Genomic DNA, 230686 nt, shown 5'->3' with positions numbered 1-230686 from the left:
GGTGAGCGAGCAATTCACTGGACTCGCCTTCCACCGCTGGGAGTTCCAGCCCGGGGAGCAACCCTCCGGCTGGCGGGTCGCCGCCCAGATGGTCGAAGGGTTCGCCCAGCTGAACAGCAATGCGAAGACACTGTTCGCTCGGCCGGACAGGGGGCTCAGTACGTAGTCGCTCCCCGCCGTTACATCATCAGGCGGAACAAGCATGCCGCCGACCGCACCACCACCATGATCGCCGGGACAGGACCAGGGCCCCGCCCAGGAGAACGGCAGGCGCCTGGGAAACTTCTCCCGTGATCCATTCCAGCGCCACCGCTCCCAAGAAGAAACGCCTGCGCCGCTTGAGTCCTCTCGGCAAGGCCCTCATCGCATCGGGTCTCGGCTTCCTCGCGGGCGCGATCGCCGTCGCCGCATACTACGTGTACTTCTGGGACACGCTGTCCCACTAGTGCCCGTAGCAGGCAACGTTTGCCCCTGTAACCGCCTCGGATGTCAGCTTGTGCTGAGTGGTGCAGTTTGCTCGGCGTCGAGCTGGTGGTCCGCCCAGATGTAGCTTTCGGGAAGCAGGTCGGTGATGGAGACGGTTCGGAGAGTCTCGCTTGCGCCGACGATGACCTTGAGGGCTGGGAAGTAGTCGAGGAGAACCTGGCGGCAGCGGCCGCATGGGGGTACCACACCACGGTCGCGGTCGCCCACGGCGACGATGGTGTCCAGGTCGTAGGCACCTTGTGCGGCCGCAGCGCCGATGACGACCAGCTCCGCGCAAGGGCCTCCGGTGAAGTGGTAGGCGTTCACCGCGGTGACGATCCGGCCGTCACGGGCGCGGGCCGCAGCCGCCATGGTGTGGTTGTCGCCCCGGCAGCGAGTGGCCGCGACATGCGCCGCGGCCTGGATCAGTTCATGGTCGACGCGGTTAGTCTGTGTGGTCATCTTCTCTGCCTTCATGCAATGTCAGGCGACATTGGCCCTGGTGATGATGGTGCGCAGACGAGCATCGGCGGTGTGCTTGTTTCGCCAGATGATGTAGCGGCGGATCATGCCTTGCTCTTTGTGGCTGGGATGGTCGGTGCCGTCGAGGGTGAAGTAGCGCAGGGCGGTGAACTGGGCTTCGATGCGGTTCAGCCACGATGAGTTGGTTGGGGTGTAGGTGAACTGCGAAACGGTGGCTGCTTACGGCCCGTGGACGGCCCAGACACGACGCAATGGCTCTTCCTAGCGAGAAACTCGCTGGTGAGAGGGCGGAACGCCCTAAGCGGCGGGTGAGTTCTCCAGGTGCAGGCACAACTGCACCAGTGCCGCAGACGTACGTACGGCCCCTCGCCATGGGAGGCGTGAGGCCGTAAGTACCGGAACCACCGCTTGAGTAACCCCAACGGCGAGCAACCAGGTGCGCGAGAGCGGCGCCGGTTTAGGCGCAAATGGCTGCGTTAGCCGCCGACGAAGATCACCAGCAGTAGCCAGGCCACAGGGGCGGTCGGCAGCAGCGAGTCCAGCCGGTCCATGATCCCGCCGTGGCCCGGCAGCAGGTTGCCCATGTCCTTGATCCCGAGGTCCCGCTTGATCATGGACTCCCCGAGGTCGCCCAGGGTCGCGCTAGCGGCCACGGCGAGGCCGAGCAGCAGCCCGTGCCACCAGCTGCCGCCGTCGATCAGGAGCTCCATGCACAGCGCCCCGGCGGCCATCGCGAAGGCCACCGCACCGAGCAGTCCCTCCCGGGTCTTGCCCGGGCTGATCCGCGGCGCCAGCTTGTGCTTGCCGAAGCGCCAGCCCACCGCGTACGCCCCGGTGTCACTGACGACCGTGAGCACCAGGAACGTGAGGACCCGCCAGGCGCCGTCCTCGGCAGCCAGCATCAGCGCCACGAACGTGGCCAGGAACGGCACGTAGAAGGCTGCGAAGACCCCGGCAGTGACGTCCCGGAGATAGTCCTGCGGCGGCTCGGCCATCCGCCAGACCAGCGTCGCGAGCGCGGTGAGGGCCATGGCGACCCACGCGCCCTCGGCGCCCCGCGCGTACCCGGTGACGACCATGGCGACGCCGCCGACCGCGAGCGGCACCAGGGGGATCCTGATGTGCTTCTTCTCCGAGAGCCGCGAGGACAGCTCCCAGAGGCCCACGACCACGGCGGCAGCGATCACCGCGACGAAGACGGCCTTCACGATGAAGAGTGAAGCGATGATCACCGCGCCCAGCGCTAGGCCGACTCCTATCGCGGCCCGGAGGTCGCGCCCAGCGCGCTTCCGCTGACGCTTCTGCGCCGAGGGGCCACTGCGCCGAGCAGCCGCCCGGTCACGGTCGTCCTGGTCTCCGCCGGAATCGGGCACGATGGGCATGGGCCGAGTCTGCGCCGCCTCGGACGGACCATGCGCGGGACCCGCCGAGGCAGGCCCCTGGTCGGGCGCTCCCCAGAAGCCGGTGGCCGACGGGGTTCGCCCCCTGCCCTCAGGGGGGACCCCACCGGCCGCGGACGTGGGGCGGCCCCCCCAGGATGCGTCGTTCATCAGACCTCGAGCAGCTCGGCTTCCTTGTGCTTGAGCAGCTCGTCCACCTGCGTGACGTACTTCGCGGTGGTTTCGTCGAGCTCCCTCTCGGCGCGGCGGCCCTCGTCCTCGCCGACCTCACCGTCCTTGATGAGCTTGTCGATGCTCTCCTTGGCCTTGCGGCGGACGCTGCGGATCGAGATCTTCGCGTCCTCGCCCTTGCCCTTGGCGACCTTGATGTACTCGCGACGGCGCTCCTCGGTGAGCTCGGGGAACACCACCCGGATGAGGTTGCCGTCATTGGTCGGGTTGACTCCCAGGTCGGAGTCGCGGATCGCCTGCTCGATGTTGCGCAGCGCACTCTTGTCGAAGGGGGTCACCACCGCCATGCGCGGCTCGGGCACCGAGAACGACGCCAGCTGGTTGATCGGCGTCAGCGCACCGTAGTAGTCCGCCACGATCTTGTTGAACATCGCCGGGTGAGCCCGCCCCGTGCGGATCGCGGCGAAGTCCTCCTTGGCGACCACGACGGCCTTCTCCATCTTCTCCTCGGCCTCGAGGAGGATCTCTTCGATCACCACTTGCTCCTGGTCTCGTGAGTGAGCACAGCCTCGCCCCTGCGCGCGTCTTTCCTGCACGGTGTCCGACCGGCAGGTCGTTGTCCATCCCCGTGCCGGGCTGTTCGTGCGGCCCGGAGTTGCCGGGTCGCCCCGGCGGTTCGCGGACCGTCCGTCAGGTCCGCGTCCCCTGATCGCTGACGAGCGTGCCGATCTTCTCACCCTTTACCGCACGCGCGATATTGCCCTCGGCCAGCAGCTCGAAGACCAGGATCGGGAGTTTGTTGTCCATGCACAGCGTGATGGCGGTGGCGTCGGCGACCTTCAGACCCCGGGCGATCACCTCGCCGTACTCCAGCGCGTCGAACTTCACCGCGTCGGGGTTCCGCTTGGGGTCGGAGTCGTAGACCCCGTCCACCCCGTTCTTACCCATGAGCAGCGCCTCGGCGTCGATCTCGAGGGCGCGCTGGGCGGCGGTGGTGTCGGTGGAGAAGTACGGCATGCCCATGCCCGCGCCGAAGATGACCACACGCCCCTTCTCCAGGTGCCGTACCGCCCGCAGCGGGATGTACGGCTCGGCGACCTGCCCCATGGTGATGGCGGTCTGGACGCGGGACTGAATGCCCTCCTTCTCCAGGAAGTCCTGGAGCGCGAGGCAGTTCATGACCGTACCGAGCATGCCCATGTAGTCCGAGCGGGCCCGGTCCATGCCCCGCTGCTGAAGTTCTGCTCCGCGGAAGAAGTTGCCGCCGCCGACGACGACGGCGATCTCCGCCCCGTCCCGGACGACCGCGGCGATCTCACGGGCCATCTTCTGCACGACGTCGGGGTCGACGCCGAGTGCCCCGCCGCCCGCGAATGCCTCACCGGACAGCTTCAGCAGGAAGCGTCCGCGTTTGCTGCCGTGGTAGCTGTTGTCGGCCTTGTCGGCGCCCTGATTCATGGAGGTCTCCTCGTCACATCTGCGGTCGCCCGGCTTGTTAAGCGGCCGACTGCACCCGACCCTAGCGGGTCGGGCGTATTCCGTCGCTGAACGCCGGCGGTGCGGGCTCAGGCGCCGACGCGGATGCGCGCGAAGTGCTTCACCGTCACGCCCGCCTCGTCCAGCACCTTCTGGACGGTCTTCTTGTTGTCCTTGGCGAACGGCTGGTCGACCAGCACGTTCTCCTTGAAGAAGCCGTTGACCCGACCCTCGACGATTTTCGGCAGGGCAGCCTCGGGCTTGCCCTCCTCGCGAGCGGTGGCCTCGGCGACGCGGCGCTCGCTCTCGACCGTGTCGGCCGGGATGTCCTCGCGGGTGAGGAACTTCGGCGAGAACGCGGCGACGTGCTGCGCGATGTCCTTGGCGACCTCGGCATTCTCCTGGTCAAGCTCGACCAGGACGCCGACCTGCGGGGGCAGGTCCGGGCTGGTGCGATGCAGGTACGAGGCGACGAAGCCGCCGGAGAACTGCGCGAAGCGGTCGAGGACGATCTTCTCGCCGAGGGTCGCATTGGCCTCGTCCACGAAAGCCTGGACGGTCTTGCCGGTCTCGATCTCGGAGGCGAGCAGGCTCTGCAGGTCGGCCGGGGAGGTCTTGGCGACGTGGGCGGCGATGGCGTCGGCGACGGCGACGAACTTGTCGCCCTTGGCGACGAAGTCGGTCTCGCACTTCAGCTCGACGAGCACGCCGGACTTCTTGTCGTCGGCGATCAGGGCGACGACGGCGCCGTTCTCGGCGCTGCGGCCCTCGCGCTTGGCGACGCCCTTCTGGCCCTTGACTCGGAGGATCTCGACGGCCTTGTCGACATTGCCCTCGGCCTCGTCCAGCGCCTTCTTGCAGTCCATCATGCCGGCGCCGGTGAGCTCACGGAGCTTCTTGACGTCAGCGGCGGTGAAGTTCGCCATGGTCTGTCAGTCTCTTCTCGGAAAGTCGATTGGATCTACGGGTGGACGGCGGGGGCAGTCCGGCCCCCGCCGTCATCAGCCGTGACGGAGGTCGTCAGGCCTGCTCGGCGTCCGCGGCCGGGGCCTCGGCGGCCGGGGCCGGCGCCTCCGCGGCCGGGGCTTCCGCGGCCGGGGCTTCCGCGGCCGGCTCGGCGGGCTTCTCCGGGGCAGCCGGCTCCTCTGTCTTCTTGTCGCCCTCGAGCAGGTCGCGCTCCCACTCGGCGAGCGGCTCGCCGGCGGCCTTCTCACCCTTGCCCTCGGCGGCGCCGGAGCGGGCGATGAGGCCCTCGGCGACGGCGTCGGCGATCACGCGGGTGAGCAGGGTGACGGAGCGGATCGCGTCGTCGTTGCCCGGGATCTTGTAGTCGACCTCGTCGGGGTCGCAGTTGGTGTCGAGGATCGCGACCACCGGGATGTTGAGCTTGCGCGCCTCACCGACGGCGATGTGCTCCTTCTTGGTGTCCACGATCCAGACGGCGCTGGGCACCTTCTGCATCTCGCGGATACCGCCGAGGGTCTTCTCCAGCTTGGTCTTCTCGCGGGAGAGGACCAGGAGCTCCTTCTTGGTGAGGCCGGAGGCGGCCACGTCCTCGAAGTCGATCGCCTCGAGCTCCTTCAGGCGCTGCAGACGCTTGTAGACGGTCGAGAAGTTGGTCAGCATGCCGCCCAGCCAGCGCTGGTTGACGTACGGCATCCCGACCCGGGTCGCCTGCTCGGCGATGGCCTCCTGGGCCTGCTTCTTGGTGCCGACGAACATGATGGAGCCGCCGTGCGCGACGGTCTCCTTGACGAACTCGTAGGCGCGGTCGATGTAGGACAGCGACTGGAGCAGGTCGATGATGTAGATGCCATTGCGCTCGGTGAAGATGAAGCGCTTCATCTTCGGGTTCCAGCGGCGGGTCTGGTGCCCGAAGTGGACGCCGCTCTCCAGCAGCTCCCGCATCGTGACGACGGCCATGGCCGTACTCCTTGAGGTACTCGGTTCCACGTCGGCCGGGCGGCCGCCGTGCCTGACACCCCAGCGCGTCTGCCACGGGCGGGCGCCTGGTGAGAGGACCTGTCCGAGGACCGAGGGACGCGGCCGCCGTACTGCCCTGAGGGGCGTGCTGCACCGGCGGCGGGGCGTGCGAAGTCGACCCGGTGACCCGGGTCGCCACCAGAATTGTACGGGACCGCCGAACCGCGGAGCGACATGTGGCGGCCTCCCGCCGGGCGTACCGGGAACCTGCAGGCGCCGCGGAAACAAGCCGGTCGCCGCTCGCCCGCACGGGTGGCCGAGTTGTCCACAACCGGCGAGTACTCCACCGATGATGTCCATGATCCCTGCGGATCGGCACAGCGCGGGAACGTCGGCTCATGCGTGTGCTTCTTCTACCGCTTCCTCCAGCGGCCTGCCTGGCGATCGTGCTGCTCATCGGCGGACCGGCCCATGGTTCGACGCCACCTGGTTCGGAGTCACCGCGCGTGTCCGCGGCGGAGCGACAGGCGAGTATTCCGACGCCAGGCCTTGGCCAGGGGCTGCTGTCCGTGGGTGCCTCGCCGGCCGCGGCGAGCCCCGATTCCGGTGCGGCTGCGGACCCTGGGGGCGGGGCGGGTGCGGACACTGGGGACGGGGCGGGTGGCGCCCGGCCCGGGTCAGAGCGGGGTGACCCATCGAGCCGGGGACGCTCATGGCCTGTGGGCGGGGTGGCGGGTGCGGCACGGCCCGTGGTCATGCGGGGGTGGGAACCCCCACCCGCGCCGTACGCAGCGGGGCACCGCGGCATCGATCTCGCCGCGCGACCGGGTGCGAGGGTACGGTCCGCCGCCGCGGGCCGGGTGTCCTTCGCGGAGAGCGTGGCCGGCCGCCCGGTCATGGCGATCGAGCTGGACGGCACGGGCTCTCCCCCGCTCCGGATCACTTACGAACCGGTGCGGCCGAGCGTCCGGAAAGGGGATCGCGTCGCGGCGGGCCAGCCCGTCGGGACGCTGGCGGCCGGCCCGTTCCACTGCCCGGACGGCTGTCTCCACTGGGGGCTACGGCGTGGTGACCGCTATCTTGATCCACTGTCCTTGCTGCCCGGGTGGATGCTGGGCGGCGGTCCGTCACGCCTGCTGCCGGTCTTCGGGGTGCCCGAGCCCGCGTCGCGGCCGACGGCTGCGGCGTACCCATCGGCCCCGGTGCGGCCGACGAGGACGGGCCCGGCAGGGGCGATCGCCGCTGATCCCGCGGCCGACGCCGCATGGGCGGCCGCGATAGCGGTGGCAGCGTGGTGGGCGCACGGTCGGCTGCGCGCCCGGCATCCGCACGGTGCCTGTGGACGGCCTAGCCGGGGCGAGGGGGCTCAGCCCCGTACGCCTCGGAGCGCCATCGCCACCGCTGCCTCGGTGATCAGTTCCGGATCCTCGGCCGCACCGAGCTCGATACGACGGACAGCGGCGTCCACCACTCCCTGCAGCAGCATCGCGGCCAGCCGCGGCTGTTCATGGCCGAGCGCGCCGAGGGCCTCGACGATCATGGCGATGAGGCCGCCATGAGCGGCGCGGATCTTCTCGCGTGCCCCGGCGTCCAGCTCGGCGCCCGAGATCGCGACGACCGCCCGGTGCCGCCGGTCGCCGACCAGTGACAGCTGCTGCCTCACATACGCCTCGACCTTCTCCTCCGGCGTGTCGGCCCGCTCCATGGCGGCCTCGACCTCCGCCGCCCAGACGGGGAAGTCGACGGCGCACAGCTCCTCGACGACGGCCGCCCGGGAGCGGAAGTACTCATATACGGAGGACCTCGCGAGCCCGGTGCGCTCGGCAAGCGCGGGGAAGGTCAGCGCCTCGGTGCCGCCTTCGGAAAGGAGGGAGCGGGCGGCGTCCAGCAGGGCGCCGCGCTGCATGGTCCGGTGTTCGGCCACGGAGGCCGCTCGAATCCTGGGCACGCCACCACTCTACGGACGCCGGGCGGTGCTCGGTATCCGAAGCGGTGCTCGGTGTCCGAACCGGGGGGAGGGACGATTCAGCGACCGACGTCGGCCAGCTTCGCCCGCAGCTGGAGCACGGACTTCGTGTGGATCTGGCTGACCCGACTCTCGGTGACCCCCAGGACCTGACCGATCTCCGCGAGGGTGAGCCCTTCGTAGTAGTAGAGGGTGACGACGGTCTTCTCCCGCTCGGGCAGGGTGTTGATGGCCCGCGCGAGCAGCCGCCGGAGCTCGCGGTCCTCGGCCACCTCCACGGGGTTGTCGGCGGCGGTGTCCTCCAGGGTGTCCATCAGGCTGAGCCGGTCGCCGCCTTCGCCGCCCACATGCAGCAGTTCCTCCAAGGCGACCACGTTGGCCAGCGACAACTGGCTGAACACATGGTGGAGTTCGTCGAGCCCGATGCCCATCTCGGCCGCCACTTCAGCCTCGGACGGAGTGCGGCGCAGGGCCGCTTCCAGGGTGGCGTAGGCACGCTCGACCGCCCGCGCCTTCTGCCTGACCGAGCGGGGAATCCAGTCGAGCGCACGGAGCTCATCGATCATCGCCCCACGGATCCGGGTGATCGCGTAGGTCTCGAATTTGATCGAGCGGTCGGGGTCGAACTTCTCAATAGCGTCGATCAGCCCGAAGACCCCGGAGGAGACGAAGTCCGCCTGCTCGACGTTGGGCGGCAGGCCCACACTGACCCGGCCGGCCACATATTTGACCAACGGCGAGTAGTGCAGGATGAGCTGTTCCCTCAGCCGGCCGTCGGACGTGGCCTTGTAGGACCGCCACAGTTCGTCGAGCGACGAGGGGGCGGCCGGGCGCACGCTGCCGCAGGCGGCGGGTGGCACTGCCGCGCGGTCAGACCCGGAGGTGTGCTGGGGCATTCGTCGCCTTGAGCCGTTCTGCCGTCACCAGGGTGAGGACGTCGTCTGTCGTGGTCGCAACGCTTGTGAGCGTAGCGTGACTGGAGCGTCGCAGTGCGCGAAGACTGCAGGTTCGCGCTTGGCAGATACGTTCCGCGGGGCGCACCCCAGGGTTACGGACAGGCGGCCGCGTGTCGGCCGGGAGCAGAACACAAAGTCGGCTGTTGCGGTCATCGGCCCAACCCTGTCACCCGGTCGCGACAGGTCAAGGACCGCCTCGCCGCGGGCTTCCGGAGGCCCGCTGACGCCGGACCAACTGCCACCGTTCGCCGTGCCGTTCGACGAACCCCAGTGACTGCAGTTCGTACAGTCTTGCCAATGCGTCGTCATATCCCGCGCCTGCGCCGCGGGCGATGCGTCGCACATCGGCGGAGGCGCGCGCCGGCATGGCTTCCAGTACTCGCGCCGCGCACGGATCCAGCAAGTCCCGGGGGACGACGGGTCCACAGCGCTCCGGGGCCAGTTCACCGATCCTTCCGACCAGTTCAATCACCTCTGCGGCGTCGGTGACGAGCACGGCCTCTTCGCGCAGCAGCTCATGGACGCCGGCCGAAAGTCCGGACGTCACCGGGCCCGGCACGCCCATGATGGCCCTGCCCAGCCGTTGCGCATGCCGCGCCGTCACCAGAGAGCCGCTGCGGTACTGCGCCTCCACCACCACCGTCCCCCGGGTCAGAGCGGCGATGACGCGGTTGCGCAGTACGAACCGGCTGCGCGTCGGATGGGCTCCGGGCGGCAACTCCGCAATCACCACGCCCCGTTCCGCGATCTGTGCGATCAAGTCGGCGTGTCCGCGTGGATAGGGCACGTCCACGCCGCAGGCGAGGACAGCGACGGTCGCGCCGTCGGCGGCAAGGGCCCCCCGATGGGCGGCGCCGTCCACACCGTAGGCAGCACCGGAGATCAGCACCCAGCCCCGTTCGGCTAGCCCGGCGCCCAGCGAAGCGGCGACATGGGCGCCATAGTCCGTGCAGGCCCGCGCGCCGACGACCGCCACCGACCGCAGCGCCCACATCCGCAGAGACGGCCGTCCCCGCACCCACAGCCCGATCGGGCGAGCATCGCCCAGATCGTCGAGCTGCTGGGGCCACTCCCCGTCCCCAGGACATACGAACCGCCCGCCCACGGCCTCCATGGCGGCCAGGTCCGCCGCGGGGTCGAGCCGCGCGGCCCGGAGGCGGTATCCGGCCATCCGTTCCGCGCTCGCCCTCGATGGTGGCTCCCCCGGCCCGGAGAGGAGCCGCACGAGGTCGACCGGCCCGACGTCCCGAAGCCACCCGCCGACCAGCTCGTCCCCCGGCTCCACGATCCTGCTCAGTGCCACCCGCGCCAGCCGTTGCTGCTCGTCCACGGCCCCAAGCGCGGTCCGGCATTCGACCGCGCCGCCGCTCATCGCGGGCCGCCCGCCGGAACCGCCCCGCGGCTGACACCGGTGCGCAGCTGCAGCGCGAGCGCCACATCCCATGCCTCCGGCCGGTCACGGCCGGCCAGCTCGGCGACGGTCCACGCGACACGCAGCACTCGGTCCAGGCCGCGGGCCGTGAGCAGGCCTCGCTCCATGTCGCGCTCGGCCTCCCAGAGGGCTCCCGGCGCCGGCCGCCAGCGCGTGCGCAGTTCATGCCCCGGCACCTCGCTGTTGATCCGCCACGGCGTGTCCGCCAGCCGGGCGGCGGCCCGCTCACGCGCCGTCCGCACGCGGTCGGCCACCACCGCACTGGATTCACCACCCGTGCCGACCAGCTCCGCCCGCCCGACGGCCTCAACCTGGACCCGCAGATCCACCCGGTCCATCAAGGGCCCCGACAGCCGTGACTGGTAACGGCGGATCACGGACGGCGGGCACTCGCACCCGGCCCCCTGGACGGAGTGCCGGCCGCATGGGCACGGGTTCGCGGCCATCACCAGCAGAAAGCGGGCGGGCAGCCGCACCACTCCGGCGCTCCGTGCGACGACCACATAGCCCGACTCCAGTGGCTGCCGCAGAGCGTCGAGGATCCGTCCGCTGAACTCTGGGGCCTCGTCCAGGAAGAGCACCCCGCGGTGCGCCAGCGAGACGGCACCGGGCCTGGGCAGCCCTTTCCCGCCCCCGACCAGGGACGGCATGGTCGCGGAGTGGTGCGGGGCACAGTACGGCACCGTTTCCACCAGGGGCCTGCCCGGAGGGAGGAGTACGGCCACCGAGTGCACCGCTGTGACTTCCAGGGCCTCTTCGCGGGTCAGCGGCGGCAGAATGCCGGGCAGCCGTTCCGCCAGCATCGTCTTTCCGGCGCCTGGCGGCCCCTTCAGGAACAGGTGGTGGCCCCCGGCCGCCGCGACTTCCAACGCCGTTCGGGCGGCCTGCTGTCCGGCGACATCCGCGAGGTCGGGCAGCGGTCCACGGTCGCCGGCGCCCGGCATCAGGCCGGTGCCCGTTTCCGCACCCGGCACGGTCAGCCCGGCCAGCATCGGGTCCGGTCTGCCGTCCTCGACACACTGGTCCTCCTCCGGCACGGTCTCGTCCGCGAGGATGGCGATCAGCTGCCGGAGGCTGCGAATACCGAGCACCGAGACGCCGGGGACGAGTGACGCCTCTGGGGCCGTCCGTTCCGGAACGACGACCTGCTTGTAGCCGGCGTCCGCCGCGGCGAGGACGGCGGGCAGCACGCCTCGCACCGGCCGCACGCGCCCGTCGAGACCGAGCTCGCCGATCATCATCAGATCGGCGATCTGCCGCGGATCGATGCGCTCCGCGGCTCCCAGGACGGCGCATGCCACCGCAAGGTCGAAGCCGCTTCCTCCCTTGGGCACCGACGCCGGGCTGAGCCCGACCGTGAGCTTCTTCTGCGGCCATTCGGCGCCGGAGTTGACCACCGCGGCGCGGACCCGGTCCCGGCTCTCGACCAGGCTCTTGTCCGGCAGACCGACCAGGGTGAAGGCGGCGACTCCGGGTTCGAGGTCCGCCTGGACCTCGACGACCACGCCCTCGACGCCGACCAGCGCGACCGAACACGTACGGGCGAATCCCACTACGCCACCCCCCGCACGTGCTCCACGACCGGGGCACCCCGACGGGGCAGCAGGACTCCGACCAGATCGATCCGCACGCCTCCGGTGGGCGGCGTGCCGTGCTGCTCGAGCCATCGGTCCGCCAGCCAGCAGGCGGCCAGCCGTCGCAGCCGCTCGGCCTTGCGTCCGGTGACGGCCGCCATCGGATGTTCGTACGCGCCGACTCTGCGTGCTTTGACCTCGCATACGACCAGCGCGTCGCCGTCCGCGGCGACGATGTCGATCTCACCCGTCCGACAGCGCCAGTTGCGCTCCAGGACCGTCATCCCCGCTTCGGCCAGCCTCCTGGCCGCCAGGTCCTCCCCATAGCGGCCGAGCGCTCCTCGCGCGTTCATCAGCACCACCTCCGTCACCGACTGTGACGGAGGTGGCGGCAATCAGGGGATCATGGCCCGGAACGGTGGACTACTCGCCGGTTGTGAAAAACTCGGCCACCCGTTCTGGTTACTCATTGAATCCGGATTCGCCCGAGGGCAGATCGAGATCGCTCTTGTTGAGCTCCTCGATGTTCACGTCCTTGAACGTCAGGACACGCACCTGCTTGACGAAGCGCGCCGGGCGGTACATGTCCCACACCCATGCGTCGGCCATCGACACCTCGAAGAACACCTCGCCCTGTACCGAGTGCACCTGCATCTCGTAGTCGTTGGTGAGATAGAAGCGCCGCTCGGTCTCGATCACGTATTTGAACAGCCCGACGACATCGCGGTACTCCCGGTAGAGCTTCAGCTCCATCTCGGTCTCGTACTTTTCGAGGTCCTCGGCGCTCATGGCGTCTTCCCCTTCAGCCGTGCGTCCCCCCATTGTGCGTCAGACCGAGCCCTAGACGATTTCAGAGGCCAGGATCACGGGCGTCTCCGGGGGACCCTCGTCGAGCAGCGTGCGCAGCAGTTCGGCGAGCCTGATCGGATACACCGTCTCATGCGCCACGGACAGTTCCTCGCACGTCCACCACCGCAGCCCCGTGACGCTGCGCCGCTCCAGCTCCGTATGGCCGCCCGTGTCGGTCCGGGTCTGGGTCGTACGGCCGAGGAAGTACCACTCGTCCTGGTCCCAGCGCCGCCCGTCGAACGGGAACGAGCAGCTGCGTCGCCACAGCACGGGCCCCAATCGCACGTCCGTTATCCCGGTCTCCTCCGCGAGCTCCCGTCGAGCCGCCTGTTCCCGGGTCTCCCCCTCCTCGACCCCGCCGCCGGGCGTGAACCACCACGTGGACTCGGGGTCGGCCGGCTCGAAGCCGTGCAGCAGCAGGATGCGGTCCTCGGGATCCAGCAGGACGACGCGTGCCACCCGGCGCTCCGGGCTCCCCGGCCGTCGCTCGCCCACAGGCCCGGGGCCTCGCCCAAGCCCCGGCCCCAGCAGCCCCGGTCCCCGTCCCGGCTCGTCAGCCCCGCCGGACACCGGTCCGCGCCTTCTCTCGCGCCGCCCGGCGCGCCAGCGGCCCATGAGCCGCCCCGCCGAGGATCAGCACCGCCCCCAGAACGATCGCCAAGAAGAGCAGCCGCAGCGGACCGGGCTCCGAGATCCCGCCGGGCAGCGCATCGAACGGCGTCGCCCGCTCCAGCATTCCGAACCCGTCCGGCGGCCACGCCGTGGCCTCCACACGGGCGCTGACGGCCCCCCGCGCGACAGCCCCCTCGTGGCCGTCCGTGAGGTGCACCCGCGAGTCCTGCGAGGTGCTTCGGTTGTCACCCAGCAGGAAGAGGCTGCCCTTGGGTACGGAGGCGTCGAAGCCGCTCGGCGAGGCGGGCCGGCCGCCCTGCAGATACGGTTCTTCGATGGGCTCGCCGTTCACCTGCAGCCGTCCCTGCCGGTCACAGCAGGAGACCTGGTCGCCGCCGACCGCGACAACCCGCTTCACCATCGGCAGGTCGCCCCACGAGGCGTCCGTGAAGACCACCACGTCCCCGCGGCGCACCTCGCCGCCGTCTATCCGCTGCGCCAACACCCGGTCTCCGGCGTCCACGGTCGGCGCCATCGAATCGGTCGGCACGGTGTAGGGCTGGTAGAGCACCGCTCCCCAGACGAAGCCGCCCAGGAAGAGCACACAGCCGACGGCCACGGCCAGCCCGGACAGCACATGCCCGAGACCACCGCGACCGCCGCTCCCGCGTCCTGCTGCGCTCATCCCAGCCCTCCGTGTCGAAGTCCGGGACCGAACCCTACCCGGCGGTACCGGACCGAGTCAGCCGCCGCCGTCGCCACAGCACCACCGGAACCGCTCCCGCGAAGCCCAGGGCCGTGGGCGCCACGGCACCCGCCGCCAGCCCCGGCTGTTCGAAGGTGCTCGGCACCGGTAGCCCCGCCCAGCGGTTGATCGGCCAGGCCACCACGATCGCCGGGCCGACGACGTCGTTCACGGACACCGTGCCCTTCCCGGGCAGATCCTGGTGGTAGCGCGAGTCCAACGAATTCTGACGGTGGTCGCCCATCACCCAGATCCGCCCCTCGGGCACCTTGACCGGCCCGAACGGCTTGTCCCCGCACGGCGTGTCCCCGGGGTAGAGATAGGGCTCGTCCAGCGCCTTGCCGTTGACCTTGACCGGCTGGGCGCCGCCCTTGCACGAGACCGTGTCCCCGCCGACCGCGATGACCCTCTTGATCAGGTCCTTCTCCTCGGCCGACGGCATGAGACCGATGAAGCTGAGCACCGTCTGGATCCCCTCGGCCACCGGCCCGGCATCGGACTGCGGCACCGACTCCAGCCAGCCGCCCGGATCGTGGAAGACCACGGTCTCGCCGCGCTCCGGCTGCGCACCGAACCACGGGGTGAGCTTGTCCACCAGCACCCGGTCGCCCCGCTGCAGCGTGTCCTGCATCGAGTCCGAGGGGATCGAGAATGCCTGGACCAGAAACGTCTTGATGAGGAGGGCCAACAGCAGGGCGATGCCGATGAGGATCGGCAGCTCCCGCCAGAAGGAGCGCTGCTTCTTCCGCTTCACGCGGCCGCCCTCCTTCCCTGCCCCGTATGGCTCAGCAAGCTCCTCCTCCGGTCGAGCCTCGTCTCGCTCGCCGGGTTCTTCGTGACCGGATCGTGTGCCGACCGCCAAGTCCCCCACATCCACTCCTCACTGAACTCCGCCTGCCCCACGCTCGGCGCAGGCCCACCACTCCCATAACGAGCGGGAGTTCCGCAGGGGTCGGGAGCTGAATCATCGCTTGGTCTTCTCGGGACTGCCGGGGCGGCACGGCGCCGTACGACGTCCCGTACGACACCCTAGGCGGCGAAGCCCCCGCCGCTGTCGTCGCGCCACGCGCGTCGGGCACCGACGCGTAGGTTTCCCGTTCCTCGAGACCGCGCCAATGTGAGAACGGATACGCGATCACCACGGCCCTGCCGACCACCAGATCCTCGCCGACCGTCCCCGACCCGGGCTCCTCCAGGTGGAAACGGGAGTCCGCCGAGTTGTTCCGGTGGTCGCCCATCACGAAGATCCGGCCAGGCGGCACAGCGACTTCGAACTTCATCTCGGAGGGCGAGTTGCCGGGGAAGAGATACGGCTCGTTCAGCGGCATGCCGTTGACCGTGACCCGTCCGTCCCGGTCGCAGCACTTCACCGTGTCGCCGCCGACCGCGACAACCCTCTTGATCAGATCCTGCTCGTCGTCCGAAGGCAGCAGACCGATGAAGGTCAGCACCTCCTTGGCCTGTTTGATGCCTATGGGGTCCTCGGTGAGGGGCGTCTGCTCCTTCTCCAGCCAGCCGCCCGGGTCCTTGAAGACCACCACGTCCCCGCGCTGCGGCTTGGAACCGAACCACGGGGTCAGCTTGTCCACCAGCACCCGGTCGTCGATCCGTATCGTCTGCTCCATCGAGCCCGAAGGGATCACGAAGGCCTGGACGAGGAACGTCTTGAGCACCAGGGCTATGAGCAACGCCACGCCGACGAGGATCGGCACCTCGCGCACGGCTTTGGCGCGGCGACGGCGCTTGATCCGCCGCGCCGCCTTGCGCCGCTCGGCGCGCCCGGGCGTCACCCTGCCGGTCGTCGGGCGTGTGCCGGTGGGTAGCCGGGTGTCCATGCGGTGCTGTCCGTACCGCGGCCGTCCGCGCTTACCCATGCCCCTGCCCGTTGCGTACGTGCCGGCTGCCGCCGGTTCCGTGGTCCAGCGCGGCCCAGCGGTGGTACGGCCAGCCGATCCAGTCCGCTCTGCCGATGACCCGGTCGACCGGGACCATCCCCCCGCCCGGCTCGCCGAGGTGGTCACGCGAGTCGCGGGAGGCACTGCGGTGATCGCCCATCATCCACAGCTTGCCGTCCGGCACCACCACGCGGAAGGGCACCCGGGACGCGGCGTCGCCCGCGTACAGGTACGCCTCGTCGAGGGCCGCACCGTTCACAGTGATCCTCCCCCGCTTGTCACAGCAGGTGACCCGGTCGCCGCCGACGCCGACCACGCGTTTGACGTAGTCCGTTTCGGCCGGCTCGGCCAGTCCCACCGCGGCAGCGCCCTCCCGCAGCAGTCCGGTCACCGGATTCCCCTCAGGTCCCCCGCGGACGAACGACCCGGTGCCGTCGAAGACCACCACATCGCCACGCCGCGGCTCATCCCCGAAACGGTACGCCAGCTTGTTCACCAGCACCCGGTCTCCGACCTCCAGCGTCGGCTCCATCGAGCTGCTCGGGATCAGAAATGGCTGCACGACAAAGGAGCTGAGCAGCATCAGGAAGGCCGTACAGACCGCCGCCGACCAGGCCGCGCGCCGCCACAGAGCGCGCCGGAGGAGCCAGGACAACCGTTCCTTCCCCGGAATACGCAGGGAGCGCGACCTCTGTTCACACCCCTCCTGCGGGGCGGAAGAGCGGTCGCGCTCCGAAAGCTGTGCGTCGGTGTCCATTGAGACCGGAGCCTATCCGGCCACGCCCGGAGATCCGACAGGAGCTCAGCTCTCGCGCTTCTCCTTGATCTTCGCGGCCTTGCCGCGCAGCTGACGCAGGTAGTAGAGCTTGGCGCGGCGCACGTCACCGCGGGTGACGAGCTCGATCTTCTCGAAGATCGGGCTGTGCACCGGGAAGGTGCGCTCGACACCGACGCTGAAGCTCACCTTGCGGACGGTGAAGGTCTCGCGCACGCCGGCGCCCTGGCGGCGGATGACGACGCCCTTGAACTGCTGGATACGAGAGCGGTTGCCCTCGATGACGCGAACGTGGACGTTCACGGTGTCGCCGGGGCGGAAGGCGGGGACATCGGTGCGCAGCGACGCGGCGTCGACGTTGTCGAGAAGGTGAGACATGACCGTCTGCTTTCCTCGCTGATGCCACAGGTCATCAACGGAATATCGGGATGAGATTCGAGTGCTGCACGGCCCGCGGGCGTCGTTCCCCCTGTGGCAGGGGACGCGCGCCGGACGTACACAACAGCGATTTATTCTTCCACGTCCGGGGTCGGGCGCCCAAATCGGCCCGTCGCCTCGCTCACGTCCCAGCCCAACTCGGCCAGGATCTTACGGTCGTGCTGATCGAATTCCTCCGGGTCGGCCTGTTCGATCAGCTCGGGCCGGTTGCGGGTCGTACGCCGGAACGCCTCGTCGCGGCGCCAGCGCGCGATCCTCCCGTGGTGACCGCTCAGCAGCACCTCCGGGATGCCGCGGCCGCGCCACTGAGGGGGCTTGGTGTAGACGGGCCCCTCCAGCAGGTGCGCCATCTCGCCCGGCGCAAACGAGTCGTCCTGATGGGATGCCGCATTGCCCAGCACCCCTGGGAGCAGCCGCGCGATGGCCTCCGCCATCACCAACACGGCCGCCTCGCCACCGGCGAGCACGTAGTCGCCGATGGAGAGCTCGTGGACCTCGTGCACCTCGGGCCGCTCGCGGTATTCGTCGATGACGCGGCGGTCGATGCCCTCATAGCGGGCGGGGGTGAAGACGAGCCACGGGCGGGTGGACAGCTCGACCGCGAGCGCCTGAGTGAACGGGCGCCCGCTGGGCGTCGGCACGATCAGTGTGGGCTGCTCCGGGGCGGCCTCGCCGTCCGCCGTCGCCGCGGATCCCGGGGCGATGATCGCGTCCAGCGCCTCGCCCCACGGCTCCGGCTTCATGACCATGCCGGGTCCGCCGCCGTACGGGGTGTCGTCCACCGTGTGGTGACGGTCGTGCGTCCACCGGCGCAGATCGTGTACCCGTATGTCCAACTGCCCACGCGCGCGTGCCTTGCCCACGAGCGAGACGCTCAGCGGCTCCAGGTACTCGGGGAAGATCGTGACGACATCGAACCGCATCAGGGCTCTTCCCGACCGCTCGCGGTCTCGGCGCGTGAGGAGTCGAGCAGCCCGGGCGGCGGATCGATCACCGCGCGCTGCTCCTCCAGGTCGATCTCGGGGACGATCTCGGCGACGAACGGCACCAGGACCTCGCCGCCGTCGGGGCACTCGACGACCAGCAGGTCCTGGTACGGCAGGTGGGTGATCTCGGCGATCCGGCCGACCTCGGTGCCGTCGACGGTCACGACGTCGAGATCGATCAGCTGGTGGTCGTAGAACTCCTCGGGGTCCTCCGGAGTCTCTTCCGGGTCGACCTCCGCGATGAGCAGCACGTTCCGCAGCGCCTCGGCGGCCGTACGGTCGCGCACGCCGTCGAAGCGCAGCAGCAGCCGGCCGCTGTGCACCCGGCCGGTCTCGATGGTCAGCGGGCCCACGGAGGCCGGGTCGGTGGCCAGGACGGCGCCCGGCGCGAGCCGCAGTTCCGGCTCGTCCGTCCGCACCTCTACCGTGACCTCGCCCTTGATCCCGTGGGCGCGGCCGATCCGCCCGACTACCAGCTGCACGCTTCGCGCTCCCATTCACTGCGCAAGGGCCGGGGGCACCAGCCCCCGGCCCTTGGTACCGCAACCATCAATTGAGTAACCCCGACGGACGAGCAACCACCTCCGCGAGAGGGGGCACTCCCCCAGCTACCGCTGGGGGTACCCCCACCCAGCGTTAGCTGGGGGAGGCGGCGGTTCAGCCGCAAAAGGCGCCGCGCGCCTTAGACCTGGTCCACGTCGACGAGGTCGACCCGGATGCCACGGCCGCCGATGGCGCCCACGACGGTGCGCAGGGCGCGCGCGGTGCGGCCGTTGCGCCCGATCACCTTGCCGAGGTCGTCGGGGTGCACCCGGACCTCCAGGACGCGCCCGCGACGCAGGTTGCGCGAGGCGACCTGTACGTCGTCGGGGTGGTCGACGATGCCCTTGACCAGGTGCTCGAGGGCCTCCTCGAGCATCCTCAGGCCTCGGTCGACTCGGTGGACTCAGCAGCCGCCGAACCAGCAGCCGCCTCCTCCGCCTTCTTCTCGGACTTCTTCGCCTTCGGGGTGATCGCCTCACCCTTCGGCTCGTCACCGGCCTCCTTGGCGGCGGCCTCGAAGAGGGCGCGCTTGTCGGCCTTCGGCTCGGGGACCTTCATCGGCTCGGGGGCCGGCAGGCCCTTGAACTTCTGCCAGTCACCGGTGACCTTGAGGATGGCCCGGACCGGCTCGGTCGGCTGCGCGCCGACACCCAGCCAGTACTGGACGCGCTCGCTGTCGACCTCGATGCGCGAGGGGTTCTGCACCGGGTGGTACAGACCGATCTCCTCGATGGCCCGGCCGTCACGGCGGGTACGGGAGTCGGCGACGATGATGCGGTAGTGCGGCGACCGGATCTTGCCCAGACGCTTCAGCTTGATCTTGACTGCCACGGGAGTGGTGTCTCCTGCTCTACGACGTGTTTGAGCGCGACGGCTTCCACGTGGGGTGGTGGGCTCCGAGCGCTCGATGGACGCGTCAGCCGAGGGAGAGAGGGGTCCGGACCGGCTGCCGAGTACTCAGCGGTCCATTCTGCCACACCGCGACGGCACGGTTGCTCACCGCCTCCGGCAGCATCGATCGGCCCCCCAGCACCCCCGCACTCGGCACTCGTACATGGCCAGCCGTGCGCCTCGGCACGGCCCCCGCACACAGGGAGGCAGGGCTGCGCCGAGGTGCCCGGCGGTAGCGGGCGGCAGGGTCAGGCGACCGCAGCCGCCTCGGGAATCCGGAAGGGCTTACCGCACCCGCCGCAGACGATCGGCGCCTGTGCCAGCACGGAGGGGACGACGCGTACATTGCGCCCGCAGTCGCATACGGCCTTGACCCGCACACCGCCGCCGGAGGAACCGTGCCGTGCAGCCGGTCCCCGGAAGCTGCGCGTGGTGTCCGCCATCGTGGCCACCGAGTGCGCCTTCACGGCGCGCTGCAGCCGCTCGATGGTGGGTCGATAGCGCCGCTTCGCCTCGGGGCTGAGGACGACCAGGGAGAAGCCGCTGCTGGGATGCGGCTCGTCGGAGTGGTCGAGACCCAGCTCCTCGGCGATCGCGAGGAATCTGCGGTTGTGATAGCGGCCGGCCCGCGAGGTGTCGCGGATGCCGCGTGCCGCGGCGATGCCATGGACAGCTTCGTGGAGCAGCCGTTCGAAGGAGAGCTCGGTGCCGCAGGCGGACGAGGACTCTCCGATCAGTGATTCGGGCGCGGCGAGATCCGGCAGCTCGGGGTGGTGCCGTTGAATGTCGGCCCACGCCTGCGCCAGTTCCGCGGCGAGGACAGGTGGTGTCGTGCTCACGTCGTGACAACGATTCTGGGGGCCATAGTGTTCCGATTCCGGGGCCATCCTCAATAATTTGCACGTACCAGTCAGTTCTCGCTCCTACGTCCTAACGAGGGCGGGTGCGCAGATCTACGGAGGAGACGCGCACCTCCCGCCAAGTTGGTACGTACCAACGCGTACGCCCCCGATGCGAGGGATTCCCCGCACGCCGGGACGGATGCTGCCCTGTCCCGGCCCGTCAGTAGGCGCGGGCCACGACTGCGAGCGTACCCGGCGCGTCGTCGGCGTCCGGTACCGACCCGTCCTCACCGACCAGACAGCGCACGGTCACAGCCTGCTCCGCGAGCTTCCCCTCCCCCTCGGTGCCCAGCACGGACCACGGGATACGCGCCCAGCCGCCGTCCAGCGCGGCCTCGGCCGCCGCCTCGAGGGTCGTCACGTCACGGGTGCGGGACTCGCGACGCTCGCGGGACTGGCGCAGCAGCAGCGCCTGGTCGTCCTCGAGAGCCTTCGGCAGCAGCGTCTCGAGCGCATCGAGCTGCACGGGCTCCTTGCCTCCCGGGATGCGCCGGGCCACCATCGCCGTACCGTTCTCCAGGTCACGGGGCCCGATCTCGATCCGGACCGGGACGCCCTTCAGTTCCCAGTCGACGACGCGGCGGCCGAAGGGGGTGTCGGTGCGGTCGTCGACGTGGACCCGGATGCCCGCTGCCGCCAGCCGGTCGCCGATCTCGCGGACCTTGGAGATCACCGCGTCATCGCCCTTGATCGCGAGCACGACGGCCTGGATGGGGGCGAGCCGCGGCGGTACGCGCAGACCGTTGTCGTCGCCGTGCATCATCACCAGGGCGCCGACCATCCGGGTCGTGGAGCCCCAGGAGGTCTGCCAGACGTACTCCTGCTTGCCCTCCTTGGAGAGGTACTGGGTGTGGAAGGCCTTGGCGAAGTTCTGGCCCAGCTCGTGGCTGGTGCCCAGCTGCAGGGCCTTGCCGTCGCCCATCATGCCCTCGAGGGTGAGGGTGTTGATCGCGCCCGCGAACCGCTCCTTGGCGGTCTTGCGGCCCAGGACGACGTCCATGGCGAGGACGTTCTCCATGAACTCCGCGTAGACGTTCTCGTGGATGTGGGCCGCGTAGTCCCGGGCGTCCTCATAGGTGGCGTGGGCGGTGTGGCCCTCCTGCCAGAGGAACTCGGACGTCCGCAGGAAGAGGCGCGGCCGCAGCTCCCAGCGGACGACATTCGCCCACTGGTTGATCAGCAGCGGCAGGTCACGGTAGCTCTGCACCCACTTCGAGAAGTACTCGTTGATGATCGTCTCGGACGTGGGGCGGACGACGACCGGCTCCTCGAGCTCCTTGCCCCCCGCGTGCGTGACCACCGCGAGTTCGGGGGCGAAGCCCTCGACGTGCTCGGCCTCCCTGGTCAGGTACGACTGCGGGATGAAGAGCGGGAAGTACGCGTTGGCGGCGCCCGCGGCCTTGATCCGGGCGTCCATCTCCTGCTGCATCCGCTCCCAGAGCCCGTAGCCGTACGGTCGGATGACCATGGTGCCGCGCACCGGGCCGTTGTCCGCCAGCTCGGCCTTGTTGATCAGGTCCTGGTACCAGCGCGGGAAGTCGTCCGCCTGAGGGGTGAGTACGGGAGCCTTTGCCATGGCGGAGATGGTACGGGGGTGTCACGCTGATTGGTGAATCGGCCGGTGCGCGCGCTGGTGTGCGGTCCCGACGGGGGCGCACGGAGGGGGCACGCAAGCATTGCCGCACAACCCCTGGACGGGGTGACGGATGCGGAGTTCTCTGGCAACGGGGGACGCGGTGCGACGAATTTCTCGGGGGCGGGTCCAGCAGTAGACGGCAACGGCTCGGCGGATAGGGGCGCTTTCGATGACACCCACGCTCGTACGGCAGCACCACCGACTTCACCCCGCTTCCCCATCCCGACAGAGCGCGGGCGCGCGCGCCCGCGACTGGGCGGAGATCCAGGAGCGCATGCTGGTGCCGCTCTACGAGGCCGTCTACGCACGGCTGGAGGTGGGCACCCGTACGCGCCTGCTCGGGCTGGGCTGCGGCTCCGGCCTCGCCCTGCTCATGGCGGCCGCCCGGGGCGCGTTCGTCACCGGTACGGACGCCGATCCCGAGCGTCTCGCGCTGGCGCGCGAGCGTCTGCTGCCCGGCGACGACGACGGCTCGCGGCGCGACCGTGCGCGCCTGCTGGGCAGCGGCCCTGGGGAGGTCGCGGGCCGCGCCGGACAGGCGTTCAATCTCGTGACGGCGTTCGACCCGCACTCCTACGCCGCGGGCGACGTCGCCTCGGTGCTGGCGGAAGCGGCCGCCGTGGCGGAGCGGGGCAGCCCGGTCGTTCTGGCCGGGTGGGGGCCTGCCGAGCGGTGCGCCACGTCATCGGTGCTGCGCGTGGCGTCCCGGCTGGCCGAGCCGTCGTCCGGCGCCTCCCAGGTCCTGGACGGGGCCGGGGCGGCCGGCGGGTACTGGCGGCTGTGCGGAAGGGACGACCTGGAGGAGCTGGCGTACGAGGCTGGGCTGCGCCCCGACGGGTCGGGGCGGGTGGCCTGCCCCTTCGGCTACGCCGACGTGGACAGCGCGGTGCGGGGCCTGATGTCCACGGGCCTGTTCGACGCCGCCGTCGCGGCCACCGACGAGAAGCAGGTGGACAAGGAGCTGACCGAGGCGCTCCACCCGCATCTGCGCCGCGACGGCACGGTCTGGATGCCGAACGTCTTCAGGTACCTGATCGCGCGGGTGTAGCCGCGCGAACCCGCGCGACGGGCTACTTCGGGCCCAGCATGTCCTTGAACTCCGGGGGCAGCTCGAAGCCCTTCTCGTCCGGGGCCGGGCCGGGGAACCCGAGGGCGCCGCCCTGAGCCGCGGCTTTGCGCTGCGCAGCGGCCTGCTCCTCGGCCTTGCGCTTCATCGGGTTGCCGCTGCGCTGCTTGCCCTTGGCCTGCTTCTGCTTCTTCTTCGGCCGACCGGGGCCGCCACCCATGCCCGGCATACCGGGCATCCCCGGCATACCGCCGCCCTGTGCCATCCGCGACATCATCTTGCGCGCCTCGAAGAAGCGCTCCACGAGGTTCTTCACCGCACTGACGTCCACGCCGGAGCCCCGGGCGATACGGGCGCGCCGCGAGCCGTTGAGGATCGTCGGGTCCTGGCGCTCACCCGGGGTCATCGACTTGATGATCGCCGCGGTGCGGTCCACGTCCCGTTCGTCGAGGTTGTTGATCTGGTCCTTGATCTGGCCCATACCCGGCAGCATTCCGAGCAGCTTGGAGATGGAGCCCATCTTGCGGACCTGTTCCATCTGCGCCAGGAAGTCGTCGAGGGTGAACTCCTTGGGGCCCTTCGCCAGTTTGGCCGCCATCTTCTCGGCCTCGGCCTGGCTGAAGGTCTGCTCGGCCTTCTCGATCAGGCTCAGCATGTCGCCCATGCCGAGAATGCGGGACGCCATGCGGTCCGGGTGGAACGCGTCGAAGTCGTCCAGCTTCTCGCCGTTGGAGGCGAACATGATCTGGCGGCCGGTGACATGCGCGATGGACAGCGCGGCACCACCGCGGGCATCGCCGTCGAGCTTGGAGAGCACCACGCCGTCGAAGCCCACGCCGTCGCGGAACGCCTCGGCGGTGTTCACCGCGTCCTGGCCGATCATCGCGTCGACGATGAAGAGGATCTCGTCCGGGCTGATCGCGTCGCGGATGTCCGCGGCCTGCTGCATCATCTCGGCGTCGATACCGAGGCGGCCGGCGGTGTCGACGATCACCACGTCGTGCTGCTTGGTCCGGGCGAACTCGATCGAGTCCTTGGCGACCTGCACCGGGTCGCCGGAGCCGTTGCCCGCCTCCGGCGCGAAGACGGCGACACCCGCCCGCTCGGCGACCACGGCGAGCTGGTTCACGGCGTTGGGGCGCTGGAGGTCCGCGGCGACGAGCACCGGCTCGTGCCCCTGAGCCTTGAGCCAGCGGCCCAGCTTGCCGGCGAGGGTGGTCTTACCGGCGCCCTGCAGACCGGCGAGCATGATCACGGTCGGCGGGTTCTTGGCGAACCGCAGGTGGCGGGTCTCGCCGCCGAGGATGCCGATCAGCTCCTCGTTGACGATCTTGATGACCTGCTGCGCGGGGTTCAGCGCCTGCGAGACCTCGGCGCCGAGCGCCCTCGTCTTGACCTGCTTGATGAAGGCCCGTACGACCGGCAGTGCGACATCCGCCTCGAGCAGGGCGATACGGATCTCCCGCGCCGTGGCGTCGATATCCGCCTCGGACAGGCGGCCCTTGCCCCGGAGGCTCTTGAAGGTGCTCGCCAGGCGGTCGGAAAGGGTATCGAACACGGCGTCGTCGATCCTCAAGGTCGGGGGCGGAGACAATTGCCCTCCAGGGTATCCGCCCCGGCAAGTAATCCGTCCCTGCCCGCCGGAGCAACGGGCGGGGGCGGATCTCCCCGCGTGCGCGGGGGCTCACGTGACCGCACTCGGCGCGAAGGCCGTGGATGCCGGATCATCCACGCGCCTGCGGGGGCGACATGTTCAACGTTGACCGCGGGGACAAGGGTTTCTCCCCTCCGGTCCTGCTAGCGCAGCGCGTCCTCGACGGCCCGGGCGACCTCCGCCGCCTGTGTGCCCGGCAGCGCCGCACCCTGGGCGTCTGTGACGTAGAAGGCATCCACGGCGTTCGCGCCGAGCGTGCTGACATGGGCGCTGCGCACCCGGACTCGGGCGCCGTCCAGGGCCCGGCCAATGCGGTGCAGCAGCCCGGGTGCGTCCTGGGCACGTACCTCGATGACCGTGGCGTGCCGGGAGGCCGCCGCGGCGACGGTCACCCGGGGCGGCGGGGGCTGTACGCCACGTCGGCGCGGGTAGGCCGCTTCGCGCTCCGCCAGCCGGGCCGGGATGTCGAGCGTGCCGTTCAGCGCACGGACCAGGTCGCTCCGCAACCGGGCCGCCTGCGGCAGCGAGCCGTACTCGGCGGCCACGCGCCAGCTCAGGAGCAGCACGCCCGTGCCGCCCGGATCCGAGCCGCCCGATGCCGTTGCTCCACGATCGGCCGGCGCGGCCCGATCGGCCACGGCCTGCGCCCCGACTAGTGGCGTCGGCAGCTCGACGGCTCGCAGATCCGCCGCCCGTACGGTCAGTCGGTGCATCGCCAGCACCCCGGCCACCGCAGGGAGCACTCCCGGTTGGTCGGGGATCGCGATGAGCAGCTCCACGCCGACCGGCTCCGAGCCGGCGGCCGCTGCTCCGTCGCCCGCACCGCCGACCAGCCCGCCGGCTCCTTCCTCGCCGGGCAGGGCGGGCTCGGTCTGGGCGCGGAGGGCGAGCACGGGCCCGCCGGTGCGCACTGCCTCGACCGCGAGTCGTTCCTGTTCGGCAGTGGGGGCAGGCGCGGCGGCGTCCTCCACCGGTTCGCCCGTGAGCACCGCGGCGACCCGTTTCACCAGGTCGGCCACCAGGGAGCCGCGCCACGCGCTCCAGGCGGCCGGACCGGTGGCCAGCGCGTCGGCCTCGGTCAGGGCGTGCAGCAACTCGAGGGTCGAGGTGCTGCCGACGGCCTCGGCCACCGAGCGGACCGTCGCCGGGTCGTCCAGGTCGCGCCGGGTCGCCGTCTCGGCGAGCAGCAGGTGGTGCCGTACGAGCGCGGCGATGACCGACACATCCGTACGGTCGAAGCCGATCCGGGACGCGACGTCGCGCGCGATGACCTCGCCCGCGACCGAGTGGTCGCCCGGCCAGCCCTTGCCGATGTCGTGCAGCAGTGCCGCGATCAGCAGCAGGTCGGGGCGGCTGACCCGGCGGCTCCGCGCACTGGCGCGCACCGCCGTCTCGACGAGGTGCCGGTCGACGGTCCAGCGGTGGACGGGGTTGCGCTGCGGGCGGCAGCGGACCCGCTCCCAGTCCGGCAGCAGCCGCGTGATCAGTCCCTCGGCCTCCAGGGCCTCCCACACGGGAACGGTGGGGGCACCGGCGCCCAGCAGGGTCACGAGCAGTTCCCTGGCCTCGGCGGGCCACGGTACGGGCAGGGGGCGCGCGGCCGCAGCCATGCGCCGTACCGCGTGCAGCGAGAGCGGCAGTCCGGCCTGCGCCGCCGCGGCGGCCGCCCGCAGGGGGAGCACGAAGTCGCGTTCGGGGCGCGCGGTACGGGCCAGCACCACCTCGCCGTCCTGCTCCACGACGCCCTCGGCGAGGGGGATGCGCTCGGGGCCCTCCCCCGCAGAGCGGCCCCCTCGTCCTGCCAGCAGCCCTCGCAGGCGGGGCCGCTTCGAGCGGGCCCGCAGCACCCGTCCGACCTCGCGCCAGGTCACGTCTTCGGCGTACGAGACGGTGCGCGCGGCCTCGTACACCTCGCGCAGCAGCGCGTCCGCGTCCAACAGGCCGAGCTGCTCAGCCACTTGGTCCTGTTCCTGAAGCGCCAGCCGGTCCGTGGCGCGACCGGTGGCCAGGTGCAGTGCGTCGCGAGCGTCCAGGAGGCGCCGCCGGGCCTGCTCCAGGCCTTCTCGCGGCGCGTCGGCCAGCCAGGAGGCGGCGACGGCCCGCAGCGCGGTCACATCGCGCAGCCCGCCCCGGGCCTCCTTGAGGTCCGGCTCCAGCAGGAACTGCAACTCGCCCTGCCGGTCAGCTCGTTCCTGGCACAGCTCGTGCAGCTCCGGCAGCCGTTTCGGCGCCTGATTGCGCCAGTCGGCCAGCACCGTCGTCCGCAGCCCCGCCGTCAGCCCGGCGTCGCCCGCGATGTGCCGGGCGTCGAGCAGCCCCAGCTGCACCTTGAGATCCTCGCCCGCCGTCTTCCGTGCCTCGGCCGGGGTGCGGACGGAGTGGTCTAGGGCGAGCCCGAGGTCCCACACCGGGTACCAGACCCGGTCGGCGAGCGAGGACACCGCGACGGCGTCCGCCGCCCCGTCGTGCAGCAGCAGTAGATCGAGATCGCTGCGCGGGGAAAGCTCGCCCCGGCCGTACCCGCCGACGGCCACCAGGGAGACACCGCGCACCCCGGCGGCCGAGGCCGCGCCCGTGATCAGCGCGGACAGCCACTCGTCGGTGAGTCTGGCCAGTCCGGCACGGCGCGGCGGCCCGGACTGCGCCCCCTCCTGGAGGAGTCGCAGCCGGGCCGCCGCGTAGCCGCTGGGTCCCGAGTCGGACGCTTCCTGCTCGTCTTTCTGCTCGTCGAGGCTTTCCGCTGTCACTCGGGCTCCCTGCTTGTCGTCGTCGGTCAGAGCGCGTCGGGGCCGCGCTCACCGGTCCGGACGCGGACCGCCGACTCGACCGGAATGCTCCACACCTTGCCGTCGCCGATCTTGCCGGTCCGGGCCGCCTTCACGATCACATCGATCAGCTGCTCGGCTTCGGCGTCCTCGACCAGCACCTCGATACGGATCTTCGGCACCAGGTCCACGGTGTACTCCGCGCCACGGTAGACCTCGGTGTGACCACGCTGCCGCCCGTAGCCGCTCGCCTCGGTGACCGTCAGACCCTGGACACCGAAGGCCTGCAGAGCCTCCTTGATCTCGTCGAGCCGGTGCGGCTTCACGACCGCCGTGATGAGCTTCATGCGTCCACCTTCTTGTTCTCCGCCGCGTCAGCGGCGGGCGCGTCCTGGTTCGGGCCGGGCACGGCCGTCCGCGAGGCCGCACCACCGCCGGCCCCGCTGAAGTCGTACGCGGTCTCGGCGTGCTCGACCTGGTCGACACCGGCGATCTCGTCGTCCTCGGAGACCCGCATGCCGATCGTCTTGTCGACGAGGAAGGCGAGGACCGCGGAGGCGATCAGAGAGTACGCGAGGACCGCGCCGACACCGGCGAGCTGCTTCCACAACTGGTCGAACGTGTGGTCGCCGTAAAGGACGCCCGCCGCATCGGACTGGCCGCCACCGGTGGCGAAGAAGCCGATGAGGATGGAGCCGACGACACCGCCGACCAGGTGGACGCCGACGACGTCGAGGGAGTCGTCGTAGCCGAACTTGTACTTGAGGCCGACGGCCATGGCGCAGAGCAGACCGGCGATGGCGCCGACGGCGATCGCGCCGAGCGGGCTGACCGAGCCGCCGGACGGGGTGATGGCGACCAGGCCGGCGACCGCACCGGAGGCGGCGCCGAGCGTGGTGAACGCGCCGTGGCGGATCTTCTCGTAGGCGAGCCAGGCGAGCATGGCGGCAGCGGTGGCGATCTGCGTGTTGATGAACATCAGCGCGCCGACGCCGTCGTCGTTGCCGAGCCACGAACCGGCGTTGAAGCCGAACCAGCCGAACCACAGGAGCCCGGCGCCCAGCATCACCAGCGGCAGGCTGTGCGGCCGCATCGGGTCCTTCTTGAACCCGATCCGCTTGCCGATGACCAGGATCACACCGAGGGCCGCCGCACCGGCGTTGATGTGGACCGCCGTACCACCGGCGAAGTCGATCACGCCGAGCTCGAAGGCCCAGCCGCCGGCGCCCCACACCCAGTGCGCGACCGGGAAGTACACGACCGTCACCCAGAGCGCGATGAACAGCGCCCAGGCGGTGAACTTCACTCGGTCGGCAAGAGCGCCGCTGATCAGCGCGGGCGTGATGATGGCGAACATCAGCTGGAAAACGGCGAACACATAGACCGGGATGGTGTAGCCGTCCCAGAGCTGGGTGAGGCCTAGCCCACTCAGCCCGACGTAGTCGCCGGACCAGCCGATGATGCCGCCGGAGTCGGTACCGAAGGCGAGGCTGAAGCCGTACAGCACCCACAGAATGGTGACGATTCCCAGGCTGATGAAGCTCATCATCAGCATGTTGAGGGTGCTCTTGACTCGAACCATGCCTCCGTAGAAGAAGGCCAGGCCCGGCGTCATGAGCATCACCAAGGCGGAGCAGATGAGCATGAACCCGGTATTGGCGGCAGACAGCTCAGGAGCTTCTGCGGCAAGCGTCGTGATGCCTGGGGGCATCGGCGTCTCCTCGTCGTCGTGCGGCCCGTGCGGGCGGAGCCTGTGCGGTAGGGGGGTGGGCAGGTTTTCGCCACGAGATTCGCGCAGGCCGGTTTCAGTCGATGCCGCACGGTGTTTCGCGGCCGTGACGAACGACGCACGTGTGTTACGTGCAGATGAACTGGCGGTGGGCCGCGCGGGGCCCGGATACGCTGCCGCGGCCTCCCCTGGCCGCCACGACCGGAGCCGATGCGCCGACCTCGACGGCGGCCGTACTCATACGGCCTGGACGGTCTCCAGGGGGTCGGGAAGGTGGAGGGCCAGCTGCTCGGTGATGTGGCCGACCTCCGCCACATCACCGAAGGATCGGGCCGCGTTGTCGACGGTCTTGCGCAGGCGGGTGTTCACCCGCTCCGAACGCACCCGCCGGGCGATGTCCAGAGCCTTTTCCGCCAAGGCGGCGGACTGCTCCGGCTCCCGCTTGAGCAGGTGGACCGTGGCCATGCCGATGAGATTCAACGCATACGACCGCTGGTGCACCTCGTCCTGACCGAAGAGCTCGACCGCCTTCTGCATCGCGGGCTCGGCCAGCGAGGCGTACGTCGGGCTGCGCCCGGCCACGTAGGCCAGGTCGCGGTAGGAGTGGGCGTTCTCGGCATTGAGCTCGGCCTCGGAGAAGAAGCCGATCCAGTCCGGGTCGCTGTCCGAGCGGGAGATGTCGGCGAAGGCGTCCTCGGCCATCCTGACGGCCCGGTGGCATTTGTTGGGCTGGCCCATGTTGGCGTAGGCGCGAGCCTCCATCGCATACAGCATCGACTGGGTCCGGGGCGTCGAGCAGTCCCGGCTGCCGTACTGCGCGAGGTGGAGCAGCTCCAGGGCGTCGTCCGGCCGCCCGAGGTGAATCATCTGGCGGCTCATGTCGGACAGGACGTACGAGCCCAGCGGCTTGTCGCCGGCCTCCTTCGCCGCGTGCAGGGCCAGGACGAAGTATTTCTGGGCCGTGGGCTGGAGCCCGATGTCGTAGCTCATCCAGCCGGCCAGTTCGGCGAGCTCGGCGGCGACCGAGAACAGACGCTGGGACACCGCTGCCGGCTGCGGCTCCTGCAGCAGGTCGGTGACCTCGTGCAGCTGGCCCACCACGGCCTTGCGGCGCAGTCCGCCGCCGCACTGGGCGTCCCACTGCCGGAACATCACCGTGGTGGCCTCCAGCAGCTCCAGCTCGGGGCCGGAGAGCCGGGCACCGCGCCGCGCACCGGACTGGACGGACGGCTTCGCGGCCATCGGCCCGCCCGCCATCTGCGTGGGCACCAGCCAGCGCTGCATCGGCTCGATGAGGGCCGGGCCGGCCGCGAGGGCGAGAGAAGTGCCCAGGAAGCCCCGCCGCGCCAGCATCAGATCGCTCCGCGAGAACTCGCTGATCAGGGCGACGGTCTGGGGACCGGCCCACGGAAGGTCGATGCCGGACACCGAGGGGGACTGGTGCGCGGTGCGCAGCCCGAGATCCTCGATCGCCACGACACAGCCGAAGCGCTCGGAGAACAGCTCCGAGAGGATCCGCGGAATCGGCTCCCGGGGCTGCTCGCCGTCCAGCCAGCGGCGCACCCGCGAGGTGTCCGTGCTGATGTGGTGCGCGCCCATCTGGCGGGCTCGGCGGTTGACTTGGCGCGCCAGCTCGCCCTTCGACCAGCCGCTGCGGACGAACCACGACCGCAGCTGCTCGTTGGGGTGCTTGTCAGCGCTGGTGACGCCGCCGCTGCTGCCGCCCACTGGAACGCCCCCATCCCGACCTTGATGCCGTGTGTGCGAACCGCCTCCAGAATGCCGCCCTCCGCGGCCTCCTGTCCCATGAAGTGCCGTGCGGATCGGGCGAACAGACGGGGTGTCATGCCTCAGGCATACCCAACTGCGGTAGCACTCACGGGGGTTCGTGCACTGAAAGTAATCCTACGATCACTGCCCATGCGAGTCGGTTCCCGGAAACGCCACCATTCGCCACCCCTTCGAATGAACTCCATCACAGCTCTTCGCGATTCACTTGACATGGGAGGACGAGCGCGGGGCGAAGTGATGTGCACAGGGGCGCGCACGCCGATGTGCACCACCCGCCGCGACTCAGCACACCGCCCGGACCGCCGGGCAACAGCGGACGGTTACGTCAAGACTCCAAGACGTAACCATCAGCGACTGCAACCCGTTGGAGGGAGCATGGGCTTCACGATCGGCGGCCTGCGCGACTTGCGGTCCGGCCCGCGACGGCGCGGCCGTGCGTCCGAGTGCACGGCGGTGGCGGAGTACGCCGGCTTGTGGGGGTGGGACGTGGCCCCCGGCGCCCGGGCGAAGCGCGGAGCGGGCGACGGCGCGGGCCAGTGCTCGTGCGGCGCCGCGGACTGCCCCGCCCCCGGCGCCCATCCACTGAGTTTCGCCCCCGAAGTGAAGGCCGGTGCCACGCTCGACGAGGTCACCGCGGCCTGGGCGGAGGTGCCGGGCGCGGCGGTCCTCCTTCCGACAGGCCGGTCGTTCGACGTCATCGAGGTCGCCGAGACCGCGGGGCGGCACGCACTTGTGCGCCTCGAACGCATGGGCCTGCCGCTCGGGCCGGTCGCGGCGACGCCGCACGGGCGCGCGCAGTTCCTCGTCGCCCCCGGCGCCGCCGACGAGCTGCCCGCCCTGTTGTACCGGATGGGCTGGGACGACGCCCGGCTGGATCTCCAGGGGATCGGCGCGGGGGAGCACATCACAGCCCCGCCCTCCGACCTTGCGGGCCTGGGCCCCGTGCGCTGGCTCCGCCCGCCGGCACTGGACACCGCGTGCAGCCCTCCGGAGGCCCGGCTCCTGGTGGGTACGCTTGCGTACGTCTGCCACCGAGCGGCACCTTTTTGCGGCTAAGCCGCCGCCGCTCTCGCGGACTTGGTGGCTCGCCGTAGGGGTGACTCAATTGAGGGTTGCTCTGCGAACCACGCGCGACTGAGCCTGCCGGTTGCTGAGCGGTCGGCAACCGTGGTTGCCGACCACGGCGCCGCGGTCGGCCTCAGTCGCCGATCAGGGCGTCGACGAACGCCTCCGGCTCGAACGGAGCCAGGTCGTCCGCCCCCTCGCCCAGGCCGACCAGTTTCACCGGCACGCCCAGCTCGCGCTGCACCGCCACGACGATGCCGCCCTTCGCGGTGCCGTCCAGCTTGGTCAGCACGATCCCGGAGATGTCCACGACCTCGGCGAAGACCCGCGCCTGCACCAGACCGTTCTGGCCGGTGGTGGCATCCAGGACCAGGAGCACCTCGTCGAGCGGCCCGTGCTTCTCGACGACCCGCTTCACCTTGCCCAGCTCGTCCATCAGGCCGGTCTTGGTGTGCAGGCGGCCGGCGGTGTCGATGAGAACGACATCCGCCCCCTCGGCGATGCCCTCCTTCACCGCGTCGTAGGCGACGGAAGCCGGATCGCCGCCTTCGGGGCCACGAACCGTGCGCGCCCCGACGCGCTCGCCCCAGGTCTGAAGCTGATCGGTGGCAGCGGCGCGGAAGGTGTCGGCCGCGCCGAGCACCACGCTGCGCCCGTCGGCGATGAGCACCCGCGCAAGCTTGCCGGTCGTGGTGGTCTTGCCGGTGCCGTTGACGCCGACGACCATCACGACGCCGGGGACGTCCAAACCGCCGTCGGTTCGCAGCGACCGGTCCACATCCGTGCCGATGAGCTGCAGCAGCTCCTCGCGCAGCAGGCCGCGCAGCTCTTCGGTCGTACGGGTGCCGAGCACCCTCACCCGCTCGCGCAGCCGCTCGACCAGCTCCTGGGTCGGCGCCACACCGACATCGGCGGTCAGCAGCGTGTCCTCGACCTCCTCCCAGGTCTCCTCGTCGAGGTGCTCCCGGGAGAGCAGGGTGAGCAGCCCCTTGCCCAGCGAGGTCTGGGAGCGGGAGAGCCGGGCTCGCAGACGTACGAGCCGGCCCGCCGTCGGCTCCGGGACCTCGACCGGCGGAACCGGCTCGGTGACGACCGGTGCTTCCGCTTCGGGGACCACCGTGGCCTGGGCCTCGGGCAGGCCGACTTCTTCGATGATGCGGCGCGGCTCTTCGCGCGGCGTCTCGGCTTCCTCGCCGACGTGCGGCTCGGCGGGCGGGGCGGTGATGGTCGGTGTACTCGACGGCTCGGAAGGCGGCAGCTGCTTCTTTCTGCGGCTGCTGACCAGGAGACCGGTGACCGCACCGACCGCGACCAGGGCGATGACTACAGCAAGGATGACGATTTCCATAACGCCCCCAGTATCAGTCACCCCGGGGGCTTCCCCACGACTCCGCCCCGGATTCCGCATGCCCCCCACGCGTCCAGCGGCGCTCCCGGCAGGACGACGGCACCGGATGCCGTCCGTGTCGTGATCATGCACATCGCCTGCGCCGGCGCCGCAGGGGTCGACATATCTCTTCAGCGCCTTCACCGCCGCGGCCGGACCCCTATTCACCTGACGCTGCGTCAGCTAACGTCCAAGACTCGTCCACGGCGACGTCACGCCCGGCGAAGGGGGATTGCAGCCATGCCCGTCACCGTCGTCCGCTTCAACCTCGTCGACCCCGCCCCCACGCCCGAGTCCCTCTCCCACCGCTACCGCTCGGCCCTGGAGATGGCGGCCTACGCCGACGACCTCGGCATCACCACCGTCCAGACCGAGGAGCACCACGGAGCGGAGAACGGCTGGCTGCCCTCACCCCTGGCGTTCGCGGGCGCGGTTTTCGGCGCAACGCGCCGCCTCTCCGTGACCGTCTCCGCCCTGATCGCGCCGCTCTACGACCCGCTGCGGCTGGCCGAGGAGCTGGCCGTACTGGACCTCACCAGCGGTGGACGGCTGGTGACCGTCGCGGGCATCGGCTACCGGCCGGAGGAGTACGCGGCGCACGGCCGCGACTGGCATCGGCGCGGCCGGCTCCAGGACGAAACGCTGGAGACACTGCTCAAGGCCTGGACCGGCGAGCCGTTCGACTTCCACGGCCGCAGGGTCCGCGTGACCCCGCGCCCGTACACCCGGCCGCACCCGCTGCTGCTGGTCGGCGGCTCCTCGCGGGCGGCCGCCCGCCGCGCCGCGCGGCTGGGCCTGCCCTTCTTCCCCAGCGCCCACCTGCCGGAGCTCGAGGCGCACTACCACGCCTGCCGCGAGGAGTACGGGACCGAGGGCTGGTGCATGATGCCGCCGGCACAGACGCCGCTGCTGCATGTCGCGGAGGACCCGGACCGGGCCTGGGCGCTCTACGGGAAGCACCTGCTGCACGAGGCGCGCACGTACGCCTCGTGGCAGTCCGGTGCCGCCATGCGCTCCGCTGTGCGCTCCCGGGCGCGCGACGTCGAGGAGCTGCGCCGTGAGGGCGTCTACCGGATCCTCGACCCGGACGCGTGTGTGGACTTCGCGGCGTCGGCGGGCGGGGCGGGGAGCCTGGTACTGCATCCGCTGTGCGGCGGGCTGCCGGTGGACGAAGGGTGGCGCAGCCTGCACCTGTTCGGTGAGAAGGTGCTGCCCCGGCTCGAGACCTGAGGGGCCTGAACCGGGGCAGTTCCTGCCGTGAGGAGAGGGGCTCAGCGGGGGGAAGTCAGCCCATCTCCTCCAACGCCTTGCCCTTGGTCTCCGGCACCCAGGCGAGGATGAACGGGACCGAGAGCGCGGCGAAGACGGTGTAGATCACATAGGCGCCCGAGAGGTTCCAGTCGGAGAGACTCGGGAAGGTCACGGTGATCAGCCAGTTGGCCACCCACTGGGCGGAGGCCGCCACACCCAGCGCCGCGGCGCGGATCTTGTTGGGGAACATCTCGCCGAGCAGGACCCAGACGACCACGCCCCAGGACAGGGCGAAGAAGAGCACGAAGGAGTGCGCCGCACCGAGGGCCACGGTGCCCTGGAGGTCGGGCAGGGAGATGTTCGCACCGGTGCCGGTCTTGTACGAAAAGGCCCAGGCGGCCAGGCCGAGGGAGACCGCCATGCCCACGGAACCGATGAGGGCGAGCGGCTTGCGGCCGATCCGGTCGACGAAGACCATCGCGATCACGGTGCCCGCGATGTTGATGATCGACGTGGTGAAGGAGTAGAAGAACGAGCTGCTCGGGTCGATGCCGACGGACTGCCACAGCGACGACGAGTAGTAGAAGATCACGTTGATGCCGACGAGCTGCTGGAAGACCGACAGGCCGATGCCCGTCCAGACGATCGGCAGCAGGCCGAACCGGCCGCCAAGCAGGTCCCGGAAGGTCGACCTGTGCTCGCTGCGCATCGCGGTCTCGATCTCGCTGACCCGGAGGTCGAGGTCGACCTCCCTGCCCTCGACGTCGTGGAGCACCCGCCTTGCCTGGTCGGTACGGCCGACCGAGATCAGGTAGCGGGGGGACTCGGGGATCGCGAAGGAAAGCAGCCCGTAGAGGACCGCGGGGACCACCATCACGCCGAGCATCCACTGCCAGGCCTCGAGTCCAGCGATCACCCCGCGCTGGTCGCCGTCGGCCAGCTTCAGCACGCCCCAGTTGACGAGCTGGGACACGGCGATGCCGATGACGATGGCGGCCTGCTGGAAGGACGCGAGCCGGCCGCGGTACGTCGGCGGGGCCACCTCGGCGATGTAGGCCGGGCCGATGACCGAGGCCATGCCGATGGCGACACCGCCGAGGACCCGCCACGCGGCGAGGTCCCAGAGCGCGAAGGGCACGGCGGAGCCGACGGCGCTCACGGTGAAGAGCACCGCGGCGATCTGCATGACGCGGATGCGGCCGATGCGGTCGGCGACCCGGCCGGCGGTGGCGGCGCCGACGGCACAGCCGATGAGGGCGGCGGCGATCACCTGGGCGAGGGCTTCCGGGCCGACGCCAAACCTGCCGCGGACGGCCTCGACGGCACCGTTGATCACGGAACTGTCGTAGCCGAAGAGGAAGCCGCCCATGGCTGCGGCGGCGGTGATGAACACAACGTGGCCGAGGTGCTCGGGACGGGCCTTACGGCCCTCCGTGACCGGTGGCTGCGCGGTGGTGGTCAACGTGTACTCCTTGGCCCGGCCTGGTCGGCGGGCATGGGGGCAGACTCTTCGCGTGGCGCATGGCGTAAGAAATCGCCCCACCACTTGAAGGTAAAGGCAACGCTGCAGACCCTATTCATTCAAGCTTCTAAGTCAACAGGGCGGAAGCAGCGAGTTGGTGGCACTCCCCCAAAGAGGCTGGTTCAAAACTTGGAGTTGATCAACGAAGCCGCTGGCTGATGACCTTGGAGACGCCGTCGCCCTGCATGGACACGCCGTACAGCGAGTCCGCGACCTCCATCGTCCGCTTCTGGTGGGTGATCACGATCAGCTGGGAGCTCTCCTGCAGCTCCTCCATGATCCGGATCAGCCGCTGCAGATTGGTGTCGTCCAGTGCCGCCTCGACCTCGTCCATGACGTAGAACGGGCTCGGCCGCGCCTTGAAGATCGACACCAGCATCGCCACCGCCGTCAGGGATCGCTCACCACCCGACAGCAGCGACAGTCGCTTCACCTTCTTGCCCGGCGGACGGGCCTCGACGTCAACGCCCGTGGTGAGCATGTTGTCGGGATCGGTGAGCACCAGACGTCCCTCGCCACCGGGGAAGAGCCGGGCGAAGACCCCCTCGAACTCGCGGGCCGTGTCCCGGTACGCCTCGGTGAAGACCTGCTCGACCCGTTCGTCGACCTCCTTGACCACCTGCAGCAAGTCGGCACGGGTCTTCTTCAGGTCCTCCAGCTGCTCGGTGAGGAACTTGTGGCGCTCCTCCAGCGCGGCGAACTCTTCGAGTGCCAGCGGGTTGACCTTGCCGAGCTGCTGGTAGGCGCGCTCGGCGGCCTTGAGCCGCTTCTCCTGCTGGGCGCGGACGTACGGCACGGGCTGGTTGCGCGGGTGCTCGGGGTCCTCCGGCAACTCCTCGCCCTCGGCGGGCGGGGAGGGCGGTACGAGCTGATCCGGCCCGTACTCGGCGACCAGGCCGGCCGGTTCGACACCCAGCTCTTCCAGGGCCTTCGTCTCCAACTGCTCGATCCGCAGCCGCTTCTCGGCCCCCAGCACCTCACCCCGGTGCACCGAGTCGGTCAGCTTGTCCAGCTCGGCCTTGAGGTCCCGCCCCTGGTTGCGCTCGGCCACCAGCTCCTGCTCGCGCTCGGCCTTCGCCCGCTCGGCCGCGGCACGCTCCTCCTCGGCCCGTACGAGGGACACCTCGACGTGGGCCAGCAGCTGGCGGGCACCGTCCGCGACGGCCGACGCTACGACGGCCTCGTGGCGCAGTCGGGCGCGGCGCTGTTCCGCGCGCGCCCGTGCCTCGCGCTCGGCGCGCGCCGCACGGTCGAGCCCGTCCGCCCGCCCCGCGAGCCCCTTGACCCGCTCCTCATGCGTACGGACCTGGAGCCGTGCCTCCATCTCCGTCTGCCGGGCATTGGCGCCGTCGGCGGCGAGCCGGTCCCGTACGGAGGTGTCCGGCTCCTCCTCCCCCGGAGCCTCCTCGGCGGTCCGCAGTCGCTCCGCCAGCTCCTCGACGTCCTCGTTCGCCCGTACGAGCGCTTCCTCGGCTTTTGCGGCGGCCGCGGTCATCCGCTCGGCCTCTCCCGCGGCGGCGCGTGCCTGTCCGGCGAGCCTGCCCAGGGACTGGGCGACCGAGGACTTCTCCCGGTCCGCCGCCCGTCGCCGCTCCCCCAGCTCCTCGACGAGCGCCGCGCACGCGGTGCGCCGCTCCCCCGCCCGGTGCTGCGCCTCGGCCAGTTCCTCGCACCGTACGGCCAGTTCCTCGAGCTCGGCAGCGGCCTCGTCGACCGACGCCTGCACCTCCAGCAGGCTCGGCACCCCGGCGGAGCCGCCATGCGCGAAGTGCACGCCGAGCAGGTCGCCCTCGGCGGTGACGGCGACGAGCTCCGGCCGCGCAGCGACCAGATCCTCGGCGTCCTCCAGCGTCCCGACCACCACGATGTCGCGCAGCAGCCGCCGTACGGCGGGCATGAGCTCGGCGGGCCCGGAGACGAGATCAGCGGCGTACGGGAAGCCCTCGCCGGCCTGCCGCGCGACGGCCCGCTGCCCGGGAACGGCACCTGCGCCGACCGCGGACTCGCCACCGTGGCGGGCCGCATTATCGGCACCCCCAGAGGGCCCACCGCGGCCGTCCGCCCCCGGCTGGGCGCCGTGCGTGTCCAGGCCGGCGGGCGCGCGGTGGGTGTCCGTCCACTGCGAAGGCACAGCTGGGGCGACCGGCCCCGCGCCGCCGCCACGGGAGTCGTCGGGTCCCGCACCGAGGGCACCGACCTCGCCGCCGCCGCTCGCCGCCTGCGAGCCGCCGTCCAGAGCACGCTGGGCGAGTGCCTCGTCATTCGGCGTCGCCGGGGCGGCGGTTGCGTCCTGCCCACGGCCGGGGTCCACGGCACCCGTCGGCGCGGCGCCACCCTCCGTACGGTCCACGACCGAGTGGGCGACCACGCCGGTGGGGCCATCGGCATCCGCGCGCCACTGCCCACTTGGCGTGCCTTCCGGTACGGGTGCCTCCGGGATCGAAGCCGCCTCGGCAACGGCTGTGGCGCCGCCCGGGCGAGCGTCCGAGTCGGCTCCCGCCGTACGCCTGGGGAAGGACGCGAGCTCCTCGGCACCGGCGGCACTCGGATCCGCCGACGGGCCGGGCGCGTTCTCGCCTGCGCCCGTTGCCGGACCGGGCACGCCGACCTTTGCAGCATCGAAGGCGTCCGCCGCTCCGCCGAGCAGTATGGCCGCGCGGCCCGCATCCTGCTTACGCAGGAGGCGGAGGGCGTCGGCCGCCGTGGACGGGTCGGTGACGGCGATCGCGTCGGCCGCGGCACCCAGGGCCGCGGCCAGCGGAACCTCGTAGCCCGCTGTCACGGTGAGCAGTTCGGCGGCGGGCCCCAGCAGGCCGGTGAGCCGGTCCGCGGCGCCGAGGAGAGCCCCCGTACCGTCCTTCCTGCGCAGCCCCATGGCCAGCGCGTCATGGCGGGCGGAGGTGGCCGCCCGCTTGCGCTCGGCCGCGGTCGCGTCCTCCCGCGCGGCGGCCAGCGCGGCCTCGGCCTCGGCCAGCTCGCGCTTCGCCTGCTCGTGCCGGTCGGCCAGTTCCACGTCGCCCGCGTCGAGCCCGTCGACCTCGGCCTTGAGCTGCTCGTACTCCTCCTGCGCCGCGACTGCGCGCTCCTGCGCCTCGTCCCGCGCGGTGGCCAGCCGGTCGATCTCGGCCTGGGCAGAGGCCGCCCGGCTGCGAGCCGCGTTGACCTGGCCGTGCAGCCGTGCCAGGCCTTCGCGCCGATCGGCGATCGCGCGGGCGGCGTCCTTCAGCCGACGCTCCTCCAGCGCCAACTCGCGCTCCAGCTCCGCCCGGTGCATCACCGTGTCGTCCAGAGCCCGGCTCGCGGCCTCCAGAGCGGCCTCCAGCTCCGCCTCCTGTTCGCGGATCCGGGCCGCCTCGCGCTCCATGTCCTCCGGGTCGCGGCCCCGCCGCTCCTCCGTGGGCGCGGCGGTGGCGCTCTTCACCCGTGCGTCCGCCAGGCTGATCGTGCCGCGCACCCGCTCGGCCAGCTGGGACAGCTCGTACCAGGTCTGCTGTGCCCGCTGAAGCCGCGGGGTGAGAGCCCGTACCTCCTCCTCGAGCGCGGCCTCCCGCTGCAGCGCCGCCCGCAGTTCGGCCTCGGCTGCCTCCTTGCGCGCCTTCAGCGCCGCCTCGTCCGCGACTTCGCTGCGCAGCGCCTCGCGCAGGGTCACCAGGTCGTCGGCGAGCAGCCGGAGCCGGGCGTCGCGCAGATCGGCCTGGATGACGGCGGCCCGGCGGGCCACCGCGGCCTGCCGCCCGAGCGGCTTGAGCTGACGCCTCAGTTCGTCGGTGAGGTCCTGGACGCGGGCGAGGTTGGCCTGCATCGCGTCGAGCTTCCGCAGCGCCTTCTCCTTGCGCTTACGGTGTTTGAGGACGCCGGCCGCCTCCTCGATGAACGCCCGGCGTCCCATCGGGTCGGCGTGGAGTACGGAGTCGAGCTGGCCCTGCCCGACGATCACATGCATCTCGCGGCCGATGCCGGAGTCGGACAGCAGTTCCTGAATGTCCAGGAGCCGACAGGTGTCGCCGTTGATCTGGTACTCGCTGCCGCCGTTGCGGAACATGATCCGGGTAATCGTTACTTCGGCGTACTCGATCGGCAGCGCACCGTCGGAGTTGTCGATGGTGAGCGACACCTCGGCACGGCCCAGGGGTGGGCGGCCGGTGGTGCCGGCGAAGATGACGTCCTCCATCTTGCCGCCGCGCAGCGACTTCGCGCCCTGCTCGCCCATGACCCAGGACAGCGCGTCCACCACGTTCGACTTGCCCGAGCCGTTGGGACCCACGACGCAGGTGATGCCCGGCTCGAAACGCAGCGTCGTGGCCGAAGCGAAGGACTTGAACCCGCGCAGGGTCAGGCTCTTGAGGTGCACGCCGTCGGACTCTACCTTTGCGCTCGGGTTTCACCGGCGAGTTTCACCGGGGGAAACGCAGGGCACATCAGTCGGTAAGCGAGGCGCCCTGCGGAGGGCCGGGCGGAAAAGAAGAAGGGACGCCAAGGCGTCCCTTGCAGATTCTCAAGCGGCTGACGTGCAGCCCGACCGGCCTGCAGGCTGCGGTCAGGTGAGCGCAGGCTCCGCCTGGGGTACGTCGATGCTGTCGAGCAGCGAGTCACCGTGGTGCGCGGCAGCGGACAGCGCGTCGTTCTCGGCCTGCATCCGTACGAGCTCGGATTCGAGGTCCTGGACACGCTGCTGGAGCCGTCGCATCTCGGCGATGAGCCGCGGGTCGGAGCCGCCGACGTAACCGAGAAGCGCCTTTGCCATGATGGATGGTCCTCCACACTGAGTGACCGACCGAAGCGGTGTGGGTCGTGAGGGAAAAACGCACCCGCGTGTCTGCAAATCACCATTGTTCTCAGTGTCAAACAGGTCAGGTGCGTGGGGATTCCAGCGTCTCACCAAATGGTTAGACGGTCAACACGATCACACCCCGTATCCCCGGGCGGCCTGGGGCTCGCGACGGCCGGGGGCTCGGCGCAGCTCTCTTCAGGGTGCCCGCGGGGCGCGGAGATCATCCTTACGGTCGCAGCCTTCCATGAGCGCGCGTTCTTGGCAACCACCAGGTCATCCCAGCCGCGCGCACATGCCGCGAGCACCTTGGGGGCGCCGGTCGCCCCGTTCCGCGGGCTTGCGCGGCGCCGGATCAGCGGATCGCGAAGCCCTCGTAGCCGCCTCGCGGTGTGTCCCAGATCTCGGTCACGCCGTCCACCCGACCGGGCGTGTCGCCGTCGCGCAGCCACTCCAGCAGCCTTTCGCACCGCTCCCGAGGCCCCTCGGCCACCACCTGGACCCGACCGTCGGCCAGGTTCGAAGCGAATCCGGTCAGGCCGCCGATCTCGAGGGCGCTGGCCCGGGTGAACCAGCGGAAGCCGACACCCTGGACGCTGCCGCGCACCCAGGCCGTAATGCGGACCACTTCGGTCATGCGTGCACGTTAATCGACCACTTGCTCACAGAGCACTTCACCCCCATCCGTGATGCCGTACAGTCACCGAACAACGAGCTTCACCCAGACGAGTGAGGACCCACGCCGAGCATGCCGAGCATGTGGAGGAGACAGCGATGGGCCGCCACCGACGCACTGCAACCGCGCCGCTGCCGAGGAGGGCGGGCGGCCGGCACCGGGGGGCACGACGGAGCCGTACTCCCGTACGGACGAGTCTTCTGAGCGCGTCCGCCGCGATGGCCGTGGGGGCCGTCGCCATGGCCTCCGGACTGGTCCCCAGGAGCGGCGGCGATCTCCTGTTCGACAGAGACGACGCCCCGGGACGAGGACTTCAGGGACTGCCGGAGCTGACACCGCAGGGATCCCCCTCGACGGTGCCGACGGATCGGGCCTCCACACCCCCGTCCCGGGACTCGGACCGACCGGACTCCCCCACGGCGCTGCCCTCCGGATCCCGGAGCCCGACCCGGCCGGCCCCGATCCCCTCGCAGCGGCCCACCACGCCCGAGGAGAGCGGGACGGGCACGCCGCAGGACACCGGGCATCCGTCCCGTACGCCGGCGCCCGAGCCGTCGAGACCGGAGAAACCCGCGCCCGATCCGACGGTGCCCGGCGCCAAGACGGTCGCCGAGTCCGAGGTGCTCGTCCTGGTCAACCAGGAACGGCTCGAGGCGGGGTGCCGGCCGGTGAGAGCCGACCGGAAACTCGCGGGTCTGGCCGAGCAGTTCAGCGAGGACATGGCCAGGCGCGGGTTCTTCGACCACACCGACCCCGACGGCGCCAATCCATGGGACAGGGCCGAGGCGCTGGACATCGACGGGCTGGGCGGCGAGAACATCGCGCGCGGCCAGCAGGATGCCGAGGCGGTGATGGAGGCCTGGATGGACAGTCCCGGCCACCGCGCGAACATCCTCAACTGCGAGTACCGGACCATCGGGATCGGCGCGCACCTCGGCGACGGCGGCCCCTGGTGGACCCAGGACTTCGGCTTCTGACGTCCCGACAGCTCACGGACGGCGGCGGCGCGGCACGGTGGCCCGCCACAGGCGTACGCACGACAGCAGCGCCGCCGCGAGCAGCAGCAGGTTCCGGACTCCGACGACGGCGACGCCCTGCCAGGAGCTGTGCAGCACGGCGGGGAAGAACAGCGGATAGTCGACGGTGGTCACCGCGGCCGCGAGCAGCAGCAGCACCGCGACGGGCCGCTGTGTGGTGCGTCCGACGGTCAGGCACACCGCGGCGAGTCCGATCAGCCAGATCAGGTACTGCGGGCTGATCACCCGGCTGGTGGCGGTGAACAGCAGCACCGCGGCGAGTGCGGCGTCGTACGGCGTCGCCAGGGTCCAGGAGCGGGCGCGCAGGCGCCACAGCAGCAGCCAGGTGAAGGCCACGGCGGTGAGCAGGAGCGTTCCCTGGGCCACGAAGGACACGTACGGCCCGACGAACTCGAATGAGCCGTACTGGTGTTTCACCACCCCGGGCCAGCCGAACAGCCGCGCCACGTGCAGCGCCGTCCCGGCCAGCGATTCGATCTCGACCCCGCGCCGCTGCTGCGCGAAGAGGAAGTCGAACGCGCCACGGAAGGCGACGCCCAGCAGCAGGAGCAGGGCCCCGGCGGACGCGGCGAGCGTCGTCCAGGACGTACGGGTGCAGCGCCCGGGCGGGGTGCCCAGCACCGTCAGCACCGGCCACACCTTGATCACCGCGGCGAGGCCGGCCAGCGCTCCGCCGAGCCGCGGGCGGGCCGAGAGCCCGAGCAGCCCCACGACGGCGATGCCGGTGACGAACACGTCGTAGCGGGCATACGGCAGGCTGAGCAGCATCGGCAGCCCGAGCGCCCACAGCCAGGCGCCCGCCAGGCTGCGTCCCCGGCGCCGGTGCGCGGCACGCGCCAGCGCCAGCACCACGACCGCGTCCGAGACCAGCATCAGCAGCACGAACCCCTGCAGATAGCTGACGACGGGAACCAGGCCGGGGGCGACCATCACCAGCGCCGCGCCGGGCGGATACTGCCAGCTGACGTCGCCGACCGGGAACGTACCGCTCCGCAGCTGCTCGTCCCAGCGCTGGTAGAGCACATGGACCTCGCCCGCGATGTCGCCGTGGCCCTGGCGGAGCAGCGCCAGCATCAGCAGCCGGGAGGCGGCCCAGTACACGGCCAGCGCGAGCCAGTCCCGCGGCCAGGTGCGCGGCCGATGCCAGCGGACCCGGCCGGCTGGTGCGGCGGGGGCCGAAGCGGGGCTCTCGGTCCGCGCCGCCGGCGGGGCGGCGCTGCGCACCGATTTCGGCTGTTCCAGGCCAACCACCGTGGGCGCGTCCGTCACCATCGCCTCCGCGTCTGAGGGCCCCTGGACCGAGAACAGGGACAAACCTCAACGAATATATGCAATTCGTCCGGCCGACTGGCTCACCCGCGCCGGGGCAGGGCTCTCCGGGCGGGGGGACGCTGGCATCGGGGGCAGTAGTAACTCGACCGGTTCATCCAGGGCCGGCGCCGGATCGGGGTACCGCACCGACGGCACGGCTCCTCCTCGCGGCCGTACGCGTCCAGGGAGCGGTCGAAGTATCCCGACTCGCCGTTCACGTTGACGTAGAGGCTGTCGAAGCTGGTGCCGCCGACGGCGAGGGCGGCGTTCATCACATCCCGTACATGACCGAGGAGTTCCGCACTCCGCGGGCGGGTCACGGTCGCCGTCGGACGGTCGTAGTGGAGCTTGGCGCGCCACAGCGCCTCGTCGGCATAGATGTTGCCGACGCCGCTGATGAGCGACTGGTCGAGCAGCGCCCGCTTGACGGTCGTACGGCGTCGGCGCAGGGCGGCGTGGAAGGCGGCCTCGTCGAACGCCGGGTCCAGCGGGTCGCGGGCGATGTGCGCGATGGCGTCGGGCAGACCGTCCGGATCGCCGGGGAGCTGGGGGTGGAGGGAGAGGCCACCGAAGGTCCGCTGGTCGACGAAGCGCAACTCGGTGCCGTTCGCGGTGCCTGCGGTCGGTGTGCCCGCTGCGGTCGCCGCTGCGGCGAAGCGGAAGCGGATCCGCAGATGGGGCTCGTCGGGGGCGTCTGCGGGCTGGAGGAGCAGCTGTCCGCTCATGCCGAGATGGGCGAGCACGGATGTACCCGTCCCCACGACCGGCAGCCAGAGGTACTTGCCCCGGCGGTGGGCAGGGCCGAAGGTGCCACCCACCATGCGGTCGGCGAAGTCGGCGGCGCCGGCGAGATGGCGGCGGACCGCTCGGGCGTGCCGTATCTCGACGGAGGCGACGGTGCGGCCGGACACCCATCGCTGGAGCCCGCGACGGACCACTTCGACCTCGGGCAGCTCTGGCACGGGCTCTCTCCGGTGGGGTTGCCCCTGCCGAAGGCAAGGGGGTTTGCGATGTTCCGGCGCCGACGGCAGGAACGGGTACCCGCCCGCGCGGCCCCGGGCCGCCGGCGCGGGATCCGCGGTGCCGGGGCGGCGCACCCGCCGGAGCGGGTGCACTCGCGCTCCCGGGAGGCCGGGCCCGGCCCGCCGACCCGGGACGCTAGCTCGAACTCCCCCAGCTACCGCTGGGTGGGGGTACCCCCGGCGTTAGCTGGGGGAGTGCCCCCATGCGCCTCGTCGGCGGAACTCCGCACCGGTGCCGGGTCGGCGTCAGCGCCGTCGGCGGGGCCCGTCACCTCGTCGGTCTTCGCGGTCGCCGCGTCCGCGGCGGCGCGGATGGCGAGCCAGGCGGCCTCGGCCGCCTGCTGCTCCGCTTCCTTCTTGCTGCGGCCGGTGCCGGTGCCGTACGTGACACCACCGACTCGGGCGGCAGCCGTGAAGGTCTTCTCGTGGTCGGGCCCGGTCTCGGTGACCAGGTACTCGGGCACACCCAGCCCCTCGGTGGCGGTCAGCTCCTGGAGGCTGGTTTTCCAGTCCAGGCCCGCGCCGAGGTTCGAGGACCTCTCGATCAGCGGGTCGAAGAGCCGGTGCACCAGCTCCGCGGCCGCCTCCAGCCCGCGGTCGAGGTAGACCGCGCCGATCACCGCTTCGAGGGTGTCGGCGAGGATCGACGCCTTGTCCCGGCCGCCGGTGCCCTCTTCGCCCCGGCCCAGCCGGATGAAGGAGCCCAGTTCGAGGCCGCGGCCGACGTCCGCCAGCGCGCGCGAGTTGACCACCGCCGCCCGCAGCTTGGCCAGCTGGCCCTCGGGCAGGTCGGGGTGGATGCGGTACAGCGTGTCGGTGACCACCAGGCCGAGCACCGAGTCCCCGAGGAACTCGAGCCGCTCGTTGGTGGGCAGACCGCCGTTCTCGTACGCGTAGGAGCGGTGCGTCAGCGCACGCACCAGAAGGGCGGACTCGAGCTTGTACCCGAGCCGCCCTTCCAGAAGCGTGTGGGACGAGGCCGCGTCCGCCGGTGACGCCTTCTTCGGCGATTTGGCGTCCGACATGAAGCCTGTCACCCGCCGATCAGACCTCGAGGACCTGGCGGCGGTTGTAGGTGCCGCAGCTCGGGCACGCGATGTGCTGCTGCTTCGGCTCGTGGCAGCGCTCGCACGCCACCAGGGTGGGGACCGCAGCCTTCCACTGCGACCGGCGGTGGCGCGTGTTGCTGCGCGACATCTTCCGCTTCGGAACGGCCACGGCTACTTCTCCTGCTTCTCGTCGACGCCCACTTCGGCGCCGCTCATGTCGTCCTTCTCGCCGCCCTGGAGTGAATCGGCGAGTCCCTGCAGTGCCGCCCAACGGGTGTCGACGGCGTCGTGGTGGTGGTCCGGGTCGTCCGCGAGCCGTGCCCCGCACTCGGGGCACAGTCCGGGGCAGTCCTCCCGGCACACCGGCTGCAGCGGCAGTGCGAGCACCACCGCGTCGCGCAGCACGGGCTCGAGGTCGAACAGGCCGTCCTCGAGGAAGAACAAGTCCTCTTCCCCGGCGTCCTCAGCGCCTCCGCCGGATTCCGCCTCGCGGCTCCGGTCGTCGGCGTCGGGGTAGGAGAACATCTCCTGGAAGTCCGTTTCGAGCTCTCGCTCCAGCGGGTCCAGACACCTTACGCACTCCCCTGTCAGCGGCGCCTGGGCGGTGCCCGTGACGAGCACCCCCTCCACGACCGACTCCAGGCGGAGATCGAGCTCCACCGTCGCGCCGCCGGGCACCCCGATGACCTCGATGCCGAAGTCGCCGGGCGCCGCGACCGAGCGGGACTGCCGCTGGAGCGCACCGGGACGCCGACCCAGCTCATGCGTGTCGAACACGAGCGGGTTGCGGTGGTCGAGGCGGGCGTTCAGGGCTTCCTGCTTTCTACGCTGCGGTACCGGCCGCCCTGCTCCGTGACGCGGAAGCGAGCAGCCTGGATCGCGGGCGTCTACGAAATCAGCCGTAGGCGCACGCGCGACCGAAGAAACAGGATACTGGACGGGCCGCCGGAGGCCCAATTCCCCCCTGGCTCCTCCGCCACATCCCCGCACTCCACGGGCTGGGGGTTACCCCCACCCTGGGGACCCCCGGCGCTAGCTGGGGGAGGTAGCTGGGGAGAACGCCCTGGCGGCGGCTGCCCGGCAGGAGCCCACCGACGGGCGATCAGCGACCCTGCTCGTACTGCCGCAGCTGGTCGAGGTCGAGCATGCTGGTGTCGAAGAGGCTGGTCTCGTCGAGCGCGGCGGCGGGCTGTTGCTGCTGCGGCGCGTAGCCGGCGTTCGGGTCGTAGTGCTGCTGGTAGCCGTACGGGTCCTGCTGCTGATAGCCGTACACGTCCTGCTGCTGGTAGCCGCCCCCGGATTCCGCCATGGGCGATCCCACCGGGTAGCCGTAGGCGTCCTGCTGATAGGACGCGGCCGGGGCGTAGTAGTCCTGCTGGGGCTGCGGAACCGCTGCCTCCTGCTGCGGCTGGAGCTGTGGCTGCTCCTCGGCGCCGGCCAGACCGGCCAGGTACTCGGCGTCGCTGGTCTGCGGGGCGTGGGCCAGCCCGTCCTGAGCGGCCATATGCGCCCCGAGCTCGTCCGTGTCCCGCCGGCCGTGCAGCTTCTGCCGCCCGCGGCCGACCGCATCGAGGGTCTTGGAGAGCACCGCCTCGAAGGCGCCGAGCTTGGCGTCCACGTATACGTCGGCGCGCTCGCGGAGCGTGTGGGGGTCCGCGCTGGGCTCGGGGGCGTCCTCGTCCTCGTATCCGTGCTCGTCCAGCCCCGGGCCGCGGCCGAGCAGCTTCTCGCGGCCGCGGTCGACGGAGCCGAGGGTCTTGGTGAGGACGACCTCGAAGTTGGCCAGCTTGCTGTCGACGTAGTCGTCCGCCTCGGCACGGATCTCCTCGGCCTCGCGGCGGGCCTCGGTGAGGATGCGGTCGGCCTCCTCCTGGGACTGCCGGGCGACCTCCGTGTCGGAGATCAGCGAGCCGCGCTGTGCGTGCGCGGACTGGATGATCCGCTCCGCCTCCTGGCGGGCCTCCTCGACCATCCGGTCACGGCCGCCGATCAGCAGTTGCGCCTCGGCGAGGGAGCCGGGGAGGGCCGCGCGGACTTCTTCGAGCATGGCGAGCAGCTCGGCGCGGTTGACCACGCACGAGGCCGACATGGGCATGGACCGGGCGCTACCGACGGTCTCGACGATCTCGTCGAGCTTCTTCTGCACGTCCACCTTGGGTGCTCGCAGTCTCTATCTGTGCCGGACGGTTCGGGACGGAAACGACTGTACGTCCCCGGGCGACCCGCTCGACACCTACTGGCGAAACGTCAGACCGAGAAGAGTCACCTGCGCTCGGCGAAGCGCTTGGTGAGGGCTTCCAGGACCACCGGAGGCACCAGGTGGGAGACGTCGCCGCCCCAGGCAGCGACCTCCTTCACCAGGCTGGAGGAGAGGAAGCTGTACGTCGGGTTGGTGGGCACGAAGAGGGTCTCGACACCGGAGAGCCCATTGTTCATCTGGGCCATCTGGAGCTCGTAGTCGAAGTCGCTGACGGCGCGGAGACCCTTGACGATGGCGGGGATGTCCCGCTGCTTGCAGAAGTCCACGAGGAGGCCGTGGAAGGCCTCGACCTCGACGTTGCCGTACTCGGCCGTGACCTGGCGGAGGAGATCCATCCGCTCGTCGACGGTGAACAGGCCCTGCTTGGACTTGTTGATCATCACGGCCACGTGCACGACGTCGTAGAGCTTGGACGCACGGGCGATGATGTCGAGGTGTCCGTTGGTGACGGGGTCGAAGGACCCCGGACAGACTGCGCGGCGCAAGAGTCGTTCCTCGCTCTCCGGTCCGATCATGACACGCTGGCGGATTTCTCGGTGGGGCGCGTCGAGGCGGCGCGACCGTACCAAAGCGTGCCTTCGCCGTAGCGACGCGCTCGCAGACCGTCGAATCCGGCAGGCCACCGGAATTCACCGCCTCTGGTGCTGCGCTCCACGGTGGCGAGGGCGTCGTCGGCGAGCCAGTCCTGACGCCGGAGTGTGAGCAGGATCTCGCGGAGATCGTCATCCGTGACCACATACGGCGGGTCGAGGAAGACCACGTCGTAGCGGGCCTCGGGAGCCGGCCCGGCGAGGATCTGCTCGGCCCGCCCGGTGCGGACTTCGGCTCCTGGAAGGCCGATGGCGCGGACGTTCTCCCGGATGACCCGGGCGGCACGGGCGTCGGCCTCGACGAGCAGCACATGACCGGCCCCGCGGGAGAGCGCCTCGAGCCCGATGGCGCCCGATCCGCCATACAGGTCGAGCACACGCATGCCCCGCAGGCCGCCGAGCAGCGACTCCCAGGTGGAGAACAACCCCTCGCGCGCCCGGTCGGAGGTGGGACGGGTGCCGGTGCCCGGCGGTACGGCCAGGCGGCGTCCGCCGGCGGCTCCGGCGATCACGCGGGTCATGGGCTCCGGTCCTTCGTTGTGGGCGGGGCAGCGGCCCCGCACGGCCGCCGCCCCTCCACGATATGGCGTCCCGCCTCCGGGCGGACCCCTCGACCAGGACAGCTGCGGGGATCCGGCGGAGCCGCGGGCCCGTCACGATCGCCGACCCCGGCCTCCGACCGGTGCCTGGCCTTGGGCCGACTCCGCGATCGACCCACCACCGCGGGCGGGGCATAGCGCGAAAGCGCGAGCGCGCGCACGGCGCGGTTGAGGGCAATACGGAGCGGCAGTGGTCGAGGCCCGACGCGAACCGCCTCAGCCCTTGTCGAGGTACTGCTCGCGCTCGGCGTCCAGCAGGGCGTCCAGCGCCGTCCGGAGCTCGGGGTGGCCGGTCAGCTCGGGGTCGGCCGAAACGATCCGGACGGCCGCCTCGCGGGCGGCGACGATCACGTCCTCGTCCTCGATGACGGCGAGCATCCGCAGCGAGGAGCGGACGCCGGACTGCGCCTGGCCCAGCACATCGCCCTCGCGCCGCTGCTGCAGGTCGACGCGGGACAGCTCGAAGCCGTCGAGGGTCGCGGCGACCGCATCCAGCCGCGAACGAGCGGGGGTCGGCCCCGGCATGTCCGTCACGAGCAGGCACAGGCCGGGAGCGCTGCCGCGGCCGACCCGGCCGCGGAGCTGGTGCAGCTGCGAGACACCGAACCGGTCGGCGTCCATGATCACCATTGCGGTGGCGTTCGGGACGTTCACCCCGACCTCGATGACCGTGGTCGCGACCAGGACGTCCAGGTCGCCCGCGGCGAACCGGCGCATCACCTCGTCCTTGGCGTCGGGCTGCATCCTGCCGTGCAGAATCTCCACCCGCAGACCGCTCAACGGGCCCTTCGTCAGCTGCTCGGCGACGTCCAGGACGGCGAGCGGCGGCCGCCGCTCGACCTCGTCCTCCGGAGACACGGCGGTCTCCGGGGACTTCCCGGCCCGTTCCGCCGCGACGTCCTCCTCGTCGCCGATCCGGGGGCAGACGACGTACGCCTGGTGTCCCGCCTCGACCTCCTCGCGCACCCGCTCCCAGGCCCGGGCGAGGAAGTGCGGCTTGTCCTGCGCCGGTACGACATGGCTGGCGATCGGCGACCGGCCGGCCGGCAGCTGGTCGAGGACGGAGGTCTCCAGGTCGCCGAAGACGGTCATGGCGACGGTGCGCGGAATCGGGGTCGCCGTCATCACCAGCAGGTGCGGCGGCCGTTCGGCCTTGGCCCGCAGCGCGTCGCGCTGCTCGACCCCGAAGCGGTGCTGCTCGTCCACGACGACCAGGCCGAGGTCGTGGAACTGGACCTTGTCCTCGATCAGCGCGTGGGTGCCGATGACGATGCCCGCCTCGCCGGTGACCAGGTCGAGCAGCGCCTGGCGGCGGGCGGCGGCCCCCATGGAGCCGGTGAGCAGCACGACCTTGGTGGCCTGCTCCGCGCCGCCGAGCATTCCGCCCTCCGCCAGGTCGCCCATCATCTCGACGATCGAGCGGTGGTGCTGCTGGGCGAGGACTTCGGTGGGCGCGAGCATCGCGGCCTGGCCTCCTGCGTCGACGACGCCGAGCATCGCGCGCAGCGCCACCATGGTCTTCCCCGAGCCGACTTCGCCCTGGAGGAGGCGGTGCATGGGGTGCTCGGTGGCGAGGTCGTCGAAGATCTGCTGCGAGACCTTCCGCTGGCCCTCGGTGAGGGTGAAGGGCAGCTTGGCGTCGAAGGCGTCCAGCAGCCCTCCGGGCCTCGGGACGCGGGGCGCGGCGGGCAGCTGCGCGTCCGCGTATCGCCGCCGGGCCAGCGCGACTTGCAGGACGAACGCCTCGTCCCACTTGAGGCGGTCGCGGGCACGGGCGATGTCGGCCTTGGTGCGCGGCCGGTGCACCTTGCGGAACGCCTCGGGCAGGGTCTCCAGCCCCCGCTGCTCCCGCAGTTCCTCGGGCAGCGGATCGGTGAGGTGCTGCCAGCCGTCCGCCTCGAAGGTGTCCAGGACGGCGCCCACCGACTTGGCGATCCGCCACGACGGCAGCTGCTTGCAAGCGGGGTAGAGAGGCAGCAGCTGATGGGCGAAGCTGTCCACGGCCTCGGCCGCATCGGCGCCGCTCACGCGGTCCAGCAGTTCGTAGTCGGGGTGCGCGAGCTGGCGAGTGCGGTTGAAGACCGTGACCTTGCCGGCGAACATGCCGCGCCGGCCGGGCAGCAGCTCCCGCTCGTGGTGGTGCGCCGCGCGGCCGAAGAAGACCAGGGTGAGGGACCCGCTGCCGTCGGTGACGACGACTTCCAGCCGCACGCCCTTGCCTCGGTGGAAGGTCTTCTTCGCGGCCTTGGCGACCTGGGCGACGACCGTGACGTGCTCGTCCAGCGGAAGGTCGGAGAGCCGGGTCAGCTCGCCCCGCTCCGCGTACCGCCGCGGGTAGTGGTGCAGCAGGTCCCCCACGGTGCGCAGGCCGAGCTGGTCGGCCATCACCTTCGCGGTGTTGCCGCCGACCGTCTTCTTCAGGGATTCATCCAGGGCGGGCACGCAGTCCATTGCACACCATCGGTGTGACATCGGCGGGCCCTACGGCGTGCCCTCGCGCCTCACTCCACCCCGATGAGCAGCGGTACGGACAGCTGGCCGCCCCGGTAGACCACGGTGTCGACGGCGAGGTGGTTGTCCCGTACGTGAGCCTGAAGCCGGTCGCCGAGGTGGTCGGGGATTCCGGCGCCGAGCACCAGCGTGACCAGCTCCCCGCCGGCGGCGAGCATCCGGTCCAGTACGGTCGCAGCGGTTCCGCCGAGGTCGGCGCCGATCACGGCGACGTCGCCGTCGATGAGCCCGAGGACGTCCCCGGCCTCACAGACCCCGGCCGAGGTCCAGGACTGCTGCTCGGCGACGGCGAGTTCCGCGCACCGGGTCGCGCCGGCGGCGGACGTCATGGCCACCACGTCCTCGTCGAATCGGCGGCCGGGCTCGTGGACCGCGAGCGCGGCCAGGCCCTGGACGCTGGAGCGCGTGGGGATCAGCGCGACTCGTACGCCTTCGGCGCGCACCTGCTCGACGGCCGCGGCGGCGGTGTGCCGGAGGGCCGCGTCGCCCGGCAGCAGGACGACCTCGCGCGCGTGCGCCCGGCGGATGGCCTGCACCAGCTCGCCGCTCGCGGGTGGCTCTCCGGGGCGTGCGGTGACCACGCTCGCCCCGGCCTCCCGGCAGAGCGCGGCGAGCCCTTCCCCGGGGACCACCGCGACAACGGCGCGGGCGGTGCGCTCGCGCTCCGCACCGGAGTCGGCGAGCGTCTCGTCCTGCGCGAAGCCGGTGCCGGCCCCGGACGCCGTGGCGAAGTGAGTGATCCGGATGCGGTGGGGCCGCCCGGCGTGGATGCCCGCCTCCACGGCGGCGCCCGGGTCGTCCACGTGCACATGGACGTTCCACAGGCCGTCGCCACCGACGACGACGAGCGAGTCACCGAGCGCGTCGAGCCGCCCCCGCAGCTCGGCGACGGCCTCGTCGTCAGCGTCCAGCAGGTAGATCACCTCGTAGGCGGGTCCCGGTCGTACGACGTCGTCGGCCCGCCCGGGGGCGCCGTCGGTGCCGACGTCGGCGGGCATGCACGAGCTCCCCGCAGACGGGACCGCGGTGCTCAGGAGGGCCCCCGGGTGCGCGGCCTCCGCGCGGGGTGACCAGTCGCGGCGAGCAGTCCCCGCACCCCGCGATGCACGGGCCGCCGCGACGGCGTCGTCCCTGCCCGGGATCGCGGCCGGCTGGGTACGGCCGGGTCGGCTGGGGGCCGGGATGCCGGCCGGGCCCGGTGCCTGAGCCGGTCCGGCGCCGTCCCCGGTTCCGGCCGGCGTGCGACGTTCTGCGGTGCTCTGCTCTTCCGCGGCAGCGCCGGGGCGGATCGGCCGCAGGGCGTCGGACAGGTACGCGTCGGCGGGGAGGCGCGTCGTACCGGAGATGACCGGGTCCATGGGCCGCTCGCCGGACACCGCTGCGCACAGCGATCCGAGGACGGTGACCAGGCCACAGCCGCCCGCGTCCACGACACCGGCGCGGCGGAGCACGTCGAGCTGTCCCGGGGTCGCGTCCAGTGCAACGCGCGCCCCCTCGTAAGCGGCACGCGCCACCTCGGCGACGCCGCCTGCGGCGCGCTCGCCCGCGTCGGCAGCGGCGGCGGCGACGGTGAGGACCGTGCCTTCAGTGGGGTGGGCGACGGCCTGATAGGCCGACTCCGCGGCGCGGCGCAACGCCTGGCGCAGCCTCTCCGCGTCTGCCGCAGGTCCCGGGCGGTCCACCGCCAGGACGTCCGCCATGCCGCGCAACAGCTGTGCCAAGATCGTGCCGGAGTTGCCGCGTGCCCCGATCAGGGCGCCGTGGGCCATCGCCCGTACCGCATCGGGCAGCGCCGGACCGCTCGCGTCGGCCACGGCCGCGTGGGCCGCGAAGACGGCGTCCACGGCCTGGGCCGCCGACTCCACGGTCAGATACAGATTGGTCCCGGTGTCACCGTCCGCCACCGGGTAGACGTTGATCGCGTCGATGCCCTCCCGGGCCTGCCCCAGCGCCTCGAGAGCGAGCCCGCACCACGTGCGTACCGTGGTCGCGTCGAGGGTGTGCGGCACCTGCGTCCTCCTCGGACCGGGGTCGGTGGGTAGGGAACCCAGGGTGGCGGGTGGGGGAGATCCGCACCGCAGGGTAGTCGCGGCCCCGAGACCGCCAGGCCTCGGGGCTCTGGCGGCCATGGTAGTTTCGTTGTACGCGAGCGGCCGTTGTATGCTGCTCCGGTTGCCCGATGAGAATCGGGCCATTCCCCCTGGCACTGCCGGTCAATCCCTGACCACGGCGACGCCGGGAATTACCGTAAGTGTCTGTCTCCTCGCGCAAGCGAGGGTGACCCGTCTTTGGAGTGACCCGTGGCTGCCAACTGCGACGTCTGCGGCAAGGGGCCGGGCTTCGGCAACAACATCTCGCACTCGCACCGCCGCACCCGCCGTCGTTGGAACCCCAACATCCAGACGGTGCGCGCTGTGGTCGGGCGGACGCCGAAGCGGCTCAACGTCTGCACCTCGTGCATCAAGGCCGGCAAGGTCTCGCGCTGACGTTCGCGTCGTAGCGCGGCCCTCCCGGTTGTACGAAGCCGGTTCACCTCACGGGTGAGCCGGCTTTTCTACGTTTCGGCTCAGGTTTCGTCGTCGGGTGCGGCCCGATGGTTGCGTTGTGCCCACAACGCGACGCTCAGCGCCAGCGCCAGGCGTGGTCGACGGGACCGATGCCCTCGCCCAGCGGGAAGCCCGCCGCGATCGCGGCCGTGACGTACTCCTTCGCTGTGGCCGCCGCTTCCGGCACCGGGCGGCCCTTCGCGAGTTCTGCCGCGATCGCGCTCGCCAACGTGCAACCGGTGCCGTGGGTATGCCGGTTGTCGTGCCGTACCGCCCGCAGCCAGTGCTCCTCGCGGCCGTCGGTCAGCAGATCCACGGCTTCTCCCGCCAGGTGGCCGCCCTTGATCAAGGCCCAGCGGGGCCCGTACTGCAGCACCGCATCCGCGGCCCGGCGCATGTCGTCCTCGCCGGACACCCGTACGCCCGTCAGCTGCGCCACCTCGTCCAGGTTCGGGGTGGCGACCGTCGCCACCGGCAACAACCGGGTACGGACCGAGTCGAGCGCCGAGGACGCGAGCAGCGGGTCCCCGTGCTTGGAGACCCCGACCGGGTCCACCACCACCGGCGCCCCGACGTCCGCGAGTAGTTCCGCGACGGTTTCCACCAACTCCGCGGAAGCGAGCATGCCGGTCTTCACCGCGCCCACGCCGATGTCGTCGACGACACTGCGGAACTGAGCCCGTACGGCCTCGGCCGGGACCTCCCACGCGCCCTGCACGCCCAACGAGTTCTGCGCCGTGACGGCGGTGACCACGCTCATCCCGTGGACCCCGAGGGCGAGCATCGCCTTGAGGTCGGCCTGGATGCCCGCACCGCCACCGGAGTCCGATCCGGCGACAGTGAGCGCCCGAGGCGGCACGTGCGGCGGTTGCCGGGTTATCTGCATACGGGCGAATCTACTGGGCGTCCTCGATGTCCCCGAAGTGATCCCAGCCGCCCTTGTCCCACGGCGCCCCGTCCACCGTCACCTGCGGCAGCGCCGACGCCCGCGGCCGGAGGCCGCTCACCGAGCAGTGCAGCACCTCACCGATCACCCGCCACCGCGCGGGCAGCTTCACATCGGGCGGGAAGGTCGCCACGATCGCGTGGTCCTCTCCCCCGCCCAGCACCCAGGTCAGCGGGTCCACCCCGACCGCCTGCCCGATGTCGGACATCTGCGTGGGGATGTCAATCGCCGCCGAGCGCACGTCGATCCGGACCTTGCTGGCCTCCGCGATGTGTCCGAGGTCGGCGACGAGCCCGTCGCTGACATCGGTCATCGCCGTCGCGCCCAGCCCGGCGGCCGCCGGTCCGGCGTGGTAGGGCGGCTCCGGCCGCCGGTGCGCCTCCACGAAGGCGCGCGGCGAGCGGAAGCCCCGGGAGAGCACCGCGTGCCCGGCCGCCGACCAGCCCAGCCAGCCCGTCACGGCGACGACGTCGCCGGGCCTGGCCCCCGCCCGGGTGACCGGCTCATGGTTGCGCAGGTCGCCGAGGGCGGTGATGGCGACGGTGATGGTGTCGCCCCGTACGACATCGCCGCCCACCACGGCCGCCCCCGCAACCTGGCACTCGTCGCGGATGCCGTCCATCAGCTCGGTCGGCCAGGTCACGGGAAGGTCGGCGGGTACGACCAGACCGAGCAGCAGCGCGGTCGGCACCGCGCCCATGGCCGCGATGTCGGCGAGGTTCTGCGCGGCCGCCTTGCGGCCCACGTCGTAGGCCGTCGACCAGTCGCGGCGGAAGTGCCGGCCTTCAAGCAGCAGGTCCGTACTGGCCACGACCCGCCGGTCCGGCGCCGCGACCACCGCGGCGTCGTCCCCCGGTCCGATCCGTACGGCGGGGGTGGTGGTGAGCCGGGAGGTCAGCTCCCTGATGAGCCCGAACTCCCCCAACTCGCCCACGGTGCCCTTCATCGCTGTGCCCCTTCTGCCCCGGTGCGCTTGCGCTCGCGCGCCGACAGTGGTGTCGGTACGGTCAACGTGTCGATCCTGCCCGCCCCCGGAGCGCGCCGTCGGCCGCGCGGGTCTCCCCGTGCCGCTCGGCGACGCGGTACCGTGGCGTCCCTTCTCCCCCCATGATCCTCGTGGCCGCCCTGGAGGTTCCGTGGTACAGGCGTACATCCTGATCCAGACGGAAGTCGGCAAGGCGTCGACCGTCGCCGACACCATCGCCAAGATCCCGGGGGTGATCCAGGCCGAGGACGTGACCGGTCCCTACGACGTGATCGTGCGCGCCCAGGCCGAGACGGTCGATGAGCTCGGTCGCATGGTGGTCGCGAAGGTCCAGCAAGTGGACGGCATCACCCGCACCCTGACCTGCCCGGTGGTTCATCTGTAGCCCCCGCTTATGCTCGGCCGGTGAGTCTTTCCTCTCCTCGGCGCATCCGGCTCCCGGCCGCCGCGCTGACCATCGCGGCCGTCGGCGCCGTCACCGGTTGTTCCTTGACGGACGGCTCCGGCGTGCGCCCGGTTCCCACCCCCTCCGCGGAGGCCGCCACGGTGTGCCGTGCGTTGCAGGACCGGCTGCCCGCGACCGTGGACGGGCTCGACCGGAGTGCCGATGGGCCGGACTCCGATTTCGCCGCCAACTGGGGCGACCCGGCCGTGCAGCTGCGGTGCGGGGTTCCACGCCCCGAACTGCTGACGCCTGGAAGCGAACATTACAACCCCACGGCCGACGGGGTGGAGGTCAACGGTGTCACCTGGCTGCTGGAGAAGCAGGAGGACGGGTACCGCTTCACCACCACGGGACGCAAGGCGTTCGTCGAGGTGACGGTCCCCGGGGAGTACGCCCCCGAGGTCAATGCTCTGACCGACCTCGCGAGCGCCGTGAAGAAGACCGTGCCCACAACCCTCTGAGGGCTCAGCGCAGCCCGACGGGGCGGCGCAACGCGGCCTGGATCAGCCGGTCCACCAGCTCCGGGTAGCCCACTCCGCTCTCCTGCCACATCCGCGGGTACATGGAGATCGGGGTGAACCCCGGCATGGTGTTGATCTCGTTGATCACGAACTCCCCGCTCTCCAGCAGGAAGAAGTCCGCGCGGACCAGGCCCTCGCAGGAGGCGGCGTCGAAGGCCCGTACGGCCAGCTCCTGGACGCGGGCGGTCTGCTCGGCGGTGAGCGGCGCGGGCACGATGCCGGTCGCGGAATCGATGTACTTCGCCTCGAAGTCGTAGAAGTCGTGAGCGGTGACGGGAGGAATCTCGGCGGGGGTGCTGGCCCGCGGCCCGTCCTCGAACTCCAGGACGCCGCACTCGATCTCCCGTCCGCGCAGCAGCGACTCCACCAGGATCTTGGGGTCGTGGCGCCGGGCCTCCGCCACCGCCTCCTCCAGGTCCGCCAGCCCGTCGACCTTGGTGATGCCCATGGAGGAGCCGGCGCGCGCGGGCTTGATGAAGACCGGCCAGCCGTGGTCGGCCGCGAAGTCCACGATCTTCTTGCGCGCAGCGGACGGATTCTGCTCCCACTCACGGGGCCGGATCACCTCGTACGGACCGACGGGCAGCCCGAAGGAGATGAACACTCGCTTCATGTACTCCTTGTCCATCCCGACGGCGGACGCGAGCACCCCCGCGCCGACGTACGGCACCCCCGACAGCTCCAGCAGCCCCTGGATCGTGCCGTCCTCGCCGTACGGCCCGTGCAGCACCGGGAAGACGACGTCGACCTCGCCCAGCGCCTTCGGCACCGCACCGGGCTCGGTGTAGACGACCTCGCGGCTGGCCGCGTCGACCGGCAGCAGCACGGTGCCCTCGCCCGACTCCGTCAGCTGCTCGACGCTCGGCAGCCGCCGGTCGGCGATGGCCATCCGCTCGGGGTCGTCGGCGGTCAGCGCCCAGCGGCCGTCGGTGGTGATGCCGATGGGCAGCACCTCGTACTTGGTCCGGTCGATGGCGCGCAGCACGGCGCCCGCGGTGACCACGGAGATGGCGTGCTCGGAGCTGCGCCCGCCGAAGACGACGGCGACGCGCGGCTTGCGCTGAGGGCTCTGGGGGGAGGACTGGCTGCTCATATCGCGACGACCCTACCGAACAGTTCCGGCCACGTCAGCGCCGCTCGGCCTTGGCGCTGCGGGACATCATCTCCTTGAGGGCGACGAGCGGCGGCTTCCCCTCGTGGACGATGCCGACGACCGTCTCGGTGATGGGCATGTCGACCCCGTGACGGCGAGCCAGATCGAGCACGGACTGGCAGGACTTGACGCCCTCCGCGGTCTGCTTGGTGACCGCGATGGTCTCCTCCAGCGTCATGCCCCGGCCGAGGTTGGTGCCGAAAGTGTGGTTGCGGGAGAGCGGCGAGGAGCACGTGGCGACCAGGTCGCCCATGCCCGCCAGACCGGCGAAGGTGTGGGCGTCCGCACCCATCGCCAGGCCGAGCCGGCTGGTCTCGGCCAGCCCCCGGGTGATGAGCGACGCCTTGGCGTTGTCGCCGAGCCCCATGCCGTCGGCGATGCCCACCGCCAGCGCGATGACGTTCTTGACCGCGCCGCCCAGTTCACAGCCGACCACGTCGGTGTTGGTGTACGGGCGGAAGTACGGGGTGTGGCAGGCGGCCTGGAGCCGTTGCGCCACCTCTTCGTCGACGCACGCGACCACCGCGGCGGCGGGCTGCCGGGCGGCGATCTCCTTCGCGAGATTGGGCCCGGTCAGCACGGCGACCCGGCTCCTGACGTCCCCTCCGGCGTCAGCAGCTCCCGGCGCCTTGCCGACCACCTCCTCGATGACCTCGCTCATCCGCTTCGCGGTGCCGAGTTCGACGCCCTTCATCAGGCTGACCAGCACGGTGTCGGAGGGCAGCAGCGGCGCCCACCGCGCGAGGTTGCCGCGCAACGTCTGCGAGGGCACGGCGAGCACCGTGAACTCCGCTCCGCGGGCGGCCTCCGCGGGGTCGGTGGTGGCGCCGATCGATGCGGGCAGTTCGATGCCGGGCAAGTAGTCCGGGTTCGTACGGCCCGTGTTGATGGCCGCCACGAGCTCCGCACGGCGGCCCCAGAGGGTCACCTCGCAGCCGGCGTCGGCGAGCACCATCGCGAATGCAGTGCCCCAGGATCCGGTGCCGAAGACCGCGCAGCGCGTCACTTGCTCTCCTCCTGCTCCCGCTCCCTGGCGTTCCCCGCGGTCGCCGCCCGTTTCTGCGCCTTCCTGCGCTGCTCCGCGCGGGCCGTTCGGTGGTCGTACGGCTCGTCCGGTGCGGGTTCGCCCCGGATCTCGGAGAGGAGTTCGGTGACCGCCGCCATGATCTGGTCGGTTGCGGCACGCAGCACCTCGGCCGTCGGCTCCACCCCGTAGTACGCGGACAGGTCCACCGGCGGACCGGCCTTCACATGCAGCGTCTTACGCGGGAACAGCCGCGGCCACTCCTCGGCGTACGGCGGCATTGCCTGGTTCGCGCCCCACTGAGCGACGGGGATGACCGGCGCCTTGGTGAGCAGTGCGACGCGCGCCGCACCGGTCTTGCCCTGCATCGGCCAGTGGTCGGGGTCGCGGGTGAGGGTGCCCTCGGGGTAGAACGCGACGCACTCCCCGCGCTCGATGGCGTCGACGGCGGCGCGGAAGGCGCCTATGGCGTCCGTGGACTCGCGGTAGACGGGGATCTGGCCGGTGCCGCGGAGCATCATGCCGACGAACGGCGCCTTGAAGAGGCCGGCCTTCGCCAGGAATCGCGGGACACGGCCGCTGTTGTACTGGAAGTGCGCATACGAGAGCGGGTCGAGATACGAGTTGTGGTTGACCGCGGTGATGAAACCGCCGTCCTCCGGGATGTGCTCCATTCCCTGCCAGTCCCGCTTGAACAGCACCACCAACGGCGGTTTTGCGATCACCGCGGCCAGGCGGTACCAGAAGCCGATTCTGCGGCGGGACACTCGGACACCCTCCTCATGGGACCTGCTGAGCTGCGGACGGACAGCCGCACAAGTGTGGCCCCAGGCTCCCGCTCTGTCGAGAACACGGTAACCCCGCAGGTCCCGGGTGGCTGCGGCGGCGGTCGCGTGGGGGTACCCCCAGCGGTAGCTGGGGGGAAGGTGAGAATGAGGCCGATGCGAAGAGTCGGAAGCGTCCGAGAGGCTGCCGAGGGCCACGGCGGATGGTCGCTGGTGGTCCCGCTCAAACCGCTGTCCGCGGCGAAGAGCAGGCTCACACCCGCCGCCGGGGACGGTCTGAGACCGGGACTGGCGTTGGCCTTCGCCCAGGACACGGTGGTCGCCGCGCTGGCCTGTGCCCGTGTGAGGGAGGTCGTGGTCGTCACCGACGATCAACTGGCGGCGGCGGAAGTGGCCGCCCTGGGGGCGTGGGCGGTGCCGGACGCCCCCGGTGCCGGGCTGAACGCCGCGCTGGCCCACGGTGCGCGGATCGTCCGCGGAAGCCGCCCGGACGCCCCGGTGGCTGCCCTGAGCGCCGACCTTCCGGCCCTGCGGACGGCGGATCTGGAACGCGCACTCGCGGCCGCGGACGCTTTTCCCCGGGCATTTCTGACCGATGCGGCGGGAATCGGAACCACATTTCTGGCGGCGGCGCGAGGCGTGGACCTCGCCCCGGCTTTCGGAGGGCTGTCCCGGGACCGGCACCTGGCTTCCGGGGCACGGGAGATCCTGCTGAACGACCTCGATTCGATGCGCCGCGATGTGGACACCGGCACTGATCTGCGCGCGGCTCTGGCGCTGGGCGTGGGCGCCCACACGGCCCGGCTCTGGGCCACGGCAGAGGTCCGGCCGCGTCCGGCACCCGAGGCGGAGGGGCCGGCCCAGTACTCGGAGACCTGAGCCGGAGACATCGGCGGTTCCGGACGGCGACTATGGTGAGGCCCATGCAGGCGACCGCGTACACGTACGACCCCGAAACCCGGTCCGGCAGCGTGCTGCTCGACGACGGCACACCGCTGTCCTTCGGCGCGGAGGCGTTCGACGCGGGCGGGCTGCGGTTGCTGAGGCCCGGACAGCGCGTGCGGATCGAGCTGGCGGGTGAGGGCGAGAGCCGCAGAATCTCCCTGGTCACGCTGCAGACCCTCTGAGGGCCGGCGCTCCAGGAGACCGCGCCGAGGCCGGGCACAGCCCCCAGGCGGCGAAAAACACCGCGGGCCGGGCTCCCCGAGGGGAGTCCGGCCCGGCGCGTGAGGATCTACCTCTTGGCTGCCGACTTCTTGGCGGTGGTCTTGCGCGCTGTGGCCCTGCGCGCCGGGGCCTTCTTGGCCGTGACCTTCTTGGCCGGAGCCTTCTTCGCAGTGACCTTCTTGGCCGTGACCTTCTTGGCCGGGGCCTTCTTCGCAGTGACCTTCTTCGCTGGAGCCTTCCTGGCCGGAGCCTTCTTGGCTGCCGCCTTCTTGCCCACGGCCTTCTTGGCCGCCGCCTTCTTCGCCGGGGCCGCCTTCTTGGCCACGGCCTTCTTGCCCGCCGCCTTCTTCGCCGCCACCTGGAGGCTGCCCTTGGGGGCCTTCTTCACCGCCACCTCACCGCCCCGCGGCAGCTTCTTCGAGCCGCTGACCAGGTCCTTGAAGCCCTGACCCGCGCGGAAGCGGGGCACCGAGGTCTTCTTGACCCGCACCCGCTCGCCGGTCTGCGGGTTACGGGCGTACCGGGCCGGGCGGTCCACCTTCTCGAACGAACCGAAACCGGTGACCGAAACACGGTCTCCGGCGACAACTGCACGCACGATCGCGTCCAGTACCGCGTCGACAGCCTCGGCGGCGTTCTGCCGCCCACCGAGCTTGTCGGCAATCGCTTCCACCAGCTGCGCCTTGTTCACGTCTTCCCCTTCGGAGACATTGCCGGAACGAAAGTGTTCAAGCTTTTTCGCACGTTAGGCAGATATATACCGCAAATCAAACACGAAACGGGCTAATCACCCTTGTGCCGCAACGAACTCGACCGTCACACCAGCTCCGTCGACCTCACTCGTCTTCGGGGAACCGACCCTCGTCGAGGTCCTTCATGAACTGGTCCAGACGCCTTGCCGCACCGGCGAGATCACGCTTCGCCGCAGCAGTGATGACCAGCAGGTTCCGGGACAGCGCCATCCGTACGCCCTCCGGGACTTGCAGCGAGCGCACCCTTGTGTGCGCTTCCTTGAGCCGGCCCGCGACGGCCTCGTAGAGCTCGAGTTGGCTGTCGCGGTCCATGCACCGATTGTGCCATCTGAGGCGAGTTGTCGCTTAGTGGGATGTCAACGGCGTCCCCGGACGCCACTGCGCCCCCTGCCGTGCGGCAGAGGGCGCAGTGCGGGAAGCGCGCTGATCAGCGGCGATCAGACCCCCAGAGTCCGGGGCTTGAAGGCCGGGCGAGTCGCCTCGTACGCGGCGATGTCGGCCTCGTTCTTCAGAGTGAGGCTGATGTCGTCCAGTCCCTCCAGCAATCGCCAGCGGGCGTTCTCGTCGAGCTCGAACTCGGCGGTCAGCTGGGATCCGTCCGGGGCCTGGGCCCGGACCTGCCGCGCCACGAGGTCGACGGTGATCTCCGCGGTCGGATCGGCCTCGCTCAGCTCCCACAGCTGCTCCACCGTCTGCTGCGGCAGCACGACCGTGAGCAGGCCGTTCTTGAGCGAATTGCCGCGGAAGATGTCGGCGAAACGGGAGGAGATCACGGCCTTGAAACCGTAGTTCTGCAGGGCCCAGACGGCGTGCTCGCGGGAGGAGCCGGTGCCGAAGTCGGAACCGGCCACCAGCACCGTCGCGCCCTGCCGCTCAGGGCGGTTCAGCACGAACTCCGGGTCCTTGCGCCAGGCCTCGAAGAGCCCGTCCTCAAAGCCGTCGCGGGTGACCTTCTTGAGCCAGTGCGCCGGGATGATCTGGTCGGTGTCGACGTTGCTGCGGCGCAGCGGGACGGCCCGGCCGGTGTGCGTGGTGAAAGCGTCCATGGTTCTCAGGCCTCCACGAGGGTCGGGGCGTCGGCGAGGTCGGCGGGCGAGGCGAGGTGGCCGAGGACCGCGGTGGCGGCGGCAACCTGCGGCGACACCAGGTGGGTACGGCCGCCCTTGCCCTGCCGTCCCTCGAAGTTGCGGTTGGAGGTGGATGCGGAGCGCTCGCCGGGCTTCAGCTGGTCGGGGTTCATGCCCAGGCACATCGAGCAGCCCGCGTGGCGCCACTCGGCACCGGCCGCGGTGAACACCTTGTCCAGCCCTTCCTCGACGGCCTGCAGCGCGACCCGTACGGAGCCGGGGACCACCAACATCCGGACGCTCTCGGCGACCTGGCGGCCGTCCAGGATCGCGGCCGCGGAGCGCAGGTCCTCGATCCGCCCATTGGTGCAGGAGCCTACGAACACGGTGTCCACGGAGATCTCGCGGAGCGGCTGCCCCGGCGCCAACCCCATGTATTCCAGGGCCTTTTCGGCGGCGAAGCGCTCCGAAGCATCTACGTACGAGGCCGGGTCGGGCACCGTGGCCGACAGCGGCGCGCCCTGGCCGGGGTTGGTGCCCCAGGTGACGAACGGGGCCAGCTCGGCGGCGTCGATGACCACCTCGTGGTCGAAGACGGCGTCCTCGTCGGTGCGCAGGGTCCGCCAGTACTCGACCGCGGCGTCCCAGTCGGCGCCCTCGGGAGCGTGGGCGCGGTCCTTGAGGTAGGCGAAGGTGGTCTCGTCCGGGGCGATCATGCCGGCCCGGGCGCCCGCCTCGATGGACATGTTGCAGATGGTCATCCGGGCTTCCATCGAGAGCTGCTCGATGGCCGAGCCGCGGTACTCGATCACATACCCCTGACCGCCGCCGGTGCCGATGCGGGCGATGATCGCCAGGATCAGGTCCTTGGCGGTGACGCCCTCGGGCAGCTCGCCGTCGACGGTGATCGCCATGGTCTTGAAGGGGGCCATCGGCAGCGTCTGCGTGGCCAGCACATGCTCGACCTGGCTGGTGCCGATGCCGAAGGCCAGCGCACCGAAGGCGCCGTGGGTGGAGGTGTGACTGTCACCGCAGACCACCGTCATGCCCGGCTGGGTCAGTCCCAGCTGCGGGCCCACGACGTGGACGACGCCCTGCTCGACGTCGCCCAGCGGGTGCAGCCGTACACCGAACTCGGTGCAGTTCTTGCGCAGCGTCTCCAGCTGGGTGCGCGAGACCGGGTCGGCGATCGGCTTGTCGATGTCGAGAGTGGGGGTGTTGTGGTCCTCGGTGGCGATGGTGAGGTCGGTGCGACGCACCGGGCGGCTGTTCTTGCGGAGCCCGTCGAAGGCCTGCGGGCTGGTCACCTCGTGCAGCAGGTGCAGATCGATGAAGAGAAGGTCGGGCTCGCCTTCGGCGCGCCGGACGACGTGGTCGTCCCAGACCTTCTCCGCCAGTGTCCGTCCCATCGCTTTCCCTCCGGCCGGCCGGTTGCCGGCCCTGCTCGATTCCTCTGCCCCGGCCCGAGCCCCGTACCGGTCGGTGCCCGTCGGGCCGTGGTCGTCGGCCCGTCATCCCAGAGTGACGGGTTCCGCAGAAAATTGAACTTGCGTTTCATAGAGTGAGACGCGAGTATCGTTGCATGGACAACTCTAGCGGCGTCGGCGTTCTCGACAAGGCAGCGCTGGTCCTCAGCGCCCTCGAATCAGGTCCGGCCACCTTGGCCGGCCTCGTCGCCGCGACCGGTCTCGCCCGCCCCACGGCGCACCGGCTCGCGGTGGCTCTGGAGCACCACCGCATGGTGGCGCGGGACATGCAGGGCCGGTTCATCCTCGGTCCCCGGCTGGCCGAGCTGGCCGCGGCGGCCGGCGAGGACCGGTTGCTGGCCACGGCCGGGCCGGTGCTCACCCACCTACGCGATGTGACCGGCGAGAGCGCCCAGCTCTACCGGCGCCAGGGCGATATGCGGATCTGCGTGGCCGCGGCGGAGCGGCTGTCCGGACTGCGGGACACGGTGCCCGTGGGCTCCACGTTGCCCATGAAGGCCGGCTCTGCGGCCCAGATCCTGATGGCCTGGGAGGAGCCGGAGCGGCTGCACCGCGGTCTCCAGGGCGCCCGCTTCACGGCGACCGCGCTGTCGGGCGTACGGCGTCGGGGCTGGGCTCAGTCGATCGGTGAACGGGAGCCGGGCGTGGCCTCGGTCTCCGCGCCGGTGCGCGGGCCGTCCAACCGCGTGGTCGCCGCGGTCTCGGTCTCCGGACCGATCGAGCGGCTGACCCGTCACCCGGGCCGGATGCACGCCCAGGCGGTCGTCGACGCGGCCGGGCGGCTGACCGAGGCGCTGCGGCGCAGCACCTGAGCCCGGGCCGCAGCCCAACGCGAAAGCCCCTCCGCGAGGAGGGGCTTTCCGATGCGTACCCCCGACCGGATTCGAACCGGCGCTACCGCCTTGAGAGGGCGGCGTGCTAGGCCGCTACACAACGGGGGCCCTGGCGATCCTTGTCTCGTCGCCGCCTCCGGGGGCGACCCGGATGGTGGCGGAAGGAAGGATCAGTACCCCCGACCGGATTCGAACCGGCGCTACTGCCTTGAGAGGGCAGCGTGCTAGGCCGCTACACAACGGGGGCTTGGCACTTCTGATCAAGAGATTCACAACCCGCGATCTCTTGCTGGGGTACCAGGACTCGAACCTAGACTAACTGAACCAGAATCAGTCGTGCTGCCAATTACACCATACCCCACCAAAACGCAACCCCCTGCGGGGTTTTGTTCGGTTGACGCTCTCCGACTCCGGCCTCTCGGCCCGCTCGGGCGGCGCAGGAAGAACATTACCCGATGCCGGACGGCGCTCCAAAACGGGTATCCCCGCGCGGCGGCCCTGTTCTGCCCTGCGACCTCCGCAGGGGGCACCCCCAGCGGTAGCACCGCGCCTGAGGGGCGGCAGCAGCGCAAGCTGCCACCCCGCAGGCTCATACGCGACGCGTTACGCCGTCAGCTTCGCCAGCGCGGCATCGACGCGGGCCAGGGTGCGCTCCCGCCCCAGCACCTCCAGCGACTCGAAGAGCGGCAGGCCGACCGTACGGCCGGTGACCGCGACGCGGACCGGAGCCTGGGCCTTGCCGAGCTTCAGACCGTGCTCCTCGCCCGCGGCGAGGACGGCCTCCTTCAAGGCCTCGGCGTTCCACTGGGCGGCGGCCAGCTTCTCGCGGGCGGTCTTCAGGATGGCGTCGGCGCCCGGCTTCATGGCCTTCTGCCAGGACGCCTCGTCCTCGACGGGCTCGTCCAGGAAGAGGAAGTCGACGTTGGCCGTGATGTCGGAGAGGACGGTGAGGCGGGTCTGGGCCAGGGCCGCCAGGGCCTCGAACGCGGCGGCGTCGAACGCCTCCGGGGCCCACGGCGCCTGCGGGCCCTTCAGCCAGGGACCGCAGGCCTCGATGAAGTCCTTCACGTCCATCCGGCGGATGTGATCGGCGTTGATCGCCTCTGCCTTCTTCAGGTCGAAGCGCGCCGGGTTGGCGTTGACGTCGGAGATGTCGAAGGCGGCGACCATCTCGTCCATCGTGAAGACGTCACGGTCGGCGGCGAGCGACCAGCCCAGCAATGAGAGGTAGTTGAGCAGCCCCTCGGGCAGGAAGCCGCGCTCGCGGTAGAGGTTCAGCGAGGACTGCGGGTCACGCTTGGAGAGCTTCTTGTTGCCCTCGCCCATGACATAGGGCAGGTGGCCGAACTGCGGGGTGGTGCCCTTGCCGACGCCGATCTCGGCCAGCGCCCCGTACAGCGCGATCTGGCGCGGGGTGGAGGACAACAGGTCCTCGCCGCGCAGCACGTGCGTGATCTCCATCAGCGCGTCGTCGACCGGGTTGACCAGCGTGTAGAGCGGGGCGCCGTTGGCCCGGACGAGCCCAAAGTCGGAGACGTTCTCCGGGGTGAAGGTCAGCTCGCCGCGCACCAGGTCGGTGAAGGTGATCGGCCGGTCCGGCATCCGGAACCGGATGATCGGAGTGCGGTCCTCGCGCTCGTACGCCTCGACCTGCCCGGCGGTCAGGTCACGGCACATGCCGTCGTAGCCGGAGGGCCGGCCGGCGGCGCGGGCGGCCTCGCGGCGCTCTTCCAGCTCCTCGGCAGTGCAGTAGCAGGGGTACGCGAAGCCGCGCTCCCGGAGCTTGCGGGCGACGTCGGCGTAGATGTCCATGCGCTGCGACTGGCGGTACGGCGCGTGCGGGCCGCCCACCTCGGGGCCCTCGTCCCAGTCGAAGCCGAGCCAGTGGAAGGACTCCAGGAGCTGGTTGTAGGACTCCTCGGAGTCACGGGCCGCGTCGGTGTCCTCGATGCGGAAGACCAGCGTGCCGCCGGTGTGCCGGGCGTACGCCCAGTTGAACAGGGCGCTGCGGATCAGGCCGACATGGGGGTTGCCGGTCGGGGAGGGACAGAAACGTACGCGTACGGGTGCGCTAGCCACGCTTGATCACCTTGTTGGTGAGAGTGCCGATGCCTTCGATGGTGACGGCGACCTCGTCGCCGACGTTGAGCGGGCCTACCCCCGCCGGGGAGCCGGTGAGGAGAATGTCGCCGGGAAGCAGCGTCATCGCCTCGCTGACGTGCACGATCAGGTCCTCGATCGACCGGATCATGTCGCTCGTACGGCCCAGCTGGCGCTGCTCACCGTTGACCGTGCACATGATCCCCAGGTCACCGGGGTCGAGGTCGGTCTCCACCCAGGGGCCGAGCGGGCAGGAGGTGTCGAACCCCTTGGCCCGGGCCCACTGGATCTCCCGCTGCTGGACGTCACGGGCGGTGACGTCGTTGGCGCAGGTGTAGCCGAGGACGACATCCCGCACCCGCTCGCGCGGGACCTCGCGGCACATCCGGCCGATGACCACGGCCAGCTCGGCCTCGTGGTGGAGCTCGTTGGAGAACGAGGGGTACGCGATGGGGTCGCCGGGGCCGATCACGGCGGTGGACGGCTTGAAGAAGGCGACCGGGAGGTCAGGGACCTCGTTGCCCAGCTCGGCGGCGTGTTCGGCGTAGTTGCGGCCGATCGCGACGACCTTGCTGGGCAGGACGGGCGGCAGCAGGCGGACCTTGCTCAGCGGGACTTTCTGTCCGGAGCGCTCGAACTCGGCGAAAGGGTGGCCCTTGATGATGTCGAGGACGGGCCCTTCCTGGGCGGAAGGGTCACCCTCCACCACGCCGAAGGCGACGTTGCCGTCGAGGGAGAACCTGGCGATGCGCACGGGAAGCCTTCACTGATCACGGCCGGGAGACTGATACTTCAGGCTATCGCGGCCCCGTGCGCCGCCAGGGTCGACCCGTCCGGCTACTCCGGCGCGTCGACCAGGGTCGTGCGGCGCGGGTTCGCGGTCTGCACAGGCAGTTCGATCACGGGCAGTTCGACGGAGTGCTCCGGGATCTCGGTTCCCACGATTCCCACGGTTCCCAGCTCCTCGGCGTCCGTGAGGTGCGCCAGCGTGGTGCGTCGCGGGTTCGCTATGTTGCGGAACATCATCGTCGTCTTCACCGGTGTGTGCCTCGCGTCATCGCTTGTCGTTCGGGCTTTCTGTGTCAAGCGACAGGCTAGGCGCGCATTTCCCAGGAGATCACTGAAAGATGCGCCGCGTGGTCTGTGAGCTTGCTCACCGAGACTTCGGAAAACATCGCAATTCGGTCACCAAATCCAGGGGGTTAAAACGGACATTTCTTGACGTAAGCGACCCTTACCGACCCGATCCCCGCTACTGGGACACCAAGCCCGGCAGCGCTCCTGGCAGGGAAAAGTCCGTTATCCCCGACTTCGGTTCTACGTACCGTCGCGCATTATTCACACAGCGTCATGGATATGACGGTCTCCCCCGCTGCCCTTGTTGGAGATCCTGCACTGTGCTGGAATTCCACGGACCGCCGGGGCCAATGTTCCCCACAATGACTCGACACCGTCCCGCCGTTCACGCGGAGGGGCGCCTGGTCCAGAGGTTGCGACGCTAGTGCAGGGACGTTTCAACAGGGATGGCAGCGCTGCGGCGGCTCATGAGCCACGCGGCGGGACCGACCGCGCCTCCTCGCCCGAGCGCGCCCAAAGTGCCGGCACCACGCCGGACAACCAAGGCTCGGCCAGCCTTGCGCACAGCGCGCAAGGCGACGGCCAGGCCGGTATACGGCCACAGGCAAAGCCGACGCCCGGGCCGGGCTCACGCCTGGCCTTGCGCAACTGGCGGATCAGCACCCGCCTCGTCTCACTGCTGGCGCTGCCCGTCGTCGCCGCGACGACCCTGGGCGGATTGCGCATCGACACGTCGATGGACAACCTCCAGCAGCTCGACAACATGAAGCTGCTGACCGAGATGACCAAGCAGGCCACCGAGCTGGCATCGGCGCTCCAGGAGGAGCGCGACCACTCGGCGGGCCCGCTGGCCAACGGTGACGAGAAGAACGACGACGTCGTCTACACCCGGGACAAGACCGACCGGGCGAAGCAGGCGTTCCGCGAGGCCACCCAGGAGATCGAGGCCTCGAACGAAGAGGACCTGGTCGGCGTCAACTCCTCGCTGGTCAACATCCTCAAGCAGCTCGAGAAGATCAAGTCGATCCGCAACGCCGCGTACAACGACGACGAGTACATCGCGCAGACCGTCAGCGGCTACAACGAGCTCATCTCCTCCCTGCTGTCGCTCTCCCAGGACATGGCGCAGGCCACCAGCAACAGCGAGATGATCCGCAGCACCCGCGCCCTGGCGTCGTTCTCCTCGGCCAAGGAGTTCGCGTCCATGCAGCGCGCGGTCATCGCCGCCGGTCTCGCCCACGAGCCCAAGCCGAAGCTCTCCGCCAACGACCGGCTCTTCGGCCAGTCGGCGCAGGAGAGCGAGGAGTCCTCCCTGGCGCAGTTCATCCAGGTCTACGACGGCAGTTCCAGCTCCCAGGAGCTGCTGCAGGCCCTGGACGACGGCGGCAACGCGATCATCACCGAGGCGGACACCTACGCCGCCCGGGTCCTGAAGACCGACGGCCAGATCTCCAGCGAGAACCGCTCGTACAAGGACTGGTACGACCAGGACACCACCAAGATCGACGAGATGTCGCGGATCGAGCAGACGCTGCTCTCCGAGATGGAGGAGAAGGCACGCGAGCTGCGCGCCGGTGCCCAGCGCGAAGCCATCATCAACGGTGCCGTCATCCTGCTCGTCCTCGGCGTCTCGCTCGTCGGCGCGTTCGTCGTGGCCCGCTCCATGGTCCGCTCGCTGCGGCGGCTGCAGGACACCGCGCAGGACGTCTCGCAGAAGCGGCTGCCCGAGCTGGTCAAGCAGCTCTCCGAGTCCGACCCGCAGGATGTCGACACCTCCGTCGAGTCCGTCGGTGTGCACAGCCGGGACGAGATCGGCCGGGTGGCCGCGGCGTTCGACGACGTGCACCGCGAGGCGGTCCGGCTGGCCGCCGAGCAGGCGCTGCTGCGGGGCAACGTCAACGCGATGTTCACCAACCTCTCGCGCCGCAGCCAGGGCCTCATCCAGCGCCAGCTCTCGCTGATCTCCGAGCTGGAGAGCCGCGAGGCCGACCCGGACCAGCTGTCCTCGCTGTTCAAGCTGGACCACCTGGCGACCCGTATGCGCCGGAACGGTGAGAACCTCCTGGTCCTCGCGGGCGAGGAGCCCGGTCGCCGCTGGACCCGCCCGGTCCCGCTGGTGGACGTGCTCCGCGCCGCGGCCTCCGAGGTGGAGCAGTACGAGCGCATCGAGCTCAGCTCGGTTCCGACCACCGAGGTCGCGGGCCGCGTGGTCAACGACCTCGTGCACCTGCTCGCCGAGCTGCTGGAGAACGCGACATCGTTCTCCTCACCGCAGACGAAGGTCAAGGTCACCGGTCACGCACTGCCCGACGGGCGGGTGCTGGTCGAGATCCACGACACCGGTATCGGTCTCTCGCCGGAGGACCTGGCGGCGATCAACGAGCGGCTGGCCAGCCCGCCCACCGTGGACGTCTCGGTGTCCCGGCGCATGGGTCTGTTCGTGGTCGGCCGGCTGTCGCTGCGCCACGGCATCCGCATCCAGCTGCGCCCCTCGGACTCCGGCGGCACGACCGCGCTCGTCATGCTGCCGGTCGATGTGGCGCAGGGAGCCTCGAAGTCCGGCAAGCCCGGGGGCTCACCCTCCGACGGCGCCCCGGCCGGCCGGCTCGCGGGCATGACGCCGCGCGGACAGGTGCCGGGCGGCGGCTCGCGCCCCGCGCTGCCGGGGGCCGACGAGCCCAGGCAGCAGGGCCGTACGAGCAGCGGGCTGCCGACGCGTACGGGCAGCGGTGCCGGTGCGGGCGCTCCCGCAGGCGGATCCTTCGGCGGCCCGGCAGGGGCGGGCGCAGGCTTCGCCCAGGGCGGCCGGACCGGGAACTTCGACAACGCACCGCGCCAGGACGCCGGCGGCTTCGGCTCCCAGGGCCGCAGCGGCCCCGGTACGTCCGCGGGCCCGGCGGGCCGGGACAGCGGCGGCCGGGGCGGTGGCGGCTGGAACGGTCGCGACGGCGAAGGGGCCGGCGACGGCGCGCGTCCCGCGCTGCCCGCGACCGGTGGCCCTCGGTCCGCCCAGGGCGGTCGCCCGCAGCTGCCGCCGCGCGGACCTGCCGGCGAGCTGCCCGGTGGCTCCGGCCGACCGGGCGACCCGGCCGACACACAGCGCCCCGGCACCAGCTGGGGTGCCCGCCAGGGCGCCGACGACTGGCCCACCACGGCTCCCCGGGACACCGCGGACACCCCGCGTGGCCACGAGGACGTCGACGCCGGCGCGCGGCGCCCCCGTGCGGACCGGGGCGGCCCGCAGTCCGACGGGCAGTCGCCGCACGACACCGGCCAGTACGCCCTGGCGCCGTCCGAGCTGGACGCCCTGCCGGGGACCTCCGGCCCCGGCGACGGGCGCACCCCGCTCTTCGACACCCTGGAGTCCGACTGGTTCCGTGGCGGGCCCAACCGCGAGCAGGCGCCGGCCGAGCGGCCGGCTCCTCCGACCCCGCCCGCGCCGCCCCGGCCCACCGGACGGCCCTCGTCCGGTGCACCACCGCAGCCCAGTGTGCCGCCGCAGCCCACGCACCGGCCCTCGCCCCCCGTGCCGCCGATGCCGCGGCGGGAACCGGCCCACAGCGACGGTGGCGCCCACGCCACCGCCGAGTGGCGGACTTCCCCCAACGACGAGCTGGGCCGGCAGGCCGAGCGGGTCCGGCAGCCGGCAGCCGGTGGCGTCACCACCTCCGGGCTGCCGCGCCGAGTGCCTCGTGCCAACCTTGTCGCGGGCACCGCCGCGCAGTCGCAGGCGACCCGCACCGGTCCCCAGGTCTCGCGCGCGCCCGATGATGTGCGCGGGCGGCTGACCAATCTCCGCCGGGGCATCCAGCAGGGCCGTCAGGCCGGCTCGCCCCCGGACGATGGTCGCGGCAGTAACAATCAAGGCTTCGGCCCCACTTACCAGCAGGAGCGTTAGTTGAGCCCGATGAGCCAGGCGGCGCAGAACCTGAACTGGTTGATCACCAGTTTTGTGGACAACACCCCCGGGGTGTCGCACACCGTGGTGGTCTCCGCCGACGGACTCCTTCTGGCGATGTCCGAAGGGTTCCCGCGCGACCGCGCCGACCAGCTTGCGGCCGTGGCCTCCGGCCTGACCTCGCTGACGGCCGGCGCCTCCCGCATCTTCGAAGGCGGATCGGTCAATCAGACCGTGGTGGAGATGGAACGCGGCTTCCTCTTCATCATGTCCATCTCGGACGGTTCGTCACTCGCCGTACTCGCTCACCCGGAGTGCGACATCGGCCTCGTGGGCTACGAGATGGCCCTCCTGGTCGACCGCGCGGGCACCGTCCTCACCCCGGACCTCCGCGCAGAACTGCAAGGAAGCCTTCTCAACTGAACGGAACAACGCGAACCTCGTACGTGAAACAACCGACCCCGTCCGGCCGATAGCACCTTCCCCCCACCGGCCCCCCAGACGGCAAGCCGACCACTGCTGTCCCGCCCGGAGGACTCCAATGACCCCGCCCCATTCGCACGGCCCGTACGGCGCCTCTCAGGACGCGTCGTTCGGCGATGAAGGCGACCAGCCGCTCGTACGGCCGTATGCGATGACGGGTGGCCGGACCCGGCCCCGCTACCAGCTCGCCATCGAGGCACTGGTCAGCACCACGGCCGAGCTGGCCCAGCTTGCCGCGCTGCTCCCCGAGCACCAGCGCATCTGCCACCTGTGCCGGGAGGTCAAATCGGTGGCGGAGGTCTCCGCGCTGCTCGCCATGCCGCTGGGGGTGGCCCGGATCCTCGTCGCCGACCTGGCGGAGGCCGGGATGGTGGCGATCCATCAGCCGGGTGGCAGCGGCGAAGCCGGCGGTACGCCGGACGTGACACTGCTCGAAAGGGTGCTTAGTGGACTTCGGAAGCTCTAGCGGTGCAGCGGCCCGCTCCACCACTTCCGCGAAGATCGTGGTGGCGGGCGGCTTCGGCGTGGGCAAGACCACGTTCGTCGGTGCGGTATCGGAGATCAATCCGTTGCGCACCGAAGCCGTGATGACCTCCGCCTCGGCGGGAATCGACGACCTCAGCCACGTCCAGGACAAGACCACCACCACGGTGGCCATGGACTTCGGCCGGATCACCCTGGACCAGGACCTGATCCTGTACCTCTTCGGTACCCCCGGACAGGACCGCTTCTGGTTCATGTGGGACGACCTGGTCCGCGGCGCCATCGGCGCCGTCGTCCTGGTCGACACCCGGCGACTGGCCGACTGCTTCCCCGCGGTCGACTACTTCGAGAACAGCGGACTGCCCTTCGTCATCGCCCTCAACGGCTTCGACGGACACCAGCCCTACACCCCCGAAGAAGTCCGCGAGGCCCTCCAGATCGGCCCCGACGCCCCCATCATCACCACCGACGCCCGCCACCGCAGCGAGGCCAAGAGCGCACTCATCACCCTCGTCGAACACGCCCTCATGGCCCGCCTGAAATAGGGGCCATCGTAGGGAAGTTGATCGATCGGCGGGCTGTGTCCTTTGACACGGCCCGCCACTGTGTTCATAACGTTTCGACAGAGAATTGTTCAGCTCTCAACACTCGACGCGTTCGCCCGGCTTCGCTGCGCGTATGAGTGACCAGCATTTTGCCAGAGTTCGCCTTTTATGCCCTGTCTACCTGGCGCTGGACAGCGATCGGGCAGTCTTTATCAGGTGTTTGGAATACACACCCTGACGTGCTGCAATTCCCTGAACTGCCGAGTAGTACGGCCCTGGAAAGTCATCGGCACACCTTGGGTGCCGACGCCGAGAGGTTGTTGGTCGAGTGAGGCGAAGCAAGACCGGCCCTGCGTCGCATGAGACGCGGGGCAACTTCACCCCCCCGCCGCGCACTGCGGCGTCACCCGACGACGTGGCCGATCTCGCGCCGCCCGCGAGTGGCAGTCGGCTCTCCCCCCGGAACTGGCGGGTGCCGACCCGGCTGAACGCGATCCTGCTCATCCCGGTGATTGTCGGCCTCGTGATGGGCGGTTTCCAGGTCAAGAGCTCGATCGACACCTGGCGGGAAGCAGAGGACGCCGAGCGCACCGCCCGCCTCGTCCGCGCCGCGGAGACGTACGGCCATGCCCTGCTCGACGAGCGGGACCGTACCGTCGTGCCCCTGCTGAAGGGGAAGCGTGACGACCCGGCCGTAAACGAGGCTCGGTCGGCGACGGACGCCGCGAAGGAGGAGTTCGAAGCGGCCGTCCAGGACATGCCCGCCCGGCCCGGTCTGCAGCGCCGCCTGAAGTCCTTCCGAGAGGGCGAAACCCGCCTCACAGCGCTCCGCGACGCCGCCTACACTCCGAAGCTTCCCGGGGTGCAGACCGAGGAGGCCTACGTCAAGGTCCAGCACTCGCTGCTGGAGTTCGCCAACGAGCTCGGCCTCGGCACCGGCAACATCACCAGCTACGGCCGTACCGTCTATGCGATCTCGCTCGCCAAGGGCGCCGAGTCGCTGCAGCGCTCCATCGGTATGCACCTCCTGGTGAAGCCCGGCCCCTCGGCGAAGGACCGCAGCGCCCAGGTCACCGCGTTCACCTCGTACGCCTACCTGGAGAACATCGCCCTCGCCGAGTACGTCTCCGGTGGCACGGAGGCGGACCAGCAGGCCCTCCGCGAGGCGATGCAGGCGGCCCAGGAGCAGGGCAAGAAGAAGGTCGCCGAGGCCAAGAAGAAGGCCGATGCCGTCGGTGCGCCGTTCGTGCCGCCCCCGCCGATGCAGGAGATGGTCACCCAGCTCGGCCGGTTCACCGGCGCCGCCGACCTCCGGCCGAAGGGCATCACCCCCGAGTCCTGGTTCGCGACGGCGACCGGCAAGTTCGAGGCCTACCGCACCATCGAGCAGGGACTCGTCGACAACGCGGTGAACGAGGCCTCGGAGATCTCCGACGACGCCAAGCGGGACGCGATCGTCAACGGTGGCATCGTGCTCATCGCACTGCTCGCCGCCTTCGTCATCGCCGGCCTGATGGCCCGCTCGATGAGCCGCAGCATGCAGCGCCTGCGCACCGCGGCGTTCGACGTCGCCGAGCAACGGCTGCCGATGCTGGTCGACCAGCTGTCCCGTACCGACCCGGGCCGCGTGGACACCAGTGTCCGGCCGATCCCGATCACGAGCCAGGACGAGATCGGCGAGGTCGCCCGGGCCTTCGACCAGGTGCACCGCGAAGCGGTCCGGCTCGCCGCCGAACAGGCACTGTTGCGGGGCAACGTCAACGCGATCTTCACCAACCTCTCGCGCCGTAACCAGGGCCTGGTCGAGGGCCAGCTCACCCTCATCAGCGAGCTGGAGAACAACGAGGCCGACCCGGACCAGCTGGAGAACCTCTTCCGGCTCGACCACCTGGCGACGCGTATGCGCCGCAACGGTGAGAACCTCCTGGTCCTCGCGGGCGAGGAGCCGGGCCGCCGCTGGAACCAGCCGGTGCCGCTGGTGGACGTGCTCCGCGCCGCCACCTCGGAGGTGGAGGCCTACGAGCGCATCGAGATATCCGGCGTCCCGGAGACCGAGATCCACGGCACCGCCGTGAGCGACCTCGTGCACCTGCTCGCCGAGCTGCTGGAGAACGCCACCTCCTTCTCCTCGCCGCAGACCAAGGTGCGGGTCACCGCGACCCGGCTGCCCGACGGCCGTGTCATGATCGAGATCCACGACAAGGGCATCGGCCTCACCGCCGAGGACTTCGCGGACATCAACCACAAGCTGGCCAACCCGCCGACCGTGGACGCGGCGATCTCCCAGCGCATGGGCCTGTTCGTGGTCGGCCGCCTCGCGGACCGGCACGGCATCCGAGTACAGCTGCGCCCCTCCGGCGAGCAGGCCGGTACGACGTCGCTGGTCATGCTCCCGGACTCGATCACGCACGGCGGTGGCGGCGACGAGCTGCCCGAGGACGACTTCACCGTCTCCCGGATCATGCCCGAGCAGCACCAGCCGTACGGCGGCCCGCAGGGCCCGCAGGGCCCCATGCGGACCGCGGCCGAGCTGGGCTTCGACGACAGCCGTTACGAGATTCCGGACGACGCCCGCGAGCTGGACCCGGTGGGCCGTTCACTGTTGCGCGATGAGCGGCGTGCGCAGCTGGAGGCCCAGGCGGGCATCGAGCGCTCGGCGTTCCGCGAAGAAACGGATCAGCAGTCCGGGTACGAGGAGCCGCAGCGGGGCTACGAATCCGCCGAGTTCCCGCAGGCCGCCTATCCGGAATCGGGCTATCAGGAGCAGCGTTACCCGGAGTCCGGCTACCCGGAGCCCGGCTACCGCGAGCCCTCGGTCAACGGACAGCAGCCGTACCCGCAGTACGACGCGCAACCGCAGCAGAATCAGTGGACCGAGCCCACCGCGTACGAGACCCGGTACGAGCCGGACGGCGGCCCGGAATCGGGATCTCAGGGCGCTCCCGCGGAAGCCCCGGAGCGCGTAGGCTTCGACCGTCCGGGCCCTCCCCCCGGCTCCGCTGGGGGGACCCCCACCTCGGGCAGCTTCCGCTCCACAACCGGCGCCGGCCTGCCGCGCCGTGAGAAGGCGTGGCAGCAGCCCGTGGAGGAACCGCCCGGCCGTCAGGCTGGGGGAGAGCCGGAGCGGACTCAGCAGGTCCCCCGGGTCCAGGAGAATGGCGGCACCGACTGGCGCACGGCGAACGACGAGCGCTGGAAGCGCGCCGAACAGCTCCGGGACCCGAAGGCCGGCGGAGTCACTCCGTCCGGACTCCCCCGGCGGGTGCCCAAGGCCAACCTGGTCGAAGGCACCGCAGAGCAGACCCCGCAGGGCGGCCCCCAGGTCTCCCGCGCACCCGAGGACATTCGCGGCAGGCTGAGCAACCTGCGGCACGGTGTCCAGCGGGGACGCAACGCAGGGACGGACACCAGCCGCCAGGGCTTCGGTCCCGGCGGCAGCACCTACGATCAGGAGCGTTAGTGTGAGCCCGATGAGCCAGGCGGCGCAGAACCTGAACTGGTTGATCACCAACTTCGTGGACAACACCCCTGGGGTGTCGCACACCGTGGTGGTCTCCGCCGACGGACTCCTTCTGGCGATGTCCGAAGGGTTCCCGCGCGACCGCGCCGACCAGCTTGCGGCCGTGGCCTCCGGCCTGACCTCGCTGACGGCCGGCGCCTCCCGCATCTTCGAAGGCGGACCGGTCAATCAGACCGTGGTGGAGATGGAACGCGGCTTCCTCTTCATCATGTCCGTCTCGGACGGTTCCTCACTCGCCGTGCTCGCTCACCCTGAGTGCGACATCGGCCTCGTGGGCTACGAGATGGCCCTCCTGGTCGACCGCGCGGGCACCGTCCTCACCCCGGATCTCCGCGCAGAACTCCAAGGAAGCCTTCTCAACTAGCAAACAGGCAGTGCTTTTCGCGCCACCGCACCATAAGGTGCGGTGGCGCGGCCCCTCAGCAGGAAGCGCAGAACGGCAGTTGGAGGAGGAAGAACAGTGGCGACACCCCCGGGCGGTTACCCCTACGGCGGTGGACATCAGTCTCAGCCGCCGGGTGAGCAGGACAACCGCTTCAACTTCCCCTCCACACCAAGCCGTCAGACGCCCCCTCAGCACCAGCAGCCGTACGACCTGCCGCAGCCGCGCATCCAGCCGGTCCAGCCGCATCGGCGCCAGAATCCGCAGCCTTCGCCCGCGGGCGGCAGCTCGAACCCTCTGGTGCGGCCGTACGCGATGACGGGTGGCCGGACCCGGCCGCGCTACCAGCTCGCCATCGAGGCACTGGTGCACACGACGGCAGCACCGGCCCAGCTGCAGGGGCAGCTGCCGGAGCACCAGCGCATCTGCCACCTCTGCCGGGAGATCAAGTCGGTCGCCGAGATCTCCGCACTGCTCTCCATCCCCCTGGGCGTGGCCCGCATCCTCGTCGCCGACTTGGCGGAGGCCGGGCTTGTCGCCATCCATCAGCCCGGCGGTGACGAGTCCGCCGGTGGTCAGCCAGACGTGACACTGCTCGAAAGGGTGCTCAGTGGACTTCGGAAGCTCTAGCGGTGCAGCTCGCTCCACCACCTCCGCGAAGATCGTGGTGGCGGGCGGCTTCGGCGTGGGCAAGACCACGTTCGTCGGCGCGGTCTCGGAGATCAACCCGCTGCGCACCGAAGCCGTAATGACCTCCGCCTCGGCGGGAATCGACGACCTGACGCACGCGCCGGACAAGACCACGACGACCGTGGCCATGGACTTCGGCCGGATCACCCTGGACCAGGACCTGATCCTGTACCTCTTCGGTACCCCCGGACAGGACCGCTTCTGGTTCATGTGGGACGACCTGGTCCGCGGCGCCATCGGCGCCGTCGTCCTGGTCGACACCCGGCGACTGGCCGACTGCTTCCCCGCGGTCGACTACTTCGAGAACAGCGGACTGCCCTTCGTCATCGCCCTCAACGGCTTCGACGGATACCAGCCCTACACCCCCGAAGAAGTCCGCGAGGCCCTCCAGATCGGCCCCGACGCCCCCATCATCACCACCGACGCCCGCCACCGCAGCGAGGCCAAGAGCGCACTCATCACCCTCGTCGAACACGCCCTCATGGCCCGCCTGCGGTAAGTGCAGAAACGTATGTGAAGGCCCCGCACTCGTCAGGAGTGCGGGGCCTTCGCCACGTGGCCCTGAGCGGCGTCAGGGCCCTGAACTCAGCGCTGCCAGCTGTGCGGGGCACGGAAGCCGGGCTGGCGCTCCAGGCGGCGCCAGCGGGGCGTGGAGCGGTGCGGGCGGACGGTGGTGCGGCGGTGGGTGGTGCCGGCCGTGCGGGCCAGGAGCACCGCGGTGAGGGCCGCCAACTCCTCGGGGTCGGCGTGACCCTTCTCAACGCGGAGGAAGTTCTCGGAACGCATGGAAGTCTCCAGTGCTGCGGCTACTGCGGCGGGTTGCCGTGTTTGCGGGAGGGCAGGTCGGCGTGCTTGGTACGCAGCATCGCCAGCGAGCGGATCAGGACCTGGCGGGTGTCGGCGGGGTCGATGACGTCGTCCACCAGGCCCCGTTCGGCCGCGTAGTACGGGTGCATGAGCTCGGCCTTGTACTCCTTGACCATGCGCTTGCGCATGGCCTCGGGGTCGTCGGCATCGGCGATCTGCTTGCGGAAGATGACGTTCGCCGCGCCTTCTGCGCCCATCACGGCGATCTCGTTGGTGGGCCAGGCATAGGTCAGATCGGCGCCGATGGACTGGGAGTCCATGACGATGTACGCGCCGCCGTAGGCCTTGCGCAGCACCACCGAGATCCGCGGCACGGTCGCGTTGCAGTAGGCGTACAGCAGCTTGGCGCCATGCCGGATGATGCCGCCGTGCTCCTGGTCGACGCCCGGGAGGAAGCCGGGGACGTCGAGCAGGGTGACGATCGGGATGTTGAACGCATCGCACATCTGCACAAACCGGGCCGACTTCTCGCTCGCCTCGATGTCCAGCACCCCGGCGAGGGTCTGCGGCTGGTTGGCGACGATGCCGACCACCTGGCCGTCCAGCCGGGCGAGGGCACAGATGATGTTGGTCGCCCAGCGCTCGTGGATCTCCAGGTACTCGCCGTCGTCGACGAGCTCCTCGATGACCTTGCGCATGTCGTACGGCCGGTTGCCGTCCGCCGGCACCAGGTCCAGCAGGGCCTCGCAGCGCCGGTCCACCGGATCCTCCGAAGCGACCGCCGGGGGGTTCTCCCGGTTGTTCTGCGGCAGCAGCGACAGCAGATAGCGCACCTCGGCCAGGCACGTCTCCTCGTCGTCGTACGCGAAGTGGCACACGCCGGAGGTCTCGGCGTGCACATCCGCACCGCCCAGCCCGTTCTGGGTGATCTCCTCACCGGTCACCGCCCGGACCACGTCCGGGCCGGTGATGAACATCTGCGAGGTCTCCCGGACCATGAACACGAAGTCCGTCAGGGCCGGGGAGTAGGCCGCTCCGCCCGCGCACGGGCCGAGCATCACGGAGATCTGCGGAATCACCCCGGAGGCCCGGGTGTTGCGCTGGAAGATCCCGCCGTAACCGGCGAGCGCCGAGACGCCCTCCTGGATACGGGCCCCCGCGCCGTCGTTCAGCGACACCAGCGGGGCACCCGCGGTGATGGCCATGTCCATGATCTTGTGGATCTTCGTGGCGTGGGCCTCGCCCAGCGCACCGCCGAAGATCCGGAAGTCATGCGCGTAGACGAAGACCGTGCGGCCCTCCACCGTCCCCCAGCCGGTGACCACACCATCGGTGTACGGCTTCTTCGCCTCCAGGCCGAAGCCGGTGGCGCGGTGCCGGCGCAGCGGCTCCACCTCATGGAAGGACCCCTCGTCGAGGAGGAGGTCGATGCGCTCGCGGACGGTCAGCTTGCCCTTGGCCTTCTGAGCCTCGGTCGCCCGGTCGCTGGGTCCGCGCCTGGCCTGTTCACGGATCGCGTGCAGCTCGGCCACTCGCCCACGGGCATCACTCGCCTCGCGGGGCGACTCGTCGAGAAGGGTCATGTATAAACCTTACGAACCGGACCCCCGAAAACCGTCCGTTGACTTCTCACAGTCTCCGACGCGTTTTCCTGGACGCCTTGGACAGAACCACCACCTACACGGCGGACTGGCTACGACAGCGCCCCCTCCGCGCTGTGGAATCTCCACAACCGGTGCCCTGTCGTCTCCTCCCGTTCACACGGTGGAGACCGTACAGCCATGCGGGTACCCCGCGGCCCCCGGGGTGATCCGCAGCCGCAGGGACCGGCCGGTGGAGAGCACCTCGACGGCGGGGTCGCAGGCGATCACCCGGCGGACGGGTCGGTCCCAGGCGACCTCCAGCGTCCGCCCCGATCGCGTGGGTTCGCTCACCTTGATTGTCGCGGTGCGGCCGCCCTCGGCCTCCGGCCCGGGGCGGCGCAGCCGCAGCAGCACGCTCGCGGGTCCGGAGGCGGTGAGTGCGCCGACCGTACCGCCCTCCCAGAAGTTCACCGCCGTGAGGCCGATGGACGGAACCCCGACCCCCTGCTGCCGGGCCGTGTTGGCGAGGACGGTGAGCCAGTGCCGGTCCGCGGCGCGGGCGGCGAGGGCAGACGGGCTTGCACCGGGCATCAGCAGGTAGGCGTACGAGGCGTCGGTCGGGTCGGTTCCGTGGTCGTGCCAGAGGGAGAGCCAGCGGCGGGTGATGGGTTCCGGAGAGCCGCCGGTGTTGATGTCGCGCCAAGAACCGGTACGGGCTTCCCGCAGCGCCGTGAGCCGGGCGCCGCCTGGGAAGACGTACCCGCCGTGCCCGGCCAAGTGGGCCCAGCGGGCGTGGCGGAAGGTCTGCGACCAGCCGAGGTCTCCCGGCTGCACGGCACCGTCGACGGTCAGTTCGGCCGTTCCCCGCTCCCCCAGATTGCGGTTGTCGACGATCGTCTCGACACCCGCCCCGTCCCGTGCGGTGATACCCGCCCCCAGGCAGACGACGGCATCGGCCGCGCAGAACCACGACTTCTTCGCGTCGAGGGTGCTGGCCAGGCCCTTCAGATGCTGGCCGACGGCGGCGAACTCGCCGTCCGTCGTGCCGCCGACCCACTTCACGTCGGGCTTGGGTTCACCCCAGCCGCCGCCCTCGTTGTCGGCGAGGCGCTTGGCCGAGACCGTCGTGCCCGGCAGCCGGTACCAGTCGACGGTCGGCCAGAAGGAGTCGGTGTACTGACCGCCGTTGCCCTTGGGGGCGGCCACCGCGGAACTTCGTCCCGTGCCGCCGCCCCACCAGTAGAGCATTCCGGCACCCGTGTGCCAGCCGCGCGGATTCTCACCGTTGCCGTTCTCGTAGTACGCGATCCGGTCGGAGGCCATGGAGATGTTCGCGACCCAGCCCGGGCGGCGGTGCACCGCGCGGTCCATCGCGGTGAAGAGCTTGTGGCCGACAGGCTCGGGCGTCGCGCGCCCCGGCGCCTGCGCGACCGCCGCGAGCCGCGCCAGGTCCGCCACGTCGAACTGGCGGTCGCGGAGCACCGGACTGGTGGTGTCGCGGGTGATCCAGCCCTTCACCATCCCGTTCCAGCGCTCCCGTTCCGCCGGGGACGCGGCGCCGCCGAGCAGCGCGACGGCGGCGACCAGGAGGTGCCCGTGGTAGTGGTCGCTGCGCACAATGCGGCGCTCATCGCCACGCAGCAGCCCGCGGCTGATGGCCCGCCCGCTGACGCTGTCCATCATCAGGCCATCGAGCAGCAGCGGCGCGTACGCGTTCTCGACGCTGTCGAGGACGATCTGCCGACGGGGGTCGGTGACCTCCCAGCTCGAACCAACGAGCAGGGTGAAGAGCCGGCCGAGCCCGTCGAGCAGCACATGGCCGTACGTGCCGGAGTAGGCGACCCAGATGTGCTGGATGAACGACCCGTCCGCGTAGAGCCCGTCGCCCTTGGTCACGTACGGGAAGACGGGCGAGAGGGCGTCGCGCGCCAGGGCGATCTTCGCCGCCGCTCTGCCGAGGACGCCGCGCAGGGCCACGACCCGGCAGAGGTCGACACGGTTGGCTCCGGTGCTCGTCCCCGCGTAGTCGCCCAGCATGGAGTCCGGCACGAAGTGATCGACGGCGGCGAGATACGCGGCACGCCGGTCCGCGGTGAGCTGCTCGTGCAGGATCGCGACCGTGTCGAGCAGCAGCCGGGGGCTGCCGATCTGCCATTCCCACCAGTTGCCGTAGCGGGTGGTCGACGGGTTGTAGACCCGCGCTTCGAGGTGGTCCAGGCCCCGGATGACGTCGGCGGACAGCGAGGTGTCCCCGGTCAGGCCGGTACCCGGCTGGGCGTACGCGTGCGCCATGACCGCGAGCCTGCCGTAGCTCCGGGTGATCCCGGCGGGCGGGTCGAACGGGCTGTCCGGCCAGAGGGAGGCGTCCGCGGGACTCATGGCGGCCCGGAAGCGCCGGGCGAGGTCGCCGGTCTCCTTCAGCCGGGAGGCGTACGGCTCTGCCGCCGGGTCGTACCCAGCGCCGAGCTGGAGGGTGAGCCATCGCCTCCGCAGGTCGTCGAACTCGTCGTACCGGTCGGCGCTTGGGACGGCACCGCCGGACGAGCCGGCTGCGCGGGCGGGCTGTACCGGACCGGCGGCGGCGAGACCGACAGCGCTTGCACCAGTGGCGGCGAGGAAGCCGCGGCGGGACCAGACGGGCGAAGGCGGCACGGTTCGACCTCCCGACGTGGGGCTGTCCGTAAGTCACGGCGCCGAGGTGCTCGCGGCATCCGCCCGCCGGTCTAGCACGGGGTGCGGAGACCAGCAATGACCATGACAGCACGAGGCGGGAAAGCGCTGTCGCATCGACGCGGACGGCATCCCCCGCGTACCCCAAGGGCCGAGCCGGCCGTCCTGCTCCCCTGGCCCCCCGGGACGCGCGGGCGCAGGCTGGAAGGAGCGGAAGCTTCCGGGGGTCCGCGGACGACCTCCCGAGGAGGAAACCATGACGGCAGCGACCAGGAACGACGCTCCCGTCGCCTTCGAAGGCGGCGGCGTGGAGGTGCGGCTGAAGGAGATCGGCGGAGGCATGTCAGCCGCGTTCATCCGCTTCCCCAAGGGCACCGACATGCGGCCCGTCCTCAAGGGCCAGCCCGATGACCTGTGCCAGTGCCCCCACTGGAGTTACGTGTTCAAGGGGCGACTGGTGATGCACACCCCGCACGGCGACGAGTCCTACGAGGAGGGGCAGGCCTTCTACTTGGCCCCCGGCCACGCCCCTGAGGCGGTGACGGACTGCGAAGTCCTCGACATCTCACCGGCGAAGGAGTTCAACGAGGTCATCGAGCACGTCAAGGCCCAGATGGGCTGAGGACCGGCCCCACCGACCGGTCCCCCGCCCGCCTCACTCCGGCGGCTCCACGCCCGCGCGCAGGAGCCCGTAGGTGTACGCGTCCTCCAGTGCCTGCCAGGACGCGGCGATGACGTTCTCCGCGACACCGACGGTCGACCACTCTCCGGCGCCGTCCGTCGTCGACACCAGCACGCGGGTCGTGGACTCCGTACCGTGCAGGCCCTCCAGGATGCGGACCTTGTAGTCGACCAGCTCCAGCTGCGCCAGCTGCGGATAGATCCGCTCCAGACCCACCCGCAGCGCCCGGTCGAGGGCGTTGACCGGGCCGTTGCCCTCGGCGGTGGCGACGATCCGCTCGCCCTTTGCCCACAGTTTCACCGTGGCCTCGTTGGCGTGCGAGCCGTCCGGGCGGTTCTCCACGATGGCTCGCCAGGACTCGATGCGGAAGTAGCGCCGGGCCCGGCCCTCGACTTCCTCGCGCAGCAGGAGTTCGAAGGAGGCGTCAGCGGCCTCATAGGTGTAGCCCTCGAGTTCCCGCTCCTTGACTCGCTCGACGACGCGGCCGACCAGACCGCGGTCGCCCCCGAGGTCGATCCCCAGCTCCTTGCCCTTGAGCTCGATGGAGGCGCGGCCGGCCATGTCGGAGACCAGCATCCGCATGGTGTTGCCGACCAGCTCCGGGTCGATGTGCTGGTAGAGATCCGGGTCCACCTTGATCGCGGAGGCGTGCAGCCCGGCCTTGTGCGCGAAGGCGGAGACCCCGACGTACGGCTGGTGGGTGGAGGGGGTGAGGTTGACCACCTCGGCGATGGCGTGCGAGATACGGGTCATCTCGGCCAGCGCGCCGGGGGGCAGGACCTGGCGTCCGTACTTCAGCTGGAGCGCGGCGACGACGGGGAAGAGATTGGCGTTGCCCACCCGTTCGCCGTAGCCGTTGGCGGTGCACTGGACGTGCGTGGCGCCCGCGTCCACGGCAGCGAGGGTGTTGGCCACCGCGCAGCCGGTGTCGTCCTGGGCGTGGATGCCCAGCCGTGCCCCGGTGTCGGCGAGGACGGTGGAGACCACCGCCTGGACCTGCGCGGGCAGCATGCCGCCATTGGTGTCGCAGAGCACCACGACGTCCGCCCCGGCTTCCGAGGCGGTGCGGACGACCTGCTTGGCGTACGCGGCGTTGGCCCGGTAGCCGTCGAAGAAGTGCTCGCAGTCGACGAAGACCCGGCGACCCTGCGACCGGAGGTAGGAGACGGTGTCCGCCACCATTGCCAGGTTCTCCTCCAGCGTGGTCCGCAGCGCCAGCTCCACATGCCGGTCGTGCGACTTGGCGACCAGCGTGATCACCTGGGCGCCGGAGTCGACCAGCGCCTTCACCTGCGGGTCGTCGGCGGCCGCGATCCCGGCCCGGCGGGTCGACCCGAAGGCGACCAGCTGCGCGTGCTTGAAGTCGATCTCCGCCTGCGCCCGGGCGAAGAACTCGGTGTCCCGTGGGTTCGCACCGGGCCAGCCACCCTCGATGAAGCCCACGCCGAAGTCGTCCAGATGCCGGGCGATGGTCAGCTTGTCGGCGACCGTGAGGTTGATGCCCTCACGCTGCGCGCCGTCGCGCAGCGTGGTGTCGAAGACGTGGAAGTGGTCCCCGGGGGACGTGGGACCGGTTGCGTCCGTCATGCTGATCTGACTCCTGATTCAGGATATCCGTCTATCTGGGGTCGCCCGTGCCGAAGGCCAGGGCAGACCGGCTCCGTCTCCCCCAACGCTCGTGCGCTCCGCATCCGGCATGGGTGGCCGGGAAACGAAAAGACCCCTCGCGGGTGCGAGAGGTCTGCGCGCGGGTCTGGGACACGGTGTCCGCTCCGTATCGGGTCCTACGGGGCGGTCACTGCGGACCGGCGCGCCCTGCCAATAATCATGGCGAAGGAGAGCACGGAGGCAGTGTGCCACGGAGTGCGCTCCGCGCGGGTGCAGGTCTCACGATGTGGGCGTGGCGCCGAGCCCGGGACGCGCCCGACACCCCCGAGCGGCGCCGAGCCCGCCACCAGCAAGCCGTGGCGGGGCCATCCTGCTCGTATCGCCCCCGGCGGGCCGCCCCCATCCCAGGGTGGGCGGGACGGACGCTGCGCCGACGGCCCGCGGCGGAGCTACGGGAGCAGCGCCTCGTCCAGGAAGTCCCGTACGTGGGCGAGCACCTGGTCCCGGTCCGTGCCGGGCAGGCCCACCACCAGATGCGTGCCGAAGCCGTCCAGCAGGGCCCGGATACGCGTGGCGAAGCGGTCCGGGTCGACCGCGCGCAGCTCCCCGCGCGAGGCGCCTTCGGCGAGCAGCGCCACCAGGTCGCGGTGCCAGGCCAGCTCCAGCTCCAGCTGGCGGGCACGGGCGTCGTCGTCGGCGGACTGCGAGCGGTTCCACACCTCGAGCCACAGCGTCCAGCGCGGATCCCGCCGGCCGTCCGGCAGATAGAGGTCCACAAAGGCGTCGAGCCGCTCGCGGGCGGGGACCCGCCGGGCCAGGGCCGCCCGGCGCCGGGACCCCAGATGCTCCTCGCTCCACTGCAGGGTCTGCAGCAGCAGCTCGTCCTTGCTGCCGAAGTAGTAGAGGATGTGGCCACTGCTCATCCCCACCTGGCGGCCGAGCCCGGCCATGGTGAGCTCGGCCAGCCCGCGCTCGGCGATGGTCTCCATGGCGGCGGCGAGGACCTGCTCCCGCGGCTGCTCGCGCCGTCGCCGAGGAGTGCGGGCAGGACCGGACACCGGATCGTCTTCCTCCTGGGTCGCCCGCGTGATCAGACCGCGGGCTGTTGCTGGGTGATGCAGTGGATACCGCCACCGGCTGCGAATATCGTACGGGCGTCGACCAGGGTCACCGTCCGCTCGGGGAACAGCCGACGGAATATCCCGGCGTTGTGCTCGTCCATCGGGTCGCCGAATCCGCAGAGCACGACGCCGCCGTTGCAGAGGTAGTGGTTGACGTAGGAGTAGTCCGCCAGCTCACCGTCCTCGTCGTGGGTGACGGTGGGCGCGGGCAGTTCCACGACCTCGATCGCCCGGCCGCGCGCGTCCGTGGCGGAGCCGAGGATCTTGATCACTTCCCGTGAGACGTCGTAATCGGGATGGGCCGGATCGGGCTGGGAGTGCACGACCACGACGCCGGGCCGCGCGAAGGCGGCGACGATGTCGACGTGGCCTCGGGTACCGAACTGCCCGTAGTCCGCGGTCAGCCCGCGCGGCAGCCATATCGCCTTTCGCGTGCCGAGGTGGGCGTGGATCTCGGCCTCGGCCTGCTCTCGTGTCATGCCGGGGTTGCGGCCCGGGTCGAGCTGCACGGTCTCGGTAAGCAGCACCGTGCCCTCACCGTCGACATGAATACCGCCGCCCTCGTTGACCAGTGACGTGGCGTACCGCTGAGCGCGGGCCAGTTTCGTCACGTGCGCGCCGGCCAGGGCGTCGTTCTCCCACCGGGCCCAGTCCTGGGCGCCCCAGCCGTTGAACACCCAGTCGACCGCCGCGAGTCGGCCGCCCCCGGTGAGGAAGGTCGGGCCGATATCCCGCATCCAGGCGTCGTCGAGCGCGCGCTCGACGACCTCGACCCCCGGGCCGAGGATCTTTCGGGCAGCCCTGGCCTGGCCGGTGCCCGCGACGACCGTGACGGGTTCGAAGCGGCGGACGGCCAGCGCGACCGCGGCCCAGGCCCGGCGGGCCTTCGTCAGCGTCGCGTCGCCTTCCGCACCGAAGGTGACGTTAGGCCCGGGCCAGGCCATCCACGTACGGTCGTGGGGCGCCCACTCCGGGGGCATGCGGAAGCCGTCGGCGGCTGGGGTGTTCGGCATCGTCGAGGTCCTCAGGGGTGGTGGGTCACAGGAAGTACAGGCGGCTGAGCGAGACCTGCTCGGCGGGGTCCGAACGCATCGGTGCGCCGTCGAGGGTCACCAATCCGGTGCGCGCATCCACCTGCACGTCTCCGATACGGGAGTTGTGCAGGAGGTCGGCGGGCCCGATGGAGCGGGTCCCGCGCACGGCGACGCGCCGGCGCCGGGTGGGAAGGGAGTCGAAGGCCCTTCCGGGAGAGCCGGCCGTGGCGGCGGCTCCGCTGACGAAGGCCACGGACAGATCGGCGGCGGTCGCACCGTGGGCCCCGAACAGCGGCCCGATCACCAGCGGTTCACAGGTGTCCGTGGCGGCGTTCGGATCGCCGGTGACCCCGTACGCGGGGAAGCCGGACTTCAGCACCATCTGCGGCTTCGCGCCGAAGTACTGCGGCCGCCAGAGCACGATGTCCGCCATCTTGCCGACCTCGATCGACCCGATCTCGTGCGCGAGGCCGTGTGCGATGGCGGGGTTGATGGTGAGCTTGGCGACGTACCGGCGGACGCGCTCGTTGTCGTCGTGCGGACCGTCCCCTTCCAGCGGCCCGAGCTCCGCCTTCATCTTCCCGGCCATCGCGAACGTACGCCGCACGGTCTCCCCGGCGCGGCCCATGCCCTGGGCGTCGGACGAGGTGATGCCGATCGCACCCAGGTCGTGGAGGACGTCCTCGGCGCCCATGGTCCCGGCCCGGATGCGGTCGCGGGCCATGGCGGCGTCGCCGGGCAGGTCGGTCTTGAGGTCGTGGACGGAGACGATCATGCCGTAGTGCTCGGCGACCGCGTCCCGTCCGAACGGCAGCGTCGGATTCGTGGACGAGCCGATGACATGGGGCACCCCCGCCATTTTGAGGACGTTGGGGACGTGCCCGCCGCCGCAGCCCTCGATGTGGAAGGCGTGAATGGTCCGGCCGTCCAGTACTGAGAGCGTGTCCTCGACCGACAGGCATTCGTTGAGGCCGTCGCTGTGCAGGGCGACCTGGACGTCGTGCTCCTCGGCGACCCGAAGCGCCGTGTCGAGCGCGCGGGTGTGCGCGCCCATGTCCTCGTGCACCTTGAAGCCGCTGGCCCCGCCCTCGGCGAGCGCCTCCACGAGCGGCGCGGGGTCGGAGGACGAACCGCGGGCGAGGAAGCCGATGTTGACCGGCCAGGCGTCGAAGGAGTTGAAGGCGTGGCGCAGCGCCCAGGGCGAGTTGACCCCGACGCCCCACACCGGGCCGAACTCCTGGCCGATGACGGTGGTCACGCCGGAGGCGAGCGAGGCCTCCATGATGCGTGGCGACAGCAGATGGACATGGGTGTCCACGGCACCGGCGGTGGCGATCAGCCCCTCGCCGGAGACGATCGAGGTGCCGGTGCCGACGACGACGTCCACGCCGTCGAGGGTGTCGGGGTTACCCGCCCGGCCGATCGCATGGATCCGGCCTTCCCGGATGCCGATGGAGACCTTGCGGATGCCCTGGACGGCGTCGATGACCAGCACATTGCTGATCACGACGTCGCAGGTCTCGCGCACCGGGGCGGCTTTGAGCAGAAGCCCGTCGCGGGCCGTCTTACCGAAGCCGGCCAGGAACTCGTCGCCCAGTGCCTGCGCATCGGACTCGACGCGCACCACCAGCCCGGTGTCGCCCAGGACCACCCGGTCCCCGGCGCGCGGTCCGTGCACGGCGGCGTAGTCGCGGGGATCGATGCCGGTCACCGGTTCTCCTCTGCGTCGTCCTCGGGCGCATCGCGCACCACGCCGTGTGGGGATGCCCCCTGGTAGCCGCACGCCGCCGCGCGGCGCAGCGCCTCCTCCTTCGCCCCCGGCGCATCCAGCGGCCCGTCGACCAGACCCGCGAAGCCGATCGCGATCCGCTCGCCGCCGATCGGTACGAGGCCGACCTCCGCCTCCGCGCCGGGGGCGAAGCGGACCGACGAGCCGGCCGGTACCGCCGGCCGCATGCCGTATGCCGCGGAGCGGTCGAAATCCAGCCGCGGATTGGCCTCGAAGAAGTGGAAGTGCGAGGTCACGCTGATGGGGACGGCCGCGGTGTTGCGAACGCTCAGCGTGACAGCAGGTACGAGTTCGGGTCCTGCCGGGCCCGGCAGGACCGCGCCGGGCGCAGCGTCACCGAGCGTTCCTTCCGCCGCCTCCGGCGCGATCCCCCACCGGATGGGATCCGATACCACGGCGAGCCGGGAGCCGTCGTCGAAGACCGCCTCCACATGCACCTCCGTCACCACATCGGCCACGCCGGGGAGCACGTCGTCGGGGCCCAGCACGCCGCGGGCCGCGTCGATCGCCTCCGCGAGCCGCCGCCCGTCCCGAGCGGCCTCGCAGACCGTGTCCGCGATCAGCGCGGTCGCCTCCGGGACGTTGAGCCGCAGGCCGCGCGCCCGGCGCGCCCGCGCCAGCTCCGCCGCGCCGAACAGCAGCAGCCGGTCACGCTCCGTCGGGGTGAGCCGCACTCGCCGCACCTCCCTGCCGAGAATCCATCCGTTGTTTAGAGCACTGTTCTAACCATGACCTGGACAGGTTTCTCTAGTCAAGTGCCTCCATTCGCACCCCGACCGGCACCCCATAACTGAGTAGCACTCTAGAAGCGCGGAGCCCGGTACGGTGGTCGGTCACCGACCCGGGAACGGCGAAGGCCGCGCCCGACGTGTCGTCGGGCGCGGCCTTCGGGGTGCTCGGGCCGTATGGGGCGCGGCTGCGGGGTGGGGGCACTCCCCCAGCTAACGCCGGGGGTACCCCACCCAGCGATAGTCCCCCTGGGCCTAACGGCCCGGGAGGTGCCCCCTGGGAGAAGTCAGCCGCCCACGGGGTGCCTCCAGCCGTGCGCGTCCGGCGCCACGCCGGTCTGGATGTCGAGCAGCGCCTTGCGCAGCTTCATCGTGACCTCTCCAGGCTGCCCGTCGCCGACGGTCCAGTTCGCGCGGGTCGACTTCACCGAGCCGACGGGGGTGATGACCGCCGCCGTGCCGCACGCGAAGACCTCGGTCAGCGAACCGTCCGCGCTGGCGCTCTTCCAGTCGTCCACGGAGATCCGGCCCTCGGAGACCTCATAGCCCAGGTCGGCGGCGATCTCGAGGAGGGAGGCCCGAGTGATGCCGGGCAGCAGCGACCCGGTCAGCTCCGGAGTGACGATGCGCCGCTTGCCGTCCTGCTCCCCGTACACGAAGTACAGGTTCATCCCGCCCATCTCCTCGATCCAGCGGCGCTCGATCGCGTCCAGCCAGACGACCTGATCGCAGCCGTGCTCAGTGGCCTGTGCCTGGGCGACCAGGGAGGCCGCGTAGTTGCCGCCCGCCTTCGCGGCGCCCGTGCCGCCGGGTGCGGCGCGCACGTACTCCTCCGACAGCCAGACCGACACCGGCTTCACACCACCGGAGAAGTACGCGCCGGCGGGCGAGGCGATGACCATGAAGAGGTACTCGCCCGCGGGCTTGACGCCGAGTCCGACCTCGGTGGCGAACATGAACGGCCGTAGGTAGAGCGACTGCTCGCCCTGGCTCGGCACCCACTTCCGGTCCTGCCTGACCAGTGCGTCACATGCCCCGATGAAGGTCTCGGTCGGCAGCTCGGGCATGGCGAGACGACGGGCGGACGCCTGGAAGCGCAGGGCGTTCTGCTCCGGCCGGAAGGTGGCGACGGAGCCGTCGGGCTGGCGGTACGCCTTCAGCCCCTCGAAGATCGTCTGCGCGTAGTGCAGCGTCATATTGGCCGGGTCGATCGAGAGCGGGGCGTACGGCACGAGCTGGGCGTCGTGCCAGCCGCGGCCCTCCGTCCACTTGATCGTCACCATGTTGTCGGTGAAGTGGCGGCCGAAACCGGGGTTGGCCAGGATCGCCTCCCGCTCCGCGTCCGACAGCGGGTGCGATGAGGGCTTGAGCTCGATCGAGGGCGTCGTCATGTCTGCGTGTCCTTCACCATGAGGTCGTGGCGGACCGCACGCTTCGCCTCCGGCGTTACTAGGACGTCCGAGCTTCCCCCCGAGGTGCGGCCACGTGTCCGATTATCACGAATCGTGTCGCCCAGAGGAAACCGTGCGTCCGCGCGGGTTCGGCAGCGCGGCCCAGGGGTCGATGGTCGCACCCGGCACCGCTGTTGCCCAGCGGGGCGGGTGACTCAGCCGCGAGTTGTGTCACTGACAGTCCCCCAGCTACCGCTGGGAGGTGACCCCAGGGGCGGCTGGGCGATGTGAGGTGTCACGTGGACGGCCCCCGCCCCGAAGGGCGAGAGCCGGCGAGCGACGGGGCTCCCGGCTGTCAGCCGGATACTCGGCTCGCGAGCGCGTCACCGATCTCGTCGGTGGTCCGCGTACCGGAGCGCTCGGCGAGGTCGGCGGCAACGGCGGTTTCGATCCGGGCCGCCTCCTCCGCGTAGCCGAGGTGCTGCAGCAGCAGGGCGACGGAGAGGATCGTCGCGGTCGGGTCGGCCTTGCCCTGGCCCGCGATGTCGGGCGCGGAGCCGTGGACCGGCTCGAACATCGACGGGAAAGTCCCGGTGGGGTTGATGTTGCCGGAGGCGGCGAGGCCGATGCCGCCGGTGACGGCTGCGGCGAGGTCGGTGAGGATGTCACCGAAGAGGTTGTCGGTGACGATCACATCGAACCGCTCGGGCTGGGTGACGAAGAAGATCGTCGCGGCGTCGACATGCAGATAGTCGGTGGTGACCTCCGGGTACTCCGCACCGACCTGGTCGAAGATCCGCTTCCACAGATGACCGGCGTGCACCAGCACGTTGTTCTTGTGCACCAGCGTCAGCTTCTTGCGCGGGCGCGCCTTTGCCCGCTCGTACGCGTCCCGGACCACCCGCTCCACGCCGTACGCGGTGTTGAGGCTCACCTCGGTGGCGACCTCGGCGGGGGTACCGGTGCGCAGGGAACCGCCGTTGCCGACATACGGGCCTTCGGTGCCCTCGCGAACGACGACGAAGTCGATGTCGGGACGCCCGGCCAGCGGAGTGGCCGTGTTGGGGAACAGCTTCGACGGGCGCAGATTGATGAAGTGGTCGAAGGCGAACCGGAGTTTGAGCAGCAGCCCGCGCTCGAGGACGCCGGACGGCACGGACGGGTCACCGATCGCACCGAGCAGGATCGCGTCGTGCCGCTTCAGCGACTCCAGTTCCGCGTCGGGGAGGGTCTCGCCGGTGGCGTGCCAGCGCTTGGCCCCGAGGTCGTAGGTCCGGGTCTCCAGCTTCACATCCTGCGGCAGGACGGCGGAGAGGACTTTGAGACCCTGGGCCACGACTTCCTGACCGATGCCGTCACCGGGGATCACTGCGAGATCGATGCTGCGAGCCATGACGGCACCCTACTCCGCGTCCCATGACTCGACACATGACGTCCGCCATCCGGACAAGCGGTCCGCGCGCGATGCGGCACGTCGACTTCCGTTCATCCCACGTATGGCGGGGAGTTGTAAGTTACTGGCAAGTTATTGCGTCATGACCGCATCACCCCGGGGGACGACCCCCACCACCCCCCAAACCCCACGATTCGGCATACCGGAGCGGCTCGCACGCCGGATGAGCATGCCGGAGCAGCACGAGTACCTGCGCAAGAAGGTGTCGCGCCGCAGCGCGCTCATCGGCTCCATCGCGACCGCGGGCGCGGCAGGAGGCGTCGGTGTGCTCGCCGGATCGGCGAGCACGGCCGAGGCGGGTACCCACACCCTGGTCACCGCTGGCGCGACCGCCACGGTGGACGGCTCCCTGGTGGCTCCCTTCGGCCGCCATCTGGCCTTCGGCGCCGACCCGAAGACGCAGATGCGGATCTCCTGGCAGGTGCCGTTCGCGGTCAAACGACCGTATGTACGCGTGGGTCTGCGGCCCTGGGAGCTGAGCCGGAAGATCGAGGCGGAGGTGCGGCCCCTGCACACTCCGTCGCTGTCCAGGAAGCTTCCGGCCGTGGACCAGTACTACCTGCATGCGGCGCTGGACGGGCTGCGGCCAGGGACCACGTACTACTACGGCGTCGGCCACGAAGGATTCGACCCGGCCGACGCGAGCCGGCTGTCGACCATCGGATCCTTCCGCACCGCCCCGGCGAAGGCGGAGAAGTTCGTCTTCACGGCCTTCGGCGACCAGGGCGTGAGTTACCACGCCCTGGCCAACGACCAGTTGATCCTCGGTCAGAATCCGTCCTTCCATCTGCACGCCGGCGACCTCTGCTACGCGGACTCCTCGGGCCACGGCAAGGAGTCGGACACCTACGACGCCCGCGTGTGGGACCAGTTCCTGGCGCAGACCGAGTCGGTGGCGGCGAGCGTGCCGTGGATGGTGACCACGGGCAATCACGACATGGAGGCCTGGTACTCCCCCAACGGCTACGGCGGGCAGTCCGCCCGCTGGTCGCTCCCGGAGAACGGTCCCGACCCGTCGCTGGCCCCGGGCGTCTACTCCTTCGTCTACGGAAACGTCGGTGTCATCGCGCTGGACGCCAATGACGTCAGCTATGAGATCCCGGCCAACACGGGCTACACGGACGGCAAGCAGGCCGCCTGGCTCGACAAGCGCCTGGGGCAGCTCCGCTCACAGCAGGGCATAGACTTCATCGTCGTCTTCTTCCACCACTGCGCGTACTCCACCAGTACGCATGCCTCGGACGGCGGAGTCCGGGACGCCTGGGTGGGCCTCTTCGAGAAGCACCAGGTCGACCTGGTGATCAACGGCCACAATCACGTCTACGAGCGGACCGACGCCATCAAGGGCGGCGAGGTCGGCAGGCCGCTGCCGATCGGCGCGACCACCGATTCGACCCGGGACGGCATCGTCTACGTGACGGCGGGCGGCGCGGGCAAGGACCTCTACGGATTCGGTCTCGGCGTGCAGGACAGCTATGAGGGCCACGTCCACGACCACGACCACATCGTGACCTTCCACTGGACGAAGCTGCGGCTCCCGGACCCGGACACGGTCGAGTGGTCACGGGTCCGCTACACCGGCTTCTCATTCCTCGCGGTGGAGGCCGAGCCGGGCTCGCGCCCGAAGCTGAAGGTGACGGCGCTCGCGGAGAGCGGTGAGCGCATCGACGCCTTCGAGGTCGTACGGGGGCGGTCCGCCGGCTGACACCGGTTCCCCCGGCCTGGCCCCTGGGGGCACCCCAGCGTTGGCTGGGGGAGGAACTCAGTGCCCGGTGGCGCCGCCGTTGTCCCGGCGGTCCAGCGCCCGCTGGAGAGCGGCGGCGGCGTTCTTCCGGGCCGCGCTGTCGGCGAGGCCACGGGGGCGGGCGGCGGAGTGGCGGACCCTGCGGGCGGACTGATTCATGGCTGCACGTCTCCAATACTCGAGCGGAGTGCGGAACCCCGAGGGAGAACATCCGAAGGAGAACCGTCGGATCGCCGGAAGGGGCGGGGGACTGGCGGCGCAACAGGGATCACCTGTGGAAGAGCACCGGCCCTCATCCGCCGTCGCTGGATCGAGCGAGACGTTCGGCTTCTACAAAGTTAGGACAGAGCGGCCGCGCTGTCTCCACAATTACTCGGACTTCCTACTATCTGAGACGGCGGTGCCTGCCGCCGGCCCGCACGGGCGGGCGTGGCGGCATGGCAAACCGCCCCCGTCCCAGGCCTGCGGGAGACCGGGCGGGGGCGGAAGCGAGGTCGGAGCTGGTCGTCAGCCCATGTGCGGGTAGCGGTAGTCCGTCGGGGGGACCAGGGTCTCCTTGATGGACCGGGTGGAGGTCCAGCGCATCAGGTTCTGCTTGGCGCCGGCCTTGTCGTTCGTGCCGGAGGCACGACCGCCACCGAAGGGCTGCTGGCCGACAACGGCGCCGGTCGGCTTGTCGTTGATGTAGAAGTTGCCCGCGGCGAAGCGCAGCACCTCACAGGTGTGCACGGCGGCGGCACGATCCTGTGCGATGACGGCGCCGGTCAGGCCGTACGGCGCCGCGGACTCCATCTGCTGCAGCATCTCCTCGTACTTCTCGTCGTCGTAGACGTGGACGCCGAGGATCGGGCCGAAGTACTCCTGCTTGAAGATCTCGTTCTCCGGGTCGGAGGAGACCAGGACCGTCGGCCGCACGAACCAGCCCTCGCTGTCGTCGTACGTGCCGCCCGCCACGACCTCGACCGTCGGGTCCGTCTTGGCCCGGTCGATCGCGGCCTTGTTCTTGGCGAAGGCGCGCTCGTCGATCACCGCGCCCATGAAGTTCGACAGGTCGGTGACGTCGCCCACGGTGAGGGAGTCGACCTCGGCCGCGAACTCCTCCTTCAGGCCGCCTTCCCAGAGGGAACGCGGGACGTACGCGCGCGAGGCGGCCGAACACTTCTGGCCCTGGTACTCGAAGGCACCGCGGGTCATTGCGGTCTTCAGAGCGGCGGGGTCGGCCGATGGGTGGGCGACGATGAAGTCCTTGCCGCCGGTCTCGCCGACCAGGCGCGGGTAGGTCTTGTACTTACCGATGTTGTTGCCGACCGTCTTCCACAGGTACTGGAAGGTCCTGGTCGAACCGGTGAAGTGGATGCCTGCGAGGTCGGGGTGCTCGAGCGCGACCTCGGAGACCGCCTTGCCGTCACCGGTCAGCAGGTTGATGACGCCGTTCGGCAGCCCGGCCTCCTTCAGCAGTTCCATGAGGAGCACGGCGGCCAGGGTCTGCGTCGGGGACGGCTTCCAGATCACGACATTGCCCATCAGGGCGGGCGCGGTGGGGAGGTTGCCCGCGATGGCGGAGAAGTTGAACGGCGTGATCGCGTAGACGAAGCCCTCCAGCGGGCGGTGGTCGGTGCGGTTCCAGACACCCATGGAGTTCGCGACCGGCTGCTCGGCCAGGATCTGCCGGGCGTAGTGCACATTGAAGCGCCAGAAGTCGATCAGCTCACAGGGAGTGTCGATCTCGGCCTGCTGGGCGGTCTTGCCCTGGCCCAGCATCGTCGCGGCGGCAAGGGTCTCGCGCCACGGGCCGGATAGCAGTTCGGCGGCCCTGAGGATGATCGCGGCACGGTCGTCGAAGGGCAGGGCCCGCCACGCCGGGGCGGCGGCCAGGGCGGCGTCGATCGCGTCCTGGGCGTCCTGATGGGTGGCGTTGGCGTACGTGCCCAGCTTGGCCGCGTGGTGGTGCGGCTGTACGACGTCGAAGCGCTCGCCGCCGCCCATCCGCTTCTCGCCGCCGATGGTCATCGGCAGCTCACGCTGGTTGCCCGCGAGCTCCTTGAGCTTCCTCTCGAGCCGGGCTCGCTCGGGGCTGCCGGGTGCGTAGGTGTGCACCGGCTCGTTCACCGGCACGGGGACCTGGGTCACAGCGTCCATGGTGGCCGTTATCTCCTTCGATTGATCGATGGATCGGATGATCAAGGCTCTGCGAAGCGGAGTGAGGGCACTCCCCCAGGGGGAGGTCAGCCGCGGGTGGCGAGGGACCTCAGGAAGAACCCGAGGTTCGCGGGGCGCTCCGCGAGGCGCCGCATGAAGTACCCATACCAGTCTGTGCCATAAGGGATGTAGACCCGCATACGGTGCGCCTCCGCCACAAGTCGCTGCTGTTCGGCCTCGCGGATGCCGTACAGCATCTGGAACTCGTACTCGTCGAGCTTGCGGCCGGCACGGCGGGCCAGCTCCTGCGCGATGGCCACCATGCGCGGGTCATGGGAGCCGATCATCGGGTAGCCCCGACCCGCCATGAGGATCTTCAGGCAGCGGACGAACGCCTTGTCGACCTCACACTTGTCCTGGTAGGCGACGGAGCCGGGCTCCTTGTAGGCGCCCTTCACCAGTCGCACCCGCGAGCCTTCCCCGGCCAGCGCACGGCAGTCGTCCTCGGTGCGGAGGAGGTAGGACTGCACGACCGCGCCGGTCTGCGGGAATCGCTTCCGCAGCTCGGCGAGGATCGCGAGCGTGGAGTCGACCGTGGTGTGGTCCTCCATGTCGAGGGTCACCGTCGTCCCCGCCTCGGCGGCGGCCTCGACCACAGGGGCGACGTTGGCCAGGGCCAGGTCGTGTCCGCCGGGCAGCGCCTGGCCGAAGGCGGACAGCTTGACGGACATCTCGGCACGGACCCCGAGACCCTCGTGCCGCAGTGCCTCGGCGACCGCGAGATATGCGTCGCGGGTGCGCAACGCCTCGGCCGGGTCGGTGACGTCCTCGCCCAGGCGGTCCAGGGAGACCTCGAGACCGGACGAGGTCAGCGACCGTACGACCGTCAGGGCCTGGTCCAGGCGCTCACCGGCGATGAAGCGGTCCACCACCGGGCGGGTGACCGGCGCGGCCGAGACGATGCGGCGGATGCTGTCGCTGCGCGCGGCGGCGAGAAGCACGGGACTCAGCACGGGGCACCTCCACGAAGAGGACGGCGGAGCCGTTGCCGGAAACGTCGCAACGGCCGGGAGAACCACCGTGAAACCTAAGGATCGCTCCGATCGTGGGCTATCGACAGCTGTCACGCATCCGTGGTCCGGATCTCAGACAAATGTATGAGAATGGTCAGCGGGCCGCTCTCGCGCGGCCAGGAGTGGCAGGACAGGAAGGGACGGGACGAACGAATGCGGGGCGACTATCAACAGTTCGTCGACGAGATCTCAGCGGTGCTCGACGCCCCCGCGACCCTGGAGGACCGGGACTTCGGGCTGATTGCCTTCGGCGCGCACGGCGGCGCGGGCGACGACGGGGACGACGGCGCGCTGACCATGGACCCGGTGCGCACCCGCTCGATCCTGCACCGCCGCTCGACGGCGGCCGTACGGGCCTGGTTCGAGGCCTTCGGCATCGCCCGGGCCACCGGTCCCGTGCGTATCCCCCCGGACCCGGCCGCCGGCGTGCTGATGGGGCGCATCTGTCTGCCCGCGCGGCACGGGGGCATCGTGCGCGGCTACGTCTGGCTGCTCGACGACGGGCACCTGTCCCGGCTGGAGACCGGCGGGCCGGCCGGGCCACCGCACCCACTGCTGGCGCAGGCCATGGAGACCGCCACGCGCATCGGGGCACTGCTGGCGGCCGAGGCCCAGGCCGGGGCGGAGGCGGGGGAACTGCTGCACGACGTACTGACTGGACCGCCCGGCGGGCGGGACGCGGCCGTGGCAGGCCTGCGGGCCGCGCTCGGTGGTCCGACGGACGGACCGGTGGCCGTGGTAGCCGTCGCACCGTGGAGCACCGGTACGGACGTCGACGGAGGCGTCGCCGAAGGGGGTGGCACCGACCTCGCCGGCCAGTCGGGCGTGGCGGCGATGTGCGTGGCACCGGTGACCGGGACGGACGGGCTGGCCGCGCTGGTCCGGCTGCGCGCGACCACTGCGGTCGAACCGGCCCGCACCGCCGCGGAGCGCCTGCTGCGCTCGCCCCGCGCGGGCTCAGGCGCGCCGCACGCTGCCCCAGCGGCACCGAGGACGCCGGGGACGGCTGCCTGCGCAGCGGCGGGAATCAGCGCCCCGCGCCGGGGCCTGGACGACCTGCCCGCTGCCTGGGCCGAGGCGGTGGCAGCGGCCCGCACGGCCCGGGCCGAGAGCCGGCTGGGGCCGGTCGCCGAGTGGGCCGCCATCGGCCCGTACCGGACGCTCACCGGCCTCCCCGGGACGGCACGACCCGACCCCGCCGTCGCTCCGCTCCTCGATCCCGCCCACGAGCAGCTGGCCCGCACCGCCGAGGAGTTCCTCGACTGTGCGGGCCAGGCGGGCCGTGCTGCGTCCGCCCTGGGGGTCCACCGGCAGACGCTCTACTACCGGCTGTCGCGGGTGGAGCAGCTCACCGGCCTCAACCTGGGCGAGGGCGAGGACCGGTTGCTGCTCCACATGGCGCTCAAGACGGCCCGGCTGTGACGCCGGTCACTCCTCGCTCTTGCTGATCTCCCAGAAGCGGGGCACCGTCGAGGCGTCCAGACTCCACTCGATGCCGAAGACGTTCTCGCGTGCCACGGCGTACTGCTTGCCCTGCCAGAGCGGCAGGACCGGCAGCTCCTTGGCCACGATGGTCTGAATCTCGGCGAACGGCTTGTTGGTGGACGGCCGGTCGGCCTCGGACACCGTCTCCGGGATGAGGTCGTCGATGATGCGCTTCGACTGGTAGTTGTTACCGAGGATGCTCTCCTTGCTGAAGAACGGCGAGACGAAGATGTCCGGGTCCGGATAGTCGGGCAGCCAGCCGCGGACGTAGAAGCCGTACTTCCCGTCGTCGACGCCCTTCTGGTACTCCTCCAGGTCGACGCTCTTCACCTTGGCGTTGAAGAGCCCGCTCGCGTTCAGCTGCTGGGCGATCTCCTCGAAGGCGGGGACCGTGCCGGGGCCGAACCGGATGGGGGTGGCCCACAAGGTGATGTCGACCTTCTCCGTGATGCCCGCCTCCTGCAGCGCGGCGGCCGCCTTGTCCTGCTGCGGCACATCGCCGTAGATGTCGAAGAAGGGCGTCCTGTGGCCGCTGATCCCGGCCGGGATCACCGAGTAGAGCGGTTTGGCGGTGCGCTGGTACACATCGCGCACCAGTGCGCTCCGGTCCACCAGGTACGCGATGGCCTTGCGCACGCCGAGCTTCCCGGCCACCGGGTGATCCATGTTGAAGATCATGTGCATCACTTCGGCGCTGGCGCCGTCGACGACCTTCGTTCCGCCCCGGGCCTTGGTCGAGATCGCGTTCTCCAGGTCATGGATGTCCTTGGCCGCGAGTCCGCGGTACGCGAGGTCCACGGTGCCGTCCTGCACGGACTTCTTCAGCGCGTCCTGGTCGCCGTGGAAGAACTTCAGCGTCATCCCGGAGTTCTGCAGCTCGGCGGGGCCCTTGTAGTTGGAGTTGACGGAGAGGACCGCCTCCTGCTCGCTGAAGGAGTCGAGCTTGTACACACCGGAGCCGACGATCTCGTTGTCGGTGCGCAGCTTGTCCGCCGGGTACTCCCGGTGGTCCACGATGGCCCCCGCACTGGAGGCGATCTTCATCGGGAACGTGGCGTCGGACGTGTTGAGACGGAAGACGACGGTCTTGTCGTCCGGGGCCTCGACCTCGGCGATCGACGCGAGCAGATACGCCGGGCCCTTCTCGTCCTTGATCCGGAGCGTGCGCTCGAAGGAGTGCACAACGTCCTTGGAGGTGAGGCTGTTGCCGTTGCTGAACTTCAGCCCGTCCTTCAGCTCGCAGCGGTAGACGGTGCTGCGGTTGTCCTGGAAGGCACAGGTCTCAGCGGCTTCGGGCTCGGGCTGCGTGGCGCCGCGCGGGAAGCTGATCAACGTCTGGAAGACGTTGTTGAAGACCATCCAGGAGCCGACGTTGTAGCCCGAGGCCGGGTCCATGGCCCCCGCCTCATCCGTCGTCCCCATCACGACCGGCTGTCCCTCACTGCCGGTGTCCCCATCCCCCGTACCGCAGCCCGCGAGCAGCCCGGCGGTGATTCCCACTCCGAGCACCGCGGCCAGCCACTGGTGACGTTTTCTCAACCGCACTTTCCTCACACGTTTCTCTATCGGGTCGACCAGGTGCTTGAAGGGAGTCTGCCTGACAGGGGCCGGTCCGGACCCTTGTGTGCAGCACCCAAAGAGGAGTTGTGCCCCGTACGCCGCTGGTGACGCCGTCCCGGGGTGGCAGCCGGAAGCCGGGGAGCCAGACCCATACCGTAGACGCCTAAACGGCCTCATGAGGAGCCGGGGGGAAACGCCCGTATTTCCACGCCTTTGCACCGTATTGATGGCGTGTGTGCACGATTTCCATCGATGGCCCACCGAGCGGCGGAACGCACGGAGCCCGGCCCCCGCAGGAGCGGGAGCCGGGGCCGGTGTGCACGGAGAGCAATAGGCGCCGTCAGCTCTGGAGGTTGACCGTACGGGCCGAGGTCGCGCCGATCTCATCGGCGATCTCGGAGAGCACCGCAGCCGGTACGACGTCGTCCACGGTGAGCACCACCAGCGCCTCACCGCCCTGCGAGGCCCGCGAGACCTGCATGCCCGCGATGTTGAGCCCCGCCTCGCCGAGGATGCGGCCCACGGTGCCGACGACGCCCGGCCGGTCGGCGTAGCGGAGGAAGACCAGGTGGTCGGCCATCGCCAGATCCACATCGTGGTCACCCACAGCGACGATCTTCTGGACGTGCTTCGGCCCGGCCAGGGTGCCGGAGACGGCGACCTCCTCGCCGTTTCCGAGGGTGCCCCGCACGGTCACCACATTGCGGTGTTCGGGCGACTCCGAGCTCGTGGTCAGCCGGACCTCGACGCCGCGCTCCTGCGCGAACAGCGGGGCGTTCACATAGCTCACGGTCTCGTCGACGACGTCCTCGAAGACGCCCTTCAGCGCCGACAGTTCCAGCACCTTGACATCGTGCTGGGTGATCTCGCCGTACACCTCCACATCGAGGCGGACCGCCACCTCACCGGCGAGCGCGGTGAAGATCCGGCCGAGCTTCTCGGCGAGCGGCAGACCGGGCTTGACGTCCTCGGCGATGACGCCGCCCTGGACGTTGACCGCGTCCGGGACCAGCTCGCCCGCGAGCGCCAGCCGTACGGACTTTGCGACCGCGATGCCCGCCTTCTCCTGCGCCTCGCCGGTCGAGGCGCCCAGGTGCGGGGTGGCCACGACATTGTCGAACTCGAAGAGCGGGGAGTCCGTGCAGGGCTCCTTGGCGAAGACGTCCAGGCCCGCGCCCGCGACCCGGCCCTCCTTCAGCGCGCTGGCCAGCGCAGCCTCGTCGACGATGCCGCCCCGGGCGGCATTGACGATCCGGACCTCAGGCTTGACCCGGTGGAGTGCCTCGTCGCCGATCAGCCCCGTCGTCTCGGGAGTCTTGGGGAGGTGGACCGTGATGAAGTCCGAGACCTCGAGCAGCTCGTCCAGCGAGAGCAGCTTGACGCCCATCTGCGCGGCGCGCGCCGGCTGCACGTAGGGGTCGTACGCGACGATCTTCATCCCGAACGCGGACATCCGCTGGGCGACCAGCACGCCGATCCGGCCCAGGCCGACGACGCCGAGAGTCTTCTCGGCGAGCTCGACGCCGGTGTACTTGCTGCGCTTCCACTCGCCGTTCTTCAGAGCGGTGTTCGCCTGGGGGATGTTGCGGGCCGTCGCGACGATCAGGCCGCAGGCGAGCTCGGCGGCGGTGACGATATTGGAGGTCGGCGCGTTGACGACCATCACGCCGGCCTTGGTGGCGGCGGACACGTCGACGTTGTCCAGACCGACGCCGGCGCGGGCGACGACCTTGAGGTTCTTCGCGGCAGCAACGGCCTCGGCATCGACCTTGGTGGCGCTGCGCACCAGGATCGCGTCGACGTCGGTGATGGCGGGAAGGAGCTCGGCACGGTCGGCGCCGTTGCAGTGCCGGATCTCGAAGTCGGGGCCGAGAGCGTCGACGGTGGCGGGCGACAGCTCCTCGGCGATCAGTACAACGGGTTTGCTGGACGAAGCAGTGCTCACGGTGGTCCTCAGTCCTCCAAAGTCCATGGGGGCCCCTCCCGTGCCGGAAGGGCTACGGGGAGGGACGGCCGTCCCGACGGCCGCAGGCGGTGAAGGGGGCAGCCGCGTGGAAGACGCACGACGCTGTGAGCCTGACGCGCTTGTGCATGCAGTGTATCGGCGGATGGGAGCGCACATTGCGCCTCTGCGGAACTGTCACCCGGTGGTAGGTGACCGCTCTGGACAAGAACGGGCGACGGCGACGGGGCCGCGGCCGGAGAACCACGGCCCCGTCGGGCGTCCCGCCTACTCTTCGTTGTTCACCCAGCTCATGAGCTTGCGCAGCTCCTTGCCGGTGGTCTCAAGCTTGTGGTCCGAGTCGGCCTTCTTGTACTCGTTGTACCGCGGCAGACCCGCGTGGTACTCGTCCATCCACCGCTGGGCGAAGCTGCCGTCCCGGATCTCCGCGAGGACCTTCTTCATCTCGGCCTTGGTCTGGTCCGTGATGATGCGCGGGCCGGTGATGTAGTCGCCCCACTCGGCGGTCTCGGAGACCGACCAGCGCATCTTCTCCAGGCCGCCCTCGTACATGAGGTCCACGATCAGCTTGAGCTCGTGGAGGCACTCGAAGTACGCGATCTCCGGCTGGTAGCCGGCCTCGACCAGGGTCTCGAAGCCCGCCTTGACCAGCGCGGACGCGCCGCCGCAGAGCACCGCCTGCTCGCCGAACAGGTCGGTCTCGGTCTCCTCGGTGAAGGTGGTCTTGATGACGCCGGCGCGGGTGCCGCCGATGCCCTTGGCGTACGAGAGCGCCAGCTGGAAGGCGCTGCCGGTGGCGTCCTGCTCGACGGCCGCGATGCACGGCACGCCGCGGCCCTCCTCGTACTGGCGGCGGACCAGGTGGCCCGGGCCCTTCGGGGCGACCATGCAGACGTCCACGCCGGCCGGGGGCTTGATGAAGCCGAAGCGGATGTTGAAGCCATGGCCGAAGAACAGCGCGTCGCCGTCCTTGAGGTTGTCCTTGATGGACTCCTCGTAGACCTTGGACTGGATCGGGTCCGGGACCAGGACCATGATCACATCGGCCTCGGCGGCGGCCTCGGCGGGGGTGGTCACCCGCAGGCCCTGCTCCTCGGCCTTCGTACGGGACGTGGATCCCTCGGGCAGACCGACGCGCACGTCGACACCCGAGTCGCGCAGCGACAGCGCATGGGCGTGGCCCTGGCTGCCGTAGCCGAGAACCGCGACCTTGCGGCCCTGGATGATGGACAGGTCGGCGTCGTCGTCGTAGAACAGCTCGGCCACTTCGGGATTCTCCTTGTTTCTGCCGTTGCGGGGGGATCTGCCGTTGCAGGGCCTCCCACCGTATGACGGTCGGGCGGGGTGAGGTTCGGAAGTCTCGTTATCTGGGCCGTGGTGCAGAGCTCTCGCGTGTCACGCGGACCGGTCGAGTGCGCGCAGCGACCGGTCGGTGATGGAGCGGGCACCCCGCCCTATGGCGATGGTGCCGGACTGCACCAGCTCCTTGATGCCATACGGCTCGAGCATCTTGAGCATCGCCTCGAGCTTGTCGCTTCTGCCGGTGGCCTCGATGGTGACGGCTTCCGGGGAGACGTCCACCGTCTTGGCGCGGAACAGCTGGACGATCTCGACGACCTGGGAGCGCGTCTCGTTGTCGGCCCGCACTTTCACCAGAACGAGTTCCCGGTGAATGGCCGCGCTCGGCTCCAGCTCGACGATCTTCAGCACGTTGACGAGCTTGTTGAGCTGCTTGGTGACCTGCTCGAGCGGGAGCGACTCGACATTCACCACGATGGTGATGCGGGAGATGTCGGGGTGCTCCGTGGTCCCGACGGCGAGGGAGTCGATGTTGAAGCCGCGACGCGAGAACAGGGCGGTGATCCGGGCGAGGACACCGGGCTTGTTCTCCACCAGGACGGAGAGCGTGTGCTTGGACATGGGCTGGGATCTCTCTGCTTCGAGGGGCTGGCGGTCCTGGGCTCAGTCGTCTTCGTTGTCGCCGAAGTCGGGGCGGACGCCGCGAGCGGCCATGACCTCGTCGTTGGAGGTGCCGGCGGCGACCATCGGCCAGACCATCGCATCCTCGTGGACGATGAAATCGACCACGACCGGCCGGTCGTTGATGGCGTTGGCCTCGGCGATGACCTTGTCCAAGTCGGCAGGGTCCTCGCAGCGCAGCGCGACACAGCCCATGGCCTCGGACAGTTTGACGAAGTCCGGGACCCGGGTGCCGCGGCTGGGTCCCGCGGCGGGGCCACTGGCGGACCCGGCCCCGCTCGCCTCCGGGCCGGAGTGCAGGACGGTGTTGGAGTAGCGCTGGTTGTAGAAGAGGGTCTGCCACTGGCGGACCATGCCCAGCGCGCCGTTGTTGATGATCGCGACCTTGATCGGGATGTTGTTCAGCGCACAGGTGACCAGCTCCTGGTTGGTCATCTGGAAGCAGCCGTCGCCGTCGATCGCCCAGACCGTACGGTCCGGCTGCCCGGCCTTTGCGCCCAGCGCGGCCGGGACCGCGTAGCCCATGGTCCCCGCGCCGCCGGAGTTGAGCCAGGTACCCGGCTGCTCGTAGTGGATGTAGTGGGCGGCCCACATCTGGTGCTGCCCGACGCCCGCGGTGTAGATGGTGTCCGGCGGGGCGAGGTCACCGATGCGCTGGATGACCTGCTGCGGGGAGAGGCTGCCGTCCTCGGGCAGGTCGTAGCCGAGCGGGTAGGTCTCGCGCCAGCGGTTGAGGTTCTGCCACCACTCGGTGTAGTCGCCGGTGCGGCCGGCTTCGTGCTCGGCCTGGACGGCGACCACCAGATCCGCGATGACCTCCCGGGCGTCGCCCACGATCGGGACGTCGGCGGCGCGGTTCTTGCCGATCTCCGCGGGGTCGATGTCCGCGTGGACGATCTTGGCGTAGGGGGCGAAGGAGTCCAGCTTGCCGGTGACGCGGTCGTCGAAGCGGGCGCCGAGCGCGACGATCAGGTCGGCCTTCTGAAGAGCGGTGACCGCGGTGACCGAGCCGTGCATGCCGGGCATGCCGACGTGCAGCGGGTGGCTGTCGGGGAAGGCGCCCAGCGCCATCAGGGTGGTGGTGACGGGCGCGCCGGTCAGCTCGGCCAGAACCTTCAGCTCGGCGGTGGCACCGGCCTTCAGCACGCCGCCGCCGACGTACAGCACCGGGCGCTTGGCCTCGGTGATCAGCCGGGCGGCCTCGCGGATCTGCTTGGCGTGCGGCTTGGTCACCGGGCGGTAGCCGGGCAGGTCGGTCTGCGGCGGCCAGAGGAAGGTGGTCCGCGCCTGAAGGGCGTCCTTGGCGATGTCCACCAGCACCGGGCCGGGGCGGCCGCTAGCGGCGATGTGGAAGGCCTCGGCGATGGTCCTGGGGATGTCGGCCGCATCGGTGACCAGGAAGTTGTGCTTGGTGATCGGCATGGTGATGCCGCAGATGTCCGCCTCCTGGAAGGCATCCGTGCCGATGGCCTTGGAGGCCACCTGACCGGTGATCGCGACCAGGGGGACGGAGTCCATGTGGGCGTCGGCGATCGGGGTGACGAGGTTGGTGGCGCCGGGGCCGGAGGTGGCCATGCAGACGCCGACCTTGCCGGTGGCCTGGGCGTAGCCGGTGGCGGCGTGGCCCGCTCCCTGCTCATGACGGACCAGGATGTGACGAACCTTCGAGGAGTCCATCAGCGGGTCGTAGGCAGGCAGGATGGCGCCGCCCGGGATGCCGAATACGGTGTCGGCGCCGACTTCCTCGAGAGAGCGGATGAGGGACTGCGCGCCCGTGACGTGCTCGGTGATGGTGGGCTGCTGCCCGGCGCTGCGGGCCCGCGGCTGAGGGTGGTGGGCCCCGGTGGCCTGCTCGGTCATCGACATTCTCTTCTCGAAGATGAGGGTTCTTGAGTGGTTCTGCGACGTATCAGTGCAACAAAAAACCCCTCGTGCCCTGAGGCAAGCGAGGGGAGCGCGCCGGTGCGGTCCGCGGGGCTTTCATAATGGCCCTGCTTCAGCCGACGCGCTTTCCAAGTACGAGAATTCGGGTGCGCATGGCTTGACCCTCTCCCCACCAGTGGTCAGGTGTCAAGTGGGTGGGACGGGCGTCTCATTATTTGAGCGCAATGGGGGACGCGCGATCGGGTCGGGGGCGGCGGTCCCGCCCCCGACCAGCCGGGTGGCTGACGGCCGCACTCCCTGGAGGGGCAGCGCCCCGCTGGTGCACACGGTTTCTCGCACTTCCTCCCGGACGGTGTCCCGCACCGCCCCTGACTCCCGGACGGCTTGGCGCTCGTTCGCGGGCTCCGGCACCGGATAGGCGCCGACGCCGAGGGCGTGGCGGAGCCGGTGCTCGTCGACCGGCCCGGAGAACGCCATCCCCTGGCCGTGGGTGCAGCCCAGGGCCCGCAGCGCCAGCACATGCTCGGGCAGATCGACGCCGTCCGCCACGGACTGCAGACCGAGGTCGGCGGCGATCTGCAGCAGACCGGCTGTGATCGTGTACAGCCGCGACGACTCGACGATGCCCTCGACCAGGTCGCGGTCGAGTTTGACCACGTCGACCGGGAGCCGGTGCAGGGCGCCGAACGCGCCGCACCCGCTGCCGAAGCCGTCGAGTGCGATCCGTACGCCGAGTCGCCGGAGAGCCACCAGCCGCCGCTTCAGGTCCTCCAGGGGAATCCGGGGGTCGCTGTCGCAGAGCTCCAGGATCAGCGAGCGGGACGGCAGGCCGTGCCGGGCGAGCAGCGTGTCGACGCCGGCCTCGCCCATCCCGTGGTCCAGGAGACGCCGGGGCGGGATGCGCACGGTCACCGGGACGGTATGACCCACCCGGTGCCGCTCGGCCGCCTGCTCGACCGCCCCCTCCAACAGTCGGCGGGCCGCGGCCTCGACAGCGGAGCGGCCGCCCTCCTCGTGCCTCGCACGGTCCGCGCGCCCATGCCCACCGCACCCCGTGGCGGCACGCCCGTGGCCGGTCGACGACGTCGCGCCGTCGGGCACCCGGCCCGGAGTGCCGTGCCCCTGCTCGGGGATGCGCAGAATGTCGGCGGGAGTGAACAGCCCGCCCTGTGCGGTGCGCCAGCGGGGCTGCGCCGAGACGGCGACGATCCGGCCGCTGTCGAGAGCCACGACCGGCTGATGGAGCAGGGCGAACTCGCCGTCGTGCAGCGCGCTCCGGAGCCGGGTGGCCAGTTCGGTGCGGTGGACGGTCTCCGCCTGCATCTGGGGCACGTACAGCTCCACCCGGCCCTTACCCGCGGCTTTGGCCCGGTACATCGCGAGGTCCGCGTTGCGCATCAGGTCGGTGGGGCCGGTCCCGGAATCGGCGAACGCCACACCGATGCTCGCGGCCACCCGTACATCCGTTCCGGAGACGTCGTACGGCCGGGAGAGGCACAGGCGCAGCCGGTCAGCGACCTCCACGATGCGGCGCTCCCGGGCGGCGGCGTCCTTGGTCCCGTCGCCGAGGATCAGGGCGGCGAACTCGTCTCCGCCGAGCCGGGCCGCGGTGTCCCCGGCCCGGATGGACTCCTGGAGGCGGCGGGCCGCCTGGATCAGCAGCTCGTCGCCGGCCTGGTGGCCCAGGCGGTCGTTCACGGCCTTGAAGCCGTCCAGATCGATGAAGAGGACGGCGGTGCCGAGGTCGGTGGTGCGGCGGCCGCTGAGGGCCTGGCGGACGCGTTCGGTGAAGACGGCGCGGTTGGGCAGGTCGGTGAGCGGGTCGTGTTCGGCGTTGTGCCGCAGCTGCGCCTGAAGGCGGACCCGCTCGGTCACATCGCGACTGTTGAGGATGAGGCCACCGTGGTGGCGGTTGACCGTGGATTCGACGTTGAGCCACTTGTCGCCGCCCGGACGCCCACCACCCGCCCGGAACCGGTACTCGATGCGGGTAGTCGGCTCCTCGTCGGGGTGCGCGGCAAGGAACCGGCGTACCTCGTGCACGACCACGCCGAGGTCCTCGGGGTGGATGAGCGAGGGGAGTTCCGACCCGACGAGCTCGTCGGGGTCGATGCCGTAGACACCGGTGGCGGCAGGGCTGACGTAGCGCAGCACCCCGCTCGGGGCGGCGATCATGATCACATCGCTGGAGCCCTGCACCAGAGACCGGAAGTGGTTCTCCTTCTGTGCGAGCTCATGGGTGAGGGTGACGTTGTCGAGCAGCATGATGCCCTGCCGTACGACGAGGGCGAGGACGACCGTGCACGCTGTGAAGATCACCACCCGGTCGGGCACCCCGCCGTCGATCACGTTGTAGAGAATCCCCAACGTGCAGACGGCGGCGGCCAGATACGGCGTGAGGGCGGCGAGGGAGCCCGCGACGGGGCCGCCGTCGTGACGCGGGCGGTCGCCGCCGTGATGCGGGGGGCCGGACCGCCGGCTCACCTGCTCCCACGCATCGGCGTCGGACCGGCCGACCCAGGGAGCGTAGGCGAAGAGCATGGACCCGGCGAACCAACCGGCGTCGAGAAGCTGGCCGGAAGCGTAGTCCTCGCGAAACAGGGGCGAGGTGAAGAGTGCGTCGCACAACACGGTGACGGCGAGGGCCGCGATGACCGTGTTGATCGCCGGGCGGTTGGCCGACGAACGCCGGAAGTGCAGCGCCAGCACCATGCTGATGAGCACGATGTCGAGCAGCGGATAGGCGAGGGACACCGCGGCCTGCGCGACACTGTCGCCCCAGCGGGCGGTGTGAGCGAGTGCGAGGCTCCAGGCGATGGTGAGCAGCGATCCGCCGATGAGCCAGGCGTCGAGACCGAGGCAGATCCAGCCCGCTCGGTTGACCGGGCGCTTGGCGAGGACGAGCAGGCCGACGATGGCGGGCGGGGCGAAGAGCAGGAAGCAGAAGTCGGCGACCGAGGGGCTGGGCACCGGCTGGCGGAGCACGACCTCGTACCAGCCCCAGACCGCGTTGCCGAGGCCCGCCATGGCCGTGGACGCGGCGAAGAGCAGCCAGGCGGGCTCGGTGCTGGGGTGCGAACGCGCGTAGCAGAAGCAGGAGACGGCGGCCAGCAGGGCGGCTGCGGCGAGACCGAAGTCCCCCATGACGAGAGCGAGCCAATGCGAGCCCCAGCCGAGCGCGGCGCCGGTGGCGTATCCCGCGCACAGGAGGATGAGCGCGAGGCGGGGAAGCAATCCCACCTCGCGGTCGGGGGCCGGTTGCCGGGACGAGATCACCGCCCCCTGGGCGCTCACAGCACCGCCCTGGGGGGCGCGGTCCTGCGCTGAGGTCTGCGCGTCCGTGCGTATCGGAGCAGCCGTCCGCAGCCGCTCCGCATCGGGAAGTTGGTCCATCGGCCGAGCATCGCCCGTCGCCCCCCTCGAGTTCCGGTCCTCGCTGCTGCCGCCGCTGCGCGGCACAGCCCCCGTCGGACCATACACCAGGACGGTCACTCAGGGACATAGGCCCTCTACGCTGCGTAACCCCTAGGGGGATGAGGCAACTTACTGCAACCGCACGAATCCGGAGCGTTCCGAAAGTCGGCGGCCGGTCATGTCCAACGGGCCTTCAGCCCGTCGTCGCCACCACGTTCTCGAGGGACTCCTGTGCGGCGAATCGGTTCAGCTGTGCGCTCAACAACCGCTTCGCGCGCGGCAGGAAGGCTGAAGTCGGCCCGCCGACATGGGGGGTGATGAGCGTGCCGGGCGCGCGCCAGAGGGGGTGACCGGCGGGCAGCGGTTCGGGGTCGGTGACGTCCAGGGCGGCGTGCAGCCGACCGCTCTCCACCTCTGCCAGCAGGGCCTTCGTGTCCACGACGGCGCCCCGGGCGACATTGACCAGCAGTGCGCCGTCCTTCATGTGGGAGAGGAAGTCGGCTCCCACGAGGCCGCGGGTGGCGTCGGTGAGCGGCGTGGAGAGGATCACGACGTCGGCGTCCGGGAGGAGCGCGGGGAGGTCGGCGACCGGGTGCACGGGCCCGCGCTCAGTGGCGCGACCGGAGCGCGCGACGCGCGCCACCCGCGCGCACTCAAAGGGCGCGAGCCGGTCCTCGATGGCGCTTCCGATGGCGCCGTAACCCACGATCAGTACGGACTTGTCGGCGAGCGCGGGACGGAACTCCGGACGCCACTCCCCGGCGTCCTGGCGGCGGACGAAGCCGGGGATGCCACGGAGGGAGGCGAGCGTGAGCGTGAGAGCCAACTCGGCGGTGCTCGCCTCGTGCACACCCCGGGCGTTGCACAGTCGCACGCCGGGCGGCAGGGCTCCCAGGGCGGGGAGTACATGGTCGATCCCGGCGGTCAGGGTCTGCACCACACGCACGGCGGTCATCCGCGGCAGAGGGCGGACGGCGATCTCCTGACCCTTCATGTAGGGAACGCCGTAGAACACGCAGCGGGCGGGATCCCCGGGGAAGTCGGGGGCGCCGTCCCAGAAGAGGTACGTGAAGCCCTCCGGGAGGCCCTCGATCTCGTCGGCCGGTACGGGCAGCCACACGTCAGCAGTCATGCTCGAGAGGCTAGGCGAATACGTGCCGGATGCAGAGGTTAGTTTGGAGGCCGACCAGGGAGAGGTGCAGGACGAGGTGGAGCGCAGGACTATCGGCGCCGGGGCGCTCTCGGTGGGCGCGGTCGGCCTCGGATGCATGCCGATGAGCTGGGCGTACACCGCGTCCCAGCAGAGCGGCGAGCGCTCCCTGCGAGCCGTGCACGCCGCCCTCGACCGGGGGACGACGCTGCTCGACACCGCAGACATGTACGGCCCGTTCACCAATGAGCTGCTGGTGGGCAGGGTCCTCAGGGAGCGGCGCCCGGACGCGTTCGTCGCCACCAAGTGCGGACTTCTGGTGGGCGAGCAGCACATCGTCGCCAACGGGCGGCCGGGCTATGTGAAGCGGGCGTGCGACGCCTCGCTGCGGCGCCTGCAGACCGATGTGATCGACCTCTACCAATTGCACCGGGCGGACCCGGAGGTGCCGGTCGAGGAGACCTGGGGCGCGATGGCCGAGCTCGTCACCGCGGGCAAGGTGCGGGCGCTCGGCATGTGCGCGTTTCAGAAGGGCGCGCAGCGCGCCCGCAGAAGGCCGGGGACGGTGGCGTCCGCCGTTCCATCGGCGGGGGCGGGGCCGGGGCGGGACCGGGCACAGCGACACGTGGGCCCGGGGCTGCACGATGCGACGATCCGGCAGTTGGAGCAGGTGCAGCAGGTCTTCCCGGTGAGCAGCGTGGAGGCCGAGCTCTCGGTGTGGTCCCAGGAGGCCCTGGAGTCGCTGGTGCCGTGGTGCGAGTCGCGCGGGATCGGCTTCCTGGCCGCGATGCCCCTCGGAAACGGCTTTCTGACCGGCACGCTGACGCCGGGTCAGGGTTTCGAGCCGGATGACGTACGGGCGCGCCACCCTCGCTTCACGGCCGAAATGATGGCGGCGAACCAGCCGATCGTGGCCGGGCTGCGGCGGGTCGGGGCGCGGCACGGGGCGACAGCCGCCCAGGTGGCCCTGGCGTGGGTGCTGAGGCAGGGGAGGCATGTCATCCCGGTGCCGGGGGCGAAGAGAGAGCAGTGGGCGGTGGAGAACGCGGGTTCCGCCGAGCTCGTCCTCAGCCGGGACGACCTGGCGGAGATAGCGGACCTGCCGCCGGCGCAGGATTCCTGGGACTGACCGGGGCACGGGGAGCGGCCGTACCCCGGCCCCCGGGCGGGGCCTGACGCGACGTACCCCGGCGGGCCGAACGACGTCACCCGGACACCACCGGCGCGGCGATCGGTCCGCTTCAGATCGGGAACCTCGCGATGCCGTCCGGTGTATGAAGCAGTGTGGTGCCCTTCTTGCGAACGAGAGGATCGGTCATCGTGCGACTCCCTGCTGTAAGTGCCGCGACGGTTGTGACTGCTGTGACCTCCGTCCTGACCGCCGCTGCACTCGTGTTCACCGCGGGCTGCTCGACGGACGACGGGGACACCGGGCCGCCTGATCGCTCGCCCGGCGCCTCGTCGACCACGGGGACCGGGTCGGCGTCTCCACCGGAGGGAGCGCCGTCACCCCCGCCCGCGAAGGGCTCGGTGAGGGTGGTGCGCACGGTCGCGGAGGGACTGGAGTCGCCGTGGGGTCTCGCTGCGCTCCCCGACGGTGATCTGCTCGTCTCCTCCCGCGACACCGGGAAGATCTTCCGGATCGCTGCGGACAGCGGGAAGAAGACCGAGCTGGGATCGGTACCGGGCGTGTCCTCCGGCGGCGAGGGCGGGCTGCTGGGTATCGCCGTACCGCCCACGTTCGGCTCGGACCACCTGGTGTACGCCTACTTCACCACGGAGTCCGACAACCGCATCGCCCGGCTCATCTACGACGAGAAGAAGCCCGCAGGGTCGCAGTTGGGCGCGCCCGACACCATCTTCAAGGGCATCCCCAAGGGCGTGGTCCACAACGGCGGCCGCATCGCCTTCGGCCCCGACCGGATGCTCTATGCGGGGACGGGCGAGAGCGGGGACCGGGGACTCGCCCAGGACAAGGAGTCCCTGGGCGGCAAGATCCTGCGGATGACACCGGACGGGGAGCCCGTGCACGGCAATCCCGACGCCGATTCGGTGGTCTATTCGTACGGGCACCGCAATGTCCAGGGCCTGGCCTGGGATGCCGAAAAGCGGCTCTGGGCCTCGGAGTTCGGGCAGAACGAGTGGGACGAGCTCAACCTCATCGAACCGGGAAAGAACTACGGATGGCCGGAGGTCGAGGGCAAGGGGGGCGGATCGGGATTCGTCGATCCGGTCGAGCAGTGGACCACCGAAGAAGCGTCGCCGAGCGGTATCGCCTATGTGAAGGGCTCGATCTGGATGGCGGGCCTTCGCGGTGAACGGCTGTGGCGGATTCCGCTGGACCGGACGAAGCCGGTGGCGGAGCCGCAGTCCTTCCTCGAAGGCCGGTACGGCCGACTGCGCACGGTAGTCCCCGACGGCGCGGACGGGGTGTGGCTGGTCACCAGCGAGACCGACACCCGCGGTACGCCGCAGAGCGGGGACGACCGCATCCTGCAGGTGAAGGTCAGCTGACGGACGGACGGCGGAGAGGCAGACGGCGGAGGGGCGGACGGCCGAGCGGGCGGCCCGCACCGTCAGCCGGTCGGCTCCGGCTCGACGAACAACCGCATCCGGTGTGCCAGCGCTGCTGCCTCGCCCCGGCTGGAAACCCCCAGCTTGGCAAGGATGTTGGAGACGTGGACGCTGGCCGTCTTGGGTGAGATGAACAGCTCCTCCGCTATCTGGCGATTACTGCGTCCGGCCGCGACGAGGCGCAGCACGTCCCGTTCGCGCCGGGTGAGCCCCAGCGTCGGTGCCTGGTCGGCCTGAGGGTCCCAGGGGGAGCCGCCGGAGGTCGCCGCCTGCCTGCCGAAGGTCTGTACATCATCGGCCGTCAGGGGCAGGCGGGCACGCCGGGCGAGGAGTTCGATCTCCTCGCGCAGCGGGCGGGCGCCCAGCCGGACCGTGTCGGCGTGCGCCTGCTCCAGCAACGCCGTAGCCCGCTCGCGAACCGTGCCGTCGGCCCTGGCCTCGCCCCCACCCAGCAGCGCCTCGGCCCAGCGATAGTGGATCTCTGCCTGGACGTACGGGTAGGTGTACGGTTCGAAGGCGGCGGCGGCCTCGGCCCACCGCCGCGGCTCGTACTCTCCCCGGGCGCGGACGAGTTCCGCGTCGAACCGGTGTGACCAGGCGGTCAGCAACGGTGACGGAGTGGCCAGTCGGCGGGCGGCCTCCCTGAGCCGGGTCAGCAGCTGCCGGTGCGTGTCGTCGTCGAGGCCGGGCAGCCCACGGGCGTCCGCTGCCACCACCGCCCCGCTGACGATCAGATGCCAGACGTAGGTCTCCTGGCCGAGCAGCGGCAGCAGTTTCAGCGCGCTCTCCAGAGTGGAGATCGCCTCGTCGAACCGGCCGTGTGCCGCGGCGAACTGCACCTCGGCCCGGGCCAAGGGGAGTTCGTACTGCGGTTCCATGTCGTTCTTGCCCAGATGGTGGCGGGTGGCAGCGATGAGCTCGAGCACCTTCTGGTCCTCGCCGCGCCCCAGGGCGAGGGCGAGCCGGGCCAGGTCCATGGCGGCCAGTGCCGAGGAACTGCGCGCGTGGTCGCGCCATTCGTCCTGGACGGCCGCCGCCCGGTCCCACTCCCCCAGCGTCAGCAGCGCCTCGGAGAGATTCGCGGCGACGAAAGCCCCGTTGTTGTACAACCGGTGCCGGCGAAGGGCTTCGATGCCCGCCTCGGCGGCTTCCACGGCCTCCCCGGTCCGGCCGGCCTTGTGCAGCGCGTCCACGAGGTTGCCATGGACCCTGCCCAGTGCGCGGGGCGCCCAGATGTGCTCGACGAGCTCACGGACCTCGTACAGTTCGGCGATGCCCTGGTCGGCGGCGCCCGCCTGACCCAGCAGACACGCGCGGGTCACCCGGGCGTCGAGCTCCACCTCTTGCGCTCCCACCAGTCGGGCCAGCTCCACGGCCCGCTCCGCCAGCGGCACGGTGCCCTCGTCGGATACGTGCAGACTGTGCCAGGCCGCCGCGTGCGCCAGCACGTCCGCGTGCACCGCGGACGGCGGCAGCCCGCTGACCAGTTCCTGCGCCTTGGATATCTCCGCCCAGCCGTCCCCGCGCCCCATCGCCGTCATCAACCGGGACCGTTGGGTCCAGAACCATGCGGCACGGGTTGGGTCCTTGGCCTCGTCGAGCAGCTTCAGCGCCTTCTTGACCAGTGCGTACGACCGCTCCCGCGCGTCGTCCCACCGGGCCGCGACCGCCGCCTCGGCCAGCAGGTCGAGGAAGTGCAGATGCCGCTCCTGGCTGTCGGGATAGCAGCCGCACGGAGGGTACGACTCGGTGTTGCCCGCACCAGGCAGCTCGGCCCGCTGCTCCGCAGGCACCTCGTCCCAGAGCTCCATCGCCCGCTCCAGAAGCCTCAGCTGCTCGGCGTACGCGTGGCGCCGCCGTGCCTCGCGCGCCGCCTCCAGCACGGCGGGCAGCGCCTTCCCGGGGTCATGCGCGTCGTACCAGTAACTCGCGAGCCGGGTCGCCCGCTGTTCAGCCCGGACGAGGGAGGGATCGGCCTCCAGCACCTCGGCATAGCGCCGACTGAGCTGCGAACGCTCGCCCGGCAGCAGGTCGTCGACGACCGCCTCGCGCAGGAGCGCGTGCCGGAACCGGTAGCCGTCGCCGTCGTCCGTGGGCACGAGCACGTTCGCCCCGACGGCCGCCCGCAGCCCCTCGAGGAGCTCCTCGTCGTCGAGCTCCGAGACGGCGGCGAGCAGCGCGTACTCGACGGTGGTGTTGCGGGCCGCCATCCGCACCACGCGCTGGGCCACCTCCGGGAGCGCCTCGACCCGCACCAGGAGCAGGTCGCGCAGCGAGTCGCTGAGCCCGCAGGAGTCGTAGTCGCTGGTGGCCAGCTCCTCGACGAAGAAGGGATTCCCCTCGGAGCGTTCGAAGATCTCGTCCGCCAGGTCGCGGTCGGGTTCGACGCCCTGGATGCCGGCGAGCTGGCGGCGCACCTCCTCCCGGCTGAGCCGGGGCAGTTCAATCCGCCGTACCGTGCGCAGCCGGTCCAGCTCCGCAAGAAACGGGCGCAGCGGGTGCCTGCGGTGGATGTCGTCGGTGCGGTAGGTGGCGATCACCACCAGACGGGAGCGCTGAAGGGAGCGGAAGAGGTAACCGAGCAGCTCACGCGTGGAGCGGTCGGCCCAGTGCAGGTCCTCGATCGCGACCACCAGCGTACGGTCGGCGGCAAGTCGCTCCAGCAGCTGGGCGGTGAGCTCGAACAGCCGTGCCCGGCCTTCCTGGTCGTGAGTCTCGCGGTCGACGGATCCGATGTCGGGCAGGAGCCGGGCCAGTTCGTCCTCGCGGCCGGCCGCCGCCTCCTCCAGCTCGGCGCCGAGTTGCCGGTGCAGGGCGCGCAGCGCCGTGGCCACGGGGGCGAACGGCAGGCCGTCCGCGCCGAGTTCCAGGCAACCGCCGACGGCGGTGACCGCTCCGGCGCGCTGCGCCGCCGCAAGGAACTCCTCCAGCAGGCGCGTCTTGCCGCCCCCCGCCTCGCCTCCGATGAGGAGCGCCTGCGGCTCTCCCCCGGAGGTCTCGGCCCGGCTGCCGGTGCCGCCCGGACCGTCGGGCGCTGGCGCACCCCCGGCTGAGGCGCGGGCGAGGGCGTCGGTGAGGGCGGTCAACTCGTCGGTACGGCCTACGAAGACGGGACTGATGGATCTGCTCTCCACGCGGCCGAGCATCGCACATGGGTCGGACACCACGGCACTGGCTTTTTCCACGAGAGTGGGCGGGTTCAGGCGCGGGCGGCCCGTACGGACCGGCGCCGTCGGCCTCTGCTCGCGCTCACCCGCCCTTCGGGCTCGGGCTCGGCAGAGGTGCGGCCCTCGCGGCGTCGGCCACGGGCGGCCTGGCGGGCGAGGCGGTACTCGTCGGCCTCGCGGATGAGTTCCCCGCGGCGAATCTGGTGCAGCTCGTACTCGAACATCTCGGCTCCCGATGACGAAGGTTTCAGTGGGGGCGCCGCCCCCAAGGGGTACCCCCCACCCAGCGGTTGCTGGGCAGTTCTACCTTCGTCTCCCAGGTGGTGCCGCCGCATCGGGCGACTTCCCGATCTCTGTAAGGGCGAATGCCTTAGTTCGCGAGGCCCATGGACTTACGGCCGTACAGCGGGGCGGTCCGCCACCGTCCTGAGTGCCTAAGACCTGCCTGCCTGAGCGCTGAGTACCTCAGGTTCCATCACTGAGTACCTCAGGTGCCATGCCGGGCCGCTCGTCCGGAGGAGCCAAAACAACCCCCGCCGGACCTCAGGCCCTGGGCAAGGTCTCGCTCGTGCGGCCGACCGCCTCGCCCGCCCGCGGCGAGGGAAGCACCACGGACTCCGGCTCGACGGACTCGGGCGCATCGATCTCGTCCTCCGGCGCTTCGATGCTGAAGCGCGGCAGGGCGTTGTCCAGCCAGCGCGGCAGCCACCAGTTGGCGCCGCCGAGCAGGTGCATCAGCGCCGGGACCAGGAGGGTCCGGAGCACGAACGCGTCCAGGGCCACGGCCGCGGCCAGCCCGATGCCGAACATCGCGATGATCCGGTCGCCGCTGAGCACGAAGGCCCCGAAGACCGCGATCATGATGACGGCGGCGGAGTTGATCACCCGGCTGGTCTCGGCGAGGCCGACCCGGACCGCACGCCGGTTGTCGCGAGTCTGCCGCCACTCCTCGTACATCCGGCTGACCAGGAAGACCTGGTAGTCCATCGAGAGCCCGAAGAGCACCGACACCATGATCACGGGCAGGAAGGGCTCGATCGGGCCCGCGCTGCCGAGCCCCAGCAGTTCGCTCCCCCAGCCCCACTGGAAGATCGCGACGACGATGCCGAACGACGCGGCGACGGCGGCGATGTTCATCGCCGCGGCCTTGAGCGGGATGCCGATGCTGCGGAAGGCGAGCAGCAGCAGGGCACAGCCGAGGGCGACCACGACGCCGATGAAGAGCGGCAGCTTCCCGACGATCACCGATCCGAAGTCGTCGTAGGCGGCGGTGAGCCCGCCCACGTGGGTGTCGAGGGAAGTGCCGTGTTCCGCGCGGGGCAGCACGTCGCTCCGGAGCCGGTCGACCAGCTCCGAGGTCTGCTCGGACTGCGGCGCGGTCTCCGGTACGACGGTGATGACGCCGGTGCGGCCGGTCACGTCGAGGCTCCCGGGCGAGACCTGGGCGACGCCCTCCGTGGCGCGCAGCGTCTCGGGCAGCCGATCGAAGGCCAGCCGGTCGGCGGCCCCGTCGATCTCGGAGACCAGGGTCAGCGGCCCATTGAAGCCGGGCCCGAACCCTCCTCCCCCGGAGCCTCCCGAGTCTCCGGCGTCCCCGGACTGAGCAGCGTCCCCAGCGAGCAGGTCGTAGGCCTGACGGGTGGTGGTGGAGGCGGCGTTGTTGCCCTGGTCGGAGGTACCGAGGTGGAGCGAGGTCGTGGGCACGGCGAGGACCAGCATGACGACGGCCGCAACGGCCCCGAGGATCTTGGGATGCCGCTCGACGAACGCCGACCAGCGGGCGGCGAAGCCGGTGGGCAGCTCGGGCTGCGGGCCGTGCTCGACCAGGTGGCGGCGCTCGCGGCGGCTCAGAGCCTTCAGACCGATGAGGCCGAGCAGTGCCGGGAGCAGGGTGACCGAGGCGGCCACGGTGAGCACGACGGTGAGCGCGGCGGCGAGGGCCACTCCGTTGAGGAACTGCAGCCGTAGGACGAGCATCCCGAGCAGGGCTATGCACACCGTCACTCCGGCGAAGACGACGGCACGTCCCGAGGTGGCGACGGCCCGCTGGACGGCCTCGGCCACGGGCAGCCCCTGCCGCAGGCCGCGCCGGTGCCGGGTGACGATGAACAGGGCGTAGTCGATGCCGACGCCGAGCCCGATCAGCACCCCGAGCATGGGCGCGAAGTCGGCGACGGTCATGACGTGCCCGAGCAGACCGATGCCCAGATAGGCGGTGCCCACGCTGACCAGCGCCGTCGCGATCGGCAGCAGCATCGCGAGGAGCGAGCCGAAGGCCAGGAAGAGGACCACGGCGGCGGCGAGGATCCCGACGACCTCGCTGATGTGGGCCTGCGACTTCTCCGTGAGGGCGATGCCCGCACCGCCCAGCTCGACCTGGAGGCCGCCGGGGACGTCGGGACCGTCGGCCTCGGCTGCCTGCGCGGTGTCGACGACCCGCTGAACCTGGCCACGGTCGAGGTCCTCGGCCGGCTTCTCGAAGGTGACCGTGGCGTACGCGGTGTGGCCGTCCCGGCTGATCTGTGCGGCGCCATCGGCACCGTACGGGCTGGTGACGGCGGCCACACCGGGCAGCTCCTCGATCTCGTCGAGCGTCTCCGTCATCCGCTGCTCGAGGCCGGCGGCTCGGACCGTGCCGGTGTCGGTGTGCCACACGATCCGGTCGCTGTCGCCGCTCCGGCCGGGGAACGCTTCCTCGAGGAGCTGGCTCGCGCGTCCGGCTTCGGTGCCGGGCACGTCGTAGTCGTTTGTGTACGACGAGCCCGCGACGGCCGCTGCGACACCGACTCCCACGAAGGCTGCGAGCCAGAGCAGGACGACGGTGAGGCGACGGCGGAGACACCACCGGGCAAGCACGGACAATTCACAGCTCCCTGGGCATGACGTGGCACCTTCGGGGCGAAAATCATCTAAAGGGCCCCAAGACGTACCGGCCCACTGTGACAGCCCAGGGAGATCAATGGCGGTTTTCGTGGGTTTACTCACAGTTGTGCAGGGGACAGCGGCCCGGTGCAGCCACGGAAAGCCCCTTGGTGGAGCGGTGCCGGGCGGCAGCGTCAGCCGCTGATGCTCTCCCGCCCGTTCTCGATGTGGCCCATGAGCCGCCGCTGGAAGCTGTCGTCCTCTGCGACGGCGACGGTCAGGTCGTACCAACCGTGGGAGTCGGCCGCGGAGTGGACGAGCGTACGGCTGCGCCCCGGCTTGACCCTCATCTCCCGGGTCCAGGTGCCGAGGTCCGCCTCATCGACGTAACCCGTGGGACGGACGGTGAAGGTGATGGGCGTGGAACCGCGGTTGACGAGGGTGAGATGCACATCGCGGTCTCGGGCGTCGATGCGGGAGGTCACCTCGGCTCCCGCCGCGGAGCCACCACCGGCGACCGCTCCCGCGAACTCACGGCGGAAACCGTTCGGCCCGGTGACCGTGATCCGGTACCGATCTCCCGCCACCGGGACGTCCCAGGTCGCCGCCCCCTTGACGTCCTGGTGCTGCGGCACCGGGAACTCCTTGGCGTACGGGTAGAGGGCGAAGTGCGCGCTGGACTGACCCGTATTGGTCAGCGTCACCCTCAAGGTGCGGCACTCGAGCCTGGCGTGCGCATCCGGCTGGTACGGCAGTGGGCGCGCTTTCCGGCTCCCCTGCTCCTGCGCGGGCATCTGCTGCAGGCGCGGCGGCACGGGCCGCCAGCGGCCGGTGAAGGGCGGGATCGGGCCCGGACGGTCGAGTTCCGGGAGCGGGCGGCCGCCCCGGAAGTCGAAGGCCGAGGTCAGGTCGCCGGTGATGGTGCGACGCCAGGGGGTGATGTTCGGCTCCTGGACGCCGGTCCATCGTTCGAGGAAACGGATCAGCGAGGTGTGGTCGAAGACCTCGGAGCAGACATAGCCGCCGACCGACCACGGGGAGATCACCAGCATCGGGACGCGGATGCCGAGGCCGGTGGGGCGTCCCTGCCAGGTCTCGTCCTTGTTCCCCGGCGGCGGAACGGGCGGCGGGACGTGGTCGAAGAAACCGTCGTTCTCGTCGTAGTTGAGCAGGACGGCGGTGTGCCGCCAGACGTCCGGGTGCGAGGCGAGCGCGTCCAGCACCTGGTAGACGATGGTGGCGCTGGCGATCGGCGAGGACGCACCGGGGTGCTCGGAGTCGACGGCCGACGGCACCAGGTACGACACCTCGGGCAGCCTGCCGGCGGCCACGTCCTCGCGAAAGTTCGCGGCCAGGCTGCCGGATTGGGCACGGCGCAGCCCGCGCTCGAAGAGGCTGCGCTCGGCCGGGCTCAGGGCGGCCACGCCCTCCTCGAGGAGGCCGAGCAGCCGCTTGCGCTCACTCTCGGACGTCCCGGCGTCGCGCACCTTGGCGTAGAAGGCCTCCATGTACGTGAAGTCGCCGGCCTTCGCGAGGGCCTTGCGGGCGATCGCCTTGAAGGACGCGTAGAACTCCAGGTTGTTGTCCGTGAAGTTCTCCCACTCCTGGTAGGTCTTCCAGGAGCGCCCGGCCTTCTCCAGCCGCTCGGCGTAGGTGGACCAGGTGTAACCGGGGTGACGGCCCTCGTCGTACGCGTCGTTGCCCACCGCGCGGTTGCCATTGGCCTCGTAACCGGTCCAGCCGCTGACCAGATGGTTGCGGTTGGGGCTGGTGGAGGTGTGGATAGCGGAGTGGTAGGCGTCGCAGATGGTGAAAGTGTCGGCGAGTTCGTAGTGCAGCGGCAGGTCGCGGCGGTCGTAGTACGCCATGGTCGCCGCGGTCTTGGCGGCGACCCAGTTGTCCATCCAGCCGTCGCGCCACGCCTGGGCGCCGCCGTTCCAACTGTGGTCGAGGTCGCCGATGTACTGCAGATCCTTCTTCTGCACCTCCGCGGCTTCGCGGACGGGGAAGGGGAGGACGGTCTGCTGAGGGCCCGGCTGCTCGAAGACCGGCCTGCCGGACGGCAGTTCGATGGCGTTGGGGTCACTGAAGCCGCGAACGCCCCGGAGAGTGCCGAAGTAGTGGTCGAACGAGCGGTTCTCCTGCATCAGGATCACCACGTGCTTGATCGCGGTCAGACCGCCGGAAGGGGGCTCCGCCGCGAGCGCCGACCGCAACGAGGGCGGCAGCAGAGATCCCGCCGCCGCGCCGGCGGTACCCGCTCCGAGGGCGAGCAGCCGTCGCCGTGAGATGTCTGTAGCCAAGAGATCCTCCCGGTCGTCCATGTGACCGCCGGGAGGCTAGCGACGCGACGTGGACGCGGGTAGTCCTGTGGACGGCTTGGCGGAAAACGGTGGGTTGTACCGGCATGCAGCCGGTACAACCCCTCGCCCGCACTACCCCGCGGAAAGGCCGAGAGAGGCCCTCCCCATGGGGAGGGCCCTCTTTCGGCGGCGTCAGCCCCCTCGACGCCGAGCGTCGAGGCCACGCTTGATCATTCCTTCGCGCCGAGCCGCTCAAGAATGAGTTCCCGCACGCGCGCCGCGTCGGCCTGGCCGCGAGTGGCCTTCATGACCGCGCCGACGAGCGCGCCCGCCGCCTGCACCTTGCCACCACGGATCTTGTCCGCGATGGCCGCGTTGCCCGCGATCGCCTCGTCGACCGCCGCGCCGAGCGCCGCGTCGTCCGAGACGACCTTCAGGCCGCGCTTCTCGACGACCGTGTCCGGGTCGCCCTCGCCCGCGAGCACACCCTCGATGACCTGACGCGCCAGCTTGTCGTTGAGCGAGCCCTTGGCGACCAGGGCACAGACCCGGGCGACCTGCTCCGGGGTGATCGGCAGGGCGGTCAGCTCGACGGCCTCCTCGTTGGAGCGCCGGGCGAGTTCGCCCATCCACCACTTGCGGGCCTGGTCGGCCGGGGCGCCCGCCTCGATGGTGGCGACGATCGGGTCGATCGCTCCCGCGTTCAGGACCGACTGCATCTCGTGCCGGGAGATCCCCCACTCCTCGCGCAGCCTGTGGCGGCGGACCCGCGGCAGCTCCGGCAGGGACCCCCGAAGCCGATCCACCCACTCGCGCGTCGGCGCGACCGGCACGAGATCCGGCTCCGGGAAGTAGCGGTAGTCCTCCGCCTCCTCCTTGATGCGGCCGGAGGTAGTGGAGCCGTCCTCCTCGTGGAAGTGCCGGGTCTCCTGGACGATCTTCCCGCCCTCGTTCAGCACGGCGGCGTGCCGCATGATCTCGAAGCGCGTCGCCCGCTCCACACTGCGCAGCGAGTTGACGTTCTTCGTCTCGGAGCGGGTGCCGAACGTCTCGGAGCCGATCGGGCGGAGCGAGAGGTTCACATCGCACCGCATCTGACCCATCTCCATCCGGGCCTCGGACACGCCGAGGGCCTTGATGAGCTCGCGCAGCTCGGCGACGTACGCCTTGGCGACCTCGGGGGCCTTGGCGCCTGCGCCGACGATGGGCTTGGTGACGATCTCGATGAGCGGAATGCCCGCGCGGTTGTAGTCCAGCAGCGAGTGCGTGGCGCCGTGGATACGGCCCGTCGCACCGCCCACGTGCGTGGACTTGCCGGTGTCCTCCTCCATGTGGGCGCGCTCGATCTCGACCCGGAAGAGCTCGCCGTCGACCTCGACGTCCAGATAGCCGTTGTAGGCGATCGGCTCGTCGTACTGGGAGGTCTGGAAGTTCTTCGGCATGTCCGGGTAGAAGTAGTTCTTCCGGGCGAAGCGGCACCACTCGGCGATCTCGCAGTTGAGCGCGAGGCCGATCCGGATGGCGGACTCGACACCGGTCGCGTTCATGACCGGGAGCGAGCCGGGCAGGCCGAGACAGGTGGGGCAGGTCTGCGTGTTGGGCTCGGCGCCGAGGGCCGTGGAGCACCCGCAGAACATCTTGGTCTTGGTGCCGAGTTCGACGTGGACCTCGAGGCCCATCACGGGCTCGTAGGCCGCCAGCGCGTCCTCGTACGACACCAGTTCAGTGACGGTCACGGAAACTTACCTCTCAGCCCTTCAGTCCGCGAGGACGTCGTCGTCGCCGATCCGGCGCAGCTCGCGGATGAGCAGCGCCACGCCGGTGACGACCGCGGCCGCGGAGATCACCGCGTCGGTCAGCATCAGCTTGTCGTTCTCGAGCCGCGCCTTCTTGGCCTGCTTGAGGATGCTGACGGCGCCGAACAGCGAGGTGCCGATGGACAGATACGTGCCGGGCTTGGACTTCTTGAAGCCCTTGGCCTTCTGCAGCTTGCTCACTGCGCCTCCTTGTTCTCCCCCAGAGCCTGCGCCTGGGTGGGGGCACCCCCAGCGTTAGCTGGGAGCGTGCCCCCATCTCCGCCCGCGCGGCGCAGAGGTGCGGCTTTCACGGTCAAGTGCGGCCGAGTGGCCGCGCGCGCGTCGCTCACAGCGACGGTGCCTCCTCGAGCAGCGGGTGTCCCCAGCGGGCGGTGTACGCGGCCTCGACCGCGGCGCCCACCTGGTAGAGCCGGTCGTCGGCCATGGCGGGGGCGATGATCTGCAACCCCACCGGGAGCCCGTCCTCCGGGGCGAGGCCGCAGGGCAGCGACAAGGCGGCGTTGCCGGCCAGGTTGGACGGGATGGTGCACAGGTCGGCGAGGTACATCGCCATCGGATCGTCGACCCGCTCGCCGATCGGGAAGGCGGTGGTCGGGGTGGTCGGTGAGACCAGCACGTCGACCTGTCCGAAGGCGCGCTCGAAGTCGCGCTTGATGAGCGTCCGCACCTTCTGGGCCGAGCCGTAGTACGCGTCGTAGTAGCCGGAGCTGAGCGCGTACGTGCCGAGCATGATGCGGCGCTTGACCTCCGGGCCGAAGCCTTCGGCCCGGGTGAGCGCGGTGACCTCCTCGGCGGACCGGGTGCCGTCGTCGGCGACCCGCAGGCCGTAGCGCATGGCGTCGAACCTGGCGAGGTTCGAGGAGCACTCCGAGGGCGCGATGAGGTAGTACGCGGCGAGCGCCTTGTCGAAGGACGGACAGGAGATCTCGGTGACCTCGGCGCCCAGTTCGCGCAACAGCTCAACGGCTTCGTTGAAGCGCTGCATCACGCCGGCCTGGTAGCCCTCGCCGCCGAACTCCTTGACGACGCCGATCCGCATGCCCTTGACATCGCCGTTCCGGGCGGCGGCGACGACCGGCGGGACGGGCGCCTCGATGGATGTGGAGTCGAGCGGGTCGTGCCCGGCGATCACCTCGTGGAGCAGGGCCGCGTCAAGGACCGTACGGGCACAGGGGCCCCCCTGGTCCAGCGAGGAGGAGAAGGCGACCAGACCGTAGCGGGAGACTCCGCCGTACGTCGGCTTGACGCCGACGGTGCCGGTCACGGCCGCGGGCTGGCGGATGGAGCCACCGGTGTCCGTGCCGATGGCGAGCGGAGCCTGGAAGGAGGCGAGTGCGGCGGAGGAGCCGCCGCCGGAGCCGCCGGGGATACGGGTCAGGTCCCATGGGTTGCCGGTCGGGCCGTACGCGCTGTTCTCCGTCGAGGACCCCATGGCGAACTCGTCCATGTTGGTCTTGCCGAGAATGACGACGTCCGCGTCCTTGAGGCGCTTGGTGAGCGTCGCGTCGTACGGGGGGATCCAGCCCTTGAGGATCTTCGAACCGCAGGTCGTCGGGATGCCCGCGGTGATGAAGACGTCCTTCAGCGCTAGCGGGACGCCGGCGAGCGGGCCGAGCTTCTCGCCGCGGGCCCGCTTCTCGTCGACCGCGCGCGCCTGGGCGAGCGCTCCCTCGCGGTCGACGTGCAGGAAGGCGTGGACCTTCTCGTCGACGGCCTCGATACGGGCCAGGTGGGCCTCGGTGACGGCAACCGCGGTGAGCTCGCCGGAGGCGATCTTCGCCGCGGTCTCGGCGGCGGTGAGCCTGGTCGGATCGCTCACGGTCACTCCTCCCCCAGGATCTGCGGCACCTTGAAACGCTGCTCCTCCTGCGCCGGGGCGCCCGAGAGCACCTGCTCGGGGGTCAGCGACGGACGGACCTCATCCGAGCGCATGACATTGGTCAGCGGCAGCGGATGGGAGGTCGGCGGTACGTCCTCGTCGGCGACATCGGAGACGCGGGCCACCGCGCCGATGATGTCGTCGAGCTGTACGGCGAAGTGGTCGAGCTCTTCGTCCGTCAGCTCCAGACGCGCCAGCCGAGCGAGGTGGGCGACCTCCTCGCGCGTGATGCCAGGCATGCAGCGATCCTCAAGGGTGAGTGTGTAGGTTTTGGGCCCAATCCTATGGCTCCGGCCACGGTGCCCGCGAAACCCTTATGACTCCCGCTGTGGGCCGACCACCCCTCCCCTCCGGCCGCGGGCAACTACCCGTCCGTTCCCCACCGGGGCCGGGGCCCCAGGGCCGGGCGTTCCGGAACGTACACCAACAGGCCCGGCGACCTACAAATACTTCCCTGGCCGTCGCCATGGGCCCCGCACGTTCGGCCGTCGCGCCTGACCCGCGGCGGTGCCGGTCCTGGGCCCCGCCCACGGAACGGCCCCGCAGGGAGGTGGCGGGACAGTGGCCTGGGCTGAGGCAAGGGAGCGCGCGTGGCCGGGCACTCGGCAGACCACGCCCGGTTCCGGGCGGCGGGCAGGGCGGTCAGTTGACCGGCTGACTCGAAGGGCGGTCCGCTTTCTCGACCGCGGCGTGCTCGGGCTCCGGCTCCTCCGCTCCGGAGACCGCCAGGTCCGCGCCGGAGGCGGCCCGGCTCCAGCCCTGTTCACCACGCAGCCGCAGCCACGCCGTCGTCTCGTCCGGTGGCATCGCGGCCGCGACCAGCCAGCCCTGCACGGCGTCGCAGCCGAGGTCGCGCAGCCGCTCCCACGTCTCGTCGTCCTCGACCCCCTCGGCGACGACGACCAGCCCGAGTGAGTGGGCGAGGTCGACCGTACAGCGGACGATCTCCGCGTCTTCCGTGTCGACCGCGAGCCGGGCGACGAACGACCGGTCGATCTTGAGCTCGCTCACGGGCAGGCGGCGCAGGTGGACGAGGGACGAGTAGCCGGTGCCGAAGTCGTCGAGCGACATCTTCACCCCGTGACCGGTGAGCCCGGCCAAGGTGTCGGCGGCGCGCTGCGGGTCCTCCAGCAGCACGTGTTCCGTTATCTCCAGTTGCAGCGCCCCTGGAGGGACGCCGTGGCGGGCGAGCCGTGCCGCGACGGCTCCCGCGAAGCCCGGTGTGTGCACGTCGCGGGGCGAGACGTTGACGGCGACCGGGACCTCGAGGCCGGCGGCCCGCCATTTGGCGACCTGCCCGAGCGCCGTCTCCAGGACGTACTCGGTGAGGTGGGGCATCAGGCCGGAGGACTCGGCGATGGTGATGAACTCGTCCGGGCTGACCCGGCCGCGCTCGGGGTGCACCCAGCGGACGAGCGCCTCGAGCCCGGCGACGCGGCCGTCGAATCCCACCTTGGGCTGGTAGTGCAGCTCGACGTCGCCCGCGTCGAGGGCGCGTCGCAGGTCGCCGAGGAGGCCCAGCCGGTCGGGCGTGTTGCCGTCGCGCTTCGCCTCGTAGACCTCGACGCCGCTGCGGTCCCGCTTGGCCTGGTACATCGCCACATCGGCGCGGCGCAGCAGCCCTTCGGCGTCCAGCGCGTGGTCGGGGAAGACCGCGACACCGGCGCTGGCCTCCAGGACGAGGGTGAGCCCGTCGAGGTCGAGCGGTGAGCCGAGGGCCGCGACGAGCCCTCGTGCGACGCGCTGCGCGCTGGTCGGGGAGTCGGCGATCGGCAGCAGTACGGCGAACTCGTCGCCGCCGAGACGGGCGGACTCCGCCCCGCGCGGCAGTGCGACCCGCAGCCGCTCGGCGATCTGCAGCAGCAGCCGGTCACCGGCCAGGTGTCCGAGGGTGTCATTGACCGAACGGAATCGGTCGAGGTCGATCAGCACCAGCGCCGAGCGGGCACCCATCCGCTCGGCCTCGTCGAGCGCGGTCCAGGTCCGCTCCAGCAGCCACTGCCGGTTCGGCAGACCGGTCAGCGGATCGCGGAGCTGCTCCTCGGCCCGGGCCCGGGCGATCCAGAGGGTGGAGTCAAGGGCGATTAAGGGCACGGCGAACAGCGGCAGCAGTAACGGCATGTGTGCGGCCACGACACAGATGAGCGGTGCGATGGCGAACAGCGCGCCCCCGACGAGCGCCTGGCGGGCCAGGGCCGTTCGGGCGACCGTGGGCAACCCGCCGCCGCGCGGTGCCATCGAGTACCAGAGCAGGACGCGGGTCACCGCAAGATAGGCCAACGCGGCCAGCAGCACCTCGGGCAGGACGAAGAAGTCCCAGGTACGGGGCAGCCAGGGCCGCTCCACGGTCGGCACCGTGCCGAAGGCGGCGAGGACCAGCCCGGCCGCGCCGATCCCGATGACGTCGACGGCGCCGTGTAGCGCGCCCTGTCGCCAGCGGTGCCGCCGGGCAGCGCTGACCAGTAACACCACGGTCAGGCTGACGAGTACGGCGGGCACCCAGCCGTACAGCAGCAACACGGCCAGGGTGAGGGCGGCCCCGGAGCCCATACCGCCCCACCAGCGGTCACGGCCGAGGGCGACCAGATGGCCGACGATGATTCCGGTGAGGACGGCCAGGGAGCCGCCGACGGTGGCGTTGGGGAAGATCGCGTGGCCCTCGCGGAGCACTCGGACGACCCCCGTGACCAGGGTGAGCCCGGCCACCGCGATCACCGCGACCGGCAGCCCGGGCACGGCGGACCGGCGCAGCGTGGGCGCGCCCCCGGCGGTAAGCCCTCCCCCAGCTACCTCCCCCAGACTCCGTCTGGGAGGTGCTCCCAGGGGTACCCCCGGCCCTTCGGCATGGGGAACCCCAGGGGGAGGCCGATCGGCGCTCTCGGTCGGTTTCATTCCCGTCCCTCTCACAGCCGGCGGTGCCCACGCCACGAAGTGGCGGCCCTTCCGATGCCACCACGTCAGATCCCACCACGCAGCCGCGCACGGCAGGCGCACTCTTCAACAGTAAGCTGCGCAAAGCTGGAACGGGCAGCGATCTGCAGCGGTTGCCCGAATGCGACCAGCTGTCCGCAACCATCTGGTATGCACTGAACGGGTGTTGCCCTACGGCTGATCGGGTGACACCTCGGCCGCCTCACGGGCAGCATCCGGACCTCGGTTCAACAGCAGCCCGAAGCCGTCCTCGTCGAGCACCGGCACCTTCAACTGGACTGCCTTGTCGTACTTCGACCCAGGGTTGTCACCTACGACGACGAAGTCGGTCTTCTTCGAAACGGAACCTGTCACCTTCGCACCGAGACTCTGCAACGCCTCTTTCGCGCCATCTCTGGTGTACGACTGCAGCGTCCCGGTCACCACGACGGTGACGCCCTCGAGCGGCCGGGGCCCTCGCTCCTCGCCGCCCTCCTCCTCCAGCCGTACGCCGGCGGCCCGCCACTTCTCGACGATCTCACGGTGCCAGCCCTCGGCGAACCACTGCTTCACGGAGGCGGCCGTGGTCTGGGCGACCCCGTCCACCGCCGCGAGCTCCTCCTCGCCGGCCTCGGCGATCCGGTCCAGCGACCCGAACTCGCGGGCCAGTGCCTCCGCCGCCACCGGCCCGACGTGACGGATCGACAGGCCGGTGATGATCCGCGCGAGCGGACGCTGCTTGGCCGCCTCGATGAAGTCGAGCATCGCCAGCGTGTTCTTCTTCGGCTCGCCGTTCTGGTTGGCGAAGACGGTGACGATCTTTTCCTCGCCCGTCTTGGGATCCCGCTTGGGCAGCCCGCTGTCCTGATCGAGGACGTACGCCTTGATCGGCAGCAGTTGCTCCACCGTCAGGTCGAACAGGTCGCCCTCGTCCCTGACCGGCGGGTCGGACGGCTCCAGAGGCTGCGTCAGGGCCGAGGCACCCACATATCCCAAGTGCTCGATGTCCAGACACTTGCGGCTCGCCAGATAGAAGACCCGCTCACGCAACTGGGCCGGGCACGAGCGCGCGTTGGGGCAGCGCAGATCGACGTCGCCCTCCTTCATGGGGCGCAACGCGCTGCCGCAGTCAGGGCACTCCGCAGGCATGACGAACTCCCGCTCACTGCCGTCCCGCAGGTCCACCACCGGGCCGAGAATCTCCGGGATCACATCGCCCGCCTTGCGGAGCACGACGGTGTCGCCGATCAGCACCCCCTTGGCCTTGACCACGTCTTGGTTGTGCAGGGTCGCGAACTCGACCTCGGAGCCTGCGACCGTGACCGGCTCCACCACCGCGTACGGCGTCACCCGTCCCGTACGGCCGACGCCGACCCGGATGTCCACCAACGTGGTGTTGACCTCCTCCGGCGGGTACTTCCAGGCGATCGCCCAACGCGGGGCCCGTGAGGTGGACCCCAGCCGCCCCTGGAGCGAGATCTCGTCGAGCTTGACCACCACTCCGTCGATCTCGTGCTCCACGGAGTGCCGTGCTTCGCCCGAGTACGCGGCGATGAACTCCGTTACGCCGTCGAGCGAGTCCACCACCTTGGTGTGCCGCGCCGTCGGCAGTCCCCACTCGCGCAACAGGTCGTACGCCTGCGACAGCCGCGTGATGTCGAAACCCTTACGGGCCCCGATGCCGTGCACCACCATGTGCAGCGGGCGGCTCGCGGTGACCTTGGGGTCCTTCTGGCGCAGCGAACCGGCGGCCGCGTTGCGCGGGTTGGCGAACGGGGGCTTGTCCGCCGCCACCAGACGGGCATTCAGCTCCTGGAACTGCTCCATCGGGAAGAACACCTCGCCGCGGATCTCCACGAGCGGCGGGATCCGGTCTCCACGGAGCCGGTCGGGGATCTCTCCGATCGTCCGGATGTTGGGCGTGATGTCCTCGCCCGTCCGACCGTCGCCGCGGGTGGCGGCGCGAGTCAGCCGCCCCTGCTCGTACGTGAGGTTGACGGCGAGTCCGTCGACCTTCAGCTCGCACAGGAAGTGATAGTCGGTGTCTCCGAGCTCGCGGGCGATCCGGTCCACCCAGCCGGTCAGTTCCTCATCCGTGAAGGCGTTGTCCAGGCTGAGCATCCGCTCGCGGTGCTGAACGGCGGTGAATTCGGTCTCGTACTGCCCCGCGACCTTCTGGGTGGGGGAATCCGGCGTCCGCAGTTCCGGATACTCCCCCTCCAGCGCCTCCAACGACCGCAGCAGCTGATCGAACTCCGCGTCGCTGATGACCGGGGCGTCCTTCACGTAGTACCGGAAACGGTGCTCCTCGACCTGCTCAGCGAGCCGTGCATGCTGCTCCCGCACCTCGGCGGGCACTGTCGCCTGCTCTTCGCCAGCCACCGTTGCATCCTCCCGTTACTCAGGGTCGTCCGCGAGCGATCTCGCCGCCCGGACGCAGTGGGCGAGGGCCGCGCGGGCATACGCGGGCGAGGCACCCGCGAGACCGCACGCCGGTGTGATCACCACGGACTCGGTGAGAGCCCCCGGCGACAGCCCCAGCCTGCGCCACAGCGTCCTGATGCCACCGACGCTACCGGCAGGGTCCGACAATCGGGCGTCCGCGCCGGGCACGACTCCGGCGAAGAGTGCCGTGCCCCCCTCGACCGCCTCACCGATCTGCTCGTCCTCACGCTCCGTGAGAAGGCCGGCATCGAACGAGACACCCGTCGCCCCGGCGCGCCGCAGCAGCCCGAAGGGCACGTCGGGCGCACACGAGTGGACGACGACCGGGCTCTCCCCCGCCGCGCCCAGCACGTCCCGCAAGGCGCCTTCGACCACGGCGCGGTCGACGGCCCGGTGCGTCCGGTAGCCGCTCGCCGTCTTCAGGTGCCCGCGCAGGACCGCGGTCAGCGACGGCTCGTCGAGCTGCAGCACGACCTCGGCGCCCGGCACGCGACGGCGCACCTCGGCGAGGTGCCCTCGCAGGCCCTCCGCCAGCGAGCCCACCAGGTCCCGGCAGGCTCCGGCGTCGCTCAGCGCCGCCTCACCGTTCTTCAACTCCAGCCCGGCCGCAAGCGTCCACGGCCCGACCACCTGCACCTTCAACGGGCCCTCGAATCCTTGCGTGAACTCTTCGAGCGCGTCGAGGTCCTCGCGCAGCCACGCCCAGGCCCGCCGGGTGTCGCGGCCGGGGCGGTCGCCGAACCGCCAGCCGCTCGGCTCCACGCGCGCGTACATCTCGACCAGCAGGCCGGCCGTCCGGCCGATCATGTCCGCGCCGGGGCCGCGCGCGGGCAGTTCGGGCAGATACGGGAATGCCTCCAGGGATCCGACGACGGTCTTCACGGCCTCCCGCGCGTCCGTCCCCGGCATCGACCCGACACCGGTGGCCGCAGCCACACCCCACGACCTCACGCCGCTCACCTGCCGCTCACCGTCCGGGCCGGACGGAGACGTCCGTGATCTCGGCGTCACGCGGCAGGTCCAGGGCCGCCAGGATCGTCGTCGCGACCGACTCGGGATCGATCCAGCGGGACGCGTCGTACTCCTTGCCCTCCTGCTGGTGGACCTTCACCTGCATGGGCGTGGCGGTGCGGCCGGGGTAGACCGAGGTGACGCGGACGCCGTTGTCGTGCTCCTCGAGGCGCAGAGCGTCGGCCAGCGCCTTGAGGCCGTGCTTGCTCGCGGCGTACGCGGCCCACTGGGCACCCGCATGCAGGCCCGCGCCGGAGTTCACGAAGATCACCTGACCGCGGGCGGCCCGGAGCCCCGGCAGCATCAGCCGGGTCAGCTCGGCCGGCGCGACCAGGTTGGCGGCGAGCTGCAGATTCCACGCCTTGGGGGTCAGCTCGCCGACCTCGCCGAGTTCCACCACACCCGCGATGTGCAGCAGCGAGTCGAGCCGGTCCGGGAGCTCCTGGTGGCTCAGCGCCCAGGACAGCTTGTCGGGGGCCGCCAGGTCTCCGACGATCGTTCGGGCCACGGGGAAGCGGTTCTCCAGCTCCCTGGCCCGGCCCGCATCGCGCGCCAGCAGCCACAGCTCGTCGCCCCGCTCGGCCAGCCGTGCCGAGACGGCCGCGCCGATGCCGGAACCCGCTCCGGTGATCAAGTGAGCAGTCATGCCCCCAGCTTGCCGCACGGTACGGGCCGACTCCGCATCGGACCTACGGAGTCGCCGCCGGTGCGCGCCGCTCGGTCGCCGCGATGGTCGCCGACCCGACGACCCGGGTGGCGTCGTACAGGACGATCGCCTGGCCGGGGGCGACGCCGCGGACGGCCTCGCCGAAGGTCACCTGGAGCTCACCGTCGACGAGCTCGGCCGTCACCTCGGTCTCACCGCCGTGCGCGCGGAGCTGCGCGGAGTACGTCCCGGGGCCCGCCGGGGCCGCGCCGCACCAGCGGGGCTTGATCGCGGTCAGCCGGGTCACGTCCAGGGCCTCGGAGGGGCCGACGGTCACGGTGTTGTGCACCGGAGAGATGTCCAGGACATAGCGCGGCTTGCCGTCGGGGGCGGGGACCCCGAGCCGCAGCCCCTTGCGCTGACCGATGGTGTAGCCGTACGCGCCGGTGTGGGTGCCCAGCTTGCTGCCGTCCTGGTCGACGATGTCGCCCTCCGCCGCGCCGAGGCGCCGCGCCAGGAAGCCCTGGGTGTCGCCGTCGGCGATGAAGCAGATGTCGTGACTGTCCGGCTTCTTCGCGACGGCCAGGCCCCGGGCCTCCGCCTCCGCGCGGATCTCGTCCTTGGTGGTGACCGTGTCCCCGAGCGGGAACATCGCGTGGGCGAGCTGGCGCTCGTCGAGCACCCCGAGGACGTACGACTGATCCTTGGCCATGTCGGAGGCCCGGTGCAGCTCGCGGGAGCCGTCCTCCCGGACGACCACCTTGGCGTAGTGACCGGTGCAGATGGCGTCGAAGCCGAGGGCGAGGGCCTTGTCGAGCAGCGCCGCGAACTTGATCTTCTCATTGCAGCGCAGGCAGGGATTGGGCGTACGGCCCGCCGCGTACTCGCTGACGAAGTCCTCGACGACGTCCTCGCGGAACCGCTCGGCGAGGTCCCAGACGTAGAAGGGGATGCCGATGACGTCGGCGGCCCGGCGCGCGTCGCGCGAGTCCTCCAGGGTGCAGCAGCCCCGCGCCCCGGTCCGGAAGGACTGCGGGTTGGCGGAGAGCGCGAGATGCACGCCGGTGACGTCGTGCCCGGCCTCGGCGGCGCGGGCGGCAGCCACGGCGGAGTCGACGCCGCCGGACATCGCGGCGAGCACGCGCAGGCGGCGGCCGTCGCGGGGATGAGGTCCCCCGCGCCGAAGGGCGGGGGAGGGAGCACCGGGGCTCTGCTTGTCGGGAGGATTGGCAGCCATAGCGCCTCCCAGGGTACGGGGCCGCGCCAGAAGGACTGGGGGCGCCTCCCTGGGGGCCACCCCCAGCGGTAGCTGGGAGAGGATTGGCTCCCGGCCGGAACCGGCAGACCTGTCGCACACGTTGTCCACGCGACGGCACGAGATGGCCTTGCACGGCACGGCGAGCGCGGAGCGCGCGGGCTGGGAGGGGCAGGGATGGAGGGGCAGGGATGGAGCAGCACTCCCCTACGGGAAGGCGCCGCGGCATCGGCCGGCGCGCCCTGCTGATCGGCGGCGCAGCGGCAGGTCTCGGCACAGCGGGGGTCCTTGGATCGGACGAGCTGTCCCGCCTCTGGTGGCGGCTTCCGGGCAATGACAAGCCCCGCAAGGAGGGCGAGCTCGACCACGAGGGCGCCGAGTGGATACCGGCCTCGGCCGTGAACTGGCGGCGCGCCGACCGGCCCGCCGACTATGTGATCGACCGTGTGGTCATCCATGTCGTCCAGGGCAGCTACCCGGTGGCGCTGAAGGTCTTCCGGGATCCGGAGCACGGCGCCGCCGCGCATTACGTGGTGCGCAAGGACGGCCACGTCGCCCAGATGATCCGCGAGCTGGACGTCGCGTTCCACGCGGGGAACCGGGGCATCAACGAGCGCTCCATCGGCATCGAGCACGAGGGCTTCGTGGACCGCCCGGGCTCGTTCACCGACGCGATGTACCGCGCCTCCGCCCGGCTCACCGCCGGGATCTGCGCGCGGTACGGCTTCCCCGCAGACCGCGAGCACGTCGTCGGGCATGTGGAGGTGCCCGGGACCGACCACACCGACCCGGGACCGCACTGGGACTGGGACCGCTATCTCGAGCTCGTACGGAAGGCCCTCGTACGGCGGGCCTAGGTCCTGTCCGGTCGATCAGGCCGGATCAGGGATCGGCGTCTGGTGCAGGGGGCACCTCCGAGCGATAGCTGCGGGAGCATCGCAAGGCGGAGGAGGGAGTCCATGCGGTGGGGGCACCTCCCAGCGATAGCTGGGGGCCATCGGCGACCGACGACAACGCGGCGAGGCGCGGTGCCAGGCGTCGCGAGCCCGGCATGATCGGCCAGACAGGGCCTGGGCGGGACACCTGGCCCCCGAGGCCGACGGCTCAAGCGGCCGACGGCTCAGGAGGCCGTCGGCTCGGGGTGCCGTCAGCTGAGGCCCGCGGTCCTCGCCCGCTCCACCACCGGACCGATCACGTCCACCACCGCCTCGACATCGGCCTTCGTCGAGGTGTGGCCGAGGGAGAAGCGCAGCGTGCCGCGCGCCAGGTCCGGATCGGTGCCCACGGCGAGCAGGACGTGGCTGGGCTGTGCCACGCCCGCCGTACAAGCAGAGCCGGTCGAGCACTCGATGCCCTGGGCGTCCAGAAGCAGCAACAGGGAGTCGCCCTCGCAGCCGGGGAAGGAGAAGTGCGCGTTGGCGGGCAGCCGTCCCTTGGGGTCCGGGTCACCGCCCAGTACGGCGTCGGGGACCGCCGCACGGACGCCCGCGATCAGCTCGTCGCGCAATGCGCCGATCTCGCGGGCGAAGTCGGCCTGGTGCTCGGCGGCGTGCCCGGCCGCTGCGGCGAAGGCGGCGACGGCGGGTACGTCGAGAGTGCCGGACCGGACCTGGCGCTCCTGGCCCCCGCCGTGCAGCAGCGGTACGGGGGCGTGGTCGCGGCCGAGCAGCAGGGCGCCGATGCCGTACGGGCCTCCTATCTTGTGGCCGGAGACGGTCATCGCGGCGAGGCCGGAGGCGGCGAAGTCGACCGGCAGCTGACCGAAGGCCTGCACCGCATCCGCATGCAGCGGCACGCCGAACTCGGCTGCCACGGCGGCCAGTTCGGGGACCGGCATGACCGTGCCGATCTCGTTGTTCGCCCACATGACGGTGGCGAGGGCGACGTCGTCCGGGTCGCGGGCGAGGGCCTCGCGCAGCGCGTCGGGGTGCACCCGCCCGTACGGGTCGACCGGCAGGTACTCGACCCGCGCGCCCTCGTGCTCGGCGAGCCAGTCGACGGCGTCCAGCACGGCGTGGTGCTCGACGGGGCTGGCCAGCACCCGCGTGCGCCGTGGATCGGCCGCCCTGCGGGCCCAGTAGAGGCCCTTGACCGCGAGATTGTCGGACTCCGTGCCGCCCGCGGTGAAAACCACCTCGCTCGGTCGCGCGCCGAGCGCGGCCGCGAGGGTCTCGCGGGCCTCCTCGACCGTACGACGGGCTCGGCGCCCGGCCGCGTGCAGCGAGGAGGCGTTACCGGTGACGGTGAGCTGGGCGGTCATCGCCTGCACCGCCTCCGGGAGCATCGGGGTGGTGGCGGCGTGATCGAGGTAGGCCATGATGCCCTCGATTCTACGAGCCGCGGCAGGGGCGCATGACGGGCGCGTGGAAGCCGCGGCCGCCCGGGCTCCACCGCCGGTGCACCACCGCCGGTGGGGCCGAGCGCGCCCCGTTACTGCTCCTCGACCGTCTCCTTGCTCACCACGGCCGCGTCCGCCGCACCCGGCAGCGGGGTGTCGACCGGCGCCTGGTCGGGCGCGTTCTCCGGGTGGTGGCACGCCACCTGGTGCCCGGTCTTCAGCGCCACGAGCGGCGGCTCCTTGGTCGTGCACAGCTCGGTCGCCTTCCAGCACCGGGTGTGGAACCGGCAGCCGGACGGCGGCGAGATCGGCGAGGGGACGTCCCCCTTGAGCAGGATGCGCTCCCGCTCGGCCTTGCGCCGGGGGTCCGGCACCGGGACCGCGGAGAGCAGCGCCTTGGTGTACGGGTGCATCGGCGCCTCGTAGAGCGCGGTGCGGTCCGCCAACTCGACGATCTTGCCCAGGTACATCACCGCGATCCGGTCCGATACGTGCCGGATGACCGACAGATCGTGGGCGATGATCACATAGGTCAGGCCCAGTTCGTCCTGGAGGTCGTCCAGCAGGTTGACCACCTGCGCCTGGATCGACACGTCCAGCGCGGAGACCGGCTCGTCGGCGACCACCAGCCTCGGCTTCAGGGCGAGCGCGCGGGCGATGCCGATGCGCTGCCGCTGACCACCGGAGAACTCGTGCGGATAGCGGTTGTAGTGCTCGGGGTTGAGGCCGACGAGCTCCAGCAGCCGCTGGACCTCCTTCTTGACGCCCCCCTCCGGCGTCTCGCCCTGCAGCTTGAACGGCGCCCCGACGATCGAGCCCACCGTGTGCCGCGGGTTCAGCGACGAGTACGGGTCCTGGAAGATCATTTGCACATCACGGCGCATCGGCCGCATCGCTGCGGTGCCCAGATGCGTGATGTCCTTGCCCTCGAACTCGATCTTCCCGCCGGTCGGTTCGAGCAGTCGGGTGATCAGCCGGCCCATCGTCGACTTGCCGCAGCCCGACTCGCCCACCACGCCCAGGGTCTCCCCCGGCCGGACGTCGAAGTCGAGGCCGTCGACCGCCTGTACCGCGCCGACCTGGCGCTGCAGGATCCCCTTCCTGATGGGGAAGTGCTTGACCAGGCCGCTGACCTTGAGGAGAGGCTCCGCGGAACCGGCGGCCCGCTCCTGAATCGTCACGGCGCTCTGCGGCGCTTCCTTTGACACGACGGCGTCCTTTGCGTTGCTCACAGCTTCGGCGCAATCTCTTCGGTCCAGATCCGCGTCCGGTCCTCCTGCGCCATGTGGCAGGCGGAGAAGTGCCGCCCGGCGCCTTTCCCCTCGAGCTGCCGGAGCTCCGGTCGCTCGGTACGGGTGACACCGCCCTTCGGCACGTCCGCATAGGGGCAGCGCGGGTGGAAGGCGCAGCCGCTCGGGATGTTGATCAGGCTCGGCGGGGAGCCCTTGACCGGGATGAGGCGGTCGGTCTGCTCGCGGTCGATCCGCGGCATCGAGCCGAGCAGTCCCCAGGTGTAGGGGTGCTGGGGCTCGTAGAAGACCTGGTCGGCCGACCCGCGCTCGACGCACCGGCCGCCGTACATCACCAGGATGTCGTCGGCCAGCTCGGCGACGACGCCCAGGTCGTGGGTGATGACGATGACCGCGGAGCCGAACTCCTTCTGCAGGTCCCGGATCAGGTCGAGGATCTGCGCCTGGACGGTGACGTCCAGAGCGGTGGTCGGCTCATCGGCGATGAGCAACTCGGGGTTGTTGACCAGCGCCATCGCGATCATCGCGCGCTGGCGCATACCGCCGGAGAACTCGTGCGGGTAGCTGTCGACACGCTTGTCGGGCTGTGGGATGCCGACCCGGTCGAGCAGTTCGATCGCACGCCGGCGTGCGGTCTTCTTGTCCACGTCGTGGTGGACCCGGTAGGCCTCCACGATCTGCGCACCGATCGTGTAGTACGGGTGCAGGGCCGACAGCGGATCCTGGAAGATCATCGCCATCTCCCGGCCGCGCAGCCTGCGCACCTCGTCGGGGTCCGTGGTGAGCAGCTCCTGGCCGTCCAGCCAGATCTCGCCGGAGATACGGGCCTTGCCGCGGCCGTACTGACCGACGGTGTGCAGGCCCATGATGCCCAGCGATGTCACCGACTTGCCGGAGCCGGACTCGCCGACGATGCCGAGCGTCTTGCCCTTCTCCAGCTGGAAGGAGAGTCCGTCGACCGACTTGACCAGGCCGTCGTCGGTCGGGAAGTGCACCATGAGGTCGCGCACTTCGAGGAACGCGGTGGGCTGCGGGGCGTCCGAGGCCACGGGCTCGCCGACCGCGCCGGTCTTGGTCAGATCGGTCACGAGAGCCTCACTCGGGGGTCGATCACTGCGTACAGAAGGTCCACGATGAGATTCGCGATGACGATGGCGAAGGCGGCGATGAGGGTCACGCCGATGATCAGCGGGAGGTCGCGCTCGCTGATCGCCCGCACGGCGGCCTGCCCCAGACCGGGCAGGCTGAAGGTCGTCTCGGTCAGAATCGCGCCACCCACCAGGGCACCCAGGTCGAGACCGAGGATGGTGAGGATCGGGGTCATGGTCGACCGCATGGCGTGTTTGCCGATGACGACCGGCTCGCGCAGGCCCTTGGCCCGTGCCGTTCGGATGTAGTCCTCACCGAGAATCTCCAGCATGGTCGCGCGGGTGAGCCGCGCGTACATCGCCGCGTAGAGGAACGCCAGCGTGATCCAGGGCAGGATCAGACTCTCGAACCAGGCGGCGGGATTGTCGGTGAACGGCTCGTAGTCGACGCTGATCCACTCCAGCGCGTAGCTGAAGATGGCCAGCGAGACCAAGCCGGTGAAGTAGATGGGCAGAGAGACCCCGGCGAGGGCCACGGTCATCGCCGAGCGGTCCCACAGGGAGCCGCGCTTGAGGGCGGAGACCACTCCGGTCGCGACGCCGCCGATGACCCACAGAAGGCACGCGCCGGCCGCGAGGGACAGCGTGACCGGCAGCCGTTCGACCAGGATCGGCCAGATCTCCTGCTCGGTACGGAACGAGTAGCCGAAGCAGGGCGCCGGACAGTGGGTGACATCGGTCCCGTTGGCATAGTCCCGTCCGGCCACCAGGCCCTCGACGAACTTGGCGAACTGGACGAAGATCGGGTCGCTGAGGCCCAGCTTCTCCCGGATGCCTTCGATGGCGGCCGGGTCGGCCTGTTTGCCGACGAAGAGCAGAGCGGGGTCGGTACCCGTCAGCTTCGGGATCATGAAGAAGATGGTGAAGGTCGCCAGGGTGACGATCATCAGCATCACGACGACGGCGAACAGGCGCCGGATGAGGTAAGCAAGCACTTGTGCTCGGCCCGGCGGCGGCCCGGGGCACTTCTCGTTCGGAGAGGCGCCCCTGGGCCGCCGCGCGCGGCCATCACCTGCCCTTCGGGCTATCGGGGTCCGGTGACGGAGATCGGAATCATCACTTGACGACGCCCAGGGAGACGTAGTCGTACCGGCCGCTGTAGGAGTCGGCCGTGTAGACGTTGGTCAGCCGCGAGCTGCGCCAGGTGATCGTCTTCTCGAAGACGAACGGCAGGTAGATCGCTCGGTCGGAGACCATGTGGTTGATCTCCTTGTAGATCTCACCGGCCTTGTCGGGGTCCGTCTCGGCGATCGCGTCGTCGAAGAGCTTGTTGATCTTCGGGTCGTCCGTCTCGCTGTTGTTGTAGTTGCCGGTCGGGACGATGAAGCGACCGTCGACCAGCGGCTGCGAGAAGCCCTGGCCGGTCGGGAAGTCCGGACCCCAGCCGCTGATGATGACGCCGTAGCCCTTGGACTTGACCACCTTCGGCGAACCGGTGATGGACTGGGACTGGGCACCGTCGATCTGGTCGACCTCGGCGTCGATGCCGACCTTGCCGAGCGCGTTCTGCAGCGCCTCGGCGGTGGCGACCTCCTGCGGCTTGTTGTTCCGCACCGAGATGGTCGTCTTGAAGCCGTTCGGCTTGCCGCAGGCCTTCAGCTCTTCCTTGGCCTTGGCGATGTTGGCGCCCGGGTTCTTCAGCACGCCGTACGGGTCGTACTCGTCCGAGCCCTTGATGCTCTTGGGCAGCATGTTCTCGGCGATCTCACCACCGGCCAGCGGGCCACCGCGGGCGGTCTGCAGCGACTTCTTGTCGGCCGCGTAGATGACCGCCTTGCGGCAGTGGATGTTGTCCATCGGCTTCACGGTCTCCGGGAAGACCGCGTAGCGGATGAAGTTGGTCAGACCGTTGTCGAGGTTGTCCCGGTGCTTCTTGAGCGCGTCGGCGCGGCCCGACGGCGTCATGCCGGTCGCGTTCAGGTCGAGGTCGTAGTCGCCCTTGATCAGGCGCTTGTCGACGTCGTCCGGGTTGGTGTTGATGGTGACCGTGATCTTGTCCGGCAGGGCCGGGCGGATCGGGTCGGACTCCTTCTTCCAGTTCTCGTTACGTACCAGCGTGCCGCCCTTGCCGAGCGTGTAGGACTGGATCTTGTACGGGCCCGAGGAGACCGGCTTCAGCGCGTACTTGGCGCCGGTGTCCTTGGCCTGCGGCACCGGGGTGCTGGTCGGCAGCGCGAGGATCTGCTCGAAGTCACCGTTCGGCTTCGGCAGCTTGAAGATGATGGTCTTGTCGTCGGGCGTCTCGATCGACTTCAGGCCGAGCTTGTCCTTCGACTTGTCCTTGTAGGGGCCCTTGTACTCGCCCTTGGGGTCCAGGACCTGCTTCAGGTAGCCCGGTCCGCCGGAGATCACGTCGGTGGCCCAGGTGCGCTCGATGCCGTACTTGACGTCCTTGGAGGTGATCGGCGTGCCGTCCTCGAAGGTGAGCCCGTCGCGCAGCGTGTAGGTGTACGTCTTGCCGTCGTCGGTGATCTTGGCCATGTCGGTCGCCAGGTCCGGGACGAGCGAGGTGCTCTTGACGCCCGGCTTGGTGGCGTACGAGACGAGCTGACGCGTGTAGAAGCGGGAGAAGTCCCAGGCGAAGCCGTAGTACATGCGCGCCGGGTCGAGCGAGTCGAAGTCCTGCGAGCCGACGAACTTGAGCGTTCCACCCTTTTTGGTGGACTGGCTGGCGATGCCCTTGGTCGCGGCGTTGAAGCCGGGGGCCGCGTCGCCGTCGTCCTTGCCGCCGCCACCGCAGGCCGCGGTGGTGAGCATGGCCGCGACCACGAGAGCTGACCCTGCGGCCAGTCTGCGCCTCGTCGAGCGATTGGTTGTCACGATCTCGCAACCTCCGTGATAGTCGCGGTCCTTGACCCGGACCGACGGTTTGGGTTGGCCTCCTGACGGTTCGGCAGGGGCGGTTCTGGGTGGTGCTGGTGCCTGGCGCGTGCGGTCAGCGTGATCCCTTCGGGTCGAGTGCGTCGCGCACTCCGTCGCCGAAGAGGTTGAACGCCAACACGGTGACGAAAATGGCGAGACCGGGGATCACCATGAACATCGGGTCGATGTCGTAGGTGTCCACGGCCTTTTCGAGCATCTGACCCCATGAGGCGGTCGGCGGTTTCACACCCGCACCGAGGAAGCTCAGTGCGGCCTCGGTGAGGATGTTGGTGGGAATCATCAGCGTCGCGTAGACGGTGATCGGCGCCACCAGGTTGGGGAGCAACTCCCGGAAGAGGATGTACAACCGGCCCGCGCCGATGCTCCGCGCCGCCTCGACGTACTCGCGCTCCCGGAGCGAGAGGGTCTGGCCGCGTACGATCCGCCCGACGTAGGGCCAGCCGAAGAAGCCGATGACCACGATCAGTGCGGTGATCCGCACCCCGCTGCCGGTCATGCCCAGCAGCTCGTTGGGGAGCACCGAGACCAGCGCGATGATGAAGAGCAGCTGCGGGAAGGCGAGCAGCACGTCCATCACCCGGCTGATGGCCGCGTCGACCCAGCCGCCGAAGTAACCGGCGATGATCCCGAAGATCGTGCCGAGAGCGACCGCGAACAGCGCCGCGAGGAACGCCACCAGGAGCGAGATGCGCGCGCCGTAGACGACCCGGCTGAAGACGTCACGCCCGTTGACCGGCTCGACGCCGAAGAGGAAGTCGGAACTGATGCCGCCCCAGGATCCGATGGGCGTACCCAGCAGCGGATCGATCTGGTCCTCGTGGAACTCGTTCGGCGGATGGCCGAGGAGACTGACGATCAGTGGTGCGAAGATCGCGACGACGATCAGGAAGAGCACGACGATACCGCCGGCCAGCGCGACCTTGTCCCGCTTCAGCCGGATCCAGGCGATCTTCCACGGCGAACGGCCCTCGATCGCCTTCGCCGGAGCCGCGGCCGCGACATCGACGGCCGCGATCTCGGCCGCGCTCGTGTCGTGCAGTGGTGCCGTCATCGTGGTGTGGACCCCTCTCGGCTCGGCCAGTTGTAGCCGGCCCATGCCCGCCGCTGTAGCGGCTGTTCACATCGCTGGTGCACGTCGTGCGGGTGGTGCGGAGATTGCGTAAAGCGTGGTCGGTGCCGGTCGTTGCGCAGCTCGGTACGGCAGATCGCACAAAGGGCCGACGTCCCGGCGAACGTGAGTCTTCATCGCGTTTGCGATCACCCGCCAGTCCCCCCAGGGAATGGATGCGCAACTGTGATGTGGCCTGGGGTAATCCGTTATACGGACACCCAGTTCGGCTGAGCGGATCGCGCACCTCCGGCGGCCGACCGGAGCCGGATCCGGAAATCTGCCCGTTACCTCATGGTTTGGTAAAGCGGCGAGGCCAGGCGGCCGCTGCGACGAGGAGTACGCACGGCCGATCGTCCGGATAGTGGACAGCGCGGCTCGAGGGTCAGTACCCGCGCGGAGCGGCCCCCGGCTGCCAGCCGTGCGGGGGTCCGGCGCCACCGGTGGGGCCGGCAGGCGGGTAGCCGTAACCGGGAGCCGGGGCGGGCGGCGCACCTGCGCCGTAGGCATCACGGTCGAAGAAGGGGCGGGCCATGGCCCGCATCCACAGCGCCACCGGGTCGTAGTCGTCGGACAGCGCGACGGTCGACACCGGCAGACCGTCCGGGACCGCGCCGATCGACTGCTGCATCATCACCCGTACCGACTCCACGGCCGGCGGGCTGGTGTCGTACAGATCCAGGCCGATGGCCAGGTACGGCGCTCCGAGTGCGGGCTGCACCCAGGCCCGGCGCAGCGAGCGTACGGCGGGGGTGCGGTGCGCGTTCTGGGTCAGCAGCGCGTAGAACTGAGCGATCTCGATGGTGGGTTCGGAGAGCCGGAGCGGGCCGGCGGGCAGCCGCTCCAGACCGGAGGCGATGCGGCGCAGATCGGCCCAGGGGATGCCGACGCCGCCGCCGGGGGCGTGCGGATTGAGCCACAGTCCCCAACGGTCCGGGTAGAGAGCGGCAGCGATGTCCCGGCCGGACACGACTTCGTGCGCACGGTTCCAGCCGCTGACGGCGAGTTCCTGAGTAGAGGTCACACAAGGGGCGTAGCCGAGGCCGTCGACCTCCATGTTCCCGTACTGGGCGTCCGGTTCGCCGGGCCGGCCGTGCCACAGCAGCATCCAGACCTGACCTTCCGTGAGGGCGCGCAGCAGCGCCTCGTAGGCGTCGTACCGCCCGGGCGTCACCTGCTGCAGCAGCTGCTCGACCGTGCCGGTCACCGCTGGTCCCTCCGGTCGCCCACCGTCGCTCTCCACCACGTCGCCGCGCTCCGCCCCCGGCTCGGACCGCTCACCTGACTCCGCCCCTTCTTCCGGCCTCATCGCACCCGGCGTCCGGGTTGCTACGCGCCCAGCCCGGTTGTCCCACCAGCTTACGAGCCCGTACGAGGCACTCCGCTACGCGGTGTGGAACGGCCGTACGCGCTGCAGCATCCAGTCGCCCACCGGGTCCTGCGCGATGTCCAGCAGCACCAGTTGCACGGGCCAGGGCACCGGAACCGCGCCGAGCGCCCGGCCGAGGGCGTTCATGACCACCTCCCGGTCCTGAGGTTCCCACCGGTGGAGCTCGACTCCGATGAAGAGCGCGGGGTCGTCGCCCTCGACGCTCGCGAGCGCGCGACGGGCGGTGCGTACGAGCCCGGTGACGGCGAACTCCCCCGCCGCGGCGGCCAGGAAGTCGATGGGCTCGTCCTGCCAGTCGGGCTCGAAGAGCCGGACCCGGCCGCCGCTGGCCGGGCCGTCCAGTTCCGTACGGCCCGCCCGGCACAGCTCGGCGACGGCCGGTGGCGGCAGCGGGGTGCCGACCGCGCCGTCCGGGTTGACGGCGATGCCGAGCTGCGGCGGCAGACCGCGGGCGAACTCGCGAGCGGGTGCGACGGTGAAGGCCATATGGGAGCCGACGAGGTGGCGGAACTGCTGCTCGGAGCTGAACACCGGAACGTAGGCGGCGCCGTCGATCTCGAGCGTGGGCAAATCCAGGTCGCGGCTCTCGGGGCTGCCGCCGTTCGGCAGCGGCACCCAGACGCGGCTTCGGCCGAGCACCTCGAGGATCCGGGCACCGGCGTTCGGGACGCCGACGGAGGCGGCGAGGACCTCTTCGAGTTCATTGGCCGGGAAGCCACCGGAAGGCACCCCGCCGGGCTGCGCCGCGTATCCGTGCTGCTCCATCGCGCTCATGGCCCCATCCACCGTCTCGTCCGAACCGCAGACGCACCCTAACGGCTGCACGCCCGGGGCTCGCGGGGGCTGCCGGTTTCCATGCCGAATGCCCAGGTCATGGCCGGGCGCTGGGGCCACACCCGGCCGCCACTGTGCGTAGCGGCAAGTTGCACAGCGTTCCGGTTCTTCCCACGGTGGTCTGGATACCACCGTCAGCCCACTCGAAGGGAAATCCCTCCCATGCGCATGCGCATAAGCCGCAAGACCGGGGTCCTCGTCTCGTCCGCCGTATGCGGAGCGATCGCCATCGGCGCCGGTGCCGCTGTTGCGACGGGGACCGAGGAACCCGCCCCCGCGCCGAGTGCCTCGGGCCGGGCGGCCGCTCCGGCGGCGCCGCTCCCGGGAGCCGAACGACTTCTCGAGCAGACGCAGCTGTTCGGCGACGTCAGCAGCCTCGTCCGGCCGGTCAACGCCCTGCTGAGCGATGTGCTCAACGCACCCGGGGGCAGGCTCACGCCGGAGGCGGCGACGCGGCACCGGAAAGCGATCGAGAGTGCTCTGACCGCGCTTCGGCAGTCCGCGCCGGAGGACCAGCAGCCGGCGCCGGACGATCGACAGTCCGCACCGGAGGACCAGCAGCCTGCACCGGATGATCTGCAGTCCGCGCCGGCGGAGCCGAACGACACCGCCCGTACCTCGGTCGGCCCCCAGGAGGCGGTGCCCGAGGATCAGCGGCACGACACGATCGCCGATCTTCAGAAGAAGATCGACGCGCTGCTCAGGGCCGTGGGCTCCGGGAGCCGGACCGAGATCGTGGATGCCGTGCGAGATGTGCACACGGGCCTGGTGAACGTCATCCTCGCCATGGTCGCCGGCGACGAACTGCCGGCCTCGACGCTGCCGGAACCGTCGCAGGAGTCGTCGGCCCCATCGGCCCCGGAGACGCCCTCTGAGCCGGAGAACCCGCCCGCTCCGCAGCCGCCTTCGGTGCCCGACAGCCCCTCGATGCCCCAGACCCCCTCGGTGCCGCAAGCGCCCTCGGTGCCGCAAGCCCCGTCCGTCTCGGAGACACCCTCCGCTCCGGATGCGGTTCCGGGATCACCGTCCCAGGGCCCGGGCCAACCGCAGATCCTGCCGGCCCCGCCGGACACGGCGATCGGTACGTAGGACGGGTCTCGATCACCGTCCCGTGCGGTGATCCGCGGACTCGTCCGGTGGGGGGACCGGTCGGCTCGGGTGAGTGCCCCGCGCATCAGATGTCACGGACCGATCCATTCGACAGGCGCCGGCCGCGGCGCGGGCGGAGCAGCGCGGTGGGCGTTGCTACTCGAAGCCGATGCCCCGCACCGCGGCCGCCGCCTTGCGGTCCAGCAGAACGGCCGAGGCGCAGCCGTCCGGCAGCCGCCCGCCCTCGGTGCCCGCGACGAGCCGGCCGACCGCGCGGCGGTGCCGGACGAAGGCGTATCCCGAGACCCCGCGCCCGCGCGAGGCCTGGCCCTCCAGGGCGACCTCCGGGGGCACGTCGAGCAGCGCCATGTGGAGCGAGCGGTCCCGGCACCGGGCGTCACGCGCGAGCCAGCGCCGCACCCACGCCTGGGTGCCGCAGTCGTGCACGACGACGCTGTCACCCGAGCGCAGGGCACGGCGCAGCCCCGCGTAGTGGGCGATACGAACAAGGGGGCGGTAGAGCGGGTACGGCAGAAAGCCGGGCAGCCTCCGCTCCCAGTGATCCCGGGTGTCCTGCGAGTCCACCCGGCGCACCACCCCGCCGCGGGTGTCCAGCCCCGCGACGGCCCGCTTGATCAGCGTGCTCTTGCCGCTGCCCGGCATTCCGGAGACCACGAGCACATCGCCGACCGGGTAGCGCAGCTCCGGCAGCGGGAGGTCGGGGCTGCCCCGCAGATCCAGGACGGGCGACCGGCGGCTCGGCCAGAGGGCCTCCGCCGCCGCGGGTTCGGGTGCCCGGGGCTGTAGGGGCAGCGCTCCTGGAGGAGCGACCCCGGATGTCGTCGCGTACGCACCGTGCCTGTGCACCGTGATCGTCCTCCCCGTTCGGTCCGGTCTCCCCCAGCTGCGTCCCCCAGCTATCGCTGGGTGGGGGGACCCCCAGCGATAGCTGGGGGAGTGCCCCCAGACGTGCCTCTGTTCCGAGCAGACTGTCAAGAATAGGTAATGCCGTACAAGCCCGTTACCTCCGAACCGGCCTGCCCGAACCTGGTCCGGCCGTGCAATGATGTCCTCGCCCGCCGTCCGCCACCGCCCATCCGCGGAGCGGTCCGCGTGCGCCTCTCGACTCAATTCCATATCGGCCGTTCGAACCCGCGCGGGAGAGTCCCCGGCCCGGCAGCGCACTGCGCAGGCCGCCGGGGCGCCGAAGGAGCAAGTCCTCCCTTGAATCTCTCAGGCCCCGTACCGCGCGGGCTAGGCACATCTGAAAAGCGGGCCGCACCCGGCATCGAGGTGCGGCTCCACCCAAGGTGCAAGCCCTACCCCGATGCGGGGTCGTGGCGAACCTCTCAGGTTCCGATGACAGATGGGGAGGCTCTGTTCTCACCGACGTCGGCCTCGCCACCTGTCCGGGAGCCTGAAACATGACCGATGCCCCACGCCACACGGCGCTCGATGCGCTGCACCGCGCGCTCGGCGCGACCATGACCGACTTCGCGGGCTGGGACATGCCCCTGCGATACGGCAGCGAACGCGACGAGCACCTGGCCGTGCGCACCCGCGCCGGCCTCTTCGATCTCTCCCACATGGGCGAGATCACCCTGACCGGGCCACAGGCCGGCGACCTGCTGGACTACGCCCTGGTCGGGCACCTCTCCGCGCTCGCCGTCGGCCGCGCCCGCTACACCATGATCTGCGACGCCGAGGGCGGCATTCTCGACGACCTGATCGTCTACCGCCTGGGCGAGTTGGAGTACCTGGTCGTCGCCAACGCCTCGAACGCCCAGGTCGTGCTGGACGCGCTGACCGAGCGTCGGGGGCACCTCCGGCGAAGTCGGGGGGAGGGCTTCGACGCGACCGTACGGGACGACCGCGACGCGTACGCACTCCTCGCCGTCCAGGGCCCCGAGTCCTCCGGCATCCTCAAGTCCCTCACCGACGCCGACCTGGACGGGCTCAAGTACTACGCGGGCCTGCCCGGCACGGTCGCCGGGGTGCCTGCCCTGATCGCTCGTACCGGCTACACCGGCGAGGACGGCTTCGAGCTCTTCGTCGCGCCGGGCGACGCCGAGCGGCTCTGGCGGGCGCTGACCGAGGCGGGCAAGGGTGTTGGGCTGGTGCCGTCCGGCCTGTCGTGCCGGGACACCCTGCGCCTGGAGGCGGGCATGCCGCTGTACGGGCACGAGTTGACGACCGCGACCACGCCCTTCGACGCCGGTCTGGGGCGCGTGGTGAAGTTCGACAAGAAGGGCGACTTCGTCGGTCGCACGGCACTTGAGGCCGCGGCCGAGCGGGCGGCCACCGACCCGCCGCGCAAGCTGGTCGGCCTGGTCGCGGAGGGCCGCCGAGTGCCCCGCGCCGGCTACGCCGTGGTGGAGGCGGCGTCCGGCAAGGTGATCGGCGAGGTCACCTCCGGTGCCCCGTCGCCGACCCTGGGCAAGCCGGTCGCCATGGCGTATGTGGACGCCGCGTACGCCGAGCCGGGGACCGCGGGCGTCGCGGTGGACATCCGCGGCCGCCACGAGCCGTACCAGGTGGTCGCCCTCCCCTTCTACAAGCGGCAGCGCTGACCGTCGGAACCGTCGTGGGGTACCCCAACCCAGCGATAGCCCCCTTGGGCCTAACGGCCCGGGAGGGGGCACCTCCCAGCGGTAGCTGGAGGCGTACCCCCGGGGGAGTCAAGCCTCGCGGCACCCGCTCGCGTCGATCTCCTCACGCCTGTCCCACCTGTCAAGACCACGTACCAGACCACGCCCCCGCATCCAGGAGAATCCAGGTCATGAGCAACCCCCAGCAGCTGCGCTACAGCAAGGAGCACGAGTGGCTCACCGACGCCGAGGACGGGGTGTCCACCGTGGGCATCACCTCGCACGCCGCCGACGCGCTCGGTGACGTCGTCTTCGTCCAACTCCCGGAGGTCGGCGACATGGTCACCGCGGGCGAACCCTGCGGTGAGCTGGAGTCGACCAAGTCCGTAAGCGACCTGTACGCGCCGGTCTCCGGCGAGGTCACCGAGGTCAACCAGAACGTCGTGGACGACCCCGCGCTGGTCAACTCCAGCCCCTTCGAGGTCGGCTGGCTGTTCAAGGTGAGGGTGACCGGCGAGCCGACGGAACTCCTCTCCGCCGACGAGTACACGGCCTTCACCGGCAACTGAGTCAAGCCCACGTCACCACCGATCGGGAACACCTGATGTCGCTCCTCAACAGCTCCCTGCACGAGCTCGACCCGGACGTCGCCGCCGCGGTCGACGCCGAGCTCCACCGCCAGCAATCCACCCTCGAGATGATCGCCTCGGAGAACTTCGCCCCAGTCGCCGTGCTCGAGGCACAGGGCTCGGTGCTCACCAACAAGTACGCCGAGGGCTACCCCGGCCGCCGCTACTACGGCGGCTGCCAGCACGTCGACGTGGTCGAACAGCTCGCCATCGACCGGGTCAAGGCACTGTTCGGCGCCGAGCACGCGAACGTACAGCCGCACTCGGGTGCGCAAGCGAACGCCGCCGCGATGTTCGCGCTGCTCTCCCCCGGTGACACCATCCTGGGCCTTAATCTCGCCCACGGTGGGCACCTGACCCACGGAATGAAGATCAACTTCTCCGGCAAGCTCTACAAGGTGGTCGCGTACCACGTCGACGAGCAGACCGGCCGGGTCGACATGGACGAGGTCGAGCGCCTCGCCAAGGAGAACCGCCCGAAGATGATCGTCGCCGGCTGGTCCGCCTACCCGCGGCAGCTGGACTTCGCGGCCTTCCGGCGGATCGCGGACGAGGTCGGCGCGTACCTCATGGTCGACATGGCGCACTTCGCGGGCCTGGTGGCCGCCGGTCTGCACCCCAACCCGGTGCCGCACGCCCATGTCGTCACCACGACCACCCACAAGACGCTCGGTGGCCCGCGCGGCGGTGTGATCCTCTCCACCGCCGAGCTGGCGAAGAAGATCAACTCCGCGGTCTTCCCCGGCCAGCAGGGCGGCCCGCTGGAGCATGTCATCGCGGCGAAGGCGGTGGCCTTCAAGGTGGCGGCGAGCGAGGACTTCACGGAACGCCAGCGGCGCACGCTGGAGGGCGCGGAGATCATTGCCGAGCGCCTGAGCCGCTCCGATCTGTCGGATGTCGGCGTTTCGGTCCTGTCGGGCGGCACGGATGTTCACCTGGTCCTGGTGGACCTGCGCAACTCCGAACTGGACGGCCAGCAGGCCGAGGACCGCCTCCACGAGGTCGGCATCACGGTCAACCGCAACGCCATCCCGAACGACCCACGGCCTCCGATGGTCACCTCGGGTGTGCGGATCGGCACCCCGGCGCTGGCCACGCGCGGCTTCCAGGCGGAGGACTTCACCGAGGTCGCGGACATCATCGCCCAGGCCCTGAAGCCGTCGTACGACGCGGAGGGCTTGAAGGCGCGGGTCTCCGCCCTGGCGGCGAAGCACCCGCTGTACCCGGGCCTGACGTAGTCCGTCCATCCGTGGTTCCGGGACACCGCGCACACTGGGGGGAGGCGCGGTGCCCCGGACCCTCCGACCCGGGGCCCGGCTGGGTACCGGCCCGGACCCGAGCAGACAAGGAAGTCCGCCCCCGTGGCCATCTCCGTCTTCGATCTCTTCTCCATCGGCATCGGGCCCTCCAGCTCGCACACGGTCGGCCCGATGCGCGCGGCGCGCATGTTCGCGGGCCGGCTGAAGAAGGAAGGCCTGCTCGCCCAGACGGCCGCGGTCCGCGCGGAGCTCTTCGGCTCCCTCGGCGCGACCGGTCACGGCCACGGCACGCCCAAGGCCGTACTGCTCGGCCTGGAGGGCCACTCCCCTCGCACGGTCGACGTCGAATCGGCCGACGACGAGGTGACGCGCATCCGCACGTCGAAGCGGATCCGTCTGCTCGGCGCGGAGATCGGCCCGGCCCATGAGATCGGCTTCGACGAGTCGACCCAGCTGATACTGCACCGCCGCCGCTCCCTGCCCTACCACGCCAACGGCATGACGCTCTTCGCATACGACGCATCGGGCGCGCCGCTGCTGGAGAAGACGTACTACTCCGTCGGCGGCGGCTTCGTCGTCGACGAGGACGCGGTCGGCGAGGACCGGATCAAGCTCGACGACACGGTGCTGACGTACCCGTTCCGTACGGGGGACGAGCTGCTGCGGCTGTCCCACGAGACCGGGCTCTCGATCTCGGCCCTCATGCTCGAGAACGAGAAGGCCTGGCGGACCGAGGAGGAAATCCGGGAGGGGCTGCTGGAGATCTGGCGTGTCATGCAGGGCTGTGTCTCCCGTGGACTGACGCGCGAGGGGATCCTCCCGGGCGGCCTGAAGGTCCGCCGCCGTGCCGCGAACTCCGCCCGCCAACTCCGCGCCGAGGGCGATCCGAAGGCGCGCGCGATGGAGTGGGTCACGCTCTACGCGATGGCGGTCAACGAGGAGAACGCGGCGGGGGGCCGGGTCGTCACCGCCCCCACCAACGGTGCGGCCGGAATCATCCCCGCCGTCCTGCGCTACTACGTCGACTTCGTCCCCGGCGCCGACGAGAGCGGCGTGGTCCGCTTTCTCCTCGCGGCGGGCGCCATCGGCATGCTCTTCAAGGAGAACGCCTCCATCTCCGGTGCCGAGGTCGGATGCCAGGGCGAGGTCGGCTCCGCCTGCTCGATGGCGGCGGGCGGCTTGGCGGAGGTCCTCGGTGGCTCGACGGAGCAGGTGGAGAACGCCGCCGAGATCGGCATGGAGCACAACCTCGGCCTCACCTGTGACCCGGTGGGCGGCCTGGTCCAGATCCCGTGCATCGAGCGCAACGGCATGGCGGCGGTGAAGGCCGTGACGGCCGCCCGCATGGCCCTGCGCGGCGACGGACGCCACCATGTCTCGCTCGACAAGGTCATCAAGACCATGAAGGAGACGGGCGCGGACATGAAGGTCAAATACAAGGAGACCGCCCGCGGCGGGCTCGCGGTGAACGTCATCGAGTGCTGACGGAGCAGGTGGTGACCTGCGATTCTCGATCCGTGGACGGCCGGCCCCCGAGCATCTCGCTCAGGAGGCGGGTTCCGGGGCGATCTCGGCGATCAGGTTCTCGATGCGGGTCCTGATCTCGTCGCGGATCGGCCGCACAGACCCGACTCCCTTGCCCGCCGGGTCCTCCAGCTGCCAGTCCAGGTACCTCTTGCCCGGGAAGACCGGGCACGTGTCGCCGCAGCCCATGGTGATCACGACATCCGAGGCCTGGACGGCCTCGACGGTCAGCACCTTGGGAGTCTCGGCAGCGATGTCGATGCCGACCTCCTTCATGGCCTCGACGGCAGCCGGGTTGACCTGGCCGGCCGGGGCGGAGCCGGCGGAGCGAACCTCGACGCGGTCGCCCGCCAGGTGCGTCAGCCAGGCGGCGGCCATCTGCGAGCGGCCGGCGTTGTGGACGCACACGAACAGGACAGAGGGCTTCTCGGACATCAGGATGTGTCTCTTCCTACGAGGGCCGAGGCAGGCTGGTGGCATCAGCAACGACTGATGTGAGACTATCAGCTCATGATGACGTCAGTCGACACTGACCTGATCCGGGTCCTCGCCGACCCGCTCAGGCTGCGCATCGTGACCCTGCTCGCGAACGAGACGCTGTGCACCACCCACCTGGTGGAGGAGACCGGTGCCCGGCAGACCAACCTCTCCAATCACCTGAGAGTGCTGCGCGAGGCCGGGGTCGTGGAGACCGAGCCCTGCGGCCGCTTCACGTACTACAAGCTGCGGCCCGATGTCATCGAGACCCTGGCGGGCGCCTTCGCCGAACTCGCCGCCACCGCCCGCTCCACCGCCGAGGGCGGTCTCAAGCGCGCGTGCCCCTGACGCCCAAGCCCTGACCCTGTAAGGAGTCCTGTTGAGCACCACCGAGGCCAGAGGCGAGAGCCCCGCGGATTCCCCCGCGGGGTCCGCTGTACCGTCCCCCGCCACCCAGCCCACGCCCGAGGCAGCGACTCCACCGCGCATCCCGCTGGTTCGGCGGGCGGCGGCCGAGCTGGTGGGCACAGCGGCGCTGGTCGCCGTGGTGGTCGGCTCCGGCATTCAGGCCACCGAGCTGAGCCGGGACGTGGGCGTGCAGCTGCTGGCCAACTCCCTCGCCACCGTCTTCGGGCTCGGGGTGCTCATCCTCCTGCTCGGCCCGGTCTCCGGCGCCCACTTCAACCCGGCGGTCACCCTGGCCGAATGGTGGACCGCACGGCGCGGCGGGTCGGGCGTGAACGGCCGGGAGGCGGCCGCGTATCTCCCCGCCCAGATCGTCGGAGGGATCGGTGGCGCGGTCCTGGCCGACGCCATGTTCGGCCGGCCGCTCATCGAGTGGTCCACCCACGACCGGTCGGCTGGGCATCTGCTCCTGGGCGAGGTCGTCGCCACCGCCGGGCTCATCCTGCTGATCTTCGGGCTCGCCCGCTCCGACCGGCTGAGGTTCGCCCCGGTCGCGGTCGCCTCGTACATCGGCGCCGCCTACTGGTTCACCTCCTCCACCTCCTTCGCCAACCCGGCCGTGACCATCGCCCGCGGCTTCAGCGACACCTTCGCCGGCATCGCACCCGGCTCCGTCCCCGGCTTCGTGGCCGCCCAACTCATCGGCGCCGTCGTGGGCCTGGCCCTGGTGACCCTTCTCTTCGGACGCGGACCCGACGACTCCCCTCCGGGCAGCTGAGCCACTGAGACAAACCCGGGAGGCAGCCCACCCCGCTCGGCGGCGTCCCGTCCGGCACCCTGCAGCCGCGGCGGTCGCTGGTCGCCGGTCGCCGGTCGCCGGTCGCCGGTCGCCGTCAGGACGGATCGGAACCCGTCGTGCGGTGCACCACGTTCGACTCATCGCCGTAGTAGTAGGCCCGGACGCGGTAGGTGGCCCGCTTCTCGTTCGGAAGGGTGATGAGGCCCGTGGAATCGATGTCCGGGTCGACGACGGCGGCGACCGTGAAGTCCGCGTCCCCGTCGGGCCGCACCTCGATGAGGTAGCCCTCCTCATCACGGGCACGGTCGGTCCAGGTGAGGCGGATGCCGTTCGCATGCATGACCGTGGCTTTCAGCTCGGTCGGACGGGCCGACGCCGCAGTGTCCGCGTTCCTGATCGACCGCGCCCGGCCGTGTTCCCCGCGGATCGTCCGGGGCACCGCCCACTTGTGATCGCTCTTGCGGTCGCGCTCGCTCAGGCCCCCTTCGGGCAGGGTGATGTGGACCGCGCGCGACGCCGGTCCGTAAAAGGAGCGCAGCCGGTAATAGAAGGTCGTCTTCGGCATCAGGTCAGGATGTGTGAACGTCGTCCGGCCGGGCGGCAGGAACTGCAGAATGGTGTACCGGCCCTTGCGTTCGGTCGCGAACTCGACGACCCGGCCGGCGGCTCCCGGGTCGCGACCGCTCCAATGCAGCGTGACGTCGACGGGTGAGACCATGGAGGCCGCCAGCCGGGTTTCCGGCTTCCGTGCCGACGGCCCCTCGGACGGCACTCCTGCGCAGCCGGCCAGTCCAGCGGCCGCGAGCAGCGCTGCCGCCAGGCTCCGGGCTACGACACGCGTGGTGCCCATCTGTCCTACTTGCGCCAGAACTTGATGTCGCTCCACTCCACGGTGATGGGGCCTTGGCCGCTCATCGTGCGGTAGGCGCCGAGCTTGTCGTAGAAGCTGCCGGAGATGCTGCTGGTCTCATGGCGCTTCGAGCCGTTGATGTACGTACGGTGGCTGCTGCCCACCTGGTGAACGGTGTTGACCCGCACCGACGTCCCGACCGTCGCACCGTCGTGGATGGTCGTGCCGCCGTGCACCGCGTACAACCTGCCGCCGCGCTCTGCGGCGAGCATGAAGTACGCACCGCCGTCGGGGGATTCCCGGAACGTCTGCTTGAGACTGATCCGGGAGCCGCCCATGCTGGTGATCTTGAAGTGGCCCTCGAACTGGTGGGTGCCGCCGGTGTACGTGTCGTACCGCCGCTCGGCGCGCTGGTCATCGCTCTTGGTGTCGCAGGTCAGTTGGAATGTCAGGTTGCTGACCTGGCCGCAGCCCCGCTCCTGAACTTTGAACGAGGGCGACTTCGACGTCCATCCGCCCGGCTCAACTTCGGCATAGGCACTCGGGGCCGCCATGAGCACCCCGCAGATGCCCGCCACCCCCGCGAGCACTCGACGTTTTCCCTCCACGTTTCCGGCTCCTTCCCACGGGATCCTGTCCATGTTGGTGAACGCCGAGCCAGTAGCTGAACACCATGAGGCAACGTAGGAGCGTGTTGTGTACGCGTCAATAGTTGCGGACGATGCTATTCAGCCCCGTGAGACTCCGGTCCCGGCGGCCCCCGAGGCGCGAGGGAAGGGCACCGGATCCGAGTGTTCTGATGTGGTTCGGGCAGATTCCGGCGCTCTTTCTCGGCTACGCTCCCTCGGGGGGTTCCGATACCCACGGCACGGAGAGATCGTCATGCGCGAACAGGCTGCGCCGAGCCTTCTGAAGAACCGAACGAGCCTCGCCCACAAGGTCGGGTACGCGCTGCGGAACCCGCAGCGGATCTCGCCGTATCTGCGGCGGGCGGCACGCGACGCCTGGCTGCGGGCCAAGCACCGCGACCACGTCTCGTACTACCGGGCGGTGATGGCATCGGACGCCGCCCGGTCACCGCAGGCGGCCGTGGGCAGCGCGACGCAGGAGCGCTGGCTGGCGCTCGGACAGATGCAGTTCGACTACCTCACCGAGCACGGCCTGAAGCCGCAGGACCGGATGCTCGAGATCGGCTGCGGCAATCTGCGCGCGGGCTGGCGCTTCATCGACTACCTCGAGCCCGGTCACTACTACGGGATCGACATCTCGCCGGACATCCTCATCGAGGCCAAGAGGACCCTCGTCAGCTACGGCCTGCAGGACAAGCTGCCGCATCTCACCATCGCGAACGATCTCACCCTGGACTTCCTCCCCGACCACTGGTTCACCGTGGTGCACGCACACAGCGTCTTCTCCCACTCGCCGCTGGAGGTCATCGACGAGTGTCTGGCCCATGTCGGCCGGGTGCTCGCTCCGGGGGGCTTCTTCGACTTCACCTTCGATCGCACCGAGGGCACCGAGCACCAGGTGCTCCGTGAGGACTTCTACTACCGCACCGAGACGCTGACCTCACTGGCCGAGAAGTACGGTCTGACCGCGCGGTTCATGGACGACTGGGAGCAGCGCAAGCACGGCCAGTCCAAGATCCGCGTCACCGGCCCGCAGCCCGTCGAGCCGTAGCCCCGGCACCCTCCGCGTACGCCGCCGTGCCGAGGCGCCCGATGCGGCCTCCCGTCGAGTAGCGAGGTCCTGGGCGGGGTGCCAGGGTGGTGATGAACGGCAGGTGTCAGGAGAGGGCCATGAGTGCTACCCAGGTCGTCGTCGAGCGGCGGATCGCGGCCCCGGCCGAGGAGGTCTGGCAGACACTGACCGATCTCGAGTCCGCGCCCGAGGTGCTCAGAGGTGTGGAGCGGGTCGAGGTGATCACTCCCGGACCCTTCGCCGAGGGCACCCGGTGGCGGGAGACCCGGCGCATGTTCCGGCGGCAGGCCACCGAGGAGATGTACGTGACGGCGGCCGAGGAGCCCGATCGGCTGGTCGTCGAGTCCGACGCGCAGGGTGCGCACTACGTCTCCGAGTTCACCCTCACACCGGAACCCGAGAACGGCGGCACCCTCGTGCGCATGGCCTTCTCGGCGACGCCGCCCGGCGGGGTGTCAGGGGTGCTGATGAGACTGTTCGGCGGTCTGGGCGCGAAGACGGTGACCAAGGCGATCGAGAAGGACCTCGCCGACATCGCCGCCCATGTGGAGCATCCCGCCGAATGACCGGCCCCTGCGCCAGGCCCGGTCGGATGGGGGTGGACCGGCCGGAGCAGCGCGGCTGTCAGTGGCGGCACCTACGCTCCGGAGCATGGGTTACGCAGAGCTGCGCGAACTCCGCACCGCGCTGAGCACCGCTTCCGACCTCGCCTTCGGTCTGGAGGCCGATCCGTCCTCCCACCAGGCGGACCAGCTCGTCGAGGCCCTGCGGCGGGCGCTGGCCGCGGCCACCTCGCTCGGATCCGCGCACGGCGCCACGGGATGCCCCGAGCATCCGCGGGGTGCCGTGGACCCGTTGTACGGCGACCCGGAGGACCCGCTGCCGCCGGGATACGGCAAGTGCCTGCTGTGCAACGACCGCAGACGCCGGGCCGGCACCCGGCACCGGCTGCGGAGCTGACTTCGCTGCCCCCGGTGACGCCCCCGGTGACGACAGGCCTCGGCCTCGCTGGAGTCCAGCCCAGAACGAGCCTTCCAGGTCGCCGGTTCTCTGCAGGTGGGAGCCGATTTGCGAGCCTCGAGGACCGCCGGTAACGGAGATTTCCGGCCCCACCTAGCGCTATTCCGGCCAAACCAGGCGCCCGAACCGTGACTCTCCGCTGATCGCAGGTAACTTCATGCGCGCTGCCGCCACACCAGGAGCGCACGGCTCCCAGGGACTTGCGGCACAAGGGGTGAACTGCCATGCGCCGCCTTATCCGGTGGCTGACGTCGGCATCGCGACTCGCGCTCGCCTCCCGCTGTACGCGGACGAGTTCACCCGCACTCCTCTAGGCCGCCCGAGCCCGGGCCCGGCGTACCTGACGTACCCCCTGAACCGATCCTGCGTACCGACGATGCGACAGGGAGGCCCCGCCATGGGGGAATCCACGGCAACACTGACAACTGAAGAATTCGAAGTCCTGCCCTTCACCACGGCCTGCCGAGATATCTGGGAGGAAGGCGACCATGCCCTTATCGGAGTGAGCCCGGGCAACAGCTATTTCAGCGCCCAGCGCATCTCCGCGCTCGCCCGCTGGGCGGCCCGCCGTTTCCGGCGAATAGATTTCGTGTACGCGGATCTGCATGTCGACGCGATGTTCCAGGCCCTCGGATATACGCCCGAACACGCACGCCGGCGGGCCTCGAAGGAGATCAAGGCGGTACGCCGCCGGGTGCTGCGCGGGATCGAGGAGGCCGGCCCAACGAACCAGCAGGACCAGCAGGACCAGCAGGACCAGCAGGACCAGCACACCATGCGGGTCCATGCGCTGTCCGACTTCGAGCACGACGCCACCTACCGGCTGTTGCACCGTCGCGTCCGGCACATCCTTGACGTCGACGAGGAATTCCGCCGGGGCTGCGAGCGCATGGCCGACCTCTTTCTCGGATCACGGCTGGACGACGGACGCCCGCCCACGGCGGAACAGCGTCGCGTATGCCTCGACTACATCACGGCGGAACTGCCTTTCTTCGTGGACACCCCCAGCATTCTCGGGGTGCCTTCCTCCGTGTCCTGTTATCACGTGCTCATGCCGCTCACCGAAGTGCTCTACGCCCGCGGCGGCGGACTGCGGGCCATGCGAAACCAGGCTTACGCCATCGTACGCCCGGAGATACCGGAAAGCCCCGAAGGCTTGGAAAGGACGTCGCACGATGACCGTCGAGCAGCATGAGCAGCCGGACATCCGGTTCGAATTCCCGCTGTCCCGCCGCGGCGACACCCTGCCTCCGGAGTGCGCCTGGCTGCGCGAGCAGCGCCCGGTGGCCAGGGTGCGAACGCTGACCGGTGACACCGCCTGGCTGGTCAGCAGCTACCACCTGGCCAAACAGGTCCTGGAGGACGAGCGGTTCAGCCTCAAGGAGACCGCGGCACCCGACGTGCCCCGGCAGTACGCCCTGACGATCCCGCCCGAAGTCGTCAACAACATGGGGAACATCAACAGCGCCGGGCTACGTCAGGCCGTGATGAAGGCGCTCTCCCCACGCTCCGACCGCGAACTGCCCGGCTGGCTCCGGCAGCAGGCCGACTCCCTCATCGACGCGATCGTCGCCGAAGGCGCTCCGGCGGATCTGCGGGCGGGCTTCGCCGACCCCATCTCGGCTGCGCTGCACTGCCGGGTGATCGGCGTCCCCCTCGCCGACTGGCGACGGCTGATGTCCGGTCTGGACACCGCCTTCATGACCAGCGCGCAGCCCTTCGAGGGGGCCACGGCCAACTGGCACAAGGACCACGGCTACATGGTGCGGTGGCTGCGCAAACAGAGGTCGGCCGCCCCGGGCGAGCGGTCCGGGCTGCTCGGCGCGCTGGCCGGGCTGCGTGACTCGGCCGAGCGGGACGGGCTCACCGACGACCTGCTCGCCACGGTCGCGGTGTCCCTGTTCGGCGCGGGCGCGGTGAGCACCTCCGCCTTCCTGGTGCACGCCGTCCTGGCCCTGGTCCGGCACCCCGACCTGATCACCCGGCTGCACGAGCACCCGGAGCTCATCGGCCGTGCGGTCGAGGAGCTGCTGCGCTACAACCTGTCCATCGGGGACGGCCTGCCCCGGCTCGCGATGGCAGATGTGCGGCTCGGGGACGTGGAAGTCAAGGCGGGCGAGCTGGTGCTCGTCCTGGTCGAGGGGGCGAACTTCGACCCCGAGGTGTTCCAGGATCCCGACCGGCTCGACATCGACCGCGATGCGAGCGGCCATCTCTCGTTCGGCGCGGGCCGCCACTTCTGCCCGGCCTCGGCGCTGGGCCGGGCACACGCGGAAGTCGCCCTCGCGGCGCTGGTGGACCGGCTGCCGCGGCTGCGACTGGCGGTGCCACTGGAGCAGCTGGTGTGGCGTACGGGCTTCATCAAGCGCGTACCGGAGCGGCTTCCCGTGCTGTGGTGAACCCGGCTCCCGTCTGAACTCGGCCTTCGTGCAATCCGCCCACCCGGGCCCCGGCTCACCGATGACCCCCGTGCAGCGGTGAACCGGGGGCGGTGTCCCAGGAGCCGCCGTCCGCTGCTGGGACACCGCTTCGGACGGGCTCCAGGTTCTCAGGACGGTACGGGGTGGTGCACGTCGTTTTCCGGCGGCGAGCCACTCGCCAGACACACCGCCGGGCTGCTGCTCCCCGAGACGGCTGCCAGAAAGGAGGATCAGTGCAGGACCCGATTCAGCCGTCGGTGACGCGCATCTCGAACCAGGTGATCTTGCCGCGCGGCAGCAGGTCGACACCCCAGCGGTCCGACAGCTTGTCCACGAGCAGCAGCCCGCGGCCCGTGGTGTCGAGTGCGTGCACCGGCATCAGACAGGGCAGTCCGCGCGACGGGTCGCGCACCTCGGTCCGGATCCAGCCCCGCCGGTGCAGCATCCGCAGCCCGAAGGTACGGGCGCCGGTGTGGCGCACCGCGTTTCCGACCAACTCGGAGACGAGCAGCACGACATGCTCGGTGCGCTGGGTGGAGAGCGACCATTGGCACAGCGCGACCGACTGGGCCAGCCGGCGGGCCGTGGCAGCGGACTCCGGGCGCGAGGGGAGCCGCACTTCGTCGTCCGCCGGATCGCCGAACAACTCCAGCACCCTGAATGCCTGTTCGTGCTCGACGGTCGGCACCCATCGCCCAGCGGCTGTGCCGGTGCGCCACCGCGGCTGTTCCACTCCCTCGAGGCCCGACATGCCCCCATCATGGCGGGCCCGCGCGAGGTCGCGTGCGGTAAATGACGGAATTCTCATCCGGCGGCACTCGGTTCCGGACGCCGCCGGACGCATATGCCGCTGGCAGGCCAGGCGCCGCCACAACCCCTCTGAGCTGCGATGACGAACGATATGCGCCCGGTCTCGCAGCGGCGGTTCGCAGCTGCGTTCACGGTCTGCTCACGGCGCATCAATTCGCTCGCACGGGGCAGCCGCGAGCCCGGCGCAATCGTCGAACTTCACTGGTTTTAAAGGAACTTGGCCTTTCCGGGGCCTTCCTCTACGAAGCTGCGCATGCCGATCGTGCGGTCCTCCGTCGCGAACAGCCCGGCGAACCAATTTCTTTCGATGGCAAGTCCGGTGTCGATGTCCGTCTCCAGCCCGGCGTCGACGGATTCCTTCGCCGCCCGCAGGGCGATGGCCGGTCCCTGGGCGAGCGAGGTGGCCCAGCGGTGTGCCTGCGCGTACACCTCGTCGGCCGGAACGACCCGGTCCACCAGACCGATCGCCAGCGCTTCGTCGGCCTTCACATGCCGGCCCGTGAAGATCAGGTCCTTGGCCCGGGAGGGGCCGACGAGCCGCGGCAGGCGCTGGGTGCCGCCCGCGCCGGGGATCAGCCCCAGCAGGATCTCCGGCTGGCCGAGCTTCGCGTTATCGGCGGCGATGCGGATGTCGGCGCACAGCGCCAGTTCGCAGCCCCCGCCGAGCGCGTAGCCGGTGATCGCGGCGACGACGGGCTTGGGGATGCGGGCGACGGCGGTGAAGGAGTCCTGCAGGGCACGTGACCGGGCCACCATGGCGGCGTGGTCCATGTCCTGCATCTCCTTGATGTCCGCGCCGGCCGCGAACACCTTCTCCCCGCCCCACAGCAGCACGGCGCGTACGTCGTCGCGGCGGGTGACCTCTTCGGCCAGCTCACGCAGCCGGTCCTGGGTGGCGATGTTCAGCGCGTTCATCGGCGGGCGGTCGAGCCGGATGGTGCCGACGCCGTCGGCGACCTCGAGATGCACAGTCATGGGGGAAGGTTAGCCGCCGCCGGTACGGCCGCCCGCGGCGCCGGCCCGCCCTACTGCGGCGCCTTCCACTCCGCCCAGTCCATGTTCCAGACGTTGAGCCCGTTGTCCGGCTGGATCTCCTTGTCCTTGGAGTTCTTCACGATCACCACGTCGCCGATGATCGAGTTGCGGAAGAACCAGGCGGCCGGCGTGCTTTTGTCCCGTCCGCCCCGCACATCGTGCAGCCCCACGCAGCCGTGGCTGACATTGGCGTTGCCGAACGTCCACTTGCCCATCCAGTAGTTGCCGTGGATGAACGTGCCGGACGTGCTCAGCCGCATCGCGTGCGGCACGTCCTTGATGTCGTACTCGTCGCCGAAGCCCACGGTGTCGCCGTTCATCCGCGTCACCTGGTACTTCTCACTGATCACCATCTGGCCGTTGTACGTGGTGGTCTTCGGGGCGCCGGCGGTGATCGGGATGGTCTTGATCACCTTGCCGTCGCGCTCGACGGTCATCTTCTTCTTCTTGGCGTCGACGGTGCTCACCTGGCTGCGGCCGATCGTGAACGTCACGTCCTTCGCCTGCTCGCCGAACACGCCGGGCCGGCCCTCGACTCCGTCGAGGTTCAGACTGAGCGTCACCTCGGTGCCCTTGGCCCAGTACTTCTCCGGCCGGAAGTCCAGCCGGTCGTTGCCGAACCAGTGGCCCTCGATGGGCACGGACGGCTTGGCCGTCACCTTGATGGCCTTCTCGACCGCCTCGGTGTCGGTGATCCCCCTGCTGAACTTGATCGAGACCGGCATGCCCACGCCGACCGTCTGCCCGTCCTCCGGCGTGAAGTAGCCGATGAACGTGTCCTTGGGGACGAACGTGGTGAAGCTCGCGTGCTTGGCGGACTCACGCCCCTCGGAGTCCTTGGCGATCGCATCCACGGAGTACTTCGTGGAGGAGCTCAGATGCCCGGTCGGCTCCCAGAGCGTGCCCTTCTCGGTGATCTCTCCCTTGACCCGGTTGCCCTGGGAGTCCTCGACCTTGACGGACGTCAACTTGCCCTTCTCGGCGGTGACCTTGAGCACTCCGGTGGTCACCACGTCGTCGGCGCCGTCCTTCGGGCTGATCTTGACGATGGCCTGCGACGCCTTCGTATCGACACCGCCCCCCTTGCCATCGCCCTCGCCGGCGACTCCACCGGAGCGTCCGCCTCCGCCGCACGCCGTGACCGCAAGCAGCAGCGCGCCGCTCACCATGGCGAGCAGGGCCATGCCCCGCTGCCGACTCCGCCGTACGCCCGACGCCCCCGATATCGGCTGCACGTTCACCTCGAACTCCCCTCGCACAGGCCGCAGGCAGAGCCGGACCCGCATCCCCCGCGCACGACCGACAGCGTGCACGTCGCCAGATAACCACACCGCCTTGACAAAGAACTCCCCGTGAATGTCACGGATCAGTCCCAAGTCATGGCCATGGGTGGTCGGTACGGGGCACAGGCGGGGAAGCAGGGCGGGAATCAGTTCAGGGCCGAGCCGGCCCGCCACCGCCTCCAGGTCACGTTCCAGCCCCCGAGACCGTTGTCCGGTGCCACCGTGCGATCGGTGCTGTGCACCACCCGCACCACGTCTCCGATCAGGGAGTTGTCGTAGAACCAGCGCGCCGCGGTGGCCCTCCTGCTGCCCTGCACGTCGTGCAGCCCGACACAGCCATGGGTCGTGTTGGCGGTGCCGAAGATCCGCGGCGAGGTCCAGTAGTTGCCGTGCAGGAACGTTCCGGACGCGGTGAGCCGCAGCGCGTGCGGTACGTCCGGGATGTCGTACTCACCGCCGAAGCCGACGGTGTCCCCGTTCATCCGCGTCACCTGGTACTTCTCACTGATCACCATCCGGCCGTTGTAGGTGGGCGTATCGGGTGCCCCCGCCGTGATGGGCAGCGTGGTGAGCCTCCTGCCGTCGCGCAGCACGGTCATGGTGTGCGCCGCCGCGTCGACCGTGCTCACCTGGCTGCGGCCGACGGTGAAGCTCACCGTCTTGTGCTGGATGCCGCGCATCCCCGGCGCCGCTTCGAGCCCGCGCAGCCGCAGCCGTACGAAGACCTGGGTGCCGGGCTTCCAGTACGTACGCGGGCGGAAGTCCAGCCGACGGTTGCCGAACCAGTGGCCGACGACCGGCACCGACGGGCGGGCGGTGACCCGGATGGCGCGCTCGACGACGGCGCGGTCCGCGATCGGCCGGTTGAAGTCGAAGGAGACGATCATCCCCGTGCCGACGAGGGAGCCGTGCTCGGGCCGGAAGTAGCCGATGAAACGGCGCCCTGGGACGAAGGTGGTGAAGGTGGTGTGCCGGGCGGCACGACGGCCGTGGCCGTCGAGGGCGACCACGTCCACCGCGTACTTGGCGGCCGGCGCGAGCTCGCGGTCGCGCGCCGGACGCCAGCGCAGCCCGTCCTGGGTGATGCGCCCCGGTACGGGATCGTCGTACGCATCCCCGACCCGGGCCACCCGGACCCGCTCCAGTCGTCCGTCCGGCACCGACACCTCGAGCCGGGCCCGGGCCGCCACGCCCTTGGCACCGTCCACCGGGGTGACCCTGATGGCCTGCTCCCGCGACGTCGACGCGGCGTCGATCCCGGTCGCGGACGGGCCGCAACCCCCCGCCGCAGCCACGGCCGCGGCCAGCGCGACCGCGACGGCGTAGCTCACCCCTGCGCGCCGCGCGCGCCTGTCTGCTCTCCTCACGCGGAACCCAACGATCACACCCCGGCGGGGGAAACGTGAGGGCGGGTCCCCGAGCGGGCAGAACAGGGGGAAGAACCGCGAGCCGGGAGACGCTCCGGAAGGGACGCCGGGTGCACTCCCCGGGCGGCGGCCGTCCCAGCGCCGACGGCCCGCCACCGCCAAGGCTCGACGTCCGTATGGACTGTTCCTCCTCGCCGCGCCGGCAGGAGGGCACCGCCGCGAGCCCCGGAGGCGAACACGTGTCGAGCGCACCCGAGCACGAGGCAGCCAGGGGAGGCCCGGACGCTGGACTCCACCGCACGCCGGAGGCGGCCGGGACCGCGGCGAACGGCGGCGGGGGCGAACCGGGCGGCACGGACGCGGCCGCGTGGGCGGCGGGCCGTACAGCCGCCGGGGCCGGGACGAGCAGCGGCCCGGGCCGGGTGGCAGGCGCCCAGGCCCGGCCGGGCAGCCCGCAGCCGCTCGGGGCCCGGTTCCGGGTCGGTCCCGACGGGGTGGCGGGGACGAACTTCGCCCTGTGGGCGGGCGGGGCCGAGGCGGTGGAGCTGTGTCTGTTCGACGCCGAGGGCAACGAGACGCGCTGTCCGCTGGGCGAGCTGACCCATGAGATCTGGCACGGCTTCGTGCCCGGCGTGCGCCCGGGGCAGCGCTACGGATTCCGGGTGCACGGCCGCTGGGACCCGTGGACCGGAGCGCGCTGGAATCCCGCCAAGCTCCTGCTCGACCCGTACGCGCGGGCGGTGGACGGCGATTTCGGGGGCTCGGCCCGCGGCGGAGCCGCTGACGGGCGCAGCGTCCCCCGCGGGAGTCGCAGCGGTCTTCTTCCGGAGGTGTACGGACACGTACGGGACTGGCCGGAGCAGCATGTCGCCGACACCGTCCGGGACGACCGCGACTCGGCGCCGTACGTCCCCAAGGGCGTCGTCGTGTCCGACGACGACGACTGGTCCGACGACTACCGTCCCAAGACACCCTGGGCCGACTCGGTCATCTACGAGCTGCATGTGCGCGGCTTCACCATGCGGCACCCACGGATCCCGGCCGAACTGCGGGGCAGCTACGCGGGGCTGGGCCACCCGGCCGCGATCGAGCATCTCACCCGGCTCGGGGTGACGGCCGTCGAACTGCTGCCGGTGCATCAGTTCGCGCACGAGGACCATCTGCTGCGCCGGGGGCTGCGCAATTACTGGGGCTACAACTCGATCGGCTACTTCGCACCGCACGCCGCCTACTCCGCCTCCGGAACCTGCGGGCAGCAGGTCGGCGAGTTCAAACAGATGGTACGGGCCCTGCACGCCGCGGGCATCGAGGTCATCCTCGACGTGGTCTACAACCACACCGCGGAGGCAGGCGAGTTGGGGCCGATGCTCTCCCTGCGGGGCATCGACAATCGCGGCTACTACCGCCTCCAGGCGGATCCCCGCCGCTACGCGGACTACACCGGCTGTGGCAACACCCTCCATGCCGGCCGGCCCAATGTGCTGCGCCTGATCACCGATTCGCTGCGCTACTGGGTGGCCGAGATGGGCGTCGACGGCTTCCGCTTCGACCTGGCGGCGGCGCTGGCCCGCTCCATGCACGACGTGGACATGCTCTCGCCGTTTCTCGCCGTGATCGCGCAGGACCCCGTGCTGCGCCGGGTGAAACTGATCGCCGAGCCGTGGGACATCGGCTCGGGCGGCTATCAGGTCGGGGCCTTCCCGCCGCTGTGGACCGAGTGGAACGACCGCTACCGGGACGCCGTACGGGACTTCTGGCGCGGCGCACTGCCCGATGTACGGGACCTGGGGTACCGGCTGTCCGGCTCCAGCGACCTCTACGCCTGGGGCGGCCGCCGCCCGTACGCCTCGGTCAACTTCGTCACGGCCCACGACGGCTTCACGCTGCGCGACCTGGTGAGCTACGAGCGCAAGCACAACGAGGACAACGGCGAGGGCAATCGCGACGGCACGAACGACAACCGCTCCTGGAACTGCGGGGCGGAGGGCGAGACCGACGACCCCGCGGTACTCGCCCTGCGCCGCCGCCAGCTGCGCAATCTGCTGACCACCCTGCTGCTGTCGACCGGGGTGCCCATGCTGGTCGCGGGTGACGAGCTGGGCCGTACGCAGCACGGCAACAACAACGCGTACTGCCAGGACAACGAGATCAGCTGGGTGGACTGGTCGCTGCTGGAGGACCCCGGCTGGCACGCGCTGACCGAACTGGTCTCCCGGCTCGTCGCCCTGCGCCATGCGCACCCGGTGCTGCGCCGCCGCGCCTTCTTCTCGGGGCGGCCACAGGGCCCCGACGGGCTGCGGGACATCGCCTGGTTCACGGCGGAGGGTCAGGAGATGACCGAGGCCGACTGGTATGCCCCCACGGCGACCCTCGGCCTGTACCTCTCGGGCCGCGACATACCGCAGCGCGACGAGCGGGGCGAGCCGGTCCTGGACGACAGTTTCCTGGCGGTGCTTCATGCCGACCCCGAGCCGGGGCGCTTCACCCTCCCGGAACCCCCGTGGGGGGCGGAGTACGAGCTGCTGGTGGACACCTCGCGGGAGGACCAGTCCGGTCCGCCGGGCACGCGCCACCCGGCGGGCTCGTACGAGGTGCCGGAGCGATCGGTGTTGCTGTTCCGGGCGCTCCCGGGCTGACGAACCGTCGGTGCGGCGGGGGCGCCCGGCGAAGAAATCGGATGAGGCGTGTCAGTGGCGAACCGTAGTCTCACTCCTGATGACTGCCACGCGCCCCGAGCCGAAGCCGACGTCCGACTCCGCCGCTGAACGCTCCGCGAGCGAGCGTTCGGCGGTGCGCACGCTGCTGCGGCTATGGCCGTATGTGCGGCCGGTACGGGTGCGGCTGTTCACGGCGGCTCTGGTGGCGATCGTCGCGTCCTGCCTGGGGCTGGTCATTCCGCTCGTGCTCAAGTGGATGGTGGATGGTCCGGTCGCCGCGCGGGATCCGGGCGGGGTGTGGCTCGGAGGCGGGTATCTGCTGCTGCTCGGGGTCGCGGAGGCCGGGCTCTTCGGCCTGCGGCGCTGGCTGGTGGCCCGGCCGCTCGCCGGGGTCGAGGCCGCGATGCGCGAGGATCTCTACCGGCACCTGCAGCGGCTGCCGGTCTCTTTCCACGACCGCTGGCCGTCGGGGCAGCTGCTGTCCCGGGCCACGACCGATCTGCAGCTGCTGCGGATGTTCCTGGCCTTCCCGCTGACCTTTCTGCTCGTGAACGGCACGACGATCCTGGTGGGAGTCGCCATCCTGCTCGCCCAGGAGTGGACGCTCGGGCTGGTGCTGCTCGTGCCGGTGGTCCCCCTGCTGATCCTCTGCTCGTGGTTCGAGGCGCGGTACGCCCGCGCCGCCCGCACGGCCCAGGACCAGGTCGGTGAACTGACGACGGTCGTCGAGGAGGGCGTCCTCGGCATCCGCATCATCAAGGGCTTCGGGCGCCATCACAGCCAGGTACGGGCCTTCCGCTCGCTGTCCCGGCGGCTGCGCGGCACGGAGCTGCACAAGGCACGGCTGCTGGCGGGGCTGTGGGCGCTGATCCTCACCCTCCCGGAGATCGCGATCGGCGCGGCGCTGGTGCTGGGGACGGTCCGCGTCGCGGACGGCGAGCTGTCCGCCGGAACGCTCGTGGCGTTCCTCTCCACGGCGCTGGCGCTGCGTTGGCCGGTGGAGTCGATCGGCTTCCTGCTGGCGATGAGTCAGGAGGCGGCGACCGCCACGGAACGGTACTTCGAGGTCATGGATGCCCCGGAGCCCATCGATGCTCGCGCATCGGGCGCCTCCGGGTACCGCGCGGAGATCCCGCCTGCGGCCGCGCACCGGCGTCGGCCGCGGGTGCGGAACCGGTCCCAGGACGCTGTAACCGGCGACCCGGCCGAGGGGCCACCGGAGCAGGTCGGGCCGCTCGGCTCGTACGAGGGAAGGGCGGATGGGCGGGAGACACCCCGCCCGGAGGGCGGACTGCGGTTCGAGGGCGTCGAGTTCCGGTATCCCGATGCGCCCCCGGACACCCCGCCCACCCTTCACGGAGTGGACCTGCACATCCGGCCCGGCGAGACCATGGCCCTCGTCGGCGCCACCGGCTCCGGCAAGACCACCCTCACCGCCCTCGTCCCCAGACTCCACGACGTGACGCGCGGCCGGATCGCCCTCGACGGCGAGGACATCGCCGCGATCCCCCGGTCCCGGCTGCGGGAACTGGTCGGGGTCGCTTTCGAGGAGCCCACGCTCTTCTCCACGACGGCAGCCGAGAACGTCCTCATGGGCGCGGACACCGCCGACGACACCGACCTCCGGCGTGCTCTGCAGGTCGCGCAGGCCGACTTCGTGGACCGGCTGCCCCAGGGCCCGCAGACCCAGGTCGGCGAGCAGGGCTTGAGCCTGTCGGGCGGCCAGCGGCAGCGGCTCGCACTGGCTCGTGCCGTGGTCGGCCGTCCGCGGTTCCTCGTCCTCGACGACCCACTCTCCGCGCTGGACGTCCACACCGAGGCACTGGTGGAGGCCGCCCTGCGGCAGGTGCTTGCGACGACGACCGCGCTCGTCGTCGCGCACCGCCCGTCCACGGTGCTGCTCGCCGACCGGGTGGCCCTGCTGTCCGGTGGCCGCATCACCGCGGTCGGCACCCACCGCGAACTTCTGCACGAGGTCGCGGAGTACCGCGACCTCATGGCGGGCGGGCCGGACGACGACCACATGCCTCGCCGCGCACCGGACCCGTCCGCCGCCGAAGGAGGATCCCCGCGATGACATCCGCAGGCACCGGAGATCCGGCCCCTGACAACGACGACGGGAATGTCGCGGTCGACGCGTCCGCCCCCGTCGCAGGAGGCGGGGTGCGCACGGCGGTCGGCTCCACCGGGCCGCCCGGCACCGCCCCTGACGCGGCGGCCGTGCCCGGGGACGCGGATGTCGGCGAGGCGTCGGCCCGCGCCAACGGCCGGACCGACACGGGCTCCACCGTGTCGCACAGCGGCGCGGACTCCCGCCCGGCCCGAGATGACCCGCCGTCGGGCGACCCCTTCGACCGGGACGTGCTGCCCGCGCCCAAGGGGGCGTCCCGGGCGCTGTTGATGTCCCTGCTGCGCCCGCACCGGGTGCGTGTCCGGGTGGCCGCCGTCCTCCTGCTGCTGCAGCAGGCCATGCTGCAGGCGGGCCCGCTGCTGGTCGCGGTGGCCATCGACCACGCCGTCCCCGCGGTCCGGCGGGGCGCGTACGGTCCGCTCACCGCCGTCGCCGCCGCGTACCTCCTCTGCTCGCTCGCCTCCGGTCTTCTCCAGTACGCGTTCGTCCGGGCCTCGGCCCGGATCAGCCAGGACGTGCTGCTCGAACTCCGCGGCCGGATCTTCCGCCACGCCCAGGCGCTGAGCGTGGACTTCCACGAGCGCTACACCTCCGGCCGCCTCATCTCCCGCGCCACCACCGATGTCGAGTCACTGCGCGAACTCCTCAACGAAGGCCTGGAGGAGTTGCTCGGAGTCGCCCTCTCGGTGGTCTACATCTCCGCTCTGCTGCTGTATTTGGACTGGGGGTTGGGAGCGTGCGCCGCGCTGTCCTTCGGGCCGCTGTATCTGCTCGTACGGTCCTTCCGGCGTCGCTCGATGGCCGTCTACGGGAAGCGGTCGACAGCCATCGCCGCCGTCATCGTGAGGTTCGCCGAGACGATGAACGGCATCCGGCCGGTGCAGGCGTTCCGCCGCGAACGGGCGAACGACCAGGCGTTCCGAGGGCTCAACCACCGCCACGAACGGGCGAACGGCGATGCGATCCTGGAGATGGCCCGCTACGTGGTCTCGTCCAGGCTGGTCGCCAACGTCGCCGTCGCGGCGATCGTCCTGTGGGGTGCATACCGGGTGGCGGCCGGGGGGCTCGCCCTGGGCGTGCTCGCCGCCGCCGTGCTGTATCTGCGACGCCTGTACGACCCCATCGACCATCTCGCGATGTTCCTCAACTCCTACCAGTCCGCGGCCGCCTCCCTGGAGAAGATCGCGGGCCTGCTCGCCACGCGGCCGTCCGTACCGGAACCGGAAGCTCCGAAGCCGCTGCCGGACCGTGCCTCGGACGAGCCCGGGCGCGAGGTCGTCTTCCAGGGCGTGCGCTTCGCCTACCGTACGGGCGGCGAGGTCCTGCCTCGATTCGACCTGGTCCTGCCGGCCGGGCAGACCACCGCCCTCGTCGGTGCGACGGGCGCGGGCAAGTCCACGCTCGCGAAGCTCCTCGCCCGCTTCTACGACCCGACCGAAGGCCGGATCCTGCTCGACGGGGTGGATCTGCGCGATCTGACGGGCCCGGAGCTGCGCCGCGGGGTCGTGATGGTGACCCAGGAGGCCTTTCTCTTCTCCGGCACGGTCGCCGAGAACATCGCGCTCGGCCGCCCCGACGCCGACCGCGAGGAGATCGTGCGCGCCGCCAAGGCCATCGGCGCGCACGCCTTCATCGCCTCCCTGCCGGACGGCTACGACACCGATGTCCGCAAGCGGGGCGGCCGGATCTCCGCCGGCCAGCGCCAACTGGTGGGATTCGCCCGCGCGCTGCTCGCCGATCCGGGTGTGCTGATTCTGGACGAGGCGACGTCATCGCTGGACATTCCGGGCGAGCGGGCGGTGCAGCGGGCGATGGGCACGGTGCTGCGCGGCCGTACGGCGGTCGTCATCGCGCACCGCCTGTCGACGGTGGAGATCGCCGACCGGGTGCTGGTGATGGCCGACGGCCGGATCGCCGAGGACGGCACTCCGGACCACCTCATCGCGGGCCGCGGAGCCTTCGCCTCCCTGCACCAGGCATGGCGGGACAGCCTGGTCTGACCGGGCGGCACCGTGTAAGTACCCGCGCGCGAGCGCGCGGCACGCCCCCGCACCGTGAACGCATCGTGAAGCGTTCGTTATGCGGGCACCGCTCTGTGACCAACGGACGTTTCCGGCCAACTTGTTGCCGTGCCCCTGACATCTACCTGACGGTAGTGGCACGCTTCCCTCGACCGTGGCACAGCACCCCCCACTCATACCCAAGGCTGGCGCAGCGGTCGCGTCCCGCACGGCCGTACCTCCGCACGCTTCCCCCTGGGGGCACTCCCCCAGCTACCTCCCCCAGCTACGGCTGGGGGCGTTCCACGTGCACGTCAGGTTCCACCCGTTCTGCGAACTGCTGAGTTCTGCCCGGTGGCACAACCCTTGCCGTCCGGTAACCCCCCTGGGCATGTCCGATCGGGTCTGCCCGCAGCAGAAGGAGTCCGCGTGAGAAGCAACCCCCTCAGAGGCCCCCGGCGTCGCGCCGTGGCCACCGGCGCACTGGTCGCCGTGACGGCGATGCTCGCGGTCGGCGTCCAGACCGGCACCGCCACCGCGCGGCCGGACGCCGAGGCACGGGCCGATCGGGCCCTTGCCAAGCCCGATCCGGGCGCCCTGCCCGTCAAGCTCTCCCCGTCCCAGCGCGCGGAGTTGATCCGCGACGCACAGGCCACCCGGGCCGAGACCGGCGAGTCCCTCAACCTCGGCGCGAAAGAGAAGCTGGTCGCCCGTGATGTGGTGAAGAACGCCGACGGTTCGCTCCACACCCGCTACGAGCGCACCTATGCCGGCCTTCCGGTCCTCGGCGGCGACCTGATCGCCCATCAGTCCAAGGCGGGCGAGGTCAAGGGGGTCAACAAGGCCGTCAACTCCCGGATCTCCGTTCCGTCCACAGCTGCCGATGTCACGGCCGGGGCGGCCGAGGCGAAGGCCCTGAAGGCAGCGAAGTCCGAAGGGTCGAAGAACCGCAAGGCCGACCGGGCGCCGCGCAAGGTGGTCTGGGCGGCGAGCGGCAAGCCCGTACTCGCCTGGGAGACCGTCGTCGGCGGGCTGCAGCACGACGGCACCCCGAACGAACTGCACGTGATCACCGACGCGCGGACCGGGAAGACGCTGCACGAGTACCAGGCCGTCATGGAGGGCACCGGCAACAGCCAGTACAGCGGACAGGTGACCATCGGCACCTCGCAGTCCGGCGGCCAGTACCAGATGAACGACACCACCCGCGGCAACAGCAAGACGTACAACCTCAACCGCGGTACGTCCGGCACCGGCACCCTCTTCACCGACGCCGACGACACCTGGGGCAACGGCCAGCCGAGCGAGCCGCAGACCGCCGGTGTGGACGCCCACTTCGGCGCCCAGCTGACCTGGGACTACCTCAAGACCGTGCACGGGCGCAACGGCATACGCAACGACGGTGTCGCCGCGTACTCCCGAGTCCATTACGGCAACAACTATGTCAACGCCTTCTGGTCCGACGGCTGCTTCTGCATGACCTACGGCGACGGCTCCGGCAACGCCAAGCCGCTCACCTCCATCGACGTCGCGGCCCACGAGATGACGCACGGCCTCACCTCCGCCACCGCGAAGCTCGTCTACAGCGGCGAGTCCGGCGGCCTCAACGAGGCGACCTCGGACATTTTCGCGGCGGCCGTGGAGTTCTGGGCGAACAACCCCAAGGATCTCGGTGACTACCTCGTCGGCGAGAAGATCGATATCCATGGCAACGGCAATCCGCTGCGCTACATGGACAAGCCGAGCAGGGACGGCAAGTCCAAGGACAACTGGTACGCGGGGATAGGGAACATCGACGTCCACTACTCCTCCGGCCCGGCGAACCACTTCTTCTACCTGCTCTCCGAAGGCAGCGGCCAGAAGGTCATCAACGGGGTGACCTACGACTCGCCGACCTACGACAACCTGCCGGTCAAGGGCATCGGCCGGGCCAACGCCGAGAAGGTCTGGTTCAAGGCGCTGACCGAGCGCATGTCCTCCAACACCAACTACGCGGGGGCTCGTACGGCCACCCTGCAGGCCGCCGCCGACCTCTTCGGCCAGGACTCCGCCTCGTACAAGGAGGTGGCCAACGCCTGGGCCGCGGTGGCGGTCGGTAGCCGGGCCACCGACGGCGGCGGGGGCAGCAGCTTCGAGAACACCGCCGACGTGGCCATCCCGGACGCGGGCTCCGCGGTCACCTCAGCCGTCGCAGTCAGCCGCAGCGGCAACGCGCCGAGCGCCCTGACGGTGGATGTGGACATCGTCCACACCTACCGCGGCGACCTGGTGATCGACCTGGTCGCGCCGGACGGCACCGCATACCGGCTGAAGAACTCCAGCTCCTCCGACTCGGCGGACAACGTCAAGGCGACGTACGCGGTGGACGCCTCCTCCGAGGCGGCGGGCGGCACCTGGAACCTCCGCGTCCAGGACGTCTACTCCGCGGACACCGGCTACATCAACAGCTGGAAGGTGACCTTCTGACAGCTCGGTGACCGCTCGGTGACACCAGGGTCCCGACCAGCCGGCGGTACCCGGGGGTGCCCCTTCCACGCCCCCCGGGTACCGCCTTACCGCTCCGCCACGCGACCCTGCGCATCGGATGCCGGGCCGCATCACATCAAGTGCGGGATGTGATGCGGCTTTTCCACGAGCGCGGACCGGCCCTATCGCATCAGCACTCCGGCCGCCTCCCCGGTGGTCTCCGACGGCACGGCGACCAGCCCCAGTTCCGCCGGGCAGGCCAGCAGCCGGTGCGAGGGAAGGATCCGCACGGTGTAGCCGAAGGGGCCGGTGCGGTTCAGCGCGAGCGGCCCCTCGTACAGCCGACGCCCTTCGGTGTCCGTCCCGCCCGTCGGTTTGAGCGGCACGGCCACGGAGTCCGTGATCCGATCCTCCCCGTCGACCCGGCCGGCGACGGCCTGAACTTCGACGTCGTCGGGCCCCAGGTCCGCGAGGGCGACCCGGACCCGCAGCGCCAGCGTGGCGCCGAGCTCGGCGCTGCCGCCCACTTCGGTGGCGGCCGAGGCCTCCACATGGTCGACGGCGACCCGCGGCCAGGCGGCGCGCACCCGGGCCTTCCAGGCGGCCAGTTCCCGCGCCGCCTCCTCGTCGAGCGTGCGGTGGGCCCGGGCGGCGGGCGCGTACAGCCGCTCCACGTACTCGCGGACCATCCGCCCCGCCAGCACTTTGGGACCGAGGGAGACGAGGGTCTGCCGGACCATCTCGATCCAACGGTCGGGCAACCCGCTGCGGCCCCGGTCGTAGAAGCACGGCGCGACCCGCTCCTCCAGCAGCTTGTAGAGCGCGACCGCCTCCAGATCGTCGCGGCGCTCCTCGCTGGTGGCTGAGCCGTCGGCGGTCGGAACGGCCCAGCCGAAGTCCGGCTCGTACCATTCGTCCCACCAGCCGTCCAGCACCGAGAGGTTGAGGGCCCCGTTGAGCGCGGCCTTCATGCCGGAGGTGCCGCACGCCTCCAGCGGGCGGAGCGGATTGTTCAGCCAGACGTCGCAGCCGGGGTAGAGCTTCTGGGCCATCGCCATGCCGTAGTCGGGCAGAAAGACGATGCGCTGCCGCACCCGCGGGTCGTCGGAGAACTTGACCAGGTCCTGGACGAGCCGCTTGCCGCTGTCGTCGGCCGGGTGCGCCTTGCCCGCGACCACGATCTGGACCGGCCGCTCGGGGTGGAGCAGCAGCCGCATCAGCCGGTCGCGGTCGCGCAGCATGAGGGTGAGCCGCTTGTAGGAGGGGACGCGGCGGGCGAAGCCGATGGTGAGAACGTCCGGGTCCAGTACGCCGTCGATCCAGCCGAGTTCCGCGGTGCCCGCGCCGCGCTGCCGCCAGGATGCGTACAGCCGGGTGCGGACCTCTTCGATCAGTTGCTCACGCAGGGTCCGGCGCAGCTCCCAGATCTCCTCACCGGGAATGTCGGCGAGCGCGTCCCAGCTAGGCGAGGCGCCACCGGCGAGGGCGTCCTCGGCGTGGTCGAGGCCGACCTGGCGGGCACCGAGTTCGAGGACCTCCGGGGCGACCCAGGTGGGCGCGTGCACACCGTTGGTCACCGAGGTGATCGGCACCTCCTCCGGGTCGAAGCCCGGCCAGAGGCCTGCGAACATCTCCCGGCTGACCTTGCCGTGCAGGGTGCTCACGCCGTTCGCCCGCTGGGCGAGGCGCAGGCCCATCACGGCCATGTTGAAGAGATTGGGTTCCCCGCCCGGGTAGGTCTCCATGCCGAGCCCGAGGATCCGGCCGAGGTCGACGCCCGGCAGCTCGCCGCCCTCGCCGAAGTGCCGGGCGACGAGCTCCCGATCGAACCGGTCGATACCGGCGGGAACAGGCGTATGGGTGGTGAAAAGCGTCCCGGCCCGAACGGCTTCGAGGGCGGCGTCGAAGTCCAGGCCCCCCTCGCCGAGCTCACGGATCCGTTCGAGGCCGAGGAGGCCGGCGTGGCCTTCGTTGGTGTGGAAGACCTCCGGCGCGGGGTGCCCGGTGAGCCAGCAGTACGTACGGACGGCGCGGACACCGCCGATGCCGAGCAGCATCTCCTGGAGCAGCCGGTGTTCGCTGCCCCCGCCGTAGAGCCGGTCGGTGACATCGCGCTCGCCGGGGCCGTTCTCCTCCACATCGGAGTCCAGCAGCAGCAAGGGCACCCGGCCCACCCGGGCCTGCCAGATATACGCGCGCAGCGATCGGCCGCCGGGCAGGGCGAGGGCGACTTGGCTGGGCCTGCCGTCGGGCTCGCGGAGCATGGACAGCGGCAGCTCGTTGGGGTCGAGCACCGGGTACTGCTCCTGCTGCCATCCCTCGCGGGAGAGGGACTGCCGGAAGTAGCCGTGCCGGTAGAGCAGTCCGACGCCGATGAGGGGAACGCCGAGGTCACTGGCGGCCTTGAGATGGTCGCCGGCGAGAATGCCGAGGCCGCCGGAGTACTGCGGGAGGGCTGCGGTGATGCCGAACTCGGGCGAAAAGTAGGCAATGGCCGCAGGCAGCTCGGGGTCTGCGGTCTGGTACCAGCGCTGTCCTACGAGATAGTCGTCGAGGTCGTCGGCCGCTGCCGCCAGCCGCCGGAGGAAACGGCGGTCCTCGGCGAGGTCGGCGAGCCGCGAGGCGGATACCGAACCGAGCAGCCGCACGGGGTCTCCCCCGGCTGCCTGCCAGCCCTCCGGGTCGACGGCCTGGAAGAGCTCGCGGGTCTCAGGGTGCCAGGACCAGCGCAGATTACGCGCCAGCTCACTGAGCGGTCGTAGGGATTCCGGAAGGACGGGGCGCACGCTGAATCGACGAATGGCCTTCACGCTTCGACGGTAGCCGCGCCCCGCCGCCGGTCACCACGGCGCACGGCCGCCAGTGCTTCCATGCGCCCGAACGGTCGCGTCCTATCTCCTCCCGCGGCCCATAGCGGCGATTTCCAGCCTGCGCAAGGTCTTGTACTGGCGCGTAACTGGCGAGATTCTGTCGCGAACGCACCCCAGTGCCGACGAAGGGACCTTCAGCATGGCACCGACGCGACCCCACTTCCGACGCGCGGCACTCCTGACAGCAGTCGCCACAACCGCCGCGCTGGCAGTCGGCACACTCCCCGCTCGCGGCGCACCCACCGAGGGGCGAATACTCGGCGCCGGCTCGCCCGGCGCGATCAGCGGAAGCTACATCGTCACACTGAAGTCCGGCTCCGAGGGGCTCACCGCTGCCTCCGACGCCGGCAAGGCGCTCGTCCAGAAGTACGGCGCGACCATACGTCACACCTTCAGCACGGCGCTCAATGGATACGCCGTCCGCCTCACCGCACCGCAGGCCCTGCTTCTCGCCGCCGACCCGCAGGTCGCCTCCGTGGCCCAGGACACCAAAGTGTCCGTGCAGGACACCCAGCCCAACCCGCCGTCCTGGGGCCTGGACCGGATCGACCAGCCGGACCTCCCGCTGGACAAGTCGTACACCTCGCCGGCCGGTGGGGGCGCGGGCGCGACGGCGTACATCATCGACACCGGGGTGCGCACCACCCACCAGGACTTCGGCGGCCGGGCGACCAGCGGCCGGGACTTCGTCGACAACGACGCGACCGCGCAGGACGGCAACGGTCACGGCACGCATGTCGCGGCGACCGTGGCCGGCACTGCCTACGGCGTGGCGAAGAAGGCCGACATCGTTGCTGTACGGGTGCTGAACGACGAGGGTTCCGGTTCCACCTCCCAGGTCGTCGCCGGCATCGACTGGGTGGCCAAGAACGCGAAGAAGCCGGCGGTGGCCAATATGAGCCTGGGCGGCCCGGCCAACTCCGCTCTCGACACCGCGGTGCGCAATGCGATCGCCAGCGGGGTGACCTTCGCGATCGCAGCGGGCAACGACTCGCTCCCCGCGGACCTCACATCACCCGCCCGGGTCAGTGAGGCCATAACAGTCGGTGCGACGGACAAGACCGACAACCGGGCGTACTTCTCCAACTGGGGCAGCAAGCTGGATCTGTTCGCCCCCGGTGCGGGCATCACGGCGGCCTGGAACACCTCCGACACCGCGTCGAACACCATCTCCGGCACGTCGATGGCCACCCCGCACGTGGCCGGCGGCGCCGCGCTCCACCTTGCGGCCCACCCGACGGCGAGCCCGGCCGAGGTGGCGAAGGCCCTGGCCGACAAGGCTGCTGCGGGCAAGGTCAAGCTCGAGGGACTGGGGTCCCCCAACCTCCTGCTGCAAGTGAACAACTGACCGACTCACGTCTCCGCTTTCGGTCACCACAGGACCGGTCCCGCGCCCTCGGCGCGGGGCCGGTCCGTGTTTTTACCCTTACGCCGCGGTAGGCCCTGCGCAGCCGGATTGCACCCCAGGCAACTCTGGGCAGTCTCCCCCGGTGGGGTCCGCCCGCCGCAGGTAGGGGGAAATCTCGCGCCCCTGAACGGCCCCCGCACCACACAGTCGCCCACCTGAGTGAACGCGGACAGGAGCGCCCATGCCCGCAGCCAGCACGTCGTCAGTGAAGAAGATAGAAAGTACAAAAGCCCACAAAGTGGCTGACGTCGCAACACCTCCAGGTGATCTCGTGATCGGACGCATCCCCGTACTCGACATCCGCCCGCTCGTGGACTGCGGGCGGCGCCCGGCCAAGGCGGTGGTGGGCGAGAGCTTTGAGGTCACCGCCACCGTCTTCCGCGAGGGCCACGACGCGGTGGCCGCGAATGTGGTCCTGCGCGACCCGGCGGGCCGGGCCGGCCCCTGGACGCCGATGCGGGAGCTCGCGCCGGGCACCGACCGCTGGGGTGCCGAGGTCACACCGGATGTCGAAGGCCGCTGGAGCTACACGGTCGAGGCGTGGAGCGATCCGATCGCCACCTGGCGCCACCACGCCGGGATCAAGATTCCGGCCGGGATCGACACCGACCTCGTGCTGACCGAGGGCGCCGCGCTGCACGAGCAAGCGGCGGCCGGGGTTCCCAAGAGTGCGGGCCGCGAATGCGTGCTGCGGGCGGTGGACGCACTGCGCGACGAACAGCGCCCGGCCACGGCCCGGCTGGCGGCGGCGCTCACCCCCGAGGTCGTCACCGTGCTGGACCGTCATCCGCTGCGCGAGTTGGTCACCCCCGGACGCGGGCTGCCCCTCCAGGTCGAGCGCCGGCGCGCGCTGTACGGGTCGTGGTACGAGCTCTTCCCCCGCTCCGAGGGCGCGGTGGTGAAGCCGGGTCGCCCTCCGGTCAGCGGAACCTTCCGTACGGCCGCCGAACGGCTGCCCTCCGTCGCCGCCATGGGTTTCGACGTGGTCTATCTCCCGCCCATCCACCCGATCGGCACCGCCTACCGCAAGGGCCCCAACAACACCCTCTCGGCGGGACCGCACGACGTCGGCTCACCCTGGGCGATCGGCTCGACCGAGGGCGGCCATGACACCGTCCACCCCGAGCTGGGCACCCTGGCGGATTTCGACCACTTCGTACGCACCGCGCACGATCTGCGGATGGAAGTGGCGCTGGACTTCGCGCTGCAGTGCTCGCCCGACCATCCCTGGGCCCTCAAGCACCCCGAGTGGTTCCACCACCGGGCCGACGGCACCATCGCCTACGCCGAGAACCCGCCGAAGAAGTACCAGGACATCTATCCGATCGCCTTCGACGCGGACATGCGCGGGCTCGTCCAGGAGACCCTGCGGATCCTTCGCTTCTGGATGGACCACGGGGTGCGGATCTTCCGGGTCGACAACCCGCACACCAAGCCCGTGTCCTTCTGGGAGAAGGTCATCGGCGACATCAACCGCCACGCCCCCGATGTCATCTTCCTCGCCGAGGCGTTCACCAGGCCCGCCATGATGCACACCCTCGCCGCGGTCGGCTTCCAGCAGTCCTACACGTACTTCACCTGGCGCAACACCAAACAGGAGCTCACCGAATACCTCACCGAACTGTCGGGCGAGGCCGCGGCGTACATGCGGCCCAACTTCTTTGTGAATACCCCGGACATCCTGCACGCGTACCTCCAGGAGGGCGGCCGGCCCGCCTTCGAGGTCCGCGCGGTCCTCGCCGCCACGCTCTCCCCCACCTGGGGCGTCTACGCCGGCTATGAGCTCTGCGAGAACACCCCGCTGCGACCGGGCAGCGAGGAGTACCTGAACTCGGAGAAGTACGAGCTGCGCCCGCGCGACTGGGAGACGGCCGAACGCGAGAACCGTACGATCGCCCCGCTCATCACCGCGCTCAACCGGATCCGGCGCCGTCACCCGGCGCTCCAGCAGCTCCGCCGGCTGCATTTCCACTCGGTCGACAACGACGCGGTGATCGCCTACTCCAAGCGCGCAGGAGGCGGCACCACGGACACCGTCCTCACCGTCGTCAACCTCGACCCCCACCACACCCAGGAGGCGACGGTCTCGTTGGACATGCCGGAACTCGGCCTGGACTGGCACGAGTCCGCCCCGGTGCGCGACGAGCTCACCGGTGAGACCTACCACTGGGGCAGGGCCAACTATGTGCGCCTCGAGCCGGGCATCAGGCCCGCGCACGTACTGTCCGGTTTCGGGTCCGGGAACCTGCGGCATCAGCTACCGCCCGGCGCGGCGGACGGACTCTCCCCGCTGCGTCCTGGGAAAGGCGGCGGGGGGAGGCCGATGGGCGAGGGACAGAGCCCGGACGAGCACAGCGCCCTGCGACCGTCCTCACCGATCGGAGGGTCACCCACAACATGATCGTCAACGAGCCCGTCCAGGACACCTTCGAGGACACGCCGGCCAGGGACCGCGACCCCGACTGGTTCAAACGCGCCGTCTTCTACGAAGTGCTCGTCCGTTCCTTCCAGGACAGCAACGGTGACGGCATCGGGGACCTGAAAGGCCTCACCGCCAAACTCGACTACCTCCAATGGCTCGGCGTGGACTGCCTCTGGCTGCCGCCGTTCTTCAAGTCCCCGCTCCGGGACGGCGGCTACGACGTCTCGGACTACACCGCGGTGCTCCCCGAGTTCGGTGACCTCGCCGACTTCGTGGAGTTCGTCGACGCCGCACACCAGCGCGGCATGCGCGTGATCATCGACTTCGTGATGAACCACACCAGCGACCAGCACCCGTGGTTCCAGGAGTCGCGGCGAGACCCCGGCGGGCCGTACGGCGACTACTACGTCTGGGCCGACGACGACAAGCAGTACCAGGACGCGCGGATCATCTTCGTCGACACCGAGGCCTCCAACTGGACCTTCGACCCGGTGCGCAAGCAGTACTACTGGCACCGCTTCTTCTCCCACCAGCCGGACCTCAACTTCGAGAACCCGGCCGTTCAGGAGGAGATCATCTCGGCGCTCCGGTTCTGGCTCGACCTCGGCATCGACGGCTTCCGGCTGGACGCCGTGCCCTACCTCTACGCCGAGGAGGGCACCGACTGCGAGAACCTGCCGCAAACCCACGAGATGCTCAAGCGGGTCCGCGCCGAGATCGACGCGCACTACCCGGACACCGTGCTGCTCGCCGAGGCCAACCAGTGGCCCGAGGACGTCGTCGACTACTTCGGCGACTACACCAAGGGCGGCGACGAGTGCCACATGGCCTTCCACTTCCCGGTCATGCCGCGGATCTTCATGGCGGTGCGCAGAGAGTCGCGATACCCCGTCTCGGAAATCCTCGCCAAGACCCCGGCCATCCCGTCCGGCTGCCAATGGGGCATCTTCCTCCGCAACCACGACGAGCTGACCCTCGAGATGGTCACGGACGAAGAGCGCGACTACATGTACGCGGAGTACGCCAAGGACCCGCGGATGCGCGCCAACATCGGCATCCGCCGCCGACTCGCGCCGCTGCTGGACAACGACCGCAACCAGATCGAGCTCTTCACCGCCCTGCTGCTGTCCCTGCCCGGCTCACCGATCCTCTATTACGGCGACGAGATCGGCATGGGCGACAACATCTGGCTGGGTGACCGGGACGCGGTCCGTACGCCGATGCAGTGGACGCCGGACCGCAACGCCGGTTTCTCCTCCTGCGATCCCGGGCGGCTCTATCTGCCGACCATCATGGACCCGGTCTACGGCTACCAGGTCACCAACGTCGAGGCGTCCATGAGCAGCCCCTCGTCGCTGCTCCACTGGACCCGCCGGATGATCGAGATCCGTAAACAGAATCCCGCGTTCGGCCTCGGCTCGTACATCGAACTGCCGTCCAGCAACCCGGCCGTGCTCGCCTTCCTGCGCGAGGCGCCTTCCCGTGACGGGCAGGGGGACGATCTGGTGCTCTGCGTCAACAACTTCTCGCGCTTCCCGCAGCCCACCGAGCTGGATCTCCAGTCCTTCAACGGGCGGCACCCGGTGGAGCTGATCGGCGGGGTGCGCTTCCCGGCGATCGGCGAGCTGCCGTATCTGCTCACCCTCGCGGGGCACGGGTTCTACTGGTTCCGGCTGCGGCGGCCGGGGGCTCCGGTCCCCGCCGTGAGCGGCAGCGCACCCGCGAGCTGAGCCCGCTGTCCGCTCCACCTCTCGGTCCGTAGGGAAGTCCGCTCCTGCGGTCGAAGGGGGCGATCCCGTGGCGGGCCGGACCATCCGGTTTCTTCCGTCCCGCCATGGGCAGTCTCTCCCATACCTCCTGCAGGGGGCACCCCCAGCCAGCAGTAGCTGGGGGAGATTAGGCCAATCCGCCTACCTGTACGGACGATCCTCACCCGACACGTCCCGCACCGCCGGACAGCCGCCCCCATGGCTCTCAGCATGGGGTGACCCGCACGCAATCCGGGACACTCTGGCCCTCCGTGGGTGCCCGGGGAAAGGACGCGACGCCATGTCGGAAGGCTCGACCCGCGCCAACCCGACCCGTGTGGCCACCCCTGCCCCGGCGTCCGGTTCCGTCGGACCCTCCCTCACTCTGCTGCCCTCGCTCGTACCGCTGCTGCGCGAATGGCTGCCCCGCCAACGGTGGTTCGCGGGCAAGGGACGGTCCATCACGGGCTTCTCGCTCGGCTCCGCCACCGAGCTGCTGCCCTGCGGGGCGGGCGGCGCGGCTCCAGGGCTGCTTCATCTGCTGGTCAAGGCCCACCAGTCCGGGCCGCAGCCGGCCGAGCCCCGGACCGAGGACTGCTACCAACTCCTGCTCGGGATGCGCTCCGTCCTCCCGCCCCACCTGGCCCACGCCCTGATCGGCCGCCCCACCGGAGGTCCCCTGCAGGGCCGTACGGTCTACGAGGCCCTCCAGGATCCGCGACTGGCGGTGCTGCTGCTCGAGCGGCTGCGGGTGCCGGGGCGGCTCGGCACGCTCCGCTTCAGCCGCGCCCCGTCCACCGCCATCCCCTCCGGCCTCCCGCCGCAGCCGCTGGCCGTCGACCAGTCCAACTCCTCGGTGGTGTACGGCGACGCGTACATCCTGAAGGTCTTCCGGCGCGTGGGATCCGGGGTCAATCCCGACCTGGAGCTGCCGCTGGCGCTGGCCCGTGCGGGCTGCGACCGGGTGCCGCACCCGACGGCGTGGTTCGAGACCACGGCCGAGGCCGGGCCACCGGGCACCACTCCCCCGGCAGAACCGATGACCCTCGGCATCCTGCAGCCCTACCTGCCCGGATCCGTCGACGGCTGGGAGCTCGCGCTGAACTCCCTGGCGAAACGGGAGCACTTCACCGTATCGGCATGGGCGCTCGGCCGGGCCACGGCCGAGGTGCACACGGCGCTGGCCGCCGCACTGCCCAACGCCGTGCTCGGGCGGCAACAGATCGAGCAGCTGGCCGCGGGCATGGCGGACCGCCTCGACGCGGCGGCGGCCGCGGTTCCGGCGCTGCGTCCGTACCGCGATCCGCTGCGCGTGGCCTTCGACGAGTTCGCCGATCTTGGCCGGCGCGGCCGCACCTGGCCGGCCCAGCGCATCCACGGCGATCTGCACCTCGGACAGACGCTGCGCACCGCCCGGAGGGGCTGCTGGGCATTGATCGACTTCGAGGGCGAGCCGGCCCGGCCGATCGCCGAGCGCCGCCGCCTGCAGCCGGTGGCGCGCGATATCGCCGGGATGCTCCGCTCCTTCGACTACGCGGCCCGTACGTACGGCCTGTCGCACGCCGCCTCCGGCTGGGCTCAGGAGTGGGCACGGCGCAGCCGCGCGGCCTACTGCGACGGCTACGCGGAGGCGGCGGGCGTCGACCTGCGCCAGGATCCGGAGCTGATGCGTGCGTACGAGACCGACAAGGCGGTGTACGAGGTGCTGTACGAGGCGCGGCACCGGCCCGACTGGCTCCCGGTCCCGATGGCCGCGATCCACCGGCTGGCCGGCTTCCCGGACAGGCCGGTGCGGGACGGGCCGGGGGCAGCGGGCGTACCCGGCGCGCCCGCGATCCCGCGCGCCGGGATGAGTCGGAACGCCACCGCTCCGGAAGCACCGCGTGCCCCCGCCCGGCAGCCAAACCTGCGGGAGCCCTCCACCGCGGCGGGGCCGTCGGCCCCGGATAGCGGAACCCCTTCGGTAACCAGGCCCGCTCCAGGTGCCGGAACCGCGCCCGCGGGCCAATCTGGTACGGACGTCCGGTCCGCACCCGGAACCCCGAGGCCGGCAGCCGGAAGTCCACCCGCGCCGTCCACATGACCCTCCCCCAGAGATTCGCCTGGGGGTACCCCCAACTCCGGGCTACTTGTCACCCATCGGGGTGGCCCGGGGCCTGGGGGTACCCGGCGAAGCTCTGGGGAGTGAGGACGATGCCTCGCTGCTCCACCTCCCGCGCCCGGGAGGCCGCTCCGCCGCCGAACGGCGTACCTCGCCGTTTACTCCGAGGAGGCCCCAAGCCGTGACCGCCCGCCGCCGATCGCCCGCCCCTCGTCCCTCCGACACAGCCCGCCCGAACCGTGCGGAGGCCCGGAAGGACCACCGGCCGCATGCCACTCCGGCGACGGACGGCCCCGCGCACCTCCCGAACGAGGGCGGCGAGGACACTCCCCCTGGGGTACCCCCAGCGGTAGCTGGGGGAGGGCCTACCGCCGAGGGGACCCCCACCCGGGCCGTTAGCCCCAGGGGAACTACCTCCCCCAGCTACCGCTGGGAGGGGCCCCCAGAGGGTGCCCCCAGGCCCGCTACGACTGGGAAGTCCTCCGCAACCGGCTCCCCCGCCGGGCGGGCGGCCGGCGATCCCGCGCCCCGGAAGCGCAAAACCGCGGGCCGCCCATCCGCCCAACGCCCGGCGGCACGGCCCACGTTGGCCGATCCCGACGCGGCGCCGGGCGCCGGGAAGGACGCTCCCCCAGAGCTTCGCCTGGGCGGTATCCCCAGCGGCGGGGCGGGCGTGCGGCCCGCGCCGCCGTTGGACCCCGGTGACCGGCACCGGCTGTTCGACGGGACCCACCACGATCCGCATGCTCTGCTCGGCGCCCATCCCACCGCCGGCGGCGTCGTCTTCCGTGCCCTGCGGCCGTTCGCGCGGTCCGTGACCGTTCTGGCGGGCGGGCTGCTCGCGGAGCTGCCATCCGAGGAGGACGGCCTCTTCGCGGCGCTCCTGCCCCTGAGTGAGATCCCGGACTACCGGCTCCGGGTCGTGTACGGCGACGGTGACGGTGACAGGCATGGTGCCGGCGGTGAGGCCGACGACGGGTCCGCGACCCACGATCCGTACTCCTTCCTGCCCGCCCTCGGCGACCTCGATCTGCATCTGATCTCCGAAGGCCGCCACGAGCAACTGTGGAAGGCACTCGGCGCGCACCCGATGACCCACCAGGGCGTGGCCGGCACCCGGTTCACCGTGTGGGCCCCGAACGCCCGTGGTGTGCGCCTGGTCGGGGAGTTCAACTACTGGGACGGCAGCACTGGATTCCCCATGCGGTCGCTGGGCTCCTCGGGCGTCTGGGAGCTGTTCATGCCGGGCATGGGCGAGGGCGCGCTCTACAAATTCGAGATCACGGGTCCTGACGGCTCGCGCTCGTTGCGGGCCGACCCGATGGCCCGCCGCACCCAATGCCCGCCCGACACCGCGTCGATCGTCACGGCCTCCCACCACACATGGGGCGACGAGGAGTGGATGGCGAACCGGCCCAAGCGGCGCATCCACGAGTCGCCGTTCTCGGTCTACGAGGTGCACCTCGCCTCCTGGCGGCCCGGACTGACGTACCGGCAGCTCGCCGAGCAGCTTCCGGCGTATGTGAAGGAGCTGGGCTTCACCCATGTCGAGCTGATGCCGGTCGCCGAGCACCCCTACAGCCCGTCCTGGGGCTACCAGGTCACCTCGTACTACGCGCCCACCGCGCGGCTGGGCACGCCCGACGATTTCAAGTACCTGGTCGACGCCCTGCACCGGGCCGGGATCGGCGTGCTGGTCGACTGGGTTCCCGCGCACTTCCCGAAGGACGACTGGGCTCTGGCCCGCTTCGACGGGACCCCGCTGTACGAGCACGCGGACCCGTCCCGCGCCGAGCATCCCGACTGGGGGACGCTCGAGTTCGACTACGGGCGCCGGGAGGTCCGCAACTTCCTGGTCGCGAACGCCGTCTACTGGTGCGAGGAGTTCCACATCGACGGCCTGCGGGTGGACGCCGTCGCCTCGATGCTCTACCTCGACTACTCGCGCGAGGACGGCCAGTGGTCGCCGAACGCGTACGGCGGCCGCGAGAACCTCGACGCCGTCGCCTTCCTGCAGGAGATGAACGCGACGGTCTACCGGCGCTGCCCGGGCGTGGTGACGATCGCCGAGGAGTCCACGGCCTGGGACGGGGTCACCCGCGCCACGCATCATGTGGGTCCTGGCGGCTTCGGCGGGCTCGGCTTCGGCCTGAAGTGGAACATGGGCTGGATGCACGACTCGCTCGGCTACATGGCGAAGGAGCCGATCCATCGGAAGTACCACCACAACGAGATGACCTTCTCGATGGTGTACGCGTACAGCGAGAACTATGTGCTGCCCATCTCGCACGACGAGGTGGTGCACGGCAAGCAGGCCCTGGTGTCGAAGATGCCGGGCGACTGGTGGCAGCGGCGCGCCAACCACCGCGCGTATCTGGGCTTCATGTGGGCGCACCCCGGCAAGCAGCTGCTCTTCATGGGCCAGGAGTTCGCCCAGGGCGCGGAGTGGTCTCAGGCGCACGGCCCGGAGTGGTGGCTGATGGACGACACGTACCACTCGGCCGGCGACCATCGTGGCGTCCGCGCCCTGGTGCGCGACCTCAACCGGATCTATGTCGATCAGCCCGCCCTCTGGGAGCGCGACAGCGACCCGTCGGGGTTCGCCTGGGTCGAGGCGGACGCGGCGGCCGACAACGTCTTCGCCTTCCTGCGGCACGACGCCTTTGGCAACCCGCTGCTGTGCGTGAGCAACCTCTCCCCGGTGGTCCGCCATGACTACCGCCTCGGCGTCCCGAGCCACGACGCCGGCTGGCAGGAGATCCTCAACACGGACGCGGCACGCTACGCGGGCAGCGATGTCGTCAACCCCGATCTGCTGAAGCCGGAACCGACCCCGTGGCACGGCCGCTCCTCGAGCATCCTCGCTGTGCTGCCGCCGCTGGCGACGATCTGGCTGCGGCCGACGTAAGGCGGGGCGGTCGCCAACGCCCTCGCCGGGGTCGCGGCGAGGGCGTTGGCGTCAGGGGGCCGTCAGGTCGTCGGGGGCCGTCGGACGGTCACCGTCAGACGGTCACCGGCTCCTTGGCGGGGCCCTCCGGCTGCTCCGGCGCATCCTGAAGGGCGGGCGACGGCGCCGCGTGCTCGTCGACGAGGGTCTTCTCGTCGAAGGGCACCCTCCCGGCCAGGACGTCGTTGACCCGGCTCTTGTCGATCTCCTTGGTCCAGGTACCGATCAGGACGGTCGCGACCGCATTGCCGGCGAAGTTGGTCAGCGCCCGGGCCTCGCTCATGAAGCGGTCGATGCCGACGATCAGGCCCACGCCGTCCAGCAGCTCCGGCCGATGCGACTGCAGGCCGCCCGCCAGGGTGGCCAGGCCGGCGCCGGTGACGCCCGCCGCACCCTTCGACGCGATCACCATGAAGATCAGCAGCGAAATCTGCTCACCCAGCGACAGCGGATTCCCCATCGCCTCGGCGACGAACAGCGAGGCCATCGTCAGATAGATCGCGGTGCCGTCGAGGTTGAAGGAATAGCCGGTCGGCACGGTGATACCGACGACCGGCTTGCTGACTCCCAGGTGCTCCATCTTCGCGATCAGCCGGGGCAGCGCCGACTCCGACGAGGAGGTGGAGAGGATCAGGAGGAACTCCCGCCCCAGGTACCTCAGCAGCGCCAGCAGGCTGATCCCGGCGACCAGCCGCAGCAGCGTACCCAGCACCACGAAGACGAAGACCAGGCAGGTGGCGTAGAACCCGACCATGATCACGGCCAGCGACTTCAGGGCGTCGAGCCCGGTCTCACCGACCACCGCTGCGATCGCGCCGAAGGCCCCGACCGGCGCCACCCACATGATCATGGCCAGCACCCGGAACACCAGCCGCTGCACGTGTCCGACACCCCGGATGATCGGCTCTCCGGCCGATCCCATCGCCTGCAGCGCGAACCCGACCAGCAGCGCGATCAGCAGCGTCTGCAGCACCTCGCCGCCGGTGAAGGCGGACACGAAGGTGGTCGGAATGACGCCGAGCAGGAAGTCCGCCGTGGACGTGGCCGTGCCCTCGGCCGCCGCCTCACCGGCATCGCGTGCGGCATCGGTCAGGTGCAGACCCGCACCCGGCTCGAGAACGTTGCCGACCACCAGGCCGATCGCCAGAGCGATGGTGGACATCACCATGAAGTAGCCGAGCGCCAGTCCGCCCACCGTGCCGACCTTGGCGGCCCTGCGCACCGACCCCACACCCAGCACGATCGTGCAGAAGATGATGGGCGAGATCATCATCTTGATCAGATTCACGAAGCCGGTGCCCAGCGGCTTCAGTTCGACGGCCACCCCGGGGGCGGCGAAGCCCACGATGATGCCCAGCAGCACCGCCCCGACGACGGCGATGTAGAGGTAGTGCGTACGATCCCGCTTCTTCGCCGGTCCCGGCGTCTGTCCTGGTGGCAGAGTCTGCGCAGCCACGGTCGTCTCCTTGTCCTGACGCAGTACGTGCGGCTCACGTCCTGGAAGGTCTCGGCGAATATCCATCACCGTGTGATGCCCGTCACCCTTGTGTTCATTTCGTTCTCGGACGGCTCTCGGCTGTGCGTCATCCGCCAGGCAGACTGTCGTCATGCGCATCCCCCGTCCCCGGAGCCTGGCGGGCCAGCTCTTCGCGATGCAGGTCGTGCTGGTCGCCGCCGTGGTGGCCGGGTGCGCGATCTTCGCCTACCTGACCGCCCGCGGTCAGGCCGAGCAGGCGGCGCGGCACCAGACGACCGCCGCGGCGCGAGCCGTCGCCGACTCCCCGTCCGTACGGGCCGCGATCCGCAGCGACGATCCGACGGCCGTGCTCCAGCCGTACGCCGAGCGGGTCCGCCGGGACACCGGGGTCGCCTTCGTCACGATCATGAACCCGGACGGCATTCGCTGGACCCACCCGGACCCGGACCGGATCGGCGGGGAGTTCCTGGGCCACACCGCGCCCGCCCTGGAAGGCCGGACGTTCACCGAGACCTACACCGGCACGCTGGGGCCCTCGGTGCGTGTGGTGACCCCGGTCCGGGAGGGAGAGCGGGGCGAAGGGCGCATCGTCGGGCTGGTCAGCGCGGGCATCACGGTCGACCGGATCAGCGCGCAGGTGCGGCGCCAGATGGTCGGGCTGCTCGGGGTCGCGGCCGGGGCGCTCGCCCTCGGCGGCGTGGGGACGTATGTGATCAACGCCCGGCTGCGGCGCCATACGCACGGCATGAACGCGGCCGAGCTGAGCCGGATGCACGACTACCACCAGGCGGCGCTGCACGCGGTGCGCGAAGGGCTGCTGATGCTGGACGGGCAGCGGCGGATCGCGCTGATGAACGACGGCGGGCGGGAACTGCTGGGTCTCGACGAGAGTGCGGTGGGCCGTTACGTCGCCGACCTCGGCCTGCCCGCCCCGCTCACCGGCGCGCTGCTGGCCACCGAGGAGCGGGTGGACGAGGTGCATCTGACCGCCGACCGGATCGTCGTGGTCAACACCTCACCGGTCTCGAGCGGAGAGAAGCGCGGCACCGTGGTCACGCTCCGGGACCACACCGAACTGCAGGCGCTCTCCGGCGAGTTGGACTCCGTCCGCGGCTTCGCGGAGGCGCTGCGCTCACAGGCGCACGAGGCGGCGAACCGGCTGCACACCGTCGTCTCGCTGATCGAGCTGGGGCGCGCGGACGAGGCGGTGCGGTTCGCCACGGCGGAGCTGGAGTTGGCCCAGGCGCTCACCGACCAGGTGGTCGCGGCGGTGGCCGAGCCGGTGCTGGCGGCTCTGCTGCTGGGGAAGGCGGCGCAGGCGAACGAACGCGGGGTGGAGCTGGTCCTCGCCCCCGACAGCCGGATCGACGACGGGGTGCTCCCCGATCCGCTGCCGGCGCGCGACCTGGTGACGGTGCTGGGCAACCTGATCGACAACGCGGTGGACGCCGCCGCTGAGGGGACCACACGCGACGCGCCCGATGCCCGGACCACGATCGCGTCGGTGCCCGCGGCCCGCCGTCCCACCGCCGACGGGCCTCCCCCAGAGCTTCTCCCCCACAGCTGCGCGTGGGGGTGCCCCCAGGGCGGTACCCCCAGCCCCGACCGGCCTGGCCGCCGGTCGCGCGTCACGGTCACCGCCCGCGCCGACGACGGTGAGCTGCTGCTCCGGGTCGCGGACACCGGTCCGGGCGTGGACGCGGACGCGGTCGAGGAGATCTTCCGGCGCGGCTGGAGCACGAAGGGCCCGTCCGGGAACGGGACCGAGCTCGGGTTCGGGCTCGGACCGGGCCGTGGCCTCGGCCTGGCCCTGGTCCGTCAGGCCGTGCGCCGGGGCGGCGGCACGATCGAGCTGGGCCGGTCAGCGGAAGGCGGCGCGGAGTTCACCGTACGGCTGCCCCTCCGGACAGGGGTCGGCACATGAACGGCCTGAGAGCGCCGCGGGGCGCAGCCAGGCCCATCCGCGTGCTCGTCGTCGAGGACGACCCCGTCGCGGCCGACGCGCATGCGCTCTACGTCGGCCGGGTGCCGGGCTTCGAGGTGTCCGGGATCGTGCACTCCGGCGGCGAGGCGCGGCGGCAGCTGGACCGCGCGCCCGTGGATCTGCTGCTGCTCGACCTCTATCTCCCCGACGGCCACGGGCTGCAGCTCGTCCGGTCGCTGCGTGCGGCGGGGCATGCGATGGATGTGATCGCCGTGACGTCCGCACGCGATCTGGCAGTCGTCCGCGAGGGCGTCTCGCTGGGTGTGGTGCAGTACGTGCTGAAGCCGTTCAGCTTCTCCACCCTGCGCGACCGGCTCGTGCGGTACGCCGAGTTCCGCGGCACCGTGGGAGAGGCCAGCGGCCAGGACGAGGTGGACCGGGCGCTGGCCGCTCTCCGTGCACCGCAGCCGGCCACGCTGCCCAAGGGTCTGAGCGGGCCGACCCTTGAGGCGGTGACCCGCGTGCTCCGCGACTCGGGGGCGGACGGGGTCACGGCGAGCGCGGCGGGCGAGGCGGTCGGAATCTCGCGGATCACGGCGCGCCGCTATCTGGAACACCTGGTCGGCGCCGGACGGGCCGAACGCAGCCCCCAGTACGGGCAGGTGGGCCGCCCCGAGCTCTGCTACCGCTGGCTCAGCCCTCGTTGACCGAGCGCCCCTTCGAGACCGGCCGCTCAGTCATCGGCGTACTCGAGATACAGGTCCAGCCCGTCGTCGCCGGTCAGGGCGCGCTGAAGGTAGCCGGAAACCGCCCGGTTGTCCTCGACTCCGACCGTGGCGTGAACGGTGATCCTTCCGCCCACGATGCTGCCCGCGGCGCTCAACACGCCAGGAGTGTCGTATTCCGTGGCGGTGCCGGCCGCCGACAGCAGCGTGAACGAGGTGATCGTGCCGACCGCGCGGAAGACGACGCCGTTCTGATACCCGGACTCGGCCAGTTCCCGCAGCGCCTCAAGGAGGTCCGTGTGCCGTCCGACCGCGTACCTCTCCATGTGGTGGACGTGGTGGACGGTATCGCCACCCGTTTCCCGCGGTCGTGGCTCGGCCCCTTCGGATTCTCCGGTACGGGTGATCAGGGCGGGCCCTTCCGGCTGCCGGGGAGTCTTGCCGTCGGCGTCACGGTCTTCCTCGCGGTCGGACGTCACATCACCCTCCAGTACCCGTCGCGGGGCACAGCTTGGCACGTCCGCGTGCGTTGATGCAGGTGTCCCAGCCCCGCATCTTCATCCCGTAGTCGCCCTCGAACTGCCCCCACGTTCCATTCGCGAACTGGATGTCGAACTTCACCATCGGGAACTTCTTGGTGCTCTTCTTGTTGCCCCACTTCTTGTAAAGCGACTCTTCGTGACTCATGCGATTCATGTCGTCCGGGCCGTCCGCGTCGTCATCGAAGTAGGTGGAGCAGGTCTTGTCCTTCTCGCGCGGGATGTTCACTCCGCACTCATAGGAGAAGTAGCCCTTGAAGTTACGGGACCCGGAGATGTGGTCGTAGTAGGCCGTCAGCTTCCAGCGCTTCGCGGTTTCACCGCCGTGGCTCTGGTGCATCTTGAATTTGATCTTCTGCTTCGTGGTGCAGACGCCGTCCTTGCAGTGCACCCACTTGGCCGTCATCCAGTCGGTCTTGTAAAGGAAGTTGGAGAGCTTGTTGTTCCCCCGCAGCTTGTAGCCGCGCGGAGTGTCCTTCGCGAGTGTGCTGATGGGCCCGTGCTCCGGCTTGCGCGTGCCGTTGCCGGCGAGCTGGGCGCGCACCGACGCGGGCAGGTCCGACACGGGGTGCGGCCCGTCCGGGGTTTCCTCGTCCGTGAGGTAGTACACGTCACCGCTCACACCCTGCGTGGGTGAACTGAGCGCCGGAGCAGCCGCTGCGGTCAGCGCGGTTGTGGCGACAATTGCGGTCAGTATGGCTATGGGCCGTGCGATGCGCACAGGTGTCCCCTTCCCCGTTGGACGTGACCCGGCTGGTCCCGGGCCACGAGGGACACATCCTTGCGGATCGAACATGTGCGCACGAACGGGTTTGTGGGGAACTGGCTGAATTTCGATCAGTTCGAGGCTTGAGGGCGCCGCGCACGACGCGGATCTCGCGCCGCCCCCATGCCACGACTGTGGCCGACGGCGGCGAGCGGGCAGGCTCCATCGCGGCCCGTTCGGCAGCCCCTCTTTCCAAGACCCTTGCGGGGTAGCAGGGTTGAGGGCTGAATAACAACGTTGTCACGGATCTGACGAGCGGTTATCCACAGGCATTGACCCCCCGTTCACGGAACTCGTACCGTCACCAGACAGCCTGCTGAAGGCTTCTGAGGAGGTCGTGCCGTGCGCCCCACCGCCCCGCTGATCCTCACCACGGTCCTGGCCGCCGCCACCGCGCTCACCGCGTGCGGCGGCGGCTCCGGCAGCGACCCCGACACAGTGAAGGTCGCCTATCAGCGAAGTACGAACAACAAGGTCCGCATCATGGACGACTACCTCGCCATGGTGAGCAAGCAGTTCGAGAAGGCGAACCCCGGCAAGACCGTCAAGTTGATCCCGATCCAGGCGGCCGAGAACGACTACTACGCCAAGATCCAGCAGATGATGCGCTCCCCGAAGACCGCCCCGGACCTGGTCTACGAGGACACCTTCCTCATCAACTCCGACATCAAGAGCGGCTATCTGCGCCCCCTCGACGACTACCTGCGCACGTGGAAGACCTGGGACCGATTCGTCGACACGGCGAAGGCCGCGGCCAAGGCGGAGGACGGCAAGACGTACGGCGTACCGGACGGCACCGACACCCGCGGGCTGTGGTTCAACAAGGAGATCTTCGCCAAGGCGGGGCTGCCCACCGACTGGCAGCCGAAGAGCTGGGACGAGATCCTCGACGCGGCGCGCACCATCAAGAAGAAGGTCCCCGGTGTCACTCCACTGAATGTGTATACGGGCAAGGCTCCCGGCGAGTATTCGGTGATGCAGGGCTTCGAGATGCTGCTGTACGGCACGGGCGAAGACCCGCTGTACGACGTGAGGGCGAAGAAGTGGGTGACGGGCAGTCAGGGCTTCAAGGACTCCCTGGACTTCGTCCGGACGGTGTACTCGGAGAAGCTGGGGCCGGACGTCTCCGACGCCCTCGACCCCAACGTCGGGACCGCGGTCGCCACTGACTGGATGCCGGAGGGCAAGCTCGCCATCAATCTCGACGGCTCGTGGGTGGGCCAGAACTGGCTGAAGACCGGCGGCAAGCCATGGCCCGAGTGGTCCAAGGTGCTGGGCAACGCCCCGATGCCCACCCAGCGCGGCGCCGCCCCCGGCAAGGTGAGCCTGTCCGGCGGCTGGACGTGGTCGATACCGGCGAAGTCCCGGAACGCCGGTCTCGCCTGGAAGCTGATCGAGACGCTGCAGACACAGGAGAACGCGGTGCAGTGGGACGTCCGCGGCGCGCAGATCGCGGTCCGCGATGATGTGGCGAAGGACCCGGAGTATCTGAAGTCCAGTCCGGGCGTGAAGTTCTTCACCGGCCTCGTCCCGTACTCCCACTACCGCCCGGCCCTGCCGGTCTACCCGCAGGTCTCCACGGCGATCGGGGAGGCCATAGAGTCCGTGACCACGGGTGACGCCACGCCTGAACAGGCGTCGAAGGCGTACGACGACCAGCTGAAGTCGATCACCGACGGCGCGGTGACGACCGGAAGGGCGGGATGAGCACCGCGACCGCGGAGGTGGCGGCTCCGTCGCCAGGCCTTCCGCCCGCCGGTCCGGCGGCGCGCCCGCGCCGCCACCGCCCGCTCCGCTGGGTGCCGCTGGCGCCCGCCACCCTCCTTCTGCTGCTCTTCCTCGGCGGGCCGATCGGCTACTGCATCTGGATCGCCTTCACCGACATGCAGCTGACCGGCTCGTCATCCACCGAGTTCGTCGGCCTGGACAACTTCCGGCGCGCGTTCGCCGACGACGCCTTCCGCAACGCCGTCGTCCTGACCCTCGTCTTCACCCTCATCTCGTCGATCCTCGGGCAGAACACTCTGGGGCTCGCTCTCGCCGGCCTGCTCCAGCGCGCCTCGAAGCCGGTCCGTACGCTGACCGGATCGATCGTGATCACCGCCTGGGTCCTGCCCGAGATCGTCGCGGGCTTCCTCCTCTATGCCTTCTTCCGGCGCGAGGGAACCCTGAACGTCATCCTCGACTGGCTCCATCTGCCCGCCCAGAACTGGCTGTTCACCCTGCCCATCCTCGCCGTGTCGTTCGCGAACGTCTGGCGCGGCACCGCCTTCTCGATGCTCGTCTACTCCGCGGCACTGTCCGAGATCCCGACGGAGATCACCGAGGCCGCCGAGGTCGACGGTGCCCGCGGCCCGCGGCGGCTGTGGCACATCACCCTCCCGATGATCCGCCGTTCCATCGGCACCAACCTCATGCTCAACACGCTGCAGACGCTCTCCGTCTTCGGCCTCATCTGGGCCATGACCCGGGGCGGCCCGGGCAACCGCAGCCAGACCCTGCCGGTCTTCATGTACGACCAGGCGTTCCTGAAGTCCCTGATCGGCTACGGCACGGCGGTCGCGCTGCTCCTGCTGCTGGTCGGGGCGCTCTTCTCGGTCGTCTATCTGCGCTTGCTGCGCACGGAGGTTTGACCGTGCCGACCACCTCCCGCCGTACCCGGCACCGCCTGGCCTCCGACGCCGCGCTGCTGACTCTCGCCGCCGCATTCGCCATCCCTCTCGCGTGGCTGGTCCTCGCCTCCCTCGACGCGGACGCGAACCTCCGGGTCGCCTCGCCCTCCCCCGCGACACTCGACAACTTCTCGGCGGTGCTCGATCCGGAGATCACCTATCGGCCGATGCTCAACAGCCTGCTGCTGTGCGGCGGCGCGACCGCCCTCACGGTGGTCTGCGCGGCCCTCGCGGCGTACCCGCTGTCCCGTTTCCGATCGCGCCTGACCCGCCCGTACCTGCTGACAGTGCTGTTCACGACCTGCCTGCCGATCACCGCGATCATGGTCCCGGTCTACGGTCTCTTCGTGCAGGTCGACCTGATCGACACGATGCACGGCACCGCGCTCTTCCTCGCCGCCTCGCAGCTCCCCTTCGCGATCTGGCTGATGAAGAACTTCATGGACGGCGTGCCCGCCGTCCTGGAGGAGGCCGCCTGGACCGACGGCGCCTCCGCGTTCCAGACCCTCACCCGCGTCGTCCTGCCCCTGATGGGCCCGGGCGTGACGGTCGTCACGATCTACAGCTTCATCATGATGTGGGGGAACTTCTTCGTTCCCTTCATGCTGCTGCTCACCCCCGAGCAGTTGCCGGCCTCGGTCAGCATCTTCACCTTCTTCGGAAACTACGGCACCGTCGCGTACGGTCAGCTCGCCGCCTTCTCCGTCCTCTATTCGACCCCGGTGATCCTCCTGTACGTCCTGATCGCCCGCCGCCTGGGCGGCGGCTTCACGCTGGGCGGGGCGGTGAAGGGGTGACGGACGGAACGGCTCACGGCACGGCGAAGGCCCGCGCCGGGATGGCGCGGGCCTTGGCCCCGTATGGTCGTCCGGCCTACTCGTTCAGCGAAATCCCGATGATGTGGGTGTCGGGGGCCAGGTTGTGGGTCTGGTAACCGTCGAAGGGAAGGTCCTTTTGTCGAGCTGAGTCCGGCGGGAGAAGCGCTCCCGGACCAGGTACGCGCCGTGGTGACGGCAACGGAGGAACTGCGCTGGCAGGCCGAGACGCACGCCAATGCGGACGCAGGCCGGATCGTCATCGGATCCTTCGAAGCGATCACCTCCATGGATCCGATACCGGCCATCATGGAAGAACTGCGGTGGGAGCGGCCGCAGTTGGACGTGGAGGTGCTGCGGACGGGATTCGACTCCGCAGCGGCGATTCTGCGGGGCGAGGTCGACGCGGCGTTCGTGTTCCTGCCGGTCCCGGACGGCATCCAGACGCTGCCGCTGGAGAGCGGGAGGCGGTGCGCGGTGATGTCCAGCGGCAACGCGCTCGTCGACAAGGGCCCGCTGACCCTGGCCGACCTTGCCGACCAGTCGCACATCGGCTGGTCGGATCAGGTCCCGAAGGTGTACCGGGACTTCTGGGCCGTCGACCCGCGGCCGGACGGCAGCCCGGTCCGGTACAGCCCGCACGCGGTCGTCGACTACGAGAGCGCCCTCCCGCTGATCGCCATGGGCGAAGGGATCCAGCTGCCCCCGGATGCGGGCCGGTGGCTCTACCCGCGGCCCGGTGTGTCGTACGTGGAGGTCACCGACCTGGAGCCGTGGACCGCGGCGCTGGCATGGCTCCCGGCGAGACGCGACGACCCGTTCGTCACCGCGCTCCGGTAGGCGACACGAGAGGTGCTGCGCAGAGGCCGGGGTGGTAGCTGAGGCCGCGGATGGTGGGCCGCCTGATGTCTCTGCGTCAGTCCAGGCAAGTCAACCTCATCGAAGTTCCTTCCGCCTCCGCCGCCGGTATGGAGGCGGTGGCGGTGCCGGTCGTGTCAGCTGCCGATGCCCAGTGCGGTGAGCAGGACGAGCACGACGGTCGTGACGGCCGATAGTCCGTGTCCGGCAACCACGGGCACCGGGAAGTGCTTCTCGGCGGGTGCGGCCTGTTCGCCTTCTGCCGGGGTGGTGGCGCGGCCTTGGTACACGGGGATCCACCGGGCGAGCATGGTGAAGCCGAGCAAGGCGACGGGAACGAGCAGGCCGAAGGCGGTCCATGCGAGTGCTGTCTCATCTGCGATGACGTAGATGATCCACACGACCAGGCCAACGGCGGCGAGGGCGAAGTGCCCGAAGATGACGGGGACGGGCAGGCGGCTGGTACCGCCTCGGGCGCCGCCGTGTGTGATCCAGATACCGAGCATGTAGAAGCCGCCGAGGGCGGTGACCACCCACATGATGAGTGCGGCGATGTCCATGAGAACTCCCAGGATGTCGGTGGGAAGGCCGCCCGTGGAAGACCGCTGCGGCCCGGGCTGTGATCAGTCGGTGGTGGCCCCTGGCCTGCGGTGGCTGGGGGTGAACCCTTCGGCCTGGGTTGCCTCGTCCGCGACCCGGACGCCGTAGTGGTAGGCGAGTTGGCCGCCCAGCCATCCCGAGACGCCGAGTACGGCCAGGCTTACGGCGCTGAGTGCCAGTTGCCCTACCCCGACGCTGCCGGACGGCCCGTCTCCCGCCTTCCGCCACAGGAAGTTGCCCGCGTAGGCGGCGGTGACCAGCAGGTTGAGCGTCATGTGGATCAGGCCGACGCGGAAGACGCGGGTGCCGGCCGGGATGGCAAGAAGGTCCAGGAAGCCGATCATCGCCGCGGCCAAGGCACCGATCACGCCCACTGCGATCAGCCACATCGCTCCCCGTGACAGGAAGTCGGTGTCGTCCGCGATATGGGAGCCGATGTCGAAGACGAGGCTGCCCACCCAGGCGCCGATCGGCACCGTGACCAGGATCGGGTGGAACGGGTGCCCGTACGGACCAGCGAGCATGGCGCTGACCGGCTGCTTGGCCTTCTGCTGCAACGACTCAGCCATGACAACCTCCCTTTTTCACCAACAAAGCTTGGTCTTATTGCGAGAGCTGGTCAAGTGGGCCAGATCAGACGAGTGCGGAGCGCCATACACCTAGCGGGGTGGGAGTTATCGTGGGTGAGTGGCATCAGACATGACCCAGTCGATCTACCCGACCGACACGGCGATCGAAGCCGTCAGCGCCCTCGCTGAGGACTTGCGGCGTCAGATGTACGCCTTCATCCGCCGCGCCCGCCGACCCGTGAGCCGGGACGAGGCAGCCGCCAGCGTGGGTATATCCCGCAAGCTCGCCGCCTTCCACCTCGACAAGCTCGTCCATGCCGGCCTGCTGCGCACCCGCTACGACCCCCCGGGTGGCATCCGCAAGGTGGGACGGAAGCCCAAGCTCTACGAACCCACGGATACCCAGATCCTCGTCAGCATCCCCGACCGTCGCCACGAACTGCTGGCGGACCTGCTCCTGCAGGCAATCGTGACCGAGGATGACGATGAGACCGGGATGCAGGCCGCCATGCGCATCGCCGCGCAGCGGGGGCGGGAGTTGGGCGAAGCCGAGCGTTCACAGGCCCGTCCCGGTCGACTCGGGCTCGAGCGCGGTCTCACTTTCTGCGAGCGCATGCTCGACCAGCGCGGCTTCGAACCCGCACGCGAGAGCCCCACCCGGCTGCGGTTGCGCAACTGCCCCTTCCATCCGCTCGCTGCCAAGGCCCCCGATCTGGTCTGCGGCCTGAACCACGCCTTCCTCACCGGCTACCTGCAAGGCCTGAAGGCCACCACCGTTCAGGCCGTCCTCGCCCCCCGACCGGGCGAATGCTGCGTCGAGCTGGGCCAGGTACATGCTCCCGAGGAGGATTGCCCCAGCTGATCGCCGCCACCCGAAAGGGCACAGCGCCCGGCGAGACCGACACCGTGCCCGAGGCGGAGCCTGTCTGAGGCCGTGTGCAGACGCAGTGGAAGCGGCACGTCCGACTCGGTGCGAGAGTGGTGCCATGGGAGCCGGTGATCCTCCCGTTAATGATCGGCGCCTGCCGGCCACGGCCTGGCGGACCGATGGCTACGCTCCGCTGCGCCACTACGCGGTCATCGGCGACGGCCGGGCGGCGGCCCTGGTCGCCCGCGACGGGTCGGTGGACTGGCTGGGACTGCCGGCCCTGGACTCGCCGACAGTGTTCGCCGCCGTGCTGGACGCCGCACGCGGCGGCCGGTTTCTGCTGGAGCCGGAGGTGACCTATCGGGTTGCGCGCCGGTACCTGCCCGGTACCAACGTGCTGGAGACGACATTCACCACCGACCGGGGGATTGCGCGCGTCACCGACGCTCTGACCCTGCACGACGACGCGGCGCTGGCGCCCATGCGGGAGTTGCAGCGACGCCTCGACGGGGTGGCAGGGACCGTGCCGATGCGCTGGAGCGTTCAGCCCCGCTTCGCATACGGCGCCCGCGCGCCACGGCTCGTACGGCGTGCTGGTATTCCGGTGGCGGAGTCGGGCAGCGATGCCCTCGCCGTCTGCGCTTGGGAGGTGGGTGAGCCCACATGCGCCGACGATGCGATCGGCGGCCGTGTCGATCTTCAGGAGGGAACACGAGGATTGATCGCGATGCCGTTCGCATACCAGGAGCCGCTCGTCTTCCCCGCCCGGTCCGAATGCGATGCCCGCATGGAGAAGACGTGCGAGATCTGGCGCCACTGGGCGAAGGAACGCGCATACGAAGGCATGTGGCGGGAGGCCGTCCTGCGCAGCGCCCTGACGCTCAAGCTGCTGATTTTCGCCCCGTCCGGTGCCGTTGCGGCCGCGGCGACGTCCTCACTGCCGGAGTGCATCGGTGGTGAACGCAACTGGGACTACCGGTTCTCCTGGGTCCGCGACTCGGCCTTCGCGCTGGAGGCTTTCCTGCGGCTCGGTTGCTCTGCCGAGGCGCATGCCTATTTCTGGTGGCTCATGCATGCCTCCCAGCTCACCCACCCCCGGCTGCGGGTGCTGTACCGGCTGGATGGAGGCGCCCAGGCACCGGAAGTGGCTCTTCCACTGGAGGGCTACCACGGCTCCGCACCGGTCCGGATCGGGAACGCGGCGGCCGACCAGGTCCAGCTGGACACCTACGGAGAGCTGCTGCAGACCGGTTGGCTGTATGCCCGGGCCATGGGCCGACTGGACAACGACGTGGCGCGACGGCTGGCTGAACTCGCCGACTTCATCTGCTCGCATTGGCAGCGGCCGGACTCGGGCATCTGGGAGGTGCGCAGCGCGCCCGTTCACTTCACCCAGTCGAAGATGATGTGCTGGGTGGCTCTCGACCGTGCCGTGCGGCTCGCCGAGCGCGGGCTGATCCCTCATGGCCACGCGGCCCGGTGGCGGTCAGGGCGGCAGGCGGTGCGCGAGTTCGTCGAGACGCGCTGTTTCTCACAAGAGCGCAACTGCTACGTGCGCTCGGCTGGCAGCGAGGATCTGGACGCTGCCGTCTTGCTCGGCCTGCTCTACGGGTATGGCGATCCAGGCGATCCGCGCCTGCGTGCCACGGTCGACGCCGTGGGCCGGGAACTCAGGCACGGCCCGTATGTGGACCGGTATTCCGGCGAAGACGGCCTGAGCGGAACTGAGGGGGCGTTTGTCGCCTGCTCTTTCTGGCTGGCCGAGTCCTTGGCCCGCAGCGGCCGCCTCGATGATGCCGTCGAGCTGATGGACGAGCTCGTCGGACTGGCCAATGACGTCGGCCTGTACAGCGAGGAGATCGACCCGGTCTCCGGCGCCTTCCTGGGAAACATGCCGCAGGGGCTGAGTCATCTGGCGCTGATCAGCGCGGCCTGCGCCATCAGCAAGGAGGCCGGCAGATGACTGCCTGGGGCGTTGTTGCCGGCGGGTTTGTCGGCACGCTCGTGCTGACCACCGCACTGCGTGCCGCCAGCGAGCTCAAGCTCACCCGCATTGACCTGCCGTTCCTGCTCGGCACGGTCGTGACCGTGAACAGGACGCGAGCCAAGGCGATCGGGTACCTGATGCACTTCGTCAACGGGCAGATCTTCGCGTTCGGGTACTACGCCGTGTTCCTGACCATCCACTACAGCAGTTGGTGGTTGGGCGCCCTGCTCGGTCTCGGGCACGGGCTGTTCGCCGGCACTGCGTTGGTGAACATCCTGCTGCCGCTCGTCCACCCGCGTATGGGCAGCCCGATGACCAGTGCCACGGATGTGGCCCTGCTGGAGCCACCCGGATTCCTGATGCTCAATTACGGCCCCGGCACACCCGTCGTCACGGGTCTGGCCCACGTTGCCTACGGGGCCCTGATCGGAGGATTCGCCTCCGTTGGAAACTGACGGCACTCACTGACCGGGCGGGCTGGTGTTCATTCCCCTGGAGAGGCGGGCGCCGCGCAACCGGTAGCGGAGGAACAGATACGACGCCCGCTGCCTCGCGCTGATCAGGTCGGCCGCCTCCTGCCGTCCGGGCAACAGCTCCAGCCCGGCCACCAACCCGGAGCGGGTCGTGTCCGCGCGGCCCGCCAACACGGGGGACACCGTCAGGAACAACTCATCCAGCAGGCCGTCGCCGACGAGCTGACCGATGATGCGCGGCCCGCCCTCGGTGAGCACGATGGTGTGCCCGCGGGCGCGGACGGCATCGAGCACATCTGCCATCCGCAGCCCGGGGCCTTCGCCCACGGCGAGAATCGTGCAGGCTGCCGGGAGGCGTCCGTCCAGCCGCCGGGCCCCGGCCGTCGTGGTGGCGATGAGCGTGCCCGCGCGCAAACCGGGGTGGTCAGCCGGGATGTCGCCGCTCGCGGTGACGACGATCAGGTCCGGCTCGGTAGTACGCCGGAGGCTGTGCCGCAGCTCGGCGAAGTCCGTTGTGGCTGCCGGGTATGCGTGCTCGGGCGTCCAGCGGTGACCTGGTGTGGCCCGAAGAGTGCCCGCCCCGATGAGTACGGCGTCGGCACAGGCCCGCAGCAGTCCCATGACGAACCGATCCGCCGGTTCCCGGCCGCTGATCGCTGAGCCGGAGGAGGGGAACTCCGGGCCGAGGGCGACGACCCCGTCGAGTGAGGTGACGAAGTTGGCGTACAGGCAGGGCTCGGTGAAGCCCAAGTCACCGCTGTAGAGCGCGGCCAGCGTCGACGGCAGACCCCAGCGGGGCAGGCCAGGTTCCTCGTACAGCGGCTTAAGAGCCTCTGCCGGTGTACCGGGGCCAGGGGCTGCGGCGTCATGCCCTGCCACGGTTTGCACCCCTCAGGCCGCACAGTTCGAAGAACTCGAGCCTCAGCTGGTTCTCGGTGTCGTAGGTGCCGCGCCAGTAGGTGGTGCGGGTGCTGGACTCGATCTCGCGGACACCTCGCATCTGCGTGCACAGGTGGACCGCCTCCAGGTGAACCGCGACGCCGTGTGGACGGAGGATGCGCTCCAGCCCATCGGCGAGCTGCTGGCCGATGCGCTCCTGTACGGAGAACCGGCGGCCGAACAGTCGCACCAGTCTGGTCAGCTTGGACAGCCCGAGGATGTGCTCGTGCGCTACGTAGCCGACGTACGCCGTGCCGAAGAACGGCAGGCTGTGGTGCTCGCACAGGGAGAAGAACGGGATCGGCCCCTCCACCACCTGGCTGATGCGGCAATCGGGGCCGCCGCGGCACTCGGTCGGGAACGCGGTGACCAGATTCTCGTCGCCCTCGTACCCGCTGGTCGCTTCGAAGATCGCCCGGAGGAAGCGACGTGGGGTGTCGATCGTGGCCGCTGAACCGACCGGCATGCCCATCGCGGCGAAGATGTCCCGCATGTACCCCTCGAACTGCTGCCACTGCTCCGGAGCGATGTGCCGGGGGGCGACCGCGGCCCATTCCTCGCTGTCGTACCCGAGATCGTCACCGGCCAGCCCGCCCACCTTCGGGGTCCCGCTCAAGGGTTGCTCTTGATCGCTCACCTGCGTCACTTCCTACGGAAGGCCGACGCGCACCCCCATTGCGCCACCGCGAGGTGCACCGGAGGCAGGACTTCGGTGCGCGAACGGCTTCGGCCGTCGCCTGCAGGGCAAGGGTGACATGGGCGCAGACGTTGTTCGGGGCATCCTCGCCGTGCTCCGCATTGTCTCCCTGGTCTCCACCCGACTGGCCGCTTTCGGGGCTGCCGCTGCGCCTGTCGACTGACTGGGACCACATGTCCTGGAAACGTTTCGAAGCCGTCCGAATCCACAGCGTGACCAAGCGCCCGTGGTGCGTTTGCGGCGGCGGGGGCTCTGCAGGAGCCTGGTGATGTGTTCCGTCGGCGCGATTGATCTGCCGCGCTCCATGCCCCTGGCCTGCGGCCGTCGGATCCCGCCCGAGCGGCGACTGCGCTGGGTCCGTTCCACGGCCGGCGCACTTCGGCGCCAGATACTGCGCGTCCTGCCGGTGCTCACCGACCTGGTGAGCGTGGACGGCGAATATCTCCGTGAATCCTCCTGCAGCTGAGGTATGCGCCACCGTGGATTCGCCGGCCAGCCTGCATCAACGACGGTGAGGAGGCAGCAATGGCCGCGACCAAACCGAACGTACGGGTGCGTCGGGTCTACGAGGACCCGGAAGACCAGGACGGCACCCGCGTCCTCGTCGACCGCATCTGGCCACGCGGCCTGACCAAGGACCGAGCGGACCTCGACGAGTGGTGCAAGGAGGTGGCGCCCTCGACCGAGCTACGCAAGTGGTACAGCCACGATCCGCAGCGGTTCAAGGAGTTCGGCCACCGCTACCGGGCCGAGTTGCAGGAGCCCGAGCACGCCGAGGCGCTGGCGCACCTGCGGGATGTGGCGAAGAGGCGGACGCTGACGCTCCTCACGGCGACCAAGCAGGCAGACATCAGCGAGGCCGCGGTACTCGCAGAGGTGTTGCAGAGCTGACCGCGACTCCCGCTTTCCCCGCTGGGGCACACGCGCCTCGGACGAGGAGGAATCATGACCGATACGCTCGCCCGTCTGACCGAGTCGGGAGTATCGATCTGGCTCGACGATCTGAGTCGGCGGAGACTGACCGACGGAAGCCTGGCACGGCTCATCCGGGACCGCCATGTGGTGGGCGTGACGACAAACCCCACGATCTTCGCCAAAGCCATCACCGGCAGCGATGCCTACACCGACCAGCTCACCGATCTCGCGCTGCGCGGAGTAGAGGTCGGGGAGGCCCTACGTGCCCTGACCACCTTCGATGTGCGCTGGGCCTGCGATGTGCTGCGCCCGGCCCACGATGCCACCGGGAGGGTTGACGGGCGCGTCTCGATCGAGGTCGACCCGCGGCTTGCGCACGACACCGCGCGGACCGTGGCCGAGGCGAGGGCGCTGTGGTGGCTGGTGGACCGGCCGAATCTGTTCGTCAAGATTCCCGCAGCAAAGCAGGGTCTGGAAGCCATCACCGCGTGTCTCGCCGAGGGCCTCAGCATCAATGTCACGCTCCTGTTCTCGCTCGACCGGTACGACGCGGTCAGGGAGGCATACCTGACCGGAATGGAGCGTGCCCGGGACGCGGGCCATGACGTGTCGGCCATCGCCTCGGTGGCTTCGTTCTTCGTCTCTCGGGTGGATACCGAAATCGACCGGCGGCTGGACAAGCTGGACGACGAACGGGCCGACGCACTGCGAGGCCGCGCGGCGATCGCAAACGCCCGGCTGGCCTACGAGCACTACGAGCACATGCTGGCCGGCGATCGGTGGAAGTACCTGGAGCGCGCCGGAGCGCGTCCGCAGCGTCTGCTGTGGGCATCCACCGGCGTCAAGGACCCACGGTACGAAGACACCCGATATGTCGCCGACTTGATTGCTCCGGGCGTCGTCAACACCATGCCGGAGGCGACGCTGGACGCGGTCGCCGACCACGGGGTCGTAGCAGATCGCAGTATCCGCGACAGCTACGACGATGCGCACCGCGTGCTGGACGAGCTCGCCAGGCTCGGCATCGACTACGCCGACGTGGTCCAGGTCCTGGAGAACGAAGGAGTTGAGAAATTCGACGCCAGCTGGGACCAACTCGCCACCCAGCTCGCCCGCACCCTGCAGGATTCCGGCCACATAAGGGGGCATGCGTGATGCCGACGCAACCTGCGTTTGTCATCGTCGGAGCGAGCCTGGCGGGGGCCAAAGCCGCCGAGGCGCTGCGCGAGCACGGCTTCGATGGTCGGATCCAGCTCATCGGTGACGAGGACGAGCCGCCGTACGAGCGGCCACCGCTGTCCAAGGGGTACCTGCAGGGCAGTAAGGCCCGCGACACGATCTTCGTGCACGACCTGCAGTGGTACGCCGACCACGACATCGACCTGCTGCTGGGCACCGAGGCCACCGCGATTGACCGCGAACGGCGTGAGGTCACCACCTCCAGGGGCAACCGGATCGGCTACGACAGACTCTTGCTGGCCACAGGCGCCTCACCGCGCCACCTTCCGGTGCCCGGGGCGGATCTCGATGGTGTGCTCTACCTGCGCCGCGTCGGCGACTGCGAAGCCATTCAGCGCACCTTCCAGTCCTCCTCCCGGATCGTGCTCGTCGGGGGAGGGTGGATCGGCCTGGAAGTGGCCGCCGCTGCCAGAACCGCCGACGTGGATGTGACCATCCTCGAAGCAGGCGAGATGCCGCTACTGCGCCTCCTCGGTCCGCAGATCGCGCCCGTCTTCGCCGATCTGCATCGCGAGCACGACGTGGACTTGCGGCTCGGCGCTCATGTCACCGAGATCTTGGGCGAGGACAGGAGAGCCAGCGGGGTGCGTCTCGCAGACGGCACCCGCATCAACGCGGAGGCAGTCATTGTCGGTATCGGCGCCATCCCCAACACCCAACTGGCCGCCGGAACCGGCCTGCGTGTCGACAACGGGGTGGTGGTGGACGCATCGCTGAGCACCTCCGACCCGGACATCTACGCGGTCGGCGATCTGGCGAACGCCTTCCATCCGATGCTCGGCAAGCACATCCGGGTCGAGCACTGGGCCAACGCGCTGAATCAGCCTGACACGGCCGCACAGTCGATGCTGGGCAAGCGCGCGCTCTACGACCGCGTCCCGTACTTCTTCACCGACCAGTACGACTTGGGTATGGAATACGCCGGTTATGCCGAGCCCGGCCAATACGACGACGTTGTCGTACGCGGCGACTTGGGCAGGCGGGAGTTCATCGCCTTCTGGCTGGCCGACGGCCGGGTGTTGGCCGGCATGAACGTCAACATCTGGGACGTCACCGAGCCGATCCAGGAATTGGTCCGCTCGGGCAACAGGGTCGACCGGCGCGGGCTCGCCGACCTGGACGTGCCACTTGACCAGACGGCTACTGCTTGAAGACCCCGTCTCGGCTGAATACGGCAGGCACCGCACGCAGCCCGTTGGGCCCTGATTTTCTCCGTCCTCTATTCCACCCGGTGATCCTTCTGTACGTTCTGATCGCCCGCCGACTCGGCGGGGGATTCACCCTGTGCAGTGCTGTCAAAGGCTGACACTTCGGACGTTCCTACGACATGTGATCTTGGGGGATAGCACCGTGGTCTACCCGCGAGTACGTCCTTAGCGTGGGGCCAATGCGCCAGATCCAGCCATCCGAATCCCGACGGCCCCCATTCGACGCCACCGCCGCACGGCGGCTGCGCGAGGCCTTGGGGATGGCGCACGCACAGGTCGCGTACGGCATCTGGGCCGCCTATGGGCTGCAGGTCGCCCCGGCGACCATCGCCGGCTGGGAGCTCGGTGAGGATTCGCCGACGGAGGCCGAGCTGACCGCCCTGGCGGGGGCCCTGTGGTGCTCCCCCGGCGACCTGCTGAGCGCACCGGGCACCCTCCGCGAGCACCGGATGGCCCGCGGGATGGCCGCCAGCGATCTTGCCCTGCGCATCGGGATGGACCCCGCGGTGTACGAGCGGATGGAGCAGACCGGCCACTGGACCGGGAACGACCGGCAGGCCGCCGCGCTCGCGGAGGTGCTGTCGCTGCCCCTGCCCGACTTCATCGAGGTGACGGGCCGGGCCGAGGCGCTCTCGGAGATGCTGCGCAGTGCCGTCACCACGCGCTGGCAGGCCTACGCCAGGCCGGTCGCGAAACTGCTGCCGCTCCCCCGGCACCGCATCGAGGACGTGCTGCAGCAGCTGCACTCCGACTATCAGTCACAGATGGTCGGGACGCTCAACTGGGGCGAAGGGTCGGCCTCGACCGAGTCGGGAGAGGCCGGGCAGGCGTATCTCGACGGGATCCTGGGGCTGTTCTGGGACGAGATCTACGCCTCACCGTAGGGAGGGCCGGTCCGCGGCCGCGGGCCGCAAGCCGCCGTAGGTCACGCCCTGTAGGCCACGCCGCCGCCTTCCAGCCGCGACACCGCGACACGCGCGCCGCCGCACAGCGCGGCGGGGGTCAGAAGACCGACTCGGCCTCGTGCATGCGGTCTTCCGGGACCGTCTTCAGCTCGGTGACCGCCTCCGCCAGCGGCACCATCCTGATCTCCGTGCCGCGCAGCGCGGTCATCATGCCGAACTCGCCGCGGTGCGCGGCCTCGACGGCGTGCCAGCCGAAGCGGGTGGCCAGCACCCGGTCGTACGCGGTCGGCGTGCCGCCCCGCTGAACATGTCCGAGAATGACCGGCTTGGCCTCCGTACCCAGCCGCCGCTCCAGCTCGGCGGCGAGCCGGTTGCCGATCCCCGCGAAGCGCTCGTGGCCGTACTGGTCGATCTCCCCCGTCTCGTACGGCATCGAGCCCTCGGCCGGGTGCGCGCCCTCGGCGACGCAGATGACCGCGAACTTCTTGCCGCGGGCGAAGCGCTCCTCCACCATCTTGCAGAGGTCGTCGACCTCGAACTTCCGCTCCGGCAGGCAGATTCCGTGCGCCCCGCCGGCCATCCCGGACTCCAGCGCGATCCACCCCGCGTGCCGTCCCATGACCTCGACGACCATGACGCGCTGGTGGGACTCCGCGGTGGTCTTGAGCCGGTCGATGGCCTCGGTGGCGACACCGACGGCGGTGTCGAAGCCGAAGGTGCGGTCCGTGGAGGAGATGTCGTTGTCGATGGTCTTGGGCACACCGACGACGGGCATGCCGGCGTCGGAGAGCATCCGGGCGGCGGTGAGGGTGCCCTCGCCGCCGATCGGGATCAGCACGTCGAGGCTCAGCTCGCGGCACAGCTCCTCGGCGTTGTCGGTCGCCTCGCTGAGCCGCGCACGCTCCAGCCGGGCCGAGCCGAGGATGGTCCCGCCGCGGGCGAGGATGCCGCTCACCGCATCGAGGTCGAGCTTGCGGTACCGGCGGTCCAGCAGGCCCTTGAACCCGTCCTCGAAACCGACGACCTCGTCGCCGTGGCCGGCCACCGCACGGTGCACCACCGAGCGGATCACGGCGTTCAGTCCGGGGCAGTCGCCGCCTGCGGTGAGAACTCCGATACGCATGGTGCTGTGTCTCCTGGTGGGGTGGGACCCCCGGCCCGGCGGCCGGCGGGGAAGGCATCAGGTGCGCCCATACGATTGTTTCACGCGGGCGCCACTGGTCGCGCCTGTGACGTCTCGGACGAGCGCTGTAGCCACCCCGACGGGTATTGTCAAGAGGGCAAGCTGATCGTACGGACTGGTGTCGACGCGCACGTCGACCGGGCAGCCGCTGCAGACGATGCAGACCCTGCGTTTCGAGGATCGGAGAGCACGCGTGACGCGCAGCGTGTACGTGACCGGGATCGATCGGGGCGACGGCCGACAGGTCATCGAGCTGGGGGTGATGGAGCTCCTGACCCGGCATGTCGACCGGGTGGGGGTGTTTCGCCCGCTGGTGCACGACGGCCCGGACCGGCTCTTCGAGCTGCTGCGCGCCCGCTACCGGCTGAGCCAGCCCGCGGAGGCCGTGTACGGCATGGACTACCACGAGGCTGCCGACCTCCAGGCCGAGAAGGGCTCCGACGAGCTGGTCTCCCGGCTCGTCCAGCGCTTCCACGGGGTGGCCAGGGACTACGAGTTCGCCCTCGTCCTCGGCACCGACTTCGTGGGCACGAACCTCCCGGCGGAGATCAACCTCAACGCCCGGCTCGCCAATGAGTTCGGCGCCTCGGTGATCCCGGTGGTCGGCGGCCAGAACCAGGACGCGGATTCCGTACGCGCCGAGGTCCGCAACGCGTACGCCGCCTACCACGCGCTCGGCTGCGACATCGTCGCCATGGTCGTCAACCGGGTCGCTCCCGAGGACCGCGAGGCCATCGTCGAGCGGCTCGCCGCCCGGCTGCCGGTCCCCTGCTACGCGCTCCCCGAAGACCCCTCGCTCTCCGCCCCCACCGTCCAGCAGATCGTGCACGCGCTCGACGCCGAGGTGCTGCTCGGCGATTCCGCGGGACTGGCCCGGGACGCCCGGGACTTCGTCTTCGGCGGCGCCATGCTGCCGACCTTCCTCGGTGCTCTGACCGAGGGCTGCATGGTGATCACCCCCGGCGACCGCGCGGACCTGATCGTCGGCGCGCTCGCCGCCCACAGCGCCGGCGCCCCGCGCATCGCGGGCGTGCTGCTCACCCTCGACGAGCGGCCGGGCCCGGACATCATGGCCCTCGCCTCGCGGCTCGCTCCCGGAACCCCGGTCGTCTCGGTGCCGGGCAAGAGCTTCCCGACGGCGGGCGAGCTGTTCCGGCTCGAGGGCAAGCTCAACGCCGCCTCGCCGCGGAAGGCGGAGACGGCGCTCGGGCTCTTCGACCGGCATGTGGACACGGCCGCGCTGACGAACCGGATCTCCCTGGCCCGCTCCGCTCGCGTGACGCCGATAATGTTCGAGCACGAGCTGATCGAGCGGTCCCGGTCGAACCGCCGCCGGGTCGTCCTGCCGGAGGGCACCGAGGAGCGGGTGCTGCGCGCCGCCGACGTGCTGCTGCGCCGCGACGTCTGCGACCTCACCCTGCTCGGCGACGAGGACGCGATCCGCAAGCGCGCCGCCGAACTCGGCATCGACCTGGGCGACGCCCACCTCATCGATCCGCAGACCTCCTCTCTGCGGGACCGGTTCGCCGAGATCTACGCCCAGCTCCGGGCCCACAAGGGGGTCGGCTACGAGCTGGCGTACGACGTCGTCGCCGATGTCTCGTACTTCGGCACGCTGATGGTCGAGGAGGGCCTGGCCGACGGCATGGTCTCCGGGGCCGTGCACTCCACGGCGGCCACCATCCGCCCGGCCTTCGAGATCATCAAGACCGCGCCCGACGCCCAGATCGTGTCCTCCGTCTTCTTCATGTGCCTGGCGGACCGGGTGCTGGTCTACGGCGACTGCGCGGTGAACCCGGACCCGGACGACGAGCAGCTGGCCGACATCGCCATCCAGTCGGCGGCCACCGCCGCGCAGTTCGGCGTCGAACCGCGGATCGCGATGCTGTCGTACTCCACCGGCACCTCCGGCTCCGGCGCGGAGGTCGACAAGGTGCGCAAGGCCACCGAGCTGGTCCGCAAGCGCCGCCCGGACCTGGCCGTCGAGGGGCCGATCCAGTACGACGCCGCGGTGGACGCCGCCGTCGCCGCGACCAAGCTGCCGGACTCCGAGGTCGCCGGCCAGGCCACCGTGCTGATCTTCCCCGACCTCAACACCGGCAACAACACCTACAAGGCGGTGCAGCGCTCCGCCGGCGCGGTCGCGGTGGGTCCGGTCCTGCAGGGTCTGCGCAAGCCGGTCAACGACCTCTCGCGCGGGGCACTCGTCCAGGACATCGTGAACACCGTGGCCATCACCGCCATCCAAGCCCAGGGAGGGCGGTCCGGCGCCACGCACCCGACCGCCCCGCACCCGACACAGAAGGCGCAGACCGCGTGAACGGCAACTCCCGCGGGGGCTCCGGGGGCACCCGCGTCCTCGTCCTCAACTCCGGCTCCTCGTCGGTGAAGTACCAGCTGCTGGAGATGGCCGGTGGTGCCGGCGACCGGCTCGCCTCCGGCATCGTCGAGCGCATCGGCGAGGTTCCCGAGATCCCGGACCACTCCGCCGCGCTCAAGCAGGTCGCGGACGAGCTGGCCGCCCAGGGGCTGGGACTTGACTCGCCGGAGCTGGCGGCGGTCGGGCACCGGGTGGTGCACGGCGGCACCCGGTTCACCGAACCGACGCTGATCACCGACGAAGTGGTGGCGGCGATCGAGCGGCTGGTGCCGCTGGCGCCGCTGCACAACCCGGCGAACATCACCGGAATCAAGGTGGCGCGTGCGCTGCGCCCGGACCTTCCGCAAGTCGCCGTCTTCGATACCGCCTTCCACGCCACGATCCCCGACTACGCCGCGCGGTACGCGATCGACACCGCCACCGCCGATGCCCACGGCGTGCGCCGGTACGGCTTCCACGGCACCTCCCACGCGTACGTCTCCCGGGCCACCGCGCGGCTGCTGGGCAAGGAGCCCGCCGAGGTGAACACGATCGTGCTGCACCTGGGCAACGGCGCCAGCGCCTCCGCGGTCGAAGGCGGGGTGTGCGTGGACACCTCCATGGGCCTGACCCCGCTGGAGGGCCTGGTGATGGGGACGCGTTCGGGCGATCTCGACCCAGCCGTGATCTTCCATCTGTCGCGGGTCGGCGGCATGACCACCGATGAGATCGACACGCTGCTCAACAAGCGCAGCGGGCTGCTCGGCCTGTGCGGCGACAACGACATGCGCGAGATCGGCCGCCGGATGGACGAGGGGGACACGGCTGCCCAGCTGGCCTTCGACATCTACATCCACCGGCTGCGCAAGTATGTCGGCGCGTACACCGCGGTACTCGGGCGGGTGGACGCCATCGCGTTCACCGCAGGCGTGGGCGAGAATTCCGCCGCCGTTCGCCAAGCGGCCCTGCGCGGGCTCGGTTCCCTGGGGATCGAAGTGGATGCGGTGCGCAATGCTGTACGTGGCTCATCAGCGAGGCTGATCTCGGCTCCCGGCGGCCGGGTGGCGGTCGCCGTGGTTCCCACCGACGAGGAACTGGAGATCGCTACGGAGGCATACGCCCTGGTCAGCACCTGAGTCTCGGATTTTCGCACAGCTCCAATATTCCGGCCGGAAACAAACCGATAGGATCGCCCACATGCGCCGTTCCAAAATCGTCTGCACCCTGGGCCCCGCCGTCGACACCTACGAGCAGCTGAAGTCGCTGATCGAGGCCGGCATGAACGTGGCCCGTTTCAACTTCAGCCACGGGACCCACCCGGAGCACGAGGAGCGATACCACCGCGTCCGCAAGGCGTCGGAGGAGACGGGCCGGGCGGTCGGTGTGCTGGCCGACCTCCAGGGCCCGAAGATCCGGCTGGAGACGTTCGCCGAGGGTCCGGTCGAGTTGGTGCGCGGTGACGAGTTCACCATCACCACCGAGGACGTGCCGGGCGACAAGAGCATCTGCGGCACCACGTACAAGGGGCTGCCCGGGGACGTGTCCAAGGGCGAGACGATCCTGATCAACGACGGCGCGGTCGCGCTCCAGGTCGTCGAGGTCGACGGGCCGCGGGTGCGCACCATCGTCATCGAAGGCGGCGTGATCTCCGACCACAAGGGCATCAACCTGCCCGGCGTCGCCGTGAACGTCCCGGCGCTGTCGGAGAAGGACATCGAGGACCTGCGCTTCGCTCTGGGTCTCGGGGTCGACATGGTGGCGCTGTCGTTCGTGCGGGACGCCGGCGACATCCGCGATGTGCACCGGATCATGGACGAGGTGGGCCGCCGGGTGCCGGTCATCGCCAAGGTCGAGAAGCCGCAGGCGGTGGCGAACATGGAGGAGGTCGTGCTGGCCTTCGACGGCGTCATGGTGGCGCGCGGCGACCTCGCAGTGGAGTACCCGCTGGAGAAGGTGCCGATGGTCCAGAAGCGGCTCATCGAGATGTGCCGCCGGAACGCCAAGCCGGTGATCGTCGCGACCCAGATGATGGAGTCGATGATCAACTCGTCGCGGCCCACCCGCGCCGAGGCGTCCGACGTGGCGAACGCGATCCTGGACGGCACGGACGCGGTGATGCTGTCGGCCGAGTCCTCGGTCGGCAAGTACCCGATCGAGACGGTCAAGACGATGTCCCGGATCGTGGAGGCGGCGGAGGAGGAGCTGCTCTCACGCGGGCTGCAGCCGCTGGTGCCGGGCAAGAAGCCGCGTACGCAGGGCGGTTCGGTGGCCCGCGCGGCCTGCGAGATCGCCGACTTCCTGGGCGCCAAGTCGCTGGTGGCCTTCACCAAGTCCGGTGACACCGCGCGCCGCCTGTGCCGCTACCGGGCCCAGCAACCGATCCTGGCCTTCACCACGGACGCGTCGACTCGCAACCAGCTGACGCTGAGCTGGGGCGTGGAGTCCTACATCGCGCCGTACGTGGAGAACACCGACGCGATGGTCGACCTGGTCGACGCGGAGCTGCTGAAGCTGAACCGCTACGCCGCGGGCGACACCATGATCATCACGGCCGGCTCCCCGCCCGGTGTCCCCGGGACCACCAACATGGTCCGGGTGCACCACCTCGGCGGGAAGTTCTGACCGAAGGCGCTCCCGACACGGCTGTGGGCCGCACCCCCCCGAGGGGTGCGGCCCACAGCCGTAGTGAGGTGGTCCGCCGTCAGTCGCCCGTGCTGAAGCTGTGCAGGCCCGGGACGGTGAGCGTGCCGCCGAACTGGCCCGCCTGCACGACGTTGACGTTGGTGAAGAAGGCGAAGGGCACGTTCAGCGGAGGCGGAGTCTCGGGGCTGAAGGTGACGGGGATCAGCCCGAACAGATTGCCCTTCAGCTCCTCGGTGTACATGGTGACCGTGCCGCCGCGGATCGTGGACGTGCTGCCCTTGCGGGCCTCCACATGAGCGGTCGTCCCCTTGGGTCCGACCACCAGCTGGTGCAGGTTCTCGATGTCCGTTTCGTCCGCGGTGAACTTCAGGACCTTCTTGACCTTGCCGCTGTAGGTCTTGACCTCGACGATGCCCTTGAAGTCCAGACCGCGCAGGGTGAGCTTGGAGCTCTCCAGCCGCCACGACTCGTCCGGCAGCAGCGGAACTCCCGGCTCAAGGTCGGCGGCGGCCAGCGCCTTCGGGTCGCGGGTCGGGCAGGGGAACGGCTCCTTGCCGTCCTGATCCTTACCGTCCGCCGCGGCGCCCGGCTTCGCGGACTCCGCGGACCCCTTGAGGCCGTCGACGGTCTTGTCGACGTTCTTCTTGAGGTCCTCGACCTTCGCCCCGACCTGGTCCGCCGCGTCCTTGATGGCTTCCTTGCTCTGGTCCGCCGCGTCCTTGCCGGTCTTCTCGACCTGGTCCGCGACCTCCTCGGCGGGCTTCGCGGCGGGCAGGTCCGGCTTCGGAGCGGCGGTGCTGGAACTCGGCTTCGGCGCCGGGCTCGAGCTGCTCTCCGTCGGCGCGGGCTCCTCGTCGGGCCCGTCGAAGATGTCCTTGATCTTGTCACCGAGGCCCAGCGGATCCAGCGGGTTCTTGGACTCCGACTCCTCCGGAGTGGGCTCGGCCGACGGCTTCGCGGCCGGGTCCTCGCTGGAGGACGCTTCGGGCTTCGGCAGATCCAGGTCCTTGTCCAGGCCGCCGCCGACGGATCCCGTCTCGCTCGGCTCCGGGAGCAGCCCGGGCTTCTCGCTCGGCTTCGCCGACTCGGACGGCTTCGGCTTCTTCGACTCCGACGCGGACGGCGACGCCTCTTCGCGCGGCTCGTCCGACCGCGTCACACAAGGTCCGGGCGCGAACGGGTTGGTGGGCGTCTCGTCGGCCAGCGCGAGCTTCGGGGTGAGTCCCATGCCCACGAATACCGCCGTGGGCATCGCGGCCAGGGCTATCGCCTTCCCCGCCGGCATGTGGAACTTGGTGAACAGTGACTTCTTCGGGGCCGCGTGCCGTGGACCCGAACGCGCCACGGAATCACCGCCCCCGGCCGTACCCGGCCGGGCTTCGTCATCGAGCACGGTGCCTCCCGCCATGCGCATCAACGGTGTCCTCGGTCCCGTCCAACAGGTTGTCCTCATAGGGCGCGGTGCCCGGTCCGCCGCTCGACCGCTTCGCCGCCTCGCCCGCGGGAGCGGCCGGTGCCCAGGAGATGGACAGTGCGCCGCCGATCAGGGCCAGCAGGAAGCCGATCATGAATCCGCCGAGGTTGGACACCGGAATGGAGACCAAGGCCAGCAGGATCGAGGCGACACCCGCGAACACTCGCACGATGTGGTGGAACCACATCGTCAGGCCGAGGGTCACCAGCAGCACGCCGATGATCAGCGAGCCCGCGCCCGCCGTGGTGGCCATGCGTACGGTCAGCTGGCCGACCTTGAGATTGGCATACGGGAGGTAGGCGATCGGTACTCCGCCGAGGATCGTCAGCAGGCCCGCCCAGAACGGCCGGCTACCGCGCCATGCGCGGAAGCGAAGCCGCCAGTATCGAATTCGGTCACGCAGCCCTGGTGACTCGGCGCTCATGGAAAACAGCTCCCTGGGACCGGCGTTGTACAAAAGAAGGTGAGGGAGGGCGGGCGGGAGGCGCAGGTGCCTCCCACCCACCCGGGGCGAGTGCCTAGTAGCACTCCTTGACGCCCTTGTGGAGCTTCATGCTGAGCCCGCTCAGCTTGAAGGTGCCGGCGCTGGTGGCCCACGCGGTCTGCTTCACGTCGGTCAGGACGGCGCTGTCCGCCTCCTGAGCGAATCCGGCAGGGCTCGCGTGATCGCCCTTCTTGATGCCGGGGCCCTTGGTGCTGGAGCCGGCGGCGATACCGATGTTGATGTTCTTGAACGTGGCGTCAGCGTTGAGCTGGGCCACGTCGATGTACAGGTTCTCCGCCTCGACCGGCGCCTTGTTGCCGGCCGTCAGCTCAAGGGACACCGTGCCGATGAGCGGAATGCCCGGCGTGACGACGGACTGGCACATTCCGTTGATCTTCGCGCTCTTGAACGCGGAGACCGCGACGGGAACGTTCTTTCCGCCGACCTGCGTGTCGTAGGCCCCGTACTGAACGAAGCCGGTGCCCTCGAGCCGCTCAGCGGCGACCTTGAACTGCTGGCCGGACACGCTGAACGACGCTGCGAGCGCACCCTGCGACAGGGCCACACCGATCGCGGCGGTGGCCGCAACGCTGGGCACCATGACGACGGCGAACCGCTTCCATCTGGTCCCGCCACGAGCCAGGGACTCCATGACTTTCCTCCTTCTCGGACGTACATCTCCGGCGGCGCCCGTGGGCAGACCCGGCCTGGGATGGGAGAAGTGCTACGTCCTCGGGAAGGAGAGCGCCGTGGTCGAAGGCGCGATATGCATCTCGAACACTGGCGATCACCCCCGAGCGACAACCACTGGCCACGCTCTTGCGCAACCTTTCTGGACAGGCCCTGCGGTGAGGCAGAGACCCCCCTGTCCAAGGCCGGCGCCGAAGTGCCGACCTGCTCGGTGGGGACCCAGTGACCCGGTGGCGCGATTGGTTGTCGCACTGCGGGAATGGACCGAGCTTGGCCGATCGTGGTCCATTCACGAGCCAGGCACAAGGGGTTCGTTACTAGCGAGTAACGGGGTGATAACCGATCCGTGGCCGATGCATCTCGGCTGGGCACACAGGGTCGTCGAGGCCCCGCCCGTTTGGGCAGGCCGAATGGCCACATAGGCGGACAAGACGGCGTGATCGTCCTACTGCCAGTAACAGCGGCCGCGATTACCAAGTTTTGGTAAAGCGCGGCCGCTGTGATCACTGAGGTACCGTTTTCCGCACTCTGTGGTGCGACCGTCACCCCTTCTACGCTGTCGTGTGCCTGTTCCGTCGCAGAGAATCGATGATTTTTCCCGCGGGGCGGGCGCTTCGCCCGGGTCCGCGTCAGAAGAGCACGCGAGCCAGCGCGCTCCGCGCCGCGGTCACCCGCGGATCATCACCACCGATCACCTCGAAGAGCTCAAGTAGTCGTACCCGTGCGGTATCCCGTTCATCCCCCGCCGTGCGCCTGACCGTCTCGACCAGCCGGCCGAAGGCGTCTTCGATGTGCCCGCCGGCCAGATCGAGGTCAGCGGCGGCCAGCTGCGCGGTGACATCGTCCGGGCTGTCGGCCGCGGTCTTGCGAACCGACTGCGGGTCCATGCCCTGCACCCGCTGGAGGAGTTCCGCCTGGGCCAGACCCAGCTTCGCCTCGGGGTGGGTCGGATCGTCGCTGAGCACATTCCGGTACGCCTGGATCGCACCGCCCAGATCGCCGGAGTCCAGCGCCTCGTGCGCCGCGCCGAGCACGCTGTCGTACGGGCCCGGGGGCGGCGGTGGGCCCTGCGCCTCTGCTGCCACCCCTTCGCCGCCCTCCGGCGCGACCGGTGTGCCCGCGATGCCGAAGCGCTGCTCGGCCGCCTGGATCAACTGGTCCAGCACCTGCCGGATCTGCGCCTCCGGGGCGGCGCCCTGGAACAGCGGGAGCGCCTGACCGGCGATCACCGCGAAGACCGCGGGGATGCCCTGCACTCCGAACTGCTGGAAGAGCACCTGATTCTGGTCGACGTCGATCTTGGCGAGCACGAACCGGCCGGCGTACTTCCCCGCCAACCGCTCCAGCAGCGGTCCGAGCTGCTTGCACGGCTCGCACCACTCGGCCCAGAAGTCGATGACAACCGGGACCTGATTCGAGCGCTGGATGACGTCCCGCTCAAAACCCGCCTCGTCGACGTCGAAGACCAGCGGCGACGGGCCGGCCTCGGCGCCGCTGCGGGCGGCTTCCGCCCGAGCCTGCTCTGCCTTCTGCTTCGCTTCCCCGGCGGCCTTCACCGCGGCGAGGTCGACGACTCCGCTCATGGACATGTTCCGTGGCTGCATGAGTACATCCTCCCCCTTCCGCGCGAAGATCGGAAAAGCAAGGGCGCGGAGCCGAACTGGTGCTCGCGCACCGGCTGCGTCCCCTGGCCGCCCTCAGGTGCGCAGGGTCCCCACCCGCGCGCCAGTGGTCATGGCTCTTACGATACGACCCGTAGCGTATCTGGTCCCACCCCTGTCGGGGCAAGCCCCCCTCGGGTACCGGGAGGTAGGGTCGCCCGCATGCGCAGCACCACCCCACGCCGTACCGGCAGTGCGGGCCGCCCGGGCCGTCCGCGCAGCGCCGACGCCGACCGCGCGATCCTGGACGCGACGCGGGCCGCGCTGGTCGAGCTCGGCTGGGGAAAGCTGACGATGGGCGATGTCGCAGCGCGGGCCGGGGTGGCCAAGACCACGCTCTACCGGCGCTGGTCGAACAAGAGCGAGCTCGTCGTGGACGCCGTGGCCGTGCTCTTCGACGAGTTGGAGCTCCCCGACCGGGGCGGGCTGCGGGCCGACGTCGAGGGTGTGGTGCTGCAGTTCGCCACCCTGCTGGAGCGCCCGGAGGCCAAGACCGCGCTGATGGCGGTGGTCGCCGAGGCCACGGCGGACGAAGCGCTGCGCGGGCGGATCCGTACGGCGATCGTCGAGCGCCAGAAGCGGCTGGTGCTGCTCGGCCGGGAGCGCGCCCAGTCCCGCGGCGAGCTGCCGCCGGACGCCTCTGGCGCGGAGGGCGAGGCGGCGGCGGCCCGCGCCGTGGACCTGATCTTCGACGTGATCGCGGGCGCGGTGGTGCACCGCTCACTGGTGAGCAGTGCACCGGTCGACGCGGCCTGGGCCCGCGAATTCAGCGCACTGCTGCTGCGCGGCCTCGCGGCGGGTCAGCCGCGCTAACCCGGCGACGCGGGCCTGTCCGGCTTCCCAAGCCACCTCCCCCAGACTCCGTCTGGGAGATGCCCCCAGGAGTGCCCCAGCCGGGCTTCGGCGCCGTCGTCGCTCGCCGTCGCGGCGGACATCAACGGCTGCCGCGAAGGCAGGAAATCACCCGGCGGAGCCCGGGTGGGGCACTCCTCCAGATACCAGCCGGTCCGCGGCGCGTGGTTGCTCGTCGTTGCGGCGGACAGAGACACCTTGCCGCCGGCGAGAAGCCAAGGAGTCCGGTCGGTCTCAGCCCGGCGGAGCCGACCTGAGGTGCCGCGGCGCCGTCAGCCGCGGCGGCCAACACCCCGCCGGGGTGTGGGGCACGGCCCGGCAGAGGGCGGGCAGGTGGGAAGAGCGCGCCGCAGGCGCAGGGTGCTCAGAAGCCCGCGGGCTCCGTGTACGTGCCCCACTCGTCGCGCAGCGCCCCGCAGATCTCACCAAGTGTGGCCTCGGCCCGGACCGCCTCCAGCATCGGCTCGATCATGTTGCCGCCGCCCCGTGCGGCGGCCAGCATGCCGTCCAGCGCGGCGCGCACCTTCGCGTCGTCCCGCGCCGCCTTGCGGGCGGCCAGGACGCGGACCTGCTCGCGCTCGACTTCGTGGCTGACCCGCAGGATCTCCAGTTCGCCGGTGACCGACGGCAGATGGCAGTTGACGCCGACGACCTTCTTCTCGCCCTTCTCCAGGGCCTGCTGGTACCGGAAGGCGGACTCGGCGATCTCGCCGGTGAACCAGCCGTCCTCGATGCCGCGCAGTATGCCGGAGGTGACCGGTCCGATGGGGTGCTGGCCGTTCGGCACGGCCCGCCGTCCCCGCTCCGTGATCTGCTCGAAGATCCGCTCGGCGTCGGCCTCGATGCGGTCGGTCAGCGCCTCGACGTACCAGGAGCCGCCGAGCGGATCGGCGACGTTGGCCACGCCGGTCTCCTCCATCAGCACCTGCTGGGTGCGCAGCGCGATCTCCGCGGCCTGCTCGCTGGGCAGAGCCAGGGTCTCGTCGAGGGCGTTGGTGTGCAGGGAGTTGGTGCCGCCGAGGACGGCGGCCAGGGCCTCGACCGCGGTCCGTACGACGTTGTTGTACGGCTGCTGGGCGGTCAGCGAGACACCGGCGGTCTGTGTGTGGAACCGCAGCCACTGGGCCTTCTCGGAGGTGGCGCCGTACATGTCCCGCATCCAGCGGGCCCAGATGCGACGGGCCGCACGGAACTTGGCGATCTCCTCGAAGAAGTCGACATGCGCGTCGAAGAAGAAGGAGAGCCCGGGCGCGAAGGTGTTGACGTCCAGCCCCCGGGAGAGTCCCAGTTCGACGTATCCGAAGCCGTCGGCGAGGGTGTACGCGAGCTCCTGCGCGGCCGTCGCCCCGGCCTCGCGGATGTGATAGCCGGAGACCGAGAGCGGCTTGTACGCGGGGATGCGATGCGCGCAGTGCTCCATGAGGTCGCCGATCAGGCGCAGATGGGGCTCCGGCTGGAACAGCCACTCCTTCTGCGCGATGTACTCCTTGAAGATGTCGGTCTGGAGCGTGCCGTTGAGGACGGCCGGGTCGACGCCCTCCCGCTCCGCCGCGACCAGGTACATGCAGAAGACCGGGACGGCCGGCCCGCTGATCGTCATCGAGGTCGTCACATCGCCCAGCGGGATGTCCCGGAAGAGGATCTCCATGTCGGCCGCCGAGTCGATGGCGACGCCGCAGTGCCCGACCTCGCCGAGCGAGCGCGGGTCGTCGGAGTCCCGGCCCATCAGCGTCGGCATGTCGAACGCCACGCTCAGCCCGCCGCCGCCGTTGGCCAGGATCATCTTGTAGCGCTCGTTGGTCTGCTCGGCGTTGCCGAAGCCGGCGAACTGGCGGATGGTCCAGCTCCGGCCGCGGTACCCGGTGGCGTACAGACCTCGGGTGAACGGGAACTCGCCCGGCCAGCCGATCCGCTCGAATCCCTCGACGTCGGTGCCGGGCTCGGGTCCGTACACGGGATCGACGGAGTCGCCCGACAGCGTCGAAAAGTCGGCATCGCGCTTGCGCGCGGCGTCGTAGCGCGCCTGCCAGCGGCGGCGCCCCTCTTCGATGGCTGCAGCATCCATGCGGTGTCTTCCGCCTCTCTGCGCCCTCGCACGAGCCCACGACGGCGGTCGGCCGCCGGCGGCCCGCTCCGCAAGGCCAAGAATTACTAGGACGTCCTAGTAATTGTCCTCGCACGACCACCCCGAGCACAAGTGGGGTCTCGGGGCGGTTTCTCGACGCTGTCGCCGTCAGGCCTTCACGGGGTCGGCCACGACCGCCCCCACCAGCGGTTGCACCTCACGGGCGACCTTGCGCTCGACGAAGAAGGCGGCGGTCGGAATCGTGCCCGAGAGCAGGACCCAGAGCAGCTTCCCGAAGCCCCACTTCGCCTTGGAGCCCAGGTCGAAGGCGAAGATCAGGTAGACGATGTAGAGCAGGCCGTGGATCTGGGAGACCACGAACGTGACGTCCGCTCCCGTGTGGAAGCCGTACTTGAAGATCATGCAGGTGCACAGCACCAGCAGCATCACGGCGGTGACGTAGGCCATGACCCGGTAGCGGGTCAGCACGCTCTTTTTCATGGCGTCGAGCGTAACGGGAGGATCCGGGCGATCTTCGACCGCCCTACTCCTCCTCGAAGTCCCCCGCCGCGATCCGCAGCGGCCGCAGCATCGCGAAGATCTCGGCGCACTCCTCGGCGTCGTAGGCGCTCAGCCCGAAGTCCATCGCCATCAGGTCGCGGGTCGCCGACTCGACGACCCGCCGCCCCTTGTCGGTGATCGAGGCCAGCGTGCCGCGCCCGTCGTTCGGGTTCGGCCGCTTGTCGACCAGCCCGGACCTCACGAGGCGGTCGACGGTGTTGGTCACCGACGTCGGGTGCACCATCAATCGCTCGCCGATCTTCGACATGGGCAGCTCACCGGCCTTGCTGAAGGTGAGCAGGACCAGCGCTTCGTAGCGGGCGAAGGTCAGGCCGTACGGCTTCACGGCCGCGTCGACCTGCGCGAGGAGGATCTGCTGGGCCCGCATGATCGAGGTGATCGCGGCCATGGACGGCACGGACCCCCATCGCTGCTTCCAGAGTTCATCGGCCCGGGCGATGGGATCGAAGGGAAGGCTGAGCGGCTTCGGCACGTTTCGACCTTACCGGCCGGTCATATGGTGGTCAGCCCCGTCTCAGACTTCGGGAGGGGATTGGGGCTCCCGGGACGGCCGAGGCTCGGGCGCAGCCAGATGGCGCTCCATCGTCTCGACCTTCGAAGTCAGCGCGTCCGTCACGCCAGGCCGGATGTCGGCCTTCAGGACCAGCGAGACTCTCGGCGCCCGCGCCTCCACGGCGGCGACGGCGCGTCGCACGACGTCCATGACCTCGTCCCAATCGCCCTCGATCGAGGTGAACATGGCGTCCGTACGGTTCGGCAGCCCGGACTCGCGGACCACGCGCACGGCATCGGCGACGTACTCCCCCACGTCCTCGCCGACGCCCAGCGGGGTGACCGAGAACGCGACGATCATGCCTTGGCCACCGCGTCCCCGGCCTCGCCAGGGGCAACCCGCTCCTTGCCGGCGCGGTCGGCGATGACGCGGTCGCGCTCCTCGCGGCGCAGAATGCGGTCGCCGAACAGGCCTCCGAAGGGCAGGAGGGCGAGCAGCAGGAAGAAGGCCACCCGCTTCAGGGGCCACTTCGCCCGGTTCCAGACGTCCGCCAGCAGGACGACGTAGAGGACGAACAGCACGCCGTGGATCATGCCGAGCGGCATCATCAGGAAGTCGATGTCCGAGACTCGGCTGAGCAGCGAGCCGAAGATCAGCAGCGCCGGGAAGGAGAGCGCCTCCGGGACGGAGACGAGGCGCAGTCGGTGCAGGGCGGAAGCGGTCTTGATGTCCACGGAGGGCCACCTTCGGTTTGTGAAAGCGGGCACAAGCTGTCCCATTGTGGCAGTCTGCTGCGCCGGTCGTTTATCAGGGTCCGATCCGGGGTGATGACCCTGCCCCGACCCGCTTCAGCCGGATACCGTCAACCCGTGGCTCAGTTTCGACTCCAAGGCAGCAAGGTGCTCGCCGTCGACATGACCGGCGACACCGTCAAGGCCAAGAACGGCTCGATGGTCGCCTATGACGGCCAGATGGCGTTCAAGAAGTTGTCCGGCGGCGGCGAGGGCATCCGCGGCATGGTCACTCGGCGGATCACCGGCGAACAGATGACCGTGATGGAGGTGAAAGGCCGTGGCACCTGCTACTTCGCGGACCGGGCGAGCGAGATCAACCTGGTGAACCTGCACGGCGAGAAGCTGTACGTCGAGGCGGACAACCTGCTCTGTACCGACGGCGGGCTGCGTACCGGCACGTCCTTCACGGGCCTGCGCGGCGCCTCGCAGGGCAACGGCCTGTTCACCACCACGGTCGAGGGCACCGGTCAGGCCGCGATCATGTCCGACGGCCCGGCGGTCGTCCTCCGAGTGACCTCGCAGTACCCGCTCCAGGTGGACCCGGGGGCGTACGTCGCCCACACCGGTGATCTGCGCCAGCACTTCCAGTCCGGGGTCAACTTCCGCAGCTTTATGGGCGAGGGCTCTGGCGAGGCCTTCCAGATCCGCTTCGAGGGCGAGGGCCTGGTGTACGTACAACCCAGCGAGCGCAACACCGTCGGTGGGGAGATCTGATGCCGTTCCGGGAGATCAACTTCAAGATGGTCGAAGCCCAGATCCAGCCCGGCCAGCGGATGTTCAGCCAGCGCGGGGCGATGCTCGCGTACCAGGGCGAGGTGACCTTCACCCCCAACGTCCAGGGCGGTCAGGGCGGATTCACCTCCATGATCGGCCGGCGGATCGCGAACGAGGCCGCCCCGCTCATGACCGTGGAGGGAAGCGGCACGGTGATGTTCGGCCACGGCGGCCACCACATCCAGGTGATCAACCTCTCCGGGGACACGCTCTACGTCGAGGCCGACCGCCTCCTCGCCTTCGACGGGACCCTGCAGCAGGGGACGATGTTCATGGGCTCCCAGGGCGGGGTGATGGGCATGGTCCGCGGCCAGGTCACCGGCCAGGGCCTGTTCACCACCACGCTCAAGGGACACGGTGCGGTCGCGGTGATGGCCCACGGCGGCGTGATCGAGCTGCCCATCACCCCCGACCGCCCCGTCCACGTCGACCCGCAGGCGTACGTCGCACACCACGGAGACGTACGCAACAAACTGTCCACCGCCCTCGGCTGGCGCGACATGGTGGGCCGCGGCTCGGGCGAGGCGTTCCAGCTCGAGCTCTCAGGAAACGGCGCCGTGTTCGTCCAGGCCTCGGAGGAGAAGCTGTGACCACGCACCCCACCGTCCTCGACCCGCACACCCTGCCGGTCGACGAGAACGTCAACCCGTACACCTTCTGCGTCGACCTCGAGGGCCAGTGGTTCCTCCAGAAGGGGAAGATGATCGCCTACTACGGGCGGATCGACTTCCACGGCATCGGGCACGGTCCCCTCGACCGCCTGGTCGCGGGCAGTTTCCACTCGCCGCTGCACGCCGCGGACTGGGTCGTCGCCGAGGGCCAGGGCAAGATGCTGCTGGCCGACCGAGCCTTCGACGTCAACTCCTACGACCTCGAGGACGGCAACCTCACCATCCGGTCGGGCAACCTGCTGGCCTTCCAGCCCGGCCTTTCCCTGAAGCAGTCGATCATCCCGGGCTTCCTCACCCTCATCGGCACGGGGAAGTTCGTGGCCGCCTCGAACGGGCCGGTGGTCTTCGTCGAGCCGCCCGTGCGCGTCGACCCCCAGGCCCTCGTCGGCTGGGCCGACTGCCCCTCGCCCTGTCACCACTACGACCACCAGTACCTGCGGGGTGTGCTGGGCGGGCTGCGGGCCCTCACCGGCATCGGCGGCACGTCGGGCGAGGAGCACCAGTTCGAGTTCGTGGGCGCGGGCCAGGTTCTGCTCCAGTCGACGGAGCTGCTGATGCCGGAACAGGCGACCGGTACCGTCCCGCATCAGGACGGAGTGCCAGGTGGGGGCCCGGGCACCCCGCCCGCCGGGCCGTCGACGCCACAGCTCCCCGGTTCGCTGGGGGGTCTCCAACGCCGCTTCGGGCTGTGAGCGGTAGTCTGCGGAGTGTAACGTCGAACGCGTGCACCCACGCAGACGTCCAGGGGGGACGGACGGCGTTGCTTGTCATGCCAATAGTCCGGAATTCAACATTACTAGGTAGAATCAGTCTATGGAGACCGAGACGGATCCCCGCTGGCTCAATGACCAGGAGCAGCGGGCCTGGCGTACCCACCTCGATGTGAACAAGCTGCTGATGTACCAGCTCGAGAAGGATCTGCAGCCGTTCGGTTTGACCAACAACGACTACGAGATCCTCGTGAACCTCTCGGAGTCCGAAGCGCAGCGGATGCGGATGAGCGACCTCGCAGCCGCGACCCTCCAGTCCAAAAGCCGGCTCTCCCACCAGATCACCCGGATGGAGAACGCCGGGCTGGTCCGCCGCGAGCACTGCGAGTCCGACCGGCGCGGACTCTACGCCGTGCTCACGGACCTGGGTTCAGAGACCATGCAGAAAGTCGCGCCGCACCATGTGGAATCGGTCCGGCGGCATTTCATCGACCTTCTGCCACCAGGAGAGTTGGAAGCCTTGCGCGAATCCCTGGCACCGGTGGCCAACCACCTCCGAGCCCGCCGCGGCCGCGGCTGACGGTCACGCCGGCGGAAGGCGCAGCGTGAACAGTGCGCCTTCCGCCGGAGATTCGCCCACCGTCAGCGTCCCGCCATGGCGCTCGGCGACGTCACGGGCGATGGCGAGCCCCAGCCCCGCCCCGCCGTCGTCCCGGCTCCTCGCGTCGTCCAGGCGGACGAACCGCTCGAAGATCCGCTCACGCTCGGCCTCGGGCACGCCGGCTCCGTCGTCGGCCACCTCCAGCACTGCCCAGCCGCCCTCGGCCCGGAGCGTGACCCACACCTCCGCGGCGGCATGCCGCTGCGCGTTGTCCAGCAGATTGCCCAGCACCCGTGCCAACTGCCCGCGCGATCCCGCCACCTCACACTGCTCCCGCACCTCGGCCCGCACCGGCACACGGTCGTTCGCGCGTTGCGACAGCTCCTCCCGCACCAGCGCCGCCAGCTCCACCCTGCTCCCCTCCCTGGGCCGTTCCCCCGCATCGAGCCGGGCGAGCAGCAGCAGGTCCGCCGCGAGCTGCTGGAGCCGTACGGTGTCCTGGACCGCACCGCCGACATCGAGCAAACCGGGGTGCGAGGCGGCCACTTCCAGCTGCGTCCGCAGGCTCGCGATGGGGCTGCGCAGCTCGTGCGACGCGTCGGCGACGAACCGCCGCTGCCGCTCCACCGAGGCCTCCAGCGCCGCGAGCGTCTCATTGGTCGTACGCGCCAGCCGAGCGATCTCATCGTGGGTGTCCGGCTCCGGCACGCGTCGGGACAGGTCCGCGGAGGCGGTGATGGCGGCCATCTCCCCTCGGATGCCCTCGACCGGCCGCAGCGCCCGCCGGGTCACCAGCCAGGTCACTCCCGCGACCACCACGAGCAGCAGCGGCAGGCCGACGGCCATCGCCGTGCGCACCTCGCCGACCGCCTGCTGCTGGGTGTCGAGCGGGGAGCCCGCGTACACGGTCACGGTCTCGCCCGTGGGCGTCGTCGCCTCGACACGGGCGAAGCGGTAGTCCCGCGTCTCGCCGTCCACCGTGGCGGTCCCGGTGCCGAGCCGCGCATCGTCCGAGGAGACCTCGCCGCTCGCAGGAACGTCGTCCTCGTCGTCGTCCGGATCCGCCGGCGGCTCGTCCTCCGGGCTCACATCACGGCTCCTCGTGCCCCGTACGGCCTCCAGGTCCTCGCTCACCGCCAGGACCCTGCCTCGGTCGCCGACGACCTGCACCGGGTCCTCCGGCAGGTCGAGACGGCCGTACGCCACGCCGGTCGCCAGCTGGCCTGCGACCTCACGGGCCGCCACCTCGGCCTGCAGATCCGCCTGATCGATCAGGTTCGTGCGCAGCACCAGCAGGACCGCCAGGCCCGCGGCGACCAGCGCGACCGCCACCACCGCCGTGGCACCCAGCGCCGCACGTGACCGTACCGAGCCGAAGACCCTACGCACGGTCGGCCACCAGCCGGTACCCGGCGCCCCGCACGGTGCCGATCGCCGAGGCCCCGAGCTTCCTCCGCAACGCGCTCACGTACACCTCGACGATGTTGGGGTCGCCCTCATAGGCGAAGTCCCAGACGTGCTCCAGGATCTCGGCCTTGGACACGACCTCCCCGGCCCGCATCGCGAGCTGCTCCAGCACCGCGAACTCCTTGGCGGTCAGCACCACCTCGTCGTCCCCCCGGAGCACCCGCCGGGCCGCCGTGTCGACGGTCAACTCCCCGACCCGCAGCACGGGCGAGGCCGTCCGCCCCCGCCGCCTCAGCAGCGCCCGGAGCCTGGCCACGAGCACCACGTACGAGAACGGCTTGGTCAGATAGTCGTCGGCGCCGGTGTCCAGCCCTTCGGCCTCGTCGTACTCCCCGTCCTTCGCCGTGAGCATCAGAATCGGAACATCACTCCCGGCCGCCCGCAGCGCTCCGCACACCCGGTAGCCGTTCATCCCGGGCAGCATGATGTCGAGGACGACCAGGTCGTACGACCCCTCGCTCGCCCGGTACAGGCCCTCGGTCCCGTCGTGCACCACATCAACGGCGAAACCCTCCGCCGTCAGCCCTTTGGCCAACGACAGCGCAAGCCGCTTCTCGTCCTCCACGATCAACACGCGCATGCGACCAGCCTCCCAAAGCCAACCTGAAGAAGGCTTCAGGCGACTTCAGCCTGCCTTCAGGATCACTTCGCCACGGTGGATCCCGACCGCAACCAAACTCGGGAGGAACCTGATGAAGCGCAACATCGTCATCGCGACAGTCGCCGCAGCGGCGCTGATAGGCGGGGGTTCGGCGACCGCCTTCGCCGTGGCGGGCGACGACGCCGCGGACTCCGCGCGGACATCGGCGGTACGTGTCCCTGACGACCACGACGACCAGCCCCGCGAACGGACCGCGGACGACGACTGCGACGAGGCCCGCGAGACGACGGACGGGACCGACGCCGACAGGGCGATCGAAGCTGCCCTGCGTACGGTCCAGGGCAGGGTCTCCTCAGCAGAACTCGAGGACGACGGGACCTGGGACGTGGAGATCCAGGGTAAGGACGGCAAGGAGCACGACCTCCGGGTCGACCCGAAGACCGGCAAGGTCACTGCTGACCACCCCGACACCGACACGGACGACGACCGCGACTCGGACGACTGACCGCCTAAACCAACCGGCAGCCGCCCACCGGCAAGAGGGGGCCGGGGTCGTAGGGATGGGGGTTCTGGACGCTGACGTGTATTTGTGGGCCGCCAGGGCCCGTAAATATACGGTCCAGGACCCCCATCCCGGAGGCCACGGCCCCCGATCCACGGACACCGGAGGTCCCGGCCCACGAGCAGTACGAGCGATGCGCCCGGAGCCCGATCAGCCGCCGTTCGTCAACCCTTCGACCAACTCGTCCGCCGCCGCGTACGGATCGGTCTCCCCCGCCACGATCCGCTCCGCGAGCGCGCCCAGCCGACGGTCCCCGTGCAGGTCACCGATCCGCTCCCGCAACCGTGTCACCGCGATCGTCTCGATCTCATGCGCCGCCCGCAGGGACCTGCGCTCCGCGAGAACCCCGCGCTCCTCCATCCAGGCGCGGTGCTTCTCCAGTGCCTCCACGACCTCGTCGATGCCCTCGCCCCGCGCAGCGACGGTCTTCACGATCGGGGGACGCCAGTCCCCCGGAGCCCGCGCTTCGCCCAGCCCCAGCATGTGGTTGAGCTCGCGGGCGGTCGCATCCGCGCCCTCCCGATCGGCCTTGTTCACCACGTACACATCGCCGATCTCCAGGATCCCGGCCTTCGCGGCCTGGACCCCGTCCCCCATCCCCGGCGCCAGCAGCACCACCGACGTATCGGCCTGCGAGGCGATCTCGACCTCCGACTGCCCGACGCCCACCGTCTCCACGAGGATCACGTCACAGCCCGCCGCGTCCAGCACGCGGATCGCCTGCGGCGCGGCCCAGGCCAGTCCGCCCAGGTGGCCGCGCGTCGCCATCGACCGGATGTAGACGCCCGGGTCCGAGGCGTGGTCGCTCATCCGGATCCGGTCGCCCAGCAGGGCTCCGCCCGAGAAGGGCGAGGACGGGTCGACGGCCAGCACCCCGACCCGCTTCCCGGTCTTCCGGTAGGCGGTCACCAGCCCCGACGTGGACGTCGATTTGCCGACGCCGGGCGAACCGGTCAGCCCGACGACGTAGGCCCCGCCGGTGTACGGGGCCAGCGCCGCCATCACCTCGCGCAGCTGCGGCGACGCACCCTCCACCAGCGAGATCAGCCGGGCCACGGCCCGGGGCCGGCCCTCGCGCGCCTGCTCGACCAGGGTGGGCACGTCAACCATGGATGCTTCGCTCCTCACGCTCGTGGGGGCACCTCCCAGCGGTAGCTGGGAGGGTCCGCCCGGCACCCGCCGTCCGAGCCGATGCCCGGCCCCCGGCAGGTGCCCAGGCAACCGATGCGTCGACCCGACGTGGACAGGGTCGGCGGCACCCCGCCGACCCTCCCCCTTACTTCTGCCCGTTCTGCGGCACGCGAATGATCAGCGCATCGCCCTGCCCACCGCCACCGCACAGCGCAGCGGCCCCCGTACCGCCACCGCGCCGCTTCAGCTCCAGCGCCAGATGGAGCACGATCCGCGCACCCGACATCCCGATCGGATGCCCCAGGGCAATCGCGCCACCATTGACGTTCACCTTTTCGGGGGAGACCCCGAGGTCCTTCATTGACTGCACGGCGACCGCGGCGAACGCCTCGTTCATCTCGATCAGATCGAGATCCTCGACGCCCAGCCCTTCCTTGCCCAGCGCATGCTGAATCGCATTGCTCGGCTGCGACTGGAGCGAGTTGTCCGGCCCTGCCACATTCCCGTGCGCCCCGATCTCCGCGATCCAGTCCAGGCCCAGCTCCTCGGCCTTCGCCCGGCTCATCACC

Annotated in this window: 196 protein-coding genes, 3 tRNA genes, 4 pseudogenes and 1 riboswitch (2 of these 204 cut by a window edge); of the genes and pseudogenes, 72 read left to right on the top strand and 131 right to left on the bottom strand. The window is 70.3% G+C overall.

The window, feature by feature from the left end; genetic code table 11:
• Both ACTWQI_RS09095 and ACTWQI_RS09090 read left to right on the top strand, forming a co-directional pair.
• Positions 1 to 166: the 3' end of a hypothetical protein gene (locus ACTWQI_RS09095; protein WP_443269215.1), read on the top strand. 311 nt of this gene lie to the left of the window's left edge; 166 of the gene's 477 nt are visible here — the last part of the coding sequence; its start codon lies off the left edge, out of view; the stop codon is at positions 164 to 166.
• A gap of 124 nt (positions 167 to 290) precedes the next feature.
• Positions 291 to 446 (top strand): hypothetical protein, encoded by a 156-nt coding sequence (locus tag ACTWQI_RS09090; RefSeq protein ID WP_443269213.1) that lies wholly within the window; start codon positions 291 to 293, stop codon positions 444 to 446.
• 43 nt (positions 447 to 489) lie between these two features.
• Here the strand turns inward: ACTWQI_RS09090 and ACTWQI_RS09085 are convergent, their stop codons facing one another.
• From ACTWQI_RS09085 to rpsB, 7 genes and pseudogenes are all read right to left on the bottom strand, one after another.
• Positions 490 to 927, bottom strand: coding sequence for a cytidine deaminase (locus ACTWQI_RS09085; protein ID WP_443269211.1), 438 nt, complete (start codon positions 925 to 927; stop codon positions 490 to 492).
• A gap of 21 nt (positions 928 to 948) precedes the next feature.
• A pseudogene (locus ACTWQI_RS09080) lies at positions 949 to 1146 on the bottom strand (transposase); the annotation flags it as partial.
• A 278-nt stretch (positions 1147 to 1424) separates the two neighbouring features.
• The gene (locus ACTWQI_RS09075) at positions 1425 to 2498 is read right to left on the bottom strand and encodes a phosphatidate cytidylyltransferase (RefSeq protein WP_443269209.1); all 1074 of its coding nucleotides are present in this window, start codon (positions 2496 to 2498) and stop codon (positions 1425 to 1427) included.
• Complete coding sequence (frr, locus tag ACTWQI_RS09070; RefSeq protein ID WP_443269207.1) at positions 2498 to 3055, bottom strand: ribosome recycling factor; 558 nt, start codon at positions 3053 to 3055, stop codon at positions 2498 to 2500. Before frr ends, ACTWQI_RS09075 begins: the two co-directional genes overlap by 1 nt.
• A 154-nt stretch (positions 3056 to 3209) precedes the next feature.
• Positions 3210 to 3977: a UMP kinase gene (gene pyrH, locus ACTWQI_RS09065; protein ID WP_443269205.1), complete on the bottom strand. Its 768-nt coding sequence runs from the start codon at positions 3975 to 3977 to the stop codon at positions 3210 to 3212.
• 107 nt (positions 3978 to 4084) lie between these two features.
• The gene (tsf, locus tag ACTWQI_RS09060) at positions 4085 to 4921 is read right to left on the bottom strand and encodes a translation elongation factor Ts (RefSeq protein WP_443269203.1); all 837 of its coding nucleotides are present in this window, start codon (positions 4919 to 4921) and stop codon (positions 4085 to 4087) included.
• Between the two features lie 94 nt (positions 4922 to 5015).
• Positions 5016 to 5918 carry a 30S ribosomal protein S2 gene (gene rpsB / locus ACTWQI_RS09055; protein ID WP_443269201.1) on the bottom strand — a complete coding sequence of 301 codons (903 nt, stop codon included), beginning with the start codon at positions 5916 to 5918 and terminating at the stop codon, positions 5016 to 5018.
• 398 nt (positions 5919 to 6316) lie between these two features.
• Here rpsB and ACTWQI_RS09050 point away from each other — a divergent pair.
• A pseudogene (locus tag ACTWQI_RS09050) lies at positions 6317 to 6994 on the top strand (murein hydrolase activator EnvC family protein); the annotation flags it as partial.
• Between the two features lie 290 nt (positions 6995 to 7284).
• On the opposite strand, the gene ACTWQI_RS09045 reads toward ACTWQI_RS09050, so the two are convergent.
• From ACTWQI_RS09045 to proS, 18 genes are all read right to left on the bottom strand, one after another.
• Positions 7285 to 7842, bottom strand: coding sequence for a TetR/AcrR family transcriptional regulator (locus ACTWQI_RS09045; RefSeq protein ID WP_443269344.1), 558 nt, complete (start codon positions 7840 to 7842; stop codon positions 7285 to 7287).
• A gap of 101 nt (positions 7843 to 7943) precedes the next feature.
• Positions 7944 to 8780, bottom strand: coding sequence for an RNA polymerase sigma factor WhiG (gene whiG, locus ACTWQI_RS09040; RefSeq protein WP_443269200.1), 837 nt, complete (start codon positions 8778 to 8780; stop codon positions 7944 to 7946).
• Between the two features lie 244 nt (positions 8781 to 9024).
• Positions 9025 to 10212, bottom strand: a complete 1188-nt coding sequence (gene dprA / locus ACTWQI_RS09035) for a DNA-processing protein DprA (RefSeq protein ID WP_443269198.1) — start codon at positions 10210 to 10212, stop codon at positions 9025 to 9027.
• Positions 10209 to 11825 carry a YifB family Mg chelatase-like AAA ATPase gene (locus tag ACTWQI_RS09030; protein ID WP_443269196.1) on the bottom strand — a complete coding sequence of 539 codons (1617 nt, stop codon included), beginning with the start codon at positions 11823 to 11825 and terminating at the stop codon, positions 10209 to 10211. The genes dprA and ACTWQI_RS09030 overlap by 4 nt, the downstream gene beginning before the upstream one ends.
• Complete coding sequence (locus ACTWQI_RS09025; protein ID WP_443269194.1) at positions 11825 to 12199, bottom strand: YraN family protein; 375 nt, start codon at positions 12197 to 12199, stop codon at positions 11825 to 11827. Before ACTWQI_RS09025 ends, ACTWQI_RS09030 begins: the two co-directional genes overlap by 1 nt.
• Before the next feature lie 109 nt (positions 12200 to 12308).
• Positions 12309 to 12635: a DUF2469 domain-containing protein gene (locus ACTWQI_RS09020; protein ID WP_443269192.1), complete on the bottom strand. Its 327-nt coding sequence runs from the start codon at positions 12633 to 12635 to the stop codon at positions 12309 to 12311.
• A 51-nt stretch (positions 12636 to 12686) separates the two neighbouring features.
• Entirely contained in the window at positions 12687 to 13190 is a 504-nt protein-coding gene (locus tag ACTWQI_RS09015) for an NUDIX hydrolase (RefSeq protein WP_443269190.1), read from the bottom strand.
• A gap of 58 nt (positions 13191 to 13248) precedes the next feature.
• A complete protein-coding gene (gene lepB, locus ACTWQI_RS09010; RefSeq protein WP_443269188.1) occupies positions 13249 to 13992 on the bottom strand; it encodes a signal peptidase I in 744 nt (247 codons plus the stop codon).
• A gap of 34 nt (positions 13993 to 14026) precedes the next feature.
• Positions 14027 to 14914 (bottom strand): signal peptidase I, encoded by an 888-nt coding sequence (gene lepB, locus ACTWQI_RS09005; RefSeq protein ID WP_443269343.1) that lies wholly within the window; start codon positions 14912 to 14914, stop codon positions 14027 to 14029.
• Positions 14838 to 15926 (bottom strand): signal peptidase I, encoded by a 1089-nt coding sequence (gene lepB, locus ACTWQI_RS09000; RefSeq protein WP_443269186.1) that lies wholly within the window; start codon positions 15924 to 15926, stop codon positions 14838 to 14840. The genes lepB (ACTWQI_RS09005) and lepB (ACTWQI_RS09000) overlap by 77 nt, the downstream gene beginning before the upstream one ends.
• Positions 15919 to 16704, bottom strand: coding sequence for a signal peptidase I (gene lepB / locus ACTWQI_RS08995; RefSeq protein WP_443269184.1), 786 nt, complete (start codon positions 16702 to 16704; stop codon positions 15919 to 15921). The genes lepB (ACTWQI_RS09000) and lepB (ACTWQI_RS08995) overlap by 8 nt, the downstream gene beginning before the upstream one ends.
• A gap of 45 nt (positions 16705 to 16749) precedes the next feature.
• Positions 16750 to 17100, bottom strand: coding sequence for a 50S ribosomal protein L19 (gene rplS / locus ACTWQI_RS08990; RefSeq protein WP_443269182.1), 351 nt, complete (start codon positions 17098 to 17100; stop codon positions 16750 to 16752).
• Between the two features lie 131 nt (positions 17101 to 17231).
• Positions 17232 to 18083 carry a tRNA (guanosine(37)-N1)-methyltransferase TrmD gene (trmD, locus tag ACTWQI_RS08985; RefSeq protein WP_443269180.1) on the bottom strand — a complete coding sequence of 284 codons (852 nt, stop codon included), beginning with the start codon at positions 18081 to 18083 and terminating at the stop codon, positions 17232 to 17234.
• Positions 18083 to 18628: a ribosome maturation factor RimM gene (gene rimM, locus ACTWQI_RS08980; protein ID WP_443269178.1), complete on the bottom strand. Its 546-nt coding sequence runs from the start codon at positions 18626 to 18628 to the stop codon at positions 18083 to 18085. Before rimM ends, trmD begins: the two co-directional genes overlap by 1 nt.
• A gap of 200 nt (positions 18629 to 18828) precedes the next feature.
• Positions 18829 to 19065: an RNA-binding protein gene (locus tag ACTWQI_RS08975; RefSeq protein ID WP_443269176.1), complete on the bottom strand. Its 237-nt coding sequence runs from the start codon at positions 19063 to 19065 to the stop codon at positions 18829 to 18831.
• A 2-nt stretch (positions 19066 to 19067) separates the two neighbouring features.
• On the bottom strand, positions 19068 to 19520 hold the full coding sequence (gene rpsP / locus ACTWQI_RS08970; protein ID WP_443269174.1) for a 30S ribosomal protein S16: 453 nt from the start codon (positions 19518 to 19520) through the stop codon (positions 19068 to 19070).
• Between the two features lie 308 nt (positions 19521 to 19828).
• The gene (locus ACTWQI_RS08965) at positions 19829 to 20419 is read right to left on the bottom strand and encodes a hypothetical protein (protein WP_443269172.1); all 591 of its coding nucleotides are present in this window, start codon (positions 20417 to 20419) and stop codon (positions 19829 to 19831) included.
• A 223-nt stretch (positions 20420 to 20642) separates the two neighbouring features.
• A complete protein-coding gene (proS, locus tag ACTWQI_RS08960) occupies positions 20643 to 22058 on the bottom strand; it encodes a proline--tRNA ligase (RefSeq protein WP_443269170.1) in 1416 nt (471 codons plus the stop codon).
• Between the two features lie 229 nt (positions 22059 to 22287).
• On the opposite strand from proS, the gene ACTWQI_RS08955 reads away from it, so the two are divergent.
• Positions 22288 to 23166 carry an SAM-dependent methyltransferase gene (locus tag ACTWQI_RS08955; RefSeq protein WP_443269168.1) on the top strand — a complete coding sequence of 293 codons (879 nt, stop codon included), beginning with the start codon at positions 22288 to 22290 and terminating at the stop codon, positions 23164 to 23166.
• Between the two features lie 22 nt (positions 23167 to 23188).
• On the opposite strand, the gene ffh is transcribed toward ACTWQI_RS08955, so the two are convergent.
• The 5 genes from ffh to nsdA all read right to left on the bottom strand — a co-directional run bounded on the left by ffh (position 23189) and on the right by nsdA (position 31060).
• On the bottom strand, positions 23189 to 24742 hold the full coding sequence (ffh, locus tag ACTWQI_RS08950; protein WP_443269166.1) for a signal recognition particle protein: 1554 nt from the start codon (positions 24740 to 24742) through the stop codon (positions 23189 to 23191).
• A 239-nt stretch (positions 24743 to 24981) separates the two neighbouring features.
• Complete coding sequence (locus ACTWQI_RS08945; protein WP_443269164.1) at positions 24982 to 27585, bottom strand: [protein-PII] uridylyltransferase; 2604 nt, start codon at positions 27583 to 27585, stop codon at positions 24982 to 24984.
• Between the two features lie 26 nt (positions 27586 to 27611).
• Positions 27612 to 27950 carry a P-II family nitrogen regulator gene (locus ACTWQI_RS08940; RefSeq protein ID WP_443269162.1) on the bottom strand — a complete coding sequence of 113 codons (339 nt, stop codon included), beginning with the start codon at positions 27948 to 27950 and terminating at the stop codon, positions 27612 to 27614.
• Complete coding sequence (locus ACTWQI_RS08935) at positions 27947 to 29314, bottom strand: ammonium transporter (protein ID WP_443269160.1); 1368 nt, start codon at positions 29312 to 29314, stop codon at positions 27947 to 27949. The genes ACTWQI_RS08940 and ACTWQI_RS08935 overlap by 4 nt, the downstream gene beginning before the upstream one ends.
• Before the next feature lie 255 nt (positions 29315 to 29569).
• Complete coding sequence (gene nsdA, locus ACTWQI_RS08930) at positions 29570 to 31060, bottom strand: transcriptional repressor NsdA (RefSeq protein ID WP_443269158.1); 1491 nt, start codon at positions 31058 to 31060, stop codon at positions 29570 to 29572.
• A gap of 438 nt (positions 31061 to 31498) precedes the next feature.
• Here nsdA and ACTWQI_RS08925 point away from each other — a divergent pair, with 438 nt between their 5' ends.
• Positions 31499 to 32179, top strand: a complete 681-nt coding sequence (locus tag ACTWQI_RS08925; RefSeq protein WP_443269156.1) for a bifunctional DNA primase/polymerase — start codon at positions 31499 to 31501, stop codon at positions 32177 to 32179.
• A gap of 142 nt (positions 32180 to 32321) precedes the next feature.
• Here ACTWQI_RS08925 and ftsY read toward each other — a convergent pair whose 3' ends face one another.
• Positions 32322 to 33536 (bottom strand): signal recognition particle-docking protein FtsY, encoded by a 1215-nt coding sequence (ftsY, locus tag ACTWQI_RS08920; protein ID WP_443269154.1) that lies wholly within the window; start codon positions 33534 to 33536, stop codon positions 32322 to 32324.
• A gap of 279 nt (positions 33537 to 33815) precedes the next feature.
• Between ftsY and ACTWQI_RS08915 the strand changes: the two genes are divergently transcribed.
• Positions 33816 to 34805 (top strand): LLM class flavin-dependent oxidoreductase, encoded by a 990-nt coding sequence (locus tag ACTWQI_RS08915; RefSeq protein ID WP_443269152.1) that lies wholly within the window; start codon positions 33816 to 33818, stop codon positions 34803 to 34805.
• Positions 34806 to 34860: 55 nt separating this feature from the next.
• Here ACTWQI_RS08915 and ACTWQI_RS08910 read toward each other — a convergent pair whose 3' ends face one another.
• The 4 genes from ACTWQI_RS08910 to ACTWQI_RS08895 all read right to left on the bottom strand — a co-directional run bounded on the left by ACTWQI_RS08910 (position 34861) and on the right by ACTWQI_RS08895 (position 41753).
• A complete protein-coding gene (locus ACTWQI_RS08910; RefSeq protein ID WP_443269150.1) occupies positions 34861 to 36288 on the bottom strand; it encodes a sugar porter family MFS transporter in 1428 nt (475 codons plus the stop codon).
• A 199-nt stretch (positions 36289 to 36487) separates the two neighbouring features.
• A complete protein-coding gene (locus ACTWQI_RS08905) occupies positions 36488 to 40699 on the bottom strand; it encodes a chromosome segregation SMC family protein (protein ID WP_443269148.1) in 4212 nt (1403 codons plus the stop codon).
• Between the two features lie 186 nt (positions 40700 to 40885).
• Positions 40886 to 41092 (bottom strand): hypothetical protein, encoded by a 207-nt coding sequence (locus tag ACTWQI_RS08900; protein WP_443269146.1) that lies wholly within the window; start codon positions 41090 to 41092, stop codon positions 40886 to 40888.
• Positions 41093 to 41471: 379 nt separating this feature from the next.
• Entirely contained in the window at positions 41472 to 41753 is a 282-nt protein-coding gene (locus ACTWQI_RS08895; protein WP_443269144.1) for an acylphosphatase, read from the bottom strand.
• A 395-nt stretch (positions 41754 to 42148) separates the two neighbouring features.
• On the opposite strand from ACTWQI_RS08895, the gene ACTWQI_RS08890 reads away from it, so the two are divergent.
• Positions 42149 to 42769, top strand: coding sequence for a CAP domain-containing protein (locus ACTWQI_RS08890; RefSeq protein ID WP_443269142.1), 621 nt, complete (start codon positions 42149 to 42151; stop codon positions 42767 to 42769).
• A gap of 12 nt (positions 42770 to 42781) precedes the next feature.
• Here the strand turns inward: ACTWQI_RS08890 and ACTWQI_RS08885 are convergent, their stop codons facing one another.
• The 10 genes from ACTWQI_RS08885 to ACTWQI_RS08840 all read right to left on the bottom strand — a co-directional run bounded on the left by ACTWQI_RS08885 (position 42782) and on the right by ACTWQI_RS08840 (position 54180).
• Positions 42782 to 44143 (bottom strand): glycosyltransferase 87 family protein, encoded by a 1362-nt coding sequence (locus tag ACTWQI_RS08885; protein ID WP_443269140.1) that lies wholly within the window; start codon positions 44141 to 44143, stop codon positions 42782 to 42784.
• 38 nt (positions 44144 to 44181) lie between these two features.
• A complete protein-coding gene (gene mutM, locus ACTWQI_RS08880; RefSeq protein ID WP_443269138.1) occupies positions 44182 to 45102 on the bottom strand; it encodes a bifunctional DNA-formamidopyrimidine glycosylase/DNA-(apurinic or apyrimidinic site) lyase in 921 nt (306 codons plus the stop codon).
• A 215-nt stretch (positions 45103 to 45317) separates the two neighbouring features.
• A complete protein-coding gene (gene rnc / locus ACTWQI_RS08875) occupies positions 45318 to 46187 on the bottom strand; it encodes a ribonuclease III (protein WP_443269136.1) in 870 nt (289 codons plus the stop codon).
• Between the two features lie 19 nt (positions 46188 to 46206).
• Complete coding sequence (rpmF, locus tag ACTWQI_RS08870) at positions 46207 to 46380, bottom strand: 50S ribosomal protein L32 (RefSeq protein ID WP_009714764.1); 174 nt, start codon at positions 46378 to 46380, stop codon at positions 46207 to 46209.
• A 2-nt stretch (positions 46381 to 46382) separates the two neighbouring features.
• A complete protein-coding gene (locus ACTWQI_RS08865; RefSeq protein ID WP_443269342.1) occupies positions 46383 to 47021 on the bottom strand; it encodes a YceD family protein in 639 nt (212 codons plus the stop codon).
• A gap of 292 nt (positions 47022 to 47313) precedes the next feature.
• A complete protein-coding gene (locus ACTWQI_RS08860; protein ID WP_443269133.1) occupies positions 47314 to 48363 on the bottom strand; it encodes an ATP synthase F0 subunit B in 1050 nt (349 codons plus the stop codon).
• A 110-nt stretch (positions 48364 to 48473) separates the two neighbouring features.
• Positions 48474 to 48956: a pantetheine-phosphate adenylyltransferase gene (coaD, locus tag ACTWQI_RS08855; protein ID WP_443269130.1), complete on the bottom strand. Its 483-nt coding sequence runs from the start codon at positions 48954 to 48956 to the stop codon at positions 48474 to 48476.
• A gap of 26 nt (positions 48957 to 48982) precedes the next feature.
• Entirely contained in the window at positions 48983 to 49582 is a 600-nt protein-coding gene (rsmD, locus tag ACTWQI_RS08850) for a 16S rRNA (guanine(966)-N(2))-methyltransferase RsmD (RefSeq protein ID WP_443269128.1), read from the bottom strand.
• Between the two features lie 294 nt (positions 49583 to 49876).
• The gene (gene recG, locus ACTWQI_RS08845) at positions 49877 to 52111 is read right to left on the bottom strand and encodes an ATP-dependent DNA helicase RecG (RefSeq protein ID WP_443269126.1); all 2235 of its coding nucleotides are present in this window, start codon (positions 52109 to 52111) and stop codon (positions 49877 to 49879) included.
• Positions 52112 to 52161: 50 nt separating this feature from the next.
• Positions 52162 to 54180 carry a DAK2 domain-containing protein gene (locus tag ACTWQI_RS08840; RefSeq protein ID WP_443269124.1) on the bottom strand — a complete coding sequence of 673 codons (2019 nt, stop codon included), beginning with the start codon at positions 54178 to 54180 and terminating at the stop codon, positions 52162 to 52164.
• Between the two features lie 291 nt (positions 54181 to 54471).
• Between ACTWQI_RS08840 and rpmB the strand changes: the two are divergent.
• Positions 54472 to 54582, top strand: a pseudogene (rpmB, locus tag ACTWQI_RS08835) (50S ribosomal protein L28); the annotation flags it as partial.
• A gap of 211 nt (positions 54583 to 54793) precedes the next feature.
• Here rpmB and thiD read toward each other — a convergent pair.
• Positions 54794 to 55603, bottom strand: coding sequence for a bifunctional hydroxymethylpyrimidine kinase/phosphomethylpyrimidine kinase (gene thiD, locus ACTWQI_RS08830; protein ID WP_443269122.1), 810 nt, complete (start codon positions 55601 to 55603; stop codon positions 54794 to 54796).
• Positions 55604 to 55613: 10 nt separating this feature from the next.
• Positions 55614 to 56609 (bottom strand): thiamine-phosphate kinase, encoded by a 996-nt coding sequence (locus ACTWQI_RS08825; RefSeq protein WP_443269120.1) that lies wholly within the window; start codon positions 56607 to 56609, stop codon positions 55614 to 55616.
• Positions 56610 to 56799: 190 nt separating this feature from the next.
• Here ACTWQI_RS08825 and ACTWQI_RS08820 point away from each other — a divergent pair, with 190 nt between their 5' ends.
• Together ACTWQI_RS08820 and ACTWQI_RS08815 are read left to right on the top strand one after the other, a co-directional pair.
• Positions 56800 to 57033, top strand: a complete 234-nt coding sequence (locus ACTWQI_RS08820; protein ID WP_443269118.1) for an Lrp/AsnC family transcriptional regulator — start codon at positions 56800 to 56802, stop codon at positions 57031 to 57033.
• A 20-nt stretch (positions 57034 to 57053) separates the two neighbouring features.
• Entirely contained in the window at positions 57054 to 57554 is a 501-nt protein-coding gene (locus tag ACTWQI_RS08815) for a DUF3515 domain-containing protein (protein WP_443269116.1), read from the top strand.
• A gap of 4 nt (positions 57555 to 57558) precedes the next feature.
• On the opposite strand, the gene ACTWQI_RS08810 is transcribed toward ACTWQI_RS08815, so the two are convergent.
• From ACTWQI_RS08810 to ACTWQI_RS08800, 3 genes are read right to left on the bottom strand one after another with little or no spacing between them, the layout of a single operon-like run.
• On the bottom strand, positions 57559 to 58707 hold the full coding sequence (locus ACTWQI_RS08810) for a D-alanine--D-alanine ligase family protein (protein WP_443269114.1): 1149 nt from the start codon (positions 58705 to 58707) through the stop codon (positions 57559 to 57561).
• 34 nt (positions 58708 to 58741) lie between these two features.
• Entirely contained in the window at positions 58742 to 59773 is a 1032-nt protein-coding gene (locus ACTWQI_RS08805; protein WP_443269112.1) for an NAD(P)H-dependent glycerol-3-phosphate dehydrogenase, read from the bottom strand.
• Entirely contained in the window at positions 59770 to 60558 is a 789-nt protein-coding gene (locus tag ACTWQI_RS08800) for a lysophospholipid acyltransferase family protein (RefSeq protein ID WP_443269110.1), read from the bottom strand. The genes ACTWQI_RS08805 and ACTWQI_RS08800 overlap by 4 nt, the downstream gene beginning before the upstream one ends.
• A gap of 174 nt (positions 60559 to 60732) precedes the next feature.
• Between ACTWQI_RS08800 and cofC the strand changes: the two genes are divergently transcribed.
• Together cofC and ACTWQI_RS08790 are read left to right on the top strand one after the other, a co-directional pair.
• The gene (gene cofC, locus ACTWQI_RS08795) at positions 60733 to 61455 is read left to right on the top strand and encodes a 2-phospho-L-lactate guanylyltransferase (RefSeq protein WP_443269108.1); all 723 of its coding nucleotides are present in this window, start codon (positions 60733 to 60735) and stop codon (positions 61453 to 61455) included.
• A 44-nt stretch (positions 61456 to 61499) separates the two neighbouring features.
• A complete protein-coding gene (locus tag ACTWQI_RS08790) occupies positions 61500 to 61703 on the top strand; it encodes a hypothetical protein (protein ID WP_443269106.1) in 204 nt (67 codons plus the stop codon).
• A 107-nt stretch (positions 61704 to 61810) separates the two neighbouring features.
• On the opposite strand, the gene ACTWQI_RS08785 is transcribed toward ACTWQI_RS08790, so the two are convergent.
• The 4 genes from ACTWQI_RS08785 to leuC all read right to left on the bottom strand — a co-directional run bounded on the left by ACTWQI_RS08785 (position 61811) and on the right by leuC (position 64971).
• A complete protein-coding gene (locus tag ACTWQI_RS08785) occupies positions 61811 to 62434 on the bottom strand; it encodes an HU family DNA-binding protein (RefSeq protein WP_443269104.1) in 624 nt (207 codons plus the stop codon).
• 145 nt (positions 62435 to 62579) lie between these two features.
• A complete protein-coding gene (locus ACTWQI_RS08780) occupies positions 62580 to 62807 on the bottom strand; it encodes a hypothetical protein (protein WP_443269102.1) in 228 nt (75 codons plus the stop codon).
• Between the two features lie 125 nt (positions 62808 to 62932).
• Complete coding sequence (gene leuD, locus ACTWQI_RS08775; RefSeq protein ID WP_443269101.1) at positions 62933 to 63541, bottom strand: 3-isopropylmalate dehydratase small subunit; 609 nt, start codon at positions 63539 to 63541, stop codon at positions 62933 to 62935.
• Positions 63542 to 63546: 5 nt separating this feature from the next.
• Positions 63547 to 64971, bottom strand: coding sequence for a 3-isopropylmalate dehydratase large subunit (leuC, locus tag ACTWQI_RS08770; protein WP_443269099.1), 1425 nt, complete (start codon positions 64969 to 64971; stop codon positions 63547 to 63549).
• 173 nt (positions 64972 to 65144) lie between these two features.
• Between leuC and ndgR the strand changes: the two genes are divergently transcribed.
• Entirely contained in the window at positions 65145 to 65861 is a 717-nt protein-coding gene (gene ndgR, locus ACTWQI_RS08765; protein ID WP_443269097.1) for an IclR family transcriptional regulator NdgR, read from the top strand.
• Between the two features lie 56 nt (positions 65862 to 65917).
• Here the strand turns inward: ndgR and ACTWQI_RS08760 are convergent.
• From ACTWQI_RS08760 to ACTWQI_RS08735, 6 genes are all read right to left on the bottom strand, one after another.
• Positions 65918 to 65990, bottom strand: a tRNA-Glu gene (locus ACTWQI_RS08760).
• 66 nt (positions 65991 to 66056) lie between these two features.
• Positions 66057 to 66129 (bottom strand) — tRNA-Glu (locus ACTWQI_RS08755).
• Positions 66130 to 66171: 42 nt separating this feature from the next.
• Positions 66172 to 66243, bottom strand: a tRNA-Gln gene (locus ACTWQI_RS08750).
• 242 nt (positions 66244 to 66485) lie between these two features.
• Complete coding sequence (gene gltX, locus ACTWQI_RS08745) at positions 66486 to 67961, bottom strand: glutamate--tRNA ligase (RefSeq protein ID WP_443269095.1); 1476 nt, start codon at positions 67959 to 67961, stop codon at positions 66486 to 66488.
• Positions 67954 to 68736: a fumarylacetoacetate hydrolase family protein gene (locus ACTWQI_RS08740; protein WP_443269093.1), complete on the bottom strand. Its 783-nt coding sequence runs from the start codon at positions 68734 to 68736 to the stop codon at positions 67954 to 67956. The genes gltX and ACTWQI_RS08740 overlap by 8 nt, the downstream gene beginning before the upstream one ends.
• Before the next feature lie 83 nt (positions 68737 to 68819).
• Positions 68820 to 69020: a hypothetical protein gene (locus ACTWQI_RS08735; RefSeq protein WP_443269091.1), complete on the bottom strand. Its 201-nt coding sequence runs from the start codon at positions 69018 to 69020 to the stop codon at positions 68820 to 68822.
• Between the two features lie 463 nt (positions 69021 to 69483).
• Between ACTWQI_RS08735 and ACTWQI_RS08730 the strand changes: the two genes are divergently transcribed.
• The 8 genes from ACTWQI_RS08730 (at position 69484) to ACTWQI_RS08695 (ending at position 79559) form a co-directional block, all read left to right on the top strand.
• Entirely contained in the window at positions 69484 to 72957 is a 3474-nt protein-coding gene (locus ACTWQI_RS08730; protein WP_443269089.1) for a nitrate- and nitrite sensing domain-containing protein, read from the top strand.
• Between the two features lie 9 nt (positions 72958 to 72966).
• Positions 72967 to 73380: a roadblock/LC7 domain-containing protein gene (locus ACTWQI_RS08725; RefSeq protein WP_443269341.1), complete on the top strand. Its 414-nt coding sequence runs from the start codon at positions 72967 to 72969 to the stop codon at positions 73378 to 73380.
• A gap of 118 nt (positions 73381 to 73498) precedes the next feature.
• Entirely contained in the window at positions 73499 to 73906 is a 408-nt protein-coding gene (locus tag ACTWQI_RS08720; RefSeq protein WP_443269087.1) for a DUF742 domain-containing protein, read from the top strand.
• A complete protein-coding gene (locus ACTWQI_RS08715; protein WP_443269086.1) occupies positions 73887 to 74468 on the top strand; it encodes a GTP-binding protein in 582 nt (193 codons plus the stop codon). Before ACTWQI_RS08720 ends, ACTWQI_RS08715 begins: the two co-directional genes overlap by 20 nt.
• A 328-nt stretch (positions 74469 to 74796) precedes the next feature.
• Positions 74797 to 77928 carry a nitrate- and nitrite sensing domain-containing protein gene (locus ACTWQI_RS08710; RefSeq protein WP_443269085.1) on the top strand — a complete coding sequence of 1044 codons (3132 nt, stop codon included), beginning with the start codon at positions 74797 to 74799 and terminating at the stop codon, positions 77926 to 77928.
• Positions 77929 to 77938: 10 nt separating this feature from the next.
• Positions 77939 to 78352, top strand: coding sequence for a roadblock/LC7 domain-containing protein (locus ACTWQI_RS08705; RefSeq protein ID WP_443269340.1), 414 nt, complete (start codon positions 77939 to 77941; stop codon positions 78350 to 78352).
• A gap of 96 nt (positions 78353 to 78448) precedes the next feature.
• Positions 78449 to 79000, top strand: a complete 552-nt coding sequence (locus ACTWQI_RS08700; protein ID WP_443269083.1) for a DUF742 domain-containing protein — start codon at positions 78449 to 78451, stop codon at positions 78998 to 79000.
• Entirely contained in the window at positions 78981 to 79559 is a 579-nt protein-coding gene (locus tag ACTWQI_RS08695; RefSeq protein ID WP_443269081.1) for a GTP-binding protein, read from the top strand. Before ACTWQI_RS08700 ends, ACTWQI_RS08695 begins: the two co-directional genes overlap by 20 nt.
• 86 nt (positions 79560 to 79645) lie before the next feature.
• On the opposite strand, the gene ACTWQI_RS08690 is transcribed toward ACTWQI_RS08695, so the two are convergent.
• The 3 genes from ACTWQI_RS08690 to ACTWQI_RS08680 form a co-directional block, all read right to left on the bottom strand.
• Positions 79646 to 79846 carry an acyl-CoA carboxylase epsilon subunit gene (locus tag ACTWQI_RS08690; RefSeq protein WP_443269080.1) on the bottom strand — a complete coding sequence of 67 codons (201 nt, stop codon included), beginning with the start codon at positions 79844 to 79846 and terminating at the stop codon, positions 79646 to 79648.
• A 20-nt stretch (positions 79847 to 79866) separates the two neighbouring features.
• Positions 79867 to 81450 (bottom strand): acyl-CoA carboxylase subunit beta, encoded by a 1584-nt coding sequence (locus tag ACTWQI_RS08685; protein WP_443269078.1) that lies wholly within the window; start codon positions 81448 to 81450, stop codon positions 79867 to 79869.
• Positions 81451 to 81624: 174 nt separating this feature from the next.
• Complete coding sequence (locus tag ACTWQI_RS08680; protein WP_443269076.1) at positions 81625 to 84102, bottom strand: polysaccharide lyase 8 family protein; 2478 nt, start codon at positions 84100 to 84102, stop codon at positions 81625 to 81627.
• A 274-nt stretch (positions 84103 to 84376) separates the two neighbouring features.
• On the opposite strand from ACTWQI_RS08680, the gene ACTWQI_RS08675 reads away from it, so the two are divergent.
• Positions 84377 to 84742 (top strand): hypothetical protein, encoded by a 366-nt coding sequence (locus ACTWQI_RS08675; RefSeq protein ID WP_443269074.1) that lies wholly within the window; start codon positions 84377 to 84379, stop codon positions 84740 to 84742.
• Positions 84743 to 84775: 33 nt separating this feature from the next.
• On the opposite strand, the gene cimA is transcribed toward ACTWQI_RS08675, so the two are convergent.
• From cimA to ACTWQI_RS08640, 7 genes are all read right to left on the bottom strand, one after another.
• The gene (gene cimA, locus ACTWQI_RS08670; RefSeq protein WP_443269073.1) at positions 84776 to 86389 is read right to left on the bottom strand and encodes a citramalate synthase; all 1614 of its coding nucleotides are present in this window, start codon (positions 86387 to 86389) and stop codon (positions 84776 to 84778) included.
• 470 nt (positions 86390 to 86859) lie between these two features.
• Entirely contained in the window at positions 86860 to 87468 is a 609-nt protein-coding gene (locus ACTWQI_RS08665; protein WP_443269070.1) for a TetR/AcrR family transcriptional regulator, read from the bottom strand.
• 32 nt (positions 87469 to 87500) lie between these two features.
• The gene (locus ACTWQI_RS08660) at positions 87501 to 88544 is read right to left on the bottom strand and encodes an agmatine deiminase family protein (RefSeq protein WP_443269068.1); all 1044 of its coding nucleotides are present in this window, start codon (positions 88542 to 88544) and stop codon (positions 87501 to 87503) included.
• 25 nt (positions 88545 to 88569) lie between these two features.
• A complete protein-coding gene (locus ACTWQI_RS08655; RefSeq protein ID WP_443269066.1) occupies positions 88570 to 90276 on the bottom strand; it encodes an urease subunit alpha in 1707 nt (568 codons plus the stop codon).
• Positions 90273 to 91028 (bottom strand): urease subunit gamma, encoded by a 756-nt coding sequence (ureA, locus tag ACTWQI_RS08650; RefSeq protein WP_443269065.1) that lies wholly within the window; start codon positions 91026 to 91028, stop codon positions 90273 to 90275. The genes ACTWQI_RS08655 and ureA overlap by 4 nt, the downstream gene beginning before the upstream one ends.
• A 341-nt stretch (positions 91029 to 91369) precedes the next feature.
• Positions 91370 to 92473 carry a branched-chain amino acid aminotransferase gene (locus ACTWQI_RS08645; RefSeq protein ID WP_443269063.1) on the bottom strand — a complete coding sequence of 368 codons (1104 nt, stop codon included), beginning with the start codon at positions 92471 to 92473 and terminating at the stop codon, positions 91370 to 91372.
• A gap of 355 nt (positions 92474 to 92828) precedes the next feature.
• A complete protein-coding gene (locus tag ACTWQI_RS08640) occupies positions 92829 to 93866 on the bottom strand; it encodes a 3-isopropylmalate dehydrogenase (protein ID WP_443269061.1) in 1038 nt (345 codons plus the stop codon).
• A 142-nt stretch (positions 93867 to 94008) separates the two neighbouring features.
• Between ACTWQI_RS08640 and ACTWQI_RS08635 the strand changes: the two genes are divergently transcribed.
• On the top strand, positions 94009 to 95631 hold the full coding sequence (locus ACTWQI_RS08635; protein ID WP_443269059.1) for a purple acid phosphatase family protein: 1623 nt from the start codon (positions 94009 to 94011) through the stop codon (positions 95629 to 95631).
• Positions 95632 to 95688: 57 nt separating this feature from the next.
• Here the strand turns inward: ACTWQI_RS08635 and ACTWQI_RS08630 are convergent, their stop codons facing one another.
• From ACTWQI_RS08630 to ACTWQI_RS08620, 3 genes are all read right to left on the bottom strand, one after another.
• Positions 95689 to 95829 (bottom strand): hypothetical protein, encoded by a 141-nt coding sequence (locus ACTWQI_RS08630; RefSeq protein ID WP_443269057.1) that lies wholly within the window; start codon positions 95827 to 95829, stop codon positions 95689 to 95691.
• 348 nt (positions 95830 to 96177) lie between these two features.
• The gene (gene pruA / locus ACTWQI_RS08625) at positions 96178 to 97809 is read right to left on the bottom strand and encodes an L-glutamate gamma-semialdehyde dehydrogenase (RefSeq protein WP_443269055.1); all 1632 of its coding nucleotides are present in this window, start codon (positions 97807 to 97809) and stop codon (positions 96178 to 96180) included.
• An 86-nt stretch (positions 97810 to 97895) separates the two neighbouring features.
• Positions 97896 to 98822, bottom strand: a complete 927-nt coding sequence (locus ACTWQI_RS08620) for a proline dehydrogenase family protein (RefSeq protein ID WP_443269054.1) — start codon at positions 98820 to 98822, stop codon at positions 97896 to 97898.
• Positions 98823 to 99035: 213 nt separating this feature from the next.
• Here ACTWQI_RS08620 and ACTWQI_RS08615 point away from each other — a divergent pair, with 213 nt between their 5' ends.
• A complete protein-coding gene (locus ACTWQI_RS08615) occupies positions 99036 to 100304 on the top strand; it encodes a PucR family transcriptional regulator (RefSeq protein WP_443269339.1) in 1269 nt (422 codons plus the stop codon).
• 6 nt (positions 100305 to 100310) lie between these two features.
• Here the strand turns inward: ACTWQI_RS08615 and ACTWQI_RS08610 are convergent, their stop codons facing one another.
• From ACTWQI_RS08610 to ACTWQI_RS08580, 7 genes are all read right to left on the bottom strand, one after another.
• Entirely contained in the window at positions 100311 to 101906 is a 1596-nt protein-coding gene (locus ACTWQI_RS08610; RefSeq protein ID WP_443269052.1) for an ABC transporter substrate-binding protein, read from the bottom strand.
• Positions 101907 to 102267: 361 nt separating this feature from the next.
• Positions 102268 to 103899 carry a phosphoglycerate dehydrogenase gene (serA, locus tag ACTWQI_RS08605; RefSeq protein ID WP_443269050.1) on the bottom strand — a complete coding sequence of 544 codons (1632 nt, stop codon included), beginning with the start codon at positions 103897 to 103899 and terminating at the stop codon, positions 102268 to 102270.
• 258 nt (positions 103900 to 104157) lie between these two features.
• Entirely contained in the window at positions 104158 to 105156 is a 999-nt protein-coding gene (gene ilvC, locus ACTWQI_RS08600; RefSeq protein ID WP_443269048.1) for a ketol-acid reductoisomerase, read from the bottom strand.
• A gap of 129 nt (positions 105157 to 105285) precedes the next feature.
• Positions 105286 to 105810, bottom strand: coding sequence for an acetolactate synthase small subunit (ilvN, locus tag ACTWQI_RS08595; RefSeq protein ID WP_443269045.1), 525 nt, complete (start codon positions 105808 to 105810; stop codon positions 105286 to 105288).
• Positions 105811 to 105852: 42 nt separating this feature from the next.
• Complete coding sequence (locus ACTWQI_RS08590) at positions 105853 to 107736, bottom strand: acetolactate synthase large subunit (RefSeq protein WP_443269043.1); 1884 nt, start codon at positions 107734 to 107736, stop codon at positions 105853 to 105855.
• Between the two features lie 204 nt (positions 107737 to 107940).
• Complete coding sequence (locus ACTWQI_RS08585; protein ID WP_443269338.1) at positions 107941 to 111048, bottom strand: EAL domain-containing protein; 3108 nt, start codon at positions 111046 to 111048, stop codon at positions 107941 to 107943.
• A 313-nt stretch (positions 111049 to 111361) separates the two neighbouring features.
• On the bottom strand, positions 111362 to 112300 hold the full coding sequence (locus ACTWQI_RS08580) for a 2-hydroxyacid dehydrogenase (RefSeq protein WP_443269041.1): 939 nt from the start codon (positions 112298 to 112300) through the stop codon (positions 111362 to 111364).
• Between the two features lie 76 nt (positions 112301 to 112376).
• On the opposite strand from ACTWQI_RS08580, the gene ACTWQI_RS08575 reads away from it, so the two are divergent.
• Together ACTWQI_RS08575 and ACTWQI_RS08570 are read left to right on the top strand one after the other, a co-directional pair.
• Complete coding sequence (locus ACTWQI_RS08575) at positions 112377 to 113447, top strand: aldo/keto reductase (RefSeq protein ID WP_443269337.1); 1071 nt, start codon at positions 112377 to 112379, stop codon at positions 113445 to 113447.
• A gap of 191 nt (positions 113448 to 113638) precedes the next feature.
• Positions 113639 to 114832 carry a PQQ-dependent sugar dehydrogenase gene (locus ACTWQI_RS08570; protein ID WP_443269039.1) on the top strand — a complete coding sequence of 398 codons (1194 nt, stop codon included), beginning with the start codon at positions 113639 to 113641 and terminating at the stop codon, positions 114830 to 114832.
• 62 nt (positions 114833 to 114894) lie between these two features.
• Here the strand turns inward: ACTWQI_RS08570 and ACTWQI_RS08565 are convergent, their stop codons facing one another.
• The 13 genes from ACTWQI_RS08565 to mnmA all read right to left on the bottom strand — a co-directional run bounded on the left by ACTWQI_RS08565 (position 114895) and on the right by mnmA (position 135169).
• A complete protein-coding gene (locus tag ACTWQI_RS08565; protein WP_443269037.1) occupies positions 114895 to 118026 on the bottom strand; it encodes a helix-turn-helix transcriptional regulator in 3132 nt (1043 codons plus the stop codon).
• Positions 118027 to 118091: 65 nt separating this feature from the next.
• Entirely contained in the window at positions 118092 to 118283 is a 192-nt protein-coding gene (locus ACTWQI_RS08560) for a hypothetical protein (protein WP_443269035.1), read from the bottom strand.
• A 319-nt stretch (positions 118284 to 118602) separates the two neighbouring features.
• On the bottom strand, positions 118603 to 120921 hold the full coding sequence (locus ACTWQI_RS08555; RefSeq protein ID WP_443269033.1) for an MMPL family transporter: 2319 nt from the start codon (positions 120919 to 120921) through the stop codon (positions 118603 to 118605).
• Positions 120922 to 121115: 194 nt separating this feature from the next.
• The gene (locus ACTWQI_RS08550; RefSeq protein WP_443269031.1) at positions 121116 to 123224 is read right to left on the bottom strand and encodes a phosphocholine-specific phospholipase C; all 2109 of its coding nucleotides are present in this window, start codon (positions 123222 to 123224) and stop codon (positions 121116 to 121118) included.
• 230 nt (positions 123225 to 123454) lie between these two features.
• Positions 123455 to 124960 (bottom strand): Asp-tRNA(Asn)/Glu-tRNA(Gln) amidotransferase subunit GatB, encoded by a 1506-nt coding sequence (gene gatB / locus ACTWQI_RS08545; protein WP_443269029.1) that lies wholly within the window; start codon positions 124958 to 124960, stop codon positions 123455 to 123457.
• A 21-nt stretch (positions 124961 to 124981) separates the two neighbouring features.
• On the bottom strand, positions 124982 to 125221 hold the full coding sequence (locus ACTWQI_RS08540) for a hypothetical protein (protein ID WP_443269027.1): 240 nt from the start codon (positions 125219 to 125221) through the stop codon (positions 124982 to 124984).
• Between the two features lie 145 nt (positions 125222 to 125366).
• A complete protein-coding gene (gatA, locus tag ACTWQI_RS08535; RefSeq protein ID WP_443269025.1) occupies positions 125367 to 126860 on the bottom strand; it encodes an Asp-tRNA(Asn)/Glu-tRNA(Gln) amidotransferase subunit GatA in 1494 nt (497 codons plus the stop codon).
• Positions 126861 to 126862: 2 nt separating this feature from the next.
• On the bottom strand, positions 126863 to 127159 hold the full coding sequence (gatC, locus tag ACTWQI_RS08530; protein WP_443269023.1) for an Asp-tRNA(Asn)/Glu-tRNA(Gln) amidotransferase subunit GatC: 297 nt from the start codon (positions 127157 to 127159) through the stop codon (positions 126863 to 126865).
• A gap of 403 nt (positions 127160 to 127562) precedes the next feature.
• On the bottom strand, positions 127563 to 129812 hold the full coding sequence (locus tag ACTWQI_RS08525) for a putative bifunctional diguanylate cyclase/phosphodiesterase (RefSeq protein ID WP_443269021.1): 2250 nt from the start codon (positions 129810 to 129812) through the stop codon (positions 127563 to 127565).
• 210 nt (positions 129813 to 130022) lie between these two features.
• Positions 130023 to 132212, bottom strand: a complete 2190-nt coding sequence (gene ligA / locus ACTWQI_RS08520; protein ID WP_443269019.1) for an NAD-dependent DNA ligase LigA — start codon at positions 132210 to 132212, stop codon at positions 130023 to 130025.
• 15 nt (positions 132213 to 132227) lie between these two features.
• Positions 132228 to 133211, bottom strand: coding sequence for a methionine synthase (locus tag ACTWQI_RS08515; RefSeq protein ID WP_443269017.1), 984 nt, complete (start codon positions 133209 to 133211; stop codon positions 132228 to 132230).
• A 31-nt stretch (positions 133212 to 133242) separates the two neighbouring features.
• Complete coding sequence (locus ACTWQI_RS08510; protein WP_443269015.1) at positions 133243 to 133932, bottom strand: SDR family oxidoreductase; 690 nt, start codon at positions 133930 to 133932, stop codon at positions 133243 to 133245.
• Positions 133933 to 133975: 43 nt separating this feature from the next.
• Positions 133976 to 135169 (bottom strand): tRNA 2-thiouridine(34) synthase MnmA, encoded by a 1194-nt coding sequence (mnmA, locus tag ACTWQI_RS08505; RefSeq protein WP_443269013.1) that lies wholly within the window; start codon positions 135167 to 135169, stop codon positions 133976 to 133978.
• A gap of 209 nt (positions 135170 to 135378) precedes the next feature.
• Between mnmA and ACTWQI_RS08500 the strand changes: the two genes are divergently transcribed.
• The gene (locus ACTWQI_RS08500) at positions 135379 to 136044 is read left to right on the top strand and encodes an N-acetylmuramoyl-L-alanine amidase (protein WP_443269011.1); all 666 of its coding nucleotides are present in this window, start codon (positions 135379 to 135381) and stop codon (positions 136042 to 136044) included.
• 290 nt (positions 136045 to 136334) lie between these two features.
• On the opposite strand, the gene ACTWQI_RS08495 is transcribed toward ACTWQI_RS08500, so the two are convergent.
• The 8 genes from ACTWQI_RS08495 to ACTWQI_RS08460 all read right to left on the bottom strand — a co-directional run bounded on the left by ACTWQI_RS08495 (position 136335) and on the right by ACTWQI_RS08460 (position 146078).
• Positions 136335 to 137504: a cysteine desulfurase family protein gene (locus tag ACTWQI_RS08495; protein ID WP_443269009.1), complete on the bottom strand. Its 1170-nt coding sequence runs from the start codon at positions 137502 to 137504 to the stop codon at positions 136335 to 136337.
• Positions 137505 to 137617: 113 nt separating this feature from the next.
• The gene (locus ACTWQI_RS08490) at positions 137618 to 138733 is read right to left on the bottom strand and encodes an ABC transporter ATP-binding protein (protein ID WP_443269007.1); all 1116 of its coding nucleotides are present in this window, start codon (positions 138731 to 138733) and stop codon (positions 137618 to 137620) included.
• 20 nt (positions 138734 to 138753) lie between these two features.
• Complete coding sequence (locus tag ACTWQI_RS08485; RefSeq protein WP_443269005.1) at positions 138754 to 139863, bottom strand: ABC transporter ATP-binding protein; 1110 nt, start codon at positions 139861 to 139863, stop codon at positions 138754 to 138756.
• Positions 139860 to 140858 (bottom strand): ABC transporter permease, encoded by a 999-nt coding sequence (locus ACTWQI_RS08480; RefSeq protein ID WP_443269003.1) that lies wholly within the window; start codon positions 140856 to 140858, stop codon positions 139860 to 139862. The genes ACTWQI_RS08485 and ACTWQI_RS08480 overlap by 4 nt, the downstream gene beginning before the upstream one ends.
• A gap of 121 nt (positions 140859 to 140979) precedes the next feature.
• On the bottom strand, positions 140980 to 142743 hold the full coding sequence (locus tag ACTWQI_RS08475; protein WP_443269001.1) for an ABC transporter substrate-binding protein: 1764 nt from the start codon (positions 142741 to 142743) through the stop codon (positions 140980 to 140982).
• Positions 142744 to 142858: 115 nt separating this feature from the next.
• Positions 142859 to 143857: an ABC transporter permease gene (locus ACTWQI_RS08470; RefSeq protein WP_443269000.1), complete on the bottom strand. Its 999-nt coding sequence runs from the start codon at positions 143855 to 143857 to the stop codon at positions 142859 to 142861.
• A 442-nt stretch (positions 143858 to 144299) separates the two neighbouring features.
• Positions 144300 to 145223 carry an enhanced serine sensitivity protein SseB C-terminal domain-containing protein gene (locus tag ACTWQI_RS08465; RefSeq protein WP_443268998.1) on the bottom strand — a complete coding sequence of 308 codons (924 nt, stop codon included), beginning with the start codon at positions 145221 to 145223 and terminating at the stop codon, positions 144300 to 144302.
• Positions 145224 to 145298: 75 nt separating this feature from the next.
• Positions 145299 to 146078 (bottom strand): enhanced serine sensitivity protein SseB, encoded by a 780-nt coding sequence (locus tag ACTWQI_RS08460; RefSeq protein WP_443268996.1) that lies wholly within the window; start codon positions 146076 to 146078, stop codon positions 145299 to 145301.
• A 222-nt stretch (positions 146079 to 146300) separates the two neighbouring features.
• Between ACTWQI_RS08460 and ACTWQI_RS08455 the strand changes: the two genes are divergently transcribed.
• Positions 146301 to 147227, top strand: a complete 927-nt coding sequence (locus tag ACTWQI_RS08455) for a hypothetical protein (protein ID WP_443268994.1) — start codon at positions 146301 to 146303, stop codon at positions 147225 to 147227.
• 156 nt (positions 147228 to 147383) lie between these two features.
• Here the strand turns inward: ACTWQI_RS08455 and ACTWQI_RS08450 are convergent, their stop codons facing one another.
• Positions 147384 to 148094 carry an AAA family ATPase gene (locus ACTWQI_RS08450; RefSeq protein ID WP_443268992.1) on the bottom strand — a complete coding sequence of 237 codons (711 nt, stop codon included), beginning with the start codon at positions 148092 to 148094 and terminating at the stop codon, positions 147384 to 147386.
• A 280-nt stretch (positions 148095 to 148374) separates the two neighbouring features.
• Positions 148375 to 148485: riboswitch (glycine riboswitch) on the top strand.
• A gap of 166 nt (positions 148486 to 148651) precedes the next feature.
• On the opposite strand from ACTWQI_RS08450, the gene gcvT reads away from it, so the two are divergent.
• The 4 genes from gcvT to ACTWQI_RS08430 all read left to right on the top strand — a co-directional run bounded on the left by gcvT (position 148652) and on the right by ACTWQI_RS08430 (position 153188).
• Entirely contained in the window at positions 148652 to 149797 is a 1146-nt protein-coding gene (gene gcvT / locus ACTWQI_RS08445; RefSeq protein ID WP_443268990.1) for a glycine cleavage system aminomethyltransferase GcvT, read from the top strand.
• Between the two features lie 209 nt (positions 149798 to 150006).
• Positions 150007 to 150384 carry a glycine cleavage system protein GcvH gene (gene gcvH, locus ACTWQI_RS08440; protein WP_443268988.1) on the top strand — a complete coding sequence of 126 codons (378 nt, stop codon included), beginning with the start codon at positions 150007 to 150009 and terminating at the stop codon, positions 150382 to 150384.
• A 35-nt stretch (positions 150385 to 150419) separates the two neighbouring features.
• Positions 150420 to 151682 (top strand): serine hydroxymethyltransferase, encoded by a 1263-nt coding sequence (gene glyA, locus ACTWQI_RS08435; protein ID WP_443268986.1) that lies wholly within the window; start codon positions 150420 to 150422, stop codon positions 151680 to 151682.
• A 123-nt stretch (positions 151683 to 151805) separates the two neighbouring features.
• Positions 151806 to 153188, top strand: a complete 1383-nt coding sequence (locus tag ACTWQI_RS08430; protein ID WP_443268984.1) for an L-serine ammonia-lyase — start codon at positions 151806 to 151808, stop codon at positions 153186 to 153188.
• A gap of 60 nt (positions 153189 to 153248) precedes the next feature.
• Here the strand turns inward: ACTWQI_RS08430 and ACTWQI_RS08425 are convergent, their stop codons facing one another.
• On the bottom strand, positions 153249 to 153662 hold the full coding sequence (locus tag ACTWQI_RS08425) for an arsenate reductase ArsC (protein ID WP_443268982.1): 414 nt from the start codon (positions 153660 to 153662) through the stop codon (positions 153249 to 153251).
• A 75-nt stretch (positions 153663 to 153737) separates the two neighbouring features.
• Between ACTWQI_RS08425 and ACTWQI_RS08420 the strand changes: the two genes are divergently transcribed.
• Entirely contained in the window at positions 153738 to 154052 is a 315-nt protein-coding gene (locus ACTWQI_RS08420; RefSeq protein ID WP_443268980.1) for an ArsR/SmtB family transcription factor, read from the top strand.
• A gap of 31 nt (positions 154053 to 154083) precedes the next feature.
• Positions 154084 to 154887: an aquaporin gene (locus tag ACTWQI_RS08415; protein ID WP_443268978.1), complete on the top strand. Its 804-nt coding sequence runs from the start codon at positions 154084 to 154086 to the stop codon at positions 154885 to 154887.
• Between the two features lie 115 nt (positions 154888 to 155002).
• Here the strand turns inward: ACTWQI_RS08415 and ACTWQI_RS08410 are convergent, their stop codons facing one another.
• Complete coding sequence (locus ACTWQI_RS08410; protein ID WP_443268976.1) at positions 155003 to 155758, bottom strand: fibronectin type III domain-containing protein; 756 nt, start codon at positions 155756 to 155758, stop codon at positions 155003 to 155005.
• Between the two features lie 5 nt (positions 155759 to 155763).
• On the bottom strand, positions 155764 to 156366 hold the full coding sequence (locus tag ACTWQI_RS08405) for a hypothetical protein (RefSeq protein ID WP_443268974.1): 603 nt from the start codon (positions 156364 to 156366) through the stop codon (positions 155764 to 155766).
• Positions 156367 to 156640: 274 nt separating this feature from the next.
• On the opposite strand from ACTWQI_RS08405, the gene ACTWQI_RS08400 reads away from it, so the two are divergent.
• The 5 genes from ACTWQI_RS08400 to ACTWQI_RS08380 all read left to right on the top strand — a co-directional run bounded on the left by ACTWQI_RS08400 (position 156641) and on the right by ACTWQI_RS08380 (position 160878).
• Positions 156641 to 157438: a class I SAM-dependent methyltransferase gene (locus tag ACTWQI_RS08400; RefSeq protein ID WP_443268972.1), complete on the top strand. Its 798-nt coding sequence runs from the start codon at positions 156641 to 156643 to the stop codon at positions 157436 to 157438.
• A 119-nt stretch (positions 157439 to 157557) separates the two neighbouring features.
• A complete protein-coding gene (locus tag ACTWQI_RS08395) occupies positions 157558 to 158025 on the top strand; it encodes an SRPBCC family protein (protein ID WP_443268970.1) in 468 nt (155 codons plus the stop codon).
• Positions 158026 to 158110: 85 nt separating this feature from the next.
• The gene (locus ACTWQI_RS08390) at positions 158111 to 158419 is read left to right on the top strand and encodes a hypothetical protein (protein ID WP_443268968.1); all 309 of its coding nucleotides are present in this window, start codon (positions 158111 to 158113) and stop codon (positions 158417 to 158419) included.
• 457 nt (positions 158420 to 158876) lie between these two features.
• Positions 158877 to 159674, top strand: a complete 798-nt coding sequence (locus ACTWQI_RS08385; RefSeq protein ID WP_443268966.1) for a tRNA-dependent cyclodipeptide synthase — start codon at positions 158877 to 158879, stop codon at positions 159672 to 159674.
• Entirely contained in the window at positions 159655 to 160878 is a 1224-nt protein-coding gene (locus tag ACTWQI_RS08380) for a cytochrome P450 (RefSeq protein ID WP_443268964.1), read from the top strand. Before ACTWQI_RS08385 ends, ACTWQI_RS08380 begins: the two co-directional genes overlap by 20 nt.
• A gap of 268 nt (positions 160879 to 161146) precedes the next feature.
• Here the strand turns inward: ACTWQI_RS08380 and ACTWQI_RS08375 are convergent, their stop codons facing one another.
• The 4 genes from ACTWQI_RS08375 to ACTWQI_RS08360 form a co-directional block, all read right to left on the bottom strand.
• Positions 161147 to 161650 (bottom strand): ATP-binding protein, encoded by a 504-nt coding sequence (locus tag ACTWQI_RS08375; RefSeq protein ID WP_443268962.1) that lies wholly within the window; start codon positions 161648 to 161650, stop codon positions 161147 to 161149.
• Positions 161651 to 161916: 266 nt separating this feature from the next.
• Positions 161917 to 162684, bottom strand: coding sequence for an enoyl-CoA hydratase/isomerase family protein (locus tag ACTWQI_RS08370; protein WP_443268960.1), 768 nt, complete (start codon positions 162682 to 162684; stop codon positions 161917 to 161919).
• A gap of 50 nt (positions 162685 to 162734) precedes the next feature.
• Complete coding sequence (locus ACTWQI_RS08365) at positions 162735 to 163985, bottom strand: L,D-transpeptidase (RefSeq protein WP_443268958.1); 1251 nt, start codon at positions 163983 to 163985, stop codon at positions 162735 to 162737.
• A gap of 188 nt (positions 163986 to 164173) precedes the next feature.
• Entirely contained in the window at positions 164174 to 165394 is a 1221-nt protein-coding gene (locus ACTWQI_RS08360; protein ID WP_443268956.1) for an Ig-like domain-containing protein, read from the bottom strand.
• Positions 165395 to 165633: 239 nt separating this feature from the next.
• Between ACTWQI_RS08360 and glgX the strand changes: the two genes are divergently transcribed.
• The 4 genes from glgX to ACTWQI_RS08340 all read left to right on the top strand — a co-directional run bounded on the left by glgX (position 165634) and on the right by ACTWQI_RS08340 (position 174648).
• Positions 165634 to 168030, top strand: coding sequence for a glycogen debranching protein GlgX (glgX, locus tag ACTWQI_RS08355; RefSeq protein ID WP_443268954.1), 2397 nt, complete (start codon positions 165634 to 165636; stop codon positions 168028 to 168030).
• A 79-nt stretch (positions 168031 to 168109) separates the two neighbouring features.
• Positions 168110 to 170128: an ABC transporter ATP-binding protein gene (locus tag ACTWQI_RS08350; protein ID WP_443268952.1), complete on the top strand. Its 2019-nt coding sequence runs from the start codon at positions 168110 to 168112 to the stop codon at positions 170126 to 170128.
• Positions 170125 to 172182: an ABC transporter ATP-binding protein gene (locus ACTWQI_RS08345; RefSeq protein ID WP_443268950.1), complete on the top strand. Its 2058-nt coding sequence runs from the start codon at positions 170125 to 170127 to the stop codon at positions 172180 to 172182. The genes ACTWQI_RS08350 and ACTWQI_RS08345 overlap by 4 nt, the downstream gene beginning before the upstream one ends.
• 501 nt (positions 172183 to 172683) lie before the next feature.
• Positions 172684 to 174648 carry a M4 family metallopeptidase gene (locus ACTWQI_RS08340; RefSeq protein WP_443269336.1) on the top strand — a complete coding sequence of 655 codons (1965 nt, stop codon included), beginning with the start codon at positions 172684 to 172686 and terminating at the stop codon, positions 174646 to 174648.
• A 182-nt stretch (positions 174649 to 174830) separates the two neighbouring features.
• On the opposite strand, the gene glgP is transcribed toward ACTWQI_RS08340, so the two are convergent.
• Complete coding sequence (glgP, locus tag ACTWQI_RS08335; RefSeq protein ID WP_443268948.1) at positions 174831 to 177458, bottom strand: alpha-glucan family phosphorylase; 2628 nt, start codon at positions 177456 to 177458, stop codon at positions 174831 to 174833.
• Positions 177459 to 177657: 199 nt separating this feature from the next.
• On the opposite strand from glgP, the gene ACTWQI_RS08330 reads away from it, so the two are divergent.
• From ACTWQI_RS08330 to glgB, 5 genes are all read left to right on the top strand, one after another.
• Complete coding sequence (locus ACTWQI_RS08330) at positions 177658 to 178866, top strand: S8 family peptidase (RefSeq protein WP_443268946.1); 1209 nt, start codon at positions 177658 to 177660, stop codon at positions 178864 to 178866.
• A gap of 331 nt (positions 178867 to 179197) precedes the next feature.
• Positions 179198 to 181327 (top strand): maltotransferase domain-containing protein, encoded by a 2130-nt coding sequence (locus ACTWQI_RS08325; RefSeq protein ID WP_443268944.1) that lies wholly within the window; start codon positions 179198 to 179200, stop codon positions 181325 to 181327.
• Entirely contained in the window at positions 181324 to 183078 is a 1755-nt protein-coding gene (gene treS, locus ACTWQI_RS08320) for a maltose alpha-D-glucosyltransferase (protein WP_443268942.1), read from the top strand. Before ACTWQI_RS08325 ends, treS begins: the two co-directional genes overlap by 4 nt.
• A 319-nt stretch (positions 183079 to 183397) precedes the next feature.
• A complete protein-coding gene (locus ACTWQI_RS08315) occupies positions 183398 to 185179 on the top strand; it encodes a maltokinase N-terminal cap-like domain-containing protein (protein ID WP_443268940.1) in 1782 nt (593 codons plus the stop codon).
• A 691-nt stretch (positions 185180 to 185870) separates the two neighbouring features.
• Entirely contained in the window at positions 185871 to 188105 is a 2235-nt protein-coding gene (gene glgB / locus ACTWQI_RS08310; RefSeq protein ID WP_443269335.1) for a 1,4-alpha-glucan branching enzyme, read from the top strand.
• Positions 188106 to 188199: 94 nt separating this feature from the next.
• Here glgB and ACTWQI_RS08305 read toward each other — a convergent pair whose 3' ends face one another.
• Positions 188200 to 189600 (bottom strand): cation:dicarboxylate symporter family transporter, encoded by a 1401-nt coding sequence (locus tag ACTWQI_RS08305; protein ID WP_443268938.1) that lies wholly within the window; start codon positions 189598 to 189600, stop codon positions 188200 to 188202.
• A 151-nt stretch (positions 189601 to 189751) separates the two neighbouring features.
• Here ACTWQI_RS08305 and ACTWQI_RS08300 point away from each other — a divergent pair, with 151 nt between their 5' ends.
• Together ACTWQI_RS08300 and ACTWQI_RS08295 are read left to right on the top strand one after the other, a co-directional pair.
• Entirely contained in the window at positions 189752 to 191545 is a 1794-nt protein-coding gene (locus ACTWQI_RS08300; RefSeq protein ID WP_443268936.1) for a sensor histidine kinase, read from the top strand.
• A complete protein-coding gene (locus tag ACTWQI_RS08295) occupies positions 191542 to 192252 on the top strand; it encodes a response regulator (protein ID WP_443268934.1) in 711 nt (236 codons plus the stop codon). The genes ACTWQI_RS08300 and ACTWQI_RS08295 overlap by 4 nt, the downstream gene beginning before the upstream one ends.
• A gap of 26 nt (positions 192253 to 192278) precedes the next feature.
• Here the strand turns inward: ACTWQI_RS08295 and ACTWQI_RS08290 are convergent, their stop codons facing one another.
• Positions 192279 to 192749, bottom strand: coding sequence for a PCC domain-containing protein (locus ACTWQI_RS08290; RefSeq protein WP_443268932.1), 471 nt, complete (start codon positions 192747 to 192749; stop codon positions 192279 to 192281).
• A gap of 1 nt (position 192750) precedes the next feature.
• The gene (locus tag ACTWQI_RS08285; protein WP_443268930.1) at positions 192751 to 193530 is read right to left on the bottom strand and encodes a hypothetical protein; all 780 of its coding nucleotides are present in this window, start codon (positions 193528 to 193530) and stop codon (positions 192751 to 192753) included.
• A gap of 387 nt (positions 193531 to 193917) precedes the next feature.
• On the opposite strand from ACTWQI_RS08285, the gene ACTWQI_RS08280 reads away from it, so the two are divergent.
• From ACTWQI_RS08280 to ACTWQI_RS08265, 4 genes are all read left to right on the top strand, one after another.
• Positions 193918 to 195282 (top strand): extracellular solute-binding protein, encoded by a 1365-nt coding sequence (locus tag ACTWQI_RS08280; protein WP_443268928.1) that lies wholly within the window; start codon positions 193918 to 193920, stop codon positions 195280 to 195282.
• On the top strand, positions 195279 to 196208 hold the full coding sequence (locus ACTWQI_RS08275; protein WP_443268926.1) for a carbohydrate ABC transporter permease: 930 nt from the start codon (positions 195279 to 195281) through the stop codon (positions 196206 to 196208). The genes ACTWQI_RS08280 and ACTWQI_RS08275 overlap by 4 nt, the downstream gene beginning before the upstream one ends.
• A 2-nt stretch (positions 196209 to 196210) precedes the next feature.
• Positions 196211 to 197044: a carbohydrate ABC transporter permease gene (locus ACTWQI_RS08270; RefSeq protein ID WP_443268924.1), complete on the top strand. Its 834-nt coding sequence runs from the start codon at positions 196211 to 196213 to the stop codon at positions 197042 to 197044.
• 207 nt (positions 197045 to 197251) lie between these two features.
• Positions 197252 to 197902, top strand: coding sequence for a LysR substrate-binding domain-containing protein (locus ACTWQI_RS08265; RefSeq protein ID WP_443268922.1), 651 nt, complete (start codon positions 197252 to 197254; stop codon positions 197900 to 197902).
• Positions 197903 to 198057: 155 nt separating this feature from the next.
• On the opposite strand, the gene ACTWQI_RS08260 is transcribed toward ACTWQI_RS08265, so the two are convergent.
• Positions 198058 to 198480: a hypothetical protein gene (locus ACTWQI_RS08260; RefSeq protein ID WP_443268921.1), complete on the bottom strand. Its 423-nt coding sequence runs from the start codon at positions 198478 to 198480 to the stop codon at positions 198058 to 198060.
• Between the two features lie 63 nt (positions 198481 to 198543).
• Positions 198544 to 199089, bottom strand: coding sequence for a DUF2231 domain-containing protein (locus ACTWQI_RS08255; RefSeq protein ID WP_443268919.1), 546 nt, complete (start codon positions 199087 to 199089; stop codon positions 198544 to 198546).
• A gap of 118 nt (positions 199090 to 199207) precedes the next feature.
• On the opposite strand from ACTWQI_RS08255, the gene ACTWQI_RS08250 reads away from it, so the two are divergent.
• The 3 genes from ACTWQI_RS08250 to ACTWQI_RS08240 all read left to right on the top strand — a co-directional run bounded on the left by ACTWQI_RS08250 (position 199208) and on the right by ACTWQI_RS08240 (position 202399).
• On the top strand, positions 199208 to 199951 hold the full coding sequence (locus ACTWQI_RS08250; RefSeq protein ID WP_443268917.1) for a helix-turn-helix transcriptional regulator: 744 nt from the start codon (positions 199208 to 199210) through the stop codon (positions 199949 to 199951).
• Between the two features lie 124 nt (positions 199952 to 200075).
• Positions 200076 to 201920 (top strand): glycoside hydrolase family 15 protein, encoded by a 1845-nt coding sequence (locus ACTWQI_RS08245; protein ID WP_443268915.1) that lies wholly within the window; start codon positions 200076 to 200078, stop codon positions 201918 to 201920.
• Entirely contained in the window at positions 201917 to 202399 is a 483-nt protein-coding gene (locus ACTWQI_RS08240; protein ID WP_443268913.1) for a hypothetical protein, read from the top strand. Before ACTWQI_RS08245 ends, ACTWQI_RS08240 begins: the two co-directional genes overlap by 4 nt.
• A gap of 6 nt (positions 202400 to 202405) precedes the next feature.
• Here ACTWQI_RS08240 and ACTWQI_RS08235 read toward each other — a convergent pair whose 3' ends face one another.
• Both ACTWQI_RS08235 and folE read right to left on the bottom strand, forming a co-directional pair.
• Positions 202406 to 203296 (bottom strand): dihydrofolate reductase family protein, encoded by an 891-nt coding sequence (locus tag ACTWQI_RS08235; RefSeq protein WP_443268912.1) that lies wholly within the window; start codon positions 203294 to 203296, stop codon positions 202406 to 202408.
• On the bottom strand, positions 203283 to 203972 hold the full coding sequence (gene folE, locus ACTWQI_RS08230; protein WP_443268910.1) for a GTP cyclohydrolase I: 690 nt from the start codon (positions 203970 to 203972) through the stop codon (positions 203283 to 203285). The genes ACTWQI_RS08235 and folE overlap by 14 nt, the downstream gene beginning before the upstream one ends.
• A 349-nt stretch (positions 203973 to 204321) precedes the next feature.
• Here folE and ACTWQI_RS08225 point away from each other — a divergent pair, with 349 nt between their 5' ends.
• The 6 genes and pseudogenes from ACTWQI_RS08225 (at position 204322) to ACTWQI_RS08200 (ending at position 208299) form a co-directional block, all read left to right on the top strand.
• A complete protein-coding gene (locus tag ACTWQI_RS08225; protein ID WP_443268908.1) occupies positions 204322 to 204519 on the top strand; it encodes a hypothetical protein in 198 nt (65 codons plus the stop codon).
• A 59-nt stretch (positions 204520 to 204578) separates the two neighbouring features.
• A complete protein-coding gene (locus ACTWQI_RS08220) occupies positions 204579 to 204944 on the top strand; it encodes a DUF488 domain-containing protein (RefSeq protein ID WP_443268906.1) in 366 nt (121 codons plus the stop codon).
• Positions 204945 to 204998: 54 nt separating this feature from the next.
• Complete coding sequence (tal, locus tag ACTWQI_RS08215; RefSeq protein WP_443268904.1) at positions 204999 to 206123, top strand: transaldolase; 1125 nt, start codon at positions 204999 to 205001, stop codon at positions 206121 to 206123.
• The gene (locus tag ACTWQI_RS08210; protein WP_443268902.1) at positions 206123 to 207358 is read left to right on the top strand and encodes an NAD(P)/FAD-dependent oxidoreductase; all 1236 of its coding nucleotides are present in this window, start codon (positions 206123 to 206125) and stop codon (positions 207356 to 207358) included. The genes tal and ACTWQI_RS08210 overlap by 1 nt, the downstream gene beginning before the upstream one ends.
• Positions 207359 to 207415: 57 nt before the next feature.
• Positions 207416 to 207513 (top strand): annotated as a pseudogene (locus tag ACTWQI_RS08205) (carbohydrate ABC transporter permease); the annotation flags it as partial.
• Between the two features lie 81 nt (positions 207514 to 207594).
• A complete protein-coding gene (locus ACTWQI_RS08200) occupies positions 207595 to 208299 on the top strand; it encodes a helix-turn-helix domain-containing protein (RefSeq protein WP_443268900.1) in 705 nt (234 codons plus the stop codon).
• Between the two features lie 118 nt (positions 208300 to 208417).
• On the opposite strand, the gene ACTWQI_RS08195 is transcribed toward ACTWQI_RS08200, so the two are convergent.
• Positions 208418 to 209443, bottom strand: coding sequence for an ATP-dependent 6-phosphofructokinase (locus ACTWQI_RS08195; protein ID WP_443268898.1), 1026 nt, complete (start codon positions 209441 to 209443; stop codon positions 208418 to 208420).
• A gap of 253 nt (positions 209444 to 209696) precedes the next feature.
• Between ACTWQI_RS08195 and pta the strand changes: the two genes are divergently transcribed.
• The 3 genes from pta to pyk all read left to right on the top strand — a co-directional run bounded on the left by pta (position 209697) and on the right by pyk (position 214484).
• Positions 209697 to 211823, top strand: coding sequence for a phosphate acetyltransferase (gene pta, locus ACTWQI_RS08190; protein ID WP_443268896.1), 2127 nt, complete (start codon positions 209697 to 209699; stop codon positions 211821 to 211823).
• Positions 211820 to 212998 (top strand): acetate kinase, encoded by a 1179-nt coding sequence (locus ACTWQI_RS08185; protein WP_443268894.1) that lies wholly within the window; start codon positions 211820 to 211822, stop codon positions 212996 to 212998. Before pta ends, ACTWQI_RS08185 begins: the two co-directional genes overlap by 4 nt.
• Before the next feature lie 61 nt (positions 212999 to 213059).
• Positions 213060 to 214484 carry a pyruvate kinase gene (gene pyk, locus ACTWQI_RS08180; RefSeq protein WP_443268892.1) on the top strand — a complete coding sequence of 475 codons (1425 nt, stop codon included), beginning with the start codon at positions 213060 to 213062 and terminating at the stop codon, positions 214482 to 214484.
• Positions 214485 to 214563: 79 nt separating this feature from the next.
• On the opposite strand, the gene ACTWQI_RS08175 is transcribed toward pyk, so the two are convergent.
• From ACTWQI_RS08175 to ACTWQI_RS08160, 4 genes are all read right to left on the bottom strand, one after another.
• Entirely contained in the window at positions 214564 to 215913 is a 1350-nt protein-coding gene (locus tag ACTWQI_RS08175) for a hypothetical protein (protein WP_443268890.1), read from the bottom strand.
• On the bottom strand, positions 215888 to 216403 hold the full coding sequence (locus tag ACTWQI_RS08170; protein ID WP_443268889.1) for a DUF6114 domain-containing protein: 516 nt from the start codon (positions 216401 to 216403) through the stop codon (positions 215888 to 215890). Before ACTWQI_RS08170 ends, ACTWQI_RS08175 begins: the two co-directional genes overlap by 26 nt.
• Positions 216404 to 216497: 94 nt before the next feature.
• Positions 216498 to 217115: a DUF6230 family protein gene (locus ACTWQI_RS08165; RefSeq protein ID WP_443268887.1), complete on the bottom strand. Its 618-nt coding sequence runs from the start codon at positions 217113 to 217115 to the stop codon at positions 216498 to 216500.
• A gap of 667 nt (positions 217116 to 217782) precedes the next feature.
• Complete coding sequence (locus ACTWQI_RS08160) at positions 217783 to 218757, bottom strand: tetratricopeptide repeat protein (protein WP_443268885.1); 975 nt, start codon at positions 218755 to 218757, stop codon at positions 217783 to 217785.
• Positions 218758 to 218976: 219 nt separating this feature from the next.
• Here ACTWQI_RS08160 and ACTWQI_RS08155 point away from each other — a divergent pair, with 219 nt between their 5' ends.
• Entirely contained in the window at positions 218977 to 219627 is a 651-nt protein-coding gene (locus ACTWQI_RS08155) for a TetR/AcrR family transcriptional regulator (RefSeq protein ID WP_443268883.1), read from the top strand.
• A gap of 403 nt (positions 219628 to 220030) precedes the next feature.
• On the opposite strand, the gene ACTWQI_RS08150 is transcribed toward ACTWQI_RS08155, so the two are convergent.
• The 5 genes from ACTWQI_RS08150 to ACTWQI_RS08130 all read right to left on the bottom strand — a co-directional run bounded on the left by ACTWQI_RS08150 (position 220031) and on the right by ACTWQI_RS08130 (position 223540).
• A complete protein-coding gene (locus ACTWQI_RS08150; RefSeq protein ID WP_443268881.1) occupies positions 220031 to 221731 on the bottom strand; it encodes an acyl-CoA mutase large subunit family protein in 1701 nt (566 codons plus the stop codon).
• A gap of 168 nt (positions 221732 to 221899) precedes the next feature.
• Positions 221900 to 222232 (bottom strand): DUF3817 domain-containing protein, encoded by a 333-nt coding sequence (locus tag ACTWQI_RS08145; RefSeq protein WP_443268879.1) that lies wholly within the window; start codon positions 222230 to 222232, stop codon positions 221900 to 221902.
• A 43-nt stretch (positions 222233 to 222275) separates the two neighbouring features.
• The gene (locus ACTWQI_RS08140; RefSeq protein WP_443268878.1) at positions 222276 to 222785 is read right to left on the bottom strand and encodes a MarR family winged helix-turn-helix transcriptional regulator; all 510 of its coding nucleotides are present in this window, start codon (positions 222783 to 222785) and stop codon (positions 222276 to 222278) included.
• A 42-nt stretch (positions 222786 to 222827) separates the two neighbouring features.
• On the bottom strand, positions 222828 to 223166 hold the full coding sequence (locus ACTWQI_RS08135; RefSeq protein ID WP_443268876.1) for an MTH1187 family thiamine-binding protein: 339 nt from the start codon (positions 223164 to 223166) through the stop codon (positions 222828 to 222830).
• A complete protein-coding gene (locus ACTWQI_RS08130; protein WP_443268875.1) occupies positions 223163 to 223540 on the bottom strand; it encodes a DUF3817 domain-containing protein in 378 nt (125 codons plus the stop codon). The genes ACTWQI_RS08135 and ACTWQI_RS08130 overlap by 4 nt, the downstream gene beginning before the upstream one ends.
• Before the next feature lie 135 nt (positions 223541 to 223675).
• Here ACTWQI_RS08130 and ACTWQI_RS08125 point away from each other — a divergent pair, with 135 nt between their 5' ends.
• From ACTWQI_RS08125 to ACTWQI_RS08110, 4 genes are all read left to right on the top strand, one after another.
• Positions 223676 to 224314 (top strand): AIM24 family protein, encoded by a 639-nt coding sequence (locus ACTWQI_RS08125; protein ID WP_443268873.1) that lies wholly within the window; start codon positions 223676 to 223678, stop codon positions 224312 to 224314.
• The gene (locus ACTWQI_RS08120; protein WP_443268871.1) at positions 224314 to 224964 is read left to right on the top strand and encodes an AIM24 family protein; all 651 of its coding nucleotides are present in this window, start codon (positions 224314 to 224316) and stop codon (positions 224962 to 224964) included. The genes ACTWQI_RS08125 and ACTWQI_RS08120 overlap by 1 nt, the downstream gene beginning before the upstream one ends.
• The gene (locus ACTWQI_RS08115) at positions 224961 to 225737 is read left to right on the top strand and encodes an AIM24 family protein (protein ID WP_443268869.1); all 777 of its coding nucleotides are present in this window, start codon (positions 224961 to 224963) and stop codon (positions 225735 to 225737) included. The genes ACTWQI_RS08120 and ACTWQI_RS08115 overlap by 4 nt, the downstream gene beginning before the upstream one ends.
• 121 nt (positions 225738 to 225858) lie before the next feature.
• Positions 225859 to 226335 (top strand): MarR family winged helix-turn-helix transcriptional regulator, encoded by a 477-nt coding sequence (locus ACTWQI_RS08110; RefSeq protein WP_443268867.1) that lies wholly within the window; start codon positions 225859 to 225861, stop codon positions 226333 to 226335.
• Positions 226336 to 226338: 3 nt separating this feature from the next.
• Here the strand turns inward: ACTWQI_RS08110 and ACTWQI_RS08105 are convergent, their stop codons facing one another.
• Positions 226339 to 227745, bottom strand: coding sequence for an ATP-binding protein (locus ACTWQI_RS08105; protein WP_443268865.1), 1407 nt, complete (start codon positions 227743 to 227745; stop codon positions 226339 to 226341).
• A complete protein-coding gene (locus tag ACTWQI_RS08100) occupies positions 227738 to 228403 on the bottom strand; it encodes a response regulator transcription factor (protein ID WP_443268863.1) in 666 nt (221 codons plus the stop codon). The genes ACTWQI_RS08105 and ACTWQI_RS08100 overlap by 8 nt, the downstream gene beginning before the upstream one ends.
• A gap of 112 nt (positions 228404 to 228515) precedes the next feature.
• Here ACTWQI_RS08100 and ACTWQI_RS08095 point away from each other — a divergent pair, with 112 nt between their 5' ends.
• Positions 228516 to 228929, top strand: coding sequence for a PepSY domain-containing protein (locus ACTWQI_RS08095; protein WP_443268861.1), 414 nt, complete (start codon positions 228516 to 228518; stop codon positions 228927 to 228929).
• A gap of 207 nt (positions 228930 to 229136) precedes the next feature.
• Here the strand turns inward: ACTWQI_RS08095 and meaB are convergent, their stop codons facing one another.
• Both meaB and ACTWQI_RS08085 read right to left on the bottom strand, forming a co-directional pair.
• The gene (meaB, locus tag ACTWQI_RS08090; RefSeq protein ID WP_443268859.1) at positions 229137 to 230096 is read right to left on the bottom strand and encodes a methylmalonyl Co-A mutase-associated GTPase MeaB; all 960 of its coding nucleotides are present in this window, start codon (positions 230094 to 230096) and stop codon (positions 229137 to 229139) included.
• A gap of 166 nt (positions 230097 to 230262) precedes the next feature.
• On the bottom strand, positions 230263 to 230686 hold the end of the coding sequence (locus ACTWQI_RS08085; RefSeq protein ID WP_443268857.1) for an acetyl-CoA C-acetyltransferase. The gene runs 788 nt beyond the window's last position; the window shows 424 of its 1212 coding nt (coding positions 789–1212); its start codon lies beyond the right edge, outside the window — the gene reads right to left on this strand; it ends in the stop codon at positions 230263 to 230265.

This window comes from Streptomyces sp. KR80 (genome assembly GCF_052245555.1).
GTDB lineage: Bacteria > Actinomycetota > Actinomycetes > Streptomycetales > Streptomycetaceae > Streptomyces.
This window is presented reverse-complemented; position numbering and strand designations above follow the sequence as displayed.

What these genes read in the sequence shown, in the direction of transcription:
- ACTWQI_RS09085 (WP_443269211.1), bottom strand. Translation starts at nt 927, where the DNA reads ATGACCACACAGACTAACCGCGTCGACCATGAACTGATCCAGGCCGCG.
- ACTWQI_RS09075 (WP_443269209.1), bottom strand. Translation starts at nt 2,498, where the DNA reads ATGAACGACGCATCCTGGGGGGGCCGCCCCACGTCCGCGGCCGGTGGG.
- pyrH (WP_443269205.1), bottom strand. Translation starts at nt 3,977, where the DNA reads ATGAATCAGGGCGCCGACAAGGCCGACAACAGCTACCACGGCAGCAAA.
- tsf (WP_443269203.1), bottom strand. Translation starts at nt 4,921, where the DNA reads ATGGCGAACTTCACCGCCGCTGACGTCAAGAAGCTCCGTGAGCTCACC.
- rpsB (WP_443269201.1), bottom strand. Translation starts at nt 5,918, where the DNA reads ATGGCCGTCGTCACGATGCGGGAGCTGCTGGAGAGCGGCGTCCACTTC.
- whiG (WP_443269200.1), bottom strand. Translation starts at nt 8,780, where the DNA reads ATGCCCCAGCACACCTCCGGGTCTGACCGCGCGGCAGTGCCACCCGCC.
- dprA (WP_443269198.1), bottom strand. Translation starts at nt 10,212, where the DNA reads ATGAGCGGCGGCGCGGTCGAATGCCGGACCGCGCTTGGGGCCGTGGAC.
- ACTWQI_RS09025 (WP_443269194.1), bottom strand. Translation starts at nt 12,199, where the DNA reads ATGAACGCGCGAGGAGCGCTCGGCCGCTATGGGGAGGACCTGGCGGCC.
- ACTWQI_RS09020 (WP_443269192.1), bottom strand. Translation starts at nt 12,635, where the DNA reads ATGAGCGCCGAGGACCTCGAAAAGTACGAGACCGAGATGGAGCTGAAG.
- lepB (WP_443269188.1), bottom strand. Translation starts at nt 13,992, where the DNA reads ATGAGCGCAGCAGGACGCGGGAGCGGCGGTCGCGGTGGTCTCGGGCAT.
- lepB (WP_443269186.1), bottom strand. Translation starts at nt 15,926, where the DNA reads ATGGGTAAGCGCGGACGGCCGCGGTACGGACAGCACCGCATGGACACC.
- lepB (WP_443269184.1), bottom strand. Translation starts at nt 16,704, where the DNA reads ATGGACACCGACGCACAGCTTTCGGAGCGCGACCGCTCTTCCGCCCCG.
- rplS (WP_443269182.1), bottom strand. Translation starts at nt 17,100, where the DNA reads ATGTCTCACCTTCTCGACAACGTCGACGCCGCGTCGCTGCGCACCGAT.
- trmD (WP_443269180.1), bottom strand. Translation starts at nt 18,083, where the DNA reads ATGCGGTTCGATGTCGTCACGATCTTCCCCGAGTACCTGGAGCCGCTG.
- ACTWQI_RS08975 (WP_443269176.1), bottom strand. Translation starts at nt 19,065, where the DNA reads ATGCTCGAGGAGGCCCTCGAGCACCTGGTCAAGGGCATCGTCGACCAC.
- proS (WP_443269170.1), bottom strand. Translation starts at nt 22,058, where the DNA reads ATGGCAAAGGCTCCCGTACTCACCCCTCAGGCGGACGACTTCCCGCGC.
- ACTWQI_RS08955 (WP_443269168.1), top strand. Translation starts at nt 22,288, where the DNA reads ATGACACCCACGCTCGTACGGCAGCACCACCGACTTCACCCCGCTTCC.
- ACTWQI_RS08940 (WP_443269162.1), bottom strand. Translation starts at nt 27,950, where the DNA reads ATGAAGCTCATCACGGCGGTCGTGAAGCCGCACCGGCTCGACGAGATC.
- ACTWQI_RS08935 (WP_443269160.1), bottom strand. Translation starts at nt 29,314, where the DNA reads ATGCCCCCAGGCATCACGACGCTTGCCGCAGAAGCTCCTGAGCTGTCT.
- ACTWQI_RS08925 (WP_443269156.1), top strand. Translation starts at nt 31,499, where the DNA reads ATGGGCTTCACGATCGGCGGCCTGCGCGACTTGCGGTCCGGCCCGCGA.
- ftsY (WP_443269154.1), bottom strand. Translation starts at nt 33,536, where the DNA reads ATGGAAATCGTCATCCTTGCTGTAGTCATCGCCCTGGTCGCGGTCGGT.
- ACTWQI_RS08915 (WP_443269152.1), top strand. Translation starts at nt 33,816, where the DNA reads ATGCCCGTCACCGTCGTCCGCTTCAACCTCGTCGACCCCGCCCCCACG.
- ACTWQI_RS08900 (WP_443269146.1), bottom strand. Translation starts at nt 41,092, where the DNA reads ATGGCAAAGGCGCTTCTCGGTTACGTCGGCGGCTCCGACCCGCGGCTC.
- ACTWQI_RS08895 (WP_443269144.1), bottom strand. Translation starts at nt 41,753, where the DNA reads ATGACCGAAGTGGTCCGCATTACGGCCTGGGTGCGCGGCAGCGTCCAG.
- rnc (WP_443269136.1), bottom strand. Translation starts at nt 46,187, where the DNA reads ATGTCGGACGCCAAATCGCCGAAGAAGGCGTCACCGGCGGACGCGGCC.
- rsmD (WP_443269128.1), bottom strand. Translation starts at nt 49,582, where the DNA reads ATGACCCGCGTGATCGCCGGAGCCGCCGGCGGACGCCGCCTGGCCGTA.
- recG (WP_443269126.1), bottom strand. Translation starts at nt 52,111, where the DNA reads ATGGACTGCGTGCCCGCCCTGGATGAATCCCTGAAGAAGACGGTCGGC.
- thiD (WP_443269122.1), bottom strand. Translation starts at nt 55,603, where the DNA reads ATGCAGATAACCCGGCAACCGCCGCACGTGCCGCCTCGGGCGCTCACT.
- ACTWQI_RS08825 (WP_443269120.1), bottom strand. Translation starts at nt 56,609, where the DNA reads ATGAAGGGCACCGTGGGCGAGTTGGGGGAGTTCGGGCTCATCAGGGAG.
- ACTWQI_RS08810 (WP_443269114.1), bottom strand. Translation starts at nt 58,707, where the DNA reads ATGAGCAGCCAGTCCTCCCCCCAGAGCCCTCAGCGCAAGCCGCGCGTC.
- cofC (WP_443269108.1), top strand. Translation starts at nt 60,733, where the DNA reads ATGCGAAGAGTCGGAAGCGTCCGAGAGGCTGCCGAGGGCCACGGCGGA.
- ACTWQI_RS08790 (WP_443269106.1), top strand. Translation starts at nt 61,500, where the DNA reads ATGCAGGCGACCGCGTACACGTACGACCCCGAAACCCGGTCCGGCAGC.
- ACTWQI_RS08780 (WP_443269102.1), bottom strand. Translation starts at nt 62,807, where the DNA reads ATGGACCGCGACAGCCAACTCGAGCTCTACGAGGCCGTCGCGGGCCGG.
- leuD (WP_443269101.1), bottom strand. Translation starts at nt 63,541, where the DNA reads ATGGACGCTTTCACCACGCACACCGGCCGGGCCGTCCCGCTGCGCCGC.
- leuC (WP_443269099.1), bottom strand. Translation starts at nt 64,971, where the DNA reads ATGGGACGGACACTGGCGGAGAAGGTCTGGGACGACCACGTCGTCCGG.
- ndgR (WP_443269097.1), top strand. Translation starts at nt 65,145, where the DNA reads ATGGACAACTCTAGCGGCGTCGGCGTTCTCGACAAGGCAGCGCTGGTC.
- ACTWQI_RS08725 (WP_443269341.1), top strand. Translation starts at nt 72,967, where the DNA reads ATGAGCCAGGCGGCGCAGAACCTGAACTGGTTGATCACCAGTTTTGTG.
- ACTWQI_RS08720 (WP_443269087.1), top strand. Translation starts at nt 73,499, where the DNA reads ATGACCCCGCCCCATTCGCACGGCCCGTACGGCGCCTCTCAGGACGCG.
- ACTWQI_RS08705 (WP_443269340.1), top strand. Translation starts at nt 77,939, where the DNA reads ATGAGCCAGGCGGCGCAGAACCTGAACTGGTTGATCACCAACTTCGTG.
- ACTWQI_RS08690 (WP_443269080.1), bottom strand. Translation starts at nt 79,846, where the DNA reads ATGCGTTCCGAGAACTTCCTCCGCGTTGAGAAGGGTCACGCCGACCCC.
- ACTWQI_RS08685 (WP_443269078.1), bottom strand. Translation starts at nt 81,450, where the DNA reads ATGACCCTTCTCGACGAGTCGCCCCGCGAGGCGAGTGATGCCCGTGGG.
- ACTWQI_RS08675 (WP_443269074.1), top strand. Translation starts at nt 84,377, where the DNA reads ATGACGGCAGCGACCAGGAACGACGCTCCCGTCGCCTTCGAAGGCGGC.
- cimA (WP_443269073.1), bottom strand. Translation starts at nt 86,389, where the DNA reads ATGACGGACGCAACCGGTCCCACGTCCCCCGGGGACCACTTCCACGTC.
- ACTWQI_RS08660 (WP_443269068.1), bottom strand. Translation starts at nt 88,544, where the DNA reads ATGCCGAACACCCCAGCCGCCGACGGCTTCCGCATGCCCCCGGAGTGG.
- ACTWQI_RS08645 (WP_443269063.1), bottom strand. Translation starts at nt 92,473, where the DNA reads ATGACGACGCCCTCGATCGAGCTCAAGCCCTCATCGCACCCGCTGTCG.
- ACTWQI_RS08640 (WP_443269061.1), bottom strand. Translation starts at nt 93,866, where the DNA reads ATGGCTCGCAGCATCGATCTCGCAGTGATCCCCGGTGACGGCATCGGT.
- ACTWQI_RS08635 (WP_443269059.1), top strand. Translation starts at nt 94,009, where the DNA reads ATGACCGCATCACCCCGGGGGACGACCCCCACCACCCCCCAAACCCCA.
- ACTWQI_RS08630 (WP_443269057.1), bottom strand. Translation starts at nt 95,829, where the DNA reads ATGAATCAGTCCGCCCGCAGGGTCCGCCACTCCGCCGCCCGCCCCCGT.
- pruA (WP_443269055.1), bottom strand. Translation starts at nt 97,809, where the DNA reads ATGGACGCTGTGACCCAGGTCCCCGTGCCGGTGAACGAGCCGGTGCAC.
- ACTWQI_RS08615 (WP_443269339.1), top strand. Translation starts at nt 99,036, where the DNA reads ATGCGGGGCGACTATCAACAGTTCGTCGACGAGATCTCAGCGGTGCTC.
- serA (WP_443269050.1), bottom strand. Translation starts at nt 103,899, where the DNA reads ATGGACTTTGGAGGACTGAGGACCACCGTGAGCACTGCTTCGTCCAGC.
- ilvN (WP_443269045.1), bottom strand. Translation starts at nt 105,810, where the DNA reads ATGTCCAAGCACACGCTCTCCGTCCTGGTGGAGAACAAGCCCGGTGTC.
- ACTWQI_RS08590 (WP_443269043.1), bottom strand. Translation starts at nt 107,736, where the DNA reads ATGTCGATGACCGAGCAGGCCACCGGGGCCCACCACCCTCAGCCGCGG.
- ACTWQI_RS08580 (WP_443269041.1), bottom strand. Translation starts at nt 112,300, where the DNA reads ATGACTGCTGACGTGTGGCTGCCCGTACCGGCCGACGAGATCGAGGGC.
- ACTWQI_RS08560 (WP_443269035.1), bottom strand. Translation starts at nt 118,283, where the DNA reads ATGTTCGAGTACGAGCTGCACCAGATTCGCCGCGGGGAACTCATCCGC.
- gatC (WP_443269023.1), bottom strand. Translation starts at nt 127,159, where the DNA reads ATGCCTGGCATCACGCGCGAGGAGGTCGCCCACCTCGCTCGGCTGGCG.
- ACTWQI_RS08525 (WP_443269021.1), bottom strand. Translation starts at nt 129,812, where the DNA reads ATGAAACCGACCGAGAGCGCCGATCGGCCTCCCCCTGGGGTTCCCCAT.
- ACTWQI_RS08510 (WP_443269015.1), bottom strand. Translation starts at nt 133,932, where the DNA reads ATGACTGCTCACTTGATCACCGGAGCGGGTTCCGGCATCGGCGCGGCC.
- mnmA (WP_443269013.1), bottom strand. Translation starts at nt 135,169, where the DNA reads ATGGCTGCCAATCCTCCCGACAAGCAGAGCCCCGGTGCTCCCTCCCCC.
- ACTWQI_RS08500 (WP_443269011.1), top strand. Translation starts at nt 135,379, where the DNA reads ATGGAGCAGCACTCCCCTACGGGAAGGCGCCGCGGCATCGGCCGGCGC.
- ACTWQI_RS08495 (WP_443269009.1), bottom strand. Translation starts at nt 137,504, where the DNA reads ATGGCCTACCTCGATCACGCCGCCACCACCCCGATGCTCCCGGAGGCG.
- ACTWQI_RS08470 (WP_443269000.1), bottom strand. Translation starts at nt 143,857, where the DNA reads ATGACGGCACCACTGCACGACACGAGCGCGGCCGAGATCGCGGCCGTC.
- ACTWQI_RS08465 (WP_443268998.1), bottom strand. Translation starts at nt 145,223, where the DNA reads ATGAGGCCGGAAGAAGGGGCGGAGTCAGGTGAGCGGTCCGAGCCGGGG.
- ACTWQI_RS08460 (WP_443268996.1), bottom strand. Translation starts at nt 146,078, where the DNA reads ATGAGCGCGATGGAGCAGCACGGATACGCGGCGCAGCCCGGCGGGGTG.
- ACTWQI_RS08455 (WP_443268994.1), top strand. Translation starts at nt 146,301, where the DNA reads ATGCGCATGCGCATAAGCCGCAAGACCGGGGTCCTCGTCTCGTCCGCC.
- gcvT (WP_443268990.1), top strand. Translation starts at nt 148,652, where the DNA reads ATGACCGATGCCCCACGCCACACGGCGCTCGATGCGCTGCACCGCGCG.
- gcvH (WP_443268988.1), top strand. Translation starts at nt 150,007, where the DNA reads ATGAGCAACCCCCAGCAGCTGCGCTACAGCAAGGAGCACGAGTGGCTC.
- glyA (WP_443268986.1), top strand. Translation starts at nt 150,420, where the DNA reads ATGTCGCTCCTCAACAGCTCCCTGCACGAGCTCGACCCGGACGTCGCC.
- ACTWQI_RS08425 (WP_443268982.1), bottom strand. Translation starts at nt 153,662, where the DNA reads ATGTCCGAGAAGCCCTCTGTCCTGTTCGTGTGCGTCCACAACGCCGGC.
- ACTWQI_RS08420 (WP_443268980.1), top strand. Translation starts at nt 153,738, where the DNA reads ATGATGACGTCAGTCGACACTGACCTGATCCGGGTCCTCGCCGACCCG.
- ACTWQI_RS08410 (WP_443268976.1), bottom strand. Translation starts at nt 155,758, where the DNA reads ATGGGCACCACGCGTGTCGTAGCCCGGAGCCTGGCGGCAGCGCTGCTC.
- ACTWQI_RS08400 (WP_443268972.1), top strand. Translation starts at nt 156,641, where the DNA reads ATGCGCGAACAGGCTGCGCCGAGCCTTCTGAAGAACCGAACGAGCCTC.
- ACTWQI_RS08395 (WP_443268970.1), top strand. Translation starts at nt 157,558, where the DNA reads ATGAGTGCTACCCAGGTCGTCGTCGAGCGGCGGATCGCGGCCCCGGCC.
- ACTWQI_RS08390 (WP_443268968.1), top strand. Translation starts at nt 158,111, where the DNA reads ATGGGTTACGCAGAGCTGCGCGAACTCCGCACCGCGCTGAGCACCGCT.
- ACTWQI_RS08385 (WP_443268966.1), top strand. Translation starts at nt 158,877, where the DNA reads ATGGGGGAATCCACGGCAACACTGACAACTGAAGAATTCGAAGTCCTG.
- ACTWQI_RS08380 (WP_443268964.1), top strand. Translation starts at nt 159,655, where the DNA reads ATGACCGTCGAGCAGCATGAGCAGCCGGACATCCGGTTCGAATTCCCG.
- ACTWQI_RS08375 (WP_443268962.1), bottom strand. Translation starts at nt 161,650, where the DNA reads ATGTCGGGCCTCGAGGGAGTGGAACAGCCGCGGTGGCGCACCGGCACA.
- ACTWQI_RS08370 (WP_443268960.1), bottom strand. Translation starts at nt 162,684, where the DNA reads ATGACTGTGCATCTCGAGGTCGCCGACGGCGTCGGCACCATCCGGCTC.
- ACTWQI_RS08350 (WP_443268952.1), top strand. Translation starts at nt 168,110, where the DNA reads ATGACTGCCACGCGCCCCGAGCCGAAGCCGACGTCCGACTCCGCCGCT.
- ACTWQI_RS08345 (WP_443268950.1), top strand. Translation starts at nt 170,125, where the DNA reads ATGACATCCGCAGGCACCGGAGATCCGGCCCCTGACAACGACGACGGG.
- ACTWQI_RS08340 (WP_443269336.1), top strand. Translation starts at nt 172,684, where the DNA reads ATGCTCGCGGTCGGCGTCCAGACCGGCACCGCCACCGCGCGGCCGGAC.
- ACTWQI_RS08330 (WP_443268946.1), top strand. Translation starts at nt 177,658, where the DNA reads ATGGCACCGACGCGACCCCACTTCCGACGCGCGGCACTCCTGACAGCA.
- treS (WP_443268942.1), top strand. Translation starts at nt 181,324, where the DNA reads ATGATCGTCAACGAGCCCGTCCAGGACACCTTCGAGGACACGCCGGCC.
- ACTWQI_RS08315 (WP_443268940.1), top strand. Translation starts at nt 183,398, where the DNA reads ATGTCGGAAGGCTCGACCCGCGCCAACCCGACCCGTGTGGCCACCCCT.
- ACTWQI_RS08300 (WP_443268936.1), top strand. Translation starts at nt 189,752, where the DNA reads ATGCGCATCCCCCGTCCCCGGAGCCTGGCGGGCCAGCTCTTCGCGATG.
- ACTWQI_RS08295 (WP_443268934.1), top strand. Translation starts at nt 191,542, where the DNA reads ATGAACGGCCTGAGAGCGCCGCGGGGCGCAGCCAGGCCCATCCGCGTG.
- ACTWQI_RS08275 (WP_443268926.1), top strand. Translation starts at nt 195,279, where the DNA reads ATGAGCACCGCGACCGCGGAGGTGGCGGCTCCGTCGCCAGGCCTTCCG.
- ACTWQI_RS08260 (WP_443268921.1), bottom strand. Translation starts at nt 198,480, where the DNA reads ATGGACATCGCCGCACTCATCATGTGGGTGGTCACCGCCCTCGGCGGC.
- ACTWQI_RS08255 (WP_443268919.1), bottom strand. Translation starts at nt 199,089, where the DNA reads ATGGCTGAGTCGTTGCAGCAGAAGGCCAAGCAGCCGGTCAGCGCCATG.
- ACTWQI_RS08245 (WP_443268915.1), top strand. Translation starts at nt 200,076, where the DNA reads ATGGGAGCCGGTGATCCTCCCGTTAATGATCGGCGCCTGCCGGCCACG.
- ACTWQI_RS08240 (WP_443268913.1), top strand. Translation starts at nt 201,917, where the DNA reads ATGACTGCCTGGGGCGTTGTTGCCGGCGGGTTTGTCGGCACGCTCGTG.
- ACTWQI_RS08225 (WP_443268908.1), top strand. Translation starts at nt 204,322, where the DNA reads ATGTGTTCCGTCGGCGCGATTGATCTGCCGCGCTCCATGCCCCTGGCC.
- ACTWQI_RS08220 (WP_443268906.1), top strand. Translation starts at nt 204,579, where the DNA reads ATGGCCGCGACCAAACCGAACGTACGGGTGCGTCGGGTCTACGAGGAC.
- tal (WP_443268904.1), top strand. Translation starts at nt 204,999, where the DNA reads ATGACCGATACGCTCGCCCGTCTGACCGAGTCGGGAGTATCGATCTGG.
- ACTWQI_RS08210 (WP_443268902.1), top strand. Translation starts at nt 206,123, where the DNA reads ATGCCGACGCAACCTGCGTTTGTCATCGTCGGAGCGAGCCTGGCGGGG.
- ACTWQI_RS08200 (WP_443268900.1), top strand. Translation starts at nt 207,595, where the DNA reads ATGCGCCAGATCCAGCCATCCGAATCCCGACGGCCCCCATTCGACGCC.
- ACTWQI_RS08195 (WP_443268898.1), bottom strand. Translation starts at nt 209,443, where the DNA reads ATGCGTATCGGAGTTCTCACCGCAGGCGGCGACTGCCCCGGACTGAAC.
- pyk (WP_443268892.1), top strand. Translation starts at nt 213,060, where the DNA reads ATGCGCCGTTCCAAAATCGTCTGCACCCTGGGCCCCGCCGTCGACACC.
- ACTWQI_RS08175 (WP_443268890.1), bottom strand. Translation starts at nt 215,913, where the DNA reads ATGGCGGGAGGCACCGTGCTCGATGACGAAGCCCGGCCGGGTACGGCC.
- ACTWQI_RS08170 (WP_443268889.1), bottom strand. Translation starts at nt 216,403, where the DNA reads ATGAGCGCCGAGTCACCAGGGCTGCGTGACCGAATTCGATACTGGCGG.
- ACTWQI_RS08165 (WP_443268887.1), bottom strand. Translation starts at nt 217,115, where the DNA reads ATGGAGTCCCTGGCTCGTGGCGGGACCAGATGGAAGCGGTTCGCCGTC.
- ACTWQI_RS08160 (WP_443268885.1), bottom strand. Translation starts at nt 218,757, where the DNA reads ATGCAGCCACGGAACATGTCCATGAGCGGAGTCGTCGACCTCGCCGCG.
- ACTWQI_RS08155 (WP_443268883.1), top strand. Translation starts at nt 218,977, where the DNA reads ATGCGCAGCACCACCCCACGCCGTACCGGCAGTGCGGGCCGCCCGGGC.
- ACTWQI_RS08150 (WP_443268881.1), bottom strand. Translation starts at nt 221,731, where the DNA reads ATGGATGCTGCAGCCATCGAAGAGGGGCGCCGCCGCTGGCAGGCGCGC.
- ACTWQI_RS08145 (WP_443268879.1), bottom strand. Translation starts at nt 222,232, where the DNA reads ATGAAAAAGAGCGTGCTGACCCGCTACCGGGTCATGGCCTACGTCACC.
- ACTWQI_RS08135 (WP_443268876.1), bottom strand. Translation starts at nt 223,166, where the DNA reads ATGATCGTCGCGTTCTCGGTCACCCCGCTGGGCGTCGGCGAGGACGTG.
- ACTWQI_RS08120 (WP_443268871.1), top strand. Translation starts at nt 224,314, where the DNA reads ATGCCGTTCCGGGAGATCAACTTCAAGATGGTCGAAGCCCAGATCCAG.
- ACTWQI_RS08110 (WP_443268867.1), top strand. Translation starts at nt 225,859, where the DNA reads ATGGAGACCGAGACGGATCCCCGCTGGCTCAATGACCAGGAGCAGCGG.
- ACTWQI_RS08100 (WP_443268863.1), bottom strand. Translation starts at nt 228,403, where the DNA reads ATGCGCGTGTTGATCGTGGAGGACGAGAAGCGGCTTGCGCTGTCGTTG.
- ACTWQI_RS08095 (WP_443268861.1), top strand. Translation starts at nt 228,516, where the DNA reads ATGAAGCGCAACATCGTCATCGCGACAGTCGCCGCAGCGGCGCTGATA.
- meaB (WP_443268859.1), bottom strand. Translation starts at nt 230,096, where the DNA reads ATGGTTGACGTGCCCACCCTGGTCGAGCAGGCGCGCGAGGGCCGGCCC.